Below are 230686 nucleotides of genomic sequence, written 5' to 3'. Positions count from 1 at the left end.
GTCTCCCTGGAACAGGTTATTGGCGACGCCGATGCCGGCCGTGCTGACGTTCATGGCCGACGGGTCGATGTACGAGGGCAGGGGGTCGGTTTGTAGCGTGGCTTCGGTGGGGTCGGGTTCTCCGAGCCCGATACCGGTCAGGATGTCCGAAGTGGACGCAAGCGCCTTCGCGGAAAAGAACACAACCTCCTCAGATGGCGAAGGAATAGTCGGCGGATCCTGCTCCGGAATTAACAAGGTGCGCACGGGATCCGGGCCGCCGGCACCGAGCGCGCCGTCGGCAGTGCTAAGCACGATCTCCGAACGGAAGCCTTGCACCAGATCCAGTGCATAGCGGCCATCGGCATAGGCGGTCAGCGTGTAGTCGACGCTGGTATCCGCGGTTGCGGCGTTGTTGTCGAAATCACCCGTCAACGTCCCTGCGAATTGGTACGCGCCGTTGCCGTCCGGTGAGGGCGACTGCTCGGTGAGCGTGGCGGTCCCGGTGGTGGTCGTGTTGTCTGGCCTGACGAGGGTGAACTGGCTATTCACAGAGATATCCAGACCAGCCGCACCCAACCCGTCGGCGCCCGCCGAATTGTCCCAGAACCCGAATTGCGGCAGGACGCTACCGGTGCCGATCAGGTTACCGAATGCAAGCGATGGACCGTCGTCCTTGAATATCAGGTTCTGTCCGATGTTGAGGGTCGCCTGGACGCTATCGCCGTCCTTGTCGGTTGCGGTCCCTATCAGCGTCACCAGGTTGTCCGCCGACAGCGTCGTCGAATCATCTGGATCGGTGGCATCGGGATGCACCACTGCGCGGAGCTGGTCGAGCGTGACGTCGCCATTGGCGGCGACGCTGGCCGTGAACACCAGCAGGCCGGTCGTGGCGGTGCGGCCTTCCACCACGCCACCGTTGAGTGACAGGTTGACCGCTTCGCCGGTGGCCGTGTCGGTGAGCCCGGAGGCTCCCGCCACCACGCCCAGCGCGTAGGTCAGCGTACCCGCGCCATCAGCGCCAAACGCCGAGTTGAAGTTGGCGGCAAAGTTCTGCGTGGCGTCGGTCGCCAGGACTGTTTCGTCCACCGTCAGCGTTGGCTCGGTGCCGGTGGTGCTGATGCTTGGCCCGTCGTCCTTGAACACCAGATTCTGGCCAATGTTGAGGGTCGCCTGGACGCTGTCGCCGTCCTTGTCGGTCACGGTTGCCGTCAGCGTGACCAGATTGTCCGCCGACAGCGTCGTCGAATCATCAGGATTGGTGGCGTCGGGATGCACCACTGCGCGGAGCTGGTCGAGCGTGACGTCGCCATTGGCGGCGACGCTGGCCGTGAACACCAGCAGGCCGGTCGTGGCGGTGCGGCCTTCGATCACTGTGCCGTTGAGCGACAGGTTGACCGCTTCGCCGGTGGCCGTGTCGGTAAGCCCGGAGGCCCCCGCTACCACGCCCAGCGCATAGGTCAGCGTACCCGCGCCATCAGCGCCAAACGCCGAGCTAAAGTTGGCGGCAAAGTTCTGCGTGGCGTCGGTCGCCAGTATCGTTTCGTCTACCGTCAGCGTTGGCTCCTCGCCACTGGCGGTGATGCTCGGGCCGTCATCCTTGAACACCAGATTTTGTCCGATGTTGAGGGTCGCCTGAACGCTATCGCCGTCGCCATCGGTGGTGGTTGCCGTCAGCGTCACCAGATTGTCCGCCGACAGCGTCGTCGAATCATCGGGATCGGTGGCATCGGGATGTACCACTGCGCGGAGCTGGTCGAGCGTGACGTCACCATTGGCGGCGACGCTGGCCGTAAACACCAGCAGGCCGGTCGTAGCGGTGCGGCCTTCGACCACTGTGCCGTTGAGCGACAGGTTGACCGCCTCGCCCGTGGCCGTGTCGGTGAGCCCGGAGGCCCCCGGCACCACGCCCAGCGCATAGGTCAGCGTACCTGGGCCATCAGCGCCAAACGCCGAGCTAAAGTTGGCGGCAAAGTTCTGGGTGGCGTCGGTAGCCAGTACCGTTTCGTCTACCGTCAGCGTTGGCTCCTCGCCACTGGCGCTGATGCTCGGGCCGTCATCCTTGAACACCAGATTCTGGCCAATGTTGAGGGTCGCCTGAACGCTGTCACCGTCGCCATCGGTGGTGGTTGCCGTCAGCGTCACCAGATTGTCCGCCGACAGCGTCGTCGAATCATCGGGATCGGTGGCATCGGGATGCACCACTGCGCGGAGCTGGTCGAGCGTGACGTCACCATTAGCGGCGACGCTGGCCGTGAACACCAGCAGGCCGGTCGTGGCGGTGCGGCCTTCGACCACTGTGCCATTGAGCGACAGGTTGACCGCCTCGCCGGTGGCCGTGTCGGTCAGCCCGGAGGCCCCCGCTACCACGCCCAGCGCATAGGTCAGCGTACCCGCGCCATCAGCGCCAAACGCCGAGTTGAAGTTGGCGGCAAAGTTCTGCGTGGCGTCGGTCGCCAGTATCGTTTCGTCTACCGTCAGCGTTGGCTCCTCGCCACTGGCGGTGATGCTCGGGCCGTCATCCTTGAACACCAGGTTTTGCCCGATGTTGAGGGTCGCCTGAACGCTATCGCCGTCGCCATCGGTGGTGGTTGCCGTCAGCGTCACCAGATTGTCCGCCGACAGCGTCGTCGAATCATCGGGATCGGTGGCATCGGGATGTACCACTGCGCGGAGCTGGTCGAGCGTGACGTCGCCATTAGCGGCGACGCTGGCTGTGAACACCAGCAGGTTGGAGGTGGCCGTGCGGCCTTCCACCACGCCACCATTGAGCGAAAGATTGACTGCCTCGCCGGTGGCCGTGTCGGTCAGCCCGGAGGCCCCCGGCACCACGCCCAGCGCATAGGTCAGCGTATCTGGGCCATCAGCGCCAAACGCCGAGCTAAAGTTGGCGGCAAAGTTCTGCGTGGCGTCGGTCGCCAGGACTGTTTCGTCTACCGTCAGCGTCGGCTCCTCGCCGGTGGTGGTGATGCTCGGGCCGTCGTCCTTGAACACCAGATTCTGGCCAATGTTGAGGGTCGCCTGGACGCTGTCGCCGTCCTTGTCGGTCACGGTTGCCGTCAGCGTCACCAGATTGTCCGCCGACAGCGTCGTCGAATCATCGGGATCGGTGGCGTCGGGATGCACTACTGCGCGGAGCTGGTCGAGCGTGACGTCACCATTAGCGGCGACGCTGGCCGTGAACACCAGCAGGCCGGTCGTGGCGGTGCGGCCTTCGACCACTGTGCCGTTGAGCGACAGGTTGACCGCTTCGCCGGTGGCCGTGTCGGTGAGCCCGGAGGCCCCCGCTACCACGCCCAGCGCATAGGTCAGCGTACCCGCGCCATCAGCGCCAAACGCTGAGTTGAAGTTGGCGGCAAAGTTCTGCGTGGCGTCGGTGGTCAGTACCGTTTCGTCTACCGTCAGCGTTGGCTCTTCGCCACTGGCGGTGATGCTTGGCCCGTCGTCCTTGAACACCAGGTTTTGTCCGATGTTGAGCGTTGCCTGAACGCTGTCGCCGTCGCCATCGGTTGTGGTCGCGGTCAGTGTCACCAGGGTGTCCGAGGTCAGGCTCGTCGAATCATCGGGATCGGTGGCATCGGGATGCACTACTGCGCGGAGCTGGTCGAGCGTAACGTCGCCATTGGCGGCCACGCTAACCGTGAACACCAGCAGGCCGGTCGTGGCCGTGCGGCCTTCGACCACTGTGCCGTTGAGCGACAGGTTGACTGCCTCGCCCGTGGCCGTGTCGGTAAGCCCGGAGGCACCCGCTACCACGCCCAGCGCATAGGTCAGCGTACCTGGGCCATCAGCGCCAAACGCCGAGCTGAAGTTGGCGGCAAAGTTCTGGGTGGCGTCGGTCGCCAGGAATGTTTCGTCTACCGTCAGCGCCGGCTCGGTACCGGTGCCGCTGATGCTCGGGCCGTCGTCCTCGAAGATCATCTTGGAGCCGATTTCGGCGATCGAAGTAGAGGCTTGGCGCAGCGTGAAGCCGCCGATATCAAAATCGGCGTGGTCATTGCCCCTGGCGTCGCGGGCCGCCCCGTTCTCAATGAGCACGCGGTTGTGGTCCGACGTTGTGGTGTATTCAATCTGGTAACCGGCCAAGACGCCGGTGATGGTTGCAACCCCGGCAGCAGAAAAGCTGATGGTAATCGCCGGATCATTCACTGTTCCGTCTGAATTCTCGATCACCAGCCCGGTGCTATTGTTGATGACGCGAACATTGGTGATGGCAACCGGCGTATCGTTCGCATAGCCGTTGATGAAGTTCACGCCAGGTTCAGCAGCGGTACTGAATGCGCTGATTTTTACCACGGCACTCTTGCCGCTTTGCAATTGCACGACGTCGAAATTGGCCGAGGTCGTATTGTAGACGCTGGTAAAGTCGATGTTGGACTCAACGTCTGCTTCGGTCTGACTAAGGTTGGGAACGGTCACATCCTGCCTGGCGCCTGTGACGAACGAAAAGCGGATGCCTTCCTGTTCCACAATCATCTGATTGTTGGTGCCGATGGTGGTCGAGCCACCCCCCTGGCTAGTATTGATCGTGTCGCCAGTATTTATATTGGCGCCACTTGACTGGTCTGCGGGGTCCTTACCGGTGGCGATGATGGTTGGATCCGTGATCCGCACGACGCCACCGACAGTTTCAGTTGCCGGGTTCGCTTTCGTGAACATCAGGAACAGGTTCTGACCGGAGGGCGCACCGGCTAAACTGAAATCCAGGTCCTGAGTGGCTCCGATGAACACCTTATCCAGCAGATTGAGCGAATCATCGGGGTTCGTAGCATCTGGGTGCTTGAGTGGTTGGTACTCCACGGTCCAGATCTTGGCGCCCGTGACAGGCGATCCGGTTTCTTCAATGTAGGCAGCGAACACGATCGCGCCATCTGCGCCCCCAGCTCGGCCCAGAAGGATGTTGTTGTTCGTGTCCGTATAGAGAAGGATGCTGGTGCCATCAAGAGTGTCCAGTCCGCTGTCCACGCCATTGAGGGGGGCGCCAGCGCTGTCGACGAAGCGGATATCGGTAATGCTTCCGCCGCCGTTGATGGTGAACGCATTGCTGCCCGTGTTGCCCGCGGCACCGGTGTAGCCACTCAAGGCCGCACCCGTTGCGGTACCTGCTCCAAGTGCGGTCAAACGGGTAGAAAAGGAAGAGGGCAGGGATGCCACCAGAATGTCGTTGTCGTCAGCGTCTCCTGCAGGGGTTGGCGTGGCGGTGGCGTTCTGTAACCCGGCCGTTTCGTCCAGCACAACGTCCTCGCCGGTGATTGCAATAGCCATGATTTTTCTCCCGAGCAATTACGGTCATTGAGGCCTGACCATTGACCTCTACAACTATGACTAGGCGCCGGGAATTGCGCATCGGCCGATACTCCCAAGCGGGATGGGAGTTTCGGCCTAGTCGTACTCCCAGGTGGTCTGTCGCAGGGTGCCCAGGTTAATGCGAGCGTGCGGATCGCCTATTGGAAGTGCAAAAAAATGCGAGGGTGGCTTGCGTCACCCTCGCATTTTTTCACGCGCGCGACGCCTCAGACGCTGCCAATAACGATGTCGCTAGTCAGAAGATCGACCCCGACCAAGGTGATGGTCGTGACCTGTCCGCCCGTTTCGGTAACCGTCACGATGCTGTCTGCGCCGCTGGTGTCGAGCTGGACAGCGGCGTTCTGGTCGCCGTTGAGTACCAAGGTGTCTCGCAGGTTTGCGTCCGCATCGAAGCCGGTGACCTGGTACAGGTTCTCATCGAATGACAAGTCGACGTTGAAGGCATCGAGCTCACCGCCCGTGCCCACCAGCGTGTAGTCGAAGGCGCCGGCCAAGTCGTTGGCGAACAGGTTGGCGTCAAACGTACTTGATGCCGAGTCCCCATCTCCGTCCGTCACCGTCGCGTTGAACGACAGCTGGATATCGCTGGCCAGACTCGCGGTTTCCTGAATGAACTGGATCACCGGGATCTTGATGTCGCCTCGGCCCATCGTGAGCTGAACAGCGTCGATCAGCGCCGTGCCTTCCTGCTCAATGAGGAAGGACACCTGTCCACGGGGCTCTGGAGTCAGGGTATTCACCTCGATGAGGTCCGAAAACGAGCCATCCTCGTAGTAGATCCTGTAGTACAGGTCCTCGGTCGCTGTGTTGTAACCCGCTACAGAGTTGTCGATGAAGACCTTCATGGCCGTCACCAGGGTTTCCGGATTGATGACGAAACTTTCATCGGTAGCGCCGATTGCCACCAGATTGTCTCCCTGGAGGACGTTATTGGCGACGCCGATACCGGACGTGCTGACGTTCATGGCCCTCGGGTCGATGTACGCGGGCAGGGGGTTGGTCTGTAGTTCGGCTTCGGTGGGGTCGGGTGCTCCAAGCCCGATACCGGTCAGGATGTCCGTAGTCGACGCAAGCGCCTTCGCGGAAAAGAACACAACCTCCTCAGATGCCGAAGGAATAGTCGGGTCATTCGTATCTGGAATTAACAATGTGCGCACCGGGTCCGGACCGCCGGCAGCGAGCGAGCCATCGGCACTGCTGAGCACGACCGTCGAACTGAAACCTTGCACCAGATCCAGTACATAGCTGCCATCGTCAAAGGCGCTCAGCGTGTAGTCGATGGTGGTATCCGCCGTGTCGGCGTTGTTGTCGAAATCGCCGGTCAACGTCCCGGCGAATTGGTACGCGCCATTGCCGTCCGGTGAGGGCGATTGCTCGGTGAGGGTGGCGGTCCCGGTCGTGGTGGTGTTGTCTGGCCTGACGAGGGTGAACGGGTTATTCACCGAAATATCCAGACCGTTCGTATCCAGCCCGTCGGCGCCGGCCGAATGACTCCAGTAGCCGGTTTGCGGCAGGACGCTACCGGTCCCGATCAGGTTGCCGAAGGCGAGTGCCGGGCCGTCATCTTCGAAGATGATCTTGGAGCCGATTTCGGCGGTCGTAACAGCAGTTTGGAGCAGTGTGAAACCACCGATGTCAAAATCGGCGTGGGTATTGCCCCTGGCGTCGAGGGCCGCCCCGTTCTCGACGAGCACGCGGTTGTGATCCGAGGCTGTGGTGTATTCAATCTGGTAGCCGGCCAAAACGCCGGTGATGGTAGCAACCCCACCGGAAAAGGTGATGCCAATGGCCGGATCATTCACCGATCCGTCTGAATTCTCGATCACCACCCCGGCGCTGTTGAAGACGCGAACGTTGGTGATGGCAACCGGCGTATCGTTCGCATAGCCGTTGATGAAGTTCACGCCAGGTTCAGCAGCGGTGCTGAATGCGCTGATTTTTACCACTGCACTCTTGCCGCTTTGCAACTGCACGACGTCGAAGCTGGCCTTTTTCGCATTGACGACGTCGGTAAAGTCGATGTTGGACTCAACATCTGCTTCGGTCGGACTAAGGTTGGGAATGGTCACATCCTGCCTGGCACCCGTGACGAACGAAAAGCGGATGCCATCCTGTTCCGTAATCATCTGACTGTTGGTGCCGAAGGTGGTCGGGTTAGCCGCCTGGCTGGTAATGATCGTGTCGCCAGTGTTTATATTGGCGCCGCTTGACTCGTCTGCGGGGTCCTTACCGGTGGCTATGATGGTGGGGTCCGTGATCCGCAAGACACCAGCGTCATCGACAACTGTCGGGTTCTCCTTCGTGAACATCAGGAAGAGGTTCGCACCGGAGGGCACACCGGCCAGACTGAATTCCAGGTCCTGACTGGTTCCGATGAACACCTTATCCAGCAGATTGAGCGCATCATCGGGGTTCGTATCATCTGGATGCTGGAGCGGTTGGTACTCCACGGTCCAGATCTTGCCGCCGGAGACCGGTGATCCGGTTTCTTCGATATAGGCCGCGAACACGATCGCGCCGGTTGCGCTCCCGGCTCGGCCCAGGAGAATGTTGTTGTTCGTATCTGTATAGAGAAGGATGCTGGTGCCATCGAGGGTAAACAGTCCGCTGTCCGCGCCATCAAGCGGTGCGCCAGCGCTGTCGACGAAGCTGATATCGGTAATGCTTTCTCCGTTGGTGACGGTGAACGCATCGCTGCCTGTGTCGCCCAGGGCACCGGTGTAGCCACTCAAGGCCGCATCCGTTGCGGTACCTGCCGCAAGTGCGGTCAAACGGGTAGAGAATTCCGAGGGCAGGGACGTCACCAGAATGTCGTTGTCGTCAGCGTCGCCTGCAGGGGTTGGAGTGGCGGCGGCATTCTGTAACCCGGCCGTTTCGTCCAGCGTAACGTCCACGCCGGTGATTCCAATAGCCATGATTTTTCTCCCGAGCAATTGCGGTCATCGAGGCCTGACCGTTGACCATTGCCCGAACTATGGGCATGCGCCGGGGATTGCGCATCGGCCGATACTCCCAAGCGGAATGGGAGTTTCAGACTACTTGGATGGGGGAACAGCACGAGGGCGTGAAGGAATGGTGCCGCCTATTCCGTTTGTGAATGAGGACATGCCGCAAGGCTCGTCTGGCCTTGGCTCAGGGACCGCACTGGCCCAATAAAAAACGGCCTGGCCCCTTGTGGGAGCCAAGCCGTCCTGTCTCGCGCGTTTACTCTTCTTAGCGGATCAAAGCACCAAATCTGTCGGTGCCAAGTTAGTAACTCCCACCAGTTCGACCACGACAGGATTTTCGATATCAATCGTCTGGACAGCGGTGAAATCGCTATCGCTATCGACGACCTTGAAATCCAGCGTTAGATCAAGGGTAGCTGGTGTAGTCGTGGTGGTGGAGAAACCAGCATCGATGATCTTCAGCGGATTCGTACTCGTATCCTCCGCAATCGTGTTTCCAGGCCCGACGAGACCACTGACCGGCTGTGCGGAAGTGCTGCTTGCGCCATCGGCACCGACATCGCGATTCAGATTTATCGCGCTGCCTGTAAGGCCAGCATCATTCGAAAGAATCTGAATACCCTTGATGAGCCAGTTATCACCGGTCTGAATGTTGAAATCATTACTTTCAACAATCAATAGAGCATCATTATTGTCCAGGAACGGGTCGTTCGGATCGGCTGGGTCGTTGAGGATAAGGGCCGCGTACTTGGTTCCAACAAGATCGGTGTTGACCGTATCGTTCTCGTACACATCGCCTTGGTCGACGTAGATGGCACGTGTTGTAGTGATGGAGGAATCATTTGCATCAGCAAGACTGACGATAAGCAAAAGATCATCGCTTTCAGTCTCGTATCCATCGAACTTGATAAAGAAATCGGTCGCGTAGCTAAAATTGTCGGCGCCCAGATCTCCTTTCGGATCAGTCTGGAAGAAATTGATGTTGGCCGCTTCACCTGCCTGGATCGTATTTCCGGAGACGCCCAGCGCAGTGCTGGACAAGGTTACAGGGGCCTGCGTGCCGCTCACAAGCTCACCCGCCACCACACCAGTATTGCCGCCGGCACTAAGTGGTGCTTCGAAGCCCGTGATCTGGATGTAGAAACCTTCCCCAAGCTTCCCGGTGGCCACAGGTGATGGGCCACTGGAAGGGCTCATACCATCCACGTCATACGTTTCGTATCCAGTGCCTTCGCCCAGCGTGACGTCTTGCGTCGTTTGCAGCGCATCCATCTCGAAGGTATAGGTGTCATTGACTTTGTCAAACACCAGCGTGCCTTCCACCTGTTCAGGCGTGGTGGCAGCATTCCGATCGTGATCGTATTCGAACGACACGTTAAACGTGGCCGTGTTGAGATTCTCTGAATCCCAGGTGACTGTTGGATTAACGATCGCAACATCGTTCGCCGAACCAGAGAGGGCGAGTTCGGCAAAATCACTGTCCGCTGCCGAAGAGTAGGTCGGCCCGCGCTTGTCCGCACCTATCGAGTAGGCGAAGTCACCCGAAAAGGTCCATGACGTCGCACCCAAATCGGGATCGACATCCTGCACAGGGGCTGTCCCTATAACGGGCGTATCGTCATCGACGTTGATCCCCAGCGTGCCATCGGACGTATCGCCATCACCATCGGTCACCCGGTAGTTGATGGTGAACGCCTGGTTGTTCTCGGTCAGGCCTGCCGCATGGAGGATCGGGTTGTTTTGCGTCACAGAGTAGGCGCCCGTTGCCGCAACCATCGTCAGCGTCAGCACCGTGGTCGTGCCCTGCTTGACCAACAGATTGGCGCCGTCGGCCACATAGGTGAAGCCTGTGGGCGCTCCGCTGGTCAGATAGGCCACCGTGCCGGCACCGTCCTGACCGAAGTCGTGGCCCAGAGTGCCGCTTGTGTTAGCCGCGTCTGCATCGTCGTCCGTGCCGCCAGAATTGCCACCCGTGAGCGCATCGTCGTCGAGCAGCACCGTGCTGTTGGCTGACACCGCCGGCCCGTCGTCGTCGAAGTTGATGTCGTCGCCGATGCCGACGCTGTCGGTGCTGGTGTCGCCGTCGCCGTCGGTCACCGTCACCACCGCGTTGATCAGGCCCGCCAGATCAACGCGGTCGTCGTAGGCTGCCGCCGAGCTGCCGGCGGTGGGGTGCTTGAGCGAGACATATTGCGCCACCGCCACATTGCCATCCTGCTGCAGCGCAATCGCGAACGCCGCCGGATCGTCAACCGTGACCGTGCCATTGGCCACGTCATACCGGCCGACAATCAGATCGCCTTCCTTGAACAGTTTGATGTCCTTGCCATCGGTGGTGTCGAGCAGCGAGTCGGTGCCGTCGCCGCCGACAATCGCCAGCGACAGCACTTTCGTTGCACCCTCCTGGTCCTGGCCAAAGCTGCTGAGCGCCGTGGAGACCAACGACGTGGTACTGATCGCGTACTCCGTTGGATTCAAGTCCGTGCCCTTGTTCACCACTTCCGTGTCGAACAGTGCCAGAACCGCCGCCGCGTCGCTGTCGTTATCCTGGTTGCCGGCCGTCTCGTCGATCGTCACCGCGCCGCCACCATCGGCCACATCCGCGCTCGGCCCGTCGTCGTCAAAGTTGATGTCGTCGCCGATGGCGACGCTGTCGGTGCTGGTGTCGCCGTCGCCGTCGGTCACTGTCACCACCGCGTTGATCAGGCCCGCCAGATCGATCCGGTCGTCATAGGCCGCCGCCGAGCTGCCGGCGGTGGGGTGCTTGAGCGAGACATACTGCGCGACCGCCACGTTGCCGTCTTGCTGCAGCGCAATCGCGAACGCCGCCGGATCGTCGGCCGTGACCGTGCCATTGGCCACGTCATAGCGACCGACAATCAGATCGCCTTCCTTGAACAGCATGATGTTCTTGCCATCAGTGGTATCGAGCAGCGAGTCGGTGCCGTCACCGCCGACAATCGCCAGCGACAGCACTTTCGTCGCACCCGCCGCGTCCTGGCCAAAGCTGCTAAGCGTCGTGGTGGCCAAAGGCGTGGTGCTGATTGCGAACTCTGCTGGATTCAAGTCCGTGCCCTTGTTCGTCACTTCCGTGTCGAACAGCGCCAGAACCGCCGCCAAGTCGCTGTCGTTATCCTGGTTGCCGGCCGTCTCGTCGATCGTCACCGCGCCGCCGCCATCGGCCACGTCTGCGCTTGGCCCGTCGTCGTCGAAGATCATCTTGGAGCCGATTTCGGTTGTCGAAACAGAGGCTTGGACCAGCGTGAAACCACCGATATCAAAATCGGCGTGGTTATTGCCCCTGGCGTCGAGGGCCGCTCCGTTCTCGACGAGCACACGGTTGTGATCCGCCGTCGTGGTGTATTCAATCTGGTAGCCGGCCAAAACGCCGGTGATGGTTGCAACCCCACCAGACAAGGTGATGCCGATGGCCGGATCATTCACCGATCCGTTTGAATTCTCGATCACCACCCCGGCGCTGTTGAAGACGCGAACATTGGTGATGGCAACTGACGTATCACCCACATAGCCGTTGATGAAGTTCTCGCCGGGTTCAGCAATGGTACTGAATGCGCTGATTTTTACGACGGCACTCTTGCCGCTTTGCAACTGCACGACGTCGAAGCTGGCCATCTTCGCGTTGAAGACGCTGGTAAAGTCGATGTTGGACTCAACATCTGCTTCGGTCTGACTCAGGTTGGGAATGGTCACATCCTGCCTGGCACCGGTGACGAACGAAAAGCGGATGCCATCCTGTTCCGTAATCATCTGGTTGTTGGTGCCGAAGGTGGTCGGGTTAGCCGCCTGGCTGGTAATGATCGTGTCGCCAGTGTTTATATTGGCGCCGCTTGACTGGTCTGCGGGGTCCTTGCCGGTGGCGATGATGGTGGGATCCGTGATCCGCATAACACCACCGACGTCGACAACTGTCGGGTTTGCCTTCGTGAACATCAGGAAGAGGTTCGCACCGGAGGGCACGCCGGCCAGACTGAATTCCAGGTCCTGACTGGCTCCGATGTATACCTTATTCAGCAGATTGAGCGAATCATCGGCGTTCGTAGTCACTGGATGCTTGAGCGGTTGGTACTCCACGGTCCAGATCTTGCCGCCGGAGACCGGTGATCCGGTTTCTTCGATATAGGCAGCGAACACGATCGCGCCGGTCGAGCCACCGGCCCGGCCCAGAACGATGTTGTCGTTGTTCGCATCCGTATAGAGAAGGATGCTGGTGCCATTGAGGGTATCCAGGCCGCTGTCCAGGCCATTGAGCGGTGCGCCATTGCTGTCGACGAAGCTGATATTGGTAATGGTGGCGCCGGGGTCAGCGGTGACGGTGAACGCATTGCTGCCTGTGTTGCCCACGGCACCGGTATAACCACTCAACGCTGCACCCGTTGCGGTACCTGCCCCCAGTGCGGTCAAACGGGTAGCGAAGGTCGAGGGCAGGGAGGTCACCAGAATGTCGTTGTCGTCAGCGTCTCCCGCAGGGGTTGGAGTGGCGGTGGCATTCTGCAATCCGGCCGTTTCGTCCAGCGAAACGTTCGCGCCGCTCGCCACGACGCTCATAGCGCTGGCCGTAATCGATGAATTTTGCTCAATAGTCATGACTTTTTCCTGGGCAGTTGCGGTCATCTAGGCCTGACCGTTGACCTTTGGTCGCAACTATGAATAAACGCCGGGGTTTGCGCATCGACCGATACTCCCAAGCGGGGTGGGAGTTTCAGACTACTTGGGAGGGGGAGATGGAACGGCGCGAAGGAGGGAGTGTCATATTCCGTTTTTAAATTGTTCAGGCCTGAGATAAATCCCAACGAACAAGCGGTCAACGAACAGGCACGTATAGCTCTGTAACCGTCCCTGGCGGAGTGGTCTTCTCGCGTTTAATGATGCGTGTTTAAAGACACTCCGTGTTACTTCCCGAAGGGCTACAAGACCTTGCGTCGTTACCTACGGTTAAGACAGAATCCGCCGGCTTGTGCGCCGATGGCCCGGGCTCTATCGTTTCCCTGTCGCTGAATAACAGCGATCGGGTTTGGTAGACCCTCAGCATCGACGCATAGCGTCACCTTCGGCGGTCCTTTCTTAAGGCTGCGTTTTATGGTGGCCATGCGCAGGGCTCCTTCAGGAGCGCCGGTTCCGATGCCCGGTCTACCAACCTTCGTATGGCCGCCACCCTCCGTTTGGTAGCGAGATGGTGTTGGCTCCTTTTAAGAAGCATCGGAGTTTCTGCTATGTTCAAAGTTACACCCAACCCACCGGACACCGATCCGGCATCCCCGTACGCATCCCTCGATTCAAAAAAACTCAACGAAGCCGCCGAGCGCGCCCTCAATTTTTACCTCAACCCGGCAGCGATCATGAACAACACCCCACGCAAACCCAGCACCCTGTATATGGTTGCGCCGGATGTCGACCATGAAGCCTTGCTGGTGCAAACATGCGAGAACCTGGCGTCGGCCAGTGTCATGGCCAGCGACATTGCTGCATTGGTGGAGGGCACCCACCGCAATACCCTGCTGGCGCTTCAGCAGGTCATCATGCTGGGGGAACTGGCGGTGAATCGAATGCTGGATAACTTCGTTCCGCCCAAGTAATCACTCAGCAAATCGGACCTGTAGGAGCCAGCGGTGCGGCGATCCGACTTACCGCACCGCTGGCTCCTACGAAAAGCGGTTTACTTACGCAGAATCTCGATGGGCGGCTCGATCAACTGCGGTTCGAGCGCACCCGAGGCTGGCACGAAGCGCGGGCCAGTGCTTTCAGGCGTTGCCCGCAATCTCCAGGTGCGCTGCACCTTCGCCAGTTTGGCGACTCCTGATGCCACGGACCAGCGCCGGCAGACCTTCTCCAATTTGATCGGGTAAAGGGTGAGTTGGTCGCCTTTGAAGTGCATGCGCAGGAAGCATTTGTGGTCGGCGATGCACTGCGAGGAAAAAACCGCCTCGCTATGTAGCCCCCAAAAAGTGTTGCCCATCACCATCCATGCGCCGAACAACAGGCCTCCCAAACTGCCGCCGAGCACCAGCGTCTCTGCCAGGAACAACAAAACCTGGTGCAGGTTTTCTACCTCGAGCTGCAAGTAGTGGATGTTGACACGGCCCATCAGCCACAGCAGTCCGATTGCCAGTCCCAGATGAAGTACCCCGTGAGCCGCTCCAATGGCATAGGCGAGCTTTCGGGTGCGCTTGACCCCGGCGGCTGAGAACACTGCGCAACCCAGCACAATGATCACGGCGAACATCACCGACGAAGGACTGTGTGACAGGACCAGGAGCAGGTGTCGCCAAACTTCGCTGATGTTGGAAATAGACGCTTGGAGGTCAGACAACACGTCCATCAGGCTGCGGTTGCCTCGTGCCGGGTGGGGCACCGTGCTGGCGCTTTGTACCATCCAGTCGAACAGCAGGTACAAAATGGCCAGCATGCCGCAGAACGAGCGATTGCGGGTAGGTAGCCGCCATGCCCGATTACGCAGTTGCTTGGAGGTCTGTTTGTCCGGGTAGACCGCCGCCAGTTCGTAGTGCTGCCGGGTGCCGCCAACGTTGATCGGCTTGGGCGGATCGGGAAGCTGATGTGTGGCATTCAAGAAGGCGCCACCGCCTCCGCAGGTGATGCGCTGCGGCGCCTGGGTGCCAGCTTTTGGCTGGTAGCGCGCGTAGTGGTGCGAGTCTCCGGCCAAGACTACCGCGAGGTGGTCACCCAGGAGTTCCTCGATCTCGCGCAGGCTGCGAAAGCGCGGCGTCTGGGTTTCGATCGAGGGCAAGGCCTTGCTCTCCTCGCGTGCTAGCCGTTCGGCTTCGTCCACCCAACTCGGCTCGGGCGTGCAGAGGATCACGCGATCGCCTGGCTGCAATTTGGCGTGCATCTGCTCGAAGTATTGCTTCTGCTGTCGGTCGATCATGGATTCAAACTGCAGATCCAGGCCCCAGATCCACCAGCCATTGGGCAACTGCAGCACGTAGTAACCGGTGCGCTGGCGGGTTTCCCAAGCGCCGATGGGCTTCTGCTCGCAAAACAGTTGGGAGAAACCGCGCAGACCGTCATACCAATCGTGGTTGCCGGGCGTCGCCAATATCCACGGTGCACCCGGCTGCCGCACGGGCTGGTCCTGGTCATTAGGGCGCTCCTTGGGTACCGGCGCGGGAAATGCGGCGCGGAAGGGGTCCAGGAAACGGGTGCGATAGCCGTTGCGGGCCGGTGTGGGATAGACCTGATCGCCGCCGAGCAGCAGCACGTCGCCGCGCGGCAACGAGAGCTGGTGTTCCGGCAACTCGACAGCATGGCTGACGCACAGCGCCATCGAGTAGGTGGAGTCCCAGCCATCGCCGGTATCGGCCAGATAGTCGATCCACACGTCACCGTCGGCAACCACCTGGATAGGCGGGTTAGAGTCCCGAGGGTTGAGCATGGCCAGCACCTCACGTGGGTCCGCGAAGGCACCCATCGTGGTGGCGACAGCCGTTTGTAAGCCCGTGCGCATTAGCTGCAGCGGGCCTAGCCAGTTGACCATTGCCTCCTGGGTATAAAGCTCGATGCGGCTATTGAGCGTGGGAGAAGGGGTGGGACGGGTCATGGCGAGGGGCGCAGAGTGCGGCGTAGGCGCCTCTCCAGCGCGAAACTCAATCGATTGCTCCTTCATCATCCAGCCTCCATTGCTGTAACGAGTTCAGGTACCTCAAAAGGGTGATCTTTTGTCGGTCGATTCAGAATAGGTCAGTTAGGCGCTGGCCGCCGGTTCATAGCCTGAAGGAGAGGCTGTCGTGAACAGTTCCCGAAAACGTTGTCTCTACCGGCCCGATGAGAAAGACAGGCCCCACGCCATCCCATTGAACCGTTACGGTGCCGCCATCACATTCAACCTCAACGCGAGGGTCTAACAAACCACGACGAATTCCGTTAACAGCGGCGCCACACGAGCAGGAACCGGAACCGAGCGCAATACCACCCCCGCGCTCCCAAATGCGCAATCGAATGTGCTTTCGGTCAATGATCTGGACGAAATGCACATTCGTCTTGAGGGGGAATAGAGGGTTGGTTTCAATGATCGGTCCGATGGTCGCTATATCAACGGCGTTCAGATCATCGACAAAATAGGTGCAGTGCGGATTGCCCATGCTGGTAGCTGCTGGGTCACCCGCCAGTGGTAAAACAGCAGTATCCAGTTTCAGCGCCAGGGGAATGTCCGACCAGCCGAAAAGCGGTTCCCCCATGTTGACGGAAATCGCGCCGGTCGAGGTTCGCTCACACGTGAGTAGACCACGGTTGGTTCGCAGCGCTATCGACGTCGTATTTGACTCGCGCATCAGCATATCCGCGGCACCCCGCGTCGCGCTGCCACACACATCCAGCGTGGAGCCATCTGCATTCCAGAACATCAAGCGCGCAACGGCATCATCGCAATCGAGCACTACGGCGAGTTGATTGAATCCGATTCCTCGGTTCCGATCACCCAATCGCCGAGCCAAGGTGCTTGTCATTGGATTGGCCGAGTTTCGCAAGTCCACAACAACGAAGTCATCGCCATTGGCGTGCATTTTATGAAAACTTAGCGGCATAAATTGATCCCACTGAATTCCAGGTAATTTCAGCCGCGACGCACTCTATGTAGCAGCTGCCGAGCCTGCGAGGCTGCGTAGCAGTCGTGAGTCCGGCAGGCACGGTCTGCCGGATACCAACAATTGCTGATTTTACGACTGCTTCGCAGCCGAACGCAGCCTCGCAGGCTCGGTAGCTGCTACGGATAACATTACGTCTTGACTGACAGACCCGCCAGAATAGCGGGTCCGAAAGGGAGGGTCAGAGTTTCGGCAACTGCCCGATGCGCCCGAACATTTCGGTCACGATCTGCAAGTCCAGCAGGAACTGGTCGACGGTCTTGAACTCGTTGTCGTTGTGACCGGTGTACTTGAGCTCGGGCCTGGCCAGGCCAAACTGCACGCCATTGGGCAACTCATGGACCGAAGTGGCGCCGGCAGAGGTGCCAAACTTGTGTTCCATGCCAAGGTTTTCGCTGGCCACTGCTAGCAGGGCCTTCACCCATTCACCCTCAGGGTTGCGGTGCATTGGCTCGGCGATCGAGTAGTCAAAGTAAGCCGCAATGTGGGTCTTGTTGCTCCAGGCACCAATCTTTTCGGCGATTTCGGTCTTGAGCGCTTCTGGGGATTTGCCCTTCGGCACGCGCAGGTTCACCGCGAGCTTGAAGGCTTTTTCATCCATCCCGACATAGGTCAGGGATGTGGTCAGCGGTCCCATGAAGTCATCGGAAAAACCGACCCCCAATTTGCCACCCAGATAGTCCAGCCCCCAGTTGTCGGTGGCGTAGCGGGCGGCGTCGGTAATGTGGTTGTGCTTGAGCGCGACCTTGCCGTCGAGGCTGTTGATGAAGTCCAGCATCCTTGCCACCGGGTTGACGCCTGACTCGGGCTCGGAGGAGTGGGCAGAAACGCCGGTGACCGTCAGCAAGACGTCCTTGCCGACGACCTTGGCGATCACCTCGAAGTTGCCGCCATTGCGCTTGGCATAATCAGTACCGGCTTTCTGCAGGCTGGCGGCCAAATCGGCGGGCTTGTCAGTCATCAGGGTGGCGACTGACGTCGATGGGATCTGGTTGGTTGCCAGGCCGCCGGTCATTGCAGTGATTTCGGCGCCTTTGCCCTCTGCCTTACGCCGGGCAAAGTTCGCCATGACAGTGCCGTAGCCTTTTTCGGCAATCACCACCGGGTAGCCGCCATCCAGCGCCAGGTTGTAGTTGGGTGTCGGGTTGTGTTCGAAGTAATAGGGGATGGCGTCGCCCGTGGTTTCTTCAGTGGTGTCTACCAGCAGCTTGAAATTCCTGGCTAGCGGCAGCTTCTCTTCCTTGATGATCTTCATGGCGTAGAGCGCCACCACAATGCCGTTCTTGTCATCCTCGGTACCCCGACCATACATGCGGTCGCCGACCAGGGTGACCTTGAATGGATCGAGTCGGGTGCCGTCTTTCAGGACCCAGTTCTCTGGCGTCACGGGCACCACATCCGCATGCGCGTGAATGCCTACGACTTCATCGCCGTTGCCTGCGAGGGAGATTTCATAGACACGGTTATCGATGTTGCGAAAGTTCAGGTTGAAAGCTTGGGCGAGGCCCTTGAGCTTGTCGGCGATCTTGATGAATTCGGGATTGTCGTGCTGTGCAACGCCGTCCACGCGGAAGGTCGGGATTGCCACCAGTTCGCGCAGGGTCTCAGTGGCAGCACTGCCGTATTTCACCCGTGCATAGAGGCCAAGCAGGCGATGGATCTCGTTCTGCTGTTCAGGGGTAAGGGTCTTGTTGCTCTGGAAGGCACTGATTGCCGGGCCGAGGTCGTTGGTTTTGGCAAGGTCGCTCTTGGCCAGGCGTCCCAGGAACTGCCTGAAATCCGTTACCGATGCGTCACTGAAGGTCTTGAGAATGGTGGCGCTCTGTTGCGGGGTGATGTTGGCGTGCGCTGACGTGGTGAACGACGAAAGGCTGGCCAGCATCAGGGTTGTCGCGGCCAGGTGCTTGAGTGATAAATCCATTGTTGGGCATTCCTTTGCAGGCGGTTTGTGAGAAATTTCTGGTCGATTAGTCAGAAATGTTTCCAAATTAACATGCCCAGAGGCACCTACCAACGCAACACGAAGGCATTTTTCGCGCCCGGCTGGATGCTGCTGCCCAAGCGTGCGCACTCGCGAGAAAGGGTGTCGTGCAGCCATTGACGGTCATCCCCTTCGGCGCGACAGATGCGAAAGCGACAGAGTCGGGTGGGTATCAGGTCCAGCGATTGCAAGTGTCCCTCCGGGTCCAACGAGGCAAAGTACAGAAGCCCCAGGTCGCCGCGAAAGTCTGTGTGGCCCTCGATGCCTTCGTAATCGTTCAGCAGATCACCGCAGCCATAAAGAATCAGATGTTCGCGATACACCTCAATGCCCTTGATGTGGTGTGAGGAATGCCCATGCACCAAGTCAACGCCGGCCTCGTCGATCAAGGCATGGGCGAACCGGACTTGCTCGCGCGGGATATCGAACCCCCAGTTGCCGCCCCAATGAATGGAGGCGACCACCAGATCCCCCGGTTTTTTGCCCTCGAGAATCCGTTCGGCTACGGGGCGCAGGCTTTGCATCGACAGATCTTCCAGACGCGCGACACCCGCGCGACGATCCGTGGCGGCCCAGTCCGACGGAATGCCGCTGTCGGGCGCGCCGAGGCCAAACACCAGCAAGCGCCGCCCGCCAGGCTGTGGCAGCACGGCGGGTGCTTCGGCAGATTGTCGGTTGTGGCCGGCACCGGCGCTGCACATACCGTTGCTCGACAAGGTGTCCAGCGTATCGGCCAGGCCGGCTGCTCCCCAGTCCAGCACATGGTTGTTGGCCAGCACGCAACAGTCGATGCGGGCTGCGCTGATGGCCGGGAAGTTCTCCGGGGTCATGCGGTAATTGATGCCCTTTGGCTCCGGTCGTCCACGGCGGGATACTGCAGTTTCCAGATTGATGATGCGTGCGTGTGGCTGGCGAAGTTCAAACTCATCCAGCGCCGCGCCCCAGACATAGGTGAAATCGACTGGGAGGGGAATCGGGCCATTGAGTCTTTCTGCCAGCCGGACGTAATCGCCGGCATTCTTGACGTAGGCTTCGTAAAGCCGCGGATCGCCAGGATGCGGCAGTACGGAATCGATGCCGCGGGCGGTCATGACATCGCCGGCGAGAAACAGCTTCAGTGTATCGGTAACAGCTGCCATGGCACCCTCCAGGATCAGGAGTAAGCATCTGTTTTAAAACAAATATATTTTTGTGTTGGCCTTCCCAGACGAAGCAAAAGTTGATAAATTCCCGCCCGTTCTTGCAGAGGTCCTTACAGGGCTTGTCCGCAAGGACAAATCAGAAAGAGAGTGCCGAGCACTCGCCGCAACAGATACAGGGGCGTCGCCAAGCGGTAAGGCAGCAGGTTTTGATCCTGCCATGCGTTGGTTCGAATCCAGCCGCCCCTGCCATTTTCCTTATACTCATCCAAGTATGGCCTCCGCCGGCAGGTATTGCGGAAGTCCCGGATGATTGTCTTTACAGAAAACGCCAACGCCGATCCGGCGTTTTTTTATGCCTGTAAATCCCTCTTGGTCACACCTTTAACATTCAGTCGCCTTGCGAGCGCAGCGAGCGCGGCGCCGTAGCGGCGCGCTCGCAAGTCACTCAGTGCGGTGCGCGAGGGATGGTCTTGAGCAGGTCTTCAGGGCTGATGTGGCCGACGACTGGCTGCACCACGCTGCCCGGTTGCGGCAGGTCAAGGATGTGTCCCTTCATCTTGCCGATCACATGCATCTCGCAAGGCTTGCAGTCGAACTTCAGCGTCAGCACCTCGTCACCGTGCACCAGTTGCATCGGCGCGACCTTGGTGCGCACGCCGGTGACGCCCTTGGCCTGCTTGGGGCAGAGGTTGAAGGAGAAACGCAGGCAGTGCTTGGTGATCATCACCGGCACCTCGCCGGTCTCTTCATGAGCCTCATAGGCCGCGTCGATCAGCTTGACGCCGTGACGGTGATAGAAGTCGCGGGCTTTCTGGTTGTAGACGTTGGCCAGGAACGACAGGTGCGACTCCGGGTACACCGGTGGCGGATCGGTCTCGGCCTTGCGACCACCCCGTGGATGGGCTTTGATGCGGGCCGCGGTCAGCGCTTCGATGACTTCGCGGCGCAAGGCCTTGAGCTGCGAGTTGGGGATGAAATACGCCTGCGGTGCATCCAGCTCGATCGCCGTGGCGTGGTACTGCGTGGTGCCCAGTTGGCCGAGCAGATCGTGCAGCTGTTCCAGGGCCTGTTCCGGCTTGTTGGCCAGACCGAATGGACCGTCCAGGGCAACACTGGCGCTGACACCTTCCTCGCTGGTGGCGGTCAGCTCCAGGCGATCCTCACGCAGACGAGCGACCCAGGCAAGACCCACCCGGCGCTCGGCGGAGGTCTTGAGCAGGGCCTGCTGCCAGTTGTGGTCGAGGTTGCGGCTCAGCGGGTGATTCGGTCGCAGCTGGTGCAACCCCTTCGGCATCTCATTGGGTTCCACACGATAGCGGTAGCGCTTTTCACCGTCCTCTTCGAACTCGTCCTTCGGCTCGGCGATGTTGGTGCGCCAGCCCACCACTTCACGCTTGACCAGCACATTGAGGCCGTCGCCGTTGGACAGCGGTTCGTGGGTGACCACCAGCAGATCGCGTTTGCCGACTTTCTCCACCACGCCCACCGGCAGGCCGGTGAAGGTGGGTGTGTCGAAGGCGCCGATATCGATCTTGCGGTCGCTGACGAAGTAGTCGGTGCTGCCGCGGTGGAAGGTCTTTTCCGGGTCAGGCAGGAAGAAGTGCGCGGTGCGGCCGCTGGACGCGCGGGCCAGGTCCGGGCGGTCTTCGAGGACGTCGTCCAGGCGCTGGCGATAGTAGGCGGTGATGTTCTTCACATAGCCCATGTCTTTGTAGCGACCCTCGATCTTGAACGAGCGCACGCCGGCTTCCACCAGCGCGCGGATGTTGGCGCTCTGGTTGTTGTCCTTCATGGACAGCAAGTGTTTTTCGTAAGCGATCACACCGCCTTTTTCGTCCTTGAGGGTGTACGGCAGGCGGCAAGCCTGGGAGCAGTCACCGCGATTGGCGCTTCGACCGGTCTGCGCATGGGAGATGTTGCACTGACCGGAGAACGCCACGCACAGCGCGCCATGGATGAAAAACTCGATGGCCGCGTCGGTCTCGTCGGCAATGGTGCGGATCTCTTTGAGGTTCAGCTCGCGGGCCAGTACCAGTTGCGAGAAGCCGGCCTGGTCGAGGAACTTCGCCCGCGCCAGGGTGCGGATGTCGGTCTGGGTGCTGGCGTGCAGCTCGATCGGTGGGATGTCCAGCTCCATCACGCCCAGGTCCTGGACGATCAGCGCGTCGACGCCGGCATCGTACAGTTGGTGGATCAGCTTGCGGGCCGGCTCCAGCTCGTTGTCGTGCAGGATCGTGTTGATGGTGGTGAACACCCGGGCGTGGTAGCGACGGGCGAATTCTACCAATTGGGCGATATCGCTCACCTCATTGCAGGCGTTGTGGCGTGCGCCGAAGCTCGGGCCCCCGATGTACACGGCGTCGGCGCCATGCAGGATGGCCTCGCGGGCGATGGCCACGTCGCGGGCGGGGCTGAGCAGTTCCAGGTGATGTTTGGGTAGGGACATGTTTTTTTAGTCTGGCTTGTCACGGTCAAGGTGCGCATTGTAGCGGCGAAACGTTTGACCGGCACCCGTATGCTGCCTGATGGCGAGCGGGGCCGCAGGATGAAGCTGTGGCTAGCCCCTGCCAGGCATGTCGATGTCATATTGATGCACCCGTCGATACAGCGTCGCCCGGGAGATGCCCAAAGCCTTGGCCGCGGCAGTGGGTTTCCAGCGATGACGCACGAGGGCATCGATGAGTGCCTGGCGTTCCGGGCTGGCGCAGTGTTCCACGGTGTCAGCTGAAGCCGGATCACTGAGTCCATGGCCAAGCAGTTGCTCAGGCAAGTCACTCAATAGAATCAAATGGGTTTCGCACACCGCGCAGGCGTAACGCAGCACGTGCCGCAGTTCGCGCACATTTCCCGGCCAGCGATAGCCGAGCAGGCATTCCAGTGCGGAGCTTCCCAGTTGCATCTCCATTGCGCAGGTCGACGATTCTTCTTCGAGTATCCGGTTGATCAAGGCCAGTCGATCACTGCGTTCGCGCAACGGCGGTAATTGGAATCGCGCGCCACTGAGGCGAAAGTACAGGTCCTCGCGAAACTCGCCAGAGGTCACCCGTGCTTCCAGATCGCGGTGGCTTGCGCAGACGACCTGAATGTCGATCGCTTTGCTTCGTGACGCTCCCAGGGGGGCCACTTCGCCCTCGGCTAAAACCCGCAGTAGGCGGGTTTGCAGGGGCAGGGGCATATCGCCGATTTCATCGAGAAACAGAGTGCCGCCATCGGCCTGTTCCAGCAAACCTCGTATACCTTTATTCGATGCACCGGTGAAGGCGCCGGCCACATAACCGAACAGCTCGCTTTCGATCAGGTTTTCGGGAATCGCTGCGCAGTTCACCGCGATAAAAGGTCGCTCACGGCGCAGACTGGCCTGATGCAACTGGCGGGCGAAGACTTCCTTGCCAGAACCGGTTTCACCCTGGATCAGCACTGGTAAATTGCGGTCTTTGACCCGCACCGCAAGGCGCAGGCTTTCTTCCAGTCGCGGGTCGAGTTCGACGGGTGACAGCACCCGGCGCGCAGGGTTGCGTTTGACCCGCCGTGGCGCGCTGAGTCGTCCATGCAAGGCATGACGGCCACCTTGGCCGTGAAGCAGGCAGAGCGATTCGTCCCTGGCCCGATGCAATAACTGCTGATCGAACACTTGGTCGATGTGTTCCGGCAGTTGGCCAAAGCTTTGCAAGAGCCACTGCCGCGCCGCGGGGTTCAGCGCCTGCAGTCTTCCGTCATCGTCCCAGGCGAGCAGGTAATCGGGTTGGCTGTCGACATAGCCCGGGCTGTTGTGGGCCCGCAGCACCCAGTAACCCTGGGCACTGCTCATGAAAAACGCTTGTTCTATTTCCCGTGCGCTCTGCACCACCATCTGCCGGATCAGGTGTTGCGAACGACGGTCGTCCGGAGAGCGCACCGCGGACACATCGAGCACCCCGAGCAGTTCGCCCCGAGGGTCGAAGACTGGCGCTGCAGAGCAGGTGAGTCCGATAAAGGCGGCGCGGAAGTGATCTCGCTTATGCACCGTGACCGGTGTTCGTGCGGTCAGCACCGCGGCCACCCCACAGGTGCCTTCCTCGCCTTCAGACCAGCAGGTGCCCAGGTACAGACCGGCTTTGCGGCAGTCATTGCGGATCGAGGTTTCCACGCGGTAGTCGATGGTCTGGCCCTGGGCATCGGTGAGCAACACGCAGTAGTCGGCATCGCGCACGCGACCGTGGAGGCGGGCGACTTCTTCGCTGGCGATGCGCAGGAACAGTTCGGAGCGTTCTCGACATTCCTTCAGCACATTCTGCGAAAGGATCCGTGGCCCTTGTAGTGAGCCGGGGTCCAGGTGGTGTTGCTCCATGGAGCGACGCCAGGAGTCCAATATCAAGTCCGACACAGGCAGTTGCGGCAGGTGCGCTGCGTTCTTCAAAACACGGCTGACGCAATCCACGTGCGCCTTCGAGTGTGCGGAAAGCATTTAAGGTCTCCGGTTCGATCTTCTTTTAGTTGTGCGGCTATTAAGCGCCGTTCATCGATGGTCGACAAGCGTCGATTCACTCACGGCGAAGGTGAGACGCGACGTCTCAAGGTCTCACCACAAACCCGTGCAGGCTGACATGAAACGTCTCAATCGAGCGTAATTCCAACCCTCATAGGCTCAGGTCATGGCCGCTCTGGAACAGGCGTTCTGGCGCTTTTGTGCGGATCTGGCACCGGCCTTGCTCTAGCCCCTGCAACCAGTGCGACTGGCAACCCGATAATAAAAAGAGGTGCCCTATGTTCTCCTGCCGAGGCCTTTTCCTTGTTCTACCTGTGGGGGTGACATGAGTCGCTTGCCCCTGACCGTCGGCATCATTGCCAACCCGGCGTCCGGCCGGGACGTACGGCGCCTGACGGCGAATGCCGGGCTATTTTCCAGTACCGACAAGGTCTCGGTGATCCAACGGTTGCTGGCGGCTTTTGGCGCCACCGGTGTCGAGCGGGTGCTGATGCCCACCGACATGACCGGCATCGCCGCTGCGGTGTTGAAGAACAGTCGTGGCCGCCAGGCGCGTGACAGCCACTGGCCAACCCTGGAGTTCCTGGACCTTACCTTGCGCCAGAGCGTGGCGGACACTCGCCAGGCCGCGCGCTGGATGGCTGAACGCGGCGTGTCGCTGATCGCCGTGCTCGGCGGTGACGGCACCCACAAAGCGGTGGCCGCAGAAGTCGGCGACATTCCACTGCTAACCCTGTCAACGGGGACCAACAATGCCTTCCCGGAACTGCGTGAAGCCACGAGTGCCGGCCTGGCCGGCGGACTATTCGCCAGCGGCCGAATCCCGCCCGAAATTGCCTTGCGCCGCAACAAACGCCTGCTGGTACAGATCCCGAGCCGCGATCTGTACGAAGTGGCTTTGGTGGACGTGGCGGTGTCCTCGTTGCCCTTTATCGGCGCCCGTGCAATCAGCCGTGGGATCGATCTGGCGGAGGTGTTTGTGACCTTCGCCGAGCCTCAGTCCATTGGCATCTCGGCCCTCTGTGGCTTGTGGTTTCCAGTGTCGCGTCAAGCCCCCAACGGCGCCTGGATGCGCCTTGATCCGTACTCTTGCGAAGCCTTGCTGGTGCCACTGGCGCCCGGCCTGTTGCAAGGCTGCGGCGTGCTCGCCGCCGGTAGCCTTGAACCCGGCGTTGCCCATCGTCTGTGCCTGAGCAGCGGCACCCTGGCCCTGGATGGCGAGCGGGAAATCGAATTCAACGCCCATGACTTACCCACCGTTACCCTCGATGCCGGCGGTCCGCTGAGCATCGATGTCAATGCGGCGCTGGCCTATGCAGCGCAAGAGCGGCTGCTGGCCATCGGCCGTGAACATCCGCAACACCCTTTGAACCTTGAGTCTCAAGACACCCTGGAGAATAAAAATGTCGACACAGCTGACCGCTGATCAATTGCTGCATGCCTATCGGGTGATGCGCACCATCCGTGTTTTTGAAGAGCGCTTGCACGTGGAGTTCGCCACCGGCGAGATTCCCGGTTTCGTCCATCTCTATGCCGGTGAAGAGGCCTCGGCCGCCGGTGTCATGGCTCACCTGGGGGATGATGATTGCATTGCCTCCAATCACCGTGGCCACGGTCATTGCATCGCCAAGGGCGTTGATGTGTACGGGATGATGGCCGAGATCTATGGCAAGAAAACCGGGGTCTGTCAGGGCAAGGGCGGCTCCATGCACATTGCCGATTTCGAGAAGGGCATGCTCGGCGCCAACGGCATCGTCGGTGCCGGTGCACCACTGGTGGTCGGGGCGGCCCTGGCAGCCAAGCTCAAAGGGACCGACGGTGTCGCCGTGGTGTTCTTCGGCGATGGCGGCTCCAACGAAGGGGCCGTGTTTGAAGCGATGAATATGGCCTCGGTGTGGAACCTGCCATGCCTGTTCATTGCCGAGAACAACGGCTACGCCGAGGCCACGGCCTCCAACTGGTCCGTGGCTTGCGATCACATCGCCGACCGCGCAGCCGGCTTCGGCATGCCCGGGGTCACCGTCGACGGCTTTGACTTTTTTGCTGTTCACGAAGCCGCCGGTGCCGCAGTGGCGCGGGCCCGCGCCGGTGAAGGACCGTCGCTGATCGAGGTCAAGCTGACCCGCTACTACGGCCACTTCGAGGGCGACGCCCAGACCTATCGGGCACCGGACGAGGTCAAGTATTTCCGCGAACACAACGACTGCCTGATGCAGTTTCGCGAACGCACCACGCGCACTGGTTTGATTGATGCCAGCCAGTTGGACCAGATCGATAGCGAAGTGGACCTGCTGATCGAAAATGCCGTGCGCAAGGCCAAGTCCGACCCCAAGCCGAGCGCGGTCGACCTGCTCACCGACGTCTACGTTTCCTATCCCTGAACGCCCCTATAACAAGAATCGAGACCTTTATCATGGCGAGAAAAATCAGTTATCAGCAGGCAATCAACGAAGCCCTGGCCCAGGAAATGCGTCGCGACCCCAGCGTGTTCATCATGGGGGAAGACGTCGCCGGCGGTGCCGGTGCTCCCGGTGAAAACGACGCCTGGGGCGGCGTGCTGGGCGTGACCAAGGGCCTCTATCACCAATTTCCCGGACGCGTGCTGGACACGCCGCTGTCGGAGTTGGGTTATGTCGGTGCCGCCGTCGGCGCAGCGACCTGTGGCGTACGCCCGGTGTGTGAATTGATGTTTGTCGACTTTGCCGGTTGCTGTCTGGACCAGATCCTCAATCAGGCGGCCAAGTTTCGCTACATGTTCGGTGGCAAGGCCTCCACCCCGTTGGTAATTCGCACCATGGTCGGCGCGGGCTTGCGGGCAGCCGCCCAACACTCGCAAATGCTCACATCGTTGTGGACCCACATTCCCGGGCTGAAAGTCGTCTGCCCGTCGTCACCTTATGACGCCAAGGGCCTGTTGATCCAGGCTATCCGCGACAACGACCCGGTGATTTTCTGCGAACACAAACTGCTCTACAGCATGCAGGGCGAGGTGCCGGAAGAGCTCTATACCATCCCGTTCGGTGAAGCCAACTTCCTGCGCGATGGCAAGGACGTGACCCTGGTCTCCTACGGGCGCATGGTCAATACAGCGATGGACGCAGCCCGCAGCCTGGCAGGGCGAGGCATTGATTGCGAGGTCATCGACCTGCGCACTACCAGCCCGCTGGACGAAGACAGCATTCTCGAAAGCGTTGAAAAGACCGGGCGCCTGGTGGTGATCGACGAAGCCAACCCGCGCTGTTCCATGGCCACCGACATCTCGGCCCTGGTGGCGCAAAAAGCGTTCGCCTCGCTCAAGGCGCCCATCGAGATGGTCACTGCGCCGCACACGCCGGTGCCATTCTCCGACGCCCTGGAAGACCTCTATATCCCTGACGCGGCGAAGATCGAAAACGCCGTTCTCAAGTTGATCGAGTGGAGCAAGCGTTCATGAGCCAGATCCATACCCTGACCATGCCCAAGTGGGGCTTGTCCATGACTGAAGGCCGGGTCGATGTCTGGCTCAAGGAGGAGGGCCAGGCGATCGCCAAGGGCGATGAAGTCCTCGACGTAGAAACCGACAAAATTTCCAGCAGCGTCGAAGCGCCGTTTTCCGGTGTGCTGCGTCGGCAGATCGCGCGCCAGGATGAAACCCTCGCGGTCGGTGCATTGCTCGGCATCGTGGTTGACGGTGAAGCCAGTGAGGCCGAAATCGATGCGGTGATCGAGCAGTTCCAGGCTGCGTTCGTGCCGGGTGACGGCGCTGAGGAAGACAGTGGGCCGAAGCCGCAGAAGGTCGAACTGGACGGGCGGCTGATCCGTTACTTCGAGCGCGGCGAAGGCGGGGTGCCGTTGGTGCTGGTGCACGGGTTTGGCGGTGACCTGAACAATTGGATGTTCAATCATGAAGCGTTGGCCGCCGAACGCCGGGTGATAGCTCTGGATCTGCCGGGCCATGGCGAGTCGACCAAACAGCTGGAGCGTGCAGATCTGGATGAGCTGAGCGGGGTGTTGCTGGCGCTGCTCGATCATCTGGATGTTCCCGTGGCGCATCTGGCAGGTCATTCCATGGGCGGTGCGGTGGTGCTGAACACCGCGCGTCTGGCGCCCCATCGGGTGCGTTCCCTGAGCTTGATCGGCAGCGCTGGTCTGGGCGCGGAAATCAACGGCGATTACCTGCAAGGTTTTGTCGATGCAGCCAGCCGCAATGCCCTCAAACCACAGCTGGTGCAACTGTTCTCCGACCCCGAACTGGTCAATCGGCAGATGCTCGAAGACATGCTCAAGTACAAGCGCCTGGAAGGGGTGGACACAGCCCTGCGCCAGCTGGTTTCGGGGTTGTTCAAAGAAGGGCGGCAACAGCTCGATCTGCGCGGCGTGGTGCAAGACGGCCGGCAGCCGGTGTTGCTGATCTGGGGCAGTGACGACGCGATCATTCCTGCGACCCATAGCGTTGGCCTGACAGCCCAAATCGAAATCCTGCCGGGCCAGGCGCACATGGTGCAGATGGAAGCGGCCGAGCAGGTCAATCGGTTGATCCTGGACTTTGTGCAACAACACTAATGCTCCCTTGGCGACCATTTGCAGGTCGCCAAGGTCAACGACTTCAAGGAGATTCCAGCATGAGCCTTTTAATTAACCCGACCCGCAGCATGCGTGCCGCTGTCTGGCATGGCCGTCACGATATCCGTGTCGAAGACGTTCCGTTGCCCGTGTCGCCACCCGCGGGCTGGGTCCAGATTCGTGTGCAATGGTGCGGTATTTGCGGCTCCGACCTGCATGAATACGTGGCCGGGCCGGTGTTCATCCCGGTGGATGCGCCGCACCCGCTGACCGGGATCAAGGGGCAGTGCATTCTCGGTCACGAGTTCTGTGGCGAGATCGTCGAAATCGGAGCCGGTGTCCAGGGGTTCAACGTTGGCGAACCGGTGGCAGCCGATGCCTGTCAGCACTGTGGCACGTGTTATTACTGCACCCATGGGTTGTACAACATTTGCGAGAACCTGGCCTTCACCGGGCTGATGAACAACGGTGCGTTCGCTGAGTTGGTCAACGTGCCGGCCAATCTGCTTTACAAGTTGCCGGCCAACTTTCCCGCTGAAGCCGGGGCGTTGATTGAACCGTTGGCAGTGGGCATGCACGCGGTGAAAAAGGCCGGAAGTTTGCTGGGGAAAAATGTGGTGGTGGTTGGCGCGGGCACTATCGGCCTGTGCACCATCATGTGTGCCAAGGCTGCTGGAGCGGCGCAGGTCATCGCCCTGGAAATGTCAGGAGCGCGCAAGGCCAAGGCTCTGGAGGTAGGGGCGAGTCATGTGCTAGACCCCAATGAATGCGACGCTCTGGCAGAGGTGCGGCGGCTGACCGGCGGACTTGGGGCGGATGTCAGCTTCGAATGCATCGGCAACAAACACACGGCCAAGCTCGCTATCGACCTCATCCGCAAGGCCGGCATGTGTGTGCTGGTGGGCATCTTCGAGGAACCCAGTGAGTTCAACTTCTTCGAACTGGTCGCCACCGAAAAACAGGTGCTGGGTGCGCTCGCCTACAACGGTGAGTTCGCCGATGTGATTGCCTTTATTGCCGACGGCCGGCTGGACATCACGCCGCTGGTAACCGGGCGTATTCAGCTGGAGCAGATCGTCGGGCAGGGCTTTGAGGAATTGGTCAACAACAAGGAACACAACGTGAAAATTATCGTGTCACCTGCTCGACCCTTGCCATGATTTCTGTGGATCTGAACAAGGTGCTGGATGTGGGTTTCTAGTACCTGCTCCAGGCATTAAAAATGGAGCTCTGAAAAGAGCTCCATTTTTTTGCCAAAAAAGTCCTTTCGGGCCATTCCTGGATCACTTCAGCACAACGATTGCTCAGTTCTTCACCGTTTCCTCAAGAGAGAAGCGCCCCAGTGGGTTTTGCTGGAAGTTTTCTATGTTCTTGCGTGAAATGTTGATGTACGGGCTGTAGTAAAGGTCGATCCAGTTGACGTCCTGTTTGGCGACCTTCTGCAAGTCGACGTACATCTGTTCACGCTTGATCGGGTCCGCTTCGATCCGGGCAGCCGACACCAGATTCTTGACCTTATCGTTCTTGTAGCGGGTCATGTAGTTCATGTTGGTGTCGTGGCCCAGAACGAAGGTGGTCTTCTGGTCCGGGTCGAGGATGTCGTTGGTCCAGTACATCACGGACAGGTCGTAGTCACCGTCGACCAACATCTGCCAGCTCTGGGTGGGGTCGACCTTTTGCAGGGTGGCGGTCACACCGACGGCCGCCAGTTGCTGCTGAACCAGCACGGCAATCTGCTCATCGGCTTCGTTGCCAGCGTTGACCACATAGTTCAGCTTCATGCCCGCTGCGCCGGCATCGCTCAGCATCTGCTTGGCTTTGGCCGGGTCGAATGGACGCTTCAAGTTGTCGGCGTAGTGGTAAAGCGAGCCCTTGGGAATGTAGGAGTAAGCCTCCTGGCCATGGCCAAAGGTGACGGTATCGACCACCGATTTTTTGTTGATCGCCATGTCCAGTGCCTGACGTACTTCAGGCTTGCTCAGCAGACCGTGCTCATGGTTGATCAACAGGTGATCTTCCCGAGTGGAAGGGTCGGAGTGGATAGTCAGGTTGGGATCCTTGCGCAGCGCGTCGACTCGCGAAAACGGTACGAAGATCGCTGAGTCCAGCTCACCTGCCTGCACCTTGAGCATCCGGGTATTGTCGTCAGGGATGGAAATCCACTCCACGCCATCCAGGCTGACTTTGTCGGCCTGCCAGAAATGCGGGTTCTTCTCCAGCTTCACGCGGTCGCCGCGCAGCCACTCTTTGACAAAAAATGCCCCTGAGACCACAGGCTCTTGCGCATAGGCATCTTCGCCCATGCGGGTCATGGCCTTCTGCGAGAGAACCGACACGGTCGGCGAGGCCAGTTGCGAGAGGAACGGTACCGATGGGGTGGTCAGGGTGACGACCAGGGTACGCGGGTCGGCCGCTTTCGCCGTGTCGATCAGTTTGTAGGCATCGCTCCACAGCGAGGCCTTGTTATCGCGAGTGCGCAACAGACTGAATGCCGCATCATCGGCCGTGATCGGCGAGCCATCGGAGAACTTCGCCGCGCGCATTTTGAAGGTGTAGGTCAGGCCATCGTCGGAGACTTTCCAGCTTTCAGCCAGGCCGGGTTCCATCTTGCTACCGGCCTTGTCGACCCGGATCAGTGTGTCGTAGACATTGGAAAACACCCAGGTATCGCGGTTTTGCGCACTCTTGATCGGGTCGAACGTGGTGCTTTCTTCACGGCAACCGATGGTGAGTACACCCGCCGCCTGAGCAATACCGCTGGCAAGGGTGCAAGCGGTCAATGTGGCGGCGGCGAGCAATTTCAAATGCCTGGATCTCATGGTCAAACTCCTTCTTGATGAGTACGTGGTTTTTTAAAACAGAGGCTCCTCGAGCACGCAGTCATAACGGCGAGCGTCGAGTTGACGGGTAGGGGGCGCCACTTGGCTACAAGTGGGACGAACGTAGCGACAGCGCGGGTGAAAAGCGCAGCCGGATGGCAGCTGCAAAGGGCTGGGCGGTTCTCCGGGCAAAGGGTCGGTGGGCAGTGCCCGGGTCGGGTCGATTTCCGGAATCGACTGGATCAGCGCGGCGGTATAAGGATGTCGCGGGGCGCGAAATACTTCCTCCACGGGGCCTTCTTCGACGATCTTGCCCAGGTACATCACCGCCACCCGATCACAGAGCCGGCGAACGATCGCCAGATCATGGGCAATGAACACAATCGCCAGATTCATGCGCTGGCGCAGCTCCAGTAGCAGGTTGATGATCTGCCCCTGGATGGACACGTCCAGCGCGGCCACGCATTCATCGGCGACGATCAGGCGCGGCTCCACGGCCAGCGCGCGGGCGATCCCGACACGCTGGCATTGGCCGCCGCTCAAGGCGTGCGGTTTGCGGGCGGCCAATTCGGGGCGCAGACCGACCAGGGTCAGCAGTTCATCGACTCGGGCGGCAATCAGTGGCTCCGGAACCTTGCGTTGTACCCGGAGCACTTCCGCCAGGGTCTGGCCGATGCTCAGGCGTGGGTTGAGGGCGGCGTAAGGGTCTTGAAAAACCATCGCCGTCTCATGACGCAGCCGCTCGATATCGATCTTCCCGGCATGGGCCATGTCGACGCCATCGAACAGCACCTGCCCGGCGTAGATCTCGTTAAGGTGCAGGATCGCCCGTCCCAAGCTGCTTTTGCCACTGCCCGACTCGCCGACCAGCCCGAGCGTTTCTCCGGCCGAGAGGGTCAGCGAAACGCCGTTGACCGCTGTCAGCCATTGCCGGTTCATGCCCAGCAAACCAGTGCCCGGAGCGGCGAAGCGCACGTGCAGATCCTTGACCTCGAGCAGGGTCATGAGCGGTCTCCGACGGCCAAGGGGTAATGGCAAGCGATGCGGTGTCCATGGGTGACGGGCTGCAAACTCGGCATCAGTGATGTGCATTGGTTGCCGGTTTGCTGGCAGCGCGGATTGAAGCGACATCCCTGGGGCAGGGCGTCGAGCAGGGGCGGTTGCCCGGCGATGGTTTTGAGCAATGCGTGACCGTGACTGGTGGCCGGCTGACAGTCGATCAACCCAGAGGTGTAAGGGTGGCGTGGATACGCCAGCACCTCGTGTTTGTTGCCGTGCTCGCACAAGCGTCCGGCGTACATCACGGCAATCGAGTCGCAGGTCTGGGCAACCACCCCCAGGTCATGGGTGATCAAGATAATTGACAGGCCACGCTGGTCACGAAGATCCAACAGCAGGCGCAGGATTTGCGCTTGCACTGTGACGTCGAGGGCGGTGGTTGGTTCGTCGGCGATCAGCACGTTCGGGTTGCAACCCAGCGCCACGGCGATCATCGCTCGCTGACGCATGCCGCCGGAAAATTCGTGAGGGTAACTGTCGACTCGCCGCTGCGGATCGGGAATGCCTACTTGTCGAAGTACGTCGATGGCCTGGGCGCGGGCTTCGCGCTTACTGGCACCCTGGTGCAGACGAATACCTTCGCCAATCTGCTCGCCGATGCGCATCAACGGGTCGAGATGGCTGCTGGGGTTCTGGAAAATCATTCCCAGTTGACGCCCGCGCATGCGGCGCATGCCAGCCTCGTCCAGGTGCAACAGATTTTCTCCGGCCAACTGCACGGTTGTGCCTTCGACTCGCAGGTTTGGCGACGGCAGCAGCCTCATTAAACCGCGACAGGCCATGGTTTTGCCGGAGCCGCTTTCCCCCACCAGTCCGAGCACTTCACCCTCGGCCAGGTCAAAGGACAAGCGATCCACCAGAGTTACCTCGTGCTCACCCTTACGGGCGATGACGCTGAGCTCTTCGACCTTCAGCACGGGCGCACTCATGAGCGTTCACCCAAGTGTTCGGCAACAGCGTCGGCCAGTAGGCTGAAGCCCATGGCCAGGGTGACGATCGCCAATCCCGGAAAGGTGCAGATCCACCAGGCGGAAGTAATGAAACTCTGGCCTTCGGCGACCATCGTGCCCCACTCGGCAGTCGGTGGTTGAACCCCGAGGCCGAGGTAACTGACCGCTGCGCCGTTGAGCAGTACCAGCACCGCATCGGACATGGAAAACACGATCGAGCCGAACATCGCGTTCGGCAGCAAGTGCCTAAACAGGATGCGCCCATGACCGAAGCCGAGGCTTTTGGCGGCCAGGGCAAAATCACTTTCCTTGAGTATCAGGATCTGCGAGCGGATCAACCGTGCGTAGGACACCCAGCCCACCAGGGCCATGGCGATATAAAAACTCATTAGGCCGGGGCCGAGGATTGCCATGATCGCCAGCATCAACACCAGGAACGGGAAGGCCAGGATGATATCGATCAGGCGCATGCAGAACGTATCGAAACGCCCGCCGATATAGCCGGACAAGGCCCCGACACAGGTGCCGATCAGAAACGGAAAAATGACCCCGATCACTGCCAGCTGCAAATCGATGCGGGCCGACCAGATCACTCGAGACAAGACGTCGCGGCCGAAATTGTCAGTGCCGAACGGGTGGGCCAGATGCGGGGCCAGCAGGCGAATATCAGTGTTCTGGGCGATTGGATCAAAGGGCGCGATCCAGGGCGCGAAGATCGCCAGCACCAGCCAGCCGAGCAGGATTGCCAGGCCCAATCCCATTGCCAATCGAGGGTTGCGCAAACCCAGGCGCAGGTTCAGTCGGGGGGCCGTCGTTGCCTGACTGCTCATCGGATTTTCACCCGTGGATCGATGGCTACCGTGATCACATCAGCGAGGAAGTTTACCGCCACGGTGGCGCAGGCCAGCACCATTGCCACGCCCTGGACCACCATATAGTCACGGGTGAAGATGCCCCGGACCAATAGCTGGCCGATCCCGGGAATGGCGAACAGACTCTCGATGACCACTGTGCCGCTGATCAGCCAGCCGATGTTCACCGCCAGCAGGTTGACGGCGGGTACGAGCGAGTTGGGCAGTACATGGCGACGAAACACCGCGTCCTCAGGCAGGCCGCGAGCCCGGGCTGCCGTGACATGGTCGGCTTGCAACTCCATCAACATGCTTGCCCGCAGATTGCGTACCAACACTGCCGATAACGCCAGGGCAATGGTCAGGCAGGGCAGGACCATGTGGTGCAGTTTGTCCAGCCAGGAGCGGCCGTAGCCGGAAACCGGGAACCAGCCCAGTTGCACACTGAATAGCAGGATCAACATGATCCCCAGCCAGAACGCCGGCATGCCGAGCCCGGCGGTGGTGAACAGGCGGATCAGGTTGTCGCCCCAGCCACCCTTGTTGCGGGCCGCAACGGTGGCCAGCGGCACCGCGATCAACATTGCCAGCAGCACACTGCCAAGCACCAGAAACAGCGTGGGCTCGATGCGTGTGCTGATCAGCTTCAAGGCGTCGACCTTGTACAGCAATGACTGGCCAAGATCGCCGTTGAACAGGTTTTTCAGGAAGTAGAAGTACTGCATCCACAGCGGCTGATCGAGGCCGAACTGAGCGCGAACCCTGAGCAGCCCCTCCGGCGTACTGCGCGAGCCGAGCAGGGCGCGCGCCGGGTCGCCGGGAATCGAGCGCACTAGCACAAACGTGATGAGACTGATGCCGAACAGCACCGGCAGCAGTTGCAGGGGCCGTGACAGGATGAAACGGTAACGCGACAGATTCATCGACTAACCTCGGTGCCGCTGGAGGAAATCCAGCAACACCGGAAAGTAGGCGTGAGGTTCTTCGTAGAAGGGCATATGGCTGCTGTTGGGGAACACATGCAGTGCAGCATCCTTGAGCGCCATTTTCATGCGCATTGCACAGGCCGGCGTCAGTTCGTCGTGTTGGCCGGTGGTAATTAATACCGGCATGGTGAAGTCGGCCATTTCCTGCAGACGGTTCCAGTTTTTCAGGTTGCCGACGTAGAGAAACTCATTCGGCCCCTGCATGGTTGTGTAGGGCCCCATGTTCCAGTCGCCCAGAGAGCGCGTGACCGGTGCCGGCCACTCGTCCAGGCGGCAGACGTGGCGATAGTTGAGGAGGGTGATCGCCGCTTGGTATTGCGGGTGATCGAGGGTGCCCGTGGCTTCATGGCGTTGCATCATGGCCACGGTTTCGCTGCCCAGTGCGCCACGCAGACGCTCCAATTCCTGAGACAGGTGGGGGATATCGCCTACCGTGTTTTCCAGAATCAGGGTTTTGAGTGCGTGAGGGTGGTAAATGGCGTATTCGATCGCCAGCCAGCCGCCCCAGGAGTGCCCCAGCAAGTGCACCCGGCCCAGGTTGAGGGCCTGACGGACGGTTTCCACCTCAGCGACATAACGGGTGATGTCCCACAGAGATGGGTCTTCGGGTCTGTCAGACGCCCCGGTGCCAAGTTGGTCGAAGGCGACAACGCGCAACCCCTTGTCCTTGAGCCAGCCATGGGCGTCACGCAGATAATCGCAGGGAAGCCCCGGGCCTCCATTGAGGCACAGCAGGACCTCATCGCCCTCGCCAAAGCTATAAACCACCAGATTGTGGCCATCGACCTCGACGTTATAGTGCTGGTCCGGCTCGATTTCACGCCACATCGCAACTCTCCCTTTATGATGCTGACCGGTTCGCAGGCAAACTAAATGGCCTACCTTACTGAGTAAGTCATGTGCCCAAAAGCTAGTATTTGTTATAGGTTTGGTCTGGCAGTCCCTCGCCGAGGCGTGGCATTCTACGTGCTGAATTTCAGGATTGAAATTAATTAGGGAGGGCAATGGATGCAGACGAAGCTATCAGACCTCAATCCCCGTCTGGTGTCGGGCAAGAGCCTGGATGAGCTGATGGACAACGCCTTGCTGTTGGCCGAGGAGCTGGGCTTTGATGCCTTGGTGTACGACTACAGCCCGGTGCCGATGGACCATGAAGGCAAGTTGATCACGCCCGCGGTGCTCAAACTGCGCAAGACTCCAGCCGATTGGCATGCGCGTTGGTGTGCAGAGGGTTACTACCAGATCGACCCTGTCCAGCAGGTAGCACTCAATTGTGTTTCACCCTTTGTCTGGTCTTACAAACCCGGGACTGACACCGTGCTGGAGCCGGTCATCAGTCAGTGCCATGCGCCAGTGGTGAATTATCTGGAAGACGCGCAGATGACTTGTGGTGTGTCGGTCCCGATTCATCTGCCCAGAGGCGGCTTTGCCTCCTTGACCGGGCTGCGTACCGCCAGCAGCAGTGTCCTGTGCGATGCCCGGCGGACCCTGGCGGATTTCAGCCTGATTTCCCATGCCTTGCAGGAAGCGGCCTATCCGTTGCTTGGCAAAGAGGCTCACACGCCTCCCATTCACCTGACCAAACGTGAACGCGAGTGCCTTAAATGGGCGGCAGAGGGCCTGACCGCCGCCGAGATTGCCAGCCAACTGAATCGCTCATTGGCCACCATCAGCCTCCACCTGACCTCGGCCATGCATAAACTCGGGGCCAAGAATCGGGTCCAGGCCGTGGTTCGGGCTACCCACTATCGATTGCTCGATAGCTGAAATAGGGCAGAAACCTATTTGTTTCTCTAGTTATTTCGAAAATCTGATCCCGGTATCGTGTGCCGTACAGTTTTTCAGGGGCGGCAAACAGAAATGGAATCTATCGGAATACGCGAAGGCTTCGCACCTTTTGGTCCTTATCAGACCTGGTACCGCGTCACGGGTCACTTCGACGGTAAAAACACGCCGCTGGTGATTCTGCATGGCGGCCCGGGCTGCACGCATGATTACGTCGACGCTTTCAAGGACATCGCCGCGAGTGGCTATCCAGTGGTTCATTACGATCAACTGGGTAACGGTCGCTCGACCCACCTGCCGGAAAAAGATGCCTCGTTCTGGAACGTAGCGCTGTTTCTCGATGAACTGGACAACCTGCTGGATCATCTGGAAATCAGCGACAACTACGCGCTGCTGGGGCAATCCTGGGGCGGCATGCTCGCCAGTGAGCACGCCGTACGGCAACCTGCGGGGCTACGGGCCTTGATCGCCGCCAATTCGCCTTCGGATATGCGCGTCTGGGTTGAGGAAGCCAACCGTTTACGTCAGTTACTGCCTGCCGGCGTACATGAAACATTGCTTGAACACGAACGGGCAGGGGATTTTCAAGCGGTCGCCTATCAGGACGCTTCGAGGGTTTTTTACGACAACCATGTGTGTCGCGTCCTTCCCTGGCCTGATGAGGTGGCACGTACTTTTGCCCAGGTCGATGCCGATCCCACCGTTTACCATGCCATGAGCGGGCCGACGGAATTTCATGTGATAGGCAGCCTGAAAGACTGGACCATTGTCGACCGCTTGCGGCATATCAACGTGCCGACGCTAGTGATCTCCGGTCGCTACGATGAAGCAACACCGACGGTGGTCAGACCTTATCTGGAGCAGATCCCGAACGTGCGTTGGGCGTTGTTCCAGAACTCCAGCCATATGCCTCATGTCGAGGAGCGGGTCGCCTGCATGGGGACGGTGGTGAGTTTCCTGGATGAGTGTTTGGAGGAGAGGGCGATGATTGGCGATCTCAAGCGTGAAGAACTGCTGCTCTGACCCGCTTCCTTCCTGCTGCTGGGGCGGCCTCATGGGGCTAACTGTGCCCTGTTCGGCCTGCCGGGCGAACCATTGCATGATCGGCAAGCATTCCAGATGCGAAGTGGCCGAGAGTTGCGGGCATAACGCATAGACCGCTCTGGTCTTCAACGGTTGGCCGAACGGGGCAACGAGCATACTACGATCGATGGATTCCTCTGTCAGGATCAAGTCGATCACGGCGCCCCAGCCCCTCGCGCCTCAATGCAATCGCACCGGCCGGAACGACTGGCTTAGAACAGCAAACCCATCAAGGATGCTTTGACCGCTGCTTCGGCTTTGTTCGAGGCTTGGAGTTTGCGCATGGAATTGACCAGATGAAATTTCACGGTTCGCGTGTCGATATTGAGAATAATGCTGATTTCGACATAAGTTTTTCCCATGGCCGTCCATTTCAGGGTTTCTTTTTCGCGTGCGGTCAGTGGCTTGTACTTTTCAGGTATGGGGCTGTCAGCAAAAAAACGCGTCATGGACTCATGCGCTAACTGAGTCAACCACATTAATTTGGTCTCTTTGCTCTCCAGCTCTGCGGTGGAGATATGTTCACCGGAGCGGGAAACAGAGAGTAAGCCAATAGTGTTGTATTCGCGTTGCGAAGAAAGGCACCAACCATGATTTAGGTTGTAATGTCGCGCTTCTTCCCAGAATGCCAGGCTTTGACTTTGTTGTTCCGCGGACCAGCGCATGGGAATGGAGCGCGTCAGCCCGTGTTCAACGGTAGGGTCTTGAGAAAAATAATCTTCGGCTACGTATTTTTTCTCCCAGGCGCTGGGGTAGTTTGAAAGTAGAAAATATTGCGTAGGGGCTAACGGTGAGTGAGTTTTTAGTCCATAGGAACAAAACTCGAAACCCAAGTTTAAAGTTATTTTAATCAGTTTGTTGAATAATTCATTTGCAGAAGTGCAGCCAGAAACCAAATCCATGAAATCTTCGCGCCAGTCATTCACCAACATTACCTTCCGTGGTCAGCGCTCTTAGTGAGAAGAGCGGGGGCTTATCATACAGGATCGAAGCGCTGCCGGAAGGATCGCCTGAATTGTAATTTCGTTAATACAATGGCAACACCACGCCCGTTAAGGTGCCGTTGCACAGGTGAATGCCTCGCAAGGGCGCCGGAGTGTCAAGTCTGTGAGAAAAGATCAGTTGTTTCATATGTTTTTTGGTACGAAAGTGCTAGAAAAGCGGGGATTTGAAGTGTCTGGTGTTTTTTACCTTCGATACAAAGATGTCACCATTTTCAACTCATCGGTGAGGGCAGGTTAATCATCATTTAGCGATCAGTGCTGCTCGTCATGGGATGTCACTTTAATTACCTGCCCATTCGGGCAGCTACTAACATAGGTCTCGGTTTGTTGTACTGGCGAAATAACATTTGCTAGGTGGTTGTTATGCTGACTGCTGTAACAGGGACTGTTAGTGATCTTTTGCCAGGGATGGCATCCGCGCTCGCTAAATATAGGTATGAGGTATTCGTTAAAGAGTTAGGCTGGCCTTTACGCTGTGAAAACGGTGTTGAGTTAGACGCTTTTGATCGTCCTGATACGGTGTATGTTCTGGCCTGTGATAATAACCATGAGATATTTGGTTGTGCCCGGTTGATTCCTACTAATCGTCCCTACCTGTTAGGCGATGTATTCCCTCATCTAATGGAAGGCAGCCCGCTGCCGTTCTCTCCAGACATATGGGAACTTTCCCGTTTCGCCATCAGCAAGCCGAAAGGCCAGGTATTGAGTGCTGAGCAAGCCTGGAAAAACACGGTGAAGTTAGTGAAGGAAGTGATTGATGTTGCACGCTCAAAGGGGGCGTTTCGATTGATCGCGTTTACTGCTGTTGGGAATGAGCGCCTGCTGAAACGGATGGGGGTCAATACGCAAAGGATTTCTCCGCCGCGGCTTATTGATAACAAAAGTATCGTTCCCTTCTGGATCGAAATCGACGACAAAACCACCAGGGCTTTGTGTCTGGCCGCCTAGAAACTTTGCAGTGAATGATGGTCGAGAGTACCGATGAGTAGGGTCACAGGTTTGGCGGCATGCGATTGGTATGCCCTGATGTGTTTGGATAAGCGTGTTTCGGTGGTGGGCCGCACGCAAGAGCAGCTTGCACAGCGAGTAACCGCAGCGTGTGAGTACTCCGCAACTGAGCATAATGTACCAGTAGCATGGAAGGACGAGAGTGGCGAGATAGTCGCTTTCTGCATCGTGCATTTTGACAAAGAGATCAGGGTCAATGGACTGGATAATGCGTACTTTTCGACGCTGATAGCGCTACCAGTGGCGAGCGTCCTGCAACAGCTGATGCGTACTTCAGTTGAGTATATAAACAGCACGCGGTTGCTACCTGAGCGGGTGTCTGACTTGGTAGGCCCTCTCCACAGTTCGTTCTTGATTGAGCGAGGATTGCGCACGTTTGAGTCTGATTTCAATGTGTTTTCGTTGCCGTCAAACACGATTGAGTTGACGCATGCCCTGACGCAAGCAGGATGTCGAAAGGAAAAAGACTTGATTGAAATTGTCTTTCAACCGCCGTCTCAGGGATATCAACAGCACGCTCTGGAAGAAAAGCTCACTCAGCGATTGGCCGATATTGAATTTCATCATTACGGGCAAGATGAACTGGTTGCCAAAAGTCAATTGTTGGCAGACTGTTACAATCGATCCTGGGAACGAAACTGGGGATACAGTCCCGCGTCCAGAGAGCAGTTTGAAATTGCTTCGCGCAATATTAAAAACATATCGGCGCTTGTCGCCGAACGCGATGCTGAAGTTGTCGGCTTTACTATGTTTGCCCCCGCGATGAATGACCAGGGATTGTACGGTCGCGCTTTTTTTACGGGGGTCGCTCCTGAGTATCAACGAAAAGGGTTGTCGGTAGCGCTCACCTTGAAGTTATCCGCCATCGCGTTGAACAAGGTCGGTCGTAGCAAAATCAGTCTGTCCTGGATGCTGGAGGATAATGTCATGGTTCTTCGAACGATGCGTCACCTCACCCGGGACGGCATTTGCCATGAAAGAGCTTATCGAATCTATAGATATACCGCATCGGTTGAATGAGAGTCTTATGCGTATTGATGATGTCGCGTTAAAATCGAAAGAGTTGGGTTATTACACTTACTTTCCTCAAGTGCGTTCAGCCTGTGGTCGGGATATGACGCTCATTGATGGTCGGAAAATGCTGAACTTTGCTTCGTGCGATTATTTAGGGCTTTCAAATCACGAACGCATGAAAGAGTCGGCGATTACTGCCATCCGGAAGTACGGCTCAAACATCGGTGGCCCCATGATCTTCAGTGGCTTCACCGAATACCATGAGCGTCTGCAACAAAGCTATAGCGATTTGTATGCAGGGCGAACATCGCTGATGTTTACCACCTCCTATCAGGCGAATTTTGGCGTTATCCCATTGGCGGCTGAGCGTGCCGATCTGATTTTGCTGGACAAGCTGTCACATGTCTCGATCTGGGACGGCGTGAAGTTATCGGGTTGTCCATTCAGGGCCTACAGTCATGCCGATATCGAAATGTTGGAGCAGCTGGTCCAGTTGAATCAAGATAAGAAAATTTTGATCATCACCGATGGCGTTTTTTCGGCAGACGGCGATATAGCTGATCTTGGAAGGATAGTCCGCTTGAAACGCTTCCATCCGGGCCTGGAAATCTATATTGATGATGCTCACGGTGTCGGTATGTTAGGTGGTTCTGGCCAAGGGGCTTGCGAAGCGGCCGGAGTGGTCTCGGAGATCGATTACATTGTTGGCACCATGAGTAAAGCTTTTGGCTCATCCGGTGGGTTCGTTGTATTCAAGGATGAGGCGTTCGCTGAAAGAGTCAGGTTCCGATGCCCCACCTATAACGCTTCCCGGTCAGTTTCACCGGGTGTCGCCTCCGCCTCTTGCACGGCCCTGGAGATCAACGCTTCGGAAGGGGGCGCGCGTCGGGCTCAACTTGCAGAACTCACCCGCTATACACATGAGCAAATTGAATCACTTGGCGTCGATAAGCTCCATTCCAGGACTGCCGTGATCCCGGTGGTCTTCAAGGATCCGATGGAGGCTGCCCGGGTCAATGCCGAGTTGGTCGGCAAAGGTATCATGGGGTCACTGTTCGTACCTCCATTTGTACCCAATCACCAATCCAGGATCAGGTTGTGTCTGACATACAACCACACGATGGCCGATGTGGATTACTGCATTGATTCATTACGAAAGATTATCTGAACAGACTGTGTTTATCCGGCGGGGGTAACGGTGTGCAGATCTGCCTATCTTTTTATGACGTCAATGGGGTGATAGTTAAATGGTCCAGGTTGGTTCAGCTCTGTTAAGTATTGTTCTTTTCTATTTTATGCTGTGCAAGGGGCTGGGGCTTTTAGTCATCAATAAGGGGGTGCGGGTAAATTACACGAGAAAAGTCGGGCATTTTGCGATGTTTCTACTGCCCAGTCTGTTTTTCGCGTTGTTCAATATTCAGAGTACTCATGAGCGATTACTGCTGTCTGCGGTATCCACCACTATTCTGTTCTTGGCCATGTGCGGATGGTCGCGTCGTCGTTATCTGATTTCCCAGCATATGTTTGCGAGTATTGATCGGCCTGAAGACTCACCCAATACGCTTTCCTGGTTGGTGAGTCAAACCGTAGTGGGGTTGTTGGTACTGTGGGTAACGCAATACTTCTGGCTGTTAATCGGTGTGCCGATTGAGTTGCTTTATATCACTATTTTAGCCACTACCTTTGGTGACGGTTTGGCAGAGCCTGTCGGTATCCGATTTGGAAAGCACGAATATGTCACGAAAGGTTTTTTTGTTGATAAAAAATTCAAAAGAACCCTGGAGGGATCTGCAACTGTATTCGTGATGTCAATGTTATTTTGCGTGTTGTTCAAGGATTACTTTGAGTGGCATCAATTTGTATTGCTGTGTGCTGTTTTTCCTCTTGCTCTTACCCTGACAGAAGCAAAGTCCCCTCACACCTGGGATACACCGTTTTTGTTTATTGTCGGTAATGCCATTGTAACGGGGGTCTATTTGCTGTGATTTACTTAATACGTCACGCCTCGCCGTTGGTCAATTACAAGCGTTGCGGTGCTGTCTCGGCTAAATTGCTTCTGGATGTATATAACCAGACCTCGATTATCGATGAGGATGAAATTGCTGGGTTCTTGAGCCAGCCGGACTTGTCCCAGCCACTTTTAGCGTCTGAGGCCAACGTCATTTCTTCACCGGTCAACAGAGCCTATGCAACGGCGTGCAGGTTGTTCGAGGCTGCGCGTGTTCAACAGGATAGTCGATTACAAGAGTACGACCTGCGGTTAAGCGCCATTCCCTTCCTGAGAATGGGGTTAAGACAATGGTTCGCACTGCACAGAATTCTGTGGTTGCTCGGAGTTTCGTTGGGCGCCATCCCCCGAAAAAAGGAATACCTTCGGGCTGTAGGTGTTGCCGATGAGCTTTACAAATCCTGCTCCGAGACAGGGGAGACAACGATCGTCATATCCCACGGTATGTTTCTCAGAACCGTCAGGAAAACCTTGAAAAAACAGGGCATGCAGGCTCGTACGGTTTATCGCTCAGGGTGTTTCACGGTCGAGTCTTTAACACCATGAAAAGGATTTTGTATACGTGAAGAAGTTACTGCTTTTAGGGGCCAGTGGTTTTATCGGGCAGGGCGTCTACGAGATCCTCAGCCAGGTGAAAGATGTCCAGGTCATTCGCCACTCACGTTCGCCGAGGGCTGGTTATGACGTTTGCGAATTCGGCTCCAGGGAGTTTATCGACTTAGTTAGTGACAGTGACTTTGTTGTCAATTGTACGGGGATCGGACTCAGTCGTTTGGGGGCGAGCACCGACAGTAACGAAATGCTCACGGAGCAGATACTGGCGTCGATTCCCCTCGATGTGACTGAAAAGAAGAATTTTCTTCATTTGAGCAGCGTCAAGGCTCACAACCCTGAAAAAAGACGGGATGCGTACGCCGACGATAAGTGGGCGGCAGAGAAAGTTATCCATTTAAATAGCCACAAAGTGCAAGGTGTCATTTTGCGGGTGCCGACGGTACTGGGGCGTCATGACAAAAATCTGCTGCCGATGATTTCACTGTGCAAGTTGAAGTTGCTGCCATTGGTGACGAATCAGCTCCCGGCATTGCATGTTATTGGCGTGGACAGTATTGCGCAGTGCATTATTCAATGGCTGGCACGCCGCCCTGACCAGACACTGCAGACGTATTACCTGCTTAGCGATGACACGGTGACCTATAACGATCTGGTAGGCGAAGTGTACGCCAGGCTCCAGGTGGTTGAGGATGTTGCCATGTTGCGAAGAGTGAAAGTGCGCACACTGTTCAGGATTTACAAAGTGCTGTCTTTTGTGGATGCCTTCAGGCGCCAGCGAAAATTATTTCCTTGGGCGCGTTTCAATGATCTATTTATCTATCCGTGGCATATCGAAAAAAATGTCAGGGTGATCATGACGCCGGCGAAGTTATCGGTATTGGTAGGGGCATATTTTGAAAGCATTCAGGATTGACGTAGCCGCCAGTTTGCTGGTGCCAGTATCATGCGCTTCCGCAGTACTGCTTTATTGCACGGGTTTTGCGTTGCTTCAACCGATCATCATGGCGAGCATTTTGCTATTTGCAGAACTGTATTTTTTACAGGAAACAGACAGTGACAGCTCTTTCGATAAAGGCATCAAGAGTGGGTTTCTGGTGTCGTGCGCTATATCGATTGTCATGCTGTTACAGTTGTTGATACGCAGTGATGTCTTGTTTCAAGTGATCGGTTCTTTCATGATTTTATCTGGAGTCGGTCTGAGGGCTCACGGGAAAATCATATTGGGTCGACACTTTTCGCACTCGCTGAGAGTGTTGGCCGATCATGAGTTGGTCAAGGACGGAGCCTTCAGGTATATCAGGCATCCGGCGTATTTCGGCACGCTTCTCATTGTCACAGGGTTTGGTCTATATACCAGTATTTATGCTGCCCTGATTGTCTTCTTTGTTGCACTTTTACTGATTCTAAAACGAGTCGGCAATGAAGAGAAAATGTTGGTTGAATATTTTGGTGAAAAATACATTCACTACCAATTCGACAGTTTCAAAGTAATTCCTTTTATCATCTGATCGCGTCATTCCAGGAGGTTTTATGACTCATGTTCACGAAGCAAAAATCAAGGAGATTGTTTCTCGAGTCTTGGGCGTCAATGCCGGAGAAATCCAGAATAATAAAAACTTTGTAGAGGCTTACGGTGCTGATTCGATGTCAGGCATAGAAATCCTGGCTGGTATCGAGGGCGCTTTTCAAGTTCGAGTCGATGAGGCCTACATTCCACGGATTACCAGCGTGGATTCGATTCTCTCGTTTATCGATCAGACCCTCGAGGTTGAGTGTGCATGAAGAGCTCCGACAAGGGCAGAAGGGTCGTCGTCACTGGCTTGGGGCCGGTCAGCCCGATCGGGGTTGGAAAAGCCGCATTTTTTCATGCCCTGAAGACAGGGGTAAATGGCACGGGGCTGCTTTCCAAAGTCAACACGGACCGGTTTGAAAGAAAGTATGGGTGTGAGGTGAAATCCACCGTCAGCACATTGATTCCAGACTTCAGTTCTTTCGTTCGTTCCGGGACTCCCAGTCATTTTGCCCTTGCCGCCACCGGGCTGGCGCTCGCTGATGCCGGAATCAAGCGGTCAGCGATTTCAGGTAAACGAGTCAATTGTTACTTCGGCACGACTTATGGTGAATCCAACCTGATCGACAACATGGTGACGGCAATGGCTGAGTCCCGGCCTGGCCTGCAAGCGTCGGTGCAGCATACGTTTGCGTCTGAAATAAGCCGCGATGTCTTGAGATCGATAGGTTCGACCGGCGAGGCAGTTACGATTGGCAACGCGTGTTCGGCCAGTAATACCGCGTTGATATTCGGCTACGAGGCCATCAAGGCGGGGGACTGCGAACTTGCCATTTGCGGTGGAAGCGATGCGGTCTACAAGGCGACGTTTGCGACATTCCATCGATTGGGCAGCATGACCGACAAAAACTGCACGCCTTTCAATTCGGGCCGTAAAGGCGTTTTGACCGCAGAAGGCGGTAGTGCACTAGTCCTCGAGGACTATGATCAGGCAATGCGTCGCGGGGCGCATATCTATGCCGAAGTGCTTGGGTTTTCGATGAACTGTGATGCTGATCATATGGTGAGACTGAATCATCATAGTGTTGGCGATTGCATGAAGTCGGCACTTGAAAACGCGTCGGTCACGCCTGGGGCGGTTGGTTATATTTGCGCTCACGGTACCGGTACGGTTGCCAATGACAGTAATGAGTACAAGGCAATCGAGGCGGTTTTTGGTCATTCGCCACCACCGGTTAGTTCCATCAAGTCAATGATGGGACACAGCATGGGGGCGGCGGCGGGTTTTGGGGCCATTGCCTGCATGCTTGCGCTCAGCGAGGGGTTGCCTCCTACGATCAATGTGTCCGAGCAGGATCTTGAAATACCCATCGACGTCGTAGCGGAGGGCTTCAGAGTCGGAAAGGTCGATGTGGTGGTCAATAATGCTTTCGCTTTTGGCGGGAATAATTCAATTTTGGTATTCGGTAATCTCAAATGACGGATGACGCTGTTGCACTGGTCGTAAGCGATTGGGTCATGTTGCAGATGCCCGGCTTATTCGAGCAAGGAGGAGTGGAGTTACATCGGGGGAAAACACCCGCGTGGGACCTGATGTCCAGCGAACTGGTGCCAAGCCGGGAGCTGAAAAATCTGGATCGACAATCCCTGTTGCTACTGGCAGCGATGTCGTTGATTGAGGATGGCAATCATGGTGACTCCCTGGCGCGCTCGGCCATTATCGGTGCGACGTCCAATGGTTCCATCGACACTGTTATTCAATTGATTAAAGAGTCGAACGATAGTCGTTTTGCATTTCAGGTGAATCCGGCACAAATTCCCAATACCGTCATAAACTCCTCAGCGGGCCAACTGGCGATAAAATATGGCATTAAAGGACCGAACGTTTCTCTGTGCGCGAAAGAGTTGAGCTTCTATAACGCATTGGTACAAGGTTTAAGATTTGCCAGGCGAGGTGAGTCTGATTATATCTACATGACGGCGATTGAAACGTTTAGCGGTGAGTTCGGAACGCTCTATGCACAAAGCATTGATCTCCCTGTTGAAAAACGACTCGATACGGCAGCAGTTTTCAGCTTCCAGACATGTACTGACCTGAAGGTGCCGGGGCTGATCGTCAGGTCCTGCATTACAGGACGTCTCTTTCCCTCAAGCGCGGCCGGTCTGAGCGACCTGATACTCACGTTTATGGCAGGGCACGGAGTTGAGCTTGATGGGCTCAGTCGGGTAAATCTCGCTGTTCCGGATTCCTGGCGGATGTCGTTGAGCGGTCTGAATCTGATCCTCGGGGAGAGGCTCGAGATTCTGGATCGGGCAAAGGCTTTGAGTCTGTCGCTGGTGGGGGCCTATCAATTGGCTGAACTGGCGAATGGCGTCCTGGCCCACAGTTTTGGATTGATGGTGTGTGTTGATGATGAAGGATTTTATGGTGTCGCGCTGATTGAACGTACTGATGTTCGAGGCGGTTTTTTCAGTGGCTCAAGTGATTTAGGCAAGGTGGGTAAGTTATGATTTTTTTTGTGCGGTGGCTGTTGGTGTTGCTGTTCATTGTTCTGAGTTTTCCCTTTTTATGCTTGTTCATGTTAGTCAATCCTTCAAAGAACAAAAACCTGCATGTGGCCTGCCGGTCATACACAGTGATCAATAAAATATTCTCGGTTCGCGTCGCTGTCAGTGGATTCGACACTATCTCCACCGCCCAACCTTATATCTATGTGGCAAACCACCAGTGTAATTACGATGTTCTGATTGTTGCTGAGGCGCTTAAACCAGGTACGGTTATTGTCGGCAAAAAATCACTTAAGTGGTTGCCTCTGGTCGGGCAGTTATATTGGCTGACGGGCAGCCTGTTCATTGACAGGAACAGCCCCCGGGCGTCGATCCAGAGTCTGCGCAAGATCTCCAAGAGCGTTGTTGCTGACAATACTTCCCTCTGGATCTTTCCTGAAGGCACCCGAAACAAAGGCGGGGATATGCTGCCTTTCAAGTCGGGAGCCTTCCGGGTTGCCAAGGACATGGGGGTGGGTATTGTTCCAGTAACGATCAGTCCTGCTGTTGGGGACGTGGCTTACAACTCATTGCGCTCTACAGAAGTCAGTATCGTAGCCCATCGCCCCATCGAGGCGGATGTGGTCGCGAACATGAGTACCAAAGAGCTGGCGAGCTACACGCGTGAGATCATCAACAACGGGCTTCCGATTATCTAGTAAAAAAATGGACCTCTGAAAAGAGGTCCATTTTTTTGGCCCGCAAAACTTGCGACAGCTCCTATGAGGGTCGATGCAGTCGCAGGTAGATGGTGTTTATCCTCGGTGAGTCAGCGACCCGCTGAGGTCAAATTTCCTCATCACTCTTCGGACGAAACCTGCGGCTGATGTGTTGAGTGCTCATCTGGCAAGAGATGGACAGGGTACTGCGCCATGATTAATCGCAAGTGCTCGATGGCTTCCAGGTATTTAAGATCGGCCTGTCGTCTTTTCTTCTGGTACTGCGTGAACTTTTCCGCGTCCATGTTGGGCTGATCGAGAAGATCAAGGGCGGCGTGGCTCAAGTGATAGGCGTCGCTGAACAGTTGTTTGTTACGTTCAAGCGCCAGGTTTAGACAGGCTATCGCTTGATCGGAAGTCATCGTACCGTTCATTGCTGCGACCTCTTTTATGGGGGTGTGAAAAGCGGTTGGGGCCTTTTCAAGAAAAACTGATCGAGTTGCGGTTATTTACCGCGACGCCACACCTTGAGGTAGTCCACGCTGAAGGTGGAGGGCAGGTCGGCGTCGTCGACAACGCCGAACCAATTCCACATGGCCTCGCTGTCAAAGAGGATCTGCATGGGGAAGAACCAGTGGGTGTTCTTTGCCTCGCGCACCAGTACGCCGTCTACGTACCAGCGCAAAGTGTCGGGTTGCCAGTCAAAACCGTAGACATGGAATGCGCTGGCCAGCCGCCAGGGGCTGATCCAGCTGCTGCCATCGCTCAAATGCTCGGTGCTTTGCGGCGTGGCCCAAACGTGGGCGTTCATGTTGTACCGACGGTCGAAGGAGGCGTTTTTGGTCTTGCCGCCGATTTCGAAAATATCGATTTCCGTGGCATTGTCGGCAAGCCCCGTCCACGCTAGCCAGAAGGCGCTGGAGCCTGCCGAATCCATCGGTTTGGCGCGGGTTTCGTAGTAGCCGTAAAGACTGCGCTCGATCGTGCGGACCATCGCCGAGCTATAACCTTCATATCCGAGTCGTACGTATTTTTGCGGCAAGGTTTCCTTGCGGAAAACGATGTTCAGATGGCCATCGCTCAGGTAGGCATTGTCCGGCGTGAACAACGCCGGCTTACGCCCGAGCGACTCGGTGCCCGTGGCATTGTTGACGTGCCAGCGACTGGCGTTAAGGGTCGCGCCATCGAAGTCGTCAGAAAATCGTGTGTCCGGCATCCACTGGCCGGCATTGTCCTGATCGGACAGCGGCAGATTGGCGTTGGTCCGTTCCGGTACCGTTCCCAGCGGGCCGACGCGGGTCCAGGAATTGGCTGCCTTGGGGAGGGCGACGGACCACTTGTTCGCCAGATATTGAAATACACGCTGCCGTTCCTCCAGGGAGGCCAGGTGGCGGTCGTACACCAGTACTTCGGTGATGTCGCCGCGCAGGTCTTCGACGCTGCCGACCACGTTCCGCCCCACTGCATAGGGGCCGATGGGCACGTCGTTGAGTTCCAGAAAAAACAGGGTCGGATCGTAGGCGGTGGTCTGTTGCACGCTGATCGCGAAGTTCGGCGGCACGTTGTCGTTATCGGCGATTATCGGGCGCGAACTGAACAATCGCTGCCAGGTCTCACCGCCGCTTTGTTCGGTCAGTCTGCGTGACACGATCAATAGGGTAACGGGGCCTTTTGCAGCGCGAATCGTCTTGCCGAGGAACGCCGAAGAACCACTGAAACGCACCACCGCGTGGCCATTCATGGCGTGTTCCACGCGCAGCGGCAGCGAGGCGCTTGCTGCATCGTCTACGGCAACGTCATTGGCTTCGCCGGACTTGTCGTGCCACCGCAGGAGGTGGTTCTGGGCATCGACGGTCATTTTCGACGCGTCGGCGGCGTCGAGCCACAGCACCAGGCCGTTGGCCAGCGGTGGGGGAGAGCCCCCCGACGCATTGCAAACGACCGAAAGCAGGGCCGCCAAAAGAATGAACCTGCTCATACCCATTGCTTTAACGCAATCGATGCCGCCAATCCGGGTTGGGAGCGGTACCCTTGCGGATTACACAATTGCCATCGCCAGGTGTCGATGATCATTTGCATCAGGTCGCGCTGTGCGTACCAGCCTAGATCACGCCCTGCCTTGGTGGGGTCGGCCCAGCATTCGGCGATATCACCGTCGCGGCGCGGTGCGAACCGGAAGGGGATGGTAATACCGGTAATGTCCTCGAAGCTGTGGATGATCTGCAGCACGCTGTGGCCAATGCCTGTTCCCAGGTTCCAGACGTGGATGCCGTTTGTGTTCTGCAACGCCCGCAACGCTTTGAGATGGCCATCGGCAAGGTCGACCACATGGACGTAATCGCGCACGCACGTTCCGTCGACAGTGGGATAGTCGCTGCCGTACACCATGAGTACGGGCACTTGCCTCATCGCGACCCGTGTCAGGCAAGGCAGCAAGTTGTTGGGCTTGCCATTGGGGTTTTCTCCGATCAGCCCGCTTGCGTGAGCACCAATCGGGTTGAAGTAGCGCAACACCGCAATGCTCCATTGCGGATCGGACAGGCACAGGTCGGTGAGCAACTCTTCGATCAGCAGCTTGGTGCGGCCATAGGGATTGATCGGTTTGCCTGCGCCCAGGTCTTCGATGAGAGGTATCTGCCGGGGGGCGCCATACACGGTGGCCGATGAGCTGAACACCAGTTTGAAGACTTCGTGTCGGGCCATTGCATGGCAGAGATTGAGCGTGCCGACCACATTGTTGGCGTAATAATCCAGCGGCTTTCGAACGCTTTCCTCCACGGATTTGAGACCGGCAAAGTGCACCACGGCATCGATGTCGTAGCGGCTGAAGATATCGTCGAGCAGGTGGCTATCGCGAATATCGCCTTCAATGAAATCGACTCGCTTGCGAGTCAGATACTTCAGGCGCGCGAGCGACTCGCGGCAGCTGTTACACAGGTTATCGAGGACCAGCACCTGTCGACCGGCGTCAATCAGGGCCAGGGTGGTATGGGAGCCGATGTATCCGGCCCCGCCGGTAATCAACGTGGTTTTGTGCATGATGAGGCGTTCCTGTCACAAGGAAATTGCACGAGTCAGGAGAATGTGGTCCGGGAAGGGAAAAGGTTGTCGGGTGTGTCCTCTCAGCGGGTGGTGAAAACCGATTTGAATTCTTGCGGCCAGCGCGGATGCATCACGCTATACGCCACGGCATAACTCAGCGCGCCAACCACGATGCTGCAGATCAGGTGCAAGTAGCCCTGAACACCCAGGCGGGAAGAAACCATCAGGACGATCGCTGCCATGACGAACGAAGCAATCACGCTGCGATAGTTGGTTTCGAAAAATCGCCGCCAGCCATAGCCGATTGCACTGTTCAACCCGCGGATTTGCAGTGGCGTGATGATCGCCATCCGGGCCAGCAGGGCGAGGGCGGCGGCCATGCCGCCATAGAGGCTGCCGAAGCCATAGACCAGCGCCAGTGCCAATACGGTGGTTGCCACTTCGGCCTTGATGGTCAGGTGGCTGCAATTGACCGCGACCAGTGCGGTCGTGGCGTACATGGCGGTATTACCGATGGCTGCCGTGCACGCAAGCACTTGCAGCAGGGGAATGGCCTCGGCCCATTTGGCGCCGAAGATCAACAGGATCAAGTCGTGCGCCGTGAGTGCGATGCCGATGAACAGGGGCGTCAGCAGGAAGCAGCTGACGGCGGTCGAATCGCTGATGATCGCGCGCAACCGCGATGGATCGGCGCTGCGACGGGCAAACACCGGCAGCGCATAGCTGATCAGGCCGTGATAGATCGCCGTGCGCGGCAGATCGATGATGCGCATCGCCATGTTGAACATGCCAACCGCGTTGGTGCCGGCCGTCATGCCCAGGATGACGGTGACCCCGCGCTGTAGCGTTTGCGAACTCAGCGCGTTGACGGCAACCGGTGCGCCGGATTTCAGCAGTTCGCGCAAGAGCGGGCCGTCAATGTAAAAGGCAATGCGGCGCGGGTCTGCGCGCATCAATACGATAATGGACACGAACTCCATGATCAGTGCCTGGGCAATGACCGCCCAGGCGCCCAATCCCCAGAGCGCGACAGCGATGCCACCCACGCCACCACACACCTTGCCCAGCAGCGTGCGCGACGCCAGCATCCTGAAGTTGCCGCTACGGCGCATTTGTGCCACATAGACCCGCGCCATCATGGTGAACAGGATTTTTACCGAGGCCACCGCCGTCATCCATTGCAGCATCGGGTCGGGCGCGTACAGAATCGCTGCGCCCGAGATGACGACGATAGACGCCAGGCTGACGAGTACCGACGCCCAGAAGGCTGTGGCGATGTGTTTGTCTTCCAGCCGCTCGAGTCGTACCAGCGGGTCTTCCAGCACCGAGGAATAAATCATGCCGATCAACTCGACGATGGCAATGATGACCGTGCCCACACCCAACTCTGTGGGCGACAGCAGCCTGGCATATGCGACAAAGGTAATCATCGACAGGAGAATCAGGCCGAATTTCTCGGTGAAAATCCAGATCAATTTAACCAGACGGTGATTGGCCATGGCGGATACCGGCTCAATGAGCGGTGGTTGACGCAGCTGCCTTGCGCAATGATTGGACGCATGCATAGAGGAAGCGCAATGTCGGTTTGCCGTTCCTGAAGATCAGCGTTTGCCAGGAGTACTCCAGCATTCGCCGGTACACACCGATCACCTGGGCATGCTCGCCTCTGCGGGAAAACAGTTCGAGAAAGTCGGAGTGGCTGCCCAGCACGAAATCGATCCGTTGCTGCTTACTGAGCTGCGCGCCATAGAGGGCGAGGAACGCTTCGATGAACCTGATCTTGTACGGGTAGTACCTTGTCGGTTGCGCAGTCATGTTGGCGCTATTGACCATGCGCTGCAGCAGCACCTCTGGCACCGTGTGGATCTCCCAGTGTTCGGCGATGCGGGTCCACATGAAGCGGTCTTCGGAGTAACGCAGGCTGGCATTGAAGCCGCCGAGTTGCATGATCACGTCGCGTCTGACCATCGCGGAGGACACGCCATTGAGGACGTTGGCGCGGATGAAATCGTCGAAATGCCTACCGTTTTTTTGCCGGTTTTCCAGTATTCGCTTGCCGTCGCTGTAATCGTTATGCACGTAGCAATCTACCAGCCCCACCGGCCGTCCCTGACGACTCAGCTCGTCAAACAGTGCCACTTGTTGCTCCAGTTTTTGTGGATACCATCTGTCATCGGCATCGAGAAACGCCACAAAAGTCTCTTCAGAGTGCTGCAGCCCGTGGTTGCGGGCGCTGGCCTGGCCTTCGTTGGCTTGGTGCAACAGCGTCAGGCGAAACGGCGCCGCGAAGTCCTTGACCCGTTGGGGGCCATCATCGGTGGAACCATCGTCGATGACGATGACGTGATCGGGTAGTCGCGTTTGCCCGGCCACGGACGCCAGTGTTTGCTCAATGCTGTCGGCGCCGTTGTACATCGCGATTATGACGCACACTGAATGGAGTGAAGGGGGGGCTTGGTCTGGCACGGTTAGTTCTCCTTTTGTTACGCCTTGGCCGAGTCGCGTGGTAATGCCTTGCCAGGCGGACGTTGACGCAGGGTTGCCGGTGACAACTGGGGGGATGTCACGTGGTGATGCCGGAAGGACAGGGCCAGGACGCAGAACACCATGAACTCTGCCGAGCGGTAATTGGGAATGACATACGCCACATAGTTGGTGAACATGAACGATCCGATGATGACCATCGCGCAGGCGTGAAACCGTGCCGACTGATCCGCCACCACGGCCCGGTAGTGTTTGATCAACGCCTCGATCAGCATCAGGATCAGCGCCGTCAGCTGAATGACACCGCCGTTGAGCAAGGTCTCCATGTAGCCGCTGTGGGCATTGCCGATGTAACCCCAGCGGTTGATGAATGTCTCGGCGCCCGGGCTGGACCAGAAAGCACCGAAGCCGTAACCCTTGAGGAATTCGGCATTGATCAGCGGTGTGAGCAAGTCCCAGATCAGCGTGCGATCGGTGAGTGACGCGTCACGACCGATCAGCTCCAGCAGCAGCGTGTAATTGCCGTATAGAAACAGGCAGATCAGCAAATAGACGATTGTGATACCGAGGAATGCTGTCAGTGAGCGGTTGATGTGCAAGCGGATCAGCGTGAGGAAGTACCAATAGCTCACTGCGCCAGCAACAATCAGCGCTACTGCTGTGGCAGATTGGGCCAGCGCAATCGCGATCAGCGAGAACAACGAGCAGATGATGGCCCAGGGATTGCGCTGACGGATCATCGGCAGCAGTAACAGAATGGCGATCGCGTTGAGCCGGGCGCCGGCATTTTTTTCCGGGAAGATTCCCTTGAATGCACCATCGCGAATACCGCCGTCAATGAAGGCGATGTCAGGCCGGAGCAGGGCGAATATCAAGCCGAAAAACGCGGCGGCGCCGATGGTGCAGCCGAGCATGAAGGCGATTTTCTCGAGGCTATAGTTGTAGGCGATGAAACCTGCAAAGAACACCAAGCTGATCAACGCCACAAAACGTTTGAAACTTAACATCGGGTCGTAGGACCAACTGATCGATACGGCCAGGCCGAGCATGAATATCAGCAGGAAGGCATTGTTCCTGTAAAAGCTTTTGCTGATGAAGACCTTGTTGCGGATGAAGAAGAACAGCGGAACCAGCAGGGTGATCAGGCCGCAGATCTGGTTGACCACATTGCCTTCGAGATCTTTTTCAGCCGCGTCCAGATTCGACGCATCAGCCAACCCGAAAAAAAATCCGATGACCTGGATATAGAACAGCACGCCGAACAACGTGAAGGCGTCGCGCAGGGTGGTGTACCTGACTTCCAGTTTGTTCATGACGATTGGCCCCCTAGCAATGCGTCGAGATAGGTCTTCGCCGCGCAGGCATTCACATAATGGGCAGCCGCATCGATGCGCGCCTGACGGTTTGCATCACGCGACAACGTCAGTTCTACAGTGATGGCCTGTGCCAGTGCGTCAGGGTCGTCGACCGCCACCAGCGGGGCGATCGCGCCATTGTCGAGAATCTCTTGCGGGCCATAGGGGCAGTGGGTCGATACCACCGGGGTGCCCGTGGACATGGCCTCCACCAGTGCGTTGGGGCTGCCCTCGAAACGCGACGACAGCACAAAGCAATCGGCCGCCGCCACTTCCGCCAATGGGTCGCTGGTATAGCCCGGCAGATCGAAGCGGTCGGCCACGCCCAAGGCGACTGCTTGCTCGAGCAACTCGGTTCTGAGCGCGCCTTCGCCGAAAATGATCAATCGGGCACTGGGATCGGCTAATCGGGCAAAGGCATCGATCAATACATCAAAGCCTTTTTGCCGTGCCAGACGACCTACGGCGACAATCACCGGGGTGGTTTTTTTCGACAGCCAGCGGTGCTTTGGACGTCCCGGCGCCTTGTCGCGAAAATCGTTGTCGAGCACCGGGTTGTCGGCGATGGTGACATCCTGCGCACGGGTGATGGTGGTATCGACCAGGTCCTGGGCGACGCCGCGCGAGACGCAGATCACCGGATTGGGAATGAGTCGATACAGCAGCGGAGCCAACAGATACGCGGTGCGCACCGCCAACGCGGGGTTGACGTGTTTGTCATGAGAAAACGCATTGCGCTCACTGACATGCAGGCGCGCCAGAGTACCGGACAGCATGGCAGCGGCGATGGCTACCACGTTGACGTGGGTGAGGGCAGCCAGTAGCGCGTCAAAGCTGTTTTGGCGAAGAAAGCGTGCCAGCGCCGGCACCGCCCTGGAGCTGCGCGCACTGTGCAACTCGACGCGCTTGACCCTTGGGTCGATGCACGCCGAGTTCACACCTGTATCGGTGAGCATCAGTAAGGTCACGTCATTGCCTGCATCAGTCAGCGCACTGGCGAGGCGCACCATCATTTTTTCGGCGCCACCCCCGCGCAAGTCCTGCAGGATAATCAGCAGCCTTTTCATTGATTCCATACCTGGTAGTACGCCTGCGCGGCGTATTGGCTGGTGTACTGTCGGACGGCGTCAGCGGCCACTTGGCCGCTTGGCGCAGCATGGCGTTGCGAGGTCACGCTGCGCAGCATCCCTTCGGCCAGCGCCGGTACGTCATTGACCTTGACCAGATCGCCGAGACGGCCGTTATCAAGCAGTTCCCTGGGCCCGGTTTCGCAGTCGCAGGCCAACACCGGTGTGCCCAACGCCAATGCTTCGATCAGTACGGTCGGCAAGCCCTCATGAAACGAGCTCAAGATCAGCAGTCGTGCCTGCCTGATCAAAGGGTATGGATTGCTCAGAAAACCGGTGAAATGCACTCGGTCCTCGATGCCCAAGCGGCTGGCCTGTAAGGTCAGCGCGGCGAGTTGTGGGCCATCGCCAATGATCACCAGATCCGGCAGCGCGGCACTGCGTAAGGCCACGGCATAGGCGTCGAGCAGCAGGTCGAAACCCTTCGGTTCCACCAGCCGGCCCACCGCTAACCAGAACGCGGACGGCAAACCGGTGAGCATGGGCGTCTGTGCGGCACTGAGCAGTTGTTCGGTGACCACCGCATTGGGGCAATAACGGATGCGCTCGCGACCCCAGGGCACCAGTTCGGCGATGGACTGACGCAAACCCTTGGAAACCGCCACTACCCGGCCGTTGCCACAGAGGTACAACGCATAGAGCAAGCGCAGGGTGGCGGGACTGATTTTTTGTTCGCTGCAATCGAGTGCCGCGTGGCGGGTATAGATGACCTTGCATGGGCTACCCAAGGTGGCAAACCAGGTGCAGAGGTTGGCTTGTTCCTTGGCGGCGATGAGGTGGGTCACCTGTTCGCGACGAATAATCCGACGCAGCAATACGATGGACTTGATCAGACCGACGATTCCATTGCCGCCGCCATTGAGCGTGGCAGCTCCTTCATCGTCCGGCGTGTCGCCGTTCATGACGAAATAACTGACACGCTGGCCATCCTTGAGAAACTGCCTGGCCAGGCGTTGCTGGACACGCTCGAGGCCACCATCGGGCTTGAAGTCCTTGAGGGTGAACAGGATATGCATGGTCGTTGCTCGGTGCTGGATGCTCAGGGATAGGTGATATTGATGGTCACTTCCCGCCGAACGATCTTCACCAATAGATGAACAAAATTGGTCGGGTAGTCGATCAGGTAGCGTTTGATGGTGTGCGGTTCGCGGTACATCCGATAGAACGCGCGCAGATGCAGGCGGTTGATCAGCTCAGGGTAAAAATGATGAATGGCCGTGGCTTCTTGGCGAATGAAACCGCCACAGGTGAATGCCACACCGGTGAAGCCGGCACGCAGGGCATCCTGCTCGAACTGCTCCTGAAGCCCGGCGCCCAGGCCTACGATCAGGATGTTCGCTTCACTGCGGCAGATGTCTGTTTGAATGCATGCGGCCTGCGGTGCATCGAAAAAGCCGTTGTGATGACCGGCGATAATCAGCGCCGGGTAGCGAGCCTTGATCTTATTGAGGAACAGGTCCAGTTCGGCTTGCCGGGCACCGACAAAGTAAATGCGCTTGCCTTGTTTCTCGGCGCAACTGAACACAGAGTCGGCGATGGACGTGAAGTCGAAGCTGACCCGGCCGATCGTGCAGCCAGTGATGCGCGACATGAAGGTAGACATCAGCATACCGTCGCAAAAATAGGCGATGGAAGTCGGGTTTCGGTCGAACAGACTGCCGACGGAGGCAAAATTGATGAAGGAAAATGCCTTGTTGGCGTCCAGCAGATTGGGTGCGTAATGCCCGATTAATTCCAGGTCGATCATTGCCTGACTCCTCAATAGGTGTCTTTTGAAAACAATGTAAAAGGGGTCTTGACCAGAATTTTGATGTCGAGCCACAGCGACCATTGGTTGATGTAGTTGAGGTCCTGGGCGACGCGCTGCTGCATTTTTTCCAGCGTCTGGGTTTCACCTCGATGCCCGGTGATCTGGGCCAACCCTGTGATCCCGGGTTTGAGGCGATGACGGGCCATGTAGGCGCGAACCTTGCCGGTGTAATAAATGTTGTGCGTGACCGCGTGCGGTCGCGGGCCGACCAGGGCCATTTCACCGCAGAGCACGTTGAACAGTTGCGGTAGTTCGTCGATGGAACTACGGCGCAAAAAACGCCCAAGCGGGGTGATGCGGTCGTCCTCGCGGGTGGCCTGACGGACTTCGTTGTCGTCGTGCAAACGCATCGACCGGAACTTCCAGACCTTGATCACCTCAGCGTTACAGCCGTAACGATTTTGTTTGAACAACACCGGGCCGGGCGAGGAAAGTTTGATGGCTACCGCCACGATCAGCAGCAAGGGGCTGAGCACAATAATGCCCACGGCGGCCAGGCTACGTTCGAACAGCTCTTTGCAGAGCAGGCTGCCGGGGTGCGAACTGATGAGGCTTTCATTGAGGTAGATGGCCGGCATTCGCTCTATTTCCGAGATCGACTGATTGAGCAACACCATGCTGCCGAAATCGGGGATCCAGACCACGTCGACATTCATGTCCAGAAGATCGATGTACAGCGCTTCGATGATGGCGGCTTGTGCCATCGGCAAAACGATATAGACGCGGCGCACGTGCAGGCGGGTGATGATTTCGCGAACCTCGTCGATGCGCCCCAGCAGCGGCAGAATGCTCGGGGCCGGGCCGGTATGTTCGGCGGTTGCAATAAAACCCAGCAGCGGTACGCGATTGCGCCTGGACAGTTTTCTCGCCAGCGTATGTGCGGTCGGACACGTCCCGATGATCACCGCGCGGCGCTCGTTGCAAAGCTTGTGCGAATGCAGTCGGGCCAGGTAATGCAGTGGCAAAAAGCTCGCCGCCTGGACCAGATAGCCCAATACCGCCCAGACGATGATCACCTGGCGCGAGAAAATCACGCTGGTCTGGGTGAGGAAGGCAATGCTGATCAGCACGGCCAGCAAAATCATCCAGGCCGCCAGCAGCCGAGCGAGCCCGGACAACCACTCATGACGCTTGTGGTAAACCTGCATGACGCTGTAGATCGGCACCGAACCGAGAACCGTGAGAATCATCAGAACGCGGTATTCACTGGTCAGGCTGCCGACGCGCCAATACACGAGCAACATCAGCAGCAGGTTGGCCAGACTGAGCGCGCACAGCCATTGGCCCCAGAAGGTCAGACCCCGGCGGTGCGTCATTTGAGCGGTGTAGAGCGATGTCATCGGCGCAACCTCCGGGCATGGGTTGGACATCGGCGCCGAATACTGCACGCCCTCGTTCCCGCACGCTGGTATAGCTCGACTGGGATGAAGCAGCTTTTGGTAGATGTTTGGAGGGAACTACGGATGAGGCAGACGCAAGGTTTTACCGGGACATGTAGTCGTAGTTCTGGAACGTATCGGAATGGCTGTAGCCCTGTTTGCGGGCCTTGCTCAGGTCAACCTGGTTGAGCACCACACCGAACACCGGCGCATGACTCTGCTGCAGTATCGCAAGGCACTTCTGTACCTGGCTGACAGGCGTGCTTTCGGCCTTGATCACGTAGATCACCGCGTCCGAATGCTGGGCCAGCAACAGTGCATCGCTGACCATTTGCGCAGGCGGTGAGTCGATGATGATGCGTTGGTACCGCGATTTCAGCACCTTGAGCATCGGGGTCAGGCGCGGCGAACTGAGCAGGTCCAGCGGTGGCGGCGACAGCTTCCCGGCCGGCAACATGTCGAGATCGCCGACAGTCCGGATACAGTCCTCGAGCCGCGCAGTGCCCGCCAGGACATTGGCCAACCCCGGGGCATCTGCCGGAAAATCGAAGTTGAGCGAAAGGCTGGGTCTGCGCATGTCGGCGTCGATCAACAGGACACGCTCTAGCTTGGCGAGTGAGTACGCCAGGTTGTTGGCGATCGTGCTTTTTCCTTCTTCGGCCATGGTCGAGGCAACGAGTACCACCTGTGACGGCATGTCGCCGCCGTGCAACATCAACCAGGTGCGCAGATTGCGAATGGTCTCGCAAAAACGCGGATGGTCGTTGTCGTCGAACAGTCGCGCGAGTTGCCGGCGGCTTCTCTTCGTGACCAGCGGCACTACGCTGAGCAGGGGTACATCAAGCGTGCATTCGATTGCTTCGTCGGTCTTGAAGGTTTTGTTCAGGGTTTCGGACAGCAATGCCATCGCTACACCGATCAATGCAGCCACGATGGCGACAATCGCCATAATCAGTGTTTTACGAGGCTTGCTCGGATCCAGAGGAACAATCGCAGGGTCGACGATGCGCGCTTTGGTGGAGTCCATGTCTGAGGTGGCAGCGGTTTCCTTTAAACGGGTGACGAAGGTTTCATACAGCGCGCGGCTGCTGTCGACTTCACGCTGGAACTCACGCAGCTGGAACTCCTTGCGCGAAATATCCTGTAGCTGCGCCTTATTGCTGTTGAATGACTTACGCAGTGAGTTTTCATTGGCCCGGGACAGCTGGTACTCATGTTCAATGCCGGCAACCACTTGCTGAACCTGCAGACGCAAACTGTCGGTGGCCATACGCAGCTCGGCGCGAGCGGCGACAAGGGTCGGATGTTTTGGGCCGTAGCGCCCCGACAACTCTTCGACCTTGGCTTGGGCCTTGGCCTGTTGCGCCTGGAACTTCTGCACCAAAGGATTACTCAGGACGGCCGGCACACTGGAGAGGTTGCTCAAGTTGCCATTACTCAAAGACTGCACCTGGCGGAACTGGCTCTCGGCTTCTGCCAGATTACGGCGGGCATCGATCATGCGATTGCCGGTCATTTCCAGTTCATTGGCGCTGATGGTGGCGACACCGCCGACATCGACCAGGCCTTGTGCTTCCCGATAGCCCTGCAGCTTGTCTTCGGCATTGCGCAGATTATTGCGCAACTCGATCAGGCGTGAGTTCATCCAGCTGGTGCTGGTCTGCGAGGACTTAAGGCTGTTGTCGAGCTGGCTATCGATGAAGCCTTGGGCAATCGCATTGGCGGTAGCGGCAGCCAAACCAGGGTCGGGCAGCTCCACTTCTATTTTAATCAGCTGGCTCTTGCCGACGAATTTGACGCTGGTATGCCGCATGAGGTCCTGCGTGACTTGATTGAAGATATCGGCTTCAGAGGGCATTACCTCCACGGGGGTCAAACGGCCCAGTACGGGCAGCCATTGGCCAAGCTCAAGCGTTGCCAACCACTTGCGCGGCGTGAACCACGACTCCGGTTGCTGGCGCGGATCGGTCACCGGGTGGGTGGTGAGGTTCAGCTTTTTGACCGCTCGTTCGGCCAGGTCCCGCGATTGCAAGAGCGCCAGTTGCGTCTGCAAGTAATCGACGGTACCGGAGCTCGAATCCGTGACTTGCTGGAAGGACAACAGCGGTGGCGTTTTTTCTTTGATCAGAAGGGTGGTGCTGCCGATGTATTGCGGGGGGATGAACGATAGCGTGGCCATCGCCAGCGCACAGCCAAGCACTATCAACCAGCCGATTTTCCAATGGGCGCGCCAGATCACCCTCCAGTATTTGAGCAGGTCTATGGTGTCCTTTTCCTCGCTGTACGGCTGATGCTGCGGCACATGCGGCTGGAGTGGACGTTCGACATATAGGCTAGGGCTGTTGTCCATGATTAGAAAAAGCCTTGTGCAATGGAAATGGTGTCACCGGGGGCGATGGCGGTGCTGCGAGTGACCGTGTCGGTCAGCGGTGGGGAGCCATCGCCGCGCACGATGGTCACCCGCTTGATCGAGGCTCGCTCGGTCAGGCCGCCGCCCAGGGCGATGGCTTTCTCCAGTGTCAGCCCGGGTTCGAACGGATAGCTGCCGGGTTTCTGTACCTCTCCATTGATGTAGAACGAGCGGTAGGCAATCAGGTTGAGGCTGACCTTGGGGTCGACCAGGTACCCTTGCTTTAGCCCGTCGACGATGATCTTTTCCACCTGATTGGGGGTGAGCCCCTTGGCGGCAATATCACCCAGAAATGGATAGGAAAACATTCCGGCATCGTTGAGGCGGATTTTCTCGAAGCTCAGATCCCGCTCACCGAACACGGTGATGCGCAATACATCGCCGGCTGCCAGTTTGTACTGGGCACCGGTGTCTGCTGCAAAAGTCACGGGCAACAGCCACGGCACGAACAACAAGCCAAGCATTAGCGAGTTCATGGGGAAAACCTCTTAGAGACTTACGTTGAAGCTGAGCAGGAAGATGTTGCGTTCAAAACTCTGATTGTCCGTATCGGAGTCATCGTTGCGGTAGCGATAGGCCAGCTCGATATCCAGCCAGCGGCGCATTGCGTATTCCACGGCGAGGTTGTAGTCACGAAGGTCATCGGTGCGCTCCTGCCCTTCGTACTCATAGCGGGCCAGCCCGACTTCGGCCACCGTGGTGATGCGTTCGGTCCAGCCATGACGCCAGCCGACCAGGGCCGAGGTGGTTTTGACGGCATCAGCACCGTCGTCGCCCTCGGCCATGGCTTGGCGGGCAACAAACGAGAAGGTCGAATAGGTTCGTGGTTTCCATCGCAGATCCACCCGCCAGGTCGGGTTACTGAGGTCATCGACACTGCTGTCATCGAAGTTCTTGCGCTCATAACCCACACGGACTTTGCCGGAGGTGCGTGCGGTGAAATCCCATTCGGCACCGGCGAGGACCGCATCGGATGTGCTGTTGAGACGGTTGTTGGACCGGTAATCAAAGTCGGTATGGTCGTATTCCAGCAATCCACGTGTGTTGCTGCCGATGCGGTGGTACCAGGTGCTGGTCAGGCCAGTGGTATCGCGCTCTTTGTCGTCGTTGATGCCGCCTGAATTGTCGTAGCGAAGTTGAGCGTAACTGGCGCCCAGATCGATCTGATTGGCAGCGCTCCTGGCGCCGTAGGTATAGAGACCATTGACGCGGTTACTGCGAATCTTGTCATTGATGCCATCGACTGCGGTCGACGTCGTACGCTCGTATTTACGTGCTTCCGCTTCAAGTTTCAGTCGATGGCGATCGGTGAATTCCATGATGCTGTTCAGGCGCATGCGTTGTGCCGTATTCGAGGCATCCGAATCGTCATGATAAATGTACCGGGTAGGCTGCCAGATAAGTCGGGTGGCACTGTTGCGGTCTTCCGCCTTGAGTTCGAAAGTGGGCGCTACTTTTGTCACCACGGAAGACTGCGCCCGCTCCAGTTCGCGGAAATTATCATCATAACTTTCTGAAAACAGCAGGGTAGGAGTGAAGTCGAACCCATAAATATTAATGGACTGGGGATCAAGACTCCAGGCTGTTCCGGGACACAAATAGATCATGAACAGTGCGAAAGGGCCACGGGTCTTGAGAGTCATATTATTGCTCCTGGGGGTGAGTTCAATGACTATAGACCGGAAAAATAGTGGTCAATGTGCTCGGTGTAATACGCGGCGCTATCAGTATTGTTTTATTGGGTGAAGGTTGTAAGTTTAAGTAGTTGCCTGCCAAATGGCAGGAAATCAAGAAGGCAGCTGGCAATAACAGGTTGGGTGTAAATGAAAGTTTAACGGATGAGAAATTTGCCTGTTTGGTTGTAAAGTGCGCCGCTGCAGAAGAGTAAAGATTAAGTTTATAGCTGCGGTCGTAGTCGTCCAATGTCAGTCAATGGAATACGAACTTGATGTTCTCTATTCAAGAAGTGAAGAAGAATCATGACGCGTTCGTCACCTAACATGCTCAGGAAAATACCTTCAAGTGTCGATAATGGTCCTCGGGTTATTTGCAGCGTTTCCCCAGGCTTGAACAGTTGGGGTGTGTGCAATTCTGGTGGTTTGAAACACCGGATACGCAGATGCTCGATGACGTCGTCCGGGACCGTTGCCGGGCCATGATTGAAATCGACGATGCGGCTGACCCCACGGGTAGAACGCAACGGCGCCCATTTGTCGTCACGGCTCAGTTGAATGAAAAGATACCCGGGGAACAGAGACTCAAGCGATTGATGGGGTTTGCCATGAATCAGGCGCTCGCTAATGATTTGCGGGCAAAATATGACGTAGTTTTGTCGCAATAAATTGATTTGTGCCCGTTCGTCCTGACGCGGCTTGCACTGCAAAAGATACCAGTTGGAACCTTGGGTACTCGTCAGCATTCTGGCAAGCTCCGAAATATTGGTTAAGCATGCCTGTTCGCGCTTCAGCAATGCCACTGCGCTTCCAATGAACTCTATAGAGAATGTGGCATCGCGAAGGTGTTAAGTCACTGGAACAGGTGTATCAATAATGAAGCATGTAATGCACAAGTAACGATGACAATAAAGGTTGAGTCAATAATCTGGCGTATGCGCTGCCTGGTGCGGGAAGATTCTCTTGCCGGGACTGCGCTCAATCAAAACTCTTGATAGAAAGTGTAAGCGTTACTTAACGCTATAAGTGATATCGTCGTGTCATCAGAGGAAGGGTGTTCTTTTGCGATGGCCAAAGCTACCGCAGGGTCCGAACGCACGGTCCTTTGAAAAACAAGCACTTTCGATCGTGAACTTAAACGCAGGAGGTAGCGTATATCTATTAATAGAGTTAGATCTTTTGTTGTACGTCGACCCACTTAGGTATCGACCACTCCAGACGGCCTGTCAAATGTCACTAGTCAAAAATATAGCCTTCTGTCCAATAATCCACTCGATGACTTCAATCTATTGTTTTTAAAGTGTTTTATTGAATCTGAATTGGCGCGCGATTTGGTAAAGGGCAAGGGGATTGCCCATTACCGCGTTGCCTCCAGAGCGTAAGCGCCTCAGGTTACGAATGGAATGCGTCAATCGCTTCATAGCGACGCCCTGACCACCAATGGACAATCGACTGGCTGAGCTCCCGATTCCTCGAGGGCCTCGATCAGGTGCAGGGCCGCATTGCGACCGATCTCGTAGTACGGCAATTGCACGGTGGTCAGCGGCGGGATGAACAGTTCGGCGATGCCGATCATGTTGTCGTAACCAAGCACGGCGACATCGTCGGGGATTTTCAGGCCACGGCCCAACAACAGCTGATAAGCACAAAAGGCAATGCGGTCGTTGCCACAGATCAGAATGTCAAACTGGGGACGACCTTCAATGATGTGCCGGTCGAGGATGGCTGCGGTTTCACCATAGGCGTCATGATCGGAAAGGTCGTATTGCAGGAGTGCGTCAGGCGCAAGGCCAAATGCCTGACAGGCACGCAGCAAGCCTTTTTGTCGCAGGTCCCAGGCCAGACTCTGTTTTGGCAGATTGATACACAGAGGGCGCCGATAGCCCTGGCTCAACGCGTGATGTACGGCGCGATACTGCCCCGTTTCGTCGTCTGGCACATAACTGACCAGGCGACTGTCATCCGCCAGGCAATTGGCGAGTACCAGCGGTTTGCTCTTCAAGCGCTCGGGAATGCACACCTGGCGAAAACCCATGGCACTGAAGATCAACCCGTCGGGACGGTGCGACAACATCAGGTCGATGTTCTGGTCGGTGGGCGGGTTGCTCAACAGGTTAAGGATGAACACATTCCAGCCCGCCTGCTGCGCGGTCTGTTCGATGGACAGCAGCAACTCGACGGCGAACGGTGTGGTCGCGGTGTCCAGTGCGAACACACCGATGGTGCGCGACTGGAGGTTGTCGCCGCGCATCTTGCGCGCCGACAGGCTCGGTACGAATTGCAGTTCGTCAATGGCGCGACGCACCCGCTGAAGGGTTTCGGGGCTCAGTTTTTCCGGATTGTTGAGCGCTCGAGAAACCGTCATCAAGGACACGCCGGCCAGCTGTGCAACGTCTTTCACTGAAGTCATGCGAGGCGAGGCCGGTCAGGTTGACGCAGGATCATGACACAGGGGCCCGGTTTCTCGCGACTCGAATGACGCCGCTCATAGCCATCCGCCGCTCATAACCATCCAGAGTCGAGAGACCATGCCTTGGGAATCGAGACACGCCCGCCACTTCCGCTGGCAAACAGCTTGACCCCCAGACTGTCGGGCCGCGGATAAAGGCGACTGCTGAGGCTGAAGCGGCCGTTTTCGTCGAACACCTCAATGGACGAGCGATCGAGAAACACGCGCAATTCCAGTCGCTCTTGTGTCGGGTCTATCGACACGCTGCGCTGACCGGTGACTTGCGCACCCGAGCGGCTGCGATCCAGCACCAGACGCCGCAGCAATGCATCGTAGTAAAGCAGGGTTTCTTCATGGTCATCGTCGCTGCAACGCAAGGCGATTCCGAGGTGGCCATCGGTGCAACCGAGCAAATCCAGATGCACATGGATTTCGAGCATGTCGCCATTCACTTGCGGCACGCACAGGGTTCCCGATTCATCCCACCAAGGCGTGCCCGGCAATGGCGCCTTGCGCAGAGCGGTGAGCTCCTGTGCCGGATATACGCAAAGGCGATCGGCGTGCAGTTCAAGTTCGCGCGGTAAACCGAGCATGCCGCACCAGTGATGGGCCTGGCTCGGCATCGGGCTTTCCCACATGTCGAGCCACGCCCACACAAGGCGCCGACCGTCGGCGGCTAGGAGCGTTTGCGCGGCATAGAAATCGTGGCCGTTATCCAGCTCGATAAAAGGCCCGCCGGTGAAGTGCCATTCGCTGTCGAGTTGGCCCACTCGATAACCGGTCTGGTACTTGTTCAGCCGTTCGTAACCCTCGGGTTGCATGCCTTGAGGGGAGTAGAGCAGCACATCGCGTCCGTTCAGGCGAAACAGATCCGGGCACTCCCACATGTAACCATCGCCCTCGCTGCCGCTGGACACATAGTCGAGGAATTCCCAGGTGTGCAGATCCGTGGAACGGTACAGCGGGAGCAACGGCACATCGCCCAGACGTGCGCCGGCAATCAGGTACCAGCCGTCATCCTCTTGCCACACCTTGGGGTCACGAAAGTGCATGATCGTGTCTTGCGGCGCGGTTTCAATGACGGCGCCATGCTTGACGAACCGGATGCCGTCGGTGCTGGTGGCCAGGCACTGGACTTGACGGATTGAGCGCTCGTCACCCACGTCCCCCAGCCAGGTGTGCCCGGTGTAGATCAGTGCCAGGGTATCGCCACACACCACCGCGCTACCGGAAAAACAACCGTCGCGGTCGAAATCGTCGCCGGGCGCCAATGCAATGGGCAGATGCTGCCAATGGACCAGATCGGCACTCTTGGCATGCCCCCAATACATCGGGCCCCATTTCGCGTCGAAGGGATGGTGCTGATAGAACACGTGGTATTCGCCACGAAAGTACACCACCCCGTTGGGGTCGTTCATCCAGCCCGCTGGTGGGGCAAGATGATAACCGGGGCGATAATCATCGATGACGCGAGACAGAGCATCACGCAGCGCATGGTGCGCAATATCAAGGGCAGCGGACATTGGAACACTCATGGAATTCAAAGACACAGTCATAGGGCGCTTGCTCGTACCGGGCGTAGAGAAACGCCATCCGGCAGGGTTTCAATGGCATGTGGATGACGGCTCAAGGCCGCGCCGTCGGCGTTGAACAGGTGCAGGTTGTCGATGTCCAGCTGCAGCTCAACCCGATCGCCTGCCTTCCATCCGGCGCTGACTTCACAACGACAGATCAATGGCTCGTCCTGACCTGTCTCAAGGTGCACATAGGTTTCGCTGCCCAGGTATTCGACCGCGGTCACAACGATGCCAGCGGTTCCCTCCGCCGCCTTGAGCGACAGGTGCTCCGGGCGAATCCCCAGGGTCAGCTGCGTGCCTGCCGGCAGGTTCGAGCTGTCGAAGGGCAGGGGCGTGTGACCCCATACGAGGGTATCGACCAGGCTGGTTTCACCTGGTGTCTGCAGGCGCGCGGGCAGAAAATTCATTCTGGGCGAACCCAGGAAACCGGCGACAAAGCGGCTGGCCGGGCGTTCATAGAGTTCGCGCGGTGAGCCGACCTGTTCTACGCGACCGCCATTGAGCACGACAATTTTGTCGGCCAGGGTCATCGCTTCAACCTGATCGTGGGTGACGTAGATCATGGTCGAGCCCAGTCGGGCATGCAGCCGGGCGATTTCGTTGCGCATCTGCACCCGCAAGGAGGCATCCAGGTTGGAGAGCGGCTCATCGAACAACAAAATGTCCGGTTCCCGCGCCATGGCTCTGCCCATGGCTACACGCTGACGCTGCCCGCCGGACAGTTCCTTTGGCTTGCGTTGCAACAGCTTGTCCAACTGCAGGATTTGCGCAGTTTTCAATACGCGTTCGCGCAGGCTGGTCTTTTCAGTCTTGGCCAGTTTTAGGCCAAAGCTGATGTTGTCGTAGACGCTCATGTGCGGGTACAGGGCATAGGACTGAAACACCATGCCGACGCCACGCTCGCGCGGCTCCAGGTCGTTGACCCGACGCCCGTCGATCAGCAGGTCGCCGCCGCAGATCGAATCCAGCCCGGCGATCAGTCGCAGCAGGGTCGACTTTCCGCAGCCCGAAGGGCCAACGAACACCACGAATTCACCCGCGGCGATCTCCAGGTTGACGTCGCGAAGAATCCGCGCGCCGCCCAATTGTTTGTTCACGTTGTCTAGTTTCAACTTGATCACGATGCTGTTCCTTATAGTTGTCGGGCATCAACCCTTTAGCGCGCCGGCAGTGAGACCGGAAACGATTCGGCGCTGGAAGATCAGCACCAGAATCACCAGTGGGACGGTGACCACCACCGATGCGGCCATCAACAGCCCCCAAGGCAGCTCATGAGGACTCCCGCCGGAAATCAAGGCGATGGCGACCGGTACCGTGCGTTGCGTGTCGGTGAGGGTGAAGGTCAGGGCAAACAGGAACTCGTTCCATGCGGCGATGAAGGCCAATAAGCCCGTGGTGACCAGTGCGGGCCAGAGCAGCGGCAACAGCACGCGGGTCAGCGTGACCCATGGGGACGCGCCATCCATGATGGCCGCTTCTTCCAGTTCATGAGGCAGTTGCCCCATGAACGTGGTCAGCACCCAGACGGTGAAGGGCAGGGTGAAAATCGTGTAGCTCAGGATCAACGCCCAGGATGTGTTGTACAGACCCAGGGCGCGGATCACTTCGAACAGCCCCGACAGCACAGCGACCTGAGGAAACATCGACACACCCAGCACCATCATCAACACCGTGCCACGCCCACGGAACTTCACCCGGCCCAAGGCATAGGCGGCGGTCACGCTGAGGAACAACGCCAGCGTCACCACGCTAAGCGCAACCACCAGCGAGTTACCGATGGCCCGCAGGAATGAGGCTTGATGGAGTACCGCCGCGTAGTTGGAGAAGTCGGGGTTGTTGATCCAGTAGCTCACCTCGAACAAGGCGCTGGACGGCTTCAGTGAAGTCACGATGGCGTAGTAGAAAGGGAAAACCGCATACAGCAGCAATACCCCGATCAGGCACCAGAATCCGAGGCGCAACAGTGCTTTTTTCAGTAGGCGCAGGTTCATGACCGGACCTCCAGTTGACGGCGTCCGAGGTAGAGATAAAGCATGGCGATGACCGCAACCACCAGAAACAGCAGCGTCGAGGCCGCGCTGCCGTAACCGACGTCCTGGAATTCCACCAGGTGCTGACGGGCATACACCGACATGCTCATGGTGCTCGACGAGTTCGAGGTCAGCACATAGATCACGTCGAATACCCGCAGCGAGTCGAGGATGCGGAAGATCGCCGCCACCAACAGTGCAGGCATCAATAGGGGAAGGGTGACACGCCAGAACACTTTCAGCGGATGAATGCCATCGACCCTCGCGGCTTCGTAGCAATCGCTCGGCAACATCTGCAAGGCCGCCAGCATCAGCAACGTGACAAACGGCACGGTCTTCCAGACGTCGACGAGGATCACCGCCCACATCGACAGATCAGCATCTGCCGTCCAGGCCAGGGGGGCATCAATCAGGCCGACGCTCAGCATCATGTGATTGATGATGCCGAACTGGTCGTTAAGCATCCATGACCAGATCTTTGCCGAGACAATGGTCGGAATCGCCCAGGGAATCAGAATCATCGCACGCACGAGGGAACGGCCGGTGAACTTGATGTTGAGCAGCAACGCCACCAACAGTCCCAGTACGACTTCCAGTCCCACCGACACCACGGTGAAATGCAAGGTGTTGCGCACCGCGTTCCACCATTGCGGATCGACCAGGATGCCCGACCAGCTGGAGCCGTTGTGGAACAGATAATTGCTCAGGCCGACGAAGGATCCGCCACCGGTGTCCGACAGACTGGCGTCGGTCAGGCTGAACCAGAATGTGCGCAGTAGCGGCCAGGCTGCCACCAGGGCCAGACACAACAGCATCGGCGTCAGAAACAGCCAGGCAGCGCGTACTCGGCGACGTTGTACGGGCGTTTCCCTGGTGAGCAGAAGCTCGTCACAGGGGACATGGGTAGTAGAGACAGACATGGTGATTTTCTTCCTTGTGGCTTACCAGTTCCGGCGTTTGATGCGCGTGAGTTCGCTTTCCAGTTCGGCCAGCGCCTGATCGACAGGCAACTCGCCCGCCAGCACGCCATGCACTCGATCGAAGAACGCATTGGAGACCCGTGGATAGCGATCGGCAGTGATTGAGGCGGGGCGCATCACCCCATCGTTGAGAATGCTGTGCAGCTGAGCGTAATAAGGCATTGCCGCGAGCAGTTCAGGATCTTGATACAGCGACTCGATAACCGGGTTATAGGCGCCTATCAGGGCACGCCGTTTTTGCTCTTGGGCAGTGGTCAGGTAACTCACCAGCTCTGCGGCAAGTTTTGGATGGGCGCTGTAACGCGATACCGCCAGGCCCCAGCCACCGAGGGTGGATGCATGGCTGCCGGCCTCGCCGCCGCGGGGCAGGGGAGCGACTCCGACCTTGTCTTTTACGGCGCTGTCCTTGCTTTGTACCAGGGCCCAGACATACGGCCAGTTACGCATGAACAGCGCATTTCCCGACTGGAATACGCCACGGCCTTCTTCCTCGGTGTAATTGAGCACGCCACGCGGGGAGATGTCTCCGACCCAGCTTTTCGCCAGGGTCAAAGCCGTTCTTGAGGCCTGACTGTTGACCACGATGTCGCCTCGTGGATTGACCAGTCCGCCTTCCGGTTGGCTGCTGATCCACTCCAGCGCATTACACGTCAGGCCCTCGTAGGCGCGCCCTTGAAAGATGTAACCCCACGCATTGGGATTCCCGGCAGTGCGCTCGGCCTGTTGAATATTCCTGGCGGTAGCGGTCATTTCCTCCCAGGTCTGGGGAACCTGCTGATTGTACTTCTCGAGCAAGTCCTTGCGGTAATACAGCAGACCCGAGTCGGTGAACCACGGCATCGTCACCAGCCGTCCATTCACCGTGGCGTTATCCACCTGTGCCTGGAAGTAGCCCTGGGTCGCGTTGGCGGGAAGCACCTCGCGCAGATCCATCAGGTGTTTGGCCAGCATCCCCGGCCACACCATATCGATTTGAATGATGTCGATGTCGCTGGATTGCGCACTGAGGATCTGTTGGTAGAACGACAACCGCTCGGTCGCCGAGTTAGGCGTGGAAACCACTTCGACGTGGTTGCCGGTCTGTTTCGACCACGCCTCGACAGCCTCTTTGCAGAGTTGTAACTCCGCACCTACCGCCCCACACGAGATTGTCAAATCAGCTGCGCTCGAGAGGGATGGAAGTCCGGCACAAAGGGTGAGCAGTGCTGCTGGAAGGAGAGATTTCAGCTGTTTCATAAAGCCCTCTTTATTTTTGTTTTTAGAAAAGTTAACGTTAACATCGCCAAATGTAGCAGCGTATTTGCGATGAGGCATCCTTTTTTTGGTGGATTTTGACAATTAACAATTCACAAAAAAAAGGCCGGTCGCAGGACAGAAAAATAAAAACAAAACAGGAAATCCCCCATGCAGAAAGCATCAAGCTGGCTACTCGCAGGCGTACTCGGCACCTCGGCGGCCACCTCTCAGGCCGCGACCCTGGAACAACGCATGGCTGCGTTCGAAGCCCGTGCCGCCGCAGCGGAAAAGCGTGCAGCCGCAGCCGAGCAGCAAACCCAGGCACTCGCCAGAGAATTGCAGCAGATCAAACTCGCCACTCCCGCCTTGCAGCCCGCTGCGTCTACTGCAGCAGCCATGTCGGCGCCTGCTTTGGACACCCGGCTGGCAAAACTCGAAGCCCGCCAGCAAAGCATGGAAAAGCAGGACAGTAGCGGACACCTGACCGACGGCTTCAGCTTCAAAGGCTACGCCCGTTCCGGATTGCTGATCAACGATGGGCTGGGTGGTGGTCGTGGTGGCCCTTATACAACCCCGGCCGGTTCAGTCGGTGGTGCCGTCGGGCGACTCGGCAACGAAGATGACACCTACATGCGCATAGACCTGTCGAAAGAAATCTATGCGCAGAACGGCACCCGTTCCAAATTCACGGTGTCCATCGCCGATGGTGTGGAAAGCACCAATGACTGGACGGCCGACGAAAGTAACCTGAACGTGCGTCAGGTATTTACCGAACTAGACCATCTCGCCGCCTTCAAGGGCAACTCAGTGTTCGAAAACTCCACCCTGTGGGCAGGCAAGCGATTCGACAGGGACAATTTCGATATCCACTGGCTGGACTCGGACGTCGTCTTTCTGGCCGGCACCGGGGGTGGTATCTACGATGTGCAGATGAACAAGAACTGGCGCTCGAATTACTCCTTGATCGGGCGCAACTACGGGGATTTCAGTGAGGGCGGTGTCAATGCCGATGTGGAAAGCTACATCCTCACCTCCAACCAGTTCTTCGATAATGGTCAGTGGCAGTGGATGTTCAATGGCATTGGCTCAAAGAAAAACGACTTTGGCACTCGCACCAATGAAGCGGGCCTGACGCCTGCGGATTCCGGTTTGCACAGCATGCTGGTCAATCACCAGAAAAACTTTTTCGGCAGGGAAGGCTTCTTCAAAACGGCGCTGCTCTATGGGCAAGGTCTGGGGGCAGAGGTCAAGAACATCGGTTCGGACGGCGAACTGATCGATGATGCTCGCGCGCTGCGTCTGGCGCTTTATGGCGAGACACCCATTGCACCCGGCTGGCGCATCGGCCCCAGCTTGTTGGCTGAACAAAGCAAGGATAGATACGTCAAGGGTGACGACTACCGCTGGATGACCCTGAACGTGCGGTTGGCCAATGAAATCAACAGCAATTTCGAGATGGCCTACGAAATGAGCTGGCAAACCATGGACCTCGACCCCAAGGGCTACATGCAACGTAATGCAGTCGACGGTAACTTCTGGAAATTCACGGTCGCTCCGACATTCAAGCCTGACTTCGGAGACCTTCTCACACGCCCCGAATTGCGAGTGTTCGCAAGTCTCATGAACTGGTCTTCGGACCTGGACAGATACAGTTCCACAGACAACTTCGGCAAGACGGACTTCAACGCCGGCGGTGTATGGCAGTACGGCATACAGATGGAAACCTGGTTCTGATATCTGCTTCATCACTACCCGCTCCACGCATTAAAAAATGGATCCCTGAAAAGAGATCCATTTTTTTTGGCCCGCAGCACGGTAGTGCTGTCCTGGAACATTAATCATCAGGGACATGCGCGGGGCGGGCTTTTTCCTCAACCGCCAGGATCAGGCCCAAGCCATCTGCAAGGAAGTGGGCGCCAGTAACTTGAAGGTTCAGTTCGACTGCTACCACTGCCAGATCGTCGAAGGCGACCTGGCCACTAAACTGCGTCGGGACTTCGACGGCATCGGTCATATCCAGATCGCCGGCGTGCCGGATCGACATGAGCCGGACCTGGGAGAAGTCAATTACCCGTATCTGTTCGAGTTGATCGATCAGTTGGGTTATGACGGCTGGGTAGGGTGTGAATACCGGCCGCGTGGTAACAGCAGCGCGTCCTCGGCACCGCTGCGAAGTCGAATGGTTATCTGCCTCAGTCCAGATCCCGGCGGATAGCGTCGAGGCGTTCGTCGAGCAAAGGGGTGAGCAGGGCGTAGCACTCCGCCGGGGTGATAGACACGGTCTTTGTACCGATCAGGCAACTTTGAAGTCGTTCGAGAGCGTCGTGCAGCGAACGGGGGGCATGCCTGAGCAAGCGCTCATGCAGGTACTGCAATTGCACAAGCATTTCCAATGGGCAACGCTGATGGGCGGCGGCGCGTACCGACAGGCCGCGCAGCCGCCCCAGGTCTTCCAGCTCCCAACAGCGCTCGGCGATGCTCGGGGGCTGAAGATTGAGCGCACAGCGTTGCAGTTCGAGGTGCTGGATGGCGCCGAGCAGGTCTTGCAGCAACCGGCAATGGCCATCGAAATCCGTAGGGTCGCGGCGCAGTGCGTTCCAGGCCTGGCACTGTGCGGAATACGGCCACTCCCTCCAGCGCTGGTCGAGCGCGTGACCGAGTGCCTGGCAACGCTGTTGCGCCTCGCGGGTGATCTGTCCACCGAGGCCGCGATGCTGCTGCAGACCTTGCAGCAGGTCGAGGCCCAGCAAGAGAGCCTGTTTCAGTCCGGTGTCAACCTGTGGCAGACGGATTCGTCGGGATTGCCCAGCATCGAGTGTTGCGCCGAGTTGTAGGTTCATGGGCGGCTTCCGACGGTGAGCTGGTTGAGATAACGGGTCAGATCATGCAACGCATGGGTTTGCATGCTCTGCTCCTGCACCGCCCCATTGACCTGTTGCAACTGTTCGCTGAGGGCATGATTGGCTTGCTGGTGCTCGCTGAGCGCCAGTTGCATGGCGCCGAGGTGTTGCAGATTGGTCTGGCTTCGTCGAGCCAGGTCGTCGAGGTTGGCGGCGAGGTGCTCGCTCTGTTGGCTGCCTGATTCCAGCAAAGCACGGTGTTCTTTGACCTCGCCGTCCACCTGGCGCACGGCTGTGGCGATCGCCGTCGCGGCCGTGGTGATTTCGTTGGTCGCCCGGTCGGTGGCCTGGGCCAGGCTGCGGACCTCATCGGCGACCACGGCAAAACCGCGGCCGTGCTCACCCGCGCGGGCAGCCTCGATGGAGGCATTGAGCGCCAGCAACTGGGTCTGCCTGGCCAGTGCCTGGATGCTAGTGACGGTGCTTTCCACTGCGGTAGTGCGCTGCAGCAATGCTTCCACGGCGTGAGCGGTATTGCCCAGGCTGTGCTGAATGGTGAGCATGCTGCCACCCACTGAGCGCGCCTCCAGACAACCGGATTCGCTCTGGGCATGGGCGTTGGCGAAGGCCGCCAGCGCACCTTGGGCCAAGGCATCGATGCTGTGCAGGGTCTGATCGATCTGCTCGCTGGCGGCCGCGATCATGGCGATTCGCTGGCTTTGTTCCTCACCCTGGTCGCGGGCCTGTTGGGCCATCTGCTCCAGGGCGCGGCTGGCGAACTGTACCTCGCTGCGCAAGCGTTCGTTGTTGCGCAGTTGCATGCTGGCTGCCACCAGTAGCGTCGCTGGGTCTGCATTCTGGGAGCCGTGTAGCAGCCGTGCCAGTTCAGCGTCCCAGAATGTCTGCAGATGGCGTTGATGGCGCTCGCGAAGTTGCCAGGCGCAGCCTAGGTAAAGGACGCCAGGTATCAGGGTCAGTGCGCTTGTGGGTTGTTCGGCCAGCACGAGACCGCAGGCGCCGAGGGCCAATCCAAGCGGTAACCAGAAACCGGTTCTACTGCGTTCGAGCAGGGCCATACCGGGTTTGAACAATGCTCTGAGGGCTGTGCCGGCGGGACGCGATTTGCCGCCGCTGTGCAGAGCGGCGATGGCATGACCCGAGGGGAGTATTCCTTGAGCAGACATGAGGATTTCCTTTTGTACCGGGATGAAAGCAAAAACGGCGTACGCCCACCTTCCACCATGTGGAAGGGAGCGGACGCCGTTGCCCGTGATTCTTTGCGAAGCCATCGTCATTGATGGCTCAAGCCTGATCAAAAGCCTAAGCAAGTTGTTTGCCAGCCTTTGCGGTCGCCAGCGCATCAGCCTGTCGCCCCTGCAGTGAAGGGGAGATTCCATTTCGATGGCCAGGGCTACGAAGGCAGAAAATGCGATCAACGCACCAGTCGCGGGAATGGCTGAGCCGCAGTGCTCTGTTCTGGTTCGTGCGCATCAGCACTGGTCGCACTCTTTGTAGCAGCTGCCGAGCCTGCGAGGCTGCGTTCGGCTGCGAAGCAGTCGTGAGTCCGGCTGATGCGGTCTGCCTGACACATCGCGAGTTCTGGTTTTACGACTGCTGCGCAGCCGAACGCAGCCTCGCAGGCTCGACAGCTGCTACGGATCGCATTGCGGCTTACAGAGTGCAAGAAAACCCGGCATGGTTAGTTCATGAATTTCTGAACTAACTATTTGCTGCAGCCTATTCAATCATTTGCCGATAGGGTCTTAGGATCCTCCCCACGGGACTGACGCCATCAGAGCAGCAGCCCGCAGCATCCCCTTTCGACTGCCCAGTAAACGCCACCAGCCCAATCCGCTAGTGGCCCGACGCAGCCGAGAGGAATGCATGAAGCTAGAGATTTTCCGCACGTTGTGGGGCTATACCGCCAGCAAGGCACAGGCCCTGGATGAATTGCTCGCCGCCGGCTTCGATGGCATCGAAGCACGTCTGCCGCTGCAGGCCGATGAGCGTGGCGAGTTCGGTGCTTTCCTGCGCAGCAATCGGGTTCCCTATATCTGCACGCTGTTCAGTGCTTACGATGTATTGCCCGACCAGAACGCCACACCCGCCCAACACTTGGCCGACATTGATCGCAAGCTGGGTTGGGCCACGGAGCTGACCCCACGCTTCGTCAATCTGCTGGCAGGCAACGACCGCTGGCCGCAGGCATTGCAGGTCGAGTTCTTCGGCCAGGCCATGGAACTGGCCGCCAGGCATGGGGTGTTCTGCAGTTTCGAGACTCACCGCGCCCGTTCCCTATACAGCCCTTGGGTGACCCTGGAACTGATCCGCCAACTGCCGGGACTGCGTTTCACCAGTGACATCAGTCATTGGGTGGTGTGCTGCGAGCGATTGCTGGACGACCCGGCCGACGATCTTTCGACCTTCGTCGAGCGTGTGCATCACATTCAGGCCCGGGTCGGCTATGACCAGGGCCCGCAAGTTCCCCATCCCGCCGCCCCGGAATATGCCCGTGAACTGGCGTTTCATCAGCGCCACTGGGAGGCCGTCTGGACCTCTCAGCTTCAGCGCGGCTATTCGGTCAGCACCCTGACGCCGGAGTTCGGTGCCGACGGTTATCTGCATCACTTGCCCTTCACCAATATGCCGGTGGCCGACCTCTGGACCTTGAACCAGTGGATGGCCCGGACCGAGCGCGAACACTTCGACCGTTTTAGCCGTGAAGGAGCCCGCCATGAGTAATACCTCGTCAACCCAGGCCAACTTCAACAGCATCCCGGTGGTGAACATCGCCGGACTCTTCAGTATTGAACTGGAGCACCGCCTGGCGGTGGCCGAGCAACTGGGTCGCGCCGCCAGTGATGTGGGCTTTCTGTATATCACCGGGCATGGCATCGATCCGTTGCTGATCGAGGGCCTGCGCCAGGCGGCCAGGGATTATTTTGCACAGCCGCTGGAAGCCAAGATGCGCCACTACATCGGCGCCTCGCAAAGCCATAAAGGTTTCGTGCCCGAAGGTGAGGAGGTGTATTCCAAGGGCAAGCCGGATCATAAAGAGGCCTTCGACATCGGCTTCGAAGTGCCTGTGGATGACCCTCTGTTCCTCAACCGTACGCCGCTGCTGGGGCCGAACCACTGGCCTGACGTGCCGGGCTTCCAGGGCGCGGTACAAAACTACTATCAGGCGGTGTTCTCTCTAGGTCGCCGACTGTTCGATGGCTTCGCCTTGGCCCTGGGGTTGAAGGAGGGCTACTTCGACGCGCTGGTGACTCGCCCACCCTCCAAGCTGCGACTGATCCATTACCCCTTCGACGCCGAAGCCGTGGATGCCCCGGGTATTGGCGCACATACCGACTACGAGTGCTTCACCATCTTGCATGCCGATCAACCGGGGCTGGAGGTGCTTAACGATCAGGATCAATGGATCGACGCACCGCCAATGCCCGGTGCGTTCGTGGTGAACATCGGCGACATGCTGGAAGTCATGACCGCAGGGGCTTTTGTCGCCACTGCCCACCGGGTGCGCAAGGTCGCTCAGGAGCGCTACAGCTTCCCGCTGTTCTACGCCTGCGACTATCACACGCTGATCAAACCGCTGCCGGCTTTCGCCAAGGATGCCGGGGATTACGAGGCACTGGCGATTGGCGAGCACATGTGGAGCCAAGCGCTGCAGACCTACCAGTACCTGCGCAAACGCGTGGAAAACGGCGAGCTTGAGCTGCCGTCCCGGGCTCGAAAGCCATCGAGCTTCGGCCGCCTGAAGAACACCACCACTCATTCCTAAAAAACAACCAACGGAGCTTCCCACGATGAAAAGCCACTACGCCCTGACCAAACTGAGCCTGCTCGCCGCTGGCCTGTTCTGCGCCAGTACCGCCTTCGCCAGCACCGCGACCCCCGGTGTGTTGAAGGTCGGTATGGAAATCACCTACCCGCCGTTCGAGTCCTACGACGCAGACAAGAATGTGGTCGGCTCCGACCCTGAGTTGGCCCACTCCCTGGCCAAGGCGATGGACGTCAAGGCTAACTTCGTCGATACCAAGTTTCCCAATCTGATCAACGGCCTCAACGCCGGGCATTACGACGCGATCATTTCCGGCATGTACATCACTCCCGAACGCCAGCTCCAGGCCCGCACCATCGCCTACGCCAATACCGGCGCCGCGATCATGGTGCCCAAGGGCAGTGAGTTGACCCCTCAGGTTCCTGAAGACTTGTGCGGCCTGAAGATCGGCCTGGAGCAGGGCACCACCTGGGTTGGCAAGTTCACCCAGTTGTCCAGCGACTACTGCGTACCGAACAACAAAGGCGCCATCACCGTCAACGAGTACCCCTCGGCTCCCGAAGTGACACAGGCGCTGCTCTCGAAGAACATCCAGGCTCAGGTGGAAATTGCTGGCGCCGCGCACATGATCGCCGAGCGTACCAACGGGCGGGTAGTGGTCAGCTCGCAGAAGCTGGTGTACCCGCAGACCTTGGGTATCTACGTGAAGAAAGACGCCGATGCTACTTATCAGGCGCTGGTCAAGGCCCTGGCCGACAGTAAAGCCAGCGGTGAGTACGCCACCATTCTCAAAAAATATGATCTGGAACCGGTCTCCGAGTAATGGCTGAAACCGCGCCCTCGGTCGAGGGCGCGGCTCGCACGAGGTGTCTATGCAATTCGACTGGTCTTACTTTATTTCGCTGTTCTCCAAGACTGACTTCTGGGCGGCGAGCCTGACCGTCATCGAACTGAGTGCCCTGGCCTGGTTCCTGGGGATGTTGCTGGGCTTTGTTCTGGCATCAGCCAAGTTGTCCAGCTTGCCCTGGCTGCGCATGCCGGCGTCACTCTACATCTGGTTCTTTCGCAGCATTCCGCTGCTGGTGCTGGTGGTCTTCATCTACAACCTGCCGCAGCTGCTGCCCGGTGCCGGGCCGGTGCTGTCGGTGCCGTTCTATTCCGGCCTGTTGGCGCTGGTGGTCACTGAGGCCGCCTACATGGCTGAAATTCATCGTGGCGGACTGATCTCGGTCGCCAAGGGGCAGAAGGAAGCCGGCCGTGCTCTGGGTATCGGCCTGTTCGGCCTGCAAAGGCTGATTGTGATTCCCCAGGCGTTTCGCATCTCACTGCCAACGTTGATCAACGAATACATCACAGTGGTCAAACTGACCTCGTTGATCTCGGTGATTTCACTGACCGAACTGTTGACCGTCGGCCAGCGCCTGTATGCCCAGAACTTCCTGGTGATGGAAACCCTGGCGGCGGTGGGTGTGTATTACGTGCTGATCGTCACTGTGTTCGGCTTCGCCCTGCAACGCCTGGAATGCTACCTGGACCTCAACCTGCGGACACCGCAAACCCTCGATAGCGCCTCGGCGAAAGTGCTGCGTGACAGTCTGGCGCCTGTAGCAACGAGCAAGTTCAAACCCCCGGCCAAAGGCGCCGCCCCGGCCCTGCAACTTCAGGGCGTGCACAAACGCTACGGCGATCATCATGTGCTCAAGGGCATCGACCTGAAGGTACAAAGTGGCCAAGTGATTTCTATCATCGGCCCGTCGGGCTCCGGCAAGACCTCGCTGATTCGGACGGTCAATGGCCTGGAGCGCATCGATCAAGGCGAAATCCTGTTGTTCGGGGAGAGCTTCATCAATGCCGAGGACAAACCGGATAGCCATCGGATTCGTCAGGGCGTACGGCGCATCGGCATGGTGTTCCAGAACTTCAACCTGTTCCCTCACCGGACGCTGCTGGACAACATCAGCCTCGCTCCCCGTTATCATGGCGTCAGCCGCGCACTGAGCGAACAACGCGCCTGCCAGCTACTCGACAAGGTCGGCCTGTTGGCCCACGTCCACAAATATCCGCATCAACTGTCCGGGGGCCAGCAACAGCGCGTGGCTATTGCCCGGGCCATGGCCATGGACCCGGACATCCTGTTATTCGACGAGCCCACCTCGGCGCTGGATCCGGAGCTGGTCGGCGAGGTGCTCACGGTCATAGGCAATCTGGCCCGGGAAGGCATGACCCTGCTGATCGTCACCCACGAGATGGACTTTGCGCTGTCGATCTCTGACCGGGTGATCTTCATGGAAAATGGCCACATTCAGCTGGATGCCTCGCCACAGGAGATCCGCGAGGAGCCTGAGGCTCATCGAGTGCGGCGGTTCATGGGGTTGCAGGAGCCAGCGGAGGAGAGATGCCTGTCTTGAATGGGTTTAGCCGCCCCGGCAATACGCAGAATGAGCGGCGCTGTCGGTTCCGTTATTGCGACAAATAGCTCTTCTGTATACGCGCCAGAGTGCCGTCATCGCGAAGCTTTTCAACCGCCTCGCGCAGGTCTTGCACCAGTTGAGCGGAGCAAAGCCTGGAGCACGCCAGATAGAGCTCCGCTCTGTTCATGACGGGGCTCATGAACAGCTTGCGTTCAGACATTTTCGGCCAGATGTATTGACTCTCGGGAACACCGTTGAACCAGGCATCAATGCGACCTTTCAAGAGCATCTGCGCGGGGTTGTCGCCAATGGTCAGGGGGTAGATCTGCTCGTCGCTGAAGCCTTGTGTGCGCAGGATTTCCTCCTGCGCACTGCCGAGGCCGACGCCGATCACCCGGTAGGTTTTTTTCGCTTGCGCGAAGCTGCTCACCGGCCGGTCAAGGCTGAAAAAAGCGCGCTCCATGGGCATGATCGACGCGATCCAGGTGAAGTGATCTTCGCGTTCAGGCGTGCGAGACAAGGGGGTTATCAGAAGATCCTGCTTCTCGCTGACGTATTTCTGCGCTCTGGCCCAGGGAAGCCCATGGACATGAGCGACATAGCCAGCGTTGGCAATGGCCGCCAGGACGGCTTCTCCGACCATTCCGTGGCCTTTGGAGCCATCGATAAACGTCAGTGGCGGCGCGTCAGGGATATACAACTCAAGCGGCAATGGCGCGCCTGAGGCGTTACCGGCAATAAGCAACGATACCGAAAGACAAAACCTGCAAAGCGCTTTTGTATTGGCAATTAATACCCATGAGCTCTCGCTCATGGTTGATAGGTCAGGCATTGAACGTAGAAGGGCGCCACAAGTCACCAGTGGTGTTGATCACAGAAATGATGAGTTTGCCGACCGTTTTTTGTTATTGAATCCGGTATCGACACGGCATTCTACGCAAACTTGAGGTCAGGACACATCTTCCCTCAGGTGCCGAAGGAGGAAGGCGCTGATCTGGTCCAGTGCCCGGCGGGCTTCTTCGAGTTGATCGCTCATGGCCTGGAAGACATGAATCATTCCCGGCCAGACGTCCAGATGTACCGCCACTTCGGCGCTGGCCAGGCGGCTGGCGAGCCGGGTTGAATCGTCCAGCAGGCATTCCCGGCTGCCCACCTGGATCAGCACTGGCGGTAGACTCCGAAGGTCACCGTACAGGGGGGAGGCCAGCGGATTCAGTGGCTCGGCGCCCTGCAGATAGGTGTCGGCCATAAGGGTCTTGCCAGCAAGCGGGCCGAGCAATGGATCTCGAGTCTTCTGCAAATTCCAGGACTCTCCGGTCTGAGCCATGTCCACCCAAGGCGACATCACTACCGCAGCCGCGGGCAGCGGCAAACCAGCAGCCTTGGCAGCCAGCATCAGAGCCATGCACAGACCGCCGCCGGCACTGTCTCCGGCCAGCACCAGGTGCTCGGCGTTCACACCGTTTTCGAGGAGTGCACGGTAGACGTCCAGCGCATCTTCTATGGCGGCCGGGAAAGGGTATTCCGGGGCCAGGCGGTAATCGATGCACAGGGTACGAATCCGGCTGCGGGCTGCCAATTGGCTGGTGAGCGGGCGATAGGCCCGGGCACTGCCGAATGAGTAGCCTCCGCCATGCAGATACAGCAACACGAAGTCAGGCCGGGCATCTGTGGGAATCGCCCAAAGCCCGCTGACGCCGGCCAGATTGGCGGCTTCAAAGGTCACGCCCTCGGCACAGGAGCCGGCGCCGAAGAGTAGTTCGGCCTGTTGGCGCTGCTGATCGACAGTCAGCGCGCTGAGGGGAGGCAGTTGGCTGAGTTGTTCAATGATGCCGTCGATGTTGTTATTGGGCATGTGGACTCCGGGGCGCGTGTTATGGGGAAAACAAGTTAACTTCAAACATAGTTAATTGTCATAACTATATTGGCAAGATAATTTCGTTTTATCCTCATCTACGACGGATAGCCGTTGCTACGCTAACCTCCGTGCCTCAACAAGAGCAGGGCTACCTATTGAGGTGGGCCTGCATTGACTCAGCCTGAGTCAAACCGATGCCTGTCGGTACTTCTTCAGTCGGTAGGCAAACTGTGCACGACTTAATCCCAGCAGTCGCGCGGCGGCGGCGAGATTGCCTTCGCTCTTTTGCAGCGCTTCGTCGATCAAACGCGACTCCAGGCCTTCAATGGAGAAGCCGTGTTCCAGGCGAGCCAGGGTTTCCAGCAAGGCTGGACGAGGCTGCGTGCTGGCGGGGCTCGGGTCAGTGGCTGCGAGGCTGCCATTGCCGTCCAGAGAGTACGCCTCCTGTGGCATGGGTTCGTTGCGAAACAGGTGGACCAGATCGATGGCTTGACCGTCTTCGCTGGCGATCAGGCCGCGCTCGACCAGGTTCTGCAATTCCCGCACGTTGCCGGGAAAGTCATAGCGCAACAGCACTTTGAGCGCGCGCATGGTCAGCCCGGCGGGCTTGCGGGCGTAGGCCTGACAGAAGCGCCGCAGGAACGCATTGACCAGCAACGGGATGTCGTCACGACGTTCGCGCAATGGCGGCAACGTGATGGGGTAGACGTTGAGGCGGTAGAACAGGTCCTCGCGAAAGTCTCCGGCCGCCACGGCTTTGCGCAAGTCGACATTGGTTGCCGCCACCACCCGGACATCGACCTTGATCGGCTGGCTTGCACCGATGCGCTCGATCTCACGCTCTTGCAATGCACGCAGCAGCTTGCCTTGGCCCGGCAGGCTGAGGCTGGCGATTTCATCGAGAAACAGGGTGCCACCGTGAGCCCGTTCGAAGCGTCCAGGACGCGAATGGGTCGCGCCGGTATAGGCGCCGCGTTCGACACCGAACAGTTCGGCCTCAATCAGATTGTCCGGGATCGCGGCGCAGTTGAGGGCCACGAAAGGTGCTTGATGGCGTGGGCTGAACTGATGCAACTGACGGGCGAACAATTCCTTGCCGACGCCGGACTCGCCGCTGAACAGCACCGTGGCAGGCGTCGGCGCAACGCGCTGCAAGGCGAGGGTCGCGGCGTTGAAGGCGGCGCTGGCGCCAATGGGTTTTTGCCCGCCGGGTAATTCGCTGTCGTCGTCCTGGGGCGCCGGCGCCGGGGCCGGGCGCTGCTTGGGGGCGACGCTGGATGGCGTGGCGGTGAGATAACTCAGGTCCTGTTCGACATCGCCCCATTGCTCGGCGGTCTTGCCGATCACCCGGCAGCACTCATGGCCCATGCCCCGGCATTCGGTCTCACGGAAGATCACCAGACGACCAAACAAACCGCTGACATAACCGATGGCGTAGCCCAGTTCGGTCCAGCACACCGGATCCTGGCCGATCCCGTGGGCGGCGATATGTTCGTCGGCCTCACAGGAGTGGTGCCAGAGGAATTCACCTTCATAGAAGCCCGAGTCGGCGTCGAATTTGAAGTGCAGGGGTTCGACCTTGGTCATGCCTTCGAGTGTGTGCAGGCGCGTGCCGGCCGAGAAAACCGCCGCGGCATCGGCGTCTGGCCAGCGCTCGCGGATCAATCGCGCATCACGTGCGCCGGACAAATAGCCGGTGCGGGTAAACAGACCGCGAGTCTGTTCCAGTCCCTGGCGCTCGATAATCTCCCGCCGCAGCGCGCCGAAGGATGAACTGTGCAATAGCAGCATGCGCTGGTCGTTGAGCCAGATACGTCCGTCAACCGGGGAAAAGAACAGGCATTCGGCTAACTCGGCCAAGGTCGGTGAGTTGCCCTCGGTCAGTTGAGTGCTGTCTCCCCGGGGCGAGAAATGTTCCTCCTGCAACGCGAGATGAGGAAGCAGCGAATGGGGATTATTCATTGTTATATGCCCCTGAACGAGTCGACTGATCGAAATGATCAATTAGCAAAACAGTTATTAAACATAACTTTATCATTTGGACAAGTGGCCGGTTGTCGACCGAGGGCCAAACGCCTTGCCCTATTCATCAGTGCTCTTCTCAAACCTTCAGACCAGAGCCTTCGCCACCTAAAGCGCGTGGCAACGGAAGAAGTCGGCACAGCCCTTGCTCTAGTGCTTTCACGACGCTGCATCATTTTCGCGAGGCCGCGTCAGGCAATTACAAACACAAGAGCCGGGAGACCGAAATGTCGGTAAGTGAACCATCTGATTTTCTGCGGGACGCACTGTGGTGCGAACGCATCTTCAATGGCGACTGGATACGTCCATTGGGCGGCGTCAACAGAGTCATCGAGCCGGCCACCGGCGAGGTACTGACCGTCACAGGATTAGCCGATGCGGCGGACATCGCGTTTGCCAGCCTGACCGCTGCCCGTGTTCAACCGGCCTGGGCGGCATTGGGGCCACGGGAACGCGCAGAGATCTTTCGCAAAGCCGCAGCCCTGGCCCAGCAACATTTTGCCGAACTGGCGCTGTACATCGCCCGGGAAAGTGGCGGCAGCCTGTTCAAGGGTGAACATGAGGTTCGCGAGGCGATCGTCTTGTTGCATCAGGCTGCCGGTCTGCTGTCGCAACCCCATGGTCTGGTCCTCCCAAGCGAAGCGGGGCGTTTGTCCTATGCGCGCCGGTTGCCCCATGGCGTGGTCGGGGTGATCTCGCCGTTCAACTTTCCCCTGGTGCTCTCCCTGCGTTCGGTGGCACCGGCGCTGGCGGCCGGCAACGCGGTGGTGCTCAAACCCGATCCGCAAACCCCGGTCAGTGGCGGTTTCATCATTGCCCGGTTGTTCGAGGCGGCCGGTTTGCCAAAAGGGTTGCTGCAGGTTTTACCGGGCGCAGCAGTGGCCGGTGAGGCCCTGTGCCGCGATCCGCATGTCCGGATGATCGCGTTCACCGGTTCTACCGCAGCCGGGCGCAAGGTTGCGGAGGTGGCTGGGCGTCATCTGAAAAAAGTCGCTCTGGAACTGGGCGGCAAGAACTCGTTGATCGTGCTCGAAGATGCCGATCTTGAGTTGGCGGCGAGCAATGCCGCCTGGGGTGCCTGGCTGCATCAGGGGCAAATCTGCATGGCCACCGGACGCATCCTGGCCCACGAATCAATCGCTGAAGAACTGGTCCGCCGGCTGGCAGAGAAAGCCCGGGCAATCACGGTCGGCAATGCCGCTCGCGGTGAGGCGGTATTGGGTCCTTTGATTAACAAACGACAGTTGCAACGCGTGCATGAAATCGTCACGGAGAGTGTGACTGCCGGGGCAACACTGCAAGCCGGCGGCGAGTTTGAACGGCTGTTCTACCAACCCACGGTGCTTTCCGGCGTGCGCCCGGGCATGCGCGCATTTGACGAGGAGATCTTCGGCCCGGTCGCCACGGTGGTGAGTTTTACCAGCGACGATGAGGCCATCGACCTGGCCAACCGCACCGAGTATGGCTTGTCCGCAGGGATCATTTCGCCTTCGGTCGGGCACGCGATGGCGATTGGCGAGCAACTCAATTGCGGTCTGCTGCACATCAACGATCAGACGGTGGCCGACGAATGCATCAACCCGTTCGGTGGGCGCGGCAACTCGGGCAATGGCGGCAGCGTTGGCGGTCCGGCCGACTGGGACGAATACACCCAATGGCAATGGGTGACGATCAAGGATAAGGCGCCACGCTATCCGTTCTGACGGACAGGACCAGACCGACGAGGTCGGGCGAGTACACAAAAATAATAAGAGGACTCAACATGAAACTCGACAACAAGATTGTGCTGGTGACCGGGGTCTCCTCGGGTATCGGCGCTGCTACTGCAAGCCTGCTGCGCGCCCACGGCGCCCACGTGATTGGCGTCGATCTGAAGGCGCCGCACATGACCCTGGACGGTTTTGTCCAGGGCGATCTGAGCAGTGCCGAGAACATCGACCGACTGTTGCCGCAGTTACCGGCACGGATCGACAGCCTGTGCAATATCGCCGGGGTGCCGGGCACTGCAAACCCGCAATTGCTGGCGCAGGTCAACTACCTGGGGCTGCGTCACCTGAGCCAGGCATTGCTGCCGCGAATCACCGCTGGCGGCAGCATCGTCAATATCGCCTCGATCCTCGGCGCCGAGTGGCCGTTACGCCTGGAACAGCACAAGGCGCTGGCACGCATCGAAGGTTTCGCCGCCGCGCAAGCCTGGCTGGCGGAGCACCCGGTACCAGACGAAACCTGCTACCAGTATTTCAAGGAAGCCTTGATCGTCTGGAACTACCTGCAGGCGCAGCCCTGGTTTCTCGAACATTCAGTGCGTATGAACAGCGTGGCGCCGGGCCCGGTCTTCACGCCTATCCTCGGCGACTTCGTGAGCATGCTCGGTGAAGCACGAACCCAGGCCGATGCCCATCGCATGAAACGCCCCGGTTATGCCGATGAGGTGGCGGCGGTGATCGCTTTCCTGTGTGCCGATGAGTCGCGCTGGATCAACGGCGTCAACCTGGCAGTCGATGGCGGATTGGCCTCCACCTACATCTGAAACGCACACCTATAGACAGCGGTGCAAGCCGCTACCTGAGCATGCTGGCTGGTGCCATGCGTGCAAAGCCATGCCAAAAATAAAAATAATGAGGAGCGTCCATGGACAACGTTAAACGTTGCTTTCGTTTCAAGCATTGCGCCCTGTTTCTGGCGTTATGCAGTGCAGGTGTGATGGTCGAAAGGGCCGAGGCCATGCAAATGGACCTGGGGGATTCGGACTGGAAACTGCGTTGGGACAACACCATCAAGTACAGCCAGGCTTGGCGTCTGCAAGGTCAGGACAGCCGATTGGTCAACGCACCGACCGCCAATGGCCTGTACCCCTCGATCCAGAGTCAGGGCGATAAAAACTTCAGCCGCGGTCTGGTCTCCAACCGTCTGGATCTGTTTTCCGAAATGGACCTCAGCCGGCAAAACTATGGGCTGCGTGTGAGCGGCGCAGCCTGGTACGACGATATCTACAACCAGGACACCGACAGCAGCGAGCAACCGCATTTCCTCAGCGAAACCCGCAAGCTCCACGGTCGCGATGCGGAAATTCTCGACGCCTTCGTGTTTCTGCGCGGTGACCTCGGCGAAGACTCCCAGGGCGTGGCGCGTCTGGGCCGACACAGCCTGATCTACGGTGAAAGCCTGTTCTACGGCGGCAACGGCATTGCCAATGCCCAGGGCCCGACCGATGTGGTCAAGTTGCTCAGCGTGCCGGGAACCCAGTTCAAGGAAATCCTGCGTCCGGTCAATCAGATCTCCGGGCAGTTGCAGATCAACCCGCAGTTGTCGGTGGGCGCTTACTACCAGTTCGAGTGGGAACGTTCCAATCTGCCCGGTGCCGGCAGCTACCTGAGCGATGTCGATGCCATCGGTTACGGCAGCGGTTCGCTGCGCGAAGTGTTTGGCAACGACACCGTGAATGGCGGCGATCTGAAACCGAGGAACTCGGGGCAGGGCGGCATGCAGATTCGCTTCAAACCGACCGGGACCGAACTGGAGCTGGGTTTCTACGCCGCGCAGTATCACGACAAAGCCCCGATCGGCCTGTACGCCTACCTCGACGGTGCAGCCGCGGCAGCCACCGGGCTGCCGATCCTTAGTTCCTATCGTCAGGTCTACGCCGAAGATATCAAGACTGCCGGCGTCAGCTTCTCCACTGCCTATGGGCCGTTCAACTTTGCCGGTGAAACCTCCGTGCGCTGGAATGCGCCGCTGGTGAGCAACCTGCAAGTGGTGACCCCAGGCACGGAGGCCGATGGCGGCGATGACGCACTGTTTGCCCGGGGCAAAACCGCTCACGCCAACCTGTCGGCGATTTACCTGCTATCGCCTACTGCTTTTTGGGATGGCGGCTCGGCACTGGCCGAGCTGGCGTGGAACCGCACCCTGAGCGTCACCGAGAACGCCGCGGCCCTGGATTCCAACACCACCCGCGATGCCACTGCGTTGCGGGTATTGGTGGAGCCTGCGTACTTCCAGATTGTCGACGGGATCGACCTGACCGTGCCGATCGGCATGGGCGTGGTGCTCGATGGGCGTTCTTCGGCCGTCAACAAGTCGGGCTTCGGCAATTCCCATTCCGGCGATTGGAGTGTCGGGCTCAAGGCGACCTACCTGCAGCGCTGGGATGTCGGCCTCAACTACGTGAACTTCTTCGGGGCCCCGAAAGCCGGGCTGCGCGAGGACGGCAATTTCAGTTACGGGCAGTCGCTGGCCGACCGTGACTTTGTCTCGCTCTACGTGAAAACCTCATTCTAATAAGGTGGATTCGCCATGCAGAACAACGCTTTCCTGAACACTTGCGTCCTTACCCTGGCCCTGGCTGGCATCAGCCTGGCGCAGGCAGCGGTGTCGCCTGAACAGGCTGCACGTTTGAAGTCTGAACTGACGCCCCTTGGCGGCGAGCGCGCCGGTAATGCCGATGGCAGCATCCCGGCCTGGGACGGCGGTTACACCAAGGTCGCGCCGGGCTACAAACCGGGTGACAAACGTGCCGATCCATTCGCCGGTGAGAAACCGCTGTATTCGATCAAGGCCTCGAACATGGAGCAGTACGCCAACGTGCTGGCCGAAGGCACCAAGGTTCTGTTGAAGAAATACCCGGACTATCGCCTGGACATATACCCGACCCATCGCTCGGCAGCAGCCCCGCAATGGGTGTATGACAACACCGGCAAGAATGCCACCCGTGCCACGCTGGATGTGGAAACCGAAAAAGTCGCCAGCGCCTATGGCGGCATCCCGTTCCCGATCCCGGACAACGGCGCGCAAGTACTGTGGAACTACCGGTTGTCCTGGCAGGGCGGCGAGACCATCAGCTCGCCGTTCGATACCTGGCTGATGACCGCCGGTGGCAAGAAGGTCCAGGCGACCCGAGCCCTGTTCAGCTATCAGTTTCCCTACTACTCGGAAAGTGGCAGCCTGGAAAATTTTGCTGGCAAGTACCAGGTTGGCAAGCTGCTGACCGAACTGCCGTCATCCAAGGCCGGCGAAGGCCTGATGACCCATTGGGACATGGACCCGGCCAACCGTGCGGCCTGGCAGTATCTGGTCGGCCAGCGCCGGGTACGCCGAGCGCCGAACATCGCCTACGACACCCCGGACTTCGTCACCTCTGGCGTCGGTCTGTTTGACGAAGCGTTCATGCTGTTCGGGCCTACCGACCGCTACGATCTCAAGCTTGCGGGCAAGAAAGAACTGATCGTCCCCTACAACAATAATCGTGCCGGCCTGGCCAAGAGCGACGACCTGGTCAAACCGAACTTTCTCAATCCTGATCTGGTGCGCTGGGAGAAGCATCGGGTCTGGGTGGTCGAGGCCACGCTCAAATCCGGCAAGCGCCATGTGGTGCCGCATCGGACCTACTACGTCGACGAGGACTCCTGGCAGATCCTGATGGTCGACGGGTATGACGCCCAGGGCAAACTGGGACGGCAGATGTATTCGCTGACGCTGCTGGCGCCAGACCTGCCGGCGCTCACTGCGCAAGTCATGTGGGGCAGCTACAACCTCGATACCGGCGCCTACTTCCTTAACTCTTCGAGCAACGATCTGGCGGTCCAGTACCAGACGATCGCAAAACCTTCGGCTTCCTATTACACACCGGATGCCATGGCCAACGAAAACATGCGTTGAACCATGGGGCACCGTGACGAGCGAAAAGCTCGTCGCGGTCGCTAGGGATTTTCCAGGCGGGATAAAGACATGAACGTTGAAAAAATCTTTGCGAGTTTCGGTCTGCGATGGAGTGCCTGCACGCTGGCGTTGTTTCTGTTGGCGAGCACGTCCATGACTGCGCAGGCCGCGACGTTTGCTGTGCTGCAGCAGCCGGCACTGCCGACCGCCAAGGCCGCGCGCGCGGTATTGCTCGGGTTGGCCCGGGCTGGCGAACGCCTGGTGGCGGTCGGCGAACGCGGCATCGTGCTGCTCTCAGATGACTCTGGAATGACCTGGCGCCAGGCCCGTGTGCCGGTCAGCGTCAGCCTGACCGCGGTGCAATTTGTCGATGCGGAGCAGGGCTGGGCGGTTGGTCATCTGGGCGTGGTGTTGAACACCGAGGACGGTGGTGAAACCTGGCACAAGCAACTCGACGGTGAGCGTGCCGCCGCGCTGGCGGTGCAGGCCGCGGAGCGCGATGCCGATCAGCCGGGTGGCGCCAGCAACCTTGCGCAGGCACGGCAGATGGTGGACGACGGGCCGGACAAACCGTTTCTCGACCTGTACTTCAGTGACCGCCTGCATGGCTACATCGTTGGCGCCTACAACCAGATCTATCGCACCGACGACGGCGGGCGAAGCTGGCAGCCGTGGATGCAACATGTGGACAATCCGCAGGGCCTGAACCTGTATGGGATCCGCGCTTCGGGTAACGACCTGTTGCTGGTGGGAGAGCGCGGTTTGCTGTTGCGTTCGACCGATGCCGGGCATTCGTTCCAGCCTCTGAAATCACCTTATGAAGGCAGCTTTTTCGGTCTGCTCGGCACCCGCGCGGGAGCATTGATTGCCTATGGATTGCGCGGCAACGCCTGGTGGTCCGAGGACCGTGGCAGCAGTTGGCGACGCCTCGACACCGGCATCGAATCAACACTGGCGACAGCCATTGAGCTGCGTGACGGCAGCCTGCTGTTGGCCAGCCAGAGCGGTGAACTCTTGTTCAGCCATGACCAGGGTCGCAGCTTCGACAAACGTCAGAGCCGCAGCGGCGCGACGGTCGCTGCCGTGCAACAGGCGGCCGACGGCAGTCTGGCCAGTGTCGGTTTGAGTGGCGTGGCCACTGACCAGGATCCGCGGGCCTCCGCCAAACCTTGAAACTTCACGGTGTAGCGCTATCGGGCCATGGCCCGTGCAACAGGAGTCAGACTTTGAAAGACGACAAAACCCAAACCGTGATCGGCCGCCTGGAAGACTTCGACCAGGCGTCGGGAAATTTCGCCGAGCGAATGATCTTCAACCATCGACCGCTGGTGATCCTGCTGTGTCTGCTGGTGACGCTGGTGCTCGGTTGGCAAGCCACGCGCATCGGTATCAACGCCAGTTATGAGAAGACCATCCCTACGGGGCATCCCTATGTCGCCAACTTCCTGGAGAATCGCAGCGAGTTGAGCGGTCTGGGCAACTCGTTGCGGATCGCCGTGGAGGTCAAACAGGGCAGCATCTTCACCAAGGATTACCTCGACACCCTGGCCAGGCTCAACGACGAGCTCTATCTGCTGCCGGGAGTCGACCGCCCCTACATGAAATCGTTATGGACACCGACCACGCGCTGGACCGCCGTGACCGAGGAAGGGCTCGATGGCGGCACCGTAATCCCCGACGATTACGATGGCTCGGCGACCAGTATCGAACAGGTGCGAACCAACGTCGCCCGTTCCGGTGAAGTCGGCCAATTGGTCGCCGGCAACTTCAAGTCCAGCGTGATCTTCGTGCCGTTGCTCGAAGTCAGTCCGCAGACTGGCAAAGCCCTGGACTACGGTGAGTTCTCCCGGCAGCTGGAGGCGCTACGGGACAAGTACCAGACCGATGAACTGCGAATCCACATCACCGGTTTCACCAAAATCGTCGGCGATCTGATCGAGGGGCTGACCCAGGTCTTGTTGTTCTTCGTGATGGCGGTGTTGGTGACCGTGGTGGTGCTTTACGGTTACACCCGCTGCGCGCGCAGCACTCTGGTGGTGGTGACTTGTTCGTTGGTGGCCGTGCTCTGGCAGATGGGCCTGCTCGCGATACTTGGGTATGAGCTGGACCCGTACTCGGCGCTGGTGCCGTTTCTGGTGTTTGCCATCGGCATGAGCCATGGCGCGCAAAAGATGAACGGCATCATGCAGGACGTCGGTCGTGGCACCCATCGGGTAGTGGCCGCGCGTTATACCTTCCGCCGACTGTTCGCCGCCGGCATGACCGCTTTGCTCTGCGATGCGGTGGGCTTCGCCGTGTTGCTGCTGATCAATATCCGGGTGATTCAGGACCTGGCGATCACCGCCAGCCTCGGCGTGGCGGTGCTGATTTTCACCAACCTGATTCTGCTGCCGATCCTGCTCAGCTATATCGGTGTCAGCCCGGCAGCGGCGCAACGCAGCCTGAGTTCGGAAACCGCCGAGCTGCAAGCACAGATCAAGCATCCGTTGTGGCGTGTGCTCGATTTGTTCACCCAGCGGCGCTGGGCCATTGGCGCGATGCTGGGCGGCCTGCTGCTGGCGGCGTTCGGTTTTGCCGTGAGCCTGAACTTGAAGATTGGTGATCTCGATCCCGGCGCCCCGGAGTTGCGGGCCGACTCGCGCTACAACCGCGACGCGCTGTTCATGACCCAAAACTATGCGGCCAGTTCGGATATTTTCGTGATCATGATCAAGACGCCGGAAGATCAGTGCACGCGCTACGCCAGCCTGTCTGCGGTGGATGCGTTGGCCTGGCAACTGGAGCAATTGCCAGGTGTGGAGTCGACCACTTCAATGGCGGCGATGAGCAAGATCGCCACGGCCGGTTACAACGAAGGCAACTTCAAGTGGTATGAGCTGATCCCCAATGACGGCGCGCTGGGCGCCGTGCAGACCCGGGCACCGCGGGAGCTGTTCAATCAGGGCTGTTCGATGCTGTCGCTGTACGTTTACCTGTCCGATCACAAGGCCGATACCTTGAATCGGGTGGTGGAGGCGAGCGAGGCCTTCATCGCTGCGCATCAGGTGCCAGAGGTCAAATTCATGCTGGCCGCCGGCAGCGCCGGCATCGAAGCCGCGACCAATATCGTGGTGAAAAAATCCATGCACGAGATGCTGTTCTGGGTCTACGGCGCAGTCAGCCTGCTATGCCTGCTGACCTTCCGTAGCTGGCGTGCAACCCTTTGCGCGATGCTGCCGCTGATGCTCACCTCGATTCTTTGCGAGGCGCTGATGGTGGGTCTGGGCATGGGCGTAAAAGTGGCGACACTGCCGGTGATTGCGCTCGGGGTGGGCATCGGCATCGACTATGCGCTCTATGTGTTGAGCGTGATCCTGGCGCGAATGCGTGCCGGTGACACCCTGGCTCAGGCGTATTACCAGGCGCTGTTGTTCACCGGCAAAGTGGTTCTGCTGACAGGCATGACACTGGCGGTCGCGGTATCGACCTGGGCCTTTTCGCCGATCAAATTCCAGGCCGACATGGGCATCCTGCTGGCCTTCATGTTCCTGGTGAACATGCTTGGCGCCTTGATCCTGCTGCCGGCTCTGGCCTGGCTGCTGCTGCCGCAGAAGGTCTTCGCAAAAAAGGCTGAGGCGAGCGTGCTTGTGCAGTGGGTCAAGGAGGGCTGAAGGGCTCGGCACGTTGGACCCTGTGGGAGCGGGCTTATGTGGCGAGGGGGCTTGCCCCCGTTGGGGAGCGAAGCGCCCCTAAACCCAGTCATCGCGATCTTGAATTGGAAAGCGGTGACTGGTTTTACGACTGCTTCGCAATCGAACGGGGCGATGCGGCGTTCCGACAAGCCCCCTCGCCACATAAGCCCGCTCCCGCAGGTCTCGCGTTTTAACTGACGGGAATCAAGCCTTGGCCTTTTCCATCGATACAGTCAGCGGGGCTGAACGGGCAATCACGCTGATGATGGTCAGTGCTGCAATCACCAACCCGGGGGAGGTCGCCAGCAATACCCCGGTGGTGCCGGCTCCGGCTGCCAGAATCTGCCCCGCGGCCAAGGGCCCGGCCACTGACCCCAGGCGACCGATGGCTACCGCTGCGCCGACGCCGGTGGCACGTACCGAAGTCGGGTACGACGGCGGTGCCAGCGCGTAAAGCACCAGTTGCGCAGCCATCACAAACAACCCCGCGGCAAACCCGGCGATGCCCATAGGAACAATGCCCACCGACAGGCCGACTCCAGCCAGCGCCACCAGCAACCCGGTATAGACAAACAGCACCACCTTGATGCCGTTGCAGCGATCCAGCAGCAGTCCGCCGAGCAAGGAGCCGAGGGCGCCGCCGATATTGAACAGCATCTGCACCAGGCCCGCCTGGGGTTTGCTGAAACCCTGTTCCAGCAGCAGTGATGGCAGCCAGTTGAGCAACATGTACATCACGGTCAGGGTGAAGAAGTAACTCAGCCACAACGCCAGGGTAACGCGAGCCCGGCCTTCGCCGAACAGTGCCTGGCCGGTTGAAGCGCGCGCCACATTGACAGTCCCTTGTTGCTGGCGAAAGGCGCTGGACTCGGGCAACAACAGGATCATCAGCGGCACCACCAGCAACGGTGCGAGACCGCCGATGATGAAGGTCGCCTGCCAATGATCGGTGAACAGCATGGCGACCACCGCCGCCAGTGCTCCACCCAACGGCACGCCGGCATACATGATGCTGATGGCAGTACCACGGCGTTGTTCACCCACGGCTTCGGCGCACAGGGCAATCAGGTTGGGCAGGGCGGCGCCCAGGCCCAGGCCGGTCATGAAGCGCGCCAGCAGCAGGCTGGAGAAAGTGCTGACATAGACAGTGCTGAGCGAGAACACGCCGAACAGCAACACGGCGCCGATGAGGATTTTTTTGCGACCGATGCGATCGGCAATCCAGCCGCCGAAGAAGGCGCCGGGCAGCAAGCCGATGATGCCGGCACTGAACACCCAGCCCATCATTTTCGGGTCCAGGGCAAAGGTCTGGCGCAGGCCCGCGGCGGCAGTGCCGGCAGCTTGCAGGTCGAAGCCTTCAATCAGTGCAACGATAAAACACAGGGCGATGGTCAGCGTCGTACGACGTGATGGGGTGTCCATGGCGAACCTCATTATTGTTTTTGTTGGTGTGCTGACGGGTGAGCGCGAGCCTGCTCGCCTCAAGCGATGACAGGCTGGAATTAAGATTAACAAAGATAACTAAAAAATGAACGACCAAGGTTGTTGGCCAAAAAATGGCATTAATCTCATTAAAATCAACGTCATGACGCATTGAGTAAGATGGATCTAAAAAATAGATAATAATATTAATGTTCGGTTATCGGTCATTGTGGATTGACGCCACCCCTCGGCTGTTTCCATTCTCTGGCCTGAGATCCCTGGAACAACCCTGGCGATCCCGTTCAAAAAACAACAACAATAAGTGGACATCGAACATGCCAACGCACCCTTGGAACGCCCTTGCGGCGACTTCAGCCTTACCTGTTCGCGCACCTTGCCTGGTCCTGTTGGGCTTGAGTGTGATTGCCACCCCGGCGCTGGCCGAAGGCTTCATCGATGACAGCCACGGCACCTTGACCTTGCGCAATTACTACCTGGATCGCGACTACAAGGATGACGGGGCGAAAACCGCGGCCAGGGAATGGGCTCAGGGTTTCATTATGAATGTGGAGTCGGGCTTTACCCCGGGAACTGTCGGCTTCGGCCTGGATGCCCGCGGGCTGATGGGGGTGAAGCTGGACTCGTCGCCGGACCGTAGCGGCACCGAGTTGCTGCCGGTGTCCAGCAGCGACAAGCGCGCGGCGGACGAATATTCGCGCCTGGCCATGACTGCCAAGATGCGTTTTGCCCAGACCACGGTGAAGACCGGTGATGTATCGATCTTCCTGCCGTTCGCTTTCGCCAGCCCGTCGCGACTGTTGCCGCAGACTTTTCGCGGCACCACCCTCAGTTCCAAGGACATCGACGGGCTGACCCTCAACACCGGCTACATCGATCGCATCAACAAGCGTGATTCGACCGACTACCAGCCGATGAGCATCGCCTCGCCGAACCGGCGTTTCAATGGCGCGGCCACCTCATCGCACATGGCCTATGTCGGCGGCGATTATCAGGTGAACAAAGACCTCAGTCTGCGTGCCTATCACGCCGAAGTGGCGGACCTGTACCAGCAGAACACCCTGGCCTTGCTGCACAATCTGCAGGTGGGCGAGGGTACGCTGACCACCGATCTGCGCAGTTTTTTCAGCGACGAAGATGGCAGCGCCAAGGCCGGCAAGGTGGACAACCGCAACCTGTCGGCGCTATTCGGTTATCGCTTTGGCGGCCATCGCCTGAGCCTGGGCTATATGCACGCCAGTGGAGATACAGCGACACCTTATGTGTCGGGTACCGAGTTGATGGGCATGAGTGAGCTGACCATGAGTTCGGACTTCCTCAATGCCAAGGAACGGACCTGGCAAGCGATGTACGACTATGACTTCACCGCCGTCGGGGTGCCTGGCCTGAAGAGCCGGCTGCGTTATGTGCGCGGTGACCATATCGAGCTGACGGCGCTGAATGCCGACGACCGCAAGGAGCGAGAATTCCAGATGGAGCTGGGGTATGTGATCCAGAGTGGCCCGCTGAAGAACGTCGGACTGATGGCGCGCAAGTCGATCTATCGCAATGACTTCCCCGCCGGCGCGGCGTTTCGCGATGAGAACCAGACCCGTTTTCTGGTGCTCTACACCGTACCAATCTGGTAAGTCGTTTTTACCTGCGACGAGGCCGGCCGTTCCCCAGGAACGCGCCGGCGTTGGCGTTTCAGGCCTGATAGACCTTCTTCAACAACCTGAGCAGTTCTTCGCGTTCCTGGCTGTCGAGGTTGGACGTTGCATCCATGTCGCTCTCGGCAGCGATCAGCTTCAGCTCTTTGAGCAGGGCCTCGCCGGTCTTGCTGAGAAAAATCCCATAGGAGCGCTTGTCCGGTTTGCAGCGCACCCGCACCGCCAACGCCCGGCTTTCCAGTTTGTTCAGCAGCGGCACCACTTGCGGTGGCTCGATGGTCAAGGCCTTGGCCAGGTCGGCCTGCATCAGGCCGGGGTTCTGGTCGATGATCGCCAGCGCCGAGAACTGGGCCGGTCGCAAGTCGTGGGCCGAGAGCCGACCAATGAGGTTCTGGAACAGTTTCAGCTGCGCCCGGCGCATGGCGTAACCGATCAGATCGTCCAGGGCGGAATCCAGCGGCGACTGGGTTTCGGCGCTGTCGGCAGGGGCCTCGGGGGCGGCGGCAATCTTGGAAGACTTGGCCATTACAGGGTGAATCCTCGGCTGGCGGTTAAGAAGACTATCTAGTTTGCCGAGGTTGGCCGGGGATAGCCATGACCTCTTTCAGATCTCTGGGGGGGGGCCTAATGCCAGTCAGCCATTTCAGCCGCGACGTACTCTTTGTAGCAGCTGCCGAGCCCGCGAGGCTGCGTTCGGCTGAGAAGCAGTCGTGAGTCCGGTTGACGTGGCCTGCCTGACGCACCGCAGGTTCTGATTTTACGACTGCTACGCAGCCGAACGCAGGCTTCGCCAGCTGCTACAGATCCCAATGCGGCTTAACTGACTGGCATTGGGATTGTGCCTGTTTCCAGGACCGAAAAATATTTGGTTAATTAGATTAATAGTTAATTGACATAACTAATGTTGGGGTTTAGTTTTTACCCATCGTCAAGCCAAGAACAAGAGAGCATCGCCATGAGCAATTACGAGGGTCGCTGGACAACGGTCAAAGTGGAAATCGAGGAAGGCATTGCCTGGGTCATCCTCAATCGCCCAGAAAAACGCAACGCCATGAGCCCGACATTGAACCGCGAAATGATCGACGTTCTGGAAACCCTGGAGCAGGATCCAGACGCCGGTGTGCTGGTACTGACCGGTGCGGGCGAAGCCTGGACCGCCGGCATGGACCTCAAGGAATACTTCCGCGAAGTGGACGCCGGCCCGGAAATCCTTCAGGAAAAAATTCGCCGCGAAGCCTCTCAATGGCAATGGAAACTGCTGCGCATGTACGCCAAGCCAACCATCGCCATGGTCAACGGTTGGTGCTTCGGTGGCGGTTTCAGCCCGCTGGTGGCCTGCGACCTGGCGATCTGCGCCGATGAAGCGACCTTCGGCCTGTCGGAAATCAACTGGGGCATCCCGCCAGGCAACCTGGTGAGCAAGGCCATGGCCGACACCGTGGGCCATCGGCAGTCGCTGTACTACATCATGACCGGCAAGACCTTTGGCGGGCAGAAAGCCGCCGAGATGGGCCTGGTCAACGAGAGCGTACCCTTGGCACAACTGCGTGAAGTGACAATCGAGCTGGCGCGTAACCTGCTGGAGAAAAACCCGGTGGTGCTGCGGGCGGCCAAGCACGGCTTCAAGCGTTGCCGCGAACTGACTTGGGAGCAGAACGAAGATTACCTCTACGCCAAGCTCGATCAGTCGCGCCTGCTGGACACCGAAGGTGGCCGCGAGCAGGGCATGAAGCAGTTCCTCGATGACAAGAGCATCAAGCCCGGTTTGCAGGCTTACAAACGCTGAACCCCGGCATTGAATCAGGGCGAGCTGGCCGGGCGATCGAGCGTCCGCCAGCTGTTCGCCCCGGCGCCCAGGCGCTACTGTGAACCCCTCGAACGTATTCCCGATAAAGACAATAAAGAGGAATCACCATGCTGGACGTGCCCCTGCTGATCGGCGGCCAGTCGTGCCCTGCCCGAGACGGACGAACCTTCGAACGGCGTAATCCGGTGACCGGCGAAGTTGTGTCGCGGGTTGCCGCCGCCACCCTGGAAGATGCCGACGCCGCCGTGGCCGCGGCCAAAGCGGCATTCCCCGCCTGGGCGGCCCTGGCCCCCAATGAACGACGCACCCGGTTGTTGCGTGCGGCCGAGCAGTTGCAGGCCCGCAGCGCGGAATTCATCGCGGCGGCCGGTGAGACCGGCGCCATGGCCAACTGGTACGGTTTCAATGTGCATCTGGCGTCCAACATGCTGCGCGAAGCCGCGTGCATGACCACTCAGATCACCGGCGAAGTCATTCCCTCCGATGTGCCCGGCAGCTTCGCCATGGCCTTGCGTCAACCCTGCGGCGTGGTGCTGGGTATCGCGCCCTGGAACGCCCCGGTGATCCTCGCCACTCGCGCCATCGCCATGCCGTTGGCCTGCGGCAACACCGTGGTGCTCAAGGCGTCGGAATTGAGCCCGGCGGTGCACCGGCTGATCGGCCAGGTGTTGCAGGACGCAGGCCTCGGGAACGGCGTGGTCAATGTCATCAGCAATGCGCCCCAGGATGCCGCGGCGATTGTCGAGCGGCTGATCGCCAATCCGGCGGTGCGTCGGGTCAACTTCACCGGCTCCACCCATGTCGGGCGTATCGTCGGTGAACTGTCGGCACGTCATCTCAAACCGGCGTTGCTGGAACTGGGAGGCAAGGCGCCGTTCCTGGTGTTGGAGGATGCCGACCTGGATGCAGCGGTGGAGGCTGCAGCCTTCGGCGCCTTCTTTAATCAGGGGCAGATCTGCATGTCTACCGAGCGCCTGATCGTCGATGCCAAAGTGGCCGATGCCTTTGTCGCCAGACTCGCGGCGAAGATCGCCACCTTGCCCGCCGGCAACCCCAACGCCGAAGGTTCGGTGCTCGGTTCACTGGTTGACAGTAGCGCCGGTGAACGCATCAAACTGTTGATCGACGATGCCCTCGACAAGGGTGCAACCCTGGTCACGGGTGGCCAGCTGGAGGGCAGCATTTTGCAGCCGACCTTGCTCGACGGCGTCACCGATGCCATGCGCCTGTACCGCGAAGAGTCCTTCGGCCCGGTGGCTGTAGTGCTGCGTGGCGAGGGCGATGAAGCACTGTTGCGCCTGGCCAACGATTCCGAGTTCGGTCTGTCGGCGGCGATCTTCAGCCGCGACACCGGCCGCGCTCTGGCCTTGGCCCAGCGGGTCGAGTCGGGCATCTGCCATATCAACGGCCCGACCGTGCACGACGAGGCGCAGATGCCCTTCGGCGGGGTCAAGTCCAGCGGCTATGGCAGTTTTGGCGGCAAGGCGTCCATCGAGCATTTCACCCAGTTACGCTGGGTGACCTTGCAGAACGGACCGCGGCACTACCCGATCTGAGCATCCGCCGCACCGTCGGGCGACGAACGCTTGAGAGTGATTGCCGCCCGCGTGCAGGCCAGACATAACAATAACAAGGCTGCAGCCACAGGCTGCCATGCCCCGGTTGCACGCATCGCTGCGAGCCGGTGGCGTGCCTTGATGGAGGACAAGCACGTGAGTTCCGAATTCAGATCGCCACCCCAGACCGAAGCCAGTGCGCCGCGCTATCGCCAGGTGTCCATCGGTCATCCTGCGGTCGAGGTCAGCGAAGAGCAGGGCATCCTGCATATGCGCTCCCTGGAACCCTTGGCCAAGTTGCCTGTACGTTTGCTGGATCGCCTGGTGCATTGGGCCCATGTGCGCCCGCAACAGACCTTTATCGCTGCTCGCCAGAACGGCGGCGACTGGCGCCGGGTGAGTTACGCCGAGATGCTGACCAGCGTCCGTGCCATTGCCCAAGGCCTGCTCAGTTATGGGCTTTCGGCTGAACGACCGCTGGCGATCCTCTCGGGCAATGACATCGAGCATTTACAGATTGCCTTGGGCGCGATGTATGCCGGCATTCCTTACTGCCCGGTTTCTCCGGCCTATTCATTGTTGTCCCAGGATTTCGCCAAGCTGCGGCATGTCTGCAATCTGCTGCAACCGGGCCTGGTGTTTGTCAGCGACGCTGCGGCTTATCAGCGGGCGATCGATGCGGTGCTGCCGGCCGAAACACCGCTGATCACCGTGCGCGGTCAAATTCCTGGCCGCCATCAGGTGAGCTTTGCCAGTCTGCTGGAACAACCCGGCAGTGCCGAGGCCGATTGCGCTTTCACGGCTACCGGGCCGGACAGCATCGCCAAGTTCCTGTTTACCTCAGGCTCCACCAAGTTGCCCAAGGCAGTGATCACCACCCAGCGCATGCTCTGCGCCAACCAGCAAATGCTGTTGCAGACCTTCCCGGTGTTCGGCGAAGAACCGCCGGTGCTGGTGGACTGGCTGCCGTGGAATCACACCTTCGGCGGCAGCCACAACGTCGGCATCGTGCTATACAACGGCGGCACCTTTTACCTGGACGACGGCAAGCCGACCGTCCAGGGCTTTGCCGAAACACTGCGCAACCTCAAGGAAATATCGCCCACCGCGTACCTCACCGTGCCCAAAGGCTGGGAAGAACTGGTCAACGCGCTGGAGCAGGACGGCGAGTTGCGCGAACGTTTCTTCTCGCGCATGAAACTGTTCTTTTTCGCCGCCGCCGGTTTGTCCCAACGCGTTTGGGATCGCCTGGACCGGGTCGCCGAACAGCATTGTGGCGAACGCATTCGCATGATGGCCGGGCTCGGCATGACCGAGGCTGCACCGTCCTGCACGTTCACCACCGGGCCATTGTCCATGGCCGGCTACATCGGCCTGCCGGCACCCGGTTGCGAAGTGCGGCTGGTGCCGGTGGACGGCAAACTGGAGGGGCGTTTTCGCGGGCCGCACATCATGCCGGGTTACTGGCGTGCGCCACAGCAGACCGCCGAAGTGTTCGACGAGCAGGGCTTCTACTGTTCCGGCGACGCGTTGAAACTGGCCGACGCCCGCGATCCGCAACTGGGGCTGATGTTCGACGGGCGCATCGCCGAGGACTTCAAACTGAGCTCCGGTGTGTTTGTCAGCGTCGGCCCGTTGCGCAATCGCGCGGTGCTCGAAGGTTCGCCCTATGTTCAGGACTTGGTGGTGGCCGCGCCGGACCGCGAGTGCCTGGGTGCGCTGGTCTTTCCCCGTCTTTACGAATGCCGACGTCTGGCCGGTTTGAGTGCGGACGCCAGCGATGTCGAAGTCCTGGCCAGCACACCGGTGCGTCAGTGGTTCGGCGATTGGCTGCAACGGCTCAATCGCGACGCCACCGGTAATGCCAGCCGCCTGGAATGGATCGCGCTGCTCGACGAACCCGCCTCCATCGACCGCGGTGAAATCACCGACAAGGGCTCGATCAACCAGCGCGCGGTGCTGCAGTGGCGCGCCGACAAGGTCGAAGCGCTGTATCGCGGCGAAGAACCTTCCATCTTGCGTGCCGGACCTCTGCCGTGAGCGGTGCGGGGCAGTATTCGAGCTTTGGCGATGTAGCCATTTTCGAAGCACTGCGCACGCCTTGGGTCGATCTCGGCGGGGCCTTGGCCCAGGTTTCGCCGATCGACCTGGGGATCAAGGTCGGGCGCGAGGTGCTGGCCCGCGCCGCTATCGATCCATCTTTGGTCGATAGCGTATTGGCCGGCTCCATGGCTCAGGCCAGTTTTGATGCTTACCTGCTGCCTCGGCATATCGGCCTTTACAGTGGCGTGCCGCAAGGGGTTCCGGCGCTGGGGATACAGCGCATCTGCGCCACCGGTTTCGAACTCTTGCGGCAGGCCGCCAGGCAGCTGGATGATGGCGTGCAGTTGGCCCTGTGCGTGGCGGCCGAATCCATGTCGCGTAACCCGATTGCCGCCTACACCCACCGAGGTGGTTTCCGGCTCGGTGCGGGGGTGGAATTCAAGGACTTTCTCTGGGAAGCCCTCTACGACCCGGCCCCGGGCGTAGACATGATCGCCACCGCCGAGAATCTGGCCCGGCGGCATGGCCTGAGCCGCGAAGAGGTGGATCGCTTCGCCCTCGACAGCCATCAATTGGCGCTGCAGGCCCAAGCCGATGGCTGGTTTGAACCGGAGCTGGTAGCGCTCGGCAATGAGCGCTTTGAACTGTCCGGCTATCAGCCACGGAGTATCCAGTTGCCACGGGGCGTAGACCGCGTGACTCGCGATAGTCATCCGCGACCCACCGATCTGGACGCCTTGGGCCGGTTGCGAGCGGTGCATGTCGGCGGTGTGCAAACGGCCGGCAACAGTTGCGCGGTGGTTGATGGCGCGGCGGCTGCGCTGGTAGGGCGAGCATCTGCCGCCCGGCGTCCGGCGTTGGCCCATTTGCTGGCCAGCGCCGTGGTGGGCGTGGCACCGGAATTCATGGGGATAGGGCCGGCGCCAGCCATCCAGTTGCTGCTGCAACGTAGCGGTTTGGCCCTTGGTGAAATCGGCTTGCTGGAAATCAATGAGGCTCAGGCCGCTCAGGTGCTGGCTGTGGCTCAGGTGCTGGAATTGGACGGTGACCGGCTCAACCGGCGCGGCGGCTCGATTGCTTTGGGGCATCCTTTGGCCGCCACGGGTTTGCGCCTGGTGCTGACTCTGGCCAGGCAGCTGCGCGAGGGCAATCTGCGTTATGGCATCGCGGCCGCCTGTGTCGGCGGCGGGCAGGGCATGGCACTGCTGATTGAAAATCCTGCGTATCAAGGCTGAAGTAGAACTGCAGTCAGCCCAATCCTTGCATCACTGTCTTGCGTTACTATGCAGACCCACCTTTTCTGGAAGTTGCCTGGATGAGTAAGCCCGGTCAAACGGTGCTGGTCGCGTTGCGCAAGATGATCGCCTCGGGCGAGCTGGCGGCTGGCGAGCGCTTGATGGAAATTCCCACGGCGCAATTGTTCGGTGTTTCGCGAATGCCGGTGCGCATGGCGTTCCGCACACTGGAGCAGGAAGGCTTGCTGGTGCGCTTTGGCGGGCGCGGGTTTCAGGTGCGTTCGGTCAGCCCCGATGACATTGCCGGTGCGGTTGAAGTGCGGGGTGTCCTTGAAGGCCTGGCGGCGCGTCAGACCGCCGAGCGCGGGCTATCGGACGAGGCCCGCGCGACCCTTGAACAGTGCCTGATGCAAGGTGATCAGCTGTTCGACAAGGGGTTTGTGACCATCGAGGACCTAGAGGTCTATCACGATCTCAACATGCGTTTTCACGAAGTGATTGTCGAAGGCAGCCACAACCCGGCGATCGCCGACGCACTGGCGCGCAATGATCATTTACCCTTCGCTTCGGTAACAGCCCTGGCAGTGGACCGCAACGACATGGTCCGGGAATACCGACGCTTCAACTACGCCCACATGCAGCATCATTCGGTGTTCGATGCCCTGGTCAACCGCCAGGGCGCGCGTGCCGAAGCCATCATGCGCGAGCACGCCAACGCCACGTTGCGTTATGCCGAGATCTTCGGCTCGGCGACGGCCGAAGAGCGGATGAAGGTCATTCTCCGCTCGGAATAGGCGCGACTCTTTCAGATATCCAGCACCAGAAGCGGCGTTTTCGAGCGCGAGCAGCAAGGGGTGAATTGGTCGTTGCAGGCCTGTTCATCCTCGGTGAGGAACAGGTCACGGTGTTCGGGCACGCCCTCCAGAACCCGAGTCAGGCAGGTGCCGCAAATGCCCTGTTCGCAGGAAATGGCGATCTCGATGCCCTGGTTTTGCAGCACCTGCACCACGCTCTTGTCGGCCGGCACCTCGAAAACCTGGCCGCTGCTGGCGACCTTGATCGAGAAGCTGCCATCGGCGCCTGTGTCGACAGGGTTGGCCGCGAAGTACTCGCGATGCAGGCATTGCTCCTGCCAGCCTTTGGCCTTGGCCGTGTCCAGCACATGCTGCATAAAACCGCCGGGGCCACACACATACAAATGAACGTCATTGTGTGGCGTGGCCAGGACCTTGGCCGCGTCCAGCGCAGTGTCGGGTTCCTGATCGAAGTGCAGGAACACCCGGTCGGCAAAAGCCGAGTGTTGCAGGCGTTCGACAAAGGCCGCTCGCTCCCTCGAACGGGCGCAGTAGTGCAGCTCGAAATCCGCGCCGCTGTGGGCCAGGCGCTCGGCCATACAGAGGATTGGGGTAATGCCGATACCGCCGGCGAAGAGCAGGCTGCGCGTGGCTTCATGGGTTAACGGAAACAGGTTGCGCGGCTCACTGATAGACAGCCGCGTGCCGGGGTGGATCTGCTGGTGCATGGCCAGTGAGCCACCGCGAGAGGTCGGGTCCTTGAGTACGCCGATCAGGTAGCGATGGCGTTCCTCGGGGTGGTTGCACAGGGAATATTGCCGGATCAAGCCGCCAGGCAGATGCACATCGATATGCGCGCCGGCGCTGAAGGTCGGTAGCGGTCGATCATCGACACTGGCCAGCTCGTAGCTGCAGATGTCCTGGGCTTCGTTGTTGCGGGATACCACCAGCACTTCGATCATGCCATTGACTCCTGCGGCGTTTGTTCCTGGGCGATAAGGCGCTCCAGAACACGGCGCGACTGCACGCCGCCGGCGTCGATATTGAGCTTGAGCAAGTTGCGCTGGGGGTGGCTGAGCAGGTTTTGTTGCTGGCGTTCGAGCATCTCCAGGTCCTCGCTGAAAATCTTGCCCTGACCCTCGCGAATGCTCGCGGTCAAGGCTTCATCCTGCGGGTTGAAATTGCGCGCCATGCCCCAGAAGTACCAGATCGAGGTTTCGGTTTCCGGGGTGATGAAGTCGACGACGATGCTCGACGCCTTGAACTGTTGGGGAGCGTGATAACCACCTTTTCCGGCATGGGCCACACCGACTTCGATCAGCACATGACTGGGCGGGGTGAAGCGGCAGATCTGCCAGCGGTCCACTGGTACATCGTCGGCCAGATTGTTGCCGCGCAGGGCCATGCGCCAGAAGGGCGGGGCCATGATGTTTTCCATGTGGCGGGCAGTGACCACCTCGTCGCCGTCGACCGTGGTCACCGGCGGTGCTTCGTCGATTTCCTTTTGGCCGATGCTGGACGCGTGAACGTAGGTTTCGTGAGTCAGGTCCATCAGGTTGTCGATCATCAGGCGATAGTCGCACTGGATGTGGAACAGACCGCCGCCGTAGGCCCACTCATCGCTGACCGCCCATTCCAGGTGATGGATCAGCGCCGGGTCGGCCAACGCCTGATCGCCGGGCCAGACCCAGATAAATCCGTAACGCTCGACCACGGCGAATGTCTTGTTGCACGGAAAGCCGCGAACCCGTTGCCCGGGCATTTCCACGGTCTTGCCGTCGCAGCCCATCACCAGGCCGTGATAGCCACACACCAGATTGCCGTTTTCCACATAGCCCAAAGACAGCGGTGCGCCGCGATGGGGGCAGAAGTCCTCGACAGCTGCCACCTTGCCTTCATGCCCGCGGTAAAAAACCATCTTTTCACCACAGATCTGACGGCCTAGCGGCTTGTCGGCGATTTCATCGGGTGTACAGGCGACGTACCAGGTGTTCTTGGGGTACATGGAGATTCTCCAAGGCTGTTTGTTGTTATTTAGTGGATCCATTAATGTTGATTTATGGGGTGTTTGTCAAACTGATTCTGTTTGTTAACGATTTAGTGGATCCATTGGTCGGCTTGTGACGATTTATCGGTCGATCAGATGGCCACCGCAGAGGAAGGTTGTTTTTTTCGGCACGGGCCTTGTCGAAAAACGCTCCGGGCTTGAGTTGATGCTGACGGTTGGTGACTCACAAACCATCATCTACGCGGCGGATTAATAACTCGTTAGTTAATAGTACTGAGGGTATTTACTGGAAATACGTCGCATCATACAATGAGAATCATTACTACTAACTCATTGAGCGCGACGTCTTGAGCCATCCTCACCCCTTTGCCCGCCGCAAGGTCTTCATGAAACACGCGTTGCCGACACTCTCCTGCGTTATGTTTGCCAGTCCTTTATGGGCACAGCAAGCCATCGAACTGCCGACCACTGATATTCAGGCGAGCCGCGTCAGCCAAGACACGAGCTACACCACCTCCCAAGCCAGCACGGCGAGCAAAAGCAATGTGCCGATCAAGGAAGAGGCGCAATCGATCAATGTGGTCACCCAACAAACCCTGGCCGACTATCAGGTGCGCTCGCTGGCCGACGCCATGAAGTTCGTCAGCGGCGTCAGCCAGGGCAACACTCTGGGCGGCTCCCGGGATTCGCTGGTCAAGCGCGGTTTTGGCACCAACGATGACGGCTCGATCCTGCGCGATGGCGTGCGTTCCAATCTGGGGCACAACTTCAGCGCGACGACGGATCGTGTCGAAGTGCTCAAAGGGCCTGCTTCGATGCTGTACGGCGCGCTGGAGCCCGGTGGATTGATCAATGTGATCAGCAAGAAGCCTGAATACACCCAGAGCACAACCCTGAGTGGTTCGGCCTATAGCGAAGGCGGCGGCACCATGGCAGTGGATACCACCGGACCGATGGGAGATACGGGCCTGGCCTATCGCCTGATTGCTGAACGTGGCCATGAAGATTACTGGCGCAACTACGGCGTGAATGAGAGCACGTTGGTCGCACCGTCGCTGACCTGGACCGGCGACCGCGCCAGCTTGACGCTGAGCTACGAGTACAACGAATACTCCAATCCCTTCGACCGCGGCACCGTGTTCACCAACGGTCATCCGGCGGACATCGACTACGACAAGCGCCTCGATGAAAAATGGGCCAAAAGCGTCGGTATCCGTGAAGTGGCCACCGCGCGTTTCGAGTATCAGTTGAATGACGATTGGAAAACCCGAGTTACCTACGGCTGGAACAACGACCGCTACAGCCTCTCGATTGCCCAGCCGAGTTCGTTGACCGGCAACAATCTGCGACGTGCTGCCAACGGCGCTCACTACGACGATGAGACCCGCTACGCCAGTTGGGATTTCATTGGCCAGCAGGAACTGTTCGGCCAACGCCATGACCTGCTGGTCGGTGCGGATACTGAAGCGTCCGACCAATTCCGCGGCAAAACCTACCGTAATACAGCACGGGCAGGCTTCGACATTACGTCACCGGTTTACGGTCGTCTGGCCGAGCCCAGTCTCGTCAGTGCTGCCCAAAGCGACTTGAGCAACCAGCTGACCTCCAGCTCGGTGTACTTCAAGGATAACTGGCACCTCGATGACCGCTGGATCCTGGTCCTCGGTGGTCGCCAGCAGCATTACGATCAGTACAGCGATCAAGGCCGCGGCAGCAGCTACACCGTCAACCGCGACGATAACGGTGATGCCTTCGTGCCGTTTTTGGGCCTCGTCTACAAAGCCACCGATACCTTGTCGCTGTACGGCAACTACAGCCGTTCGTTCAAGCCCAATACCGATGTCGACGATGCCGGCCACACCTTCGATCCGGAGGAGGGGCGCAGCTACGAGGTCGGCGCGAAGTACGACCCGCTGCCGGGGCTGAACATCAACCTTGCGCTGTTCGACATCGTCAAGAAAAACGTCGTGACCAGCCAGACGATCAATGGCGTCAGCCTCTCGGAGGCGGCGGGCAAGGTCGGTTCGCAGGGTCTGGAATTGGACATCACCGGGCGTGTGGCTGAGCGCTGGGACCTGATCGGCACCTACGCTTACACCCACACGGAAATTCTCGACGATCCGGATGACGAAGGTCACCGCCTCGCCAATGCACCGAAGCACACCGCGAGCCTGTACCTCACGCATCACCTGAACATCCCTGCGGAATTCGGGGCCTGGCATACCGGTGCTGGCGCGCGTTACGTCGGCGAGCGTGCGGCGAACAACGCCAACGATTTCTGGTTGAGCAGCTACACCGTGGCCGATGCCTTCGTGCGTTGGGAATCGCCGATGTTCGGGTACAAGACTTCGCTGCAATTCAACGTCGACAACCTGTTCGACAAACAGTACTACCCGTCCTCCACCGGCAGCCAGTTGCAGGTTAATGTCGGCGAGCCGCGCACGGCACGACTCAGCGCCAGTGTGACATTCTGACCCCTGTGCATTGACGGCGATGCTTGGGCTGTGTGTCGAGCCCAAGTAGCCGGCGCAACCCAATTCAAAATGTGGGAGCGGGCTTGCTCGCGAAGGCGATGTGTCAGTCACACATCAGTGTTGGCTGACCTGACGCTTTCGCGAGCAAGCCCGATCCCACAGGTTCCGTACCATCAGGCTTCGACCGCTTCTTTCGTTCCGGTGACTCAGAAGTTGATCGAGGCGCTCAGCCGCGCGGTCAATGGCGCGCCCTGGAACAGGTAGCCATCGCCCATGTACTCACCGGCATCACGCCAGTAGCGTTTGTCGAACAGATTGTCCACGGTCAGGCGGAACACCGTGTCGTAACCGTCGATGCGCGTGCTGTAGCGACTGCCGATGTTGAAGATGGCGTAGGCGCCGGTCTGCACTTCACCCTGGCGGTTGGCGTACTTGCTGCCGCTGTACTGCACTCCGCCGAGCAGCGCCAGGCCGTCGAACCAGGGCAGGGCGTAGTCGCCGTAGAGGTTGGCGCGCAGGGTAGGAACGTTGATCGCCTGATGGCCTTCATAAGCTGGCGTGCCGCTGTCGGTGACCCGCGCGCGGATCGCCGCGACACTGGCAGAAATTTGCAGGCGCTGGCTGGCCCAGCCATTGGCCGAGAGCTCCAGCCCGGTGTTCTTCTGTTCGCCCTGTTGGGTGAACGTGAACGTGCCGTCGTCATTCGGTCGTGAGTACTGATAGGCCTGACGGATCTGGAACAGCGCCGCGGCCAGGCTGATGCGCTGCCAGTCGTATTTGATACCTGCCTCGATTTGTCGCGACACGGTGGGCGCGAGGATTTCAAAGGCATTGGTGGTGAACCACGCCGCTTCGCCGCCCAGGGACAGGCCCTTGCTGTAGCGGGTGTACAGCGACAGGTTTTGCAGCGGCTTGTAGATCAGTGCGGCCTGGGGCAGGAACACATAGCGCTGGGTGTGCCGGGTAGTATCGCCCTGGCTGTCGAAGGTCTCTTCATCCAGGCGCACTTCGCGCCCGCCGAGCACGGTCTGCCATTGCTCGTTGAAGCTGATCCGGTCATTGAAAAACAACCCGTACTGACGGCTGTCCAGGCGTCGATAGGAATCGTTGAGCGGCCCGTCGTAGCGAGCAAAATCAGCCGGCTCGCTATAGATGTTGGCACTGCCGATCATCTGGTTGATGGCATCACGTTTGTCCACCACGCGGCGGAACGCGCTAGTCCCGATGCTCAGTTCGTGGCCCAGGCCGGCGGTTTCGAAGCGGCCGCTGAGGGTGGCCTGCACCTCGTCGTTGCGGCGGGTATCGTCGGGGCTGCGGAAATCGTAAATGTCGTAGTCGCCCTCGGGGCTGAAGTAGTTCGGCACTGCCGCGCTGGCGCAACTGGCGGAGCCGTAGCAGCCCCAGGCGAACGAACTGTAGTCATCGATCACCACCCGGCTGCGCGAAGCGCTGAGATTGCCTTTCCACTGGTCGCTGAAGCGGTATTCGAAGTTGCCGTTGAGGTTCAGCGCGTCGGTGGTAACCGGCTCCGAACCGCTCTGGTGTGCCAGCAGCTTCTTCGGCGAGGCATGGTGCGGCAGGCTGGAACCGCCGAGCAATTGATAACCCGGTGCCGAGCGCTGTTCCTTGGTCTGGTACTCGGCATCCAGTTGCAGCAGCGCATCGGGGCTGATGTTCCAGTCGAAGGCCAGCGAAGCGAAATCGCGCTGGCCATTGGTGTGTTCGACGTAGGAGTGAAGGTCTTCATGGGCCACATTGGCACGCAGGCCGAACTGTTGTTCGCTGCCGAACCAGCCACCGACGTCGGTGGCCAGGTAACCGCTGCCGCGATCATCGGTGGAGACGGTGACCGAACGCACATCGGCAGGCCGCTTGGTCACATAGTTGACCAGCCCGCCGGGCTCGCTGACGCCGCTTTGCAGGCCGGAAAGGCCCTTGAGCAACTCCACCTGCTGTTTGTTTTCCAGCCCGACGTTCTGCTCGCCGGTGATGGTGCGGCCGTTGATCTTGTAGCTGCTGGCGGAGTTGAGGGAAAAGCCGCGCACCACGAAGTTTTCGTAGTAACCGACCGGCGCGTAGCTTTCACCCACCGAGGCGTCGTTGCGCAGCACTTCGCTGAGCAGGCGGGCTTGCTGATCCTTGATCAAGGCTTCGTTCACCACCGAAATCGAGGCCGGCGTATCGAGCAATGGCGCCGCTTCGAAACCACCGACCGAAGCGCTTTCGGCCTGATAACCGGAGGTGTCTTCGCCAGTGACGGTCACCGCCGGCAGTTCGGTGGCGGCCCAGGCCGAAGGCATCGCGCTGGCCAGCAGCAGGCCCAGGTTCAGGGGATTGAACGCGAACCGCGGGGCGGTCACTCCCTCGCGGGAGGTCCGGTAAAGCATATCCATGAAAACTCCTCGACGACTGCGCTCCCGGGCTAGCGGGCACAGATGCCCGGGTGCGCTTCAGGAAAGAGTCGGTTAAAACTGGAAAAGGCGATGTGTGCCCTGAGGGCTGGTAGTGCATGGCCCCTGGCGCATACGGCAATTATCGCGCAGGGGCGCTTTACGGTGGGTCAATGTTCTTTGGCTTTCCTGATCCTGATCAAAATAAACAGCAGGACACAGAGCGCGATCGGGGTCATGGCCAGCATGGCGTCTCTCGCGGAAATGTCCGCGCCCATGACGTGCAATCCCGAGTAGAGCAGCTTGAACAGGCTCAACAAGTAATAGGTGATGGCGATAATCGACAAGCCTTCGACCGCGCGCTGGATTTTGATTTGAGTATCGGCGCGGGCATTCAGGCTCTTCAGGATTTCCGAGTTCTGCTCTTCCATTTCGACCTGCACACGGGCCTGCAACAAGTCCCCGAGGTTGGCCACGCTTTCGGCCAGTTGCTCCAGGCGTTGTTCGGTGACGGCGCAGTATCTGACCGTGGGTTTAAAGCGTCTTTCGATGAAGATACCCAGTCGCTGGCAATCACCCACGTGGCTTTCGCGCAGTTCGCCCAAACGTTCGAAAACCAGTTGTGCATAGGCTTGGGTGGCGCTGAAGCGGTGTCGGGTTTTTGCGCTGCTGCTGACCACCTGCGCTGACAGGTTGGCAATGTCGGTCAGCAACGCTTTCGCATTCCCGGTATCGGGGCCGGCGTTACGTTCCGAAAGGTTTACCAGGGTCTTGTCGAAGACGTTGAGCTGAGTGCTCAAGGCTTTCGCGGTGATGAGTGAAAGCGAAGCCATCATTCGGTAGGTTTCGATTTCCAGCAGGCGGCGGATCATCCGTCCCAGCCGATACGCATTCAGGCGTTTATTAATGAACAGGAAACGGTTGGTGCCGTCGGCGCTCAGGCGAAAATCGCTCCAGACCGTCGCATCGCCTCCACCTATACAAGAGCCGCTAGGATCTTTGAATCCATAAACAGACAGATCGCCAGAGAAGGACGTATCAGTGCGCACCACAATCTGCACAGCGTTGATCATGTGCTGCATGAAGGGTTCGACCCGTTCCATCAAGGCTTTGGGTGGCGGGCTCCAGCATGGCTCGTGACTGGAGGAGGGTACCACCAGCGTCAGCGTCAGGAACTCCGCGTGCCGCTCCCACTTTAAGGCATGGCCCTCCAGTTCGGTGATGCCCTGGGCCGCATCCGGGTCGACCGGGCCGGGGCAGCAGCGACTCAGCAGAGTGTCGCACTGCCCGTCATTCGCCAGAAACGCCATATGAAATACATGGGCGGGCTCGTCGAAATACAGAGAAGGGCGCGCGTGCAACTCGTTGTGCAGGATCAGTCTTTGCGGATGCATGCTGTTTGGGCCATGTTGGAGTTGTTTGTTCTTGGGACAGGATGACGAATACCCGAGTCACAAACAAAACCTGGCGGTGCCCAATGCCAATCAGCCAAGCACGGAACCTGTGGGAGCGGGCTTGCCCGCGAAGGCGGAGTATCCGCCTACATCAGCGGTGCTACCTTTTCAGGCGAACGGCCATCACGGATGAGTCCGGCATGAGATGCACAGCACCGTTGTGAACTATTCTTCTCAAGTGGCCCCTGCAATGCCTCATTCAAGGAATTGATATAAATCAACGCTTAAGAGGCTTTAATGGCGGAGTCTGGGCCTGATGCTGGATTCTCGAGCCGGCGTCGAGGATCAACCTGTCTGGAGTCAGATCATGAGCCAGTATCAACGGTTATTGCTGATCATCAACCCGCTGCTGCGCCATTCGCCTGCGATAAACCATGGCGCCGCCCTGGCCAAGGCCAGCGGGGCGAGCTTGCACATTGCCGGCCTGATTCCCTCGTTGGACATTCTGTCGCTGCTCGAAGAAGGCGACCGCAAAATGGCCCGGGCGACCTACCTGCAGGAGCACCGCGACTGGCTCGATGAGCAGGCGGAAAAGATGCGAGGCCGGGGGATCGAGGTGACAACCGAAGTCGCATGGGCCGATAACATGCGTCAGGACATCCTTGACCATGTCACGCAAATGCAGCCCGATCTGTTGATCAAGCAAGTGCAGCATGAACCCGTGCTCAAGCGCGCGTTCTTCACGCCGCTGGATTGGCGTTTGTTGCGCCATTGCCCGGTCCCGGTTTATCTGGTGGGGGGTGAATGCCATGCCTTGCCGCAGAAGGTGGTGGCCGCGGTTGACGTGTCAGACACCGAGCCTTCGAACAATGAACTCAATGACCGGATCATCCTGCAGGCGTCGAGCCTTGCGCTGCAGTGCAATGCCGAGCTGCATCTGCTGTACGCGTGTGACATTTCGGCTGCCTTTCTGGCGGATATGGACGGCGGTCTGACGCTCGCGGAGCTTACCCGGGAGTTGCGCAGCGACCTGGAAAAGTCTTTTCTCCAGTTGGCCGCTCGGTTCGGTGTGACCGCTGACTGTCGGCATTTCATCATGGGGAACCCTGTATCAGTACTGAGCGAATTCACCAATGAGCATCAAGTGGATGTGATCGTGATGGGCAGAGCTCAATACCGTGGTCTGGAGCGGCTGCTTGGCAGCACGACGGAACATATTCTGTACCAGGTACCTTGCAGCATTCTGGCGGTCTAGGGGCGCACGCCCCTATTGGAATGATGGCCGCCGTCAAACGAACGCCCGTTTTTTGGGGCTCCCGCCCCAGGGAGGTTTCAAATGACTAGTCCTTCATTGCAAACCATCTTGCATGACCGGGTTGATGCCGGCCGAGGCCTGGTGGAACCGTTGCTTAAATACGCTAAAAGAGCCGACGTCATCGTCCTTGCCTTGCCCCGTGGCGGCGTTCCGGTCGCCTATGAAGTGGCCACGGCCCTGGAGGTTCGCCTGGACCTGATGCTGGTGCGCAAGCTGGGAGTACCGTCTCATCAGGAACTCGCCATGGGCGCGATTGCCAGCGGCGACATACGAATTGTCAATGACGATGTACTGAGGGCGAACGGTATCGATCAACGCACGCTCGATGGCGTTACTGCACGAGAAACCCAGGAATTATTGCGTCGCGAGCGTATATACCGGGCATCGCGCGCACCTGTGGCGCTCAAGGATCAGGTGGTGATTCTGATCGATGACGGCCTGGCGACAGGCGCCACGATGATGGCCGCGATACAGGCCGTGCGTCTGCAAGCGCCTTCTCGCATCGTCGTTGCCGTGCCGGTGGCACCTCTTGAGACGGCAGAGGCGCTGCGCGATGAAGTGGACGAGCTGATTTGCCCGCTGATCCCTGATTGGCTGATTTCGATCGGCCATTGGTACAAGGATTTTTCGCAGACATCGGACGAAGAAGTCATCGATCTTCTGCACCGGGCGTGGCAAAGAGAGCCAGCGATGAAATGAGGCGAACTGCTGGCCCCCCGATGTCCGTTTCGTTGTCAAACTTGCTTTCTTTTCAGAAGGTTAGGCATTGGCGATATGCGGACTTTGGTATGGATGGCTGCAACGTTTGTCCTGGTGACTCTCTCGCTTGAGGCTCAGGCAAAAGACCTGAGCAAGAACAGTCGTTTCGTCTGCAGCTGGGGCTCGGACATAGCTGCCGGCGCACAAGCGTCAAAGCTTTCCGGGCTCACGCTTTACGGGGCGCGCAGGAAACTGCAAGCGCGCAAATTTCCCCGGCCGTGGATGCGCATGACAGCCATGGGGATCACGGAACAAACCTATAACAGTCCCTCACGCCTCAAGCCTTCCGACATCAAGCAAACGTATTACGAGCAATGCATCAAGCATGAACTGGCGCAACGGTAGCCTGGAGGAGGGCTAATGTAGGAGCTGCCGAAGGCTGCGATCTTTTGCCTTTGGCGTCTGTTCAGACAACGAGTCGCCCGTTGGAAAGATCAAAAGATCGCAGCCTGCGGCAGCTCCTACGGGGGGCTCGTAACATACGCCGACAACTCACAAACCCCATCCCTCTCTGACAGCCTTTCGAATCCCCTCCAGCAACATCGCAAACGCCGGGTTGTCGTTGTTCTCGCGCCAGATCAAGTGCAGCTCACTCTGCACGCCTTCCCCCAGATCGATATCGCGAAACACCACGTTCTTGAACACGACACTGGTGGCGCAACGCGGCACCAGGGCCAGGCCCATTCCGGCGTTGACCAGAGCCAGGATGGTCAGGGACGAGCCGAGCCACTGCACATATTCCGGGGCGACGCGGGCCGAGCGAAGCATGCCGGTCAGCAGTTCGTTGAACGGCGGGTAAGCCGCATGGGAGTACATGAGGAAGGGTTGTGCGTCCAGGTCTTTGACGGACACGGTTTCGGCGCTGGCCAGCCGATGATTGTGGGGGACGGCCAACACGAAGGGTTCACGCACCAGGCATTCGGTGGCATAGCCCGGCTCGAGCAACGGCGCGCGGACGATGCCCAGATCGATCCGGCGGGCGCGAAGGGCTTCATGTTGCTGGTAGGTGTTCATCTCCGACAGATCGATTTTGACCTGAGGCTGTTTGAGCCGCGCTTCAGCGATGACCTTGGGCAGGAACTCGTAAACGGCGCTGCCGACGAAGCTGATGTTGACCGTACCGATGTCGCCTTCGGCGAAACGCCGGGCAGTCACGGCGGCTTGCTGAGCGCGCTCCAGCAGGTTCTGCGCTTCGATGAAGAAGGCGCGACCGGCGGCGGTCAAGGCGACGCTGCGCGTGCTGCGGGTGAACAACTCGACGCCCAGGTGGTGCTCCAACAATTGAATCTGGCGACTAAGAGGCGGTTGGGTCATGTTCAACCGTTCGGCGGCTCGGCGAAAGTTGAGTTCGGTGGCCACGGTGGTGAAGCAGCGCAGTTGCGTCAGTTCGAACATTGATCTAATCCGGGTATCAATCGAGTGCCAAGTTAGATTAGACGGGATCAATAGGCGCGTCCATGATCGGTTCTCCCCTAAAAAAACAATGAACGGGAGTCGCCCCTTGAATACCCATCAGAGTCCGCCGGACCCGACAGTCCTCGCCCGAGCAGCGGCCAAGGTCAAGCGCCATGTGCTGCCGCTGTTTGTGGTGATGTTCATCGTCAACTACATCGACCGGGTCAACATCGGCTTCGTGCGCAGTCACCTGGAAACCGACCTGGGCATTGGCGCCGCGGCCTATGGCTTGGGCGCCGGGCTGTTTTTCATCGGTTACGCGATCTTCGAAGTACCGTCCAATATGTTGCTGCAACGCTACGGTGCTCGCGCCTGGCTGACGCGCATCATGTTCACCTGGGGCGCGGCGGCGATGGCCATGGCCTTCGTGCGTGGCGAAACCAGCTTCTATGTACTGCGCTTCATTCTCGGCGCCGCCGAGGCGGGGTTTTTCCCCGGCATCATTTATTACTTCACCCAATGGCTACCGTCGACCGAGCGGGGCAAGGCCATGGCGATTTTCCTCAGTGGTTCGGCCATTGCCTCGGTGATTTCCGGTCCAGTGTCCGGCGCGCTGCTGCACGTCAACGGTCTCAGCCTGCATGGCTGGCAGTGGATGTTCCTGATTGAAGGCTTTGCTTCCATCGTGCTCTGTGGGTTTGTCTGGTTCTGGCTGCAATCCCATCCACGCGAGGCGAAATGGCTGAGCGTCGAAGAAAAGGACGCACTGGTAAGCGCCATTGCCCTGGAACAGCAGGCTCGCGAAGCCGTGCAGACGGTCAAACCGTCGATGTTCAAATTGCTCGCCGACCGGCAGATTGCGCTGTTCTGCTTTATCTACTTTTCCATCGCCCTGACGATTTATGGCGCCACGTTCTGGCTGCCCAGCATGATCAAGAAGATGGGTAATCTGGGCGACTTCCAGGTCGGCCTGTTCAACTCGATCCCGTGGATCATCTCCATCCTGGCGATGTATGGCTTCGCCGCCATGGCCAGTAAATGGAAATACCAGCAAGCCTGGGTGGCGGTGACGTTGGTGATTGCCGCGTTCGGCATGTTCATGTCGACCACCGGCGGGCCGATCTTCGCCTTCGTCGCCATCTGTTTTGCGGCCATTGGTTTCAAGGCGGCTTCAGCATTGTTCTGGCCGATTCCCCAGGGTTATCTGGATGCGCGCGTCGCTGCGGCAGTAATCGCTTTGATCAACTCCATCGGCAATCTCGGCGGCTTCGTGGCGCCAACCGCGTTCGGGTTCCTGGAGCAGACCACCGGTTCTATCGAAGGCGGTTTGTACGGCCTGGCGGCCACTTCGCTGGTCGCGGCCGTGGTGATCTTTTTTGCCCGCACTGCACCGCGTGGCGACACGCGCAGCTCGCTCACCGGTAAGCCGGTCGACGCCGCGGCACCGAAAAAACCTGTCAATCATCAAGCCTTGAATACCGAGCCAAAGGGAGCTGTCTCTTGAAAATCAAACGCGTCACCGTCACCCCCATTGCCTTCCGTGATCCGCCGCTGCTCAATGCCAGCGGTATTCACGAACCCTTCGCGCTGCGCTCGATCATCGAGATCGAGAGCGACAATGGCTACATCGGCCTGGGCGAAAGCTACGGCGACGCCCCGGCGCTGGCGATTCAACAGCAATTGCAAAATCAGTTGATCGGTCTCGACCCGTTCAACCTCAACCAGTTGCGCGCCATCGTGCAGGCCACCGTGGCGGCAAACAAAACCCCGAGCATCGCCGGTGCGGAACTGGCGCCCGGTTCTCACGCCAGCAAAGCAGTAAGCAACGCATATTCGGCGTTCGAAGTGGCGTTTCTCGATCTACAGGCGCATTCCCTGAATGTGCCGCTGGTGGACCTGCTGGGCGGGGCGATTCGTGATGAGGTGCCGTTCAGCGCCTATCTGTTCTTCAAGTACGCGCAACACATCGATTCACCGTACAAACCAGACAGCTGGGGCGAGGCGCTGAACGAAGAGCAGATCGTCGCCCAGGCTCGGCGCATGATCGAGGCCTACGGTTTCAAGAGCATCAAGCTCAAGGCCGGGGCACTGCCGCCGGAGCACGAAGTGTCGTGCATCAAGGCGTTGAAAAAAGCTTTTCCAGGTTACCCGCTGCGCATCGACCCGAACGGCAACTGGTCGCTGGAAACTTCGATTCGCATGGCAGAACTGCTGGGCGATGACCTGCAGTATTACGAAGACCCGACACCGGGTCTCGACGGCATGGCCGAGTTGCACAAACGCACCGGTCTGCCGCTGGCGACCAATATGGTAGTCACTGACTTTGATGAGTTCCGCCGCAGCGTGGCCCTGAACAGCGTGCAGATCGTGCTCGCCGACCATCATTACTGGGGTGGCCTGCGCGACACTCAGGCGTTGGCGAAAATGTGCGACACCTTCGGCCTTGGCGTGTCCATGCATTCCAATTCGCACCTTGGCATCAGCCTGATGGCCATGGCGCATGTCGCCGCCTCGGTGCCCAACCTCGATTACGCCTGCGACACTCATTACCCCTGGCAGGAACCGGACGAAGAGGTGATCAAGGGCGGCAAGCTGCCCATCGTCGATGGCTGCGTGAAAATCACCCGTGCGCCAGGGTTGGGCCTTGAGCTGGATCACGATCAATTGGGCAAGCTGCATGATCAATACCTGACCTGCGGCATTCGTCAGCGCGATGACGTGAAGCAGATGCAGCGTTACAAGCCGGACTGGAAGACGATCAAACCGCGTTTTTGATTTCGCATAGTCAGTTAAGTCATTTCGGCCGCAACCCACTTCTTGTAGCAGCTGGCGAAGCCTGCGTTCGGCTGCGTAGCAGTCGTAAACCCTGAGTGCACAGTGTGCCTGATGGACCGCAATGCCTGATTTTGCGACTGCTTCGCAGCCGAACGCAGGCTTCGCCAGCTGCTACAAGGCCGAAGCAGGCTTTGGCAGTTGCTACGGATCGCATTACAACCAATTGCTGGTCATGCATTGTCCGGCGCCTCACGAAACCGTTGCTCGATGGCATCCGCAAACGGGTACAACGAAAACCAGGGCCTGGCTTCGTCGATCACCCGCTGAAATGACGGTCTCTGTACCAACCTGTCGAAATAGGCGTTCAAGTGGCCGTAGTCGTCGGGGAACGGCACGAGCGTGCTGGCATAGAAAAGTGCCGGGGCGGCGGCGCAATCGGCCATGCTGAACTCCGGGCTGGCCACCCAGATTCTGGACGCCATCCGGCGATCGAGCATGCCGTACGCCGTTTCCAGTGTGGACCGCTCTCTGCTCAAATCACCGTTGGTCGCGTGTAGTCGATCACTGACAATCTGTTGCATCGGCACTTGTACATAATGGTCGAAGAAACGATCCCATAAGCGGACCTCCAGCGCGCTATCCCAATCGTCTGGAACCAGTCTGTGCTTGCCTGGATACCGTCGATCCAGGTACTCGATGATGATGCTGGACTCCGGCAGATTCCGCTGGTGAACATGGTCGCGAATAATCGGGAACTTTCCGATTGGCCACAATGCCCGAAGTTCTGCGCTGTCGGCAGCGTCCCCGAGATCGATGATTCTTCTCTCGAATTCGGTGCCGTTTTCGTAGAGCGCGATGAGCACTTTGTGGCAGAACGACGCCAGCGGATGGTAGTAAAGCGTCAGCGACATCTTTCAACTCCTCGGTGGATTGAGGGGGTAATGAACAATCATAGACGGATGTCGGTAGGGCGTCAGCGCCGCCACTTTCAAGCCTGCGTACTTGCAGACGGGAAAATCCCTGCTTAACTGTGAACCACTGGTCGGTTTGTGACTTGTTGGTCATGGCGTTCATCTCAGCGCCCTTGTACCGTTGTCGCTGGTTCTTGCTGTCAGGCTTGCCCGGAGGAAGCCGGATAGTCATTCACGCTGGGTGTTGATCCAATTTGTTCAAGGAAGAGAATGAAATGATGCTGAAGACTGCCATCGTCGAGATCGGTAAGAAGTACAAGGTTTATACCGAGCACTATCTCAACTCCGCCGCCGAAAAGACCATCATTCTGGTCAACGGCTCGCTGGCAACGACCGCATCCTTTGCTCAAACGGTGCGTTACCTGCGGCCACGTTTCAATGTGGTCCTCTACGATCAGCCCTACGCCGGGCAATCGAAACAACACAACCAGCATGACCAGCCGATCCGCAAGGAAGACGAGGCCGCAATCCTGCTGGAGTTGATCGAGCACTTTCGCGTGCAGCATGTACTGTCCTTTTCCTGGGGCGGGGCGGCGACTTTGCTGGCGCTGGCGCAGCGCCCACAACGAATCGAAAAGGCGGTGATCAGTTCATTCGCTGCGCGGATCAACACACCGATGCGCGATTATCTGGAGAGCGGCCGGGATTTTCTCCAGGCGTGCGATCGGCGCAATGTCGGGCGCTTGATCAACAGCACTATCGGCAAGCATCTGCCGTCGCTGTTCAAGCGTTTCAATGAGCGCCATGTCAGTAGCCTGGACGAACACGAATACCAACAGATGCATTTTCACGTCAATGAGGTGCTGACCCAGGACACTCACTGCTACGTTTCCTGTGCCGATGCCATCGAAGTTCCGCTGCTGTTTATCAACGGCGAACGGGATGAGTACACCTCGGTGGAAGACGCCCGTCTTTTTGCAGCTCATAGCCGTCATGCTCAGTTTCAGACCATCAAGAACGCCGGGCACTTCCTCGATATGGAACACCCGACGGCCTGGAATGACACCCAGCAGGCCTTGCTGGGCTTTCTGCAACCGGTCGCCAAAATACCGAGCCAGCCCCGTGACCTGACATTCAGTAGCAAAGCGTCAGTGATTCCGCCCCTTCAGTCAGCTAACTGGGTGCGGCTTTAACTGGCGCAGCAACTCGATCTGATCTGCCGGGACCAGGGTGCGCAAGGCTTTATACAGCGCGCGGGTTTCAAGCAGGTTCCAGACGCGCAGCATGGTTTCCAGGGCATCCAGTGGCTTGCTGATGAAGTCTTTGGCGCCCAGGGCCAGCGCGCGTAGTCGGGTATCGCGGGTGGCGTCAGCGGTGAGCACGAGGATCGGCAGGTATTCGCCGGTCGGGATGCGCCGGTTGAGTTGTTCCAGTACGGCAAAGCCGTCGAACTCCGGCATGTGCAGGTCAAGAATCACCAGGTCAGGCTCGAAGCTGTTGAACAGGTCCAGGGTTCGCAGCGGCTGGGTGCTGCTCAGTACATTGGTCAGCCCTTCGCGGACAAGCAGCTGCTCCATCAAATCGAGGTTGGGCCGTTGGTCGTCGATGATCAGAATGCGCAGGTCAGTGTTCACACGGGCTCCGGTAGATGCTGGTCAAGATGGGCGAGGAATGAAGGGATGTTAATCGGCTTGGTCAGCACCGCCGTCGCTCCCGCTTCCAGCAACGCCAGATGAGTGAGGTCGCTGGCATCGGCGGTGATCATCAGCACTGGAATGGCACGGGTGATTGAAGACTGGCGCAAGCGATGCAGAACATTGAAACCATCAAGATCCGGCAGCGCCACGTCGAGCAAAATCAGCTGCGGCGCATGTTGACGAGCCAGGTCCAGACCCATTTGCCCCTGCATACTTGAAAGCAACTGGATGTGCGGTCGTCGTTGCAGCAGGGTTTCGATCAGGGCCAGGCTCGAAAGATTGTCTTCGATGCACAGCACTTTGCCCTGGTAATCGGGGGCGGTGAGGGCGGCCGTAACCGTTGGGTGGCTGATGCGTGCCGCTGGCGGTTCGATGGCTGGCTGCAGGCGCACGAAGGGCAGTTCCAAGGTGAAACTGGAGCCTGCGCCGGGCTGGCTTTTTACGGTCAGGCTGCCGTTCATCATTTCCAGCAGACTCTTGCTCAAGGCCAGGCCCAGGCCGGTGCCTTCCACGTTCGGATCAGTCTCCAGGCGCTCGAACGGCTTGAACAGTTGCTCCAGTCGCTCGGCCGCAATGCCCTTGCCGGTATCGCAGACCGACACGGCAATTCGCTGTTGAATAACCCTGACTTCGATGTGCACCTGGCCCTGGGGCCGGTTGTATTTGATCGCGTTGGACAACAGGTTGAGCAGCACCTGAACCAGGCGTTGCCGATCAGCGACGATTCCGCTGTCGGCGGCCAGCATCGGCAGCTCAACCAGCTGAATGCCGGCGTCGCAGGCCATTGGGGACACCAGTGTCAGGGCTTCTTGCAGCACCACCGCCAAAGGCACGGCTTCAACGTTGAGTGGCAGGCGCCCGGCCTCGATCTTGGCGATGTCCAGCACCTCGTTGATCAAGGTCAGCAGGTGTTGCCCGGCCCTCAGGATGTGACCGATCTGCGCCCGCTGTCCCTTGGGCGAGTCCATGTCCAGCAGTTGCGCGAAGCCGAGAATAGAGTTGAGCGGGGTACGCAGTTCGTGGCTCATGCGCGACAGAAATTCACTTTTGGCGCGGCTGGCACGCTCGGCTTCTTCCCGTGCGGTGCTCAGCGCGATCTCGGCCGCACGGCGATCGGTGATGTCGCGGGTGATCTTGGAAAAACCGCGCAGGGCGCCACTGCTATCGTATTGCGCGGTAATTACCACACTGGCCCAGAAGCGGCTGCCATCCTTGCGACAACGCCACGCCTCTTCCATGTAATGACCGTCGCGAGTGGCCTCGCGTAGCGCCATGTCGGGATGCTGCGGGCATTCTTGCGACAGATAAAACACCGAGAAATGCTGGCCGACGATTTCTTGCTCCGTGTAACCCTTGATCCGTTCGGCGCCCGCATTCCAACTGGTAACGAAGCCCCGCGTGTCGAGGGCGAAAATACCGTAGTCCTTCACCCCGTCGATGATCAGCCGCAGGCGTTCTTCGTTGTCGCGCAACGCCCGTTCACGTTCGGCCAGCAACAGCCCGGCTTCGACCAGACGAGTGCCCAGTTGACCAATCTCATCGTTCTCCGGCGGTTGCGGCAGTAATGGCTGACCGAGTGCCAGCCGTTGTGCGTTGCCCTGGACCTGTTTGACCCGGGCGACGATGCCCTTGGACAGAAACAGTACCGCCACAATGGCGCCAAACAGCCCGCAAGCGGCGGCCAGCAGGGTAGAGAACAACAGGCGTTGTCGAGTGGAGGCGGCCGCCGCAGTACGTTCGGCCAGCAGCGTGTCTTCAAGGGTGCGCATAGCGCTGATGCGTTCGCGCAATTCGTCGAGGATGTGCTTGTTGTTGATCAGGATCGTGGTGATCGACTCGGGTGTGGCGCTGCGATCATCGAGCAGTTCAACCAGACCCTCGACCTTGGTGTCGATCAGCGGCGTGATCGCCTCCAGATGTTTACGCACTCGCTCATCGCGAACGTTGCTGTCGAGCCGGCGCAGGGCCGATTCGATCAAGGGCTTGGCTTGCCGATAACCCGGCAGGAAATCCTCGCGGCGGGTCAGCAGATAACCGCGCACGCTGGCGGCGGCCTCGGCGAGCAGGGTGTGCACCGCCTGAATGTCGCCTTGCACCAGCAGCACTCGGCGCACGTCCTCTTCCGCGCGTGCGGTCTGACGCTCGGTGATGTAGATCAGCACCAGCGAGAGCAACAGGATCACCAACGGCAGAGAAATCACCACGAGGGCTTTGCCGCGTAACGGCAGGTCGGCCCAGCGGCGAGCGCTTGAAACTTTCATGACTGGGTCACCAGGCCCAAGGCGATGCCACGGACAGCGGCCTGGGTTCGGTCGGCGGCGCCGAGTTTACCGATGACCCGTTCCACGTGGGCCTTGGCCGTTCCCGTGGTGATGCCGAGCTCTTCACCGATTTCACGGTTGCTGAAACCGCTGGCCACCAATCCGAGGACCTGGCGTTCGCGGGCAGTCAAGGTTTCGGCAGGGGCGGCGCCACTGGCGTTGCGTTCGGTCATGCGCCGTAGCAGACGGGCGCTCACGGCGCTATTGAGGGCTTCCTCACCCGCGGCGACGCGTTGCAGGGCGTTGATCACTTCATCGCGACTGGCGTCTTTGAGCAGGTAACCCACGGCACCGGCATTCATCGCCGCTTCCAGGTGATCCGGGCTGTCGTCCATGGTGAAGATCACCACTTTCAGGGCCGGCAGCCGCTGCTGAAGAATCCGCGCCGCGCCCAACCCGTTGAGCACGGGCATGCGAATGTCGAGGATGACGATGTCGGGCAGCAGGCGCTCGCACGCGTCTACTGCTTCCTGGCCATCGCGGGCCTGGCCGACCACTTCGAATTGCGGATGGCCCGCCAGCAGCGCGACGAAGCCGGTTCGGGTGACCTCATGATCGTCCGCCAGAACCAGACGTAAAACTTCAGTCATTGAGCTGTTCCATTGAGGTCGGAGGGCACGGTGGCGCGCAGTTGTGTTCCGCGGTGCGCATGGCTGACGCAGGTGAAATCACCTTCCAGCAGGCTCGCACGCTCCTGCATCGCGGCGAGCCCAAGGTGCCGGGCGCCGCAGGTGTCGAGTCGTTGTTCCATGGCAAAGCCTTTGCCGTTATCGTCCACCCGTAGCGAGGCCAGTCCTTCGTGCAACTCCAGCGCCAAGACCACGTGGCTGGCCTGTGCATGTTTGAGAATATTGTTGATGCCTTCCTGAGCAATCCGGAACAGGGCGATCTCCACCTGGCTGGGCAAGCGTGCTTCGCAACGCGCACTCCAGTTCACTTTGATCCCGGCGTCACGCAGGCGATCCGCTTCTTTGTCGACCGCCTTCAGCAAGCCAAAGTCGTCGAGCACGGTCGGGCGCAGGCCGCTGATCAATTGTCGGCCTTCACCGACACAATGCTGGGCCAACGCAAGAATCGTCTGTAAGTCCGCACCGAGTTCCTCGGGCAGTGGCGGGCAGCGACCGGCAAAACCTTGCAGGCGCTGATGCAACCCGGCGAGGGTTTGCGCCAGGCCGTCGTGCAGGTCGTAGGCCATGCGTTTGCGTTCGTCTTCCTGTGCCCTGAACAGCCGATGCACCAAATCGGACATGGTGCGTTCGCGGGCGACCAGTGCATCCAGCAGACGCTGGTTTTCCAGGTGTGCGGCCAGCAGGGTGGCGAGCAATTGCAGGGATTCGATGTCCTCGGTGTCCGGCGCACTGATGCTGACACTGTTGGCCAGCACCAACGCACCGAAGGCCGTGCCATCGCCACCGCGCAAAGGCACCCGCAGCACATTGGGCAGGATCGCGCTCGGCTGCTCCTGCCATTGCGGAGTGCGCATCGCGGTATTGGCCAGGTGTTCGAGGCTGTTTAAACGATCACGGTTGCCGTGACTGGCGGTGGTCCTGACCTGCGCATCCTCGTCCCATTCCAGCAACAGCGCGTGGTCCATCGCGAGGAAGGCACAGGCCCGTTGCAGCACGCGTTGGCGCATCGCTTCGGGGGCCAGTTGCGTCAGTTCCTGGCCGGTATCCACCAGCAGCCGCAGCCGCGCGGCGCGACTTTGCGATTGCCGATACTGGGTGCGAATGGCCAGGGCGCTGCCGGGGTCATGATCAGGAATTTGCATGGGCGGGTTCCGGCGCAGGCACGCCCGTTCGGGCAGGGGCGTCATTAAACCTTGTTAACGGGGCAGGGCGCTATCTGCCGAATGGCATAGGCAAATGACTCCGGTTGGCCGATGGCGGGCGGCGTTTCGAGCGGCACAGTATGGCCATCGACCACCATTGGAATAGCGCAATGAAATTCAAGACCTCAACCATCGCTGCCCTGTTGTTCGCCCTGGCCGCCCCGTTGGCCCAGGCGTTGGAGGCAGTGCCTTACGTTTACAGCAGCGTGGCCGAACAGCCCGGTAACGTGAAGGATCGTGAAATCGCCGCACTGTTTGATCAATGGAATAGCGCGTTGAAGAGCGGCAATGTTCAGAGCGTGGTCGACCTGTACGCGCCGAACGCGGTGCTGCAGCCAACGGTTTCCAATAAGGTGCGCACCACCCCGGCGCAGATCAAGGACTACTTCGATCACTTCATGGCGCTCAAGCCGGTGGGGCAGATCAACTACCGTGAGATCCGTCCATTGGGCGCCAATGTGGCGATGGACAGCGGCGTCTACACCTTTTTCCTGACCGAGGCCGATGGCAAGACCCGGCAGGTGCAGGCCCGTTACACGTTCGTCTATGAACAAGTGGGCGGTCAGTGGAAGATTCTCAACCACCACTCTTCGGCGATGCCGCAAGCGCAAGTGCTGCACGCCGGGAAGTAACGGCGTCTTCGACGGCCAATCGCAAAAAAATGTGCAAGACACAGCCCAATGTCAGTCAAGCACAATCCCTGTGGGAGCGGGCTTGCCCGCGATTGCGGTGCATCAGTCAACATTGATATCGACTGACTCGCCCTCATCGCGGGCGAGCCCGCTCCCACAGGGTCCGTGTCTTAATTGATTGTGTGCTCAGTTCAACGCCAGGTCGTCCACAGGCTGCTGCCCGCGGGCCAGCGCGGCGCGTTGCAAGTGGCTGGCGATCAGGGTGTTTTTCAGCAGGTAGGCAATGGTCATCGGCCCGACGCCGCCGGGCACCGGGGTGATCGCACGGGCGACGGTCCGGGCGCTGGCGTAATCGACATCGCCCACCAGACGGTTGCCGGACTCGCTGGCGATGCGGTTGATGCCGACATCGATCACCACCGCGCCGGGCTTGAGCCAACTGGCGTCGATCAATTCTGGCCGGCCCACCGCCGCGACCACGATATCTGCCAACCGGCACAACGCCGGGGCATCAACGCTACGCGAGTGCACCACGCTAACCGAGCAATTGGCCTGCAACAGCAAGGTCGCCATCGGTTTACCGACAATGTTCGAACGGCCGATAACCACCGCGTGCAAACCGCTCAAGTCAGCACCGCAGGTTTCGCGCAGCAGGCGCATGCAGCCGCTGGGCGTGCACGGGGTCAGAACCTCGAAGCCTTGCACCAGCCCGCCGACGTTTTCCCGATGAAAACCATCCACGTCCTTGATCGGGTCGATGGCATGAATCACTGCTTGTTCATCGATAGCATCCGGCAAGGGCAGTTGCACCAGGATGCCATTCACCGTGGGATCGGCATTGAGTTGCGCAATCAATTCCAGCACCTGGGCCTGGCTGGCGGTTTCCGGCAGACGGTATTCAAGGGAACGGATGCCGACTTCCTTGGCACGCAGCAGTTTGTTGCGCACATAAACGTGGCTGGCCGGGTCGTCGCCGACCAACAGGACCGCCAGGGCGGGATAGATCTGCTGGCCGGCCAAGGCCAAAACCTCTTCCCGGACCTCGTCGAGAACCTGGGCAGAAATGGCTTTGCCGTCGATATCGCGGGCAAATGCAGGGGTGCTGCTGATCAAAAGAGTCACCGTTGTCTTGATTGAAAGGGGTGAAGTGATCACCGCGTCTTCGCGCGCCGATGATCCATCAGAGACATGCAGGCAAGGGGGCTCAGATTATCAGGTGAGGGCAGGCGAATACGACAAAAGATCGCATTCGGCCGCTACAGGGATCGCATTTGATCCTCCTTGCGGGTCAAGATCAGACTCAACAGCACCGAAGTCAGAATGATCCCGCCAACAACGGCCAGCGACCATTCAACCGGCATGTGAAGCCACGGCATCAGCGTCATCTTGGCGCCAATGAACACCAGCACGATCGCCAAACCGTATTTGACCAGGTGGAAGCGGTCAGCCATGTCGGCCAGCAGGAAGTACAGGGCACGCAGGCCCATGATCGCGAAGATGTTCGACGTGAACACAATGAACGGATCGGTGGTGATGGCGAAGATCGCCGGGATGCTGTCGACCGCAAACATCAGGTCGCTGGCCTCGATCAGCACCAGCACCAGAAACATCGGCGTCACCCAGTGCCGACCGTCTTGCACCACAAAAAAACGTTCGCCATGAAACTCATTGGTGACGCGCAGATGGCTGCGTATCCAGCGTAATAAAGGGTTTTTATCGAGGTCTGGCTGCTGATGGGCGAATGTCAGCATTTTGATCCCGGTGATGATCAGGAACACACCGAACACATACAGCAGCCACGCGAACTGCGACACCAGCCACACGCCGGCGAGAATCATCGCCCCCCGCATCACGATTGCCCCAAGCACACCGTACAGCAACACTCGGCGCTGCAACTCTGGCGGTACGGCGAAGTAGCCGAAAATCATCACGAAGACGAACATGTTGTCGATCGACAGCGACAGCTCGATGAAATAACCCGTGAGGAATTCCAGCATTTTGCGCTGGGCGATTTCGGGCCCGAACTCGCCATTCAAGTACCACCGGAGCAATCCGGCGAAGACCAGCGCCAGCGCGCACCAGGCAATTACCCAGCACGTCGCCTCGCGCACCGATACCCGATGCGCCTTGCGCCCGCCGAAGACAAACAGATCCAAAGCCAGCATGGCGACGACGAAGAAGATGAAGGCGACCCACATCCAGGGTTCACCAATGTTCAGGGGTTGCATGTCGTTCTCCCTGTCTGGAGGTGTTCTGGAGCCGACGGAGTCATGCTAACGGGGAGATTGCAGCGAAGAAAAATCGAATATTCCTTACCAATAATTCGTTAATTACGAAGTGTCGCTGATGATTCTCAGCGCGATGCAGCTCTGTTGGCGGAAAAGTTGCGAGGCTGCTGGGGGCAAACTCGCCGCGAGCGCTGACCGCCGCATGCACTTTTAAAGAGCCATGCCTGACAACTTGCACCAGTGCGAAGCGGTTTCCTGAGCTACTCCTTCCTTTTGTTCCAACGTCTGCCCACCCGCTCGCGGGGGCCTGCAAAGTTGACTCGCGCCTGATGAGACCCGCCTGGGGCGCGGTGTTTATCACCTTCTCCCATCGTTCAGAGGTCGGTTTTCCCGAACTGAGGAAGTCATACACCGCAGTCTGGCACAAAGGCTGCATTCTCCCTTCAGCAACATCTGAAAAAGATGGGCAGCCCACTCGATCAACGGAGATCGACCGGCCGAGCAGGTCGTGGGCAACATCGGTGGATCAGGCGAAGGCGCCAGGTCGAACACCGCGAAGAACAGGCAAAGACGCCTGAAACCGAGAGGTTTCAGGCGTTTTTTTTTGCTTTTTTAACCGTGATTGGCTTTGGCTGGGTGCTTACTATGAATTCCAATGTTGCCGCGTTGAACAAACTGCAAACACTGATCGTGATCGGCAATGGCATGGTCGGACATCATTGTGTCGAGCAGCTCATCGAGCGCGGCGCCCTCGACCATTACCGCCTGCATGTCTTCAGCGAAGAGCCGATGCGCGCCTACGACCGGGTGCATCTGTCCGAGTATTTCGGCGGTCGCGATGCCGAGTCGCTGGCCCTGGGCGAAGCCTCTCTGTATCAGACGCCGGGCGTCACCCTGCATTTGGGCGTGCCCGTGCTGGAAATCGACCGGGCGCGACGTCAGGTGATCACCGCACAAGGTTGTGTCTCGTACGACAAACTGGTTCTGGCCACCGGCTCTTATCCTTTCGTGCCACCTATTGAAGGTGCAGAAGGCGACTCGCGCCTGGTCTATCGCACCCTTGAAGACCTCGACGCGATTCGTGCCGCGGCGGCCAATGCCCGGCGTGGCGTGGTGGTCGGCGGTGGTCTGCTCGGTCTGGAAGCGGCCAATGCCCTGAAAAGCCTGGGCCTGGAAGCGCATGTGGTGGAATTTGCCCCACGCCTGATGCCGGTGCAGCTGGACGAGCAGGGTGGCTTGGCGTTGAAAGCGCAAATCGAGCGGCTCGGCGTGGGTGTGCATCTGTCCCGTGGCACGCAGTCGATCAGTGCCGGCGAGCAGTACCGCTACCGGATGAATTTTGCCAATGACGAATTTCTCGAAGCCGACCTGATCGTGTTCTCCGCCGGCATCCGCGCGCAAGACGCGCTGGCCCGCCAATGTGCGCTGGACATCGGTCCGCGTGGTGGCGTGGTGATTGACGATCAGTGCCTGACCAGCGATCCGAATATCTATGCGATTGGTGAGTGCGCTGCTTGGAATGGCAGCCTCTTCGGTCTGGTCGCCCCCGGTTATCAGATGGCCCGTGGCGTCGCGACGCTGCTGTGTAATCAAGTGGCGGAGCCGTTCCAGGGCGCCGACATGTCGACCAAGCTCAAACTGCTCGGCGTCGATGTCGGCTCCATCGGTGATGCTCACGCCCAGACGCCGGGTGCGCGCAGCTATCAGTTCATCGATGAAGCCACGGCCAGCTACCGTCGCCTGGTGGTGGATGCTGACAGCAAACGCGTGCTCGGCGCGGTGCTGGTCGGCGACAACAGCTATTACGACACCTTGCTGCAATACATGCAGAACGGCATTGCCTTGCCGTCGGAACCTGCCAGCCTGATTCTGCCATCGTCCACCGGTGCGCCAACCTTGGGCCCGGGCGCGCTGCCTGAGGCGGCGACGGTGTGTTCTTGCCATAACGTCACCAAGGGCTCGATCTGCTCGGCCATCGACGGTGGCTGCACCGACCTGGGCCTGCTCAAGTCGCAGACCAAGGCCTGCACCGGTTGCGGTGGTTGTGCCGGGCTGCTAAAGCAAGTGTTCGAGCATGAATTGATTGCCCGTGGCGTCAGTGTCGACAAGAGCCTGTGCGAACACTTCGCCTACACCCGTCAGGAGCTTTACGCGCTGGTGCGGGTAGAAGGGGTGATCACCTTCGAAGAACTGCTGGCCAAACACGGCCGTGGCCACACCGGTTGCGACGTGTGCAAACCGGCGGTGGGCTCGATCCTCGCCTCGTGCTGGAACCAGCCGATCATGGACGCCTCGCTGGTGCCGTTGCAGGACACCAACGACACGTTCATGGCCAACATGCAGAAAAACGGTACCTATTCGGTAGTGCCGCGCATCGCCGGGGGCGAGATCACCGCCGACAAACTGATCGCGATCGGCGTGGTGGCGAAGAAATACGACCTCTACACCAAAATCACCGGCGGCCAGCGGATCGACCTGTTCGGCGCGCAGTTGCATCAGTTGCCGGACATCTGGTCCGAGCTGATTGAGGCCGGTTTCGAAACCGGGCATGCCTATGGCAAATCGACCCGTACGGTGAAGTCTTGCGTGGGCAGCACCTGGTGCCGTTACGGCGTGCAGGACAGCGTGAAAATGGCCCTGACCCTCGAGGATCGCTACAAAGGCCTGCGCTCGCCGCACAAGCTCAAGTTCGCGGTCTCCGGTTGCACCCGTGAATGTGCCGAGGCGCAAAGCAAAGACGTGGGCGTGATCGCCACCGAGAACGGCTGGAACCTCTATGTGGCCGGTAATGGCGGCATGCGCCCACGCCACGCCGAGCTGTTCGCCACCGACCTGGACGATGAAACCCTGATCCGTTACATCGACCGGTTCTTGATGTTCTACATCCGCACCGCCGACAAATTGCAGCGCACCTCGGTCTGGCGCGAAAGCCTGGAGGGTGGCCTGGATTACCTCAAGGACGTGATCATCAACGACAGTCTAGGGCTCGGCGCAGAACTCGAATCGCAGATGCAACTGGTGGTCAACCGCTACGAATGCGAATGGGCCAACGCCCTCAAAGACCCGGAAAAACTCAAGCGATTCCGCACCTTCGTCAACGATAAACGCCCGGACCCGGACATCCATTTTGTTCAGGAACGCGGTCAACGCCGGCCGATCATGGCCGCCGAACTCAACCTTATCCCTGTCACCGAGGAGAATGCCTGATGAGTCAGTCCAATACCCAGCGTGTCAACGCCCTTGTCACGGCGGCCAATGCTCAAGCCTGGCAGGCGGTGTGCAGCCAGCAGGATCTGGTCAGCAACTCCGGCGTCGTCGTCTGGCTCGACGGCGCGCAGGTGGCGCTGTTCTACCTGCCGCAGGCCGAAGGTCGCACTCTCTACGCCATCGACAACCATGATCCGCAATCCGGCGCGAACGTCATCGGCCGCGGACTGATCGGCAGCCTCAAAGGTGATCTGGTGGTGGCGTCGCCGATCTACAAGCAGCATTTCCGTCTTGAAGACGGCAGTTGCCTGGAGTACCCGGAGCAGCGCCTGCGCGTATGGCCGGTGCGCCTGAACGCCGGCGTCGTGGAAGTCGCGGCGGCTTGATTGCTGCCCTGAACCGTATCGGAGAACGTTGATGAAGACAGCCGCACAGTTGCTGAAACTGAAAGTCGTGCAAAACCAGCAGGTGCACAGCATTGCGCCGGACCAGATGGTCCTCGACGCCCTGAAAATGATGGCCGAGAAGAACGTCGGCGCGTTGCCTGTCATCGAAGACGGGCAGGTGGTCGGCGTCATCAGCGAGCGCGACTATGCGCGTAAGGTGGTTCTACAGGGCCGTTCTTCGGTCGGTACGCCAGTGCGCGAGATCATGAGTGCGCCGGTGGTGACCGCCGACAGTCAGCAGAGTATCGAGCGCTGCATGGCGGTCATGACCGACAGTCATTTGCGCCATCTGCCCGTGCTGGAGAGCGGTGAGCTGATCGGGCTGTTGTCGATCGGTGATCTGGTCAAGGAAGCCATCGTTGAGCAGGCCGATTTGATTCGGCAACTGGAGCACTACATTCGCGGGCACTGAGGACGCTGCGTCGGCCAATCACAAGATCAAACGCGATAAGGGCATACCGCAGGTCGTAAAAACCGACTCAAATGGAAATAAGCCTAAGTAACCGCTTGGAACAGTCGATAACCCCAAGAGCAAAGCAAGTCAGCCGACCATGCAGATGCCGCCAGGGGAATCATCAATGTCCATAAAGTTGCGTTTGTTTTTGTTGATCGGCACCAGTTTGCTCACCGCCCTGATCGTGAGTCTGGTCAGCTATCTGGGAAATACCCGGATGGCTGAAGCGGTGAGTGACAACGAGGTCAGCATGACCGCGCTGCGCAACCACCTCGAAGCCGACATGATGCACGATGCGCTGCGCGCGGATGTGCTCTCGGCAATGCTGGTCGGGCTGGGTAAAAGCGACAGCAGCAAAACCGAGGCGCGCAGCTCCATCAATGAACATGCGGCGCGTTTTCGTGAGGTGCTCGGTGACAACCTCAAGTTGCCGGTCAACGCCACCCTCAAGGCCGCACTGGACAAGCTCAAGCCTAGCCTTGATACGTACATCAGTGCCGCCGAACGCATTGTCGCGCTGGCGCTGGAAAATCCGGATACCGCACAGCAGCAACTCGGCACGTTCAATACCGCGTTCAGCCAACTGGAAGACCAGATGGGCACTCTCAGCGAGCTGATCGAAACCAACACCCAACAGACCAGTGCGGGCACTCAGCAAGCTATCAGCAGTGCCAATTTCACTCTCGGCACGGTCCTCATCGCCAGTTTGTTACTGCTGCTTGCCCAAGGGCGCTGGGTCATCCTGAGCATCATGGGGCCGTTGCAGATTGCCAGTCGTATTGCCGAAAGCATCGCCCATGGCAACTTGAGCGAACCTATTATTGAGCCCACCCGCAAAGACGAAGCCAGCACCTTGATTCGCAGCCTGGCGACCATGCAACGCGACCTGCGCGGCATGATCGAGGTGGTTCGCAGCAACGCCCACGGCGTGAGCGGCATGAGCCAACAATTGAGCAGTGGCTGCCATCAGGTCGCGGGCAGCAGCCAGCAGCAAAGCGTCGCCGCCAGCACCATGGCCGCGGCCGCCAGTGAGATGACCGCGAGCATCGAAGAAATCACCCGGCATGCCGAGCGTGCACTGGACATGGCCAACCAGGCTGAGGAACTGGCCAAAGACGGCGGTCGGGTGATCCATCAGGTGGTCAGCGACATGGACGGTATTGCACGTTCGGCGCAGCAGTCGGCCCAGGTGATCCGCACCCTGGACAAGGAGTCCGAGGGGATTTTCAGCATCATTCAGGTGATCAAGGGCATCGCCGATCAAACCAACCTGTTGGCACTTAACGCCGCCATCGAGGCCGCTCGCGCGGGTGAACAGGGTCGTGGTTTTGCCGTGGTGGCCGATGAGGTGCGCAGCCTGGCGGGCCGCACCAGCGCCTCCACCCAGGAAATCGCCGCCATGGTCGCGCGCATCCAGCAAAGCACCCGTGAGGCGGTCACCAGCATGGAGGCGGGCGTTGCACAGGTCGACAAAGGCATGGCGGTAACCGCCGACGTCGAGCGCGCCATTCGCGAAATCCTCCAGGCCACGCTCAGCACCACTGAACTGGTCAATGACATCAGCCGCACGATCGGTGAACAGAGCCTGGCCAGTAACGAAATCGCTCATCAGGTGGAAATGATTGCCGGCATGTCCGAAGGCAACAGCAAGGTCATCAACCAGACCGCCTCGACCACCGATGAGCTGTCCACTTTGGCGGGCCAGCTTTCGCAGTCGGTGGATCGGTTTCGTCTTTGAGGCATGGGCTGGCCCTGGATTGAGCGTAAGAAGGCCATGTCTACGGTGCAGTAGACATGGCCTTTTCGGTACAGACTTTAAGTCGGGTTCAATGCCCGTCAGCTCATCCAGTTGCCGCCATCGACGTTATAAGTCTGCGCCACGATGTACTCGCTCTCGGCCGATGCCAAAAAGATCGCCATACCGACAAGATCGTCTGCCGTGCCCATGCGTCCGTACGGGACTTCCTGACCCGCCAGCTTTTTCTTTTCCCCGAGCGGCCGGTTTTCATATTTGGCGAACAGCGCATCGACGCCATCCCAATGCTCACCGTCCACCACACCCGGTGCGATGGCATTCACATTGATCTTGTGGGGAATGAGATTGAGACCGGCCGATTGCGTGAGGCTGATCACCGCGGCTTTGGTCGCGCAATACACCGCGACAAGCGCTTCACCGCGCCGACCGGCCTGACTGGCCATGTTGATGATCTTGCCGCCGTGGCCCTGGCTGATCATCTGCTTGGCCGCGGCCTGCAGCGTAAACAGGGTGCCGGACACATTGATCGAGAACAGCCGTTCGTAGCTGTCGCGAGAAATCTCCGTAATCGGCGCGAGATCAAACAGTGCCGCGTTGTTGATCAGGATATCGAGCTTGCCTGCGGTGGCGATGACCGCGGCGATGGCGCCGTCGATTGATTGCTGATCGGTCACGTCCATCTCGACCGCATAGGCATTCGGCCCCAGTTCGGCAGCGGTGGCTTGCGCGCGTTCCAGGTTGATGTCTGCGATTGCGACCGTAGCGCCTTCGCGGATATAGGCCTGCGCGAACGTTCTCCCGATGCCTCTGGCAGAACCGGTGATAAGGGCGCTTTTTCCTTCCAGACGTTTCATTTTTTCCATCCATTCATTAGAGCTATAGAGACGCCCCCGTTGAGGGCACTAAAGGCGGTCGTCAGTCTGCGAAGAACCCTGTGGGAGCGGGCTTGCCCGCGAAGGCGGCGTGTCAGACGACATCAATGTTGAATGTGCCGGCCTCTTCGCGGGCAAGCCCGCTCCCACAGGGATTGCACCAAGCCGTTGCTACTTGGGATAACCAGCGCGTTTCATCTCGCGTTCGGTGGTTTGCTGGGCCGATGCCAGGGCCTGCTCCACCGGCATCTGCCCGGTGAGCGCCGCGGACAGCAGCTTGCCGACCGACGTGCCGATGGCCTGAAACTCAGGAATGGTCACGTACTGGATACCGACGTAGGGCACCGGTTGGACTGAGGGGTGCGCAGGGTCGGCGTGCTGCATCATTTTCAGCGTGACATTTGCGAAGGGCGCGGCCTGCAAGTAGGCGTCGCTGTAGGTGGACATCCGTGTGCCCGGCGGTACGTTGGTGATGCCATCCTTCTCGGCGACCAGTTGGATGTATTCCTTGGAGGTCGCCCAAGTCACAAAGGCTTTGGCCGCTTCCTTGTGCTTGGACGTCGCAGGAATAGCCAGCGACCAGGCATAGAGCCAGGACGAGCCCTTGTCGGTGACTTGCGTGGGCGCCGCGACGAAGCCGACGTTGTCAGCCACTTTGCTTTGGGTTTTGTCGGTGATGAAGGAGCCGGCGACGCTGGCATCGACCCAGATCGCGCATTTGCCGCTGTTGAACAGGGCCAGCGTCTCGTTGAAACCATTGCTCGAAACACCCGGCGGGCCGTACTGCTTGAGGGTGTTGACGTAGAAGTTGGCCGCAGCGGTCCATTCCGGCCCGGTGAGTTGCGGCTGCCACTGCTCGTTGAACCAGCGCGCGCCAAAAGCGTTGGACATGGTGGTCAGCAGGGCCATGTTTTCACCCCAACCGGCCTTGCCACGCAGGCACATTCCATACTGCTCTTTATCCGGCTGATGCAGCTTGCCGGCGAACTCGCCGAGCTGCGTCCAGGTCGGGTGCTCGGGCATGGTCAGGCCGGCGTTCTTGAACAGATCGGTACGGTAATAGGTGATGGTGCTTTCGCCATAGAACGGCAGGGCATAGAGCGTGTCGTTGACTGACAGTCCCTGACGAACCGAGGGGAAAATATCCTCGAGGTCATAGCTGGCGGGCAGATCTTTCATCGGTTCCAGCCAATGCTTGGCGCCCCACAGCGGTGTTTCGTAAGTGCCGATGGTGAGCACGTCGAATTGACCACCCTGAGTGGCAATGTCAGTGGTCAGGCGCTGACGCAACACGTTCTCTTCGAGTACCACCCAGTTGAGCTTCACGTCCGGGTGCTGCTGTTCGAATGTTTTGGACAGCCGCTGCATGCGGATCATGTCGCTGTTGTTCACGGTGGCGATGGTCACCGTTTCGGCAGCCTGGCAGAGCAGGGCAGAGGACAGGCCGGCGGACAGAAAAAACGCGCTTGGAATGATCTTCATCGTGTTCTCCGCTCTGCGCCTTGGGCGGCAGAGGCTCTTATTGTTGTTGTAGTCCACTGTGCGAGTCATCGCCGCAACGGGATGACTACAGGATTACAGCAACCCAAGCGGTGAACAAATGAACGGCATACGCGCCACTGATACTTTTTTAACCGCGCAGGACCATGGAAAAAAAGTATCAGTGGCCGCCATACAGCGCGCTAGGCTTACTGTCCGTTTAGGGTGAGTCTGATAACAGCGCCGTAGCGTTTCGAATCAGCTTCGATTCGTCCCGGGCTTCGCGGTAGCCTTGATAAAACCAACAAAAATGGAATCGCCAGGGTGATGAACCATCACGTAACTGCAGACAAGCCGCCAGCGCTTGAAGTCATTCTAAACGAGCCCCAGCACAGCTTTCGTTGGTATGAGCATGACTATCCCTTCGACCTTGCTCGCTGGAACCATCATCCGGAATTCGAGATCCACCTGATTCGCGAAGGCAGTGGCCGGCTATTGGCAGGTGACTACATCGGCCTGTTCGAGGCCGGGCATGTCGCCCTGATCGGCCCTGGCCTGCCTCACGACTGGATCAGCGATCTGGGCAAAGGGAAGGTGATTGCCGGCCGCGACGTCGTGTTGCAATTCGATGGTCAGATGCTGATGCAACTGCGCGACAAGGTCCCTGAGCTCAGTGAATTGCAAAGCCTGTTTCGCCAGGCGGCCCAGGGCATCCAGTTTCATGGCGTGACCCGCAAGAAAGCGGCCCGACTGCTGGAAGACATGGGCCAGTGCGAAGGATTGCAGCGGCTCTGCCTGTTCCTGTCGTTGCTGCAGTTGCTGGCATCGGCCCCCGAAAGTGAAAGGCAGACGCTCGCCAGCCTGCAATATGCGCCGATGCTCGACGCATTGACGGCCCAGCGCATGAGCATTGTCTTCGACTACATTCTCAACGATCTCGCGGATGAGCTGCGGATGTCCGTCATTGCCCAGCGCCTGGACATGAACGAACCGGCCTTCTCCAAATTCTTCAAGCGCGCCACTGGGCATACCTTCGTCGATCTGACGCGCAAACTGCGAGTCCAGCGTGCCTGCCGTTTGCTGGCGCAAAGCAGTTTCAGCGTTGCGGATATCTGCTTTGAGGTGGGGTATGCCAACCTGTCGAACTTCAATCGACACTTCCGCCATGAAATGCAGGAGACGCCCAGCCAGTATCGACAGCGGTTGCAACGGGTGGTGGCGGTCAGTCATTAAAAGGCGGCGATCTTTCTGGGGTACAAAAACCGACACTCATCTTGCGATAGGTAGCGTTTTTTGTGGCGCTGAAGTGTTAGGCTCGAAAGCGACCGGGTATTGGCGATCGCGCATCTCGAATTTTTTTCCTCCAGTTCTTGACATGCCTTTCGAACCAGTCCAGAATTGCGTCCATTCCTGCTTAGGGAAGACGAAAACCCCTTAGATTTCAAAGGGTTGGAAGCTAGATTAGAATCTTGTTTCCAGATACGAGTTTACACGTTTGATGTTGTGCTACTGACATCAGATGTTTGAGGCCGAATAGCAAAATGGTTATGCAGTGGATTGCAAATCCACCTACGCCGGTTCGATTCCGACTTCGGCCTCCACTTTAAACGAGCTCCGTAGATCCATGATCTACGGAGCTTTTTTATTTTCGCAGTCCTGCAAGATTTAGTCTTGAAAAGGATCTTTGCGAACTTGCTTCACCGGGGCGGGATGTATATATTTCCCCCTCTGTTGCACAAGCGTCAGAACTGCCAGATCGTTATTGGTCAGTCTTCAGACCGCTTTACCGCGCTACCGCCCGAATGGCGAAACTGGTAGACGCATGGGACTTAAAATCCCCCGCTCGTAAGGGCGTGCCGGTTCGATTCCGGCTTCGGGCACCATATTTATCAAAGGCCTGCATGAGGTTTCTCATGCAGGCCTTTGTCGTTTCTGCCTCCTCGATGCCAGTCGGTTAAGCATTTCAGCCGCGACGCACGCGTTGCATCTGCTACAGATCCACATCAAACACCTACTTCTCCGTCCATTTCCCCCCGCCGGTTTCGCAATCGATCTTGGCCTGCGGCAGGTTCTCGATGCTGTAGTAATACGTGATGACCTGGGCATTGTCGGGGATGTTCAGCGGTTTGCTGTTCTTGTCCTTGCTGATGGACTGAGGGTTGGCCAGCGCCTCTGCAGTCAATGTGCCCAGGCAGGTAGCCCGATAGTGATCGCCGCACTGTGCGACTTTTTTCTTGGTGCTGGTCAGCATTTCCTTGCTCTCGTTGCTGCAGGACCAATCAATAGAGTCCACGGGCATGCCATCGTACTCATAGCAGGAGTGTGTTTCGATCACGGGAACTGAAGGGCTTTGGGATCGGGTTTTGACGTCGCATCCTTGCGCCATCACCCACGTGGGGCACAGGCAGACGATCAGAAGCAGAAGAAGTCTGTTCATCGGTATTTCCTCTCCTATAGCGCCCCATGTTGGGATCAAGGAGTCAGCTACACGAATGGCTGGCCAGTAAAACCACGCGGCAGTCTTTGCAGTCCGGGCATTTCAATCAGCCGCTGGGTCCAGGCTGCGCGCCAGTCATTGGCGGTGTGGGTGGCTTTGGCCTTGCGTGCGGCCCGACGTGCAGCGTTGCGTTCGGCTTTGCGTGCTTCTTTGAACGCATCGGTGTTGCGGCAGCTTCTGCATTTCACGCGGGTCAGTATGCTGCTTGAAGTCAGGTTGCTGCCTTTGTGTCCGCAGGCCAGGTGCCCGCCGATTTTGAAGTGAGTGACCATGGGGTATCTCCTTCTTGATATGTAATCGTTCGACAGGCGGGCGAAGGCGTTCGTTCGTTATATCGCAGGCAAAAAAAGGCCCGCATGCGGGCGGGCCAGGGGATTTCTTGAAAGGAGTGGATGCACTGTAGAGGGGGAATTGTGAAGGCGGTGTGAAATGGGAAAGAGCACAAACAAAAAAAGCCCGGCAAACTTGGCCGGGTTGGTGTGTAGCGCAGGCAGGGATAATCCTGGTGACGATGATGTCACCGATCAGGCGTCCTGACTCGGGCTCTGTCCCTGGTTTGAGTACCTTGGTCGACTCATCTGAAACGAGGCAGCGGCGGCTCGACAGGTTTGAGTGAAGACAGCGCGCTGCGAATCTGCGGCGTGTCTTTCTCGATGTCGTTCAGACGATCGCGAATCCTGAGGGCTGTCGGATGCCCCCCTTGATTATCAACCCAATCGGCGATTTCCTTACACGCAGCGGCAAGGCGCGCCTGACGGGAGTCAAGCAGGGTGAGCAGGGTGGTGATGGACTCTTTCTCGGACATGACATACACCTCCGTTCAAAGAAATCGGGTAAAGGGCAACAAAAAGCCCGCGGGGAGCGAGCTTTCTGCCGATGGGTCGCTGATCCTTCAGCTCCTTTGAGTATAGACCCGGAAACAAAACCGGTCAGCTTCAGGCTTGCAGGGACTTCGGCGAGCTGACCGCGTTAAGCCGCCGACATTCGCGCGCGGCGTCCTCTTCAAGATCGAAGCCGTCACCGATGAAGCCGCGAGTGCGGGTATCGGCGATGCGATACCAGACGGCAGCGTCGGGTGGCGGGTGATCGGGTTCTCCAGCCCGGCGACCATGAATAATGATCTTGTTGCAGCGTTTCACAACGAAAATGTCTTCCATGGCGTCACCGAAGCTATTCGTATTCAGATCAAGCATAGAAGCCCTCTGCAATCACGCAAAAAAAGGGCAGGTCAGTTCGTCGGTTTAGTTCGCCTTGAAATGGCTCACGGTGTTTCAGCCGTCTCGATAAGTTTATCCAGAAGCACAGCCAGCGCGACTTCTTCTGCCCTCAACCTTTTGCGTCCTCTCGATCGCGGCAGTTCAGATAACGCGCCCTGCATGAAACCATCGACGACCGCCGGATGGATGTAGCACTTGCGGCAAACCGCCGGCGTGTTGCCCAGTTGCCGGGCGACGTTTTTGACCATTTCCACCACATGCCGCTTCGCGTCGGCTTCCGATTCCCATTGCAGCTCGCGCAACACCGCCAACGCCAACGCACTGCCGGCCCAGGTGCGGTAGTCCTTGGCGGTGAAATCGGCGCCGGTCAGCGTCTGCAAGTAGGCGTTGACGTCAGAGGAACTGATGGTGTGCCGTTCGCCGTTTTCGTCCAGATACTGAAAGAGGTTTTGCCCGGGAATCTCCAGGCAACGTTTGATAATCCGCGCCAGGCGCCGGTCTTTTACAGTGATCTGGTGTTCGATGCCGCTTTTGCCGCGAAACTGGAACAGGATCGCACTGCCGTTGACCTCGACGTGACGGCTACGCAGGGTCGTCAGGCCATAGGAGCGATTGTCCCGGGCGTATTGAGTGTTGCCGACCCGGATCAGCGTCGCATCGAGCAAGGTAATCACCGTGGCCATGACCTTGTCGCGGCTGAAGCCGGGCGCGGCGAGCAGCGCTTCCAGATGTTTGCGCAGTTTCGGCAGGGCCTGGCCGAAGTCCCGCAAGCGCGAATATTTGTCGGCATCGCGCACTTCCCGCCAGCGCGGGTGATAACGGTATTGCTTGCGGCCGCGAGCGTCGCGGCCAGTGGCTTGCAGATGGCCGCGCGGGTCGGGGCAAATCCACACGTCGGTGTAGGCGGGCGGCACCGCGAGTGCGTTGATGCGTTTGATTTCATCCAGATCGGTAATGCGCTGACCCGCCGGGTCGAAGTAGCAAAACTTGCCGCGCAGGCGCTTGCGGGTGATGCCGGGCTGGCTGTCATCGACGTAATGCAGGTCGGACGGCAGAACATCGGGCAACGCGGTATCTGGCATGGCGGGCAATCCTGTGCGACGAATCATGGGGCGTTAAGCCATTGACCGCGCGCTGTTGCCGGGGTGCCTAGAGAATGCCTGGAGAGTGCCGACAGATTTTATGCCAGCACCGCCACCGCTTTGATTTGCGCCCAGAGTTGCTGTCCGGGGTGCACGCCTAACTGATCCCGGGAATAGCGGGTGATCCGCGCCAACAGCGGTGTGCCGGCCGCGTTCAGGCGGATCAGTACGTGAGCGGCATTATCGGCGCCGATTTCACTGATCACCGTGACCGGCAGGCGATTGAGGATGCTGCTTTGCTCGACGCCTTGCAGGCTCAGGCTGACATCTCGCGCCTGGACCTTGCAGCGTAGTGCCTGGCCTTCAGCCATCGGCGAATGGGTGACCCGAATGCTCAGCTCCGTGTTGGGCAGTTGCAAGGTCAACAACTGATAGTCAGCGTCATAGGCGCTGACGTGTCCTTCGATCACCACGCCGGCGTCGTCGCCCAGCGCCAGCGGCAGATCGAGCCGGGCCAGGGTTTCGCCGATGGGGCCGCTGGCCAGCGCCTTGCCATCGCTGAGCAGGACGAGATGGTCGGCGAGCCGCGCGACTTCGTCCTGAGAATGGCTGACGTACAGCACGGGGATGTCCAGCTCATCGTGCAGCCGTTGCAGATACGGCAGGATTTCGTTCTTACGCTGGGTATCGAGCGCCGCCAGCGGTTCGTCCATCAGCAATAATTTCGGGCTGGTGAGCAGGGCGCGAGCGATGCCGATCCGCTGGCGCTCGCCGCCAGAAAGGTTCTGCGGATCACGACCCAGCAAATGACCAATCCCCAGCAACTCAGTGGCATGCGCCATGTCGACCCGGCGCTGTTGGCGCGGGATGCGCCTGAGGCCGAACTCCAGATTGGCCCGCACCGATAAATGCGGGAACAGGCTGGCTTCCTGGAAGACATAACCCAAAGCGCGTTTATGCGGCGGGACGAAAATCCCCTTGTCGCTGTCTTGCCAGACTTCTTCGTTGACCTGAATAAAACCCTGCGCGGCCTGTTCCAGACCGGCGATGCAGCGCAGGCAGGTGGTTTTGCCCGAGCCGGAATGGCCGTAAAGCGCCGTCACTCCGCGGCCGGGCAGTTGCAGGTCCACATCCAGGGAGAATCCCGAGTAATTCAGTTTCAAGCGCGTATGAATCATCGATCAGCTCCAGACCGCTTTGGTTTTACGGCTGGAGTAGAGCGCCAGCAATACCGCAAAGGAGAACACCAACATCGCCCCGGCCAGCCAATGCGCCTGGGCGTATTCCATGGCTTCGACGTGATCGTATATCTGCACCGAGACCACGCGGGTCTTGTCGGGAATGTTGCCGCCGATCATCAGTACAACGCCGAACTCGCCGACGGTATGGGCGAAACCGAGAATGGCCGCAGTGATAAAACCGGGGCGGGCCAGCGGCACAATCACGCTGAAGAATGTGTCCCAGGGATTGGCGCGCAAGGTTGCAGCCACTTCCAGTGGGCGAGTGCCGATGGCGGAAAAAGCATTCTGCAGTGGTTGGACCACGAACGGCATCGAGTACAGCACCGAGCCGATCACCAGTCCCGCAAAACTGAAGGTCAAGGTGCCAAGGCCCAGCGATTGGGTGAACTGACCGATCCAGCCGTTCGGGCCGAGCGCCAGCAACAAATAAAAGCCGATCACTGTGGGCGGCAGCACCAGGGGCAGGGCGACGATCGCCCCGATCGGGCCGCGCAGCCAGGAACGGGTGCGCGACAGCCATAACGCAATCGGAGTGCCGATGACCAACAGGATCACGGTTGTCAGGGACGCCAGTTTGAGCGTCAGCCAGATGGCGGAATAATCGGCACTCGATAGCGTCATTTAGAGTTGGTAACCGTAGGATTTGATGACAGCGGCGGCTTTCGGACCTTTGAGGTAGTCAACCAACGCCTTGGCGGCCGGGTTGTCCTTGCCCTTATTGAGGATCACCGCGTCTTGTTTGATCGGGTCATGCAGATCGGCCGGGACGATCCAGGCCGAGCCGCTGGTGACTTTGCCGTCTTTGTAGATTTGCGACAAGGCCACAAAACCGAGTTCGGCATTACCAGTGGAAACGAACTGGTAAGCCTGGGTGATGTTCTGACCTTCAACGATCTTGTCTTTGACCTTGTCGGTCAGGCCTTGCTTGGTCAGCACTTGAGTGGCTGCCAGGCCATACGGGGCGGTTTTCGGGTTGGCGATGGACAGATGCTGATACTGATTGTCGCTCAGCACCTTGCCCTTGGCATCGACGTAACCGTCCTTGGCCGACCACAGCGCCAGGGTGCCGACGGCGTAGGTGAAGCGCGAGCCTTTGACCGTATCACCTTCGGCCTCGAGTTTTTGCGGGGTGGTGTCGTCTGCCGAGAGGAACACTTCGAACGGCGCGCCGTTCTTGATCTGGGTATAGAACTGGCCGGTTGCGCCAAAGGAGGTGACCAGTTTGTGCCCGGTGTCTTTCTCGAAATCGGCCGCGATGGCCTGCATTGGCGCGGTGAAGTTGGCAGCAACAGCGACCTGGACTTCATCCGCCTGGGCGGACCCGAAAGCGAACACGGTGAACAGGCACGCGGGGGCAATACGTGAGGCACGAATGATCATGAAACGGCTCCGGGGTAGGCGAGATGAGACGCTATATAGCGGAATATATAGCGAATTGCCTGTAAACGGAACTTGCAGAGTGCAAGGTTGGCACCGGACTGTGGCGAGGGGGCTTGCCCCCGTTCGGCTGCGAAGCAGTCGTAAAATCTCTGAGTCTGGCTGGAGGGAGGAGGTTGCCTGGCCTGTTTGAGGGACCGCTTCGCGGTCCAACGGGGGCAAGCCCCCTCGCCACAAAAGCTCCCCCGCCACAAGTTTTAGTCAGGCTCAGCCTGTTTAGCGATGAGTCAATTTGGCCAACGCCTCATCCGCCAACCGCCGGGTCAGCTCCACCGAAGTCATTTCAACGCCCAGCGTAAACGCCTGACCCGCCCAAAGGTTGCTGAAATCCGCTTCCCCTTTAGGCCGCAACGGCATCAACGCACCGCCCGCCAGTGGGAAGGCCGGCGCTTTGGCGCTCATCGGTCCCAGTTCACGCATCACCCGATTGAGAATCCCGCGCGCCGGGCGCCCGGTGAAAATGTTGGTGACCGCCGTCTCGCTTTCCTTGGCCGTGCGTAACGCCTTCTGGTGAGAAGCGCTGACCTTGGCCTCCGGCGTGAACAAATAAGCCGTACCCACCTGGACCGCCGACGCGCCCAGCAGAAAAGCTGCCGCGACGCCCCGCGCATCTCCAATCCCGCCCGCCGCAATCACCGGCACTTTCACCGCATCGACGATCTGTGGCACCAGGGCGAAGGTCCCCACCTGGCTGCTCAGGTCATCACTGAGGAACATTCCCCGGTGGCCGCCGGCTTCGTAACCCATGGCGATGATCGCGTCGCAACCATGCTGCTCCAGCCAGACGGCTTCTTCGACCGTAGTCGCCGAAGAGAGAATTTTCGCCCCCGTAGCTTTTACCCGATCCAGCAGGGACTTTTCCGGCAGGCCGAAGTGAAAACTCACCACTTCAGGACGAAACTCTTCGAGCACTTCGCAGGCCGCATTATCGAACGGCGCGCGATTGGACACTGGCGTCGGTGCGTCGAAATCGACCCCCAATTCCCGATAGTACGGTTCCAGCAGGTTCTTCCAGTCCTGGGCGCGCTGCTCATCGGGCGGTGGAGGTTGATGGCAGAAGAAGTTGACGTTGAACGGATGCTGGGTGTGTTGGCGAATCGTTTTCAGCTCCTCACGCAACTGCTCGATGCTCAGCATCGCGGCGGGCATCGAACCCAAGCCGCCAGCGTTGCTCACCGCAATCACCATGGCCGACGTCGTCGCGCCGGCCATGGGGCCCTGGATGATCGGCAATTCGATCCCGAGCAGGTCAAGAATGCGGGTGTCTGGCCATTGACTCATGTGCAGTGTTCTCCGACGTCGGTAGAAGCGAATTTGTATCAGTAATGTCTGACCCAAGGCCAGTCGAGTTTGAGGATTGGCTAAAAGTCGGCTACGGCGATGTGTTTTCATGTGTTATTTCAACAGCACGACAACTGAGCGATTCCATCGGGAGGCAGTGATGTTCAAAGGCATTTTGATCGACAAGGACGACCGCGGTTACCGGGCCACGCTGCAAGAGATCAGTGATGATCAATTGCCTGAAGGCGATGTGACGGTGCGTGTGGCGTACAGCACGCTGAATTTCAAGGATGGCCTGGCGATCACCGGCAGCAGCCCGGTGGTGCGCAAATTCCCGATGGTGCCGGGGATCGATCTGGCGGGCACTGTCGAAGTCAGTGGTCATCCGGACTACAAGGTCGGCGATCAAGTCCTGCTCAATGGCTGGGGCGCGGGCGAAGGACACTGGGGCGGATTGGCACAGAAAGCTCGCCTGAATGGCGACTGGCTGATCCCGTTGCCCAAAGCATTCACCGCCGCGCAAGCAATGGCCATCGGCACGGCCGGTTACACCGCGATGCTGAGCATCCTGGCGCTGGAGCACAACGGCGTGAACCCCGAGCGGGGCGAAGTGCTGGTGACGGGCGCCAACGGTGGCGTAGGCAGTTTCGCCATCGCGCTGCTGAGCAGACTCGGCTATCGCGTGGTGGCATCCACCGGTCGTACCTCCGAGCACGAATATCTCAAGCAATTGGGCGCCAGCGAAATCATCGATCGCGCCACGTTGTCCGAACCGGGCAAACCGTTGGCCAAGGAGCGTTGGGCGGCGGTGATCGACTCGGTCGGCAGCCACACCCTGGCCAATGCTTGCGCAAGTACTCGGGCCAACGGCACCGTAGCTGCCTGCGGTCTGGCCCAAGGAATGGACTTCCCGGCCTCCGTCGCGCCGTTCATTTTGCGCGGCGTGACCCTGGCCGGTATCAACAGCGTGACCCAGCCCAAAGCCAAGCGGATACTGGCCTGGGATCGCCTGGCCAAGGATCTGGACTTCGCCTTGCTGCCGCTGATCAGTCACGAAATCGGCTTGAGCGAAGCCATTAACGCGGCGCAGCGCCTGCTTGCCGGCCAGTTGCGCGGCCGGGTGGTGGTCGACGTCAATCGTTGATCGTCTTGGCGCCAATCAAACAGACAAACTGTAGAAACAAGGAATAGCGACAATGGATGTAAAGCTGCGTGAAGTGCTGCCCTTTAGCGTCTCGGGGTTGCAGGTGCGAACCCTCAATGCCGCAGAACAGCAGCCAGATTCCGCGCGTATTGGCCCTATGTGGGAACGATTTTTCGTCGAGGACGTTTTCGACAAGATCGCCCACAAACAGCCGGATTCGTTTATGTACGGCGTCTATTCCAACTACGAGTTGCTGGGCGAGCTGATATGCCTAGAGAAAGCGTTCGTAGGTGAACGTAGGTTGGCATAGCTGGAGGTCCCGTAATACGTGGTGTTAAGCGTAATTTTGAGAAGGTTGCTCAAGCTGAGTACTGTACCGTGGTTGTACTGATTTTGCGGCCTTTGAGTTTCGCAATTCGCCCCGCAGTGAAATCTTCGCCCACGATCTTCTGTAGTGCCCCCGGGCTAATTCTCTCGCAGCTCCAAACCACGTTCCATTCACAGATCGAGAAGCAAAACGCGGCTTGGCCTAAGGCGTGCGTATAGTCTGACTTTAAAGGTTGGCGATTGCGGTGACCTTTCATGTGCGCTAGATCCGTGCTGTCTAGGATCAGAATTAGGCCGCGTCCGCAGAGTTGGCGAGGCTGGTCAATGTGGCATTACACATTTCCGACTGCACCTGGCCTGCGTTACAGTCGCCACCCATCATTTAGCAGTGATTTTGGCGGCATCTAACCTAGGTTAGGAGTTACCAGTATGTTCAAAGTAACCCCCAATCCGCCGGCAAGGTCCAACGCTAAGATCATCGATCAACGCGCTGTTGATCGACTGTTGTCCCATATGATTTTGGGTCAGAGACGGCACCGAGAAATCGTGCCAGGGCTTCAGTCCCCCTCCGTGAACCGCCGCCGCGTCAGGAAAAGCACCACGCCCAGCGGCACGGCCAGCAGTGCTAGCAGCTCCAGGTCAAAGCCCAGCACCTGCTGCTCACCAACCTTGAAGATGCTGACCAAGCCCGTTGCCAGCAGCGCCAAACCCAGCCACTTGCGCAGCGGGTATGGTTTCAGAAACTGAACGAGGATCGCGCCCAGCACCAGAAGGACGACAGTTTGCATGATGTAGGGCATGTGCAGTTCCTCAGACCTTGATGACCAGCGTCACGACAGAGCGCTGTGGGCCAATCCCGCCATGGACCTCTCCCTCGATGCTGACCAGCACGTCACCTGCATGCAGGTTCGGCAGGGCCCCTTTGAGGTACCAGTTGACACCTGTCGTCACGACTGTACCTGAAGCCCAGCCAATGAGCGGCCCGCCCAACGCACCTACCTTCCCGGCAACGCCACCTGAGGCCGCAGCAATTCCCTTGGCGACGTTGCCGCGCATAGTGCTGATAGCATCGGCCTGCTGCCGGGTGAGGGGATTGGAAATGCAGACTGTCAGCAGGCATGGCAGGTTTCGAGCCTGCATTCGGTCGTACATATCGACGACCATGCTGTTGACTTGGTAATGGGCGCGTTTCGCTTCGCCAAAGTGCAGCTCGCGCAGGCGACCTCGGTCGCTTTCCATGAGGGTGATTTGAGACAGATTGAAGACGATCCCTTCCGCGGACCTGTACTGCGTGGTCTTCTCGAACTTCATGCGCGTATCCATTCGTGCAAAAAGACGATGATTTTCTACAAGTGGTGACTAAGATGCAAACGGTCTTTGATGTGAGGCCCCGGGGAATTTGACGTCTGCACGGGTCTCATCGCCAGCAAGCCAACTCCCCGGTAACAACACATCGAGCGCGTCGGTTTTGGAGACGTTAGGCCGAGGCGCCTCCGCACGAGGCACTGGCCGGGGTATGCTGTGACCGTGTAAAGCTCCGTCGACAACTTCTGCATTGCGCTGAGGGTTAAGGGCGTGCAATCAAACTGCAATCGCGGAATCCCGCCGCACCTCTCTCACGAGCCTGAAGGCGGCGGATGATAATCGGGATGCCCCTCGGTGCGCTCACCACGTGCAGAAGCCCAGAAGTATTTCGCGTGATGCTTGTAGACGTCGGTGACTTCCGATAGGTCTAAGCCCAGACCTTGAACCAAACTCAACAGTAGGCGCATGATTTCGAGATTGTCTTGATAGAACGTCTCAATCTCGTCATCGGTCGCCCAAACAGGCGGCTCACCTTCTTCGTCTTGTTGCCCCAGGGTATCCGACCCCGCTACTGCCACCGGTGCATTTGGCAATTGCCGGTGCGCCAGATGCTGGTGAGGTAACATCTTTAGCTTTTCCAGAACCTCGAAGGCTGTGCCATTCACGCTGTACTTGTCGATCAATTTCAGTACCTGATTGCGTTTTGGCGTGAGTGATTCCCTCATGGTGTCGGTGTTGCTCGCCTCACGGACTGTGAGTCCGATGCTTCGGGCCACTTCGATGTGACCGCGGGTGCGGCGGTTACCGCGTCCTCCGAGGACTTTGCGCAGATTCAGGTTGAGGGCGGCGATTACCTGGTGTTCAGCGCCAAAGGGTCCATGCCCGACAGCGTCATTCAGACGTGGGGTCTGGTCTGGGCTTACTTCGAGGATAACCCGCAGGTTCGCCGCAAGTTCGCCACGGACTTCGAGGTCTACACCGGCCCGGAGACCGTGGCGGTCTACATTGGCATTCAGGACTCGGCCGCGTTTTCGCGTTCAAGCAACTGACGTTTGCGTTCCACGCCCCAGCGATAGCCCGACAGGTTGCCATCGCTGCGCACCACGCGATGGCAAGGGATTGCCACTGCCAGGCTGTTCGCGCCACAGGCCTGGGCCACGGCACGCACGGCTTTCGGTGCGCCGATGCGCTGGGCGATATCGGCATAACTGGCGGTGCTGCCGGCGGGAATCTCCCGCAACGCTTGCCACACCCGTTCCTGAAACGCCGTGCCGCGTACGTCCAGCGGCAAGTCGAGGCCGAGCGCCGGTGCTTCGATAAAACCCACCACTTTAGCGATCAACTGCTCGAACTCATGATCGGCGCCAATCAGGTTGGCGCGCCGAAACTTGTCCTGCAGATCACAGACCAATTGATGCGGGTCGTCCCCCAGCAGAATCGCGCAGACGCCGCGATCACTTTGCGCCACCAGAATCGCCCCGAGGGAACACTGGCCGACAGCAAAACGAATGTCGTTGTTCTGTCCGGCCGCACGATAATCGCCGGGCTTCATGCCCAGCACTTGATCCGCGGCCTCATAGAATCGGCTGTTGGAGTTGAATCCGGCGTCATACAGCGCATCGGTGACCGTGCCGCCGTCCGCCAGGCGCTCGCGAACCTTGCGTGAACGATGGGCTGTGGCGTAGCCCTTGGGCGTCAGGCCGGTGATGGCCTTGAACACGCGATGGAAATGGAAACTGCTCAGGCCGGCAGCGTCCGCCAGTTCATTCAATGCCGGTAACGTCTCGGCGGATTCGATGTGGCGGCATGCAGCGGCCACCGTCGTGGCGTGCTGTGCCGCGACGTCGCTTTGATCCTTCGCGGCTCGCTTGCTGGGGCGATAACCCGCCGCCTGAGCTTGCTCGGCGGTGTCGAAGAACTCGACATTCTGCGGCTTCGGCAAGCGCGCCAGGCTGCTGGGGCGGCAGTAGATGCCGGTGGTTTTCACCGCATACACAAACTGCCCGTCGGCGCGGGGATCGCGTGCGACCACGGCGGCCCAGCGAGGATCGTTTTCGGTGGCGATATTTTTCGAATGAGTTGTCATGGCTTCATGTCCGTTGACCCGTTTCATGTAGATTAACCAGCCGGCAGAGACGCCACACTCCGGGTCTTGCGGTTGAATTCAACGGTTTCATCCTGCGGTACGAAAGGTGAAGTTGATCCGCTGTTCGCCCAACTGAGGGTGATAACCCTCCTTGATCGGCAATACGCCGTGATAACGCAAACGGTCGACGCCGCCCCAGACCACAATATCGCCGTGCAACAGCGGCACCCGCTGGCTTTTGGCGCTGCGTTCGAAGCCACCGAACAGAAACGTCGCCGGCAACCCCAAGGACACCGACACAATGGGCGCCGCGTAGGAACCTTCGTCTTTGTCCTGATGCAACGACATCCTGGCACCGGGAATATAGCGGTTGATCAGGCAGGAATCCGGCACGAAATCCATAAACCCTGCCTCTCGCGCTGCCGCTTGGGCCAGCTCGAAAAACACCTCAGGCATTTCGGGCCATGGGTCGCCAGTCTGCGGATCATTACGGGTGTACTTGTAACCGCTGCGGTCAGTCGTCCAGCCCCAGGTGCCGCAACTGCTCAGTGCCACCGACATGGTAAAGCCGCCGGGCGTGACCATCTGCCGAAAAGGGGCTGCAGCCAGAACCGCCTCCAGCGCCGGCAGCAACCGGTCGAGCCACGGCAGGGCAAAGCCTCTGAGAACGTAGGATTGTTCGCCGATCTGCTCGCGCTTGGGCTGTTGCTTGGGTTCGGCGTCGCCAAACAAATCGAGGGTGATCGGGCTCATGGGGTCATAGCGCATCGTGAAAGATGATTCCAAGGGTATGCCGTTTTCCACTGTGCAGGCGACTCACCCCGTGACGCATGGTCACTCGGTAATAGCCGCGAACACCTTTTACCGGGCGCTGATTCACGGCAAAAATCAACGCGTCGCCTTTCTTCAGACCGATGACTTGCGGGCGTGACTGCATCCGTGGGCGTTGTTCGGTCAGCACAAATTCACCGCCGGTGAAATCTTCTCCCGGTTCTGACAGAAGAATCGCCACTTGCAGCGGGAAGACGTGTTCGCCGTACAGATCCTGATGCAAACAGTTGTAGTCCTGCGGGCCGTATTGCAGCAACAAAGGTGTCGGGCGTTCCTGACCGGCGGCATGACAGCGTTGCAGAAACGCTTCGTGCGATTCGGGGAAACGGGTCGGCAGGTCCATCGATTCGTACCAGCGATTGGCGATCGGAACCAGTCGAGGGTAGAGCGCACTACGCAACCGGGCCACCGGATCCGGCAGCGGGTACTTGAAGTACTTGTATTCACCACGGCCAAAACCGTGGCGAGCCATCACCACTTTCGAGCGAAAGGGCCCGGGCCGGTCGTACAGGGCGCTTATTTCATCGCAGGTCTCAGGGCTTAAAAACGACCTGATGACTGCGCAGCCATCCTGATCGAGTTGCTGCACAAGCGCGCCCCAGTCGAGGGCGTCGTTGTGAATCGGGTCGGTAAACAAGGGTTCTGACTCCTTGACCAAAAGGTCGAGGCGGCCAGTTTAGTGAGCGTTGCGGGAGTGGACACTCCGGCGCTTGCGGTCGAATTCGAAAGGGGAGCAGACGTCCATGTTGTCGCTCCAGATCGCTTTACAGCGCTTTGCTCACGCTGATCTCGCTGATGACATCTTCAGTCTGGCCATGAATAACGTCCAGTGCAGCTTTGGCTTCTTCTTCGGTGCCGTTTTCAAGCTGGGCGAATTCGAAGCGGCGCTCGCCGTTGAGTTTGTATTTGATGACGTACTTGGTCGTCTGGGCCACGGTCATACCTGCCTGTTTTGGTGTGGGCTCAGCTCAGTTTCGAGCTGGAGCGGCGGATGATTTTGATCGAGTGCGTCAGGCTCGGTTTGCGAGTCACGCTGATCGGACGGCGGGTGACCATGTCGATGGTGATGTTCCAGAAACCGGTGCTCGGCGCAGTGATGCGGGCCGGGAACGTGTCGAATGCGCCGCCGTGGTAAGTATGACGGCCGCCATTCTTGAAACTGCGGAAGTTGGCGTCGTTCATCAAGCGGATGTTGCACATTTGGGAGCACTGAATGACGACGATGTCGTCCTCGTTGAGGTGCTCGCGCTGGTGGATAAATTTCATGAGGCGCCTCCAGAAGGGCTTTTTCTACAAAATCAAAACGATAGCATGGGCGATTGACGCAGTTTATCAGCCCGAACAGGTTATTATCCGGCTCTCGAGGTGCGCTTTGACAATTAAAAACAGTTATACGGAATTCTATGAGCGATAAAAGCAGTGAGCCTCGGAGAAAACCAGCGTTTGAGCTGTCGGAAGGTCTTTATCGGAGGTTTTGTATGAAGTGGGGTGTTCTGGTCATGCCGTTGGCATTGGCAGTGGGTGGATGTGCGAGTGTCTCGGACATCAATGAGTCGCTGCCCACTATGAGCGTGATTTCAGGCAAGAAACCCCATGAGTACGCGCAATGCCTGGTCGAAAAACTGGCCGAAAGCCGTGGAGCCCTGCAAGTCGAGCCGCACAAGGAAGGCGTGCGGGTTATCGTGCCGCAGAAGTTCTCGTCGGGGCCGGCAGCGGTATTTGAAATTGAAGACCGCTCCGGCGGCAGCAGCATCAAGCTGCATGAACGCATCTCCAATGTGCCTTTGCGCCCATGGGATGTGCGCAATGCCGCCACCGCGTGCATATCCGGCTGATAAACTACCCCCAGTCAGCATCGATGCCGTCAAAGTCGCGCTTTGACGGCATTGTCATTTCTGGAGTTAAGCATGAAGCGAGAGCAGGTGCGGGAGCGCCACGCAGAGGGTCATATCTCTGCCACCCACGTGATTCAGAACCCGGCAAATCCGGGGGAATGGATCGTATTTTTCAAGAAAAGCGCCGGGCGCAGTTTTTTCCTGGTGGATGACAACGATGAAGTCGAGTCCTTCAGTCGCCTCGACGATTTGATCGAGACCGTGCGCGGGCTCGGGATCAAATTTGCCGAAATTCATATGTAGGGCAGGGAGAGCTCTAATGCCGGTAAGTTAAGACACAGAATCTGTGGGAGCGTGGCTTGCCCGCGAAGAATGCACCGCGGTTTTTCAGGTATTACGCGTCATCGTTCTTCGCGGGCAAGCCTCGCTCCCACAGGATTTGCGTATCTCAAGTGTCTTGACTTACCGGCATTGGGGGGCCCTACTTGCAGACCACTACCACACTGCGGTTCTTGTAGTTGCCGATGTCCGCGCCCAGGGTCTTGTCGCTTTCCTGGGGCGACGGTGTGCCGTCGGTACCGACAATCCGATAGCCGGTGCCGGCGCAAGAGGCATCGGCTTTTTCGTAGCAGGTGGCCCAGGAATTGGCCTCACCGGAGCAATCGATGGTCAGCCCCTGTTCACCATTGTCCAGGTAGGTTTTTTCAGCCGAGGCACAGCCCGTCAAGGCCAGAACTGCAAACAGCGCCAGTATCGTTTTCATGAATCAGTCATCGGGAAGGGAAGGGCTGGCGCGAGGGTATAGCGAATGGCTATTTCGGTACAGATAAACCCATCACCGAGTCCCCGTTCAATGCTCGAACGGCATTTGCCGGGGCCGGTCCTGGTCATTTCTTGCGGCGGGGGCTCCGAGCTGGCGCTGCTTCACGGGGTGCGGCCGGGGCAGAACGGTCGTCCTGGAACACCGCAGCCACTTCCACCGCCATCGCCTTGTTGGGCAATGGGCCGGCGACCTGTTCGCCGTGGTAATTGACTATCCACCACTGACCGTCCTCGTCCTGGCTGACCGAATAACCGTTTGCGTTTTGTGCTGCCGACATATAACTGCCTCGTTGGCGGGATCAAGGCGGCCATGATACGTCAAATGCACGCAAACGGCGCTCATGGGCGTAGAGTGGGACCGCTCGTTCCGTCGAACCGGAAGGCGATTGAACTATTCGCCGGTTTATTTCTCTATGATGGCATCGGTTAGCCAGTGCGGGGCATTGTAAGGTGCTCGCCGCCTGATTAGACTGCGCCGAAACTCGAACACACAGCCCTTTCAAGGACTTATATGATCAAGAAATGCTTGTTCCCAGCAGCCGGTTACGGTACTCGCTTCCTGCCAGCGACTAAAGCCATGCCCAAAGAAATGCTGCCGGTGGTAAACAAGCCACTGATCCAGTACGGCGTAGAAGAAGCACTGGACGCCGGGTTGACCGAAATCTCCATCGTCACCGGTCGCGGCAAACGCGCCCTGGAAGACCACTTCGACATCAGCTACGAGCTGGAAAACCAGATCAAGGGCACCGACAAAGAGAAATACCTGGTCGGTATCCGCAAGCTGCTCGACAACTGCTCCTTCTCCTACACTCGCCAGACCGAAATGAAAGGCTTGGGCCACGCGATTCTGACTGGCCGTCCGCTGATCGGCGACGAACCGTTCGCCGTGGTACTGGCGGATGACTTGTGCGTAAACCTGGAAGGCGACGGCGTATTGACCCAGATGGTCAAGCTGTACAAGCAGTTCCGCTGCTCGATCGTTGCCATTCAGGAAGTCGATCCGCAAGAAACTCACAAGTACGGCGTGATTGCCGGTGAGATGATCCGCGACGACATCTACCGCGTTCACAGCATGGTTGAAAAACCAAAGCCTGAAGATGCACCGTCGAACCTGGCGATCATCGGCCGTTACATCCTGACCCCGGACATCTTCGACCTGATCGAACAAACCGAGCCAGGCAAGGGCGGCGAAATCCAGATCACCGACGCCCTGATGAAGCAGGCACAAAACGGCTGCGTCATGGCCTACAAGTTCAAAGGCAAGCGTTTCGACTGCGGTGGCGCCGAAGGCTACATCGACGCGACCAACTTCTGCTTCGAGAACTTCTACAAGACTGGCAAGGCTTACTGATAGCGCCTGAGCTGCTTGTACTGAAAAGCCCCCACCTTCAGGCGGTGTGAAAACACACTGGTGAAGGCCCAAGCAAACGCCCCGACTTGTTCGGGGCGTTTGCTTTTGTGCGGGCGACAGGCAAAAAAGGCTTTTCCTCCGATCAACATTTAAATGTCATCGAGTCGGTGAGATTGATCGTACAGATCAGGATTACGACGAGTTCAGAAACGACCTACAGCGAATTTCAAATACATTCACGGCAGCATTGAAAAATGTCCCGTGAATTTTTTTTGTGTGCAGTAGGGAGTTTTACCCATGGCATTAATAAGTGAGGCGACACACCGCGGAGCGAGATCAAAACGTTGGTTAGGCCTAAGCGTGCTGATGCTGCCTGTGTTGCTGGTGACAGTTGATAATACGGTGCTTGGATTCGCGCTACCAAAAATTGCCGAGGCCCTGCGTCCGAGCGCTAGCCAGCAGTTGTGGATGATCGATGCTTATTCGCTGGTCTTGGCGGGATTGCTGGTGTCGATGGGCAGTCTGGGAGATCGAATCGGTCATCGTAAGTTGTTGCTGGCCGGGTCTTTGGGTTTTGCCATTGTGTCGGTGCTAACCGCGTATTCCGATACTGCCACGCAACTGATTGCCGGGCGAGCTTGTATGGGCGTTTTCGGTGCAATGCTGATGCCCTCAACGTTGGCGTTGATACGTTCGGTGTTCGAGGACCGAGAAGAACGCAGGCTAGCAGTCGCGATCTGGGCAACGACGTTGACGGTCGGCTCGGCACTCGGTCCTTTGGTGGGCGGGGTGTTGCTGGAATTCTTCAGTTGGGGATCGATTTTCCTGTTGGCGGTGCCCGTATTGGTGCCACTGCTGTTATTGGGACCACTGTTGTTGCCCGAATCCGAGCGAGATGCTTCAGGGCCGTTGGATCCAATAAGCATCCTGCAATCGATGGTAGCCCTTGGTGCCATTGTTTATGGCATTAAACACAGCGCCAGTAATGGTATCGACTGGATGGCGCTGACAACATTTGCAGTAGGCGCAGTTGCAGGCTGGATGTTTGTGCGTCGACAGTTACGACTGCCAGTGCCGCTGATGGACCTGAGTCTGTTCCGCAGTGGCACCTTTAGCGGCTCTGTCGCGATCAATTTGATGAGTCTCGCGTTTCTCGTCGGCTTCGTATTCTTTACCACTCAGTTCCTGCAGATCGTTCTTCAGATGTCGCCCTTGAGTGCTAGTCTCGCGTTGGTGCCGGGTCAGATCATGGCAATTGTAGTGGGGATGGCGGTCGTGCCTGTTGCACAGCGATTACAGGTGCATGTGCTGATACCGATTTTGATGGCGTTTGCTGGAGCGGCGTTTTTGCTGGTCGCCAGCATGGGCAGTAGCCTGACCGTTCTAGTGGTGTCTTTTGCCTTGCTGAACATTGGCGTGGGCGCGATCGCGACGGTCTCCAATGATGTGATTTTGTCAGCCGCACCACCGGCAAAGGCGGGCGCTGCGTCCGCCATTAGCGAAACAGCCTATGAAGTGGGCGTAGTTTTGGGGACGACAGTAATCGGCGGTCTCGTCACTGCCTACTATCGCGGTGCATTGCAGCTTCCGGGGTTTTTGAGCGAAGTGCAGATGATGCTGGCGAGTGAGACGCTATCTGGTGCCCATCATGTGGCGGCAGACTTGTCGGGTGATCAAGCAAGAGAATTGATGATGCAGGCGGGAAGGGCATTCGAAGGTGGAATCAGTTTGGTTTCGTGGGTGACGTTCGGCTTGGCACTCATGGCTATTTTGATTGCTTGGCGAACTCTGCGGACACCGAAAACGCAATCTGCAAAGGGGCATTGATCAAAAATGAAGGTTGGGCCGCGCATCGCACGGCCCGAGCATTTCAGCGCAATGCTTGCTCAACAGCCGCCCGCAGGTATGCTGGTGACCTGCCAAGGAGATAGAAATGGCCTACGATTTTGACTTATATGTGATTGGCGCCGGTTCCGGCGGTGTGCGGGCTGCGCGGTTTGCGGCGGGTTTTGGCGCGAAAGTCGCCGTGGCCGAGAGCCGCTATCTGGGCGGTACGTGTGTGAACGTCGGCTGCGTGCCGAAAAAATTATTGGTCTACGGCGCGCACTTCGCCGACGACTTCGAGCAGTCGCAAGGCTTCGGCTGGGCCCCGGGTGAGGCGAAGTTCGACTGGGCGACGCTGATCGCCAACAAGGATCGCGAGATCAATCGCCTGAACGGCATCTATCGCAATCTGCTGGTCAACAGCGGTGTGGCCTTGCATGAAGGCCACGCGAAAATCGTCGATCCGCATACTGTCGAGTTCGATGGCAAACGCTACACCGCCAAAAACATCCTGATCGCTACCGGTGGCTGGCCGCAGATCCCGGAGATTCCGGGGCACGAGCACGCGATCAGTTCTAACCAGGCGTTTTTCCTTAAAGAGCTGCCAAAGCGCGTTCTGGTGGTGGGTGGTGGTTACATTGCGGTGGAGTTTGCCGGGATTTTCCACGGGCTGGGTGCCGAGACCACGCTGCTGTATCGCGGTGATCTGTTCCTGCGTGGCTTCGATGGTGCGGTGCGCAAGCATTTGCAGGAAGAGTTGACCAAGCGCGGCATGGACCTGCAATTCAATGCCGACATCGAGCGCATCGACAAACAAGCCGATGGCAGCCTGACAGCCACGCTCAAGGACGGTCGTAAGCTCGAGGCAGACTGCGTGTTCTACGCCACCGGTCGACGTCCGATGCTCGATAACCTGGGGGTGGAAAACACCGGTGTCAAACTCGACAAGAAAGGTTTTGTCGAGGTCGACGAGCAATATCAAACCGCAGAGCCATCGATCCTGGCCCTGGGCGATGTGATTGGTCGCGTGCAATTGACGCCGGTCGCGTTGGCCGAAGGCATGGCCGTGGCGCGGCGTTTGTTCAAGCCCGAGCAATATCGCCCGGTGGATTACAAGATGATCCCGACCGCCGTCTTCAGCTTGCCGAACATCGGCACTGTCGGCCTGACCGAAGAAGAGGCGCGAGAGGCCGGGCACGATGTGGTGATTTTCGAAAGCCGTTTCCGGCCGATGAAGCTGACGCTGACCGAGTGCCAGGAACGCACCTTGATGAAGCTGGTAGTGGACGCGAAGACTGATAAGGTCTTGGGCTGCCACATGGTTGGCCCGGATGCCGGCGAGATTGTTCAGGGGTTGGCGATTGCGCTGAAGGCGGGCGCGACCAAGCGTGATTTCGACGAAACCATCGGCGTGCATCCTACGGCCGCCGAAGAGTTCGTCACCATGCGTACACCAGTCGCGGGTTAATCGTCCTTACGCGAGGCTGATGCGTCTGGCCCTGTCGCAACGACAGCGGCCAGGCGCGTGCTTTCATCCAGGCTTGCTTGCAACTTGATCAGTTCAACTTCCAGCGTTTTGTTGATGTGCGACTGTTCGTCGATGTTCTGCTTGAGTGACTGGTTTTCCAGCATGGCAATGCGCAAGCGTTCCTGGAGGAGGGTGCGTTCGCTGTCGATACGGTTGACCTGTTCCAGCAGCTGATCTTGTCGGCTGTTGGTGTGCTTGAGTTGCTCTTGCGACAGGCTCAACTCGCGCAGCGTTCCGCGGTTTTCCGTCAGTAAACGCTCGTTGTCGCGATGCAGTTGGGTGATTTCATCCTGGCGTACCAGTGCGCTTTGCTGCGCTTGACGCAACTCCATCTGAATCTGCTGCACCTGACCTTCGTGACGGCGCTGTTCCTGCTCGCGCTGGTCTTTGACGGCGTTGCGGTAGTGTTCCAGTGCCTCGCGGGCGTGCAGGTGCTTTTCTTCCAGCGAGCGGATCTGCTCGTCCTTGTCCTGCAAGCGTAATTCGAAATCCGCCAGCGCCTGGTTCAGTCCGGCGTTGCGGGTTTGCTCACTTTGCAGCGTGGAGCGGGTGTCTTGCAGTTCCGCCGACTCCTGGGTCAGCGCCAGGCTTTGAATTTCGTATTGCTGGTGCAATTCGGTATTGGCCTCGCGGGCCTCATGCAGTTGGGTTTCCAGCTCTTTTCGTTGTTGCTCGAACTGTGCGCGTGCCTGATCGATGGGTTCTTGCGCCTGTTCTTTCAGGCGTTGCGCCAGACGCGATACCAGGTTTGTCAGCTCATCATCGATAGGTTCGGAAGGCGCTTGCGCGGGCTCGGTGCCGTCATCGAGCTCCTTCATATAGCGATGGATTGTGGTTTTTGAACCGGTATTGCCCATCTCGATCCGCACCGCATCGATGCTCGGGTGCTCGCCCCGGGCGAGGATTGCCGAGCGTGCCGCCTGCACCAGTGCCTTGTTTACGCCGCCACGTGCCATGTGTTCTCCTACGATTTGATACTGTGGTACGTACCACTAATATGAGCAATGTACCATGATATGAATAAAGTTTAAATTCTGTGATTCATCATGCGGGATATACTGGTATTACCCCGTGTGATGCGCTGTAATCCGGGTTTCGCCCGCCAGCGCCGTACGTTTTCGAGAAGTGAGCCCATGACTGAGCTGGATCGCTACCTGCAAGCCGCCACGCGCGACAACACCCGTCGCAGCTATCGCGCGGCCATCGAGCATTTCGAAGTCAGTTGGGGCGGGTTCCTGCCGGCGACCGGCGATAGCGTGGCGCGCTATCTCGTGGCTCACGCAGGTGTGCTGTCGATCAATACCTTGAAGTTGCGCTTGTCCGCGTTGGCGCAATGGCACAACAGTCAGGGGTTCGCCGATCCCACCAAGGCACCCGTGGTGCGCAAAGTGTTCAAGGGCATTCGCGCGCTGCACCCGGCGCAGGAGAAACAGGCCGAGCCGTTGCAGCTTCAGCATCTGGAGCAAGTGGTGGCCTGGCTGGAGCAGGAAGCGCAAACCGCCAAGGCGCAGGGCGATCAGCCGGGTTTGCTGCGGGCCCGGCGTGACACAGCCCTGATCTTGCTGGGCTTCTGGCGTGGTTTCCGTAGTGATGAGTTGTGCCGCGTGCAGATCGAACATGTGCGGGCCAGCGCCGGCTCAGGCATCACCCTCTACCTGCCTCGCAGCAAGAGCGACCGCGAGAACCTCGGCCAGACCTACCAGACGCCGGCCTTGCAGCGCTTGTGTCCAGTGCAGGCCTATATCCAATGGATCACTGAAGCAGCGTTGGTCCGCGGGCCGGTGTTCCGGGGTATCGACCGCTGGGGCCACTTGAGCGAGGAGGGCTTGCACGCCAATAGCGTGATCCCGTTGTTGCGCCAGGCCCTGGAGCGCGCCGGTATTCCGGCCGAGCACTACACCAGTCACTCCTTGCGTCGTGGCTTTGCCACCTGGGCTCATCAGAGCGGTTGGGATTTGAAGTCGTTGATGAATTACGTGGGCTGGAAGGATATGAAGTCGGCCATGCGCTATGTTGAAGCCAGCCCATTTCTCGGGATTACCCGCATCGCTGAAAAGCCGTTGGCGCCGTAGATCACGTTTTCTTCTATTAATACTGTCGGCTAATAGCGAAAACCAATCAGCAGCATCAGGTTTGCCAATGAGTCAACCGGCGATCGACTGGGTAGGATTCACCTCATCAACTTCTTAACCCCTGACGGAGAGTCATCGATGCCTATCATCAACAGCCAAGTTAAACCGTTCAAAGCTGACGCCTTTAAAAATGGCGACTTCGTAAAAGTGTCGGACGCTGACCTGAAAGGCAAGTGGTCTGTCGTGTTCTTCTACCCAGCCGACTTCACCTTCGTCTGCCCGACCGAACTGGAAGACCTGGCTGACAACTACGCCGAGTTCCAGAAACTGGGCGTCGAGATCTACAGCGTTTCCACCGATACCCACTTTGCCCACGCTGCCTGGCACAACACTTCGCCAGCCATTGGCAAAATCCAGTACACCATGATCGGTGACCCGACTCATGCTATCTCCCGCAACTTCGACGTGCTGATCGAAGAAGCTGGTCTGGCTGACCGTGGCACCTTCGTGATCAACCCTGAAGGCCAGATCAAAATCGTTGAACTGAACGACGGCGGTGTAGGTCGTGACGCTTCCGAGCTGCTGCGCAAAATCAAGGCTGCTCAGTACGTTGCTGCTCACCCAGGCCAGGTTTGCCCAGCCAAGTGGAAAGAAGGCGAGGCCACTCTGGCTCCGTCCCTGGACCTGGTCGGCAAGATCTAAGTCTGTGACGCGCTTCATCAGGGCGGAACTCCGCACCTCCTAAGTAAGCTGCACCGCCCTTAAAAACGCCCGGGCGAAATTCGCGCGGGCGTTTTTTTTCGACTTTTTTTTATCAAATACATGGAAATCGCCCGTATGTTGGACGCCAATCTTAAAGCCCAGTTGAAATCGTACCTGGAACGGGTCACCCAGCCGATCGAGATCGTTGCCTCCCTCGACGACGGTGCGAAATCCCAGGAAATGCTCGCATTACTCAAAGACGTTGCCAGTCTTTCCACCCAGATTACTTTGTTTGACAACGGTAACGATGCGCGTAAACCATCGTTCTCGATCAACCGCCCAGGGGCCGATATCAGCCTGCGTTTTGCCGGTATCCCGATGGGCCACGAATTCACTTCGCTGGTGCTGGCCCTGCTGCAAGTCGGTGGCCACCCCTCGAAGGCCAGTATCGAAGTGATCGAACAGATCCGCTCGCTCAAAGGCGAGTTCAACTTCGAGACTTACTTCTCACTGTCCTGCCAGAACTGCCCGGACGTGGTCCAGGCCTTGAACCTGATGGCTGTACTGAACCCGAACATCCGTCACGTCGCTATCGACGGCGCGCTGTTTCAGGCTGAAGTCGACGAGCGCCAGATCATGGCTGTCCCAAGCATCTACCTGAACGGTGTGAACTTCGGCCAGGGCCGCATGGGCCTGGAAGAGATCCTCGCCAAGATCGACACCAGTGGCATCGAGCGTCAGGCCGAGAAAATCAGCGCCAAAGAAGCCTTTGACGTACTGGTCGTCGGCGGTGGCCCGGCCGGTGCTTCGGCGGCGATCTACGCTGCTCGTAAAGGCATTCGCACCGGTGTGGCGGCTGAGCGTTTTGGTGGTCAGGTGCTCGACACCATGGCCATCGAGAACTTCATCTCGGTGCAGGAAACTGAAGGGCCGAAACTGGCCGTGGCGCTGGAAGAACACGTCAAGCAGTACGACGTGGACATCATGAATCTGCAACGCGCCGACAAGCTGGTGCCGGGCAAAAATGGCGAACTGCACGAAATCCATTTCGCCAGCGGCGCCTCCTTGAAAGCCAAAACCGTGATTTTAGCGACCGGTGCCCGGTGGCGTGAAATGAACGTTCCCGGTGAGCAGCAATACCGCAACAAGGGCGTGGCGTACTGCCCGCACTGTGACGGTCCGCTGTTTAAAGGCAAGCGTGTGGCGGTGATTGGTGGCGGTAACTCCGGCGTCGAAGCGGCCATCGACTTGGCCGGTATCGTGTCCCACGTGACCCTGCTGGAGTTCGACGTCCAACTGCGCGCCGACGCGGTGTTGCAACGCAAGTTGCACAGCCTGCCGAACGTCACCGTGATCACCAGTGCGCAAACCACTGAAGTGACCGGCGACGGTCAAAAGGTCAACGGTCTGCGCTACAAGGATCGTCAGTCGGACGAGTTGCGCACTGTCGAGCTGGAAGGGATCTTTGTGCAGATCGGTCTGTTGCCTAACACCGATTGGCTCAAAGGCACCATCGAGCTGTCGCCGCGCGGCGAGATCATTGTCGATGCCCGTGGTGAAACGTCGATGCCCGGCGTATTCGCGGCCGGTGACGTGACCACCGTGCCGTACAAGCAGATCGTGATTGCGGTGGGCGAGGGCGCCAAGGCTTCCCTGAGCGCATTCGATCACTTGATCCGCACCTCGGCGCCTGCATAAACGCCGACGCTGAAAACACAAAACCCCATGAGCGATCATGGGGTTTTTTGTGTCTGATCGTTCCCACGCAGAGCGTGGGAACGATCAGTTCTGCGGTGGGGCTTACATCGGTGCAGGCTGAATGATCTCGACCCAGTAACCATCCGGGTCCTTGATGAACGCCAGGCTTTTCATGCGACCGTCGTTCAGGCGTTTCTGGAAATCGCAGCCCAGCGCTTCGAAGCGCTCGCACGCCACGCGAATGTCCGGCACCGAAACGCAGATATGGCCGAAGCCGCGTGGGTCGGTGTTGCCATTGTGATAGGCGAAATCCGCGTCGTTCTCGGTGCCGTGATTGTGGGTCAGTTCGAGAATGCCGGGGATCGATTTCATCCACTCGGTGCGCGCCGCGGCATCGGCCGGGATCTGGTTTTTATCGACCAGCGCCAGGAAATACAGGCTGAACTCGGCTTCCGGAAAATCACGCTTTTCCACCAGCGAGAAGCCCAGGACGCGGGTGTAGAAATCCAGCGACTGGGTGATGTCCTTGACCCGCAGCATGGTGTGGTTGAAGACGAACTTCTGGGTGGCGGTGTCGGGTTGGGCGGTCACACCGGGAAATGTATTGAGTTCGTGCAGGCTCATGGGCCCTCCGGAAAATAAGTGGGGCTAGGGTCGCAATGATACGCAAGGGCTCCGGCATCGCCAAACCAAAACAGCAGGCTTGCCTGATAGCTGGGTGACGCTCAGACTTCACGGCTCAATTCGTGAGTGTTCATTGCAATGACCCGATTCTGTCAATCGATGTTCGTCCTGGTGTGTCTGCTTTCAGGTGTTACCCCCGCTTTTGCAGAGTCTCCGGTCATGACCTGGCCAAACGGATGGACCGTCGAGGTCGTTCCGCAAGACGAGGCCAAACCGCAGGTTTCCCGGCAACGCGCGGTAAAAAACGATCAGGAGGGTACACCGGTGATGGTGATGGAGTTGACCATGACTCAGGTAGAAAGTGGTCACCAGGTGAATCTGGAAGGCGTGCTGCTGGAAATGCGCAAGTCGGTGCAAAAGGACTTTTTTCAGAGTGGGTATCAGAGCGTTTGCACTAAAATTCACCCGACTACCTTGAGCCGGCTATCGGCGCTGGAAACTACCTGCACGATTACGCAGAATGGTCGACATGTGCTGTCTCAAACATTGGTCGCTGCGGTAGACACCGATAAGGCCTATGTTCTTTCCTATGCGGGGCAGGCAGAGGTTTATAAGGCAAGTCAGGACGAGATAGCGGCTGCTCGAAACAGCTTGAAACTTTAGTTTGAGGTTTGCGTATCAGTAGATTTCAGCGTGTTCGGCATTTTTTAGATAGCCAAAGGAATTAAGCATAAAGTTGGACGATATGTAACGAATTGATCGGCGACTATCGTTGCATTTAGACGCTATCCATGAAAAAGCCCTGCATTGGCAGGGCTTTTTTTATGATCGCGAGTGCTTAGCCTCGCAGCCAGGAATCAACGGTGGCGGCACCGTATTGTTCCTTCCAGGCTTTCAGGCCGCGGTGGTTGCCGCCCTTGGTTTCAATCAGTTCACCGGTGTGCGGATTCTGATAGACCTTGACCACGCGAGCGCGGCGGGTTTTAGGCGCTGCTGCCTGCTGCAGGCCGGCTTTCGCCGGGTTCGGATCGAGGATGGCGATGATGTCGCGCAAGCTCTTGCCGTAGGTTTTCATCAGCCCCTGGAGCTTTTCTTCGAATTCGATTTCTTTCTTGAGCCCGGCATCGTTCTTCAGCGATTCCAACTGCTTGAGCTGTTCTTGAAGGGCCTTTTCAGCTGCACGGAATTCAGCGAGTCTGGACAATATCTTTACTCCAATAGTGTGTTTGGCTGATACCAACCGCAAACAAAGCTATAAGCCAAGAGCCTTGAAGCGACTCGGTGATAATGGCGCACCTGCCAGTTCTGCACAGGTATGAAAAATTGTAGTAGTTAATTGGCCAAGAGTAAATCCTGACTTTTTCTTCATGTAACAAGAGTAGTCTTTTGATTCAATTTGGTGCGTATCATCATGATCTCGGTGCTTAAAGTGGTTAGTTAATGATCACTTAATGCTCTAATGAATTCTGCCCCGGGCATCGGCCGAGCAAATAGATAACCTTGCAGAAAGTTCACGCCGTGGGCGGTCAGATAGTCACTTTGTTCCGCAGTTTCCACGCCTTCGGCGACGATACCCAGATCGAGTTTGGCCGAGAGCTCGATGATGCTGTCCAGAATGTGCCGGGAGAGGGCGTCGACACCGATCATGGCGACAAAGCTCTGGTCGATCTTCAGAAAGTCCACATTGAATTGACGCAAATAACCCAGGCTTGAGTGGCCGGTGCCGAAGTCATCGATCGCGATCATCACGCCCAACCCGTGAAGCTGTTCGAACAATTGCTGGGTGATGGCTGTCGGCTCGATGAGTTCGCGTTCGGTCAGTTCCAGTACCAGGTTGATGCTGCCCGGGGCGAAAGCGCTGAGGAATTCACGGCAGTCTTCGACCAGTTCCAGATCCCGGCAGTGACTGGCGGTGATGTTGATGCCAATGTGAAATGGCCCGTCGAACGACGCCGACAAGGGGGCCAGCAGTGCGGAGGTCTGTCGCATCAAGGAGCGAGTCATCGGCACGATCAACCCGGAATGTTCGGCAAACGGGATGAACAGATCAGGGCGCACCAGGCCTTCCTTGGGATGTTGCCAACGCATCAATACCTCGGCGCCGGACCACTGCTTATTGTCGCCATGCACCACAGGCTGGAAATACGGAATGAACTCTGCGGCCTCCAGCGCACGCTGCATTTCACGGCTGGGCGACGTCGAACGCTTCTGCAGGATATGTCCGATCGAGCCCGATACCACACCGAAGAACATCAACAGACTGAACAGCGGCGGGTACTCACTGCGCATGTAACGCCAGGTTTCTCCTTCGGGGAAACCGACGGCCACGGAAAAGGCATAACGCGAGGACGCCAGCGTATTTTGCGCCACGGGCAAGGCGGGCAGGGCATCGTCGTGGACCTTGCCGTCGGCCGACAACCAGTGGGGGCCGACTTGCAGCAACAATAATGTTTTGCGACCGATCAGGCGCAGCACGTTACTCAGGTGATAACCGTCCAGTGTGGTCAATGCGCCCTGGTTTCCTTCGCTCAGCCGATACACCAACAACGCGGTATTGGGCGTGACCGGATTGCCGTTCATGAGCCATAGCTTGCCTTGGGTGTAATCGCCGGGATTGATCTTTTCCTGATATTCACCGAACAACGAACTGCAATAGAGATTGGTGTTCCATACAAGATTGGTCGAGCGCACGAACGGCCGGCGGGTGACTTGTTCACGCAGGGCCAGTTTGACGTCGTTGCAATTCTGGCCGGCCAGCGGCAGTAGCTCTTGAGCTGCTTGGGCGGTGTTGTCGAGCATCAGCTCGAATTGGCGAACGGCTTCTTCGCCAGTCAGTTCGGTACTTTGCTTGAGGGTACGTTCAGCCTGCAGATAGAGAATGGCGACTCCCAGCAACACCGGAAGCAATCCGCTCAAAACAGTCACAGCGATCCGGGTGCCACGTTTACGGCGGCTTTTGACGTTCAGTGGCATTCGCAAATCCATCGCGATAAAAGAGGGCTCTCAAAGGCTGGCAGGACGACACGCCTCCCAGAAGAGTTCAGCCATGATAGTTGGCCGACGGCGCTTATGCCGCTCAACGTTCATTCAGGCTAGAGGCCAGTTTGATAAAGGCCAGCGTCGCAGGTGATGACTGACGCTGATCGAGCACCGCCAGCCCGACCTGGCGGCTGACCGGCGGCGACAGCGGTTTTTTCACGTAGCGGTTGTCGTTGTCGTCAGGCAATGAGCCTTCGGCGACAACGGTCAGGGCATCGCCACGGCCTACGGTGTCCAGCGTGCTGAGCAACTGCGAGCAGCGATAGCGAATGTTCGGCGTCAACCGCGCCGCATTAAACAGGCGCGAGACCAGTTCCGAAGAGCCGGCTTCGGTCAGCACAAAAGGGTCGTGGCACAAATCGCTCAAGCTCAAACTGTCGCGACCGGCCAGCGCATGGTCGGCAGGTAGCAGCGCGACCATCTGGTCTTCGATCAGCCTAAAAGTGTCGAAACGCTCCAGGGGCAACACCACGAAGCCGATATCGATACGCCGTTCTTCCAGCCACTGGATTACCTGACGATCCGGACCTTCGTCGATGTGAACCTCTATGCCCGGGTGTGCGGCGCGGTAATGCTGCAGGATGTTCGGCAGCAGTTTGATCGATGAAGTCGGGCCGAACGAGCCAATGCGCAGGGTGCCGCGCTTCATTCCGCGAGCATCCGCCGCTTCCTGGCGCAACGTGTTGGCCAGCCCGAGCATCGCCCGCGCGCGCAGTAATAGCTGCTGGCCGATGTCACTCAGCTCGACCTGGGACTGATGCCGGCGCAGCAGTTCAACGCCCAATTCCTGTTCCAGTGATTTGAGCGCGTGGGACACCGCGGATTGGGAAATCTCCAAACGATGGGCTGCCGCCGTGAAGCCGCGCAGTTCTGCCACCAGCGAGAAAATCTCGAGTTGAGTAAGGGTCATGAGTGTTTACTCATTTTACGATGATCTGGCATTAGTCGAATGATACGCCATGTGCCCGATACCAGTCGCAATCTGTAGCAGCTGCCGAGCCCGCGAGGCTGCGTTCGAGGACGAAGTCCTCGCAAATCTGGCGTACACAGTCCTCCTGAAAAAAAGGTTGCCTGATTTTACGACTGCTGCGCAGCCGAACGCAGGCTTCGCCAGCTGCTACAAGGAGTGCGTCGGGGCTGGGATGGCTTAACTGAAATGTGCCCGATTTCTGATGGTGGAGACTTATGACTACGTGTGAACAGACCCTGGCGAATTCCTCGAATGTACCGGTTTATCTGAAACTGGCAGCGGTCACCATGATCTGGGGCGGGACGTTCGTCGCCGGGCGGTTTCTGGCTGATAGCCTCAGTCCGTTATTGGCCGCGAGCCTGCGGTTCTTGCTGGCGAGCGTGGCGTTGCTGCTGTTTCTGTTGTTGGCGCGCGTGCCTTTAGTGCGCCCCAGCCCTCGGCAATGGCTGCAACTGACGCTGCTGGGTTTTTTCGGGATCTTCTTCTATAACCTGTGCTTCTTTTACGGGCTGCATTACATCAACGCATCGCGGGCGTCGTTGATCGTGGCATTGAACCCGGCGGTGATCGGCCTGGCGTCGTGGCTGTTGTTCAAGGAGCGACTGAGCGGGGCGAAAGTGGCGGGTATTGCGATCTGCATTGCCGGCGCCAGTCTGGTGATCGTCAGCCGCAATCCGCAATTGCTGGCAGGTGGTACGGATGCCTGGATCGGCGATCTATTGATCTTCGGCTGCGTGCTCGGCTGGGGCATTTATTCGCTGTTCTCCAAAGGCCTGAATCAGACGCTAGGCCCGGTGCAGACGGTGACGTACTCGATTCTGCTGGGCACGCTGATGCTCTGGGTGACCAGTGCCGTGCGCGGCGAGCTGAGTGTCGCGGCGCTGGCCGAACTCGGCACGCAACAATGGTTGAGCCTGATGTACCTGGGCGTGCTGGGTTCGGCATTGGCTTATATTGGTTATTACGACGGTATTCGCAAAATCGGTGCAACACGTTCAGGTGTGTTCATCGCCTTGAACCCGCTGACCGCCGTTCTTTTTGGCGCGTTGTTACTGGGCGAGCAATTGACCCTGGTGATGTGCCTGGGCGGCGGGCTGATCCTGGCGGGGATTTTTCTGTGCAACAAACCGCTTGCACAGGCTGCGAAAAGGGGGATTTCATAAGAAGGATGGACAACTGATTTACGCTGTGTAGAATCGGGTTACGCATATAAGAATAATCGTCTTCTGGCAGCAGAAGCCTCGCCCGTAATAGCCTTGGGTCGACAATGAAGATATTTGGGTTTCAATTGATCTACGGTGACTTCCTCGCCCGCAGCGTGCGGGGCATCTCCTGCGCGCCACCCGCCGGTCTCAGCATTGCTAGCAACTAACGATCCGTTAATTGATAAGAAATGATGAGGCGCCAAAATGGCAGATTTATACGAAAACCCAATGGGCCTGATGGGCTTTGAGTTCATCGAATTCGCATCGCCGACCCCTAACACCCTGGAGCCGATCTTCGAGATCATGGGCTTCAGCAAGGTCGCGACCCACCGCTCCAAAGACGTGCACCTGTATCGCCAGGGCGCGATCAACCTGATCCTCAACAACGAACCCAACAGCGTGGCGTCGTACTTCGCGGCCGAGCACGGTCCGTCGGTGTGCGGCATGGCGTTCCGCGTCAAGGATTCGCAAAAGGCCTACAAGCGTGCCCTGGAACTCGGCGCCCAACCGATCCACATCGAAACCGGCCCGATGGAACTGCACCTGCCGGCGATCAAAGGCATTGGCGGTGCGCCGCTGTACCTGATCGACCGTTTCGGCGAAGGCAGTTCGATCTACGACATCGACTTCGTATTCATCGAAGGCGTTGACCGCAACCCGGTCGGGGCCGGCCTGAAGATCATCGATCACCTGACCCACAACGTGTATCGCGGTCGCATGGCCTACTGGGCCAACTTCTACGAGAAGCTGTTCAACTTCCGCGAAATCCGTTACTTCGATATCAAAGGCGAATACACCGGCCTGACTTCCAAGGCCATGACTGCCCCGGATGGCATGATCCGTATCCCGCTGAACGAAGAGTCGTCCAAGGGCGCCGGGCAGATCGAAGAGTTTCTGATGCAGTTCAACGGCGAGGGCATCCAGCACGTGGCCTTCCTCAGCGATGACCTGATCAAGACCTGGGATCACTTGAAAAGCATCGGCATGCGCTTCATGACGCCGCCGCCAGACACCTACTACGAAATGCTCGAAGGCCGTTTGCCGAACCACGGTGAGCCGGTCAACGAATTGCAAGCTCGAGGCATTTTGCTGGACGGTTCGTCCGAATCTGGCGACAAGCGTCTGCTGCTACAGATCTTCTCGGAAACCCTGATGGGCCCGGTGTTCTTCGAATTCATCCAGCGGAAAGGCGACGATGGTTTCGGCGAAGGCAACTTCAAGGCGCTGTTCGAATCGATCGAGCGTGATCAGGTTCGTCGGGGTGTGCTCTCCACCGATTAACCTGTTTCAGGCGTAAAAAAGCCCGGTCAGCAGCAATGCTGGCCGGGCTTTTTTTGGACAATTACATCGGCCGGCGCCGTTGCCGGACCAGGTGCTTGAACCCTTCAAACACCAACACCAGCACCGCCAACCAGATCGGAATATAAGTCAGCCATTCGCCGGCCTTGATACTTTCCCCCAGCAGCAACGCAACGCCGAGCAACAGCACCGGCTCGACATAGCTCAACAACCCGAACAGGCTGAACGGCAGCAGCCGGCTGGCAATGATGTAGACCACCAGCGCCGAAGCGCTGATCACTCCGAGTATCGGGATCAACAGCGACAGCCACGGATGTTGATCAAACACGCCGAAACCTTGCTCACCGCCCTGCACGAACCAAAACGCCACCGGCAGCATCAACGCCATATCCAGCCAGAGCCCGCCAAGGTTGTCCGTCGCCAGGCGCTTGCGCAGGATGAAATAGATCGGATAGCCAACCACCACCAGCAAGGTCGCCCAGGAAAAACCGCCGACCTGATACAACTCGTTGAGCACGCCAAGGCTGGCGAAGAACACGGCTATTTTCTGCAGATAGGAAAGACGCTCGCCATAAACAATTCGCCCAGTCAGGACCATGGACAGCGGCAACAGGAAATACCCCAGCGACACGTCAAGGCTATAACCGTTGAGCGGTGCCCACATGAACAACCAGAGTTGCAGGCCCAACAGCACCGCAGAGCCAATCAGGCCGACAATCAGCTTCGGCTTGCCAGCCAGCCGCCGAACAATCTCGACCACACGCTTCCATTCACCGGACACCACCATGAACACAGTCATGCACGGCGCGGTCAGCAGCATCCGCCAGCCGAAAATCTCCACGCCGCTCAGAGGTGAGAGCAACGAAGTGTAGTAATACATGACGGCAAACAGCACCGAGGCCGAAACCGATAAAGCGATACCTTTAGACAAACTGTCCTCGCGAGGTTGAACGTGAAACGGGTGCGGAGGATACGTGGTTTTCGAAGCGAATATTGTCCGAACGATCAACACCCAACGAGTGTGGCAGAAGCACAGGCAAATGGTGGATGCAAAACCGCCATCGCGAGCAGGCTCGCTCCCACATTTTGGCCGGTGTTGTACTCAATACCTGCGGCCCACACAAAACCCTGTGGGAGCGGGCTTGCCCGCGAAAGCGGACTCCCAGCCAACATCAATGCTGAATGTGAAACCGCAATCGCGGGCAAGCCCGCTCCCACATTAGTTGATCGCGACGCCCACAGACCTTGTGATCTACACAAGCCCCCTGTGGGAGCGAGCCTGCTCGCGATTAATCTCAAGCCGTACGCGGTTTACGACCTGACACAAAATGGCTCACGTCATTGAACCCCGGCGTCGACGAATGCCCCGGTGTCACCAGCGAATCAATAAACGCCTCGTCCTCAGCCGTGATCTTCACCGCCTGCGCCTTGGTGTACGCATCCCACTGTTGCTCAGTCCGAGGCCCGACGATGGCCGAAGTCACAGCGCCATTGTTCAGCACCCAGGCAATCGCGAACTCGACGATGCCCACGCCACGGCCCTGAGTGTATTCCTGGATCTGCTGGGCAATGCGCAGCGACTCAACCCGCCATTCTGTTTCGAGGATGCGTTTGTCCTGACGTCCCGCGCGACTGTTGGCGTCCGGCGTCACGTCGGGCGCGTACTTGCCGCTGAGCACACCGCGCGCCAGCGGACTATATGGCACCACACCGAGGCCATAGTTTTGCGCGGCGGTGATCTGCTCGGTCTCTGCCTGACGGTTGACGATGTTGTACAGCGGCTGGCTGATGACCGGCCTGTCAACACCGAGTTTGTCGGCGATGCGGATGACTTCGGCAATACGCCAGCCACGGTAGTTCGACAGGCCCCAATAGCGAATCTTGCCCTGGCGGATCAAATCGCCGATGGCCGACACCGTGACTTCCAGCGGCGTGTCGTGGTCTTCGCGGTGCAGGTAATAGATGTCCAGATAATCGGTGCCTAACCGCGTCAGGCTGGCATCGATGCCGTTGAACAGGTGCTTGCGGCTCAGACCGGTGCGGTTCGGTACGCCGTCCACCGGGCCATAACCGACTTTGGTGGCGAGCACCCATTCGTGGCGGTTACCGGCAATCGCTTCGCCGACGATCTCTTCGGAGCGGCCGTTGGTGTACACGTCCGCGGTGTCGATGAAATTGATGCCCTGGTCCCAGGCCTTGTCGATGATTCGCAGGGAATCTTCGGTGCTGGTCTGTTCGCCGAACATCATGGTGCCCAATGTAAGGGTCGACACCTGTAAACCTGAATGACCCAGCGTGCGATAGCTCATGACGAAATCCTTTTACCGGTCAGAAAGCCCTAATCAAATACCAGAACTGTTGTCGGGAGCAATTGGATTTGTCGCGCAAACGGTTTGCCAGAGCAGAATGCCGGCTAACCACTCGTCGTCACTGTCAGATCTGATAGTAGGCAAACAGCCCGCGAATCGGGCCTGATCATGACCGACGGCGTGAGCCAAAAGACCGACTTCATTCTTAAAGTCAGGAGAGTTTTCATGACCACTCAGCCTTTCGATCAAGTGCCACTCGGCAACGCCGAGCTGGCTCTCTACTCGCCGACACTTCCCGATAGCAACACGTCTGTGGCCGGTGCGGATTGTGGTATTGCGATAGAGTTTTATGACCTGAAGCCTAATGGCGCGAAGGTTATTGTTAACCCCTATCTAGGCCAGGCACCACTGGACACGGTGTCACTCAATTTGAACGGTGAGGAAAAGATCGCCAGCGAGCAGACCCAATCCACCGATGATCCGGTGACCCTATACATTCCAAAAAACAAACTGAGATCTGATCCGGGTTATGTCAATGAACTCACTTACACCATCAAGCGCACTACCGGTGTCGAAGAGACCTATCAGCCGCCATATACGATCTGGTACAACAACATCCGTCCCGGCATGGAAGATAAGATCAAGGGTGATGAAGGGCATTCCGAACTTGAACTCGTCTTGCCTCTAGACGTGATTGAAGACGGTATCGATGCCGACCGCGCAGTGCAGGTGCAGGTTTATTTCTTTTACCCGTATTGCCGACCGTACGACAGTATCTTGCTCAACTGTAACGGTCATGACGTTTATCGCGACGTCCACCCTGATGAGGCGCCGGCCATACCCGCCAGTGTGCCGACCAGAATCGGTCTGATGCTCGATAAAACCGTCTTTGAAGACGCAGGCGACAATCCTCAGTTCCCTTTCTCCTATACGGTCCGCGACCAGATTGGCAATGGCGCCGATCTGAACTCGCCATGGTCGGCGGCCATAAGAGTGGATGTCGACCTGAACGGCATACGGATGGCAGCCCCCGATATTGCCGAGGATCCGGATGATCCCAATGATGCCCCAGACACCATTGACCTGAACAAACTCGGCAGTAAGGACTTGACCATCCAGGTGCATGTTCTTGAGCCTGTTTGGGCAACCGACGACATCATCCGCGTGAAGTACACGGCGACGCCGAATGTAGGAGGGACGGCAACGGAACATGTAGTTGAAGCGCCAGTCGAGAGAATTCCTTTTACGCACAAGTTGCTGGTGCCCAATGCCAAGGTAATTGCCGACAGTGTGGTCAAGGTGACCTATGAGCAAGTTCGAGGGGGCGTCGTTACCGCGAGATCGAAAATTGCGCGGGCACGGGTGATTGTAAAACCCGTGATTACTTCGGTGAAAAACTCGTTTGGCGCGGAAATAGAAAATGGGGGAACTGTCTCTGACAATAAAATCATGTTGTCGGGTTCTGCGCTGGCGGGGGCCGAGCTGCAGATTTTTGATGGTGAGACACTCATCGAGGATGTTCAAACCAGTGCAAGTTATAAATGGCAGAGCAAGCTGGTACTGATTACCGTTGGGCCGCATCGTTTCACTGCACGAGAAAAAAACGGCCAACAATTCGAGTCCGAGCCTTGGTCAATTGAGCGCCTGGCGTTCAGTATCGATAAGCTACCAATGATCTTGCAAGGGTTCTCGGTGAAGATTCCGCAATGGCCAAAGACTGGTGAGGATTCAATTGGCAATACGGCTGTCCGTACTCCCATTGGAGGGGTTCCGCCTTACACATATTTGTCATCTGAACCGCTTACCGCTTCCGTGACGCCGCAAGGAAAAGTCACAGGATTGAAAAGTGGTGTATCGACGATTTATGTAGTAGACCAAGAAGGCACGACATTAACCTATCTCGTCTCAGTCACAAATGTTTATCGGTTGCAGATCAACGATCAGTTGCTGACGTCACCTGAGTCCGTTAGCTGGATGAACTCGATGCAGGGTTACCCAGCTTTCTATACATTTATAAATGATGTTCGGCGGGTATATATTGCGCCTGAGCGGCCGAATCATATTTGGACGTGTAAACTCGGGGCGGTACTGACGCCCGACGACAGGCTCGTTTATTTTGTCCCGACCCTAAAATATAGTGCGTGGTGCGTCATTCCTATTTAAGCCATATACAAATAAAACGGAGCGAGGCGCAACATTGCACTTGTTGGTCCCGTTCTCGCTTATAGGCAAGAACATTGAAATTAAATTGTCCATCACGCTTTATTTTGAACGAGTTATTAATTCGGCGCTTCGCAACGTACCCAGCTCAGCGCCTGATAACACTCCTGCAGAAACGCCTGCACCGCGCCAGTCATTGCTATCGCGAGCAGGCTCGCTCTCACATTGAGGCGGTGGCAATAAACGGCAATGTTTAAATGGCGTCGATGGATGCTCTCAGAGGCTACACATCCTTGCGCCGTTGCCTACGACTACGCCAGAATCCGCCGGCTAGTGCGCCTTGAGCCGGAGCTATATCGTTTCCCTGTCGCTGAATTACAGCGATCGGGTTTGGTAGCCCGGTTACCTGTCGCATAACGCAACGTAATGCAGAGATTTTTTTCGTCTTCTGTTTTATGGCGGTCATGCGTAGGGCGTCCTCGGATGCGCCGGGTTTTTGCACCAGGTAACCGGTCTACCAACCTGCGTATGGCCGCCACCCTTCGTTTGGTAGCGAGGGTGATGGCTCCTTAATGTCTTACCTGGAGCTTCTTTTATGTTCAAACCAACACCCAACCCGCCGGAATCAGATCCGACATCCCCCTACGAATCACTCGATTCAAAAAAACTCCACGAAGCCGCAGACCGCGCCCTCGATCATTACCTCAAGCCACCCAAAGAGCCTGTTCGCAAACCCAGCAAGATGTTTATCGTTGCGCCCGATGTCGATTCGGAAAGCCTGCTGGCCCACGCCTGCGAATCCATGAAATCGGCAAGCGTGATGCTCAGTGATTTCGCCGCATTGGTGGGCGAACCCTATCGCAGCACGATGCTCGGGATTCAACAGGTCGTGATGAACGGTGAGCTGGCGGTCAATCGAGTGCTGGATAATCTCGATCCGCAGGGCTAGTACACATCTGTGGTTCGGAGCTTGACTGTGGCGAGGGGGCTTGCCCCCGTTGGGTTGCGCAGCGACCCCAAAACCATTCAACCCGGGTGCATCAGATAAACCGCATTTGCTGGTTTTACGACTGCTTCGCAGCCGAACGGGGGCAAGCCCCCTCGCCACAACAGCATCTGTGCGCTCATGAAATGAGAAACGGCCCTTTCGGGCCGTTTTTGTTTTCGCAGAACCTTAAACCCGCAACGTCCGCGTCATGCGCAACGCCAGCAAACTCCCACAAACAATCACACCCGCCAGCAGATACAGCGCCGCATCGGTCGACCCGGTGCTGTCCTTGACCCAGCCCACCAGATACGGACTAAGAAAACCCGCCATCTGCCCCATGGAGTTAATCAACGCCAACCCACCGGCAGCCGCACCCGCGCTAAGCATGGCGGTCGGCACAGGCCAGAACATTGGCAGGCCGGTGAGGGCGCCCATGGTGGCGATGGTCAGACCAAGAATGGCGATGGCCGGGTTGGCGGCGAAATTCACCGCGATCAACAGACCCACCGCGCCCATCAGCATCGGCACCACCAAGTGCCAGCGGCGTTCTTTGCGCAAATCTGCCGAGCGACCGACCATCAACATGAACACCGCCGCCAGCAGGTACGGAATCGCACTGAGCCAACCAATCACCAGGTTATCGCTGAAACCGAGGTTCTTGATGATCGACGGCAACCAGAAGTTGATCGCGTAGACACCGCTCTGGATGCAGAAATAAATCAGGCCGAAGGCCCAGATCGCCGGGTTCTTGAACACCGCCAACAGCGAATCGGTAGCGGTTTTCGGTTTGCTGGCCAGGTCTTCAGCGTGATCGGCCTCAAGCACCGACCGCTCGTAAGGGGTCAGCCATTTGGCATTGGCGTAACTGTCGCTGAGCAGGAAGTAGGCGAGGGCGCCGAGGATAACGGTCGGAATACCTTGCAGCAGGAACATCCACTGCCAGCCGGCCAAACCAGCCTGGCCTGCGCCGAAGTGATTGAGAATCCAGCCAGAAAACGGGCTGCCGAGCAAGCCGGACACCGGGATCGCCGACATGAACAGCGCCATGATGCGACCACGACGGAACGTCGGGAACCACTGCGAAAGGTAAAGCACCACGCCCGGGAAGAACCCGGCTTCCGCCGCACCGGTAAACAGGCGCAGGGTGTAGAACTCGGTCGGTGTGGTGACGAACAACAGGCAAGTCGACAGCGTGCCCCAAGTGATCATCATCAGCGCGATCCAGCGTCGCGGGCCGAATTTGGTCAGGGCCAGGTTGCTCGGTACGCCGCAGAGTACGTAGCCGATGAAGAAGATCCCGGCACCGAGGCCGTATACGGTTTCGCTGAATTTCAGTGCGTCGAGCATCTGCAGTTTGGCGAACCCGACGTTCACCCGGTCGAGGTAGTTGAACAGGTAGCAGATGAAGATGAAGGGGATCAAACGCAGGGTAATGCGCTTGTAGACGGCGTTTTTGTCGTCAGCGGTGGCCAGGGTAGCTGCGGCGCTCTGTGACATGGCGGGCTCTCTCTTTATTATGATTTTTTGCGACGCAAGGGTAACGTTGATCGCCCAGTGAGTCTCGGCCACCCCTTGGGTGGTTGTCTTTGTGCCTGAGCACAGGGTTTACAACCAAGGCCTGTGCGGGTGAACAACCCGTTCCATCACGTTTTCAAGGAACCGCGCTATGTTCGAACTCGATCACGACCTGGCCCAGGACATCGTCGACCGGGCGATGGCCATCCTGCCGTACAACGTCAATGTCATGGACAGCCAGGGGCTGATTCTCGGTAGTGGCGAGCCGGAACGCATCAACACCCGCCACGAAGGCGCGCAATTGGTGTTGGCCAACGGCCGTGTGGTGGAGATCGACGCGCAAACCGCGATTCACCTCAAAGGCGTGCAACCGGGGATCAACCTGCCGCTGTTGCTCGATCAGCGTTTGATTGGTGTGCTGGGCATCACCGGCGAGCCTGAACAATTGCGCACCTACGCCGAACTGGTGCGAATGACCGCCGAGATGCTGGTGGGCCAGCGCAATCAGCAGGCCGAGCAGCAATGGCGGCGTCAGCGTTGCGATGATCTGTTGGCGCTGTTGCTCAGCGAGGCGGGGGATTCGCCGCGGTTGCTGGACGAAGCGCAGCAACTGGGGCTCAAACCGCAGTTGACGCGAGTGCCATACCTGTTCGAGTTGGGCATGGAACACGGCCCGGGCCAGACCGTCGAAGCGCTCAGCGCCTGGTTGATGTCGCGTTATCCGGACAGTTGGTGCGTGAGCTCGGCCAAGTCTTCGTTGCTGTGGTGCCGACCGGCGACGCCTGCGATCGAGAATGATCGACTGCTGGAGAAGCTCGATGGCTTGGGCTGGAATATTTTGCGCATTGCCGTGGGTGGGCAGGCCGATGGATTGTCGGGGCTGCGCCGTTGTTATCGTCGGGTTGGTGATTTGCTGGCCTACGGACGGGATGTGTTGCCGCATTCGCGCCTGTTGACGCTGAACCGCTATCGGCTACCGGTGATGCTCTGGCGGCACCGCAACGACGATGCGCTGGATGAACTGCTGCGGCCGCTGCGCAAAGTCATCGCCAAGGATGGCAACGGCCAACTGCTAACGACCCTGCGCAGTTGGTGCGAACACGACGGCCAGAGCCAGGCCTGCGCCGATGCCTTGGGCATCCATCGCAACAGTTTGCGTTACCGCATGGAGCGGATCGCCGAACTCAGCGGCGTCGACCCGCTAAAACTGGATGGGATGCTCGCGCTCTACCTTGGCGTCCAGCTCCTGCCCCAAACCGAACTACCGACCGCCACCCCGTAGCAGCTGCCGAGCCTGCGAGGCTGCGTTCGGCGGCGAAGCCGTCGTGAAATCATGCACCGCGGTGTGTCAGGTAAACCGTGCTTGCTGGAATTACGACGGCTTCGCCGCCGAACGCAGCCTCGCAGACTCGGCAGCTGCTACAACGAACGGTACGGGCCAAGGGTTTTGTGAAAATGAACAATAATCCTCATGCCAACTTGTGCAGCGGACCGGCGTTATTGTTCATGGCGGCTGGCAGCATGGACGCATTGGAACTGGAGAATTCGCATGAAAATCGTCATCGCCCCCGATTCGTTCAAGGACAGCCTGAGTGCCCAAGGTGTGGCCGAGGCCATTGCGCTGGGGTTGGCCGAAGTCTGGCCGGATGCACACTTGCTCAAGTGCCCGATGGCTGACGGTGGGGAAGGCACGGTCGAGTCGATTCTGGCCGCGTGCGACGGCGAACTGCGCCGCACCCATGTTCGCGGGCCGCTGGGCACCACGGTCGATGCCGCCTGGGGCTGGTTGCCACACAGTCACACCGCGATCATCGAAATGGCCGAGGCCAGTGGTTTGCAACTGGTTGCGCCGAACCTGCGCGATGCCTGCACCAGCAGCACCTACGGCACCGGTGAATTGATCCGAGCCGCGCTGGATGCCGGCGCGCAAAGGGTGATCCTGGCGATTGGCGGCAGCGCCACCAACGACGGCGGCGCCGGGGCGATGCAGGCCTTGGGTGTGAAACTGCTGGATGCTCAGGGCCAAACCCTGATGCAGGGTGGCCTGGCCCTGGCACAATTGGCCCGTCTCGATCTGAGCGACATTGATCCGCGTCTGGCCAAGGTGCGCTTCGACATCGCCGCCGACGTCAATAACCCGCTGTGCGGCCCTCATGGAGCCTCAGCGATTTTCGGTCCACAGAAAGGTGCGTCGCCCGAGCAGGTCGAGCAACTGGACCACGCCCTCGGGCACTTTGCCGAACTCTGCGCGCAAGCGCTGGACAAAGACGTGCGCGACGAGCCGGGCAGCGGCGCGGCGGGCGGCCTGGGGTTTGCCGCCAAGGCGTTTCTCGGTGCGCAATTTCAGGCTGGGGTAGAAGTGGTTGCCGAACTGGTGGGGCTGGCCGAGGCGGTCAAAGGCGCCGATCTGGTGATCACCGGTGAAGGTCGTTTCGATGCCCAGACGTTGCGCGGCAAAACCCCGTTTGGCGTGGCACGCATTGCGCGGCAGCACGGCGTACCGGTCATTGTCATCGCCGGGACCTTGGGCGAGGGGTATCAGGCGCTGTACGAGCACGGCATCGATGCGGCGTTTGCCTTGGCCAGTGGACCGATGACATTGGAGCAGGCCTGCGCCGAAGCGCCGCGTTTGTTGCGCGAGCGCGCCCGTGATATTGCGCGGGTGTGGCGGGTGGCGGCCCGCAAGGCCTGACTCAATCCCCAGCAGAAAGAAATCCCTGTGGGAGCGGGCTTGCCCGCGAACGCGGTGTGTCAGGCACCGCCAATGTTGACTGTGCCGCAGCCTTCGCGGGCAAGCCCGCTCCCACAGGTCCGCATCTTGACTACGGAGTGTTTCACCGCTGAAACACTCCTGCCTCCCTTGAAAAATATTTCTCCAACCCCTGCAAAAAACCTCAACCCCGGCCGATACAACGCATAGGCGCACACAAACCAACTACAACAGTGGCGCCAAGCTGAAAGGTGCGCGCGCCATCGCCCGCCCGAACAGTGATCACCGCAAGGATGCTCGCCGCCTCAATTACCGAGATCATCCTATGTCACTGCGTAATCTGAAAATCGCGCCTCGAGCTTTCCTGGGTTTCGCCTTCATTGCCTTGCTGGTGATCGTGCTGGGTGTGTTTGCCGTCAACCGCATGTCGATCATTCGCCAGGCCTCTGTCGATATGGAAATGACGCAGTTACCCAGCATCGGGTTTCTGGGTAACGTGACGGAAAACGTCCTGCGGCTGCGGATTCTCTCGTTCCGCGTACTGGTCAACCGTGATCCGGCAGCGTTGCAGGAAGCTCAGACCCGCATCGGCGTGCTGGTCGACAAGGTGCGCAGTGCCCAAGCCAGTTATGCCGTCTTGCCGGCCGGCCCTGAAGAAGCAGCACTGTACAAAACCTTCGCGACAACCCTCGACAACTACATGCAGGCCCAGAGCCAGATGCTGGAGCTGTCGCGACAGAACAAACTGGATGAGATGCGCGCCCTGATCAATACGAGGATCAAGGAAGGCACCGATCAGATGGGCGAGCAACTGAACAAACTGGTGGCGCTCAACGCCGCCGATGCCAAAGCTGCGTCGGCCAAGGCGGGCGAGCATTACAGCGAAGCCTTTATCGGCATCGTGACGGTGGCGGTGATGGCTTCGTTGCTGACCGTGCTGCTGGCCTGGCTGTTGACCCGCAGCATCCTCACGCCGCTGAACCGTGCGGTGCTCGCGGCCGAAACCATTGCTGGCGGCAACCTGAGCAAGGTCATCGAAGTCGACGGCAACGACGAACCCGCGCGTTTGCTCGGCGCCTTGTCCGCCATGCAGGCCAACCTGCGCAAAACCATCGAACAGATCGCCGGCTCCGCAACACAACTGGGCGCCGCCGCGGAAGAACTCAGCAACGTGACGCAAGAAGCGTCCCGCGGCCTGCAACAGCAAAACAACGAAATCGAACAAGCCGCCACCGCCGTCAACGAAATGACTGCCGCCGTGGAAGAAGTGGCGCGCAATGCGGTGTCGACGTCCGAAGCCTCGAACCAGTCGACCCAAGCGGCCCGCGAAGGTCGTGACCGGGTGGTGGAAACCGTCGATGCGATCCAGACCATGACCCACGACGTGCAAAACACCGCGTTGATGATCGAGGGCCTGGCGGCTCAGGGCCGCGACATTGGCAAAGTGCTGGACGTGATTCGTGCCATTGCCGAACAGACCAACCTGCTGGCCCTCAACGCCGCGATTGAAGCGGCCCGTGCCGGGGAAGCCGGGCGAGGTTTTGCGGTGGTGGCGGACGAGGTTCGGGCGCTGGCCCATCGCACCGCGCAGTCGACCCAGGAAATCGAGAAAATGGTCGCCGGCATCCAGAACGGCACCGGCGAAGCGGTCTCGTCGATGCAGCAAAGTAATCAGCGCACCCAAAGCACCCTGGAAATGGCCCGTGCGGCGGGTATTGCCCTGGAGCAGATCACCCAATCGATTCAGCTGATCAACGAACGCAACCTGGTGATCGCCAGCGCCTCGGAAGAACAGGCTCAGGTGTCCCGTGAAGTCGACCGCAATCTGGTGAACATTCGCGACCTGGCCACTCAGTCCGCCGCCGGTGCCAACCAGACCAGTGCCGCCACCCACGAACTGTCGCGATTGGCGGTTGATTTGAACGCGATGGTGGCGCGTTTCGTGATTTGAGATAGGGTTGAAACTGGAACTCGCGCGTTAGGAGAAGTACATGCGCTATTCAGCCTTGACCCAACGAATCGCCGGTGACGGAGCGGCAGCCTGGAAGATTCACGATCGAGCGCTGGAATTGCGCGAGCAGGGCGTCGACGTACTGTTGCTGTCGATCGGCGATCCGGATTTCGACACGCCGCTGCCCATCGTCCACGCCGCCATCGATAGCCTGTTGGCCGGCGACACCCATTACTCGGATGTACGCGGCACTCGCACACTGCGCAGCAGCATCGCCCGCCGTCATCAGCGGCGCAGCGGTCAGGAGGTGGATGCCGATCACGTGATCGTGCTGCCCGGTGCGCAGTGCGCGGTGTATTCGGTTGCCCAATGTTTGCTCGATCCTGGCGACGAAGTAATCGTCGCTGAACCGATGTACGTGACTTATGAAGGTGTGTTCGGCGCCTGCGGGGCCAGTGTGGTACCGGTGGCGGTGCGTCCGGAGAATGGCTTTCGGGTTGAACCGGCGGATGTCGCGGCGCTGATCACCCCGAAAACCCGCGTCATCCTGCTCAACAGCCCGAACAATCCCTCGGGTGCCAGTTTGTCGTTGAAGAGCTGGCAGGCGTTGGCGGCGCTATGCGTGAAGCATGACCTTTGGCTGATCAGTGACGAGGTCTACAGCGACCTGTTGTATGAGGGCGAGCACATCAGCCCGGCCAGCCTGCCGGGCATGGCCGAGCGCACCGCGACGATCAACAGTTTATCCAAGTCCCATGCCATGACTGGCTGGCGGGTGGGCTGGATGATCGGCCCGAAACCGTTGGCTGAGCACTTGATGCATTTGTCGCTGTGCATGCTGTTCGGCCTTCCGGATTTCGTCCAGAACGCCGCGCAAGTAGCGCTCGATAAAGACTTGCCGGAAGTGGCGCTGATGCGCGAGGAATATCGCCAGCGTCGCGATCTGGTGTGCGCGAGGCTAAGCGGTTGCCCTGGCATCCGGCCGATCAAGCCCGATGGCGGGATGTTCGTGATGGTCGATGTTCGCCAGACCGGGCTCGGTGCGCAAGATTTTGCCGAGCGGCTGCTTGAAGTGTATGGCGTGTCGGTGCTGGCCGGCGAAGCCTTCGGGCCGAGCGCGGCGGGGCATATTCGCATTGGCCTGGTGGTGGATCAGGCGAGGCTGGCGGATGCATGCCAGCGGATTGCATCGTGTGCGGCGGATTTGCTGCAGGTGCGACGGGCCTGAAAGACTTGTGTTGAATTGGATGGCCTCTTCGCAGGCCGACCTCGATCGAGTCATCCATTAGTTTGATTTTGATCAACCTCTCCATTGCTTTGCTGGCTAGACTGAAAATCAATACGACGTAATAAGTCGAGGTTGTACTTCATGTACTGGTTCCGCCGTCACCGCCGACGCCTGTTGCACCTCATCCTCGTGGTGTGGGTGTCAGCTGTGACTGTGATGGCAATCCAGGGTTGTCTGGTGCAACCGAATCACAATATAGCCGCGCCACACAATGCCGAGCTGTATGTGGTGGATGGCCATACCCTCCACACCAGTGGCTGCCTTCAGAACTGTGAGGACACTGCCACGGCGATAAAACCTGCAGCGCAATTTCCTGCGTTGGATCCCATCCACTGGGCCGTCCTTTTGGTGCTAACTGTGGCAGTAATAAGGGTGCTTGACCCAGAGGAGAAATTCTCCTTCGCCGCGCTTGTACTGAAGCGCCCCGCACCGCCGGAAGTCCCCGTCCGCCTGACGTTCGTCCGTTTCAACGATTAACCCCTCCCTGCGTCAGAGTGGCAGAGCACGGGTTGCTCTGTCCTGCTGCGTCGCTTTTTCGCGACTCGGTTATTCCTGCTCACCTCCTCACAAAAAGGCGAACAGCAAACACACCCGACAAAGAGGAGTATCCACCATGAACCCTACCGAATCGGCCTACGGTCTCTGGTCGCTGGTCATCATCAACTCATTGGTGTTTATCTTGTTCGCCTTCAGCTTCGCCCGGCCGAAGACGAGCCGCGATTGGCGTTCCTTCGGTATGTTCTCGGCGTTCCTGGTGGCCCTGTTTACCGAGATGTACGGTTTCCCGCTGACGATCTACCTGTTGATGCCCTGGCTCACTCGCAACTTCCCTGGCATCGATTTCCTCTCGCACGATGCAGGGCATTTGCTCGAAATGGTTCTGGGCTGGAAGGTCAACCCGCACTGGGGACCCTTCCACATTCTCAGCAACCTGCTGATCGCTGGCGGCTTCTGGTTATTGGCGGCCGCGTGGCGCGTGCTCTACAAGGCCCAAGGTAGTGGGCAACTCGCGCTCGAGGGGCCCTATGCGCGGATCCGTCACCCGCAGTACGTTGGCTTCGTGCTGATCATGTTTGGCTTTTTATTGCAGTGGCCGACATTGATCACCCTGGTGATGTTTCCAATCCTCTTGTTCGTCTACGCCAAGCTGGCGAAGCGGGAAGAACGGGAGATGCTTGCGCACTTCGGCGATGCCTACCGCACTTATTGTGAACAGACGCCGGCGTTCTTGCCCTGGTCAGCCCCCCGCAGCCCCGACATCCCTACTGACGCGCCTCCCAGCTCAGGAAAACAATCATGAACGCTCCCTGGAAAACCGGCATTGCTCTGGCCCTGACCATGGCCATTTCCTACACCGTCTGTGCGCTGCTCTATGCGCTATGGCCGGTGCAAGGTATCGCTTTTCTCAACGCCTTGTTCCATGGACTCGACTTCGGTCGTCTTCAAGCCCCGCAAGACTACGCGGTGATGACTTTCGTTGGGCCACTGCTGGTCTTGACCGTATGGGGCGCGATAGTCGGCACCTTGTTTGCCTGGCTGTCCGGCAAGCTCCATGGCAAGTCTTGATAGCCGCTACAGGCAGGAGACAGTGATGAACGAATCACACATGCAGCACAGCCAGCACCCGCCGGCGTTTGCATCAGGGAAAATGGCGAAAGATCCGATCTGCGGGATGATGGTCGATAAGACCACCGCGTTGTCACGGGAACGTGGCGGGCGCAGCTATTACTTTTGCAGCGATACCTGCCTGCGCACCTTCGAGTCGCCAGAACGAGAACTGAAGGCGATGAAAACCCGCGTGACTATCGCCCTCACCGGTGTACTGGCTCTGGCGCTTCTGCGTGCGGGCGCCTTCATCGCGCTGGCCGCCGGTGCCACGCTACTGACATGGGTGCCGATCCCTGCGCTCCCTTGGTTCACGTGGGGTATATGGCTTTTCCTGTTGGTCACTCCGGTGCAGTTCATCGGTGGCTGGAGTTTCTACAAGGGGGCGTGGAACGCCATTCGCACCCGTAACATCAACATGGATTTCCTGATCGCCCTCGGCACGTCGGTCGCCTATTTCTACAGTGTCGCGGTGCTGTTTTTCCCCGACGTCCTGCCGGTGAAAGTGGCCGAGCGCGACGTCTATTTCGAAGTGTCTGCGGTGATCATCGCCTTCGTACTGCTGGGTAGGTACATGGAGGAGATCATCAAGAAAAAGTCCTCGGCCGCAGTACGGCGCTTACTTGATCTCAAACCGGCGATCGCGCATGTGATTCGTGATGGGCAAGAGGTCGACTTGCCCGCTGAAAACGTCATGGCCGGCGAGTTCCTGGTCGTCAAGCCTGGCGAAAAAATCCCCACCGATGGTGATGTCAGTGAAGGTCAGTCAACGGTAGATGAGTCCATGCTGACCGGCGAGTCGATGCCGGTTGATAAACACCCGGGCAGTCCGGTGATCGGAGGTACGCTCAATGGCAGTGGGGTGCTCACTTTCAAGGCGAGCAGGATTGGTGCCGATACCGCACTGGCGCAGATCATCAAGATGGTCGAGGAGGCACAGAACAGCACGGCACAGATCCAGCGCTTGGCCGATCAGGTCACTGGCTATTTTGTACCGGCGGTGGTGACGGTCGCGCTGCTGGCCCTGGTCGGCTGGTCTCTTGCGGGGAGTTTTCCACAGGGGCTGCTGGCCTTTATCGCGGTTCTGATCATTTCCTGCCCTTGTGCATTGGGCGTGGCGACGCCCGCCGCGTTAATGGTCGGTGTCGGCAAGGGGGCTGATAACGGCATCCTTATCCGCGGCGGCGAAGTACTGGAGCGGGCAGAAAAACTGAGTACGGTGGTGTTCGACAAAACCGGCACCATTACCCGAGGCGAACCCAATGTCACCGATGTGATTTCGCTAGACACAGCGTCCGAAAACGAGGTCTTGATGCTCGCCGCCGCCGTGGAGTCCGGTTCAGAACATCCGCTTGGCGCAGCGATAGTGCGCGCCGCCCGGCATCGCGACATCAGCCTGCCGAAAGCGACCGGCATCAACGGGATCGCCGGTCACGGCATCGAAGGCAGTGTCGACAGTCGCAAAGTCTGGCTGGGCAATCGGCGTTTGTTTGCTCGCCAAGGCATTGCGACCGAGGCTGCCGAGGAGCACCTCATCCGCCTGGAAGCCGATGGCAAGACCGCCATGCTGGTCGGTGTCGACAACCGTTTGGTTGGGGTGATTGCTGTGGCCGATACCATTAAACCCGAAGCGGCTGAAGCCGTTGCGGCATTAAAGGCAAGCGGCATCAAGGTCGTGCTTCTGAGCGGTGACAACCACCGTACTGCCGAAGCTGTCGCGCGACAGGTCGGCATTGAGCGAGTAATTGCCGAGGTCTTGCCGGACGACAAGGTCGCAGTGATCCGTCAATTGCAAAGCGAAGGACAGGTCGTGGCCATGGTTGGCGATGGTGTCAACGATGCACCGGCCCTGGCCACTGCTGACATCGGTATCGCCATTGGCTCGGGGTCCGATGTGGCGAAGGAAACCGGCGGCATCATCCTGCTCAAGAACGATGTACGCGACGTAGTCACCGCGATCAAGCTGTCGCGCGCAACGATGGTCAAGATCAAACAAAACCTGTTCTGGGCATTCATCTACAACAGTATCGGCATTCCAATCGCAGCCTTTGGACTGCTCAATCCCATCATCGCTGCCGCCGCTATGGCGCTCAGTTCCCTGTCGGTAATCGCCAACTCCGCACTGCTGAAGCGTGCCCGCATTGGCTTGGGTCAGGAGGCTAACTCATGAACCGCGAAGTTTTAATTATCTGCCTGCTGGTGAGTATCGTGGGCATTGCAACGGTGGTTTACCTGTTGGGGCTGACGGGTAAATCGTTTGCTATAGCAGCGATTTTCCTGCTGTGCCCGGTCTTGGTCGGGGTGCAACTTTTTCGCGGTGTCCGTCAATTTGACAAGGACATGGCCGAGGCCCGTCGCAAACTGCAAAGGAAGAATCTGCCATGAAACCCCATTACGTTCCCGTTCGCAGCGCCGGTCGTGTCAACTGGTTCTTCCTCGGCTTCCTTGCCATTGCCGCGTACTTCCTGTTGACCGAGCACCGGGCTCACGTCGTTCCTTACCTGCCATTCCTGCTGTTGCTGGCCTGTCCGCTGATGCATCTGTTTATGCATCATGGACACAGTGGGCATGGCGGACACGAACAGGCTGGCCGCGATACGCATGACGTGCATGGTGGCGGTTGCGGCCACCAGCACCGTGACAATCACGCAGGCCATGCGCCCGAACCCGGCAGGCAGCCGGACGACGCGACGCAACGCCCAGACCGCCCGGCATGAGGCCTGTGCCGTATACCAGCATGCTGGCAGCGAGCGGTGAGGGCACCCGTCCGGCGAACAAATTCCGGGACAGTGCCTTCATCAGTGAATCTACTTGCGGCGGCAAGCCACCGAAGGGAGCGTGATCATGCCGATACACAGTGTTTTTGAATTGCGCGTGCGTCGGCTCGGCATTGATACCCATCAACAGCCAGTGGCGTTCATGCCGCGCGATTGCCATGTGTGCCGCTCGGAAGGTTTTTCCGCCTTGTCACGCATCGAACTGGTCAAAGGCACGCGCCGGGTGATCGCGACGCTGATGGTGGTAGATGGACAGTGGATAGGCGGCGGTGAGGTTGGGCTATCGGAGTCGGCCTGGAGGCTGCTCGGTGCGCAGGAGGGCGAAAGCGTTGCCGTGCATCACCCGGCGCCGGTAGAGTCGATGAGTGCCGTGCGCGGTAAGATCCATGGAAGTGCGCTGTCGCGGGAGGCGCTGACTGCGATCGTGAATGACATCGAGGCCGGCCGATTCAGCGACGTGGAGCTGGCGGCCTTTCTAACCGGCTGCGCCGGCAACCAAATGTCGTTCACCGAAATCCGCTATCTGACCGAAGCCATGGTTGAAGCCGGCGAGCGTCTGCACTGGGATCGCCCGCTGGTCCTGGACAAGCACTGCGTCGGCGGGCTGCCGGGAAATCGGACCACGCCCATCGTGGTGGCCATAGTCGCGGCCAACGGCCTGTGCATACCCAAGACCTCGTCGCGGGCGATAACTTCGCCAGCGGGCACGGCCGACGCCATGGAGACCTTGGCCCCGGTAGATCTCGATTTGCCAACGATGCGCAGGGTCGTGGAACAAGAGGGCGGTTGCGTCGTTTGGGGCGGGGCTATGCAACTGAGCCCGACCGATGATGTCCTGATCCGGGTCGAACGCGCCTTGGACCTGGACAGCCAGGGCCAACTGGTGGCCTCGGTGTTGTCGAAGAAACTGGCGGCCGGTGCGAGTCATGTATTGATCGACATCCCTGTCGGCGCTACCGCGAAAGTACGCGATATGCCAGCGGCGATCCAACTGCAAACGCTGTTGGTCGAAGTCGGCAGCCTGCTTGGCCTCAACGTCCAGGCACATGTCTCGAACGGCGATGGCCCCGTGGGGCGGGGCATTGGCCCGGCACTGGAAGCACGCGATGTGCTGGCGGTGCTGCGTGGCGATACGCAGGCGCCACAGGACTTGCGTGAGCGTGCCCTCGACCTCGCTGGCCTGTTGCTGGAAATGGCCGGCAAGGTGCCGACCGGTCGTGGCTATGCGCTCGCCGCCGCAACCTTGGCGAGCGGCAGCGCCTGGCGAAAATTCCAGGCCATCGCGAACGCCCAGGGCGGGCTGCGCGAGCCGCCGCAGGCGCGCTATCAGCATCCGGTTTTGGCCGACCGCGACGGCCGTGTGAGCCGCATCGACAACCGCGTACTGTCGCGCATCGGCAAATTGGCTGGGGCGCCGGCGGCCCCCGCAGCCGGGCTGGTACTCGGTACGGCGCTCGGACAACGGGTCGAGGCCGATCAGCCCCTCTATACTGTGCATGCTGAAAGCCCGGGCGAACTGGCCTATGCGCTGGAGTATGCGCAGCAGCACCCGGAACTCTTCGTCATCGAGGAGGACGCGCCATGAATCCCCTGCTGTTTTGTCTCGACGCTAACCTGGCCTTGCAGACCGGGCTCGCGGCCCGTGCGCGGCTGCAACCCGCGGCCTGCCAACGGCGGCAGTTCCCCGACGAGGAAAGCTACGTGCGTGTATTGAGCGATGTGCAGGGCCGCGACGCGGTGGTTTTGTGCAGCCTGCACCGCCCGGACACCCTGTTCATACCGCTGTGCTTGCTCATGGAAACCCTGCGCGAGCTAGGTGCCCGCTCCGTGGGCCTGGTGGCTCCCTATTTGGCCTATATGCGTCAGGACCAACGTTTTCATCCGGGGGAGGCCGTCAGCGCGCGCCTGTTCGCCGATCTGTTGGCTCCGCACATTGACTGGTTGGTGACGGTGGATCCGCACCTGCACCGTATCCATGATCTGGGCACTCTATACCCGGTACCGCATCGAGTCGTACATGCCGCACCGGCCTTGGCCGCCTGGGTCGCCAGCGAGATCGCGCAGCCGTTGTTGATCGGTCCCGACAGCGAAAGCGAGCAATGGGTGTCGGAGGTCGGCCGGCTGGCGAAAGCGCCATTCATCGTGCTGCAGAAAGTGCGACTCGGCGATCGGGAGGTCGCGGTCTCCGTGCCCGATATCGAGCGTTGGCGTGAACACACTCCGGTGCTGATCGACGACATCATCTCGACGGGACGTACCCTGATCGAAACCGCCGGTCATCTTCAACGAGCAGGCATGCGTCCACCGGTGGCCTTGGCGGTGCACGGTGTGTATGCAGAACACGCCGAACGTGATCTGCAAGCGGCCGGCATTCAGACCTTCACCAGCAATAGCATCTTGCACGCCAGCAACACCATTGATCTGTCGGAGCTGCTTGCGCAAGCCATTGAGGAGCTTGCTCCATGACTTTAAATGGATAATCGAAAGAAGGACGTGACCCGGTTCGTCATCACTGCCTGCGAACGCTTGCACCGAATGAGCGAAGTCGAGATGTGCGAACACAAGGGCATCGGTCATCCGGACAGCCTGTGCGATGGTGTCGCGGAAGCCGTGTCGCTGGCCCTCAACCATGCCTACCTGCAAGCTTACGGACGCATCCAGCATTACAACGTCGACAAGGCCTTGTTGATCGGCGGCGAGAGCCAGCCTCGCTTTGGCGGTGGACGAGTACTGACGCCGATGCGCCTGATTCTTTGCGGCCGAGCCAGTCCCTTGCCGAACGCCGGGCTGGCCGAATTGGTGAGGACCGCTGCCTACCACTATCTGTCCGAGAACCTGCGCTGCGATCCGGCGCTGTTCGAAATCGAATGTGCGGTACGCAGCGGCAGCCCCAATCTACAACAGGCTTTCGGGCGCGGGACGTCCCTCGCCTTGGCCAACGACACCTCCTTCGGCATTGGTTTCTCGCCATACTCGCCCATCGAAAATCAGGTGCTGCAACTGGGGGCGCTATTGCACTCGGCCGGGTTCCAAGCGCGGTTTCCGGCAGCAGGCGACGACTACAAAATCATGGGCGCGCGGGTTGGCGACAGGATGACATTCACCGTTGCATTGGCGCTCATCGATCGGGAGATTCACCATGCGGCAGAATATTTCGCGGTCAAGCAGGCAATCACGGAGTATCTACTCGCGTCCCTGGCGTTTCCCTGTGATCTGGCCATCAATACGCTCGACGATCCGGGCGCGAGTGGCGTGGACGGGATTTATTTGACCGTGTCCGGGTTGAGTGCGGAGCAGGGCGACGACGGCCAGGTCGGGCGCGGTAACCGTATGAACGGCCTGATCACACCCTGTCGCAGCATGTCGCTGGAAGCAGTGGCAGGAAAAAACCCGGTTTCCCATGTCGGCAAGCTATACAACGCACTCGCGTGGGAAATAGCACGCGCCATCGTCACCGAGGTCGAGGGCGTGGAAGAAGCCACGGTGCAACTATTGTCGCGCATCGGCCAGTCGGTCGACTGCCCGGCACTGGTTGCTATCGAACTGGGCTGCCGCACGCCTTTGAACGAGGCCATGCGCCAAGCGGTGCAAAACCTTGCGTATGCGCACCTGTCCGACATCGAGCGTACCACTGCGCGTTTGGTGCGCGGCGATTTGCCCGCCTTCTGATAAAAGACCTGATCGATTGGTGCTGAGTTTGATGGCCTCTTCGCGGGCAAGCCTCGCTCCTACAGGGTTGGTGTCGATCACATGACGCGTGCACGACACTAAACTCGTAGGAGCGAGGCTTGCCCGCGATGGCTGCCTGACAAACGCTAAATTTCTTAAACCCGCCACGCCCCGGCATTCACCAAATTAGCCGGCCGCTCCCCAGCCAACGCCGCCAACAGATTCTCCACCGCACACCGGGCCATCGCCTCCCGCGTCTCATGCGTCGCCGACCCAATGTGCGGCGTCGCCACTACGTTGTTCAACTGCAACAACGGCGAGTCATTCCCCAGCGGCTCCCGCTCGAACACATCCAGCCCCGCCGCGCGAATCCGTTTCTGCTGCAGCGCCTCGATCAGCGCTGGCTCATCCACCACCTTGCCCCGGGAAATGTTGATGAAGATCGTCTCGGGACGCATCAAGGCGAACTGTTCAGCGCCGATCAACCCCTCGGTTTCAGCAGTCAGCGGCAACGTCAGGCAGACGAAATCGGCCTGCTGCAGCAATTCGCTCAAACTACGATATTGCGCGTTGAATCGCTGTTCCACCGCCGGCTTCGGCGAATGGCTGTGATACAGAACCGGCATACCGAAACCAAAGTGCCCACGTTGCGCCAAGGCTTCGCCAATCCGCCCCATGCCGATGATGCCCAGCGTCTTGCCGTGCACATCGCTGCCGAAATGCGCCGGCCCGATATTGCGGTTCCACTGGCCGGCGCGAACCATGTTGGCCAGTTCCACCACGCGCCGGGCGGTGGCCAGGATCAGCGCGAAACCGGTGTCGGCGGTGGTTTCGGTCAATACGTCAGGGGTGTTGCTGAGCAGGATCCGCCGCTCGGTCAGGTAATCGATGTCGTAGTTGTCGACACCGACGGACACGCTGGCAACGGCTTCCAGGTTCGGCGCCAGATCCAGTAATCCGGCGTCCAGTTTCAGACTGGCACCGAGCAACCCTTGGGCGCGGGGCAGGGCCTGGCGCAGCTTTGCCAGACCCTCGGCGTCGAGGCTGTCGATCAGCGTCACTTCGGTCTGCTCATGCAGGCGAGCCATCAGCAGCGGCGAGAGTTTCTTGTACAGCACAACCTGCTTTTTCATCGTCATCATCTCTACATCAATTCACGAATGAGCCGCCACTGAGCGGGGCACAGCGGCCTTGGCCAACACCCGGTCACTGGCGCCGGGCTTGAGGAAAATTGTCAGCACCACCGACAGCAGCAAGGCGCCGCTCATCAGCAGATAAGACGCACCGGGCGATCCGGTGGAGCTGTTCAGGTAACCCACCAGATAAGAACCACCAAACGAACCGAGTGCGCCCATGCTGTTGATCAACGCCATGGCGCCCCCGGCCACGTTGGCCGGGAGGATTTCCGGGACGATGGCGAAAAACGGCCCGTACGGGGCGTACATGCAGGCGCCGGCAATCACCAGCAGCGTGTAGGACCACCAGAAATGTTCCGCGCCCAAGGCGTAGGAGCCATAGAACGCAATCGAGGCGATCAGCAGCGGCGGCCAGACGAAGCGTTTGCGCTTTTGCAGTTTGTCCGAGCCCCAGGACACCAGCAGCATGGCGATCACCGCCGCCAGATAGGGCAACGCCGACAGCCAACCGGCTTCGATCATGTCCATCTGCGCGCCGGCCTTGAGGATCGACGGCAGCCACAACACGAAACCGTAGACGCCGATGCTCCAGCAGAAAAACTGCAAGGCAAGGATGATCACTTTCGGCGAGCGGAAGGCTTCAGCGTAGTTTTTCACCGCTTTGATGCCGACCTGTTCGGCGGCCAGGGCGCTTTCCAGGTCCTGCTTTTCCTGGTCGCTCAGCCACTTGGCTTGAGCCGGACGATCATCGGCCAGACGCCACCAGATAAACGCCCACAGCACCGCCGGAAGTCCTTCGATGATGAACATCCAGCGCCAGCTGAAATGCTGGATCAGGTAGCCCGAGACCACCGACATCCAGAGCATGGTCACCGGGTTGCCGAGGATCAGGAAGGTGTTGGCGCGCGAGCGTTCGGCACGGGTGAACCAGTGGCACAGGTACACCAGCATCGCCGGCATCACCGCGGCTTCGACCACCCCGAGCATGAAGCGAATCACGATCAGCCAATAGGCGTTGGAGACGATCCCGGTCAATGTCGCCAGACCACCCCAGAGGATCAGGCTGACGAAAATCAGCTTCTTTACGCTGTGCTTCTGGGCGTAAATCGCTCCGGGAATCTGGAAGAAGAAATAACCGAGGAAGAACAGCGCGCCGAGCAGGGACGACAGCCCGGGAGTGATCATCAGGTCGGCCGCCATCCCAGAGGCGGCGGCAAATCCATAGTTGGCGCGGTCCAGATACGCCAGGCTGTAGGTGATGAACACGATGGGCATGATGTACCACCAGCGGCGGGTGGCCAGTGTTGCGGTTTTCATAGTGATGCTCCTGAGCTTGTTGTTTTTGTCGCAGCAGGTAACGGTTTTGAATCTTCAGTGACTATGCGGGCCTCATCGCGGGCAAGCCCGCTCCCACAGGATTTGCGCGAATCCCTGTGGGAGCGGGCTTGCCCGCGATAACGGCCTCAAACTCGGCGGACATTTCCAGCCTGTTGGGCAACCCCTCCATATCCCCACGGCTCTGCACCGCGCGGCTACCGATCCAGTTGGCACGCTGCACGGCGTGGGCGACGCTGTGGTTTTCCAGCAGGGCGCTGATCAGGCCGACGGCAAACCCGTCACCGGCACCGACCGTATCGACCACCGTCTCCACCGGTACGCCAGCAACGAAACCTTCGTCCACATGGGTTCGGTAATACGCGCCGTGCGGCCCGAGCTTGATCGCCACAATTTCAGCACCCTGGTCGAGGTAAAACGCGGCGATGTCAGCGGGGTCTTCGAATCCGGTGAGCAAACGCCCTTCGCTCAAACCCGGCAGCACCCAATGGGCGAGGGCGGCGAGGCGGTTGATCTCGGTGATCATCTGTTGCTCGCTGGCCCACAGACTCGGGCGCAGATTTGGGTCGAACGACACGCTGCGCCCGGCATTGCGCATGCGGGTCATCAGCTCGAAGGACATTTCCCGGGCCGATGCCGACAATGCCGGGGGAATGCCGGTGGCGTGTAAATGCCGGGCATTGAGCAGTTGCGGGGCAATGGATTGCACCGACAAATGACTGGCCGCCGAGCCACGGCGGAAATACTCGACAACCGGATCGCTACCATCATCGGCGCGAGACTTGAGTTGAAAACCGGTGGGGTGCGCCGGGTCGATGTCGACATGGCTGCAGTCCAGGCCTTGTTTTTCCAGCGTATCGATGACGAACCTGCCGAGCGAGTCCGCGCCCACCCGGCTCAACCAGGCGACGTTAAAACCCAACCGCGACAAGCCAATGGCGACATTGCTGTCGGCCCCGGCAATGCGTTTGTGGAACTGGTCGACGTCGGCCAGCTCACCGTTCTGCTCGGCAACGAACATCGCCATGGTTTCACCGAACGACAGAATATCGATCTCAGACATGAGCAGGCTCCAGACGGGATTGACCGAGGCGGGCGAGGGCGGTTACATGCTCGGTGGTCAACTGCACAAGGTCATCGCCTTGCAGCGGATACTCTGCCGCGCGCATCACGCCGTGATCCATGTGCCGCAACAGTTGTCCCCACAGATGCAGGTCGCTGGCGGCCGGAGGCACCGCCACCAGTTTGCCGTCGGCCCGGCGCGCCACCGCTTTGCAGTGCACATAACCGACATGTCGACCAAGCAACCGCGCGGCGCTGGCGGCGGATTGGTCCTGCCATTGCCAGTTGCCAATGTCGAATGTCATTTTGATCGGCAGGTTGTGTTGCTCGACGTCGGCGAAGAAGCGCTGGAACGGTTCGATTCGGCCGCCGTGCAAGGTCTGGTCGTTTTCCACCAGCAGCTTCACCGGGCTCTGTTGCAACTGCAGCGCCAGTGTTTGCAGATCATTGTTGTCGGTGAAATAACCCAGAGAGACTTTCAGCCATCTGGCGCCGAATACCTCGGCACGCTTCAGGGTCGAGAGCAGTTCAGGATTGGGTGCCGATTGCCCGGCCAACCACAATTCCATCGGCGAGGAATACACACTTTCGAGACCCCGGGATTGCGTGGCGTCTTCGAGGGTCAACAGCTCTTCGCGCCATTCGATGTGCGTGGCATGGGCTGCGGCCAATATCTCGACAAAGCTACCTTGGCCGCGTTGGCGTACAAGGTCCGCGCCGTAGCTGGACAGGCTGATGGAAACGGGTGGTTTGTTCATTGTTATGCACCTCTGAAACCGGTTTCATTTTTGGTCAAAAAAAATGGCTGCTTTAAGGATGTGCTGTTCTTTCGGGCCCCATCGCGGGCAAGCCCGCTCCCACAGGTTTCGTGAACACCACAGATCCCTGTGGGAGCGGGCTTGCCCGCGATGGGATCCGAACATTCACCGAAGATTCCCCTGGGTCGACCCTCGAACAATCAATCGCGCCGGAAAATCCAACGTCCGCACCGGCCCGTCATCCCCACGCAGTCGCTTGAGCAAACATTCAAACGCATTCGCGCCAATCTCCGCCGTCGGCTGGGCGAGGGCGGTGATCCCGCTGCCCACCAGCGGATACCAATCCAGATCATCCAGGGCAATCAGCCCGACATCCTCGAACAGGTTGCACTTCAACTCACGCAACGAATGGGTGCTGGCCAGCGCGGCGATACCGTTGGCACAAAACAACGCTTTCGGGCCAGGGCCGGGAGTCTCCAGAAAGGTTTTCAAATGAGCGGTCAGATCGCTACCGGTTTCAACCACCGCGCCCGAGAGAGCCGGGCGCTGCTCGATCTGCGCCTTGAAACTGTTGACCCGCTCGATCCGCGAACTGGTACCGTCATAAGGCTCGGTGACCATCAGCACATCGCGATAACCGCGTTCTTCAAGGTGAGCAATGGCAACCTCGACAGCGGCCGGATTATCCAGCCCCACCAGATCGCTCTCGAGCTGATCGACCTTGCGATCCACCAGCACCATGGGCATTTCCTGATGAAGCTCGCGCAGCTCATCGCGGTGATGACCGAGGGTGTTCACGATCAAGCCTTCGATGTTGTACGAGCGCAGCAACGCCAGGTGCTGACGTTCCTGCTCGTCATCGCGATCGGTGTTGCACACCACCAGGCTGTAGCCGTGCTGACGGCAAGCGGTTTCCACCCCGTGCATCACGGCAATCGAATAAGGGTTACGGATATCGGCCACCAGCATGCCGATCAGGCGGGTGCGCCCACGTTTCAGGCCGCGGGCCATCTGGTTCGGGCGATAGCCCAACTCGCTGATCGCCTGCTCGATGCGCAGGGCAATGGCATCGGAAAGCAGGGCGCGGTCGTCGCCAATGAAGCGCGAGACACTGGCCTTGGAGACGCCCGCGTGTTCGGCAACGTCGAGCATGGTCACGCGGCTGCGTTGGGCGGCGGAGAAGTCGTTCACGGTCTGAAACCTTCTTATTGGAATTCTAAGGTTTGTGCGTTTGAGTTCGCACTGAAACCGGTTTCAGAAGACACCAAAAACGAATCTCCCGTCAAGTGCCTGATTGACCATGGCGCGATGAATACCGACGGAGGGCACAAATGTCGGGAAGTTGAATTGTTGAACGGCACACTTTGAAGCTTGCCCACAATCAGTTTCAGCCAAACAGACCCGCCGCAATATTGATCGAAAACCCCAAAATCGCCGTATTGAACACAAACCCGATCAACGACTGCGCCAGGACGATCTTGCGTAGATCCTGCGTCGCCACTCCAACGTCGGCCGTCTGCACCGCCACGCCGATGGTGAACGAGAAATACAGGAAGTCCCAATAATTGGGGGTTTTCAGATCCTCGGCAAAACGCAGCGCCGGTTCCTTGCCGTTCCAGGTGTAATACAGCCGGGCATAGTGCACGCTGAAAATTACCCCGATCAGCAGCCATGAGCCGATCACGGTCAGTGCGGTGAAGCCGTAGCGCAGCAGTTTGCGGGTGGTTTCCAGGTCCCTGCTGCCGGCGAGTTCGAAGGTGATGGTGCCGAGGCTGGCCAGTGCGGCGATGCACACCAGCAGCAACACCAGACCGGCGTTTTCATCTTCGACCTCGGCAATGCGTTTGACGTCTGGGGCCTTGGCCCGCATGGTCAACCAGAGCATCAGCACCAGATAGGTCCAGACCCCGGCGTTCCAGCCGATGAGGATTTTGCCGAGGATTGAATCGGCGGGAGCCAGAATGCCTACCGCGACGCCGAGTGTGGCAGCGGCGGACAGGCGAGGGTGGGTGCGGGCGAGTAGGGGCATGGAAGTTCACTTTGACGGCGCGTCTCTGCACCATAGCGCACGCAACACCGCTTTTGTAGGAGCTGCCGAAGGCTGCGATCTTCTGATCTTGATCTTTAAAAGCAAAGTCAAAAGATCGCTGCCTTCGGCAGCTCCTACAGGTGGGATCAGTGGTGTTTGGTGGATTTGCGCACCAGTTTCATCACCACCACAAAGAACACCGGTACGAACACCACTGCCAGGGTTGCGGTGATCATCCCGCCGATCACGCCGGTGCCGATGGCTTGCTGGCTCGCGGAGCTGGCGCCGGTGGCAATTGCCAGCGGTACCACGCCGAGGATGAATGCCAGCGAGGTCATCACGATGGGGCGAAGTCGCAGGCGTGCGGCTTGCAGGGTGGCGTCGATCAGGTCATGGCCTTCGTCGTACAGGCTTTTGGCGAACTCGATGATCAGGATCGCGTTTTTCGCCGACAGACCGATGATGGTAATCAGCCCGACCTTGAAGAACACATCGTTGGGCATTCCGCGCAAAGTCACCGCCAACACTGCACCGAGTACCCCCAGCGGCACCACCAGCAGTACCGAGGTCGGAATCGACCAACTCTCGTACAGCGCCGCCAGGCACAGGAACACGATCAGCAGCGACAGCCCGAGCAGAATCGGTGCCTGGCTGCCGGACAAGCGTTCCTGCAACGACAACCCGGTCCATTCCTGACCCAACCCGGCCGGGCCTTGCGCCACCAGCCGTTCGATTTCCGCCATGGCTTCGCCGGTGCTGTAGCCGGGCGCCGGTTCGCCGGAAATGCTGATGGCCGGGTAGCCGTTGTAACGGGTCAACTGCGCCGGGCCTTGGGTCCAGTTGGCCCGGACAAAGGCCGATAGCGGCACCATTTTTTCGGCGTTGTTGCGCACGTGAATCTTCAGCAGGTCGTCGACCTGACTGCGTAGATTACCTTCAGCCTGGACCACCACCCGTTGCATCCTTCCCTGGTTGGGGAAGTCGTTGATGTAGGCCGACCCGACCGCCGTGGACAGCACGTTACCGATGTCGGCAAACGAAATGCCCAAGGCGTTGGCTTGCTTGCGATCAACCTCCAGTTGCACCTGCGGCGCTTCGGCGAGGGCGCTTTCGCGCACGTTCATCAACACCGGGCTGTTCTCGGCGGCGGCCAGCAATTGGCTGCGCGCCTGCATCAGCGTGGCATGGCCAAGGCCGCCACGGTCTTGCAGGCGGAACTCGAAACCGCTGGAAGTCCCCAGGCCATCGACTGGCGGCGGCAGGACCGCAAAGGCCATGGCGTCCTTGATCTGACTTAGCGCGATGTTGGCGCGATCGGCAATCGAACTCGCCGAATCATCGCTGCCCCGATCCGACCAATCCTTGAGCGTGGTAAACGCCAGCGCGGCGTTCTGCCCGCTACCGGAAAAACTGAAACCGAGAATCACCGTGCTGTCGCCGACACCCGGTTCGGTGGCGTTGTGCGCTTCGATCTGCTCGACCACCTGCACCGTGCGGTTCTTGCTCGCGCCCGGCGGCAGTTGAATGTCGGTGATGGTGTAACCCTGGTCTTCCACCGGCAGGAACGAGGAGGGCAGACGACTGAAGCACAACCCCAGACCGATCAGCAGCACGCCGTAGATCAGCAGGTAACGGCCGGTGCGTTTCAACGCATACGCGACCCAGCCCTGATAGCGCTCGGTGAGTTGTTCGAAGCGTCGGTTGAACCCGCCGAAGAAACCACCCTTGACGTGATGCTCGCCCTTGGCAATCGGCTTGAGCAGCGTCGCGCACAGCGCCGGGGTCAAGGTCAGGGCGAGAAATGCCGAGAACAGGATCGAGGTGGCCATCGACAGCGAGAACTGCCGGTAAATCACCCCGACCGAGCCCTGCATGAACGCCATCGGAATGAACACTGCCACCAGCACCAGGGTGATGCCGATGATCGCCCCGGTGATCTGCTTCATCGCCTTGCGGGTCGCGTCCTTGGGCGACAGGCCCTCGGTGGCCATGATCCGCTCGACGTTCTCCACCACCACAATCGCGTCGTCCACCAGAATGCCGATGGCCAGCACCATGCCGAACATGGTCAGCACGTTGATCGAGAAGCCCAGCGCGAGCATGGTCGCGAAAGTGCCCATCAGCGCCACCGGCACCACCAGCGTCGGAATCAGCGTGTAGCGCATGTTCTGCAGGAACAGGAACATCACCGCAAACACCAGTACCATCGCCTCGGCGAGTGTATAGACCACTTTGGTGATCGAGACTTTGACAAAGGGCGAGGTGTCGTACGGAATCTTGTATTCGACGCCGGCCGGGAAATAGCGCGCCAGTTCATCCATCTTCGCCCGCACCAGGGTGGCGGTGCTCAGGGCATTGGCGCCCGGCGACAGTTGTACGCTGACGGCGGTCGACGGTTTGCCGTTCAACCGCGTGGAAAATTGGTATTCCTGGCTGCCGATCTCGACCCGCGCCACATCGCCGATGCGTACCGTGGAGCCGTCAGGGTTCGCCTTGAGGACGATGTCGGCGAACTCTTCAGGCGTCGACAATTGACCTTTGACCAGAATGGTCGCGGTGATTTCCTGCGTGGTGCGAGTCGGCAAGTCGCCGATGCTGCCCGCGGAAACCTGAGCATTTTGCGCAACGATGGCGGCGTTGACATCGGCCGGGGTCAGGTTGAACCCAATCAGTTTCTGTGGATCGATCCAGATCCGCATTGCCCGTTCGGCACCGTACAACTGGGCCTTGCCGACGCCGTCCAGACGCTTGATCTCATTCATCACGTTGCGCGCGAGGTAATCGCTGAGCGCCACGTCGTCGAGCTTGCCGTCACTGGAGGTGAGAGTGATCAACAGCAGGAAACCGGCGGAGACTTTCTCCACCTGCAAGCCCTGCTGGGTGACGGCTTGCGGTAAACGTGACTCGACAACCTTTAGACGGTTTTGCACATCGACCTGCGCCATTTCCGGGTCAGTGCCTGGCTGGAACGTCGCGGTGATGGTGGCGCTGCCGAGGCTGCTCTGGGATTCGAAATACAGCAGATGATCGGCGCCGTTGAGCTCTTCCTCGATCAGGCTAACCACGCTTTCGTCCACGGTCTGCGCCGAAGCGCCCGGGTAGGTGGCATAGATTTCGACTTTCGGCGGCGCAACGTTCGGGTACTGCGCCACCGGCAACTGCACAATCGCCAACGCACCGGCGAGCAGGATGAACAAGGCGATCACCCAAGCGAACACCGGGCGGTCGATAAAGAACTGCGGCATAAAAAAGCGTCCTGCTTACTGACCAGAAACCTGGGCAAGTGGAAGAGGGGTGTTGTCGATCTGGACTTTTTCACCGGGGCGAGCATGTTGCAGGCCTTCAGTGACGATGCGGTCGCCGGGCTTGAGACCGTGGGTGACGATCCAGCGATCGTTCTGCACCGCGCCCAGTTCGACCGGTTGCTGGCCAACCCGCTGCTCGGCGTCGAGCAGCAACACTTGGGCGATGCCGGCGCTGTCACGCTGGATGGCCCGTTGCGGCACGCTGATGCCTTGTTGATTGAACGCTTGCTCCAGGCGCACGCGAACGAAGCTGCCCGGCAGCAAGTCGAGGTCCGGGTTGGGGAACTCGCTGCGCAGAATGATCTGACCGGTGCCCGGATCGACGGTGATGTCGGTGAACAGCAATTTGCCCGGCAATGGATAGAGGCTGCCGTCGTCCTGAATCAACGTGGCTTTGGCCTGACCTTGGCCCACTTCCTTTAACTGGCCGGAACGGAACGCGCGACGCAGGTCGTTGAGTTCACGGGTCGATTGCGTCAGGTCCGCGTGGATCGGGTTCAACTGTTGAATCAGTGCCAGCGGCGTGGTTTCGTTCTGCCCAACCAGCGCGCCTTCGGTCACCAGCGCTCGGCCGATGCGTCCGGAAATCGGCGCGGTGACAGTGGCGTAACCCAGGTTCAGTTTCGCCCGCTCCACGGCGGCTTTGTTGGCAGCGACATCGGCGGCAGTCTGCCGGGCATTGGCGCGAGCATTGTCGTAATCCTGGCCGCTGATGGCGTTGCCTTCGATCAACTGGGCATAGCGCTGCTCTTGCAGTCTGGCCTGGAACGCGTTGGCTTCGGCCTTGCGCAATGCGGCTTCGGCGCTGTCCAGGTCGGCCTTGAACGGCGCCGGGTCGATACGGAACAGAACGTCGCCTTTTTTTACGTCGCTGCCTTCGCGGAAGGCCTGCTGCAACACCACGCCGGCCACACGGGCGCGCACTTCGGCGATGCGTGGCGCGACAATCCGCCCGCTCAGTTCGCTGCTGATCGACAGCGGCCGGGCTTCGATGGTCTCGATCCGCACCGTGGCCAGCGGCGCCTGTTCTTCGGCGGTCGAGGACTGGTCACAAGCGCTCAGCGTCAACGCCAGTGCAACCAGGCTGAGCCGTGCAAGCAGATTCTTTGACATGTAAATACCCCAATAATGACCTCCCTTATCCTACGGGGGGCCGGCGAGGGTAGCGGTGAAGCTTTGTAGGCGCTGTGTGAAATTGTGTAAGGGTTTTGCTCGCGCAAGCGTGAGGGCGTATATCCTTGGCGCCATGAAATTTATTGCGACAGATGTACCGCTATCGCGGGCAAGCCCGCTCCCACAGTGGTCGGTGATGCTCACAAAATCTGTGTCCACATCAAATCCCTGTGGGAGCGGGCTTGCCCGCGATGACGATCTATTCAGCGCCACTGCACTTTCTGGAAACACCCCATGCCCAACATCCTCCTGGTCGAAGACGACACCGCGCTCTCCGAACTGATTGCCAGCTACCTGGAACGCAACGGCTATTGCGTCAGCGTGATCAGCCGTGGCGACCATGTGCGCGAACGGGCGCGGGTCAATCCTCCGGACCTGGTGATTCTCGATCTGATGCTGCCGGGGCTCGACGGTTTGCAGGTCTGCCGCTTGCTGCGAGCCGATTCGGCGACCCTGCCAATCCTGATGCTCACCGCCCGCGACGACAGCCACGATCAGGTGCTGGGCCTGGAGATGGGCGCCGACGACTACGTCACCAAACCCTGTGAACCACGCGTGTTGCTGGCCCGGGTGCGGACCTTGCTGCGCCGCAGTAGCCTCAGTGAACCGATGACCGCCAACGATCGCATTCTCATGGGCAATCTGTGCATCGACCTGTCCGAGCGCACCGTGACCTGGCGCGAACAACTGGTCGAGCTGTCCAGTGGTGAATACAACTTGCTGGTGGTGCTGGCCCGGCATGCCGGCGAAGTGCTGAGTCGCGACCAGATTCTGCAACGCTTGCGCGGTATCGAATTCAACGGCACCGACCGCTCGGTGGACGTGGCCATCTCCAAACTGCGACGCAAGTTCGACGACCACGCCGGCGAGGCGCGCAAGATCAAAACCGTGTGGGGCAAGGGTTACTTGTTCAGCCGCTCCGAGTGGGAATGCTGAGTCGATGTTTAGAATCCTGTTTCGCCTCTATCTGGTGACCATCGTCTCGTTCAGCGCCGCGATTTATTTGGTGCCGGACTTGGTGATCCAGGTCTTTCATGAGCGTTTTGTCACCTACAATCTCGACTACTCCCGAGGTTTGCAAACGCTGATCGTCAAGCAGTTTCGCGCGGTGCCGATTGAGCAGTGGCCGGCGTTGGCGGCCGAGATGGACAAGGAATTCCAGCCGTTGCACATCGTGCTGGCCCGCAACGACGACGCAGAATTTACCCTGGATGAACGTGCGCGCTTGCAGCGTGGGGAAAACGTCGTGCGCATCGGCGATTGGGGCTGGCGCACCTTGGCCGTGACGCCGTTGAACGAGCAGATGGTCGTGGAGATGGTCGTGCCGCCGGACCCGACGGACGTCAGTTGGTTGTACTGGAGCATCAACGTACTGATCGGCGCGACCATGCTCGCCTGTCTGTTGCTGTGGTTGCGCCCGCACTGGCGCGACCTGGAACGCCTCAAAGGCACCGCCGAACGCTTCGGCAAGGGCCACTTGAGCGAGCGCACGCAGATTTCCCCCAGTTCCAACATCGGCAGCCTGGCCCACGTGTTCGACACCATGGCTGGGGACATTGAAAACCTGCTCAACCAGCAACGCGACCTGCTCAACGCCGTGTCCCACGAACTGCGCACGCCACTGACGCGGCTGGATTTCGGCCTGGCCCTGGCGCTGTCCGACGACTTGCCCGCTACCAGCCGCGAACGTCTGCAAGGCTTGGTCGCGCACATTCGCGAACTGGATGAGCTGGTGCTGGAACTGCTGTCCTACAGTCGATTGCAAAACCCGGCGCGGTTGCCGGAGCAGGTCGATGTGTCGCTGGATGAGTTCATCGACAGCATCCTCGGCAGTGTCGACGAAGAACTGGAATCCCCGGAAATCGTCATCGATGTGCTGCTTAACGGCCAGCTCGAACGCTTCTCGCTGGACCCGCGACTGACCGCCCGAGCGATCCAGAACCTGCTGCGCAACGCCATGCGCTATTGCGAAAAACGGATTCAGATCGGTGTGCAGGTGTGCGCCAAGGGCTGTGAGATCTGGGTGGATGATGATGGCATCGGCATCCCAGAGGAGGAGCGGGAGCGGATTTTCGAGCCGTTTTATCGGCTGGATCGTAGTCGGGATCGCGCCACTGGCGGGTTTGGTTTGGGCCTGGCGATCAGCCGTCGGGCGCTGGAAGCACAGGGCGGGACACTCACTGCGCAACCGTCGCCGCTGGGGGGCGCGCGGTTCAGGTTGTGGTTGCCGACCCCGGTTTAATGCTGGTCAATCAAGCCGAAATCCGACCGTAGCAGCTGCCGAGCCTGCGAGGCTGCGTTCGGCTGCGCAGCAGTCGTAGAATCAGGGCAACCGGTTCTTTCAGGAAGACCGTGTTCGCCGGGATTGCGAGGACTTCGTCCTCGAACGCAGCCTCGCAGGCTCGGCAGCTGCTACAACTGTGGTGAGGGGGGATCACCAGTCACAGATTATTGAGCGTTCAGCCGAGTATTTCGGTTGATGGAATCAACCCAACCCCAGCCACCTGCATCCGGTCAATTGCTGCCGCCAGCGATCCATCCAGATCAATCGCCCGACACGCATCCACCACCACAAACGCATTGAACCCCGCCGCCCGCGCGTCCAGCGCAGAAAACATCACGCAGAAATCCAGCGCCAGCCCGACCATGTAAACCGTGTCGATACCGCGCTCTTTCAGGTACCCGGCCAAGCCTGTGGTCGTGGTTCGATCCGCTTCCAGAAACGCCGAATAACTGTCGATGTCCGGGTTGCAGCCCTTGCGGATGATCAGCTGGGCGTGTGGCAGGTCCAGTTCCGCGTGGAACTCGGCGCCGGGTGTGGCTCGCACACAATGCTCAGGCCAGAGCGTCTGTTCGCCGTAAGGCAACTGGATCACGTCATAAGGCTTGCGACCGGGGTGGCTGGAGGCGAATGAGGCATGGCCGGGCGGGTGCCAGTCCTGGGCGATGATGACCTGCTTGAACTGGCGGCCGAGGCGGTTGATCAAGGGCACGATCAGGTCACCCTCGGGCACCGGTAATTGACCGCCGGGGATGAAGTCGTTCTGTACGTCGATAACCAGTAGGGCTGCACGTGAAGAGATTGGCATGGGTGGGGTTCCTCCTTGGAAAGTCAGGTGCAAGCATAGTGACAACTTTGCTCGTGCGCTAAGTCGGATTTATTAAATGGCTGCGTTTGTGACAGTGAGGGGCAGTTGGATCGGCGGTGTGGCCTTCGCGGGCAAGCCTCGCTCCTACAGGTTATGTGTCGGTCGCACGTTATGTATCCGACACCACTCCCCTGTAGGAGCGAGGCTTGCCCGCGAAGAGGCCGGTCCAGACGCTAAAGAAGCTGAAGCCAGTCCCGCATTTGGCCGAACCGCTGCCTTACTGTCGGCACTGATGCCTTGTTATAGTTCGGGCCTCATTTCTGCCCCGGTAAAGGATCACTGCCATGTCTCAATACACCGCCTTCAGCGTCGAACTGGCCGATAAAATCGCTCATGTGCAGATCAACCGGCCGGAAAAGATCAATTCGATGAACGCCGCGTTCTGGAGCGAGATCATCGAGATTTTCCAGTGGATCGACGATACCGACGAAGTCCGGGTGGTGGTACTCAGTGGTGCCGGCAAGCATTTTTCTTCCGGCATCGACCTGATGATGCTGGCCGGTGTGGCGAATGAGCTGGGTAAGGATGTCGGCCGCAATGCGCGCCTGCTGCGGCGCAAGATCCTCGCGCTGCAAGCCTCTTTCAATGCCGTCGACAATTGTCGCAAACCGGTGCTGGCGGCGATTCAGGGTTATTGCCTGGGTGGCGCCATCGACCTGATCTCGGCCTGCGACATGCGTTACGCCGCCGAGGACGCGCAATTCTCCATCAAGGAAATCGACATCGGCATGGCCGCCGATGTGGGCACTTTGCAACGCTTGCCACGGATAATCGGTGACGGCATGCTGCGTGAACTGGCTTACACTGGTCGCACCTTTGGCGCCGACGAAGCGCGCACCATCGGCCTGGTCAATCGCGTCTACAGCGATACCACCAGCCTGCTTGAAGGCGTGATGGGCATTGCCCGCGAGATCGCCAGCAAGTCGCCGATTGCGGTCACCGGCACCAAAGAGATGCTCAGCTACATGCGCGACCATCGCATCGACGACGGCCTCGAATACGTCGCCACCTGGAACGCTGCCATGCTGCAATCCACCGATCTGCGCGTGGCCATGGCCGCCCATATGAGCAAACAGAAACCCGAATTTCTGGATTGATTAACCATGATTTCACGCTGGACCACCGCAGTACTGGACACCGATCAACCCGGCGGTTGGGCCGTGGCGCGCAGCCCCGAAGGCTTTTTGTTCGATGACAATGGCGCGCTGTTTCCACGGGAATGGCTCAAGCGTCAGGACCTGTCGATTCTCGCCGAGCACGGCATCGGTCACCTGGATGGCGAACCGGTCTACCTGCTGGAGTTGCGCAGTCACAGCGAAGTGCCGGGCTGCAACTGGAAAGGCCTGCGAGCGTTCATGCTCGAGGGCGATCATACCGTCTACAAGGTTCTCGGCTATGCCGCGCAAATCGGGACCTGGGCCCGTGAACACCGTTTCTGCGGTAATTGCGGGCAGGTGATGAGTCAGGTGCCGCGTGAGCGGGCGATGTACTGTGAGCCGTGTGATATACGCCACTATCCGCGCATTTCACCGAGCATGATCGTGCTGGTGACCCGTGGCGACGAGGTTCTGCTGGCCCGATCGCCACGTTTTGTCACTGGGGTCTACAGCACGTTGGCGGGGTTTGCCGAGCCGGGTGAGTCGGCCGAGGATTGCCTGATTCGCGAGGTCCGCGAAGAGGTGCAGATCGAGGTCAAGAACATCCAGTACATGGGCAGTCAATGCTGGCCGTTCCCGCATTCGATGATGCTCGGTTTTCACGCCGAGTACGCCGGGGGCGAGATTGTCTGTCAGGAAGATGAGATCGAAGACGCCCAGTGGTTCAACGTGCACGAGCTGCCGCCGTTGCCGGCGTCACGCTCGATTGCCCGTTACCTGATCGACGTCTATGTGGCACGGCGCTTAGGCCACGCTGAACCAGTGCTGCCAAGCTAACCGGACGGTCAAGCCGAGCACCACGGTGATGAACACCGGGCGAATGAATTTCGCACCGCCGCTGATGGCGGTGCGCGCGCCGAAGAGGGCGCCGACCATCACCGACAGGCCCATGCTCAGGCCGATGATCCAGTCCACCTGCCCGGAAAATATGAACACCGACAGCGCCGCAATGTTGCTGACGAAGTTCATGCTGCGCGCCACGCCGCTGGCCTTGACCAGGTCGATGGGGTAGAGCAGCAGGCTGCTGACGGTCCAGAACGCCCCCGTTCCCGGACCGGCCACGCCGTCGTAGAAACCGAGGCTGAAGCCTTGGGTCGATTGCCACTTTTTCTTGATCGGTGCGTCGCTGTCCAGCGGCGCCTTCGGTGTGCCGCCGAACAACAGATAAAGACCGCAAGCGAAAACGATCACCGGCAGCATCTTGTTCAGCCATTCCGCCGGCAAGTAATGAGCGACCACGGCGCCGGTGAGAGCACCCACCAACGTGCCGACGATGGCGTGCGTCCATTGCCGAGGATGGAACAGCTTGCGTCGGTAGAAAGTGAAACTGGCAGTGGCCGAGCCGAAGGTCGAACTGAGCTTGTTGGTGCCCAGCACCAGGTGCGGCGGCAGGCCGGCGGTCAGCAGCGCCGGAGTGGTCAACAGACCGCCACCGCCGGCGATGGCGTCGATGAAACCGGCAATGAAAGCGACGAGGGCCAGAACGGCCAGGGTAGTGGGGTCAACGCTGAGTTCGAAAGGCATGGAATGGGCTTATTCGGCAGGGCGCAGAAGAGGGCTGCGAGGAAGGCCGGTATCTTACCCATATCCAAACTCTGCGGCGACCGGTCTGGCGCAATGCATGCGCATGATCGGGTACGGCCCAATTGTCATGGCTGCACACAGTCTCCTACAGGGATTGCGTGCAACCTTAGATTTTGTGCTGCGGCCCATTACCAATCTGCCACACAAACGGCGGTTCAGTCCCGTTGATCGCCCAGTCCCCGACAATCCGCGCCTTGTAGATCACCGGATTGTGCGATGACACGGTTCGCGCATTGCGCCAATGCCGATCCAGTGATTTGCCTTCACGAACATCCGAAGCGCCCAAGGCATTGAACAGCGCCGTGGTCGCGCGCTGGATCAATTCCGAGACCACCACCTGAGCCTTGGCCGACTCAATCTCCGCTGCCACATTCGCCGCGCGCTCCAGCGCTTCATCCCCGGAGAACCGCGCCAGATAAGCCCGTTGCGCCGGTTGCGCAGCCTTCAAGGCACTGGCTTCGGCGGCATACACCCACGCCGCCACTTCACCAACCACCTGCTGCACTTGCGAATCTTCGCTGACCCGCTGTGCATTGCCGTGGCTGTAGATGCGTTTACGCTCGCGCACCTGATGCGCCACATCACGCAATGCGGCGCGGCCAATTCCGGCCAGGGTCGCCAACAGCACCAATTGATAAAACGCCGTCTGGTATTTGAAGCGGGTGGCGAAGTCGATGATGTTCTCGGCGTCCACTTCGGCATCGATAAATCGCGAGGTGCCGCTGCCCGTGGTGCGCTGGCCGAAACCGTCCCAGTCATCGCTCTGCACAATTCCCGGTTGCCGTGTGCGGACCGCAGCGATCACATCACCGCCGGTATCGCTGCGTTGGGCATACACATCGATCCAGTCAGAGAAAATGCTGCCGGTGCTGTAGAACTTTTCGCCATTGAGCCGCCACCGATTGCCGTCGGGCGAGACCTTGGTGATCACATCGCCAATCGCCACGCTGCCGATTTCGGTCCAGGCGCAACCGACGATGTCGCCCTCTACGAAGCGTTTGAACCAGACATCCCGAGCCGGCCCTGGCGCCGCGTTCAAACGATCCTCGGCAAAGGCAAAATGCCCGCGCAGCGCCTGGGGCACGTTGGAATCGGCTTCGGCCAATTCGATCAGCAGCTCGAACAATTGCGGCAGAGAAGCGCCGCCACCACCGTATTCAACCGGCACCCGAACCGCGCCGAAGCCAGCGTCCTTGAGCCATTGAATCGGTTCGTAAGGCAGGCTGCGGGTTTGTTCGCGCTCAACGGCACCGGCAGCAATGCGCTGGAAGATCGGTCGAAAACGTGCGGCCAGCACTTCATAGTCGGTACCGGTGGACAGCGGGTTGAATACTTGATGTTCAGTCATGGGACAGCTCCTTGGAACGGCAGTGAGTGCCATAGGGGATTGCACGGTCCATGCCGAAGCTCGCAGACCTTGGTTTATTGGATATTGTGGATTTCGGCGTGGCCTGAATTGTTGCTGAGCCAACAGTGCATCAGCAAATTGCTTCAGCACATCACATACCCGTGGCGAGGGGGCTTGCCCCCGTTGGACTGCGTAGCAGTCCCTTTTTTGGGGCCGCTACGCGACCCAACGGGGGCAAGCCCCCTCGCCACAGTTCGCGCGCGCCTGAATATTCAGCGCTGGCACGGTTGCTGCTCTGGCCTCAGGACTTCCCTGAAAACCCGAGGACACGCCAATGAGTCAGCAAGCCGTCAAATTTGCCTACTGGGTGCCGAACGTCAGCGGCGGGCTGGTGGTCAGCAAGATCGAGCAGCGCACCCACTGGGGCATCGATTACAACCGCAAACTGGCGCAACTGGCCGAAGAGGCGGGGTTCGAATATGCCCTTACGCAGATTCGTTTCACCGCCGGTTATGGCGCCGAGTTCCAGCATGAATCCGTTGCCTTCAGCCATGCGCTGCTGGCCTCCACCACCAAGTTGAAAGTCATCGCGGCGATTCTGCCGGGGCCATGGCAACCGGCGCTGGCGGCCAAACAACTGGCAACCATCGATCAACTCACCAACGGCCGGGTGGCGGTGAACATTGTCAGCGGCTGGTTCAAGGGCGAGTTTCAGGCCATCGGCGAACATTGGCTGGAGCATGATGAACGTTATCGCCGCTCCGAAGAATTTATTCGTGCATTGAAGGGCATCTGGACCCAGGACAACTTCACCTTTCGCGGCGACTTCTATCGCTTCGACAACTACAGCCTCAAACCCAAGCCGCTGGGCCAGCCGGAAGTCTTCCAGGGCGGCAGTTCCCGTGCGGCCCGGGACATGGCGGCGCGGGTTTCGGACTGGTACTTCACCAACGGCAACACCCCCGAAGGCATCAAGGCCCAGGTCGACGACATCCGCACGAAAGCGGCCGCGAACAATCATTCGGTGAAGGTCGGGGTGAATGCGTTTGTCATCGCGCGGGATACCGAAGAAGAGGCGCGGGCGGTGTTGGCGCAGATCATCGATCAGGCCGACCCCGAAGCCGTGAACGCCTTTGGCGACGCGGCGAAGCAAGCGGGCAGGGCGTCGCCAGAGGGCGAGGGCAACTGGGCCAAATCGACCTTTGAAGATCTGGTGCAGTACAACGATGGTTTCAAGACCAACCTGATCGGCACACCGCAGCAGATCGCCGAGCGGATCGTCGCGTTGAAAGCGGTGGGCGTGGATTTGGTGCTGGCGGGGTTTCTGCACTTTCAGGAAGAGGTGGAATATTTCGGGAAGCGGGTGTTGCCGTTGGTGCGGGAGTTGGAGGCCAAAGCGGCTATCAGGCATCAGACTGCGGTCGCCTAAACACCATAAAACCCTGTGGGAGCCGGGCTTGCCCGCGATGACGGTTTCACATTCAACAAATAAGTTGTCCGTGACATCGCCATCGCGGCCAAGCCCGCTCCCACAGGGGATCCCGGTGAAGTTACAGGCCCAAGTCCGACAAGCCCGGGTGATCATCCGGCCGGCGGCCCAGCGGCCAGTGGAACTTGCGGTCGCCTTCCTTGATCGGCATGTCGTTGATGCAGGCGTAACGGTTGAACATCAAGCCGTTCTCGTCGAACTCCCAATTCTCGTTGCCGTAGGAACGGAACCAGTTCCCCGAGTCGTCATGCCATTCGTAGGCATAACGCACGGCGATACGGTTGTCGCCATGGGCCCAGAGTTCCTTGATCAGTCGGTAGTCCAGTTCCTTGGCCCATTTGCGGGTCAGGAAAGCTTTGGCTTCTTCGCGGTTGTGGGCGAACTCGGCGCGGTTACGCCACTGGGTGTCCAGGGTGTAGGCCAGGGACACCCGTTCCGGGTCGCGGGAGTTCCAGCCGTCTTCGGCCAGGCGAACTTTTTCGATGGCCGATTCACGGGTAAACGGCGGCAATGGCGGACGAACTTCGGCAGTAGACATATTAAGTCTCCCTATCAAATTAACGTTCAAGCAAGTTGTCGGGCTTATTAAAAGTGTTACAGGTCCAATAACTTTCGCGCCATGCATTGCGCATTATCGGCGGCACTGTGATCACCCATCACAAGCGCTACGGTAATGGCACCGTCGATCAGGATCAGCAGCTGTTTGGCCAGCGTCTCCGGGTCTTGTGCGCCATGTTCGGTACAGAGCTCGCACACGTAGTCGAGCAGCTTCTGTTTGTGGTCTTTGGCGACCAGGCGAACCGGGTCTTGCGCATCGCCGGTTTCGCCGCTGGTGTTGATGAATGCGCAGCCGCGAAAGCCTTCGGAGGCGAACCAGGCCTTGAGCACGGTAAACAGGTTGAGCAGCCGGTCGGCCGGGGTTTGTGCCTTGCCGACTTCGCTTCGATACCAATTCATCCAGCGCACATCGCGGCGCTGCAGGGCCGCGACGGTGAGCTCCTCCTTGTTGGCGAAGTAGCGGTAAATACTTTTTCTGGAAACGCCGGCGGTTTTCACCAGAAGATCCATGCCGGTGGCAGCGATGCCACTTTTGTAGATCAACTTTTCGGTGACATCCAGAATGATGTCGCGTGTGTCGTTGCTAGTGATTTCGTTCATGCGGCCAACAGTAGAATGATCGTTCTCCTTGGTCAAGAAGTTATTTTTGGCGCCCGTGAGATTGCTATCGCGAGCAGCCTCGCTCCCACAGGGGAATGCATTTCAAATGTGGGAGCGAGCCTGCTCGCGATAGGGTCTTTACAGACACTAACAAGACCCAAGGCAATCCATGGTGTAAGCTCTCGGGTTCTTCGGATTCGACCCTTTTGCGAGCCCTATGCCGTCGCTTTTCAAACGCTCTCTGCTGCCTAAACTGCGCAGTTTTCCGCTGACCGCCGATGCCGTCACCATCCTCTCCGGCGCCGCCGAGTTCCGTCGTTGCCTGCTGGAACAAATCGCCCAGGCAACCCAGCGCATCTATATCGTCGCGCTGTACCTGCAACAGGACGAAGCCGGCCAGGAAATTCTCGATGCCTTGCACGCGGCCAAACTGGCGCGTCCGGAACTGGATGTGGTGGTGGTCGTGGACTGGTTGCGCGCCCAGCGCGGTTTGATCGGTGCCGGTAAGCAGCCGGGCAACTCGGCCTGGTATCAGGAAATGACCCGCACCCACGAAAGCGTGGTGCCGGTGTACGGCGTGCCGGTGCAGACCCGCGAGCTGTTCGGCGTGCTGCATTTGAAGGGCTTCGTGATCGACGATTGCGTGCTCTATAGCGGCGCGAGCCTGAACAACGTTTACCTGCACAAATTCGACAAGTACCGCTTCGACCGTTATCACCTGCTGCAGAATCATGCGCTGGCCGACTCGATGCAGCACCTGATTCAGCACGGTCTGATCGCCTCCAAAGCGGTGCATCGCCTCGACCTGCCGAACCTGCCGACCACCCGCAGCCTGCGCAACGACATCGGCGACCTGCGCAGCCGTCTCAAGCACGCGGCGTACGACACCACGGCGGGCAGCACGGCGAAGGACGGTTTATCGGTCAGCCCCTTGCTCGGTGTGGGCAAGAACAACCCGTTGAGTCGGGTGATCTGCGAGCTGATCGCCAGCGCCCAGCATCAGCTGACGATCTGCACGCCGTACTTCAACCTGCCGCTGGCAGTGACCCGGGAAATCAATCGGGCGCTGGCGCGGGGCGTGAAGATCGACATCATCGTCGGCGACAAAACCGCCAACGACTTCTACATTCCGCCGAGCGAGCCGTTCAAGGTGATCGCGGCGCTGCCATACCTTTACGAAATCAGCCTGCGACGCTTCGCCAAGCGCCATCAGCGCAGCATCGACAGTGGCAAGCTGAACCTGCATTTGTGGAAGGATGGTGACAACACCTATCACCTCAAGGGCATGTGGATCGATCAGCGCTACACCTTGCTGACCGGCAACAACCTCAATCCTCGAGCGTTCCGTCTCGATTTGGAAAACGCGTTGCTGATCGATGATCCGAAAGGTGAATTGCTGGAGCCGCGTGGCAATGAGCTGGCGGAGATTTTCCAGCACACCAGTCGTATTGAGCGGTATCAGGATCTGGAAACGCTGCCGGATTATCCGGCGGGAGTGGCCAAGTTTCTCAAGCGCGTGAGTCGGGTACGGATCGAGCGGTTGTTGTATCGGATTTTGTGAGGGATTAGCACGGCGGGGCAGGTGTGGTGCCTGCCCAAATGCCATCGCGAGCAGGCTCGCTCCCACAGGGTTCTACGCTAAGATGCCTGCACTCAAATAACAAGGCTCGCCCCGGTCAATGTCGGAAAAAGACACCATTTCCATTCAACTGGTGCGTGAAGCGCTGTTGCAAAGTTGCGCCCCGGGCGCTGCCACCGAAGAGGTGTTGAACAAGGTCGGCATCGATCCGGTGTTGCTGGAAACCACCGACGCCCGTGTTCCGGCCACTGCTTATGCAAGGCTGTGGCGCTTGCTGGCCCGGCGTGGGGACGATGAGTTTTTTGGCATGGACCCGCGCAAGCTCAAGTCCGGTAGCCTGGAGTTTCTGTGTCGTTGCTCGATGGTTCAGCCGAGCCTGGCCGCCGGGCTGACCTCGGGGCTGAGCTTTCTGTCGTTGATGCTGGAGCGCATGCCCGCGCAACTGGTTCGCCAGCAAAGCCTGGCGGAAATCGTCCTGCTGGAGGACGAAGAAGACCCGCGCCGTGCCTTCACCTATTTCACTTACTGGATGATTGTGCACGGCGTGGCCTGCTGGCTGGCGGGGCGGCGGATTCCGATCCTGGCCATCGAACTGCGCTGCCCAGCGCCGGATTTTTGTGATGACTATCGGGTGATGTTCTCCGAGAACCTGCGGTTCGACCGGCCGCGCACGCGGATGATCTTCTCCGCTGACTGCCTGGATTTGCCGATCAAGCGCAGCCCTGAAGAACTCAAGCGATTTTTGGCCCATGCGCCGGCGAACATTCTGGTCAAATACCGCGATCCCGAAAGCCTGGCCAGCCGGATCAAGCACGATTTGCGGCAACTGCCTGCCGAACATTGGCCGGAAACCGAGGCGCTGGCGCAGCAACTGTACATGTCGGCCTCGACCCTGCGCCGCCGCCTGGCTGAAGAGGGCCAGACGTATCAGGGGCTCAAGGACAGTGTGCGCAAGGAGTTGGCCATCGTCTGGCTGGCCGAGCCTGCCATCAGCTTTGCCGAAATCGCCACCCGTTTGGGGTTTGCCGATGCGAGTTCGTTCTACAAGGCGTTTCGCAAGTGGTCGGGGTCTAATCCGGGGCATTATCGGAGTTTGATTCTTAACGAGGCCAGCTGATCCGGATTGTGTGGTGCCTGATCCGGCGCCATCGCGGGCAAGCCCGCTCCCACAGGTTTTGCGGCGTGTACGACACTTATGGTCACCGCATATCGCTGTGGGAGCGGGCTTGCCCGCGATGGCAGTCATCCGGGCGCCGCATCCTTCGGCCCTTGGCCAAACCAGTCACACAACTTGATAGCTTTGACCATTGTCCCGCGCCTCGCGCAGAGCGAGTATTTCCCTGTTATTTACGGTTCCCCCAACCTAATAAAAATACACAGGGATTCTGGCAATGCGCGATTACTTGTCTGCCACGTCACAGTTCAATTATCAGCACACCGTCGATGCCGCGCTCACAGGGTCGTTGAGCGCGCTCAATGCCTGCGTCGAGTGTTGCGACCGGCATGCCTTGCCGGGGCGCATCGCGCTGTTCTGGGAAGGCCGCGACGGTGCCAGCGCGACCTACACCTTCAGCGACTTGCAGGATAAGGCCGCGCGGTTTGCCAATTTCCTGCTGGCCCAGGGCGTGAAGAAGGGCGATAAAGTCGCCGGCCTCTTGCCACGCAACATTGAATTACTGATCACCGTGTTCGCCACCTGGCGCATCGGCGCGGTCTATCAGCCGCTCTTTACGGCATTCGGCCCGAAAGCCATCGAACATCGCCTCAACAGCTCCGGCGCCGCAGTCGTAGTAACCGACGCGGTCAATCGCCCGAAACTTGCTGAAGTGGCCGACTGCCCGACCATCGTCACCGTTGGCGGTCCCAAGGGCCAGGGCATCGTGCGTGGCGATTTCAGTTTCTGGGCCGAACTGGCCAATTATTCTTCCGAGTGCGAACCGGTATTGCTGACTGGCGAAGACCCGTTCCTGCTGATGTTCACCTCGGGCACCACCGGCCCGTCGAAAGCGCTGTCGGTGCCGCTCAAGGCAATTGTCGCGTTCCAGAGTTACACCCGTGATGCCGTAGACCTGCGCCCTGAAGACGCGTTCTGGAACGTCGCCGATCCGGGCTGGGCCTATGGCATCTATTTCGGCGTCACCGGGCCGATGGCGATGGGGCATCCGATCACCTTTTACGATGGCCCGTTCACCCTCGAAAGCACCTGCCGGGTGATCAACAAATACGGGATCACCAACCTCACCGGTTCACCAACTGCCTACCGTTTGCTGATTGCCGGTGGCGACGAATTCGCCCGTTCGATCAAGGGCAAGCTGCGCATCGTCAGCAGCGCCGGCGAGCCGCTGAACCCGGAAGTGATCCGTTGGTTCGCTGATAACCTCGGCGTGGTGATCCACGACCATTACGGCCAGACCGAACTGGGCATGGTCCTGTGCAACCACCACGGCCTCGATCATCCGGTGCACGTCGGAGCTGCCGGTTTCGCCTCGCCGGGCCACCGCATCGTAGTGCTCGACGATGAATACAAAGAGCTGGGCGTCGGCCAGCCCGGCATTCTGGCCATCGACCGTACCCAGTCGCCGATGTGCTGGTTCGGTGGTTACGAAGGCGCACCGACCAAGGCCTTCGTCGGCAACTATTACCTGAGCGGCGACACCGTCGAGTGGAACCCGGACGGCAGCATCAGCTTCGTCGGCCGCAGCGACGACGTGATCACTACCTCCGGTTATCGCGTCGGCCCGTTCGACGTGGAAAGCGCGCTGATCGAACACCCGGCAGTGGTCGAAGCCGCCGTAATCGGCAAGCCCGACCCCGAGCGCACCGAACTGGTGAAAGCCTTCGTCGTGCTCAGCCCGCAATACCGCGCCGAACCGGCGCTCGCTGAAGAGCTGCGCCAACACGTGCGCAAGCGTCTGGCGGCGCACGCGTACCCTCGTGAAATTGAATTTGTCAGCGAATTGCCGAAAACCCCAAGCGGCAAATTGCAGCGCTTTATCTTGCGCAACCAGGAAATCGCCAAGGCTCAAGAGGCCACCGCGAAGAACGTTTCAGCTTGAATCCAAGGAAACAATGATGCAGATCGAAAACAAGGTTTTTCTCGTCACCGGCGGTGCGTCCGGCCTCGGTGCCGCCACCGCTGAAATGCTGGTGGTTGCTGGCGCCAAGGTGATGTTGGTGGACATGAACGCCGAAGCCGTCGCGGCTCAGGCTGCACGTCTTGGCGCGCAAAGCGTGGTGGCCGACATCAGCAACGAAGCAGCTGCGCAAGCGGCGGTGCAGGCGACGGTCAAAGCGTTTGGCGGCCTCAATGGCCTGGTCAATTGCGCCGGCATCGTTCGTGGCGAGAAGATCCTCGGCAAGAACGGCCCTCATGCACTGGACAGTTTCAGCCAGGTGATCAACGTCAACCTGATCGGCAGCTTCAACATGCTGCGCCTGGCTGCGGCGGCGATTGCCGAAACCGAAGCCGACGAAGGCGGTGAGCGTGGCGTGATCGTCAACACCGCTTCGGCCGCAGCCTTCGACGGCCAGATCGGCCAAGCGGCGTATTCGGCGTCGAAAGGCGCGATCGTCAGCCTGACCTTGCCCGCCGCCCGTGAACTGGCGCGCTTCGGCATCCGCGTGATGACCATCGCCCCGGGCATTTTCGAAACGCCGATGATGGCCGGCATGACTCCGGAAGTGCGCGAATCCTTGGCCGCTGGCGTGCCGTTCCCGCCGCGCCTTGGCAAGCCAAGCGAGTACGCCGCGCTGGTCAGGCATATCATAGAAAACAGCATGCTCAACGGCGAGGTGATCCGTCTCGACGGTGCTTTGCGCATGGCCGCCAAATAAGGAGGATTAGACATGACACTTTCCAACGATCCGATTGTTATTGTCAGCGCCGTCCGCACCCCGATGGGCGGTTTTCAGGGCGAACTGAAAAGCCTGACCGCACCGCAGCTGGGCGCCGCAGCGATTCGTGCTGCCGTTGAGCGCGCCGGTGTCGCCCCTGAATCCGTAGAAGAAGTGCTGTTCGGCTGCGTGCTCTCCGCCGGCCTCGGCCAGGCCCCGGCGCGGCAAGCGGCACTGGGCGCCGGGCTGGATAAATCGACCCGTTGCACGACACTGAACAAGATGTGCGGCTCGGGCATGGAAGCCACAATCCTGGCCCACGACATGCTGATCGCCGGCAGTGCCGATGTCGTGGTCTCCGGGGGCATGGAAAGCATGTCCAACGCGCCATTCCTGCTGGACCGCGCCCGCAGCGGTTACCGCATGGGCCATGGCCGGGTACTCGATCACATGTTCCTCGACGGTCTTGAAGACGCCTACGACAAGGGCCGCCTGATGGGCACCTTCGCCGAGGATTGCGCTGAAACCAACGGTTTTACCCGCGAAGCTCAAGACGCGTTTGCCATTGCTTCGACCACCCGCGCGCAACAGGCGATCAAGGACGGCAGTTTCAACGCCGAGATCGTGCCGCTCACCGTGACCGTCGGCAAAGAGCAGGTGCTGATCAGCCACGACGAACAGCCGCCGAAAGCCAAACTGGACAAGATCGCCTCGCTGAAACCGGCTTTCCGCGATGGCGGCACTGTGACCGCGGCGAACTCCAGTTCGATCTCCGATGGCGCTGCGGCATTGGTGCTGATGCGCCGTTCCGAAGCAGAGAAACAAGGCCTGAAACCGCTGGCGGTGATTCATGGTCACGCTGCATTTGCCGACACCCCGGGGCTGTTCCCGGTAGCACCGGTGGGCGCGATCAAGAAGCTGATGAAGAAAACCGGCTGGTCCCTGGATGAAGTCGAGTTGTTTGAAGTCAACGAAGCCTTTGCAGTGGTGAGTCTGGTGACCATGACCAAACTGGAAATCCCTCACGAGAAGATCAACGTCCACGGTGGTGCCTGCGCTTTGGGTCACCCGATTGGTGCATCTGGCGCGCGGATCCTTGTGACCTTGCTCTCGGCCTTGCGCCAGAAAGGCCTGAAACGCGGCGTTGCAGCGATCTGCATCGGCGGCGGCGAAGCCACGGCCATGGCTGTGGAATGCCTGTACTGAGGCTGACACCAATCCCTGTGGGAGCGGGCTTGCCCGCGATAGCGATCTGTCAGACGACATCGTTGGCGTCTGGAAAACCGCCATCGCGGGCAAGCCCGCTCCCACAGGTCCTGTGTTTCAACTGACAGGCATTTTGTACGAAGGCGAATTTTTAAGGACTTGGCATGATTCCCAATGACGAACAACTTCAGATCAGCGACGCGGCCCGGCAGTTTGCCCAGGAACGGCTGAAACCGTTCGCCGCCGAATGGGACCGCGAACATCGCTTCCCCAAGGAAGCCATCAGCGAGATGGCCGAGCTGGGTTTCTTCGGCATGCTGGTGCCGGAGCAGTGGGGCGGTTGCGATACCGGTTACCTGGCCTACGCCATGGCCCTGGAAGAAATTGCTGCCGGCGACGGCGCCTGCTCGACCATCATGAGCGTGCACAACTCGGTGGGTTGCGTACCGATCCTCAAGTTCGGCAACGACGACCAGAAAGAGCGCTTCCTCAAACCACTGGCCAGCGGTGCGATGCTCGGTGCGTTTGCCCTGACCGAACCGCAAGCCGGCTCCGACGCGAGCAGCCTGAAAACCCGCGCCCGGCTCGATGGCGATCACTACGTGCTCAACGGTTGCAAGCAGTTCATCACTTCCGGGCAAAACGCCGGGGTGGTGATTGTCTTTGCGGTGACCGACCCGAGTGCCGGCAAGCGTGGGATCACGGCGTTGATCGTGCCCACCGATTCGCCGGGCTATAAAGTCGCGCGGGTCGAAGACAAACTTGGTCAGCACGCCTCCGACACCTGCCAGATCCTCTTCGAGGATGTGAAAGTCCCGGTGGCCAATCGACTGGGCGAGGAGGGTGAAGGCTACAAGATCGCCTTGGCCAACCTCGAAGGCGGCCGTGTCGGCATCGCCTCGCAATCGGTGGGCATGGCCCGCGCCGCGTTCGAAGCGGCCCGCGACTATGCTCGTGAACGCGAGAGCTTCGGCAAGCCGATTATTGAACATCAGGCGGTAGCGTTTCGCTTGGCAGACATGGCAACCCAGATCGCCGTCGCCCGGCAGATGGTGCATTACGCAGCGGCGTTGCGCGACAGCGGTAAACCGGCGCTGGTGGAAGCGTCCATGGCCAAGCTGTTCGCTTCGGAAATGGCCGAGAAGGTCTGCTCCTCGGCGTTGCAAACCCTTGGCGGTTACGGTTACCTGAACGACTTCCCGCTGGAGCGGATCTACCGCGACGTGCGGGTGTGCCAGATCTACGAAGGCACCAGCGACATTCAGCGCATGGTCATTTCGCGCAATCTTTGAGAAGGAATCCACCTATGAACTACGAAACGATTTTGCTGGAAACCCACGGCCGCGTCGGCCTGATTACCCTCAACCGTCCGCAAGCCTTGAACGCGTTGAATGCGCAAATTGTCAGCGAATTGAACCACGCCCTCGATGGTCTGGAAGCCGACTCGAACATCGGTTGCATCGTGCTGACCGGCTCGAAAAAAGCCTTCGCCGCCGGTGCCGACATCAAGGAAATGGCCGAACTGACGTATCCGCAGATCTACCTCGATGACCTGTTCAGCGACAGCGATCGCGTGGCCAACCGCCGCAAGCCGATCATCGCCGCGGTCAACGGTTTCGCCTTGGGCGGTGGTTGTGAACTGGCGTTGATGTGCGACTTCATTCTGGCGGGCGACAACGCCAAATTCGGTCAGCCGGAAATCAACCTCGGTGTGTTGCCAGGCATGGGCGGCACCCAGCGCCTGACCCGCGCCGTGGGCAAGGCCAAGGCCATGGAAATGTGCCTGAGCGGGCGATTGATCGATGCGGTGGAAGCGGAGCGTTGCGGCATTGTTGCGCGCATCGTGCCCGCGGATGAGTTATTGGAAGAGGCGCTGAAAGTCGCGGCGCTGATTGCCAAGAAGTCGCTTCCGATTGCGATGATGATCAAGGAAAGCGTCAACCGCGCGTTTGAAGTCAGCCTGTCGGAAGGTGTGCGCTTTGAGCGTCGGGTGTTCCATGCGGCGTTTGCCACGCAGGATCAGAAGGAAGGGATGGCGGCGTTTATTGCCAAGCGGGAGGCGGAGTTCGTCGGCAAGTAATGCGGCGTCCTCGCGGACGTCATCGCGGGCAAGCCCGCTCCCACAGGTTTCTCGAGCGTATACAAAATTTGTGAACGCCGGAAACCATTGTGGGAGCGGGCTTGCCCGCGATGCTTTTAAAGGTCACACCAGATAATTTTTCAACTCCCGGGCAATCACCATCCGCTGTATCTCGCTCGACCCTTCATAAATCTGCGTGATCCGCGCATCCCGGTAGTAGCGCTCCACCGGGTAATCTTCCAGATACCCATACCCGCCATGAATCTGTATCGCCGACGAGCAAACCTTCTCGGCCATCTCCGAGGCAAACAGCTTGGCCTGTGAGGCCTCCGACAGACACGGCTTGCCAGCACTGCGCAACCTTGCGGCATGCAGGATCAGCAGGCGCGCGGCGTTCAAACGGGTGTGCATGTCGGCCAGCATGTTGGCGATGCTTTGGTGCTCGATGATCGGTTTGTCGAACTGCACCCGATCCCGCGCGTAAGCCAGCGCTGCTTCGAACGCTGCCCGGGCGATGCCCAAGGCTTGCGCTGCGATGCCGATGCGGCCGCCTTCGAGGTTGGAGAGGGCGATGGCCAGGCCTTTACCGCGTTCGCCCAGCAGATTGGCCTCGGGAACGGTGCAATTGTTCAGGGTAACGGCGCAGGTATCGGAAGCACGGATACCCATCTTGTGTTCACTGCGGTCGACGATGAAACCCGCGGTTTCGGTCGGCACCAGGAACGCCGAGATGCCGCGCTTGCCCAGCTCCGGGTCGGTCACGGCGAACACAATCGCCAGCTTCGCCCGTTTGCCGTTGCTGACGAATTGCTTGGCGCCGTTGATCACCCACTGGCCGTCGCGCAGTTCGGCGCGGGTGCGCAGGTTATGCGCTTCGGAACCGGCCTGGGGTTCGGTGAGGCAAAAGCAACCGATGGCCTGGCCGCTGGCGAGGTCCGGCAACCATTGCTGTTTCTGTTCTTCAGTGCCGTAGTTGAGCACCGGTCCGCAGCCCACGGAGTTGTGGATGCTCATCAGCGCTCCGGTGGCGCCGTCACCGGCGGAAATCTCTTCCACCGCCAGCGCATAGGCGACGTAGTCGACATAGGTACCGCCCCATTCCTCGGGCACCACCATCCCCAGCAGACCCAGTTCACCCATCTTCGCCACCAGACCGTCATCGATCCAGCCGGCCTTTTCCCAGGCTTGTGCATGGGGCGCGATTTCGCCGCGGGCAAAATCCCGGGCCATGTCGCGGATCATCACTTGCTCTTCGCTCAATTCGATATCGTGCATGACTCAGCTCCCACTCTGCTCGAACCCGGTGAAAAAACTCGCCACGTGCTCAGCGTCCAGCGCCTGCAGAGTCGGCGGGTTCCAGCGCGGGTTCTTGTCTTTGTCGATCAGCAAGGCGCGCACGCCTTCGATCAGGTCGCCGCGTTCGAACCACTGGCGATCCAGGTGCAGTTCGAGGGCGAAGCACTGTTCCAGGCTCAGGTGCCGACCGCGCCGCAGCATTTCCAGGGTCACGCCCATGGCCAGCGGTGAACGGCTTTCCAGCAGGTCGGCGGTGGCCGTGGCCCACTCATGACTGTCGGCGACGGTCACTTCACGCAGTTGTTCCACCATACTCGGCACATCGGGCAGGGCGAAGAAGTGATCGATAGCCGGCCGCAACGCCGCTAATGGTGGAGCCGGCAGTTGTTGCACGGCGAGTTTCGCCAGCATGCCTTGCAGGTCCTTGAGCGGCGTGTCGTGCCATTCGAGGTGATCGAGTTGTTCGTCCAGCGTGCCCAGGCTGGCGCTTTCCAGATACCAGTCGGCCAGGCCGCAATAGAGCGCATCGGCGGCACGAATCTGCACGCCAGTGACGCCGAGATAAACGCCCAGCTCACCGGGAATGCGCGGCAGGAAGTGGCTGCCGCCGACGTCCGGGAAATAACCGATGGCCACTTCCGGCATCGCCAGACGGCTGCGCTCGGTGACCACCCGCAAATCGGCGCCTTGCACCAGCCCCATGCCACCGCCCAGCACAAAGCCGTCCATCAAGGCCAGGACCGGTTTGCGATAGTGATGGATGGCGAGGTCAAGGGCGTATTCCTCGACGAAGAAGTCTTCGTGCAGGGTGTCGCCGCTTTTGAAACTGTCGTACAACGAACGAATATCGCCGCCGGCACAGAACGCTTTCTCACCAGCGCCGCGCAACACCACCGCATGCACCTGCGGATCCTGTGCCCAGGCATCGAACTGCTGTTGCAGGCTGCGAACCATGTCCAGGGTAATGGCGTTGAGGCCGGCGGGGCGATTGAGGGTCAGGTGACCGATGTGATTGCGAACCTCGGCCAACACTTCGTTTTGCGTGGCATCCATGGGCTGTGTTGTCGGGGATGAAACCTGAGCAGTCATCACTAACTCCCTGCTTTTATTGTTCTTTATAGAGAAGCTCGCGCGCGAGCGATGCTGGATCGTATCAGTGCAAATTTGTGATGTACAACCGGGATACGTGCAGGTGCTGTTTGCATTTTTACCTTAGGGTAACTTCCAAGGATCGCAACCTTTGGCAGCCTGACACTGTTTTGAATCAACCTCGAACTTGTGGCGAGGGGGCTTGCTGTGGCGAGGGAGCTTGCTCCCGCTGGGCTGCGAAGCAGTCCCAAAATTCTTCATACGAGCGCAGATTTTGTGAGTGCTGCGCACTCAAGCGGGAGCAAGCTCCCTCGCCACAAAACCTGCTGCTGCCGTTGATAAACTCAGGTTCTGCTGCTCAGCACTTCACCGATGCTACGCCGCTTGGCATGCAGCTCACTGGCATGGATCAGTTGTTCGAGGTCTTCGGGGGTGACGTCGTAGAAGGCCTCCATGTCGGCGAGGGCCAGTTTCAGATCCGCAGCAGTGATCGCCTGACTGTCGGGGACGGGCATCATCGGTGCCGGTTCAGCGGGACGTTTTGGGTAACGAATGCGCGTCAGGTTGTTGTACGCCAGTGCGCTGAGCAGCATCGTCGAGCCACTGAGCATCACCGGGCCGAGGGCTTTCCAGTCCAGGGCAATGGTCGCCGGATCCGCCAACACCAGCAGCAACGCCAGCGCTCCGGCCGGTGGGTGCAGGCAACGCAGCCAGCACATCAGAATCAGCGCCATGCCCGCCGCCAGGCAGGCGCTGCCGAGGGTGCGTCCGAGTACGTGAGCGACCAGCAGCGAGACCACCCCGGCACTCAAGTAGCCGCCAAGAATCGACCAGGGCTGGGCGAGGGCGCCTGAGGACACGGCAAACAGCAATACTGCGGATGCACCCAGCGGGCCGATCAGGTGCTGCGCCACTTGCATGCCGAATACCTGACTGCAGAGCCAGACGCTGAACATCGTGCCGAGCGACATGCCAATAGCGGCGCGGCTCCATTCTGAAGGACGGGTATTGATGGCGGCAGGTAACCAGCGAGCAAACATGAGGCAAACAATCCGTAAAAAATCGAGGCAAAAAAAAAGGCTTAGCTGGGATACCCAGAAAGCCCTTGAAGTAGTTCCAACTATTGGGGGAGGAACGCCGCACAGTGTGCCGATCATTCCTGATGCTGACAAATTCATATTAATGCAGCTTCAGTGCATTATTTCTGCAGTATTGTCACGCGCCGACCGCTCATGAAGCAGAGAAAACCGCCCATCGCCGTCAACGCGCTCAGAGCATAGAACATGGTGGGGGCAGGCGTGTGCATCAGCAGATAGCCACAGATTACCGGGCTCAGCGCACCGCCGAGGGCCGCGAGGTTCTGCGCGCCGTAGTAGCTGCCGCGAAGTTCTTCCGGGGCCAGGGTGTCGACGAAGAGGAATTCGGCCGGGTAAATGATCATTTCGCCGAGGGTGAAAATAAACATCGCCACGCACCAGCTCACCAGGCTGTCAGCCAGGCTGAAACCGATCAACCCGAGGATGAACAGGCTGGTGCCGCCAGCAATCCAGTAGCGCAGTTGTTCGCGTTTGAGGAACCGTCCGATCTGATATTGCAGCAGGATCACGCTGATGGCGTTGCAGGCGAGCAGGGCAGCCATGGTTTCCAGGGCCCGTTTGGTGTCTTGGGTGACCAGCAAGTATTGCGACAGGTACAGGGTGAAACGACCGTGCACTACGGTGCTGAGCAAGCAGCCGCAAGTGAACATGATCAGTGTGCGGTCGTTCTTCAGGGTGATCAGGGTTTTGAGGAAACTCTGGGGCTGGCCGATGGCGGGCGTCTGGGCCGGGTCTTTGGGAATCCCGCTCATCAGGAAAATACTGAAGAATGCGATGCCGCCGGCAATCAGGAATGGCGCTGTTGGCTGCACCCCGGCGATCACCACACCGAGCATGGGGCCGGTGGCGTAGCCAATGTTGGTCAGGGTGTAGCGCAGTGAAAAAGCCTTGGCGCGCTGGCCCATAGGCAGGTTCTCGCTGAGGATCGCCTTGGACCCGATCAGGAACAGCGCCGAGGCGGTTTCGGTGATCACCAGGGTGGCGGTGGTCAGGTAGAGGTTTTCGGCGAAGGTCAGCAGCACGAAACCGATGGCGCTGGAGAGCATGGCGAGGATCAGCAGCCGACGCTTTTCGAGGCGGTCGATGATGTAACCGCCGTAAAGCGCGAGCAGGGTGGCGATGAACACCGCGATGCCCAGCAGCAGGCCGACGTCCTGTTGGTTGAGGCCGAGTTTGTTGCTCAGAAACAGGGTGAGCAACGGGCTGGTAATGGCGCGGCTGACAACGATGGTCAGCGAAACGATCATCAAGCGGCGAATGACGAGGGAGTAAGTGGCCACGGTGGGGCAAATGTCCTTATTCAGATTCTATGGTATCGACGCGATACCGAGCTGCTGCCAATCGCGGGCAAGCCCGCTCCCACAGGATTTAGGTGATCCCTGTGGGAGCGGGCTTGCCCGCGAAGAGGCCCGCACAAACAACGCATACTCAAGTCAGCCACCGATCAAGCACCCGAACCGACTCCAGTTCTTCCAGCCGCCACAACTGCTCAATCAATCCTTCCGCCCGCTGCCGTGGCATAACCCGCCCCGCCAGGCTGAAAAACTTCTCCTCCAGCGCCTCATCACTCAACGGATTCCCCGGCGCCCCCAACGGCACCTCAACACACAGGCTCGCTTGCCGACCATCCACGGTCTGCAGGCTGATCACAGGCTCGCCATCCTCCGACAGTAGCGGGTCGACTTCAAGGCGAATGCGCGACATCCAGTGAGCAATCCTCGGGTGATGGCGTTGTTCATCGTCGTAGGCTTCCAACCGACAATGACCATGGACCAATCGAGCCGCGAGGGCATAACGCAGGCTCATCTGCGCCGCCGGCAGGGTGTTGATGTCCTGACCGCCGCACATGTCCTGAAGAAATCCGCACAACGAAACCTGAACGCTCTCGACCTGCTCCACGCCGACCTGCAATTGATCCAGCAACAGGCCCAAAGCATCGATCGCCGAATGCGTCCCTCGGCATGCCGCGTAGGGTTTGATCGAGCAGCGGGCGAGTTTCCATACCTGGCCCAGTTCGGCATCCAACGCCTCAGGCACGGCGGTATCCGCCGCGAGGGTCTTGAGAAAACCGCCCCAGACATCATCGAACAATTTTGTCGGCCCGGTGATGCCTTGTTGAGCAAACCGCGCCGCCAGCAATCCACCTTCGGCGGCCCGACCGCTGTGGAGTTTTTTGCTTTGCGAGCCGTCATGAATGAAAGCCCAAAGTCCGCCGCTGAAGCTGCCGGCGATGCCCAGAGCTGCCAGGGTTTGTTGTGCATCCAGACCCAGAATTCGCGCACTGGCCGCTGCCGCACCAAACACCCCGCACGTCGCGGTGGAGTGCCAACCGGCGCCGTTGTGGGCCGAATAACTGCCGCAGGCTTCGAGTACCCGACGGCCGATTTCGTAGCCGATCACCACTGCAGTAATCAGTTCGCGGCCGTCCACTGACGCTTCAGAAACCGATAGCTGCGACATTGATAGCGCAGCCATCACCGCCGGCAGCACTACCGCGCCGGAGTGGTCGCAGCCGCCGGTGTCGTCCAGCTCCAGGGCATGCGCGGCGATACCGTTGAGCATGGCGGCCTGCGCTGCGCCGACTCGCTGACCGGTGCCCCAGACCAACGTGCTGCCAGCTTCACCCTCGAAAACCTGACGTGCCTGCTTCGCCACATCGCTGCCAGCCCCGGCCAGGGTTACGCCGAAGGTGTCGAGGATGTGCCGCCTGGCTTGCACCACCAATGCGGGTGGTAAATCTTCGAAGCGAGTATCGACGCAGAACTGCGCCAACCGCTCCATGCGCATGACCCCATCGTAGGCGCTACTGAAGGCTGCGATCTCATGATCTTTCATACGCCGTAATCCCGGTAATGACGTTCGTACACGGCCGCCGGATGATCCTCGGTCATGGGTGCTGCCGATTCGGCCCACCACTGAGCGACCTCGGCACCGGTGGCGATCCACACGTCGTCATGCTGTTGAATGCTTTGCAGCAATTCGCGCAACACGCCGATCCGCCCGGGCGTGGCGATGATTTCCGGGTGCAGCCGCAGCACGTAACACAACCCGAATCGGTGAAACCCGGCGAAGTCCATTTGCAGGTTGCCCAAGGTATGGCTGTAGGAGGCGATGCGCGATTGCGCGGGAGGCACCGCCGGGCTGAGGTTGAAGGCGAAGTAGGGTTCGTCTTCCAGTTCGTAGTGCAACGGCAACTCGATCACTTCGGGCGCGGTCGGGTGAGCGAAGGGCAAATCATCGCCGCGCCATGACGAGTCCCAGCGGATGCCATGCTCTCTTAACGCCTCGATGAAGCCCGGCGCACCGTTGCCGGCGGGGATGCGAAAGCCTGTCGGATGCTGACCGGTCAGCGCGCTCAATGCCGCGCAACCCTTGGCGACCTCGGCACTTTGCTCAGCCAGCGTCAAATTGTCGTAGTTCTGATGGCGATACCCGGCGCAGGCAATCTCATGCCCGCCAGCCTGGATCGCTCGGATGTGCTGCGGGTTTTCCTCGGCGACGATGCCGGGAATGCACCAACTGCTGGAAACGCCCAGGGCTTCGAACAACCCGAGCAAACGTTCGACACCGCGCTGAGTGCCGTAGCGCCACACAGACAAGGTCTTGTCGCGCCCGGCGACTTCCGGGGCCTGGGTGAGGATGCCGTGGATGTCGTTGTAATCGACGGTCAGCACCACGGCGCAGCGGTAGCCGTTGGGCCAGACAGTGGAATCAGCCATGGTGATGCTCCTTCAGCCACCAGTGGGCGACGTCGCGGCAGGTGGCGAACCAGACGTCGTCGCGCTGGCGCATGTGTTCGAAGAGTTTTTCCAGGAGCAGGATGCGCCCCGGTTTGCCGGTGATCTTGGGGTGGAACAGGGTGGTCAGGCACAACCCTTCATCCATGGCGCCGTCGAACTCGCGGCACCAGTTGTCGAGGGTCAGTTCATAGCTCGCCGTGCGGTCCAGGCCCGAGGGGAAGTCCGGCGCGCGGGTGTAGGCGAGGGAGGCGTAGTCATCCATTTCCCAGCGACCGGGGATCTCCACCAGCGGCGTATAAAAGCCCGGCACGTTGACCAGATACGGCCGGTCATCGCCGCGCATGCTGCTGGAATAGGTCACGCCGGCTTCCACCAGCATGGCCGGCGTCTCGGCTCGCCAGTCGCCGGATGGCGTGCGAAAACCTTCGGCGCGGATGTGTAGGTGCTTCCAGAACACCTCACGGGATTTGTGCATCACGTCCTTCTGCTGATCCAGCGTCAGGGCGTAAAAGGATTCGTGTTTGTAGCCGTGGTAGGCCACCTCATGCCCGCGCTCGACAATCGCCTGGCACTGTTTCGGCCAGTTCTCCACGACCCAGGCCGGGACGAAGAACGTGGTCGGGATCCGGAACTCATCCAGCAAATCGAGAATCCGCGGTAGCGCCCGATAGGGGCCATAACCACCGAAACCGAAATACTCCGGCTTGCGCCAGATCGAACCGTTGAGCATGGCATCGCCGGTCGGGCCATCGAGGTCGAAGGCCAGGGCGAGACAGGCTGTGTGTTGGTCCGGCCAGGTGGGTTGGGGTGAGGAGGACATGTGGTGCTCCAACTATTTATAGGTAAACGCTGAACCCTGTGGGAGCGGGCTTGCTCGCGATGAGGCCGGTACATTCAACATCGATGTCATCTGACAGACCGCCATCGCGGGCAAGCCCGCTCCCACGGGTTTTTCGGTTGGCCACAAAATTGTGATCGACCCAGATTTAGTGTGGGAGCGAGCCTGCTCGCGATGGGGCCGGCACATTCAACATCGATGTCATCTGACAGACCGCCTTCGCGGGCAAGCCCGCTCCCACAGGTTTTTCGGTTGGCCACAAAACTGTGATCGATCCAGATTTAGTGTGGGAGCGAGCCTGCTCGCGATGGGGCCGGCACATTCAACATCTATGTCGCCTGACAGATCGCTATCGCGAGCAGGCTGCTCCCACAAAGGCATCACACCGATCCATTATTTCCCGGCGTTGATGGTCACGGTCTTGATCGCGCCCAGTTCCAGGTCCCATTTTTTCAGGATGGTCTGGTAGCTGCCGTCATCAACCATGCTCTGCAACGCGACTTTCACCGCTTCACTCAGCTCAGGCTTTTTCTTGCTCACGCCCAGCCCGGTGAACTGCTTGGAAATCGGCAGGCCTACGGTTTTGTACATGTCCTTTTCCTGGGTCTTGAGGTACGGCAGGGTTTCGCTGCCCTGCATGGCCGCGTCGATACGGCTTTGACGCAGTTGCGCACGGGCGTCGGCCGAGCCTTCGGTGCCGATCACGTTGATCGCAGGCTTGCCGGCGGCTTCGCAGTTGGCCTTGCTCCACTCGGCGATTTCCGCCGGGAAGGTCGTACGTCGGCTGGTACCGACTTTCTTGCCACACAGGTCGATGATTTCGTTGGTGTCCTTGTTTTTCTGCAAGGTGTAGAACTGCGGACCACTGGTGAAGTAGTCGACGAAGGTCACGCTGGCCTGACGTTCGGCGGTGTCGGTCATGCCCGACATCACCATGTCGACGCGGTCGGTGGTCAGCGCGTTGATCATTTGCTCGAAGCCGGTTTCCTGCCATTTGATCTTCACGCCCAGACGTTCGGCCAAGGCGTTGCCCAAGTCAACGTCGAGGCCGGTGAGGGTGTTGGTGGCCGGGTCCTTGAAATCCATCGGCGGGTAGTTCGGCATGATTGCCACAACGACCTCGCCTTTTTCCTTGATGCTGGCCGGTAGCTCGGCGGCCCAAGTGAAACTGGAAGCCATAACGCCTGCGATTACTGCTGGAATAACGAAGTTCTTCATGGTCGTTCTCTTATGAGTGTTGTTACGCAGCTCTTGGTTTCCGAGGCTGGCGCTTAGGTTCGAACGGCAGAAATGAAGCTTTGGGTGCGTGGGTTTTGCGGACTTATTAGTATTTCTTCGGGGCTTCCAGCCTCCACGATCTGTCCTTCGTCCATG

At 59.0% G+C, this 230686-nt stretch carries 194 protein-coding genes, 3 tRNA genes and 4 pseudogenes (2 of these 201 running past the window's edge); 95 read left to right on the top strand and 106 right to left on the bottom strand.

The window, feature by feature from the left end; all coding sequences use genetic code 11:
- From KGB18_RS12690 to KGB18_RS12680, 3 genes are all read right to left on the bottom strand, one after another.
- Positions 1 to 5244, bottom strand: partial view of a DUF5801 repeats-in-toxin domain-containing protein gene (locus KGB18_RS12690; protein ID WP_223570021.1) — the 5' portion only. Its footprint begins 711 nt before the window's first position; 5244 of the gene's 5955 nt are visible here — the first part of the coding sequence; the start codon lies at positions 5242 to 5244; its stop codon lies beyond the left edge, outside the window.
- A 248-nt stretch (positions 5245 to 5492) separates the two neighbouring features.
- Entirely contained in the window at positions 5493 to 8201 is a 2709-nt protein-coding gene (locus tag KGB18_RS12685) for a DUF5801 repeats-in-toxin domain-containing protein (RefSeq protein WP_223570020.1), read from the bottom strand.
- Positions 8202 to 8507: 306 nt separating this feature from the next.
- Entirely contained in the window at positions 8508 to 12839 is a 4332-nt protein-coding gene (locus tag KGB18_RS12680) for a beta strand repeat-containing protein (RefSeq protein WP_223570019.1), read from the bottom strand.
- A 626-nt stretch (positions 12840 to 13465) separates the two neighbouring features.
- Here KGB18_RS12680 and KGB18_RS12675 point away from each other — a divergent pair.
- Positions 13466 to 13828, top strand: coding sequence for a DUF6124 family protein (locus tag KGB18_RS12675; protein WP_223570018.1), 363 nt, complete (start codon positions 13466 to 13468; stop codon positions 13826 to 13828).
- An 80-nt stretch (positions 13829 to 13908) separates the two neighbouring features.
- Here the strand turns inward: KGB18_RS12675 and KGB18_RS12670 are convergent, their stop codons facing one another.
- The 4 genes from KGB18_RS12670 to KGB18_RS12655 form a co-directional block, all read right to left on the bottom strand.
- Positions 13909 to 15873: a metallophosphoesterase gene (locus KGB18_RS12670; protein ID WP_223570069.1), complete on the bottom strand. Its 1965-nt coding sequence runs from the start codon at positions 15871 to 15873 to the stop codon at positions 13909 to 13911.
- A gap of 97 nt (positions 15874 to 15970) precedes the next feature.
- Positions 15971 to 16789 carry a diaminopimelate epimerase gene (gene dapF, locus KGB18_RS12665; RefSeq protein ID WP_223570017.1) on the bottom strand — a complete coding sequence of 273 codons (819 nt, stop codon included), beginning with the start codon at positions 16787 to 16789 and terminating at the stop codon, positions 15971 to 15973.
- Positions 16790 to 17030: 241 nt separating this feature from the next.
- Positions 17031 to 18770: a dipeptidase gene (locus tag KGB18_RS12660; protein WP_223570016.1), complete on the bottom strand. Its 1740-nt coding sequence runs from the start codon at positions 18768 to 18770 to the stop codon at positions 17031 to 17033.
- Between the two features lie 86 nt (positions 18771 to 18856).
- Positions 18857 to 19969 (bottom strand): CapA family protein, encoded by a 1113-nt coding sequence (locus KGB18_RS12655; protein WP_223570015.1) that lies wholly within the window; start codon positions 19967 to 19969, stop codon positions 18857 to 18859.
- A gap of 177 nt (positions 19970 to 20146) precedes the next feature.
- On the opposite strand from KGB18_RS12655, the gene KGB18_RS12650 reads away from it, so the two are divergent.
- Positions 20147 to 20221, top strand: a tRNA-Gln gene (locus KGB18_RS12650).
- A 196-nt stretch (positions 20222 to 20417) separates the two neighbouring features.
- Here KGB18_RS12650 and KGB18_RS12645 read toward each other — a convergent pair.
- The gene (locus KGB18_RS12645) at positions 20418 to 22418 is read right to left on the bottom strand and encodes a peptidase U32 family protein (protein ID WP_223570014.1); all 2001 of its coding nucleotides are present in this window, start codon (positions 22416 to 22418) and stop codon (positions 20418 to 20420) included.
- Positions 22419 to 22529: 111 nt separating this feature from the next.
- Positions 22530 to 24416, bottom strand: a complete 1887-nt coding sequence (locus tag KGB18_RS12640) for a sigma-54-dependent Fis family transcriptional regulator (protein WP_223570013.1) — start codon at positions 24414 to 24416, stop codon at positions 22530 to 22532.
- 346 nt (positions 24417 to 24762) lie between these two features.
- On the opposite strand from KGB18_RS12640, the gene KGB18_RS12635 reads away from it, so the two are divergent.
- The 5 genes from KGB18_RS12635 (at position 24763) to KGB18_RS12615 (ending at position 30139) form a co-directional block, all read left to right on the top strand.
- On the top strand, positions 24763 to 25863 hold the full coding sequence (locus tag KGB18_RS12635) for an ATP-NAD kinase family protein (RefSeq protein WP_123721744.1): 1101 nt from the start codon (positions 24763 to 24765) through the stop codon (positions 25861 to 25863).
- A complete protein-coding gene (locus tag KGB18_RS12630; RefSeq protein ID WP_223570012.1) occupies positions 25841 to 26818 on the top strand; it encodes a thiamine pyrophosphate-dependent dehydrogenase E1 component subunit alpha in 978 nt (325 codons plus the stop codon). The genes KGB18_RS12635 and KGB18_RS12630 overlap by 23 nt, the downstream gene beginning before the upstream one ends.
- A gap of 32 nt (positions 26819 to 26850) precedes the next feature.
- Positions 26851 to 27870 carry an alpha-ketoacid dehydrogenase subunit beta gene (locus KGB18_RS12625; RefSeq protein ID WP_123721746.1) on the top strand — a complete coding sequence of 340 codons (1020 nt, stop codon included), beginning with the start codon at positions 26851 to 26853 and terminating at the stop codon, positions 27868 to 27870.
- Complete coding sequence (locus KGB18_RS12620) at positions 27867 to 28979, top strand: acetoin dehydrogenase dihydrolipoyllysine-residue acetyltransferase subunit (RefSeq protein WP_223570011.1); 1113 nt, start codon at positions 27867 to 27869, stop codon at positions 28977 to 28979. The genes KGB18_RS12625 and KGB18_RS12620 overlap by 4 nt, the downstream gene beginning before the upstream one ends.
- An 89-nt stretch (positions 28980 to 29068) precedes the next feature.
- Entirely contained in the window at positions 29069 to 30139 is a 1071-nt protein-coding gene (locus KGB18_RS12615) for a 2,3-butanediol dehydrogenase (RefSeq protein ID WP_223570068.1), read from the top strand.
- A gap of 144 nt (positions 30140 to 30283) precedes the next feature.
- Here the strand turns inward: KGB18_RS12615 and KGB18_RS12610 are convergent, their stop codons facing one another.
- The 6 genes from KGB18_RS12610 to KGB18_RS12585 are packed head-to-tail and all read right to left on the bottom strand — an operon-like array spanning position 30284 to position 36472.
- Positions 30284 to 31798: an ABC transporter substrate-binding protein gene (locus KGB18_RS12610; protein WP_123721749.1), complete on the bottom strand. Its 1515-nt coding sequence runs from the start codon at positions 31796 to 31798 to the stop codon at positions 30284 to 30286.
- A 33-nt stretch (positions 31799 to 31831) separates the two neighbouring features.
- Positions 31832 to 32803 carry an ABC transporter ATP-binding protein gene (locus KGB18_RS12605; protein ID WP_223570010.1) on the bottom strand — a complete coding sequence of 324 codons (972 nt, stop codon included), beginning with the start codon at positions 32801 to 32803 and terminating at the stop codon, positions 31832 to 31834.
- Positions 32800 to 33786: an ABC transporter ATP-binding protein gene (locus KGB18_RS12600; protein ID WP_223570009.1), complete on the bottom strand. Its 987-nt coding sequence runs from the start codon at positions 33784 to 33786 to the stop codon at positions 32800 to 32802. The genes KGB18_RS12605 and KGB18_RS12600 overlap by 4 nt, the downstream gene beginning before the upstream one ends.
- Positions 33783 to 34637 carry an ABC transporter permease gene (locus KGB18_RS12595; RefSeq protein ID WP_123721752.1) on the bottom strand — a complete coding sequence of 285 codons (855 nt, stop codon included), beginning with the start codon at positions 34635 to 34637 and terminating at the stop codon, positions 33783 to 33785. The genes KGB18_RS12600 and KGB18_RS12595 overlap by 4 nt, the downstream gene beginning before the upstream one ends.
- The gene (locus KGB18_RS12590; RefSeq protein ID WP_123721753.1) at positions 34634 to 35581 is read right to left on the bottom strand and encodes an ABC transporter permease; all 948 of its coding nucleotides are present in this window, start codon (positions 35579 to 35581) and stop codon (positions 34634 to 34636) included. Before KGB18_RS12590 ends, KGB18_RS12595 begins: the two co-directional genes overlap by 4 nt.
- 3 nt (positions 35582 to 35584) lie before the next feature.
- Entirely contained in the window at positions 35585 to 36472 is an 888-nt protein-coding gene (locus KGB18_RS12585; RefSeq protein ID WP_201062184.1) for a proline iminopeptidase-family hydrolase, read from the bottom strand.
- A gap of 180 nt (positions 36473 to 36652) precedes the next feature.
- Between KGB18_RS12585 and KGB18_RS12580 the strand changes: the two genes are divergently transcribed.
- Positions 36653 to 37411, top strand: a complete 759-nt coding sequence (locus KGB18_RS12580; protein ID WP_123721755.1) for a LuxR family transcriptional regulator — start codon at positions 36653 to 36655, stop codon at positions 37409 to 37411.
- A 93-nt stretch (positions 37412 to 37504) separates the two neighbouring features.
- The gene (locus tag KGB18_RS12575) at positions 37505 to 38452 is read left to right on the top strand and encodes a proline iminopeptidase-family hydrolase (protein WP_223570008.1); all 948 of its coding nucleotides are present in this window, start codon (positions 37505 to 37507) and stop codon (positions 38450 to 38452) included.
- Between the two features lie 272 nt (positions 38453 to 38724).
- Here KGB18_RS12575 and KGB18_RS12570 read toward each other — a convergent pair whose 3' ends face one another.
- Complete coding sequence (locus KGB18_RS12570) at positions 38725 to 39438, bottom strand: autoinducer binding domain-containing protein (RefSeq protein WP_223570007.1); 714 nt, start codon at positions 39436 to 39438, stop codon at positions 38725 to 38727.
- Between the two features lie 441 nt (positions 39439 to 39879).
- Here KGB18_RS12570 and KGB18_RS12565 point away from each other — a divergent pair, with 441 nt between their 5' ends.
- The 11 genes from KGB18_RS12565 (at position 39880) to KGB18_RS12515 (ending at position 48817) form a co-directional block, all read left to right on the top strand.
- Positions 39880 to 40464, top strand: coding sequence for an acyl-homoserine-lactone synthase (locus KGB18_RS12565; RefSeq protein ID WP_187326454.1), 585 nt, complete (start codon positions 39880 to 39882; stop codon positions 40462 to 40464).
- A 33-nt stretch (positions 40465 to 40497) separates the two neighbouring features.
- Positions 40498 to 41544, top strand: a complete 1047-nt coding sequence (locus KGB18_RS12560; RefSeq protein ID WP_223570006.1) for a GNAT family N-acetyltransferase — start codon at positions 40498 to 40500, stop codon at positions 41542 to 41544.
- A gap of 7 nt (positions 41545 to 41551) precedes the next feature.
- The gene (locus tag KGB18_RS12555; RefSeq protein WP_223570005.1) at positions 41552 to 42706 is read left to right on the top strand and encodes an aminotransferase class I/II-fold pyridoxal phosphate-dependent enzyme; all 1155 of its coding nucleotides are present in this window, start codon (positions 41552 to 41554) and stop codon (positions 42704 to 42706) included.
- Positions 42707 to 42785: 79 nt separating this feature from the next.
- Positions 42786 to 43523: a hypothetical protein gene (locus KGB18_RS12550; RefSeq protein ID WP_123721760.1), complete on the top strand. Its 738-nt coding sequence runs from the start codon at positions 42786 to 42788 to the stop codon at positions 43521 to 43523.
- Between the two features lie 26 nt (positions 43524 to 43549).
- The gene (locus tag KGB18_RS12545) at positions 43550 to 44092 is read left to right on the top strand and encodes a histidine phosphatase family protein (RefSeq protein WP_223570004.1); all 543 of its coding nucleotides are present in this window, start codon (positions 43550 to 43552) and stop codon (positions 44090 to 44092) included.
- 16 nt (positions 44093 to 44108) lie between these two features.
- Positions 44109 to 45014 carry an NAD-dependent epimerase/dehydratase family protein gene (locus KGB18_RS12540; protein ID WP_223570003.1) on the top strand — a complete coding sequence of 302 codons (906 nt, stop codon included), beginning with the start codon at positions 44109 to 44111 and terminating at the stop codon, positions 45012 to 45014.
- Positions 44995 to 45609, top strand: coding sequence for a methyltransferase family protein (locus KGB18_RS12535; protein WP_148710206.1), 615 nt, complete (start codon positions 44995 to 44997; stop codon positions 45607 to 45609). The genes KGB18_RS12540 and KGB18_RS12535 overlap by 20 nt, the downstream gene beginning before the upstream one ends.
- A gap of 22 nt (positions 45610 to 45631) precedes the next feature.
- On the top strand, positions 45632 to 45883 hold the full coding sequence (locus KGB18_RS12530; protein ID WP_123721764.1) for an acyl carrier protein: 252 nt from the start codon (positions 45632 to 45634) through the stop codon (positions 45881 to 45883).
- Complete coding sequence (locus tag KGB18_RS12525; protein ID WP_223570002.1) at positions 45880 to 47091, top strand: beta-ketoacyl-[acyl-carrier-protein] synthase family protein; 1212 nt, start codon at positions 45880 to 45882, stop codon at positions 47089 to 47091. Before KGB18_RS12530 ends, KGB18_RS12525 begins: the two co-directional genes overlap by 4 nt.
- Positions 47088 to 48122 (top strand): beta-ketoacyl synthase N-terminal-like domain-containing protein, encoded by a 1035-nt coding sequence (locus tag KGB18_RS12520; RefSeq protein WP_123721766.1) that lies wholly within the window; start codon positions 47088 to 47090, stop codon positions 48120 to 48122. The genes KGB18_RS12525 and KGB18_RS12520 overlap by 4 nt, the downstream gene beginning before the upstream one ends.
- Positions 48119 to 48817 (top strand): lysophospholipid acyltransferase family protein, encoded by a 699-nt coding sequence (locus KGB18_RS12515; protein WP_123721767.1) that lies wholly within the window; start codon positions 48119 to 48121, stop codon positions 48815 to 48817. The genes KGB18_RS12520 and KGB18_RS12515 overlap by 4 nt, the downstream gene beginning before the upstream one ends.
- A 140-nt stretch (positions 48818 to 48957) precedes the next feature.
- Here the strand turns inward: KGB18_RS12515 and KGB18_RS12510 are convergent, their stop codons facing one another.
- The 20 genes from KGB18_RS12510 to KGB18_RS12415 form a co-directional block, all read right to left on the bottom strand.
- Complete coding sequence (locus tag KGB18_RS12510; protein ID WP_123721768.1) at positions 48958 to 49251, bottom strand: hypothetical protein; 294 nt, start codon at positions 49249 to 49251, stop codon at positions 48958 to 48960.
- A gap of 71 nt (positions 49252 to 49322) precedes the next feature.
- Positions 49323 to 50795 (bottom strand): family 16 glycosylhydrolase, encoded by a 1473-nt coding sequence (locus KGB18_RS12505; protein ID WP_223570001.1) that lies wholly within the window; start codon positions 50793 to 50795, stop codon positions 49323 to 49325.
- Positions 50792 to 51856 carry a UDP-glucose 4-epimerase GalE gene (gene galE, locus KGB18_RS12500; RefSeq protein WP_201062178.1) on the bottom strand — a complete coding sequence of 355 codons (1065 nt, stop codon included), beginning with the start codon at positions 51854 to 51856 and terminating at the stop codon, positions 50792 to 50794. Before galE ends, KGB18_RS12505 begins: the two co-directional genes overlap by 4 nt.
- A gap of 83 nt (positions 51857 to 51939) precedes the next feature.
- Complete coding sequence (locus KGB18_RS12495) at positions 51940 to 53358, bottom strand: oligosaccharide flippase family protein (protein WP_223570000.1); 1419 nt, start codon at positions 53356 to 53358, stop codon at positions 51940 to 51942.
- A 13-nt stretch (positions 53359 to 53371) separates the two neighbouring features.
- On the bottom strand, positions 53372 to 54325 hold the full coding sequence (locus KGB18_RS12490; protein ID WP_223569999.1) for a glycosyltransferase family 2 protein: 954 nt from the start codon (positions 54323 to 54325) through the stop codon (positions 53372 to 53374).
- Between the two features lie 17 nt (positions 54326 to 54342).
- A complete protein-coding gene (locus KGB18_RS12485; RefSeq protein ID WP_123721773.1) occupies positions 54343 to 55656 on the bottom strand; it encodes an O-antigen ligase family protein in 1314 nt (437 codons plus the stop codon).
- Entirely contained in the window at positions 55653 to 56765 is a 1113-nt protein-coding gene (locus KGB18_RS12480; RefSeq protein WP_123721774.1) for a glycosyltransferase, read from the bottom strand. The genes KGB18_RS12485 and KGB18_RS12480 overlap by 4 nt, the downstream gene beginning before the upstream one ends.
- The gene (locus tag KGB18_RS12475) at positions 56762 to 57841 is read right to left on the bottom strand and encodes a glycosyltransferase (protein ID WP_201062176.1); all 1080 of its coding nucleotides are present in this window, start codon (positions 57839 to 57841) and stop codon (positions 56762 to 56764) included. The genes KGB18_RS12480 and KGB18_RS12475 overlap by 4 nt, the downstream gene beginning before the upstream one ends.
- Positions 57842 to 57864: 23 nt before the next feature.
- Positions 57865 to 58572 carry a WecB/TagA/CpsF family glycosyltransferase gene (locus tag KGB18_RS12470; protein ID WP_123721776.1) on the bottom strand — a complete coding sequence of 236 codons (708 nt, stop codon included), beginning with the start codon at positions 58570 to 58572 and terminating at the stop codon, positions 57865 to 57867.
- 11 nt (positions 58573 to 58583) lie between these two features.
- Positions 58584 to 59975 (bottom strand): undecaprenyl-phosphate glucose phosphotransferase, encoded by a 1392-nt coding sequence (locus KGB18_RS12465; RefSeq protein WP_123721777.1) that lies wholly within the window; start codon positions 59973 to 59975, stop codon positions 58584 to 58586.
- A 142-nt stretch (positions 59976 to 60117) separates the two neighbouring features.
- A complete protein-coding gene (locus KGB18_RS12460) occupies positions 60118 to 62364 on the bottom strand; it encodes a GumC family protein (RefSeq protein WP_123721778.1) in 2247 nt (748 codons plus the stop codon).
- Between the two features lie 2 nt (positions 62365 to 62366).
- A complete protein-coding gene (locus tag KGB18_RS12455; protein ID WP_223569998.1) occupies positions 62367 to 62900 on the bottom strand; it encodes a polysaccharide biosynthesis/export family protein in 534 nt (177 codons plus the stop codon).
- Positions 62901 to 62912: 12 nt separating this feature from the next.
- Entirely contained in the window at positions 62913 to 64067 is a 1155-nt protein-coding gene (locus tag KGB18_RS12450; RefSeq protein WP_123721780.1) for an outer membrane beta-barrel protein, read from the bottom strand.
- A gap of 254 nt (positions 64068 to 64321) precedes the next feature.
- Positions 64322 to 64843, bottom strand: coding sequence for a transcription/translation regulatory transformer protein RfaH (rfaH, locus tag KGB18_RS12445; RefSeq protein WP_123721781.1), 522 nt, complete (start codon positions 64841 to 64843; stop codon positions 64322 to 64324).
- A gap of 671 nt (positions 64844 to 65514) precedes the next feature.
- Positions 65515 to 66507, bottom strand: a complete 993-nt coding sequence (locus KGB18_RS12440; protein WP_123721782.1) for a LacI family DNA-binding transcriptional regulator — start codon at positions 66505 to 66507, stop codon at positions 65515 to 65517.
- 92 nt (positions 66508 to 66599) lie between these two features.
- Positions 66600 to 68102 carry a glycoside hydrolase family 32 protein gene (locus KGB18_RS12435; protein WP_223569997.1) on the bottom strand — a complete coding sequence of 501 codons (1503 nt, stop codon included), beginning with the start codon at positions 68100 to 68102 and terminating at the stop codon, positions 66600 to 66602.
- On the bottom strand, positions 68099 to 69244 hold the full coding sequence (locus tag KGB18_RS12430) for an ABC transporter ATP-binding protein (protein ID WP_123721784.1): 1146 nt from the start codon (positions 69242 to 69244) through the stop codon (positions 68099 to 68101). The genes KGB18_RS12435 and KGB18_RS12430 overlap by 4 nt, the downstream gene beginning before the upstream one ends.
- Positions 69245 to 69271: 27 nt before the next feature.
- Positions 69272 to 70114 carry a carbohydrate ABC transporter permease gene (locus KGB18_RS12425; protein ID WP_123721785.1) on the bottom strand — a complete coding sequence of 281 codons (843 nt, stop codon included), beginning with the start codon at positions 70112 to 70114 and terminating at the stop codon, positions 69272 to 69274.
- Positions 70111 to 71073: a carbohydrate ABC transporter permease gene (locus tag KGB18_RS12420; RefSeq protein ID WP_052963821.1), complete on the bottom strand. Its 963-nt coding sequence runs from the start codon at positions 71071 to 71073 to the stop codon at positions 70111 to 70113. Before KGB18_RS12420 ends, KGB18_RS12425 begins: the two co-directional genes overlap by 4 nt.
- 21 nt (positions 71074 to 71094) lie before the next feature.
- Positions 71095 to 72369: an ABC transporter substrate-binding protein gene (locus KGB18_RS12415; protein WP_123721786.1), complete on the bottom strand. Its 1275-nt coding sequence runs from the start codon at positions 72367 to 72369 to the stop codon at positions 71095 to 71097.
- A 168-nt stretch (positions 72370 to 72537) separates the two neighbouring features.
- Here KGB18_RS12415 and KGB18_RS12410 point away from each other — a divergent pair, with 168 nt between their 5' ends.
- Positions 72538 to 74103 carry a carbohydrate porin gene (locus KGB18_RS12410; protein WP_123721787.1) on the top strand — a complete coding sequence of 522 codons (1566 nt, stop codon included), beginning with the start codon at positions 72538 to 72540 and terminating at the stop codon, positions 74101 to 74103.
- Positions 74104 to 74212: 109 nt separating this feature from the next.
- A pseudogene (locus KGB18_RS12405) lies at positions 74213 to 74584 on the top strand (TIM barrel protein); the annotation flags it as partial.
- Here the strand turns inward: KGB18_RS12405 and KGB18_RS12400 are convergent.
- Both KGB18_RS12400 and KGB18_RS30050 read right to left on the bottom strand, forming a co-directional pair.
- Positions 74562 to 75209, bottom strand: a complete 648-nt coding sequence (locus tag KGB18_RS12400; protein WP_223569996.1) for a hypothetical protein — start codon at positions 75207 to 75209, stop codon at positions 74562 to 74564. The pseudogene KGB18_RS12405 and the gene KGB18_RS12400 sit on opposite strands and share 23 nt — an antisense overlap.
- Positions 75206 to 75772 (bottom strand): methyl-accepting chemotaxis protein, encoded by a 567-nt coding sequence (locus KGB18_RS30050; RefSeq protein ID WP_411736818.1) that lies wholly within the window; start codon positions 75770 to 75772, stop codon positions 75206 to 75208. Before KGB18_RS30050 ends, KGB18_RS12400 begins: the two co-directional genes overlap by 4 nt.
- Positions 75773 to 77093: 1321 nt before the next feature.
- On the opposite strand from KGB18_RS30050, the gene KGB18_RS12390 reads away from it, so the two are divergent.
- The 4 genes from KGB18_RS12390 to KGB18_RS12375 are packed head-to-tail and all read left to right on the top strand — an operon-like array spanning position 77094 to position 81401.
- Positions 77094 to 77951 (top strand): sugar phosphate isomerase/epimerase family protein, encoded by an 858-nt coding sequence (locus KGB18_RS12390; RefSeq protein ID WP_223569994.1) that lies wholly within the window; start codon positions 77094 to 77096, stop codon positions 77949 to 77951.
- On the top strand, positions 77944 to 78993 hold the full coding sequence (locus tag KGB18_RS12385; RefSeq protein ID WP_223569993.1) for an isopenicillin N synthase family dioxygenase: 1050 nt from the start codon (positions 77944 to 77946) through the stop codon (positions 78991 to 78993). The genes KGB18_RS12390 and KGB18_RS12385 overlap by 8 nt, the downstream gene beginning before the upstream one ends.
- 25 nt (positions 78994 to 79018) lie before the next feature.
- Positions 79019 to 79816 carry a transporter substrate-binding domain-containing protein gene (locus KGB18_RS12380; RefSeq protein WP_123721792.1) on the top strand — a complete coding sequence of 266 codons (798 nt, stop codon included), beginning with the start codon at positions 79019 to 79021 and terminating at the stop codon, positions 79814 to 79816.
- A gap of 49 nt (positions 79817 to 79865) precedes the next feature.
- Positions 79866 to 81401, top strand: coding sequence for an amino acid ABC transporter permease/ATP-binding protein (locus KGB18_RS12375; RefSeq protein WP_223569992.1), 1536 nt, complete (start codon positions 79866 to 79868; stop codon positions 81399 to 81401).
- Positions 81402 to 81453: 52 nt separating this feature from the next.
- Here the strand turns inward: KGB18_RS12375 and KGB18_RS12370 are convergent, their stop codons facing one another.
- The 3 genes from KGB18_RS12370 to KGB18_RS12360 form a co-directional block, all read right to left on the bottom strand.
- Positions 81454 to 82218: a substrate-binding periplasmic protein gene (locus KGB18_RS12370; protein ID WP_201062166.1), complete on the bottom strand. Its 765-nt coding sequence runs from the start codon at positions 82216 to 82218 to the stop codon at positions 81454 to 81456.
- A gap of 135 nt (positions 82219 to 82353) precedes the next feature.
- Positions 82354 to 83259, bottom strand: a complete 906-nt coding sequence (locus KGB18_RS12365) for an alpha/beta hydrolase (RefSeq protein ID WP_223569991.1) — start codon at positions 83257 to 83259, stop codon at positions 82354 to 82356.
- A gap of 189 nt (positions 83260 to 83448) precedes the next feature.
- Positions 83449 to 85224: a sigma-54-dependent Fis family transcriptional regulator gene (locus KGB18_RS12360; RefSeq protein ID WP_223569990.1), complete on the bottom strand. Its 1776-nt coding sequence runs from the start codon at positions 85222 to 85224 to the stop codon at positions 83449 to 83451.
- Between the two features lie 287 nt (positions 85225 to 85511).
- Between KGB18_RS12360 and KGB18_RS12355 the strand changes: the two genes are divergently transcribed.
- From KGB18_RS12355 to KGB18_RS12330, 6 genes are all read left to right on the top strand, one after another.
- Positions 85512 to 86987 (top strand): benzaldehyde dehydrogenase, encoded by a 1476-nt coding sequence (locus KGB18_RS12355; RefSeq protein ID WP_123721797.1) that lies wholly within the window; start codon positions 85512 to 85514, stop codon positions 86985 to 86987.
- A gap of 59 nt (positions 86988 to 87046) precedes the next feature.
- On the top strand, positions 87047 to 87814 hold the full coding sequence (locus tag KGB18_RS12350) for a coniferyl-alcohol dehydrogenase (protein ID WP_123721798.1): 768 nt from the start codon (positions 87047 to 87049) through the stop codon (positions 87812 to 87814).
- Between the two features lie 101 nt (positions 87815 to 87915).
- A complete protein-coding gene (locus tag KGB18_RS12345) occupies positions 87916 to 89565 on the top strand; it encodes a DUF1302 domain-containing protein (protein ID WP_201062163.1) in 1650 nt (549 codons plus the stop codon).
- Positions 89566 to 89580: 15 nt separating this feature from the next.
- A complete protein-coding gene (locus tag KGB18_RS12340; protein WP_223569989.1) occupies positions 89581 to 90942 on the top strand; it encodes a DUF1329 domain-containing protein in 1362 nt (453 codons plus the stop codon).
- A gap of 69 nt (positions 90943 to 91011) precedes the next feature.
- Positions 91012 to 92115 carry a WD40/YVTN/BNR-like repeat-containing protein gene (locus KGB18_RS12335; protein WP_223569988.1) on the top strand — a complete coding sequence of 368 codons (1104 nt, stop codon included), beginning with the start codon at positions 91012 to 91014 and terminating at the stop codon, positions 92113 to 92115.
- Between the two features lie 53 nt (positions 92116 to 92168).
- On the top strand, positions 92169 to 94592 hold the full coding sequence (locus tag KGB18_RS12330) for an efflux RND transporter permease subunit (protein WP_223569987.1): 2424 nt from the start codon (positions 92169 to 92171) through the stop codon (positions 94590 to 94592).
- A gap of 225 nt (positions 94593 to 94817) precedes the next feature.
- Here KGB18_RS12330 and mhpT read toward each other — a convergent pair whose 3' ends face one another.
- Positions 94818 to 96035, bottom strand: a complete 1218-nt coding sequence (gene mhpT, locus KGB18_RS12325) for a 3-(3-hydroxy-phenyl)propionate transporter MhpT (RefSeq protein WP_223569986.1) — start codon at positions 96033 to 96035, stop codon at positions 94818 to 94820.
- Between the two features lie 335 nt (positions 96036 to 96370).
- Between mhpT and KGB18_RS12320 the strand changes: the two genes are divergently transcribed.
- Positions 96371 to 97681 (top strand): OprD family porin, encoded by a 1311-nt coding sequence (locus KGB18_RS12320; RefSeq protein ID WP_223569985.1) that lies wholly within the window; start codon positions 96371 to 96373, stop codon positions 97679 to 97681.
- 58 nt (positions 97682 to 97739) lie between these two features.
- Here the strand turns inward: KGB18_RS12320 and KGB18_RS12315 are convergent, their stop codons facing one another.
- Positions 97740 to 98228, bottom strand: coding sequence for a MarR family winged helix-turn-helix transcriptional regulator (locus KGB18_RS12315; RefSeq protein ID WP_223569984.1), 489 nt, complete (start codon positions 98226 to 98228; stop codon positions 97740 to 97742).
- Between the two features lie 429 nt (positions 98229 to 98657).
- On the opposite strand from KGB18_RS12315, the gene KGB18_RS12310 reads away from it, so the two are divergent.
- From KGB18_RS12310 to KGB18_RS12290, 5 genes are all read left to right on the top strand, one after another.
- Complete coding sequence (locus KGB18_RS12310; protein ID WP_007895816.1) at positions 98658 to 99488, top strand: p-hydroxycinnamoyl CoA hydratase/lyase; 831 nt, start codon at positions 98658 to 98660, stop codon at positions 99486 to 99488.
- Between the two features lie 128 nt (positions 99489 to 99616).
- A complete protein-coding gene (locus KGB18_RS12305; protein ID WP_201062157.1) occupies positions 99617 to 101065 on the top strand; it encodes an aldehyde dehydrogenase in 1449 nt (482 codons plus the stop codon).
- 156 nt (positions 101066 to 101221) lie between these two features.
- Entirely contained in the window at positions 101222 to 103105 is a 1884-nt protein-coding gene (locus KGB18_RS12300) for a feruloyl-CoA synthase (protein WP_201062156.1), read from the top strand.
- The gene (locus KGB18_RS12295; protein ID WP_123721806.1) at positions 103102 to 104343 is read left to right on the top strand and encodes a thiolase family protein; all 1242 of its coding nucleotides are present in this window, start codon (positions 103102 to 103104) and stop codon (positions 104341 to 104343) included. Before KGB18_RS12300 ends, KGB18_RS12295 begins: the two co-directional genes overlap by 4 nt.
- A gap of 80 nt (positions 104344 to 104423) precedes the next feature.
- Positions 104424 to 105137, top strand: a complete 714-nt coding sequence (locus KGB18_RS12290) for a GntR family transcriptional regulator (protein WP_038983134.1) — start codon at positions 104424 to 104426, stop codon at positions 105135 to 105137.
- A gap of 11 nt (positions 105138 to 105148) precedes the next feature.
- Here KGB18_RS12290 and KGB18_RS12285 read toward each other — a convergent pair whose 3' ends face one another.
- On the bottom strand, positions 105149 to 106099 hold the full coding sequence (locus KGB18_RS12285; protein WP_223569983.1) for a PDR/VanB family oxidoreductase: 951 nt from the start codon (positions 106097 to 106099) through the stop codon (positions 105149 to 105151).
- Complete coding sequence (locus tag KGB18_RS12280) at positions 106096 to 107142, bottom strand: aromatic ring-hydroxylating oxygenase subunit alpha (RefSeq protein ID WP_223569982.1); 1047 nt, start codon at positions 107140 to 107142, stop codon at positions 106096 to 106098. The genes KGB18_RS12285 and KGB18_RS12280 overlap by 4 nt, the downstream gene beginning before the upstream one ends.
- A gap of 389 nt (positions 107143 to 107531) precedes the next feature.
- On the opposite strand from KGB18_RS12280, the gene KGB18_RS12275 reads away from it, so the two are divergent.
- Positions 107532 to 109619: a TonB-dependent siderophore receptor gene (locus tag KGB18_RS12275; protein WP_201121377.1), complete on the top strand. Its 2088-nt coding sequence runs from the start codon at positions 107532 to 107534 to the stop codon at positions 109617 to 109619.
- Between the two features lie 206 nt (positions 109620 to 109825).
- Here KGB18_RS12275 and KGB18_RS12270 read toward each other — a convergent pair whose 3' ends face one another.
- Together KGB18_RS12270 and KGB18_RS12265 are read right to left on the bottom strand one after the other, a co-directional pair.
- Positions 109826 to 112012 (bottom strand): TonB-dependent siderophore receptor, encoded by a 2187-nt coding sequence (locus KGB18_RS12270; RefSeq protein WP_223569981.1) that lies wholly within the window; start codon positions 112010 to 112012, stop codon positions 109826 to 109828.
- 167 nt (positions 112013 to 112179) lie between these two features.
- Positions 112180 to 113403, bottom strand: a complete 1224-nt coding sequence (locus KGB18_RS12265; RefSeq protein WP_223569980.1) for a DUF3422 domain-containing protein — start codon at positions 113401 to 113403, stop codon at positions 112180 to 112182.
- A gap of 367 nt (positions 113404 to 113770) precedes the next feature.
- Between KGB18_RS12265 and KGB18_RS12260 the strand changes: the two genes are divergently transcribed.
- The 3 genes from KGB18_RS12260 to KGB18_RS12250 all read left to right on the top strand — a co-directional run bounded on the left by KGB18_RS12260 (position 113771) and on the right by KGB18_RS12250 (position 115822).
- A complete protein-coding gene (locus tag KGB18_RS12260; protein WP_123721812.1) occupies positions 113771 to 114658 on the top strand; it encodes a universal stress protein in 888 nt (295 codons plus the stop codon).
- 81 nt (positions 114659 to 114739) lie between these two features.
- Complete coding sequence (locus KGB18_RS12255; protein ID WP_201062148.1) at positions 114740 to 115417, top strand: phosphoribosyltransferase; 678 nt, start codon at positions 114740 to 114742, stop codon at positions 115415 to 115417.
- Positions 115418 to 115492: 75 nt separating this feature from the next.
- Positions 115493 to 115822 (top strand): hypothetical protein, encoded by a 330-nt coding sequence (locus tag KGB18_RS12250; RefSeq protein ID WP_052963785.1) that lies wholly within the window; start codon positions 115493 to 115495, stop codon positions 115820 to 115822.
- Positions 115823 to 115969: 147 nt separating this feature from the next.
- Here KGB18_RS12250 and KGB18_RS12245 read toward each other — a convergent pair whose 3' ends face one another.
- Positions 115970 to 116872 carry a LysR substrate-binding domain-containing protein gene (locus KGB18_RS12245; protein WP_123721814.1) on the bottom strand — a complete coding sequence of 301 codons (903 nt, stop codon included), beginning with the start codon at positions 116870 to 116872 and terminating at the stop codon, positions 115970 to 115972.
- A 106-nt stretch (positions 116873 to 116978) separates the two neighbouring features.
- On the opposite strand from KGB18_RS12245, the gene KGB18_RS12240 reads away from it, so the two are divergent.
- Both KGB18_RS12240 and KGB18_RS12235 read left to right on the top strand, forming a co-directional pair.
- Complete coding sequence (locus KGB18_RS12240) at positions 116979 to 118376, top strand: MFS transporter (RefSeq protein WP_223569979.1); 1398 nt, start codon at positions 116979 to 116981, stop codon at positions 118374 to 118376.
- The gene (locus KGB18_RS12235; protein WP_201062145.1) at positions 118373 to 119647 is read left to right on the top strand and encodes a glucarate dehydratase family protein; all 1275 of its coding nucleotides are present in this window, start codon (positions 118373 to 118375) and stop codon (positions 119645 to 119647) included. The genes KGB18_RS12240 and KGB18_RS12235 overlap by 4 nt, the downstream gene beginning before the upstream one ends.
- 230 nt (positions 119648 to 119877) lie before the next feature.
- Here KGB18_RS12235 and KGB18_RS12230 read toward each other — a convergent pair whose 3' ends face one another.
- Complete coding sequence (locus KGB18_RS12230; RefSeq protein WP_123721817.1) at positions 119878 to 120558, bottom strand: glutathione S-transferase family protein; 681 nt, start codon at positions 120556 to 120558, stop codon at positions 119878 to 119880.
- 275 nt (positions 120559 to 120833) lie between these two features.
- Between KGB18_RS12230 and KGB18_RS12225 the strand changes: the two genes are divergently transcribed.
- Complete coding sequence (locus KGB18_RS12225) at positions 120834 to 121751, top strand: alpha/beta fold hydrolase (protein ID WP_123721818.1); 918 nt, start codon at positions 120834 to 120836, stop codon at positions 121749 to 121751.
- Here KGB18_RS12225 and KGB18_RS12220 read toward each other — a convergent pair.
- From KGB18_RS12220 to KGB18_RS12205, 4 genes are read right to left on the bottom strand one after another with little or no spacing between them, the layout of a single operon-like run.
- Complete coding sequence (locus KGB18_RS12220) at positions 121728 to 122192, bottom strand: response regulator (protein WP_007901111.1); 465 nt, start codon at positions 122190 to 122192, stop codon at positions 121728 to 121730. The two genes, KGB18_RS12225 and KGB18_RS12220, sit on opposite strands and share 24 nt — an antisense overlap.
- Positions 122189 to 124516 (bottom strand): ATP-binding protein, encoded by a 2328-nt coding sequence (locus tag KGB18_RS12215; RefSeq protein WP_201062144.1) that lies wholly within the window; start codon positions 124514 to 124516, stop codon positions 122189 to 122191. The genes KGB18_RS12220 and KGB18_RS12215 overlap by 4 nt, the downstream gene beginning before the upstream one ends.
- A complete protein-coding gene (locus KGB18_RS12210) occupies positions 124513 to 125166 on the bottom strand; it encodes a response regulator (RefSeq protein WP_123721820.1) in 654 nt (217 codons plus the stop codon). Before KGB18_RS12210 ends, KGB18_RS12215 begins: the two co-directional genes overlap by 4 nt.
- Complete coding sequence (locus KGB18_RS12205) at positions 125163 to 126347, bottom strand: sensor histidine kinase (protein ID WP_123721821.1); 1185 nt, start codon at positions 126345 to 126347, stop codon at positions 125163 to 125165. The genes KGB18_RS12210 and KGB18_RS12205 overlap by 4 nt, the downstream gene beginning before the upstream one ends.
- A gap of 170 nt (positions 126348 to 126517) precedes the next feature.
- Between KGB18_RS12205 and KGB18_RS12200 the strand changes: the two genes are divergently transcribed.
- Entirely contained in the window at positions 126518 to 127039 is a 522-nt protein-coding gene (locus KGB18_RS12200) for an SgcJ/EcaC family oxidoreductase (RefSeq protein WP_123721822.1), read from the top strand.
- Between the two features lie 186 nt (positions 127040 to 127225).
- On the opposite strand, the gene folD is transcribed toward KGB18_RS12200, so the two are convergent.
- Together folD and KGB18_RS12190 are read right to left on the bottom strand one after the other, a co-directional pair.
- On the bottom strand, positions 127226 to 128152 hold the full coding sequence (gene folD, locus KGB18_RS12195; RefSeq protein WP_187326457.1) for a bifunctional methylenetetrahydrofolate dehydrogenase/methenyltetrahydrofolate cyclohydrolase FolD: 927 nt from the start codon (positions 128150 to 128152) through the stop codon (positions 127226 to 127228).
- A gap of 143 nt (positions 128153 to 128295) precedes the next feature.
- Complete coding sequence (locus tag KGB18_RS12190; RefSeq protein WP_317850973.1) at positions 128296 to 129267, bottom strand: TerC family protein; 972 nt, start codon at positions 129265 to 129267, stop codon at positions 128296 to 128298.
- A 645-nt stretch (positions 129268 to 129912) separates the two neighbouring features.
- On the opposite strand from KGB18_RS12190, the gene nirB reads away from it, so the two are divergent.
- The 5 genes and pseudogenes from nirB to KGB18_RS30040 all read left to right on the top strand — a co-directional run bounded on the left by nirB (position 129913) and on the right by KGB18_RS30040 (position 135112).
- On the top strand, positions 129913 to 132474 hold the full coding sequence (gene nirB, locus KGB18_RS12185) for a nitrite reductase large subunit NirB (RefSeq protein WP_123721825.1): 2562 nt from the start codon (positions 129913 to 129915) through the stop codon (positions 132472 to 132474).
- Entirely contained in the window at positions 132474 to 132860 is a 387-nt protein-coding gene (nirD, locus tag KGB18_RS12180; RefSeq protein ID WP_123721826.1) for a nitrite reductase small subunit NirD, read from the top strand. The genes nirB and nirD overlap by 1 nt, the downstream gene beginning before the upstream one ends.
- 31 nt (positions 132861 to 132891) lie before the next feature.
- A complete protein-coding gene (locus tag KGB18_RS12175) occupies positions 132892 to 133332 on the top strand; it encodes a CBS domain-containing protein (protein ID WP_008071340.1) in 441 nt (146 codons plus the stop codon).
- Positions 133333 to 133471: 139 nt separating this feature from the next.
- Positions 133472 to 134254 (top strand): annotated as a pseudogene (locus tag KGB18_RS30045) (MCP four helix bundle domain-containing protein); the annotation flags it as partial.
- Positions 134249 to 135112: a methyl-accepting chemotaxis protein gene (locus KGB18_RS30040; RefSeq protein WP_409999785.1), complete on the top strand. Its 864-nt coding sequence runs from the start codon at positions 134249 to 134251 to the stop codon at positions 135110 to 135112. The pseudogene KGB18_RS30045 and the gene KGB18_RS30040, both read left to right, overlap by 6 nt.
- 98 nt (positions 135113 to 135210) lie before the next feature.
- Here the strand turns inward: KGB18_RS30040 and KGB18_RS12165 are convergent, their stop codons facing one another.
- Together KGB18_RS12165 and KGB18_RS12160 are read right to left on the bottom strand one after the other, a co-directional pair.
- A complete protein-coding gene (locus tag KGB18_RS12165; RefSeq protein ID WP_123721828.1) occupies positions 135211 to 135984 on the bottom strand; it encodes an L-iditol 2-dehydrogenase in 774 nt (257 codons plus the stop codon).
- A 189-nt stretch (positions 135985 to 136173) separates the two neighbouring features.
- Complete coding sequence (locus KGB18_RS12160) at positions 136174 to 137484, bottom strand: ABC transporter substrate-binding protein (RefSeq protein WP_201062141.1); 1311 nt, start codon at positions 137482 to 137484, stop codon at positions 136174 to 136176.
- Positions 137485 to 137808: 324 nt separating this feature from the next.
- Between KGB18_RS12160 and KGB18_RS12155 the strand changes: the two genes are divergently transcribed.
- The 3 genes from KGB18_RS12155 to KGB18_RS12145 all read left to right on the top strand — a co-directional run bounded on the left by KGB18_RS12155 (position 137809) and on the right by KGB18_RS12145 (position 139364).
- Positions 137809 to 138714: a helix-turn-helix domain-containing protein gene (locus KGB18_RS12155; protein ID WP_223569977.1), complete on the top strand. Its 906-nt coding sequence runs from the start codon at positions 137809 to 137811 to the stop codon at positions 138712 to 138714.
- Positions 138715 to 139008: 294 nt separating this feature from the next.
- Positions 139009 to 139082: transfer RNA gene (locus KGB18_RS12150), tRNA-Cys, on the top strand.
- 195 nt (positions 139083 to 139277) lie between these two features.
- Positions 139278 to 139364, top strand: a tRNA-Leu gene (locus KGB18_RS12145).
- A gap of 128 nt (positions 139365 to 139492) precedes the next feature.
- Here the strand turns inward: KGB18_RS12145 and KGB18_RS12140 are convergent.
- The 9 genes from KGB18_RS12140 to KGB18_RS12100 form a co-directional block, all read right to left on the bottom strand.
- Positions 139493 to 139918 (bottom strand): hypothetical protein, encoded by a 426-nt coding sequence (locus KGB18_RS12140; protein WP_223569976.1) that lies wholly within the window; start codon positions 139916 to 139918, stop codon positions 139493 to 139495.
- A 47-nt stretch (positions 139919 to 139965) separates the two neighbouring features.
- Positions 139966 to 140250 (bottom strand): hypothetical protein, encoded by a 285-nt coding sequence (locus tag KGB18_RS12135; protein WP_095053683.1) that lies wholly within the window; start codon positions 140248 to 140250, stop codon positions 139966 to 139968.
- A 302-nt stretch (positions 140251 to 140552) separates the two neighbouring features.
- Positions 140553 to 140783 (bottom strand): hypothetical protein, encoded by a 231-nt coding sequence (locus KGB18_RS12130; protein ID WP_008012835.1) that lies wholly within the window; start codon positions 140781 to 140783, stop codon positions 140553 to 140555.
- A gap of 130 nt (positions 140784 to 140913) precedes the next feature.
- Positions 140914 to 141171: a hypothetical protein gene (locus tag KGB18_RS12125; protein WP_123722619.1), complete on the bottom strand. Its 258-nt coding sequence runs from the start codon at positions 141169 to 141171 to the stop codon at positions 140914 to 140916.
- Positions 141172 to 141239: 68 nt separating this feature from the next.
- A complete protein-coding gene (locus tag KGB18_RS12120) occupies positions 141240 to 142277 on the bottom strand; it encodes a DNA topoisomerase IB (RefSeq protein WP_223569975.1) in 1038 nt (345 codons plus the stop codon).
- A gap of 98 nt (positions 142278 to 142375) precedes the next feature.
- Positions 142376 to 143455: a molybdenum ABC transporter ATP-binding protein gene (gene modC / locus KGB18_RS12115; protein WP_223569974.1), complete on the bottom strand. Its 1080-nt coding sequence runs from the start codon at positions 143453 to 143455 to the stop codon at positions 142376 to 142378.
- Positions 143456 to 143458: 3 nt separating this feature from the next.
- Positions 143459 to 144139: a molybdate ABC transporter permease subunit gene (gene modB, locus KGB18_RS12110; RefSeq protein ID WP_223569973.1), complete on the bottom strand. Its 681-nt coding sequence runs from the start codon at positions 144137 to 144139 to the stop codon at positions 143459 to 143461.
- A complete protein-coding gene (gene modA / locus KGB18_RS12105) occupies positions 144140 to 144898 on the bottom strand; it encodes a molybdate ABC transporter substrate-binding protein (protein ID WP_223569972.1) in 759 nt (252 codons plus the stop codon).
- Between the two features lie 273 nt (positions 144899 to 145171).
- Positions 145172 to 146236: an NAD(P)H-dependent flavin oxidoreductase gene (locus tag KGB18_RS12100; protein ID WP_123722623.1), complete on the bottom strand. Its 1065-nt coding sequence runs from the start codon at positions 146234 to 146236 to the stop codon at positions 145172 to 145174.
- Positions 146237 to 146396: 160 nt separating this feature from the next.
- Between KGB18_RS12100 and KGB18_RS12095 the strand changes: the two genes are divergently transcribed.
- The gene (locus KGB18_RS12095; protein ID WP_223569971.1) at positions 146397 to 147380 is read left to right on the top strand and encodes an MDR family oxidoreductase; all 984 of its coding nucleotides are present in this window, start codon (positions 146397 to 146399) and stop codon (positions 147378 to 147380) included.
- 52 nt (positions 147381 to 147432) lie between these two features.
- Positions 147433 to 147630 (top strand): annotated as a pseudogene (locus KGB18_RS12090) (AraC family transcriptional regulator); the annotation flags it as partial.
- A gap of 634 nt (positions 147631 to 148264) precedes the next feature.
- Here the strand turns inward: KGB18_RS12090 and KGB18_RS12085 are convergent.
- The 3 genes from KGB18_RS12085 to KGB18_RS12075 all read right to left on the bottom strand — a co-directional run bounded on the left by KGB18_RS12085 (position 148265) and on the right by KGB18_RS12075 (position 149695).
- The gene (locus KGB18_RS12085) at positions 148265 to 148507 is read right to left on the bottom strand and encodes a hypothetical protein (RefSeq protein WP_054594326.1); all 243 of its coding nucleotides are present in this window, start codon (positions 148505 to 148507) and stop codon (positions 148265 to 148267) included.
- 10 nt (positions 148508 to 148517) lie between these two features.
- A complete protein-coding gene (locus KGB18_RS12080; RefSeq protein WP_187326487.1) occupies positions 148518 to 149018 on the bottom strand; it encodes a hypothetical protein in 501 nt (166 codons plus the stop codon).
- A 305-nt stretch (positions 149019 to 149323) separates the two neighbouring features.
- Positions 149324 to 149695: a hypothetical protein gene (locus tag KGB18_RS12075; RefSeq protein WP_223569970.1), complete on the bottom strand. Its 372-nt coding sequence runs from the start codon at positions 149693 to 149695 to the stop codon at positions 149324 to 149326.
- Between the two features lie 72 nt (positions 149696 to 149767).
- Here KGB18_RS12075 and KGB18_RS12070 point away from each other — a divergent pair.
- A pseudogene (locus KGB18_RS12070) lies at positions 149768 to 150061 on the top strand (GyrI-like domain-containing protein); the annotation flags it as partial.
- Here the strand turns inward: KGB18_RS12070 and ada are convergent.
- From ada to KGB18_RS12045, 5 genes are all read right to left on the bottom strand, one after another.
- A complete protein-coding gene (gene ada, locus KGB18_RS12065) occupies positions 150025 to 151098 on the bottom strand; it encodes a bifunctional DNA-binding transcriptional regulator/O6-methylguanine-DNA methyltransferase Ada (RefSeq protein ID WP_123722909.1) in 1074 nt (357 codons plus the stop codon). The pseudogene KGB18_RS12070 and the gene ada overlap by 37 nt on opposite strands.
- An 87-nt stretch (positions 151099 to 151185) precedes the next feature.
- Positions 151186 to 151866 (bottom strand): DNA oxidative demethylase AlkB, encoded by a 681-nt coding sequence (gene alkB, locus KGB18_RS12060; protein WP_123722626.1) that lies wholly within the window; start codon positions 151864 to 151866, stop codon positions 151186 to 151188.
- Complete coding sequence (locus tag KGB18_RS12055) at positions 151856 to 152566, bottom strand: 2OG-Fe(II) oxygenase (protein ID WP_217855924.1); 711 nt, start codon at positions 152564 to 152566, stop codon at positions 151856 to 151858. Before KGB18_RS12055 ends, alkB begins: the two co-directional genes overlap by 11 nt.
- 127 nt (positions 152567 to 152693) lie before the next feature.
- Positions 152694 to 152864 (bottom strand): hypothetical protein, encoded by a 171-nt coding sequence (locus KGB18_RS12050; RefSeq protein WP_162232616.1) that lies wholly within the window; start codon positions 152862 to 152864, stop codon positions 152694 to 152696.
- A gap of 28 nt (positions 152865 to 152892) precedes the next feature.
- On the bottom strand, positions 152893 to 153195 hold the full coding sequence (locus KGB18_RS12045) for a DUF1883 domain-containing protein (protein WP_038983189.1): 303 nt from the start codon (positions 153193 to 153195) through the stop codon (positions 152893 to 152895).
- Positions 153196 to 153407: 212 nt separating this feature from the next.
- Between KGB18_RS12045 and KGB18_RS12040 the strand changes: the two genes are divergently transcribed.
- Together KGB18_RS12040 and KGB18_RS12035 are read left to right on the top strand one after the other, a co-directional pair.
- On the top strand, positions 153408 to 153764 hold the full coding sequence (locus KGB18_RS12040; protein WP_052964646.1) for a hypothetical protein: 357 nt from the start codon (positions 153408 to 153410) through the stop codon (positions 153762 to 153764).
- A gap of 72 nt (positions 153765 to 153836) precedes the next feature.
- Positions 153837 to 154067 carry a hypothetical protein gene (locus KGB18_RS12035; RefSeq protein WP_007935641.1) on the top strand — a complete coding sequence of 77 codons (231 nt, stop codon included), beginning with the start codon at positions 153837 to 153839 and terminating at the stop codon, positions 154065 to 154067.
- A 178-nt stretch (positions 154068 to 154245) separates the two neighbouring features.
- On the opposite strand, the gene KGB18_RS12030 is transcribed toward KGB18_RS12035, so the two are convergent.
- Complete coding sequence (locus tag KGB18_RS12030; protein ID WP_123722628.1) at positions 154246 to 154527, bottom strand: hypothetical protein; 282 nt, start codon at positions 154525 to 154527, stop codon at positions 154246 to 154248.
- 124 nt (positions 154528 to 154651) lie between these two features.
- On the bottom strand, positions 154652 to 154864 hold the full coding sequence (locus KGB18_RS12025) for a hypothetical protein (RefSeq protein ID WP_123722629.1): 213 nt from the start codon (positions 154862 to 154864) through the stop codon (positions 154652 to 154654).
- A gap of 233 nt (positions 154865 to 155097) precedes the next feature.
- Between KGB18_RS12025 and galU the strand changes: the two genes are divergently transcribed.
- From galU to gorA, 3 genes are all read left to right on the top strand, one after another.
- Positions 155098 to 155937 (top strand): UTP--glucose-1-phosphate uridylyltransferase GalU, encoded by an 840-nt coding sequence (gene galU, locus KGB18_RS12020; protein ID WP_010460715.1) that lies wholly within the window; start codon positions 155098 to 155100, stop codon positions 155935 to 155937.
- Between the two features lie 297 nt (positions 155938 to 156234).
- Positions 156235 to 157764, top strand: coding sequence for an MFS transporter (locus KGB18_RS12015; RefSeq protein ID WP_223569969.1), 1530 nt, complete (start codon positions 156235 to 156237; stop codon positions 157762 to 157764).
- A 106-nt stretch (positions 157765 to 157870) separates the two neighbouring features.
- Complete coding sequence (gorA, locus tag KGB18_RS12010) at positions 157871 to 159229, top strand: glutathione-disulfide reductase (RefSeq protein ID WP_223569968.1); 1359 nt, start codon at positions 157871 to 157873, stop codon at positions 159227 to 159229.
- On the opposite strand, the gene KGB18_RS12005 is transcribed toward gorA, so the two are convergent.
- Complete coding sequence (locus KGB18_RS12005; RefSeq protein ID WP_123722631.1) at positions 159226 to 160245, bottom strand: DNA-binding protein; 1020 nt, start codon at positions 160243 to 160245, stop codon at positions 159226 to 159228. The genes gorA and KGB18_RS12005 overlap by 4 nt on opposite strands.
- 177 nt (positions 160246 to 160422) lie before the next feature.
- Here KGB18_RS12005 and KGB18_RS12000 point away from each other — a divergent pair, with 177 nt between their 5' ends.
- The 3 genes from KGB18_RS12000 (at position 160423) to ahpF (ending at position 163761) form a co-directional block, all read left to right on the top strand.
- Positions 160423 to 161361: a site-specific integrase gene (locus KGB18_RS12000; protein ID WP_223569967.1), complete on the top strand. Its 939-nt coding sequence runs from the start codon at positions 160423 to 160425 to the stop codon at positions 161359 to 161361.
- Between the two features lie 138 nt (positions 161362 to 161499).
- A complete protein-coding gene (gene ahpC / locus KGB18_RS11995; RefSeq protein ID WP_038983195.1) occupies positions 161500 to 162063 on the top strand; it encodes an alkyl hydroperoxide reductase subunit C in 564 nt (187 codons plus the stop codon).
- A gap of 135 nt (positions 162064 to 162198) precedes the next feature.
- Positions 162199 to 163761, top strand: coding sequence for an alkyl hydroperoxide reductase subunit F (gene ahpF / locus KGB18_RS11990; RefSeq protein WP_123722633.1), 1563 nt, complete (start codon positions 162199 to 162201; stop codon positions 163759 to 163761).
- 102 nt (positions 163762 to 163863) lie between these two features.
- Here the strand turns inward: ahpF and gloA are convergent, their stop codons facing one another.
- Entirely contained in the window at positions 163864 to 164385 is a 522-nt protein-coding gene (gloA, locus tag KGB18_RS11985) for a lactoylglutathione lyase (protein ID WP_123722634.1), read from the bottom strand.
- 138 nt (positions 164386 to 164523) lie between these two features.
- Between gloA and KGB18_RS11980 the strand changes: the two genes are divergently transcribed.
- Complete coding sequence (locus KGB18_RS11980) at positions 164524 to 165048, top strand: DUF4946 domain-containing protein (RefSeq protein ID WP_223569966.1); 525 nt, start codon at positions 164524 to 164526, stop codon at positions 165046 to 165048.
- A 175-nt stretch (positions 165049 to 165223) separates the two neighbouring features.
- Here KGB18_RS11980 and KGB18_RS11975 read toward each other — a convergent pair whose 3' ends face one another.
- The 3 genes from KGB18_RS11975 to KGB18_RS11965 form a co-directional block, all read right to left on the bottom strand.
- Positions 165224 to 165589 carry a histone-like nucleoid-structuring protein, MvaT/MvaU family gene (locus KGB18_RS11975; protein ID WP_123722636.1) on the bottom strand — a complete coding sequence of 122 codons (366 nt, stop codon included), beginning with the start codon at positions 165587 to 165589 and terminating at the stop codon, positions 165224 to 165226.
- A 233-nt stretch (positions 165590 to 165822) separates the two neighbouring features.
- Positions 165823 to 167358: an EAL domain-containing protein gene (locus KGB18_RS11970; protein WP_123722637.1), complete on the bottom strand. Its 1536-nt coding sequence runs from the start codon at positions 167356 to 167358 to the stop codon at positions 165823 to 165825.
- A gap of 103 nt (positions 167359 to 167461) precedes the next feature.
- On the bottom strand, positions 167462 to 168334 hold the full coding sequence (locus KGB18_RS11965) for a LysR family transcriptional regulator (RefSeq protein WP_123722638.1): 873 nt from the start codon (positions 168332 to 168334) through the stop codon (positions 167462 to 167464).
- A gap of 275 nt (positions 168335 to 168609) precedes the next feature.
- Between KGB18_RS11965 and KGB18_RS11960 the strand changes: the two genes are divergently transcribed.
- The gene (locus tag KGB18_RS11960; RefSeq protein WP_223569965.1) at positions 168610 to 169557 is read left to right on the top strand and encodes a DMT family transporter; all 948 of its coding nucleotides are present in this window, start codon (positions 168610 to 168612) and stop codon (positions 169555 to 169557) included.
- 246 nt (positions 169558 to 169803) lie between these two features.
- Positions 169804 to 170880 carry a 4-hydroxyphenylpyruvate dioxygenase gene (gene hppD / locus KGB18_RS11955; RefSeq protein WP_008012875.1) on the top strand — a complete coding sequence of 359 codons (1077 nt, stop codon included), beginning with the start codon at positions 169804 to 169806 and terminating at the stop codon, positions 170878 to 170880.
- 61 nt (positions 170881 to 170941) lie between these two features.
- Here the strand turns inward: hppD and rarD are convergent, their stop codons facing one another.
- Both rarD and KGB18_RS11945 read right to left on the bottom strand, forming a co-directional pair.
- A complete protein-coding gene (gene rarD / locus KGB18_RS11950; RefSeq protein ID WP_223569964.1) occupies positions 170942 to 171829 on the bottom strand; it encodes an EamA family transporter RarD in 888 nt (295 codons plus the stop codon).
- A 364-nt stretch (positions 171830 to 172193) separates the two neighbouring features.
- On the bottom strand, positions 172194 to 173207 hold the full coding sequence (locus tag KGB18_RS11945; protein ID WP_123722642.1) for an aldo/keto reductase: 1014 nt from the start codon (positions 173205 to 173207) through the stop codon (positions 172194 to 172196).
- A gap of 225 nt (positions 173208 to 173432) precedes the next feature.
- Between KGB18_RS11945 and KGB18_RS11940 the strand changes: the two genes are divergently transcribed.
- Together KGB18_RS11940 and KGB18_RS11935 are read left to right on the top strand one after the other, a co-directional pair.
- The gene (locus tag KGB18_RS11940; RefSeq protein ID WP_223569963.1) at positions 173433 to 175370 is read left to right on the top strand and encodes a hypothetical protein; all 1938 of its coding nucleotides are present in this window, start codon (positions 173433 to 173435) and stop codon (positions 175368 to 175370) included.
- Positions 175371 to 175962: 592 nt separating this feature from the next.
- Complete coding sequence (locus KGB18_RS11935; RefSeq protein WP_223569962.1) at positions 175963 to 176316, top strand: DUF6124 family protein; 354 nt, start codon at positions 175963 to 175965, stop codon at positions 176314 to 176316.
- Between the two features lie 225 nt (positions 176317 to 176541).
- On the opposite strand, the gene KGB18_RS11930 is transcribed toward KGB18_RS11935, so the two are convergent.
- Positions 176542 to 177852, bottom strand: a complete 1311-nt coding sequence (locus KGB18_RS11930) for an MFS transporter (RefSeq protein ID WP_052964659.1) — start codon at positions 177850 to 177852, stop codon at positions 176542 to 176544.
- 169 nt (positions 177853 to 178021) lie between these two features.
- On the opposite strand from KGB18_RS11930, the gene KGB18_RS11925 reads away from it, so the two are divergent.
- The 13 genes from KGB18_RS11925 (at position 178022) to KGB18_RS11865 (ending at position 191870) form a co-directional block, all read left to right on the top strand.
- On the top strand, positions 178022 to 179152 hold the full coding sequence (locus tag KGB18_RS11925; RefSeq protein ID WP_123722646.1) for a sugar diacid recognition domain-containing protein: 1131 nt from the start codon (positions 178022 to 178024) through the stop codon (positions 179150 to 179152).
- A gap of 267 nt (positions 179153 to 179419) precedes the next feature.
- Complete coding sequence (locus tag KGB18_RS11920) at positions 179420 to 180562, top strand: glycerate kinase (RefSeq protein WP_223569961.1); 1143 nt, start codon at positions 179420 to 179422, stop codon at positions 180560 to 180562.
- 343 nt (positions 180563 to 180905) lie between these two features.
- Entirely contained in the window at positions 180906 to 182531 is a 1626-nt protein-coding gene (locus KGB18_RS11915; RefSeq protein WP_223569960.1) for a methyl-accepting chemotaxis protein, read from the top strand.
- Between the two features lie 40 nt (positions 182532 to 182571).
- Positions 182572 to 183759 (top strand): pyridoxal phosphate-dependent aminotransferase, encoded by a 1188-nt coding sequence (locus KGB18_RS11910; RefSeq protein ID WP_123722649.1) that lies wholly within the window; start codon positions 182572 to 182574, stop codon positions 183757 to 183759.
- A 141-nt stretch (positions 183760 to 183900) separates the two neighbouring features.
- On the top strand, positions 183901 to 184296 hold the full coding sequence (locus KGB18_RS11905) for a hypothetical protein (protein WP_123722650.1): 396 nt from the start codon (positions 183901 to 183903) through the stop codon (positions 184294 to 184296).
- A 136-nt stretch (positions 184297 to 184432) separates the two neighbouring features.
- Positions 184433 to 185119: a methyltransferase family protein gene (locus tag KGB18_RS11900; RefSeq protein WP_223569959.1), complete on the top strand. Its 687-nt coding sequence runs from the start codon at positions 184433 to 184435 to the stop codon at positions 185117 to 185119.
- Complete coding sequence (locus tag KGB18_RS11895) at positions 185116 to 185385, top strand: DUF5676 family membrane protein (protein ID WP_123722652.1); 270 nt, start codon at positions 185116 to 185118, stop codon at positions 185383 to 185385. The genes KGB18_RS11900 and KGB18_RS11895 overlap by 4 nt, the downstream gene beginning before the upstream one ends.
- Positions 185386 to 185410: 25 nt before the next feature.
- Positions 185411 to 187594, top strand: a complete 2184-nt coding sequence (locus tag KGB18_RS11890) for a heavy metal translocating P-type ATPase (RefSeq protein WP_123722653.1) — start codon at positions 185411 to 185413, stop codon at positions 187592 to 187594.
- Complete coding sequence (locus KGB18_RS11885) at positions 187591 to 187809, top strand: hypothetical protein (protein ID WP_052964668.1); 219 nt, start codon at positions 187591 to 187593, stop codon at positions 187807 to 187809. Before KGB18_RS11890 ends, KGB18_RS11885 begins: the two co-directional genes overlap by 4 nt.
- Positions 187806 to 188141, top strand: a complete 336-nt coding sequence (locus tag KGB18_RS29900) for a DUF2933 domain-containing protein (RefSeq protein ID WP_123722654.1) — start codon at positions 187806 to 187808, stop codon at positions 188139 to 188141. The genes KGB18_RS11885 and KGB18_RS29900 overlap by 4 nt, the downstream gene beginning before the upstream one ends.
- A 127-nt stretch (positions 188142 to 188268) precedes the next feature.
- Complete coding sequence (locus KGB18_RS11875; RefSeq protein WP_123722655.1) at positions 188269 to 189786, top strand: thymidine phosphorylase family protein; 1518 nt, start codon at positions 188269 to 188271, stop codon at positions 189784 to 189786.
- Entirely contained in the window at positions 189783 to 190667 is an 885-nt protein-coding gene (locus KGB18_RS11870) for a ribose-phosphate diphosphokinase (protein ID WP_123722656.1), read from the top strand. Before KGB18_RS11875 ends, KGB18_RS11870 begins: the two co-directional genes overlap by 4 nt.
- A 6-nt stretch (positions 190668 to 190673) precedes the next feature.
- Positions 190674 to 191870 (top strand): methionine adenosyltransferase, encoded by a 1197-nt coding sequence (locus tag KGB18_RS11865; RefSeq protein WP_223569958.1) that lies wholly within the window; start codon positions 190674 to 190676, stop codon positions 191868 to 191870.
- 155 nt (positions 191871 to 192025) lie between these two features.
- Here the strand turns inward: KGB18_RS11865 and KGB18_RS11860 are convergent, their stop codons facing one another.
- The 8 genes from KGB18_RS11860 to KGB18_RS11825 all read right to left on the bottom strand — a co-directional run bounded on the left by KGB18_RS11860 (position 192026) and on the right by KGB18_RS11825 (position 202608).
- Positions 192026 to 193003 carry an NAD(P)-dependent oxidoreductase gene (locus KGB18_RS11860; protein WP_123722910.1) on the bottom strand — a complete coding sequence of 326 codons (978 nt, stop codon included), beginning with the start codon at positions 193001 to 193003 and terminating at the stop codon, positions 192026 to 192028.
- 21 nt (positions 193004 to 193024) lie between these two features.
- The gene (locus KGB18_RS11855) at positions 193025 to 194323 is read right to left on the bottom strand and encodes an MFS transporter (RefSeq protein WP_123722658.1); all 1299 of its coding nucleotides are present in this window, start codon (positions 194321 to 194323) and stop codon (positions 193025 to 193027) included.
- A 61-nt stretch (positions 194324 to 194384) separates the two neighbouring features.
- Positions 194385 to 195404, bottom strand: a complete 1020-nt coding sequence (locus KGB18_RS11850) for a sugar kinase (RefSeq protein ID WP_223569957.1) — start codon at positions 195402 to 195404, stop codon at positions 194385 to 194387.
- The gene (locus KGB18_RS11845; protein WP_223569956.1) at positions 195397 to 196161 is read right to left on the bottom strand and encodes an AP endonuclease; all 765 of its coding nucleotides are present in this window, start codon (positions 196159 to 196161) and stop codon (positions 195397 to 195399) included. The genes KGB18_RS11850 and KGB18_RS11845 overlap by 8 nt, the downstream gene beginning before the upstream one ends.
- Positions 196162 to 196326: 165 nt before the next feature.
- On the bottom strand, positions 196327 to 197352 hold the full coding sequence (locus KGB18_RS11840; RefSeq protein ID WP_317850972.1) for a LacI family DNA-binding transcriptional regulator: 1026 nt from the start codon (positions 197350 to 197352) through the stop codon (positions 196327 to 196329).
- A 196-nt stretch (positions 197353 to 197548) separates the two neighbouring features.
- Positions 197549 to 198190, bottom strand: coding sequence for a DUF1345 domain-containing protein (locus KGB18_RS11835; protein ID WP_223569955.1), 642 nt, complete (start codon positions 198188 to 198190; stop codon positions 197549 to 197551).
- 146 nt (positions 198191 to 198336) lie between these two features.
- On the bottom strand, positions 198337 to 201435 hold the full coding sequence (locus tag KGB18_RS11830; RefSeq protein ID WP_223569954.1) for an efflux RND transporter permease subunit: 3099 nt from the start codon (positions 201433 to 201435) through the stop codon (positions 198337 to 198339).
- A 15-nt stretch (positions 201436 to 201450) separates the two neighbouring features.
- On the bottom strand, positions 201451 to 202608 hold the full coding sequence (locus tag KGB18_RS11825) for an efflux RND transporter periplasmic adaptor subunit (RefSeq protein WP_123722662.1): 1158 nt from the start codon (positions 202606 to 202608) through the stop codon (positions 201451 to 201453).
- Positions 202609 to 202902: 294 nt separating this feature from the next.
- Between KGB18_RS11825 and KGB18_RS11820 the strand changes: the two genes are divergently transcribed.
- A complete protein-coding gene (locus KGB18_RS11820; RefSeq protein WP_008012908.1) occupies positions 202903 to 203604 on the top strand; it encodes a response regulator transcription factor in 702 nt (233 codons plus the stop codon).
- Positions 203605 to 203608: 4 nt separating this feature from the next.
- Positions 203609 to 204910 carry an ATP-binding protein gene (locus KGB18_RS11815; protein WP_123722663.1) on the top strand — a complete coding sequence of 434 codons (1302 nt, stop codon included), beginning with the start codon at positions 203609 to 203611 and terminating at the stop codon, positions 204908 to 204910.
- A gap of 217 nt (positions 204911 to 205127) precedes the next feature.
- Here KGB18_RS11815 and pncA read toward each other — a convergent pair whose 3' ends face one another.
- Positions 205128 to 205757: a bifunctional nicotinamidase/pyrazinamidase gene (gene pncA, locus KGB18_RS11810; RefSeq protein ID WP_123722664.1), complete on the bottom strand. Its 630-nt coding sequence runs from the start codon at positions 205755 to 205757 to the stop codon at positions 205128 to 205130.
- Between the two features lie 344 nt (positions 205758 to 206101).
- Here pncA and KGB18_RS11805 point away from each other — a divergent pair, with 344 nt between their 5' ends.
- Positions 206102 to 206914: a crotonase/enoyl-CoA hydratase family protein gene (locus KGB18_RS11805; protein WP_123722665.1), complete on the top strand. Its 813-nt coding sequence runs from the start codon at positions 206102 to 206104 to the stop codon at positions 206912 to 206914.
- 6 nt (positions 206915 to 206920) lie between these two features.
- A complete protein-coding gene (gene nudC, locus KGB18_RS11800; RefSeq protein ID WP_123722666.1) occupies positions 206921 to 207751 on the top strand; it encodes an NAD(+) diphosphatase in 831 nt (276 codons plus the stop codon).
- Here nudC and KGB18_RS11795 read toward each other — a convergent pair.
- Entirely contained in the window at positions 207719 to 208498 is a 780-nt protein-coding gene (locus tag KGB18_RS11795; RefSeq protein WP_223569953.1) for a TSUP family transporter, read from the bottom strand. The genes nudC and KGB18_RS11795 overlap by 33 nt on opposite strands.
- A gap of 166 nt (positions 208499 to 208664) precedes the next feature.
- A complete protein-coding gene (locus KGB18_RS11790; RefSeq protein WP_223569952.1) occupies positions 208665 to 209906 on the bottom strand; it encodes an acyl-CoA dehydrogenase family protein in 1242 nt (413 codons plus the stop codon).
- Between the two features lie 334 nt (positions 209907 to 210240).
- Between KGB18_RS11790 and sfnG the strand changes: the two genes are divergently transcribed.
- Positions 210241 to 211335, top strand: a complete 1095-nt coding sequence (sfnG, locus tag KGB18_RS11785; RefSeq protein ID WP_123722668.1) for a dimethylsulfone monooxygenase SfnG — start codon at positions 210241 to 210243, stop codon at positions 211333 to 211335.
- A gap of 121 nt (positions 211336 to 211456) precedes the next feature.
- Here sfnG and KGB18_RS11780 read toward each other — a convergent pair whose 3' ends face one another.
- Both KGB18_RS11780 and KGB18_RS11775 read right to left on the bottom strand, forming a co-directional pair.
- A complete protein-coding gene (locus KGB18_RS11780; protein ID WP_123722669.1) occupies positions 211457 to 211933 on the bottom strand; it encodes a DUF1348 family protein in 477 nt (158 codons plus the stop codon).
- 56 nt (positions 211934 to 211989) lie between these two features.
- A complete protein-coding gene (locus KGB18_RS11775) occupies positions 211990 to 212553 on the bottom strand; it encodes a TetR/AcrR family transcriptional regulator (protein ID WP_123722670.1) in 564 nt (187 codons plus the stop codon).
- Between the two features lie 217 nt (positions 212554 to 212770).
- Between KGB18_RS11775 and pssA the strand changes: the two genes are divergently transcribed.
- From pssA to KGB18_RS11740, 7 genes are all read left to right on the top strand, one after another.
- Complete coding sequence (gene pssA, locus KGB18_RS11770; protein ID WP_223569951.1) at positions 212771 to 214114, top strand: CDP-diacylglycerol--serine O-phosphatidyltransferase; 1344 nt, start codon at positions 212771 to 212773, stop codon at positions 214112 to 214114.
- Between the two features lie 118 nt (positions 214115 to 214232).
- On the top strand, positions 214233 to 215249 hold the full coding sequence (locus KGB18_RS11765) for an AraC family transcriptional regulator (RefSeq protein WP_223569950.1): 1017 nt from the start codon (positions 214233 to 214235) through the stop codon (positions 215247 to 215249).
- A gap of 274 nt (positions 215250 to 215523) precedes the next feature.
- Positions 215524 to 217188: an AMP-binding protein gene (locus KGB18_RS11760; RefSeq protein WP_050683241.1), complete on the top strand. Its 1665-nt coding sequence runs from the start codon at positions 215524 to 215526 to the stop codon at positions 217186 to 217188.
- Between the two features lie 16 nt (positions 217189 to 217204).
- Positions 217205 to 217966, top strand: a complete 762-nt coding sequence (locus tag KGB18_RS11755) for an SDR family NAD(P)-dependent oxidoreductase (RefSeq protein ID WP_123722674.1) — start codon at positions 217205 to 217207, stop codon at positions 217964 to 217966.
- 12 nt (positions 217967 to 217978) lie between these two features.
- Positions 217979 to 219172, top strand: a complete 1194-nt coding sequence (locus KGB18_RS11750; RefSeq protein WP_123722675.1) for an acetyl-CoA C-acyltransferase — start codon at positions 217979 to 217981, stop codon at positions 219170 to 219172.
- 164 nt (positions 219173 to 219336) lie between these two features.
- Positions 219337 to 220464, top strand: coding sequence for an acyl-CoA dehydrogenase (locus KGB18_RS11745; protein ID WP_223569949.1), 1128 nt, complete (start codon positions 219337 to 219339; stop codon positions 220462 to 220464).
- A 14-nt stretch (positions 220465 to 220478) separates the two neighbouring features.
- Complete coding sequence (locus tag KGB18_RS11740) at positions 220479 to 221252, top strand: enoyl-CoA hydratase (protein WP_052966350.1); 774 nt, start codon at positions 220479 to 220481, stop codon at positions 221250 to 221252.
- 123 nt (positions 221253 to 221375) lie between these two features.
- Here the strand turns inward: KGB18_RS11740 and KGB18_RS11735 are convergent, their stop codons facing one another.
- The 9 genes from KGB18_RS11735 to KGB18_RS11695 form a co-directional block, all read right to left on the bottom strand.
- On the bottom strand, positions 221376 to 222527 hold the full coding sequence (locus KGB18_RS11735; protein ID WP_008072412.1) for an acyl-CoA dehydrogenase family protein: 1152 nt from the start codon (positions 222525 to 222527) through the stop codon (positions 221376 to 221378).
- Positions 222528 to 222530: 3 nt separating this feature from the next.
- The gene (locus KGB18_RS11730) at positions 222531 to 223637 is read right to left on the bottom strand and encodes an enoyl-CoA hydratase/isomerase family protein (RefSeq protein ID WP_223569948.1); all 1107 of its coding nucleotides are present in this window, start codon (positions 223635 to 223637) and stop codon (positions 222531 to 222533) included.
- Positions 223638 to 223981: 344 nt separating this feature from the next.
- On the bottom strand, positions 223982 to 224677 hold the full coding sequence (locus tag KGB18_RS11725) for an HPP family protein (protein ID WP_123722678.1): 696 nt from the start codon (positions 224675 to 224677) through the stop codon (positions 223982 to 223984).
- Between the two features lie 158 nt (positions 224678 to 224835).
- Positions 224836 to 226014, bottom strand: a complete 1179-nt coding sequence (locus KGB18_RS11720) for an MFS transporter (protein ID WP_223569947.1) — start codon at positions 226012 to 226014, stop codon at positions 224836 to 224838.
- 148 nt (positions 226015 to 226162) lie between these two features.
- Positions 226163 to 227569: an MmgE/PrpD family protein gene (locus tag KGB18_RS11715; protein WP_223569946.1), complete on the bottom strand. Its 1407-nt coding sequence runs from the start codon at positions 227567 to 227569 to the stop codon at positions 226163 to 226165.
- Positions 227566 to 228453: a polysaccharide deacetylase family protein gene (locus tag KGB18_RS11710; RefSeq protein ID WP_223569945.1), complete on the bottom strand. Its 888-nt coding sequence runs from the start codon at positions 228451 to 228453 to the stop codon at positions 227566 to 227568. The genes KGB18_RS11715 and KGB18_RS11710 overlap by 4 nt, the downstream gene beginning before the upstream one ends.
- Complete coding sequence (locus KGB18_RS11705; RefSeq protein WP_223569944.1) at positions 228446 to 229294, bottom strand: polysaccharide deacetylase family protein; 849 nt, start codon at positions 229292 to 229294, stop codon at positions 228446 to 228448. Before KGB18_RS11705 ends, KGB18_RS11710 begins: the two co-directional genes overlap by 8 nt.
- A 411-nt stretch (positions 229295 to 229705) precedes the next feature.
- Positions 229706 to 230530 (bottom strand): ABC transporter substrate-binding protein, encoded by an 825-nt coding sequence (locus tag KGB18_RS11700; protein ID WP_123722683.1) that lies wholly within the window; start codon positions 230528 to 230530, stop codon positions 229706 to 229708.
- Positions 230531 to 230583: 53 nt separating this feature from the next.
- On the bottom strand, positions 230584 to 230686 hold the 3' portion of the coding sequence (locus KGB18_RS11695; protein WP_123722684.1) for an amino acid ABC transporter ATP-binding protein. Its footprint extends 662 nt past the window's final position; 103 of the gene's 765 nt are visible here — the last part of the coding sequence; its start codon lies off the right edge, out of view; the stop codon is at positions 230584 to 230586.

It is taken from the genome of Pseudomonas sp. BF-R-26, assembly GCF_019947395.1.
Classification (GTDB): domain Bacteria; phylum Pseudomonadota; class Gammaproteobacteria; order Pseudomonadales; family Pseudomonadaceae; genus Aquipseudomonas; species Aquipseudomonas farris.
This window is presented reverse-complemented; position numbering and strand designations above follow the sequence as displayed.

Bases quoted from the DNA above. Each gene is read 5' to 3' on its own strand.
- KGB18_RS12685 (WP_223570020.1), bottom strand. From the start codon at position 8,201: ATGGCTATTGGAATCACCGGCGTGGACGTTACGCTGGACGAAACGGCC.
- KGB18_RS12680 (WP_223570019.1), bottom strand. From the start codon at position 12,839: ATGACTATTGAGCAAAATTCATCGATTACGGCCAGCGCTATGAGCGTC.
- KGB18_RS12675 (WP_223570018.1), top strand. From the start codon at position 13,466: ATGTTCAAAGTTACACCCAACCCACCGGACACCGATCCGGCATCCCCG.
- KGB18_RS12670 (WP_223570069.1), bottom strand. From the start codon at position 15,873: ATGAAGGAGCAATCGATTGAGTTTCGCGCTGGAGAGGCGCCTACGCCG.
- dapF (WP_223570017.1), bottom strand. From the start codon at position 16,789: ATGCCGCTAAGTTTTCATAAAATGCACGCCAATGGCGATGACTTCGTT.
- KGB18_RS12660 (WP_223570016.1), bottom strand. From the start codon at position 18,770: ATGGATTTATCACTCAAGCACCTGGCCGCGACAACCCTGATGCTGGCC.
- KGB18_RS12655 (WP_223570015.1), bottom strand. From the start codon at position 19,969: ATGGCAGCTGTTACCGATACACTGAAGCTGTTTCTCGCCGGCGATGTC.
- KGB18_RS12645 (WP_223570014.1), bottom strand. From the start codon at position 22,418: ATGTCCCTACCCAAACATCACCTGGAACTGCTCAGCCCCGCCCGCGAC.
- KGB18_RS12640 (WP_223570013.1), bottom strand. From the start codon at position 24,416: ATGCTTTCCGCACACTCGAAGGCGCACGTGGATTGCGTCAGCCGTGTT.
- KGB18_RS12635 (WP_123721744.1), top strand. From the start codon at position 24,763: ATGAGTCGCTTGCCCCTGACCGTCGGCATCATTGCCAACCCGGCGTCC.
- KGB18_RS12630 (WP_223570012.1), top strand. From the start codon at position 25,841: ATGTCGACACAGCTGACCGCTGATCAATTGCTGCATGCCTATCGGGTG.
- KGB18_RS12625 (WP_123721746.1), top strand. From the start codon at position 26,851: ATGGCGAGAAAAATCAGTTATCAGCAGGCAATCAACGAAGCCCTGGCC.
- KGB18_RS12620 (WP_223570011.1), top strand. From the start codon at position 27,867: ATGAGCCAGATCCATACCCTGACCATGCCCAAGTGGGGCTTGTCCATG.
- KGB18_RS12615 (WP_223570068.1), top strand. From the start codon at position 29,069: ATGCGTGCCGCTGTCTGGCATGGCCGTCACGATATCCGTGTCGAAGAC.
- KGB18_RS12610 (WP_123721749.1), bottom strand. From the start codon at position 31,798: ATGAGATCCAGGCATTTGAAATTGCTCGCCGCCGCCACATTGACCGCT.
- KGB18_RS12605 (WP_223570010.1), bottom strand. From the start codon at position 32,803: ATGACCCTGCTCGAGGTCAAGGATCTGCACGTGCGCTTCGCCGCTCCG.
- KGB18_RS12600 (WP_223570009.1), bottom strand. From the start codon at position 33,786: ATGAGTGCGCCCGTGCTGAAGGTCGAAGAGCTCAGCGTCATCGCCCGT.
- KGB18_RS12595 (WP_123721752.1), bottom strand. From the start codon at position 34,637: ATGAGCAGTCAGGCAACGACGGCCCCCCGACTGAACCTGCGCCTGGGT.
- KGB18_RS12590 (WP_123721753.1), bottom strand. From the start codon at position 35,581: ATGAATCTGTCGCGTTACCGTTTCATCCTGTCACGGCCCCTGCAACTG.
- KGB18_RS12585 (WP_201062184.1), bottom strand. From the start codon at position 36,472: ATGTGGCGTGAAATCGAGCCGGACCAGCACTATAACGTCGAGGTCGAT.
- KGB18_RS12580 (WP_123721755.1), top strand. From the start codon at position 36,653: ATGCAGACGAAGCTATCAGACCTCAATCCCCGTCTGGTGTCGGGCAAG.
- KGB18_RS12575 (WP_223570008.1), top strand. From the start codon at position 37,505: ATGGAATCTATCGGAATACGCGAAGGCTTCGCACCTTTTGGTCCTTAT.
- KGB18_RS12565 (WP_187326454.1), top strand. From the start codon at position 39,880: ATGCTGACTGCTGTAACAGGGACTGTTAGTGATCTTTTGCCAGGGATG.
- KGB18_RS12560 (WP_223570006.1), top strand. From the start codon at position 40,498: ATGAGTAGGGTCACAGGTTTGGCGGCATGCGATTGGTATGCCCTGATG.
- KGB18_RS12555 (WP_223570005.1), top strand. From the start codon at position 41,552: ATGCGTATTGATGATGTCGCGTTAAAATCGAAAGAGTTGGGTTATTAC.
- KGB18_RS12550 (WP_123721760.1), top strand. From the start codon at position 42,786: ATGGTCCAGGTTGGTTCAGCTCTGTTAAGTATTGTTCTTTTCTATTTT.
- KGB18_RS12530 (WP_123721764.1), top strand. From the start codon at position 45,632: ATGACTCATGTTCACGAAGCAAAAATCAAGGAGATTGTTTCTCGAGTC.
- KGB18_RS12525 (WP_223570002.1), top strand. From the start codon at position 45,880: ATGAAGAGCTCCGACAAGGGCAGAAGGGTCGTCGTCACTGGCTTGGGG.
- KGB18_RS12520 (WP_123721766.1), top strand. From the start codon at position 47,088: ATGACGGATGACGCTGTTGCACTGGTCGTAAGCGATTGGGTCATGTTG.
- KGB18_RS12515 (WP_123721767.1), top strand. From the start codon at position 48,119: ATGATTTTTTTTGTGCGGTGGCTGTTGGTGTTGCTGTTCATTGTTCTG.
- KGB18_RS12510 (WP_123721768.1), bottom strand. From the start codon at position 49,251: ATGAACGGTACGATGACTTCCGATCAAGCGATAGCCTGTCTAAACCTG.
- KGB18_RS12505 (WP_223570001.1), bottom strand. From the start codon at position 50,795: ATGAGCAGGTTCATTCTTTTGGCGGCCCTGCTTTCGGTCGTTTGCAAT.
- galE (WP_201062178.1), bottom strand. From the start codon at position 51,856: ATGCACAAAACCACGTTGATTACCGGCGGGGCCGGATACATCGGCTCC.
- KGB18_RS12495 (WP_223570000.1), bottom strand. From the start codon at position 53,358: ATGGCCAATCACCGTCTGGTTAAATTGATCTGGATTTTCACCGAGAAA.
- KGB18_RS12485 (WP_123721773.1), bottom strand. From the start codon at position 55,656: ATGAACAAACTGGAAGTCAGGTACACCACCCTGCGCGACGCCTTCACG.
- KGB18_RS12480 (WP_123721774.1), bottom strand. From the start codon at position 56,765: ATGAAAAGGCTGCTGATTATCCTGCAGGACTTGCGCGGGGGTGGCGCC.
- KGB18_RS12475 (WP_201062176.1), bottom strand. From the start codon at position 57,841: ATGCATATCCTGTTCACCCTCAAGGACTTCAAGCCCGATGGTGGCCTC.
- KGB18_RS12470 (WP_123721776.1), bottom strand. From the start codon at position 58,572: ATGATCGACCTGGAATTAATCGGGCATTACGCACCCAATCTGCTGGAC.
- KGB18_RS12465 (WP_123721777.1), bottom strand. From the start codon at position 59,975: ATGACATCGCTCTACACCGCTCAAATGACGCACCGCCGGGGTCTGACC.
- KGB18_RS12460 (WP_123721778.1), bottom strand. From the start codon at position 62,364: ATGGACAACAGCCCTAGCCTATATGTCGAACGTCCACTCCAGCCGCAT.
- KGB18_RS12455 (WP_223569998.1), bottom strand. From the start codon at position 62,900: ATGAACTCGCTAATGCTTGGCTTGTTGTTCGTGCCGTGGCTGTTGCCC.
- KGB18_RS12450 (WP_123721780.1), bottom strand. From the start codon at position 64,067: ATGACTCTCAAGACCCGTGGCCCTTTCGCACTGTTCATGATCTATTTG.
- rfaH (WP_123721781.1), bottom strand. From the start codon at position 64,843: ATGCTGACGAGTACCCAAGGTTCCAACTGGTATCTTTTGCAGTGCAAG.
- KGB18_RS12440 (WP_123721782.1), bottom strand. From the start codon at position 66,507: ATGACTTCAGTGAAAGACGTTGCACAGCTGGCCGGCGTGTCCTTGATG.
- KGB18_RS12435 (WP_223569997.1), bottom strand. From the start codon at position 68,102: ATGACTGTGTCTTTGAATTCCATGAGTGTTCCAATGTCCGCTGCCCTT.
- KGB18_RS12425 (WP_123721785.1), bottom strand. From the start codon at position 70,114: ATGAACCTGCGCCTACTGAAAAAAGCACTGTTGCGCCTCGGATTCTGG.
- KGB18_RS12420 (WP_052963821.1), bottom strand. From the start codon at position 71,073: ATGTCTGTCTCTACTACCCATGTCCCCTGTGACGAGCTTCTGCTCACC.
- KGB18_RS12415 (WP_123721786.1), bottom strand. From the start codon at position 72,369: ATGAAACAGCTGAAATCTCTCCTTCCAGCAGCACTGCTCACCCTTTGT.
- KGB18_RS12410 (WP_123721787.1), top strand. From the start codon at position 72,538: ATGCAGAAAGCATCAAGCTGGCTACTCGCAGGCGTACTCGGCACCTCG.
- KGB18_RS12400 (WP_223569996.1), bottom strand. From the start codon at position 75,209: ATGAACCTACAACTCGGCGCAACACTCGATGCTGGGCAATCCCGACGA.
- KGB18_RS30050 (WP_411736818.1), bottom strand. From the start codon at position 75,772: ATGCTCACCATTCAGCACAGCCTGGGCAATACCGCTCACGCCGTGGAA.
- KGB18_RS12390 (WP_223569994.1), top strand. From the start codon at position 77,094: ATGAAGCTAGAGATTTTCCGCACGTTGTGGGGCTATACCGCCAGCAAG.
- KGB18_RS12385 (WP_223569993.1), top strand. From the start codon at position 77,944: ATGAGTAATACCTCGTCAACCCAGGCCAACTTCAACAGCATCCCGGTG.
- KGB18_RS12380 (WP_123721792.1), top strand. From the start codon at position 79,019: ATGAAAAGCCACTACGCCCTGACCAAACTGAGCCTGCTCGCCGCTGGC.
- KGB18_RS12375 (WP_223569992.1), top strand. From the start codon at position 79,866: ATGCAATTCGACTGGTCTTACTTTATTTCGCTGTTCTCCAAGACTGAC.
- KGB18_RS12370 (WP_201062166.1), bottom strand. From the start codon at position 82,218: ATGAGCGAGAGCTCATGGGTATTAATTGCCAATACAAAAGCGCTTTGC.
- KGB18_RS12365 (WP_223569991.1), bottom strand. From the start codon at position 83,259: ATGCCCAATAACAACATCGACGGCATCATTGAACAACTCAGCCAACTG.
- KGB18_RS12360 (WP_223569990.1), bottom strand. From the start codon at position 85,224: ATGAATAATCCCCATTCGCTGCTTCCTCATCTCGCGTTGCAGGAGGAA.
- KGB18_RS12355 (WP_123721797.1), top strand. From the start codon at position 85,512: ATGTCGGTAAGTGAACCATCTGATTTTCTGCGGGACGCACTGTGGTGC.
- KGB18_RS12350 (WP_123721798.1), top strand. From the start codon at position 87,047: ATGAAACTCGACAACAAGATTGTGCTGGTGACCGGGGTCTCCTCGGGT.
- KGB18_RS12345 (WP_201062163.1), top strand. From the start codon at position 87,916: ATGGACAACGTTAAACGTTGCTTTCGTTTCAAGCATTGCGCCCTGTTT.
- KGB18_RS12340 (WP_223569989.1), top strand. From the start codon at position 89,581: ATGCAGAACAACGCTTTCCTGAACACTTGCGTCCTTACCCTGGCCCTG.
- KGB18_RS12335 (WP_223569988.1), top strand. From the start codon at position 91,012: ATGAACGTTGAAAAAATCTTTGCGAGTTTCGGTCTGCGATGGAGTGCC.
- mhpT (WP_223569986.1), bottom strand. From the start codon at position 96,035: ATGGACACCCCATCACGTCGTACGACGCTGACCATCGCCCTGTGTTTT.
- KGB18_RS12320 (WP_223569985.1), top strand. From the start codon at position 96,371: ATGCCAACGCACCCTTGGAACGCCCTTGCGGCGACTTCAGCCTTACCT.
- KGB18_RS12315 (WP_223569984.1), bottom strand. From the start codon at position 98,228: ATGGCCAAGTCTTCCAAGATTGCCGCCGCCCCCGAGGCCCCTGCCGAC.
- KGB18_RS12310 (WP_007895816.1), top strand. From the start codon at position 98,658: ATGAGCAATTACGAGGGTCGCTGGACAACGGTCAAAGTGGAAATCGAG.
- KGB18_RS12305 (WP_201062157.1), top strand. From the start codon at position 99,617: ATGCTGGACGTGCCCCTGCTGATCGGCGGCCAGTCGTGCCCTGCCCGA.
- KGB18_RS12290 (WP_038983134.1), top strand. From the start codon at position 104,424: ATGAGTAAGCCCGGTCAAACGGTGCTGGTCGCGTTGCGCAAGATGATC.
- KGB18_RS12285 (WP_223569983.1), bottom strand. From the start codon at position 106,099: ATGATCGAAGTGCTGGTGGTATCCCGCAACAACGAAGCCCAGGACATC.
- KGB18_RS12280 (WP_223569982.1), bottom strand. From the start codon at position 107,142: ATGTACCCCAAGAACACCTGGTACGTCGCCTGTACACCCGATGAAATC.
- KGB18_RS12275 (WP_201121377.1), top strand. From the start codon at position 107,532: ATGAAACACGCGTTGCCGACACTCTCCTGCGTTATGTTTGCCAGTCCT.
- KGB18_RS12270 (WP_223569981.1), bottom strand. From the start codon at position 112,012: ATGGATATGCTTTACCGGACCTCCCGCGAGGGAGTGACCGCCCCGCGG.
- KGB18_RS12265 (WP_223569980.1), bottom strand. From the start codon at position 113,403: ATGCATCCGCAAAGACTGATCCTGCACAACGAGTTGCACGCGCGCCCT.
- KGB18_RS12260 (WP_123721812.1), top strand. From the start codon at position 113,771: ATGAGCCAGTATCAACGGTTATTGCTGATCATCAACCCGCTGCTGCGC.
- KGB18_RS12255 (WP_201062148.1), top strand. From the start codon at position 114,740: ATGACTAGTCCTTCATTGCAAACCATCTTGCATGACCGGGTTGATGCC.
- KGB18_RS12250 (WP_052963785.1), top strand. From the start codon at position 115,493: ATGCGGACTTTGGTATGGATGGCTGCAACGTTTGTCCTGGTGACTCTC.
- KGB18_RS12245 (WP_123721814.1), bottom strand. From the start codon at position 116,872: ATGTTCGAACTGACGCAACTGCGCTGCTTCACCACCGTGGCCACCGAA.
- KGB18_RS12230 (WP_123721817.1), bottom strand. From the start codon at position 120,558: ATGTCGCTGACGCTTTACTACCATCCGCTGGCGTCGTTCTGCCACAAA.
- KGB18_RS12225 (WP_123721818.1), top strand. From the start codon at position 120,834: ATGATGCTGAAGACTGCCATCGTCGAGATCGGTAAGAAGTACAAGGTT.
- KGB18_RS12215 (WP_201062144.1), bottom strand. From the start codon at position 124,516: ATGAAAGTTTCAAGCGCTCGCCGCTGGGCCGACCTGCCGTTACGCGGC.
- KGB18_RS12210 (WP_123721820.1), bottom strand. From the start codon at position 125,166: ATGACTGAAGTTTTACGTCTGGTTCTGGCGGACGATCATGAGGTCACC.
- KGB18_RS12205 (WP_123721821.1), bottom strand. From the start codon at position 126,347: ATGCAAATTCCTGATCATGACCCCGGCAGCGCCCTGGCCATTCGCACC.
- KGB18_RS12200 (WP_123721822.1), top strand. From the start codon at position 126,518: ATGAAATTCAAGACCTCAACCATCGCTGCCCTGTTGTTCGCCCTGGCC.
- KGB18_RS12190 (WP_317850973.1), bottom strand. From the start codon at position 129,267: ATGCAACCCCTGAACATTGGTGAACCCTGGATGTGGGTCGCCTTCATC.
- nirB (WP_123721825.1), top strand. From the start codon at position 129,913: ATGAATTCCAATGTTGCCGCGTTGAACAAACTGCAAACACTGATCGTG.
- nirD (WP_123721826.1), top strand. From the start codon at position 132,474: ATGAGTCAGTCCAATACCCAGCGTGTCAACGCCCTTGTCACGGCGGCC.
- KGB18_RS12175 (WP_008071340.1), top strand. From the start codon at position 132,892: ATGAAGACAGCCGCACAGTTGCTGAAACTGAAAGTCGTGCAAAACCAG.
- KGB18_RS30040 (WP_409999785.1), top strand. From the start codon at position 134,249: ATGCAACGCGACCTGCGCGGCATGATCGAGGTGGTTCGCAGCAACGCC.
- KGB18_RS12165 (WP_123721828.1), bottom strand. From the start codon at position 135,984: ATGAAACGTCTGGAAGGAAAAAGCGCCCTTATCACCGGTTCTGCCAGA.
- KGB18_RS12160 (WP_201062141.1), bottom strand. From the start codon at position 137,484: ATGAAGATCATTCCAAGCGCGTTTTTTCTGTCCGCCGGCCTGTCCTCT.
- KGB18_RS12155 (WP_223569977.1), top strand. From the start codon at position 137,809: ATGAACCATCACGTAACTGCAGACAAGCCGCCAGCGCTTGAAGTCATT.
- KGB18_RS12140 (WP_223569976.1), bottom strand. From the start codon at position 139,918: ATGAACAGACTTCTTCTGCTTCTGATCGTCTGCCTGTGCCCCACGTGG.
- KGB18_RS12135 (WP_095053683.1), bottom strand. From the start codon at position 140,250: ATGGTCACTCACTTCAAAATCGGCGGGCACCTGGCCTGCGGACACAAA.
- KGB18_RS12130 (WP_008012835.1), bottom strand. From the start codon at position 140,783: ATGTCCGAGAAAGAGTCCATCACCACCCTGCTCACCCTGCTTGACTCC.
- KGB18_RS12125 (WP_123722619.1), bottom strand. From the start codon at position 141,171: ATGCTTGATCTGAATACGAATAGCTTCGGTGACGCCATGGAAGACATT.
- KGB18_RS12120 (WP_223569975.1), bottom strand. From the start codon at position 142,277: ATGCCAGATACCGCGTTGCCCGATGTTCTGCCGTCCGACCTGCATTAC.
- modC (WP_223569974.1), bottom strand. From the start codon at position 143,455: ATGATTCATACGCGCTTGAAACTGAATTACTCGGGATTCTCCCTGGAT.
- modB (WP_223569973.1), bottom strand. From the start codon at position 144,139: ATGACGCTATCGAGTGCCGATTATTCCGCCATCTGGCTGACGCTCAAA.
- modA (WP_223569972.1), bottom strand. From the start codon at position 144,898: ATGATCATTCGTGCCTCACGTATTGCCCCCGCGTGCCTGTTCACCGTG.
- KGB18_RS12100 (WP_123722623.1), bottom strand. From the start codon at position 146,236: ATGAGTCAATGGCCAGACACCCGCATTCTTGACCTGCTCGGGATCGAA.
- KGB18_RS12095 (WP_223569971.1), top strand. From the start codon at position 146,397: ATGTTCAAAGGCATTTTGATCGACAAGGACGACCGCGGTTACCGGGCC.
- KGB18_RS12085 (WP_054594326.1), bottom strand. From the start codon at position 148,507: ATGCCCTACATCATGCAAACTGTCGTCCTTCTGGTGCTGGGCGCGATC.
- KGB18_RS12080 (WP_187326487.1), bottom strand. From the start codon at position 149,018: ATGAAGTTCGAGAAGACCACGCAGTACAGGTCCGCGGAAGGGATCGTC.
- ada (WP_123722909.1), bottom strand. From the start codon at position 151,098: ATGACAACTCATTCGAAAAATATCGCCACCGAAAACGATCCTCGCTGG.
- alkB (WP_123722626.1), bottom strand. From the start codon at position 151,866: ATGCGCTATGACCCCATGAGCCCGATCACCCTCGATTTGTTTGGCGAC.
- KGB18_RS12045 (WP_038983189.1), bottom strand. From the start codon at position 153,195: ATGAAATTTATCCACCAGCGCGAGCACCTCAACGAGGACGACATCGTC.
- KGB18_RS12040 (WP_052964646.1), top strand. From the start codon at position 153,408: ATGAAGTGGGGTGTTCTGGTCATGCCGTTGGCATTGGCAGTGGGTGGA.
- KGB18_RS12035 (WP_007935641.1), top strand. From the start codon at position 153,837: ATGAAGCGAGAGCAGGTGCGGGAGCGCCACGCAGAGGGTCATATCTCT.
- KGB18_RS12030 (WP_123722628.1), bottom strand. From the start codon at position 154,527: ATGAAAACGATACTGGCGCTGTTTGCAGTTCTGGCCTTGACGGGCTGT.
- KGB18_RS12025 (WP_123722629.1), bottom strand. From the start codon at position 154,864: ATGTCGGCAGCACAAAACGCAAACGGTTATTCGGTCAGCCAGGACGAG.
- galU (WP_010460715.1), top strand. From the start codon at position 155,098: ATGATCAAGAAATGCTTGTTCCCAGCAGCCGGTTACGGTACTCGCTTC.
- KGB18_RS12015 (WP_223569969.1), top strand. From the start codon at position 156,235: ATGGCATTAATAAGTGAGGCGACACACCGCGGAGCGAGATCAAAACGT.
- gorA (WP_223569968.1), top strand. From the start codon at position 157,871: ATGGCCTACGATTTTGACTTATATGTGATTGGCGCCGGTTCCGGCGGT.
- KGB18_RS12005 (WP_123722631.1), bottom strand. From the start codon at position 160,245: ATGGCACGTGGCGGCGTAAACAAGGCACTGGTGCAGGCGGCACGCTCG.
- KGB18_RS12000 (WP_223569967.1), top strand. From the start codon at position 160,423: ATGACTGAGCTGGATCGCTACCTGCAAGCCGCCACGCGCGACAACACC.
- ahpC (WP_038983195.1), top strand. From the start codon at position 161,500: ATGCCTATCATCAACAGCCAAGTTAAACCGTTCAAAGCTGACGCCTTT.
- ahpF (WP_123722633.1), top strand. From the start codon at position 162,199: ATGTTGGACGCCAATCTTAAAGCCCAGTTGAAATCGTACCTGGAACGG.
- gloA (WP_123722634.1), bottom strand. From the start codon at position 164,385: ATGAGCCTGCACGAACTCAATACATTTCCCGGTGTGACCGCCCAACCC.
- KGB18_RS11980 (WP_223569966.1), top strand. From the start codon at position 164,524: ATGACCCGATTCTGTCAATCGATGTTCGTCCTGGTGTGTCTGCTTTCA.
- KGB18_RS11970 (WP_123722637.1), bottom strand. From the start codon at position 167,358: ATGCCACTGAACGTCAAAAGCCGCCGTAAACGTGGCACCCGGATCGCT.
- KGB18_RS11965 (WP_123722638.1), bottom strand. From the start codon at position 168,334: ATGACCCTTACTCAACTCGAGATTTTCTCGCTGGTGGCAGAACTGCGC.
- KGB18_RS11960 (WP_223569965.1), top strand. From the start codon at position 168,610: ATGACTACGTGTGAACAGACCCTGGCGAATTCCTCGAATGTACCGGTT.
- hppD (WP_008012875.1), top strand. From the start codon at position 169,804: ATGGCAGATTTATACGAAAACCCAATGGGCCTGATGGGCTTTGAGTTC.
- KGB18_RS11945 (WP_123722642.1), bottom strand. From the start codon at position 173,207: ATGAGCTATCGCACGCTGGGTCATTCAGGTTTACAGGTGTCGACCCTT.
- KGB18_RS11940 (WP_223569963.1), top strand. From the start codon at position 173,433: ATGACCACTCAGCCTTTCGATCAAGTGCCACTCGGCAACGCCGAGCTG.
- KGB18_RS11935 (WP_223569962.1), top strand. From the start codon at position 175,963: ATGTTCAAACCAACACCCAACCCGCCGGAATCAGATCCGACATCCCCC.
- KGB18_RS11930 (WP_052964659.1), bottom strand. From the start codon at position 177,852: ATGTCACAGAGCGCCGCAGCTACCCTGGCCACCGCTGACGACAAAAAC.
- KGB18_RS11925 (WP_123722646.1), top strand. From the start codon at position 178,022: ATGTTCGAACTCGATCACGACCTGGCCCAGGACATCGTCGACCGGGCG.
- KGB18_RS11920 (WP_223569961.1), top strand. From the start codon at position 179,420: ATGAAAATCGTCATCGCCCCCGATTCGTTCAAGGACAGCCTGAGTGCC.
- KGB18_RS11915 (WP_223569960.1), top strand. From the start codon at position 180,906: ATGTCACTGCGTAATCTGAAAATCGCGCCTCGAGCTTTCCTGGGTTTC.
- KGB18_RS11910 (WP_123722649.1), top strand. From the start codon at position 182,572: ATGCGCTATTCAGCCTTGACCCAACGAATCGCCGGTGACGGAGCGGCA.
- KGB18_RS11905 (WP_123722650.1), top strand. From the start codon at position 183,901: ATGTACTGGTTCCGCCGTCACCGCCGACGCCTGTTGCACCTCATCCTC.
- KGB18_RS11900 (WP_223569959.1), top strand. From the start codon at position 184,433: ATGAACCCTACCGAATCGGCCTACGGTCTCTGGTCGCTGGTCATCATC.
- KGB18_RS11895 (WP_123722652.1), top strand. From the start codon at position 185,116: ATGAACGCTCCCTGGAAAACCGGCATTGCTCTGGCCCTGACCATGGCC.
- KGB18_RS11890 (WP_123722653.1), top strand. From the start codon at position 185,411: ATGAACGAATCACACATGCAGCACAGCCAGCACCCGCCGGCGTTTGCA.
- KGB18_RS11885 (WP_052964668.1), top strand. From the start codon at position 187,591: ATGAACCGCGAAGTTTTAATTATCTGCCTGCTGGTGAGTATCGTGGGC.
- KGB18_RS29900 (WP_123722654.1), top strand. From the start codon at position 187,806: ATGAAACCCCATTACGTTCCCGTTCGCAGCGCCGGTCGTGTCAACTGG.
- KGB18_RS11875 (WP_123722655.1), top strand. From the start codon at position 188,269: ATGCCGATACACAGTGTTTTTGAATTGCGCGTGCGTCGGCTCGGCATT.
- KGB18_RS11870 (WP_123722656.1), top strand. From the start codon at position 189,783: ATGAATCCCCTGCTGTTTTGTCTCGACGCTAACCTGGCCTTGCAGACC.
- KGB18_RS11865 (WP_223569958.1), top strand. From the start codon at position 190,674: ATGGATAATCGAAAGAAGGACGTGACCCGGTTCGTCATCACTGCCTGC.
- KGB18_RS11860 (WP_123722910.1), bottom strand. From the start codon at position 193,003: ATGAAAAAGCAGGTTGTGCTGTACAAGAAACTCTCGCCGCTGCTGATG.
- KGB18_RS11855 (WP_123722658.1), bottom strand. From the start codon at position 194,323: ATGAAAACCGCAACACTGGCCACCCGCCGCTGGTGGTACATCATGCCC.
- KGB18_RS11850 (WP_223569957.1), bottom strand. From the start codon at position 195,404: ATGTCTGAGATCGATATTCTGTCGTTCGGTGAAACCATGGCGATGTTC.
- KGB18_RS11845 (WP_223569956.1), bottom strand. From the start codon at position 196,161: ATGAACAAACCACCCGTTTCCATCAGCCTGTCCAGCTACGGCGCGGAC.
- KGB18_RS11835 (WP_223569955.1), bottom strand. From the start codon at position 198,190: ATGCCCCTACTCGCCCGCACCCACCCTCGCCTGTCCGCCGCTGCCACA.
- KGB18_RS11830 (WP_223569954.1), bottom strand. From the start codon at position 201,435: ATGCCGCAGTTCTTTATCGACCGCCCGGTGTTCGCTTGGGTGATCGCC.
- KGB18_RS11825 (WP_123722662.1), bottom strand. From the start codon at position 202,608: ATGTCAAAGAATCTGCTTGCACGGCTCAGCCTGGTTGCACTGGCGTTG.
- KGB18_RS11820 (WP_008012908.1), top strand. From the start codon at position 202,903: ATGCCCAACATCCTCCTGGTCGAAGACGACACCGCGCTCTCCGAACTG.
- KGB18_RS11815 (WP_123722663.1), top strand. From the start codon at position 203,609: ATGTTTAGAATCCTGTTTCGCCTCTATCTGGTGACCATCGTCTCGTTC.
- pncA (WP_123722664.1), bottom strand. From the start codon at position 205,757: ATGCCAATCTCTTCACGTGCAGCCCTACTGGTTATCGACGTACAGAAC.
- KGB18_RS11805 (WP_123722665.1), top strand. From the start codon at position 206,102: ATGTCTCAATACACCGCCTTCAGCGTCGAACTGGCCGATAAAATCGCT.
- nudC (WP_123722666.1), top strand. From the start codon at position 206,921: ATGATTTCACGCTGGACCACCGCAGTACTGGACACCGATCAACCCGGC.
- KGB18_RS11795 (WP_223569953.1), bottom strand. From the start codon at position 208,498: ATGCCTTTCGAACTCAGCGTTGACCCCACTACCCTGGCCGTTCTGGCC.
- KGB18_RS11790 (WP_223569952.1), bottom strand. From the start codon at position 209,906: ATGACTGAACATCAAGTATTCAACCCGCTGTCCACCGGTACCGACTAT.
- sfnG (WP_123722668.1), top strand. From the start codon at position 210,241: ATGAGTCAGCAAGCCGTCAAATTTGCCTACTGGGTGCCGAACGTCAGC.
- KGB18_RS11780 (WP_123722669.1), bottom strand. From the start codon at position 211,933: ATGTCTACTGCCGAAGTTCGTCCGCCATTGCCGCCGTTTACCCGTGAA.
- KGB18_RS11775 (WP_123722670.1), bottom strand. From the start codon at position 212,553: ATGAACGAAATCACTAGCAACGACACACGCGACATCATTCTGGATGTC.
- pssA (WP_223569951.1), top strand. From the start codon at position 212,771: ATGCCGTCGCTTTTCAAACGCTCTCTGCTGCCTAAACTGCGCAGTTTT.
- KGB18_RS11765 (WP_223569950.1), top strand. From the start codon at position 214,233: ATGTCGGAAAAAGACACCATTTCCATTCAACTGGTGCGTGAAGCGCTG.
- KGB18_RS11760 (WP_050683241.1), top strand. From the start codon at position 215,524: ATGCGCGATTACTTGTCTGCCACGTCACAGTTCAATTATCAGCACACC.
- KGB18_RS11755 (WP_123722674.1), top strand. From the start codon at position 217,205: ATGCAGATCGAAAACAAGGTTTTTCTCGTCACCGGCGGTGCGTCCGGC.
- KGB18_RS11750 (WP_123722675.1), top strand. From the start codon at position 217,979: ATGACACTTTCCAACGATCCGATTGTTATTGTCAGCGCCGTCCGCACC.
- KGB18_RS11745 (WP_223569949.1), top strand. From the start codon at position 219,337: ATGATTCCCAATGACGAACAACTTCAGATCAGCGACGCGGCCCGGCAG.
- KGB18_RS11740 (WP_052966350.1), top strand. From the start codon at position 220,479: ATGAACTACGAAACGATTTTGCTGGAAACCCACGGCCGCGTCGGCCTG.
- KGB18_RS11735 (WP_008072412.1), bottom strand. From the start codon at position 222,527: ATGCACGATATCGAATTGAGCGAAGAGCAAGTGATGATCCGCGACATG.
- KGB18_RS11730 (WP_223569948.1), bottom strand. From the start codon at position 223,637: ATGACTGCTCAGGTTTCATCCCCGACAACACAGCCCATGGATGCCACG.
- KGB18_RS11725 (WP_123722678.1), bottom strand. From the start codon at position 224,677: ATGTTTGCTCGCTGGTTACCTGCCGCCATCAATACCCGTCCTTCAGAA.
- KGB18_RS11715 (WP_223569946.1), bottom strand. From the start codon at position 227,569: ATGAAAGATCATGAGATCGCAGCCTTCAGTAGCGCCTACGATGGGGTC.
- KGB18_RS11710 (WP_223569945.1), bottom strand. From the start codon at position 228,453: ATGGCTGATTCCACTGTCTGGCCCAACGGCTACCGCTGCGCCGTGGTG.
- KGB18_RS11705 (WP_223569944.1), bottom strand. From the start codon at position 229,294: ATGTCCTCCTCACCCCAACCCACCTGGCCGGACCAACACACAGCCTGT.
- KGB18_RS11700 (WP_123722683.1), bottom strand. From the start codon at position 230,530: ATGAAGAACTTCGTTATTCCAGCAGTAATCGCAGGCGTTATGGCTTCC.